Raw genomic sequence first — 230,686 nt, 5'->3', positions numbered from 1 at the left:
GCTTTCGCGCGCGTGCAGCGTTTCTCCACCGACTGGCACGCCAACAGCTTTGCCGGATCGACCGTGCGCAAGGTCACGCGCGGCATGTGGGCGCTCGACCTGCTCAATGACACCATCCTGATGGCGCTGGCGCCGTCGCTGCTGGTGCTGCTGGGCTCGATGATCCTGCTCGGGCTGCACTGGCCCGTGCTCGGCGCGGTGATAGCGGTCGGCACCGTGATCTATGTGTCGATGACGCTGGCATTCTCGGTGAACTACATCGCCCCCGCTGCGCGCGTCTCCAATGCATGGGACACCAAGGTCGGCGGCACGCTTGCGGACGCGCTCACCTGCAACGCGGTGGTGAAATCCTTCGGCGCCGAAGCGCGCGAGGATGCGCGGCTGGCTGGCGTCATCGGCCGCTGGCGCACGCGCGTGCGGCGAACGTGGTACCGTTACAACTACACCTCGACGGCGCAGCTCGCGGTGCTGTTGTGCTTTCGCGGATCCGTGATCGGCGGCGCGATCCTGCTGTGGATCGCGGGCCGCGCCACGCCGGGCGATGTCACCTATGTGCTGACCAGCTATTACATCATCCATGCGTACCTGCGCGATGTCGGCATGCACATCAACAACCTGCAGCGTTCGGTCAACGACATGGAGGAGCTGGTCGCGATCCATGGCGAGCCGATCGGCATTGCGGATGCGCCTGATGCAAAACCGATCGACATCCAGGGCGGCCGCATCGCGTTCGACGCGGTGACGTTCCATTACGGCGGCCATCGCGCGCCGCTGTATGATGACCTGTCGGTGGAGATCCGCGCCGGCGAGCGAGTCGGCCTGGTCGGCCGCTCCGGCTCCGGCAAGACCACCTTCGTCAAGCTGGTGCAGCGGCTCTACGACGTCAGCGGCGGCAAGATCCTGATCGATGGTCAGGACATCGCGAAAGCCACGCAGCATTCGCTGCGCAGCCAGATCGCGATCGTGCAGCAGGACCCGATCCTGTTTCACCGCACGCTGGCCGAGAACATCGCCTATGGCCGGCCGGGCGCCAGCATGGCGGCGATCGAGCAGGCGGCGCGGCTCGCCAATGCGCACGACTTCATCCTGCGGCTGCCGAAGGGCTACGGCACGCTGGTCGGCGAACGCGGCGTCAAGCTGTCGGGCGGCGAGCGGCAGCGCGTCGCGCTGGCGCGCGCCTTCCTGGCGGACGCGCCGGTGCTGATCCTGGACGAGGCGACCTCGAGCCTCGATTCGGAATCGGAAGGCCTGATCCAGCAGGCGATGGAGCGGCTGATGAAAGGGCGCACCTCGATCGTGATTGCGCACCGGCTGTCGACGGTACGCAGCCTCGATCGCATCCTGGTGTTCGATCGCGGCGAGATCGTCGAGCAGGGCACCCACGCGGCGCTGACGACACGTCCGGGCGGCGTCTATCGCGGCCTGTTCGAACTGCAGGCCACCGAGTTCGGCCGCATCTCGGCGGCGGAGTGAGGTGAGCGTTCTTGCAGTCCTGCTCGGTGTCGGAATATGCTTCCCATACCGAGAGGACTTGCGCGATGCGCTGGTTTCACAGGGAACGGCGGCCGGATATCTGGGAAGTTGCCGACGATCAGCCGTTGGGCGATATCGGTGCGGCCCACAAGATCCGTGATATTTGTGCTTCCGCCGGGACCATTGCGGAAAGGCTGGTGGCGTCCGGCGGACGCGATGCCGAGAAGAAGCTGGCCGCCGATGCCGAGCGATACCAGGCCGCCATCAAGCGCGCGCTCGAAATAGCGATGCAAATCTCCGACGATTCGATGCGTGACGTTTCAGTGAGCCAGATCGTCAAGCTGTGCGTGCAGGTGGACCATCTGAAGACCGCGAGGGTCCTGCTTCGCACCATCCGCTCGGAAAAGACCCGAGCCGAATTGGTTGCCGAACATCCGAAGCTGATCGATCAGGACGCCGCCAACTGAGGCGGCTCCCGATTCTGCTTCGATGGGGCCGGCGCCGCCCTGGCGCGCGTGCGCGTCGAGATCGCGACCGTCACCACGACGGCGGCGGCGAACAGCAGGATCTGCAGCGTGATGGTCTCGTCGTTGAAGAACGCCGCGAGCGCAAAGGTGACGAAGGGTTGCAGCAATTGAATCTGCGACACCCGCGCGATGCCGCCCATCGCCAGCCCCGCGTTCCAGGCGAAGAAGCCGATCCATTGCGAGAACAGCGCGACATAGAGCAGCCCGAGCCATGGCTTCAGCGCGATGCGGGTGATGTCGGCAGGCATGGTCAGCGCGGTCGCGGGGATCGAGAGTGGCAGTGCGATGACCAGCACCCAGCTGATCACCTCCCAGCCCGGCATCCGCGACGTCAGCCGGCCGGAGAACGCATAGCCGATCGCGGCCACGGCAACGGAGGCGAACAGAAACAGGTCACCGGCCGAGAGCGTACCGCCGCCTTGACGCAATGCAAACGCGATCACCAGCGCGGCGCCGGCGACGGAGGCGATCCAGAATAGCGGCCTCGGCCGCTCATGGGTGATGGCGACGGCGACGAGCGCGGTGGCGATCGGCAACACGCCCAGCACCACGCCCCCATGCGATGCATCGACCCGCTGCATCCCGAGCGACATCAGGAGCGGAAACAGGACGGCGACGCAGAGCATGGCGATCACGAGTTGCGGCCACAGCGCGCGAGGCGGCAGTGGGCGGCGCAACACAAGGAGGAGCGCCAGCGAACACAGTCCGGCGATCACCGTGCGCAGCGAGGTCAGTGCAATCGGATCAATTTCCGCGACCGCGATCCGCGTCGCCGGCAACGTGCCGCCGAAGATCGCCATGCCGATGAAGCCCAGCAGCAGACCGAGGCGCTCGCGTGACGCAGGGGAAGTCATGACGCGAGTGGTTAGCTGTTTTGCCGGCCAGCGTACAGCAATCTACTCGGTGCACATGGCGGCTATGCGTGGCTACCTCGGAGCAATGCTGCTCCACACCAATCCGAGCCCCGACAGAAACAATAGCGCCAGCACGACGTCGTAGAAGTTTCGGTCGTTCAGGGCCTGGTAGGTGCGCATGCCGAGGCGGGCGCCGATCAGCGTGCCGGGCATCGCCAAAAGCGCCAGCAGGAAGACGTTCAGCTTCACGAATCCGGTGGCGGTCTGCAGGATCAGCGCGGCGCCGAGCACGGTGCCATTGAAGATCTGGAAAACACCGCGGCGCTGATCCTTGGTCCATCCGCGTATGCTGGCCCACAGGGTCGGAAGCGGGCCCGACAGCCCGGCGAGGCCGCCGAGAATGCCGCCGGCAAATCCGACGCAGGCATCGGCGATGCGGCCGCCGAAACGAAAAGCCATCGGCTTGCGGATGAAATAGAGCGCGGTCGGAAACACCAGCAGCATCACGCCGACGCTGAGCTTGAAGGTCTGCGGGTCGGCGCGCGCGACCAGCAGCGCCCCGATCGGCATGCCGACGAGTCCGCCGGCCACGAACGGCAAAGCCAGCTTGAAGTCGAGCAGCTTCCACATCGACGGCAATGTCGAGATCTGCGAGCTGACCGAACAGATCAGCACCAGCGGCACGGCAACGGCGGGCGGCAGGATGTAAAGCCAGATCCCGAGCGCCATCAGCGCCGTGCCGAAACCGGCAAGTCCGGACACAAAACCGCCGGCGAGGGCGCCGGCAAGCAAAATCGCGTAGGTGGCGACGTCCACTCTTTTTCCCCCTTCCGGGGCGATGCGCAGCATCGAACCCGGAATCTCGAGATTCCGGGTCTGGTCCTTCGGACCATCCCGGAATGACGATGATGATTTTGCGGCGACGTTTACACGAGACGGCGGACAGGTACTATCGCAATCCAAGCCTTCAACAATAACTTCATGGAAATGGCCTGATGAGCGCAACTTCTCCAAAAACCTTTCTCGTCTGTCACGGCGCATGGTCGGCGGGCTGGGCGTGGAAGAAGATGCATCCGCTGATGCAGGCGGCCGGGCATCGGCTGGTCACCCCGACCTATACCGGGCTCGGCGAACGCGCACATCTGGCGCATCCGGGAATCGATCTCAATTCGCATATCGAGGACATGCTGAATGTCATTAAGTACGAGGATCTGCGCGACATCGTGCTGGTCGGCCACAGCTATGGCGGCATGGTCGCCACCGGCGTCGCCGACCGCGCGCGCGACAAGGTCAGGCAACTCATCTATATCGACGCCTTCGTGCCGCAGGACGGCCAGTCGCTGCTCGATCTGAATGAGGTGGCGCGTCCGCGGATGCAGGAGCTCTCGAAGACCGGTGACGGCTGGCGCGTGCCGCCGAACCCGACGCCGCCGGATACCTCGCCGGCCGACGTCGAATGGCTGACGGCGCGGCGCGTCGACATGCCGATCAAATGCTTCGAGACCAGGCTCAAGCTGCAAGGCGGGCCGCTGACCCTGCCGCGCAGCTATATCTACGCCACGCGCATCACGCCGGCCGATACGTTCGGGCCGTTCGCCAGAATGACGAAGAGCGATCCAGCCTGGAACTATTACGAGATCGACGCCAGCCATTCGCCCAACGTCACCGCGCCGGAGGCGTTGATGGCGTTACTGCAAAAGATCGCCGCCTGAGGTTGCGGCTACCCGACAATATCCAGCACTCGCGTACGGATTGACTCTCCGCCGTACGCCCAACAAGCTGGGAACCGGTGGTGGACCTCGATCGCGGAGGGCGGGTCATGACAGCCAGAACGACGGCAGTCGTCGAGACGTGGTCGACCGGCTCGGTCGAGCCGGAACGGCGCCTGGACTATTGGATCGGCGCCGTCTGCGAATGTTTTCTCGAAATGGATATCACGACGCAGGTCCGCTCGGGCTTCGACTGCTCCGTTCAGCGCGGGCAACTCGACACCATCGGCATCAACCGCGTGCAGGGGTCGGCGCAGCACGTCTACCGCCGGAAAGCCAGCGTCGCGCGCAGCACGGCCAACTATTATTACCTGCTGTGCAAGACCGACAACGACTGGACGGTGATGCAGAACGGTCACGCCTCGCGGATGCGGCCGATGGATCTCGTCCTGCTGGATTCCCGGCGCTGCTATGAATTCAACTTTCCGGTGAACGCAGACACGCTGTCGCTGGAGCTGCCGATCCACTGGGTCGAATCGTGGATATCAGATCCCGAGCGGCGCATCGGGCAGCGCATCGACGGTCGCGCCGGCTGGGGCGCGGCGCTCAGCGCATTTGCCTGCCAGCTAACTCCTGAGCTCGCGACTGACCGGCCGCTGCCGGCGCGGGTTCTGACCGACCAGCTCGGCGCGCTGCTGGCGCTCGGGTTCGGCAGCGAGATTCCGGCCACACCCGCCGAGCAGCGCGATGCCGCAAGGCTTCTGGACCAGATCGGCCGTGCCATAAGGCTGCGCTATGCCGAGCCGGGACTGACGGCTGTTGCGGTCGCGGAGGATTTGCGTGTCTCGGAGCGGACCTTGCACCGCTGCCTCAACAAAGCGGGCCTGACGTTCAGCGGTCTGCTCAACGATTGCCGGATGGCGGCGGCGCGCCGAATGCTGAGCGAGCCGCGGTTCGATCGCATCAGCGTCGGCGGCATCGGGCTGCGGGTCGGCCTGTCCGATCCCTCCCACTTCATCCGTCAATGCCGCAAGTTCCTCGGCATGACCCCGGGCGCGTTCCGGCGGCAGCGCTAAAGGCTTGTAATCCCCTTGGCGTAAATCGCCGATGACGGTGGCCGAATCTGGCCATCCGGCACGGACGCCTGTCCCTATCAAAGGTTCGATTTTTCTAAATCGAGGGGAGGCGGGAATGGCAGACACTTATGTTCTGGTTCACGGCGCGTGGCACACCGGCGCCGAAATGGAAGCGGTGGCCGGACATCTGCGAAACAGCGGCCACGTCGTGCATTGCCCGACGGTGGCCGGCAACAACAAGGACGACGATCGCGAGACGATCGGGCTGGAGCAGGCGATCTCGTCCGTCGTTGCCTACATCGAAGCGAACAATCTGCGCGCCATCCGGCTGGTCGGCCACTCCTATGGAGGGATGGTGATTTCGGGCGTCGCCGACCGCCTGACCGACCGGATCAAGCGGCTCGTCTATGTCAACGCCTTCGTTCCGCTGGACGGGCAGTGCCTCAACGACATGGTGCCGCCGCACTATGTCGGCCTGTTCGACGCGGTGGCGGCCGCCAACAAGGGCGCCGTGATGCTGCCGTTCGAAATCTGGCGCGATGCCTTCATCAACGACGCCGACCTCGAACTGGCAAAATCCGCTTTCGCCAAACTCAATCTGCATCCGTACAAGACATTCACCGACAAGATCGCGCTGAAGCATGCGCTGGCGGAGCTGCCGGTCGGCAAATCCTATGTCAATTGCCGGCAGGACATCGCCTTGCCGCACAGCCTGCCATGGCATCCGCGGTTGTCGGAGCGGCTGGGGCTGTTCCGGCTGGTCGAATGCGACGGCAGCCACGAGATGTTCTTCAGCAACCCGGCGCGGCTGGCACAGGCGATCGCCGAGGCGGGGCGCGACTGAAATCGATCCGCGTCCTCGGACTGTCCACAAATTGGCGAGGGGTCCGGCGTGTTCGCGCCGAACCCCTCATTTCAGCAAGACGCGTTTTCTTCGAAAACGCTTTCGCACAAAATATCAGCCAGCCTGTAAGCCGGGTTCTGTAGGGCACCACTCACTTGCGCAAGTGATACGTGACGGCCATTCCTCTGGGACCATGTTTGCACATGGCCTCGAGCAACCTACCCGGACGGCGAGCCTGACATCGCCCTGCGGTGTTATCGCTTTCGCGAACGGACCCGCGTTGCCGTCCCTATTCGGTTTTGCTCCCGGTGTGGTTTGCCATGCCGTTTCCGTTGCCGGATACGCGGTGCGCTCTTACCGCACCTTTTCACCCTTGCTCCGTCCGGAGACGGGGCGGTTCGTTCTCTGTGGCACTTTCCCTGGGGTCGCCCCCGCCGGACGTTATCCGGCACCGTATGTCGATGGAGCCCGGACTTTCCTCCCCCGCAGCCTTTCGACCATAGCGGGAGCGGCCGTCCGGCCGACTGACCTCATACGCATGGGGATTTCGGTGCGCCGCGTCAAGGGACCGCGATGGTTAATCGGGTTCCATACGTGCAATTTTGACAGAAGCGGCACGGCGGCATTTGATGCGGGCTGATCGAATTGAGGACGAATAGCGGACGCGCGATGAACATTCCTGCTGGTCTTGGTGAAGCATTGCTACATTGCGCCTCCGATGCGATCATCGCGACCGATCGTGAGGGGCGCATCATATTCTGGAATCCCGGTGCCGAGCGGATATTCGGATTCGCCGCTGGGGAGGCCGTCGGCCAGTCGCTTGACCTGATTATCCCTGAGAATTTGCGCGCGCGGCACTGGGCCGGTTTTCGTCATACGATGGAGACCGGAACGAGCCGCTACGGCCACGGCGATCTGTTGTCCGTGCCAGGACTGACTAAGGATAGTCGGCGGATCTCGGTCGAATTCACCATCGTGTTGCTGCGAAATGAATTGCAGGAGGTCACAGGGACGGTGGCGGTCATGCGCGATGTGAGCAAGCGCTTTGCCGAAGTCAGGGAGCTGAAGCGGAAACTCGCTGAGGCCGGCGGGCAGTCCTGAATACCCACTGGCGTTGTTCATGTTTCCGGTATGAAGTCGTCCCTCTCGGAGGGCCGCTCCACCGCCAAAATAAATTTCCCTGACGATGTCGTCTTCCGTGCCGCCCGTTCGACTGGGTGTCGGCGATCCAGCCGATCAAGAGGAGTTTGAAGATGCAGTACCTGTTGTTGATCTACCGGAGTGATGCGGAATACGGCCGCATGACCGCGGATGACCGCAAGAAGCTGACGGGGGAATATGGTGCGTATACCCAGTCGATCATCCAGAGCGGCCATTTCAAGGCTGGCGATGGCCTGCAGCCGACGACGACCGCGACCACGGTGCGGGTTCGCGACGGCAAGACCCTAACGACGGACGGTCCGTTTGCGGAAACGCGCGAGCAACTCGGCGGCTACTATCTGGTCGAAGCCAAGGATCTCGACACCGCACTCGGCCTGGCCGCGCGGATTCCCGGCGCCAAGACAGGTTCGATCGAGGTCAGGCCGGTCATGGTTTATGACTAGGTGTCTCGTCATTCCGGGGCGTCCGCAGGACGAACCCGGAATCTCGAGGTTCCGGGTTCGACGCTTCGCGTCGCCCCGGAACGACGACTCCAAACGGCAGATTCCATGACCCCGGTTGAGGTCGAAAAGATATTTCGCGACGAGGCTGGCAAGGCGCTGGCAACCCTGATCCGCCTCGTCGGCGACTTCGATCTGGCGGAAGAGGCGTTGCAGGATGCGGTTGCGGTGGCGCTGGAACGCTGGCCCGCGGCCGGCCTGCCTTCCAATCCGCGCGCCTGGCTGGTCAATGTCGGCCGCAACAAGGCGGTCGATCGCGTTCGCCGCAATGTTTCGTTTCGCAGCAAGCAGCAGCAATTGACACATGAGCTGCTGCTCAACGCGTCCGCGCCGCGCGAGGACGCCGACAACGCGCTCGACGACGACATGCTGCGGCTGATCTTCACATGCTGCCATCCGTCCTTTGCCGCAGAGGTGCAGGTCGCGTTGACGCTGCGCACGGTCTGTGGCCTCACGACCGCGCAGGTCGCGCGCGCGTTTCTCGCCAGCGAAGACGCAATGGCGCAGCGTCTGTTGCGGGCCAAGCAAAAAATCCGTCTCGCCGGCATTCCCTATGAGGTGCCGGAGCGCGACGCGCTGGAGCCGCGGCTGCGCGGCGTGCTCGCCGTGATCTATCTCGTGTTTACCGAGGGCTATGCGGCGACATCAGGCGAAGATCTGATGCGGCCTGATCTGGCGCGCGAAGCGATCCGGCTGGCGCGGCTGCTCGACGCGCTGATGCCGGGACGCGGCGAGATCAAGGGTTTGCTGGCCCTGATGCTGCTGCACGATTCACGCCGCGCCGGCCGCGAGACCGCAGGCGGCGATATCGTGCTGCTGGAAGAGCAGGACCGCACCCTGTGGGATCGCGGGCAGATATCGGAGGGCCTGCTTCTTGTGGAAGAGGCGCTGCGGATGCCGGGCCGGCCGCAATCCTATGCGGTGCAGGCGGCTATCGCCGCGCTGCATGCGCGGGCAGCCAACTATAAGGACACGGACTGGCGGCAGATCGCCGGCCTCTATGAAGTGCTGCTGCGGATCAGCCCGTCGCCGGTGATCGAACTCAACCACGCCGCCGCGGTGTCGATGGTCGACGGGCCGGTGCGGGCGCTCGACCTGATCGATGCGCTGGAGGCGCGCGGCGGGCTGAAGGGGTATGAGCTGCTGCCGGCGGTTCGCGCCGATTTGCTGCGCAGGTTAGGCCGGCGTGACGCGGCGCGGGAGGCGTATCAGGCGGCGACGGCCGCGACGCAACTGGAGCCACTGCGGCGGTTTTACGCGCGGCGCATTGCGGAGCTCAATTGAAGGGGCACCCAAGGGCCTGGAGCAGGATGAGAACAGGTTGGGCCGTGACGACGGACCATCTCTTTCCCTCCCGGAAGCAGGCGGCGTAAGTGCTGCAGGCCGGGGCTATTCTACTTTGCATGGGGTTGTTTTCGCGATTTTGTGTCTGGGCCCAGCGGTGCACCGCCAAAGGTATCTGCACGGACCGGTACACGAGATCGTTCGTGCTTCGACCGCATCTAGCGCGCCGCGACGGCCTCGTAGATGTCCTCTTCCTGCGCGGTGTGCAGGCGCACCAGGGTCTCCACCGCCTCGATCAGCCGCTGCGCGTCGCGAATGAGATAGCGGTCGACATTCTCCGACGGCAGCTCCTTCGCCACGGCGGCGAGCAGCCTCGCAAGATGAAGTATCTCGCGATGTGCCCGGCTCATCGCCGAGAGCCCATGGGCTTCCCTCAGCACCTCGGCGAGTTGGGGATAGACATGGCCTTCGTCGTCGCGCTCATGCGCGACCACCTTGTCCTGAACCAGGACGTTCGCTTCGGCGATCAGCGCGGCGGCACGCTCGGGGCCGGCATCGTCGAGCGCGTCCACGATCGACCGCAGCCGGTCGAGACTGCGGAGCAGAGCAAGGTGATTGTGATGCAGTTCGCGCCCCGCCGCCGCGGTCATGCTTCTGACGCTGCGGACGCCTGCCGGCTTGAGCGCGCGCAACGCATTGAGAATCACGGCAACGTCGATCAGCTCCTGAAGGATGGCGGCCGGCACCGGCATCAGCCAGCCCAGAACCGCCGCCAGCATGGCCAGCATCGAAAGTCCCATCCCCACGACGATGCTTTGGATGGCGATGTGCCGGGCCCGCCGCGCGATCGCGATCGCCTCGCCGACGCGATCGAGCCGGTCGGCAAGAATGACCACATCCGCTGCTTCCGAGGATGCGCTGGCACCGCGTGCGCCGAGCGCGATCCCGACGTCCGCCGACGCCAGGGCCGGCGCATCGTTGATGCCGTCGCCGACCATGATGGTTGGATGGAGCCGCTGCTCCGAGCGCACCGCGTCGACCTTGTCGGAAGGAACGCGTTCGGCAAGCACGCCATCTAGATCGAGCGCGGCGCCGATCGCCTGCGCGGCGGCGGCGCGGTCACCGGTGACCATCAGGATACGGGCAATGCCGGCCTCGCGCAGCAGGCGGATCGCCCGCGGCGTGTCGGAGCGGAGTTCGTCGGCCAGCAGCAATGCGCCGACCGGCCGCCCTTCGACCGCGATGAATACGATCAGGGCCGACCGCCATGAAGCGCGCCGGATGGCCCGCGTTGCCCAATCGGCGACGGGTTCGCCGGTAAAGATCATCTCGCGCGAACCGGCGATCACACGTCGTCCGCCGATCACGCCCTGCAGCCCCGAGCCCATGGATTCCCTGACCCGTTCGGGCAGTTCGAGCTGCAGGCCGCGCTCGGCCGCGGCCTGCACGATGGCGTTGGCAATTACATGATGCGACGCCTGCTCCAGCGAGGCGCCCAGCATCAATATCTCTTCGGCGGTCTCGCCGGGCGCTACTTCGACGGAGAGCAGGCGCGCTCCGCCGACCGTCAGCGTCCCGGTCTTGTCGAACAGCACGGTATGCGCGCGCGCCAGCGCCTCCAGCGGCCCGCCGCCCTTGACGAGGATGCCGCGCCGGGCCGCTTGCGCCACGCCGGCGATGAAGGCGACCGGTGCCGCCAGGATCAGCGGGCACGGTGTGGCCGCCACCAATACGGCGAGGCTGCGCAGCAGATCGCCGGAGATCAGCCAGGCGACGAGTGCGAGCGCCAAGGTGACGGGCAGGAAGATCAGCGCATAGCGGTCGGCCAGCCGCACGAACGGTGCCTTGGCGGTCTGCGCCGCGGTCACCAGCCGCACGATGCCGGCATAGGTGCTTTCGCCGGCAAGCGCGGACACCGACATCTCAAACGTCTCGCCGGCATTCAGCGAGCCGGAAAAGATGGCGGCGCCGCGCGCCCTGGCGACCGGAATCGGTTCGCCCGTGAGGGCGGATTCGTCGATCGTTGCAGCGTTCGAGTTGACGACACCGTCGACTGGCACGACTTCACCGGCGTGCACCAGAAGCCGGTCACCGACGGCGACGGCGGATATCGGCACTTCCTCGACGCGGCCCTCGGCAAGGCGATGCGCCTCCCGCGGCGCGCGGTCGACCAGCGAGCGCAAGTCGCGCTCGGCGCGGGCAACCGCGATCTCCTCGAGCACGTTACCGCCCGAATACATCAGCGCCACGACGGCCCCGGCCAGTGGCTGGCCGAGTACGACTGCGGCACTCATCGACACCAGCGCGATCGCATCGACACCGAGCCGGCCGCCCAGCAGGTCGCGAGCCATCGAAACCGCCAATCCCGCGATCACGGGCAAGGTTGCAAGCGTCCAGCACAGCTCGGCTAACGCCGGCCGGCCGGCGAGTGCAGCGGCGAGTCCGGCCGCAAGTCCAGCAATCGCGATCGAGACCAGCGCCCATCGCATAAAGCGCTCAAATGACATTGGTGCGTTCCGTGCTCATGCCGCTCGCGGCTTGTCGCTGAAATCGCGTCACCTGCCATTGAGGGAAATCAACTGCCGTGCTGGCTGGTCCGCCGCTATCGGCGGCCGAAGAGACATCTAGCCGGAAGCGAACTACTTCGCCGCAACCACCGTCGTGGTCGCACCCGCCGGCAGGCTCGCCAGCAGCGCGTGCAGCGTGCTCATGGTCGAGTGATCGGCGATGCCGTCGACGCGCGCGGGACGGAAGTGGCGCTGGAACGCGGTGACCACTTCCATGGTCGGGCCGTCAAACTTGCCGTGGGTCGGGATCTTGTAGCCATATTTGGCAAGCGCCATCTGCAGGCCTGCGACGTCGTCGCTGATGCTACCGAGCTTGAGCGGTTCGCCGCGCACGATCGGTGCCGGCTGCACCCAATGGCCGACGCCGGAATTGGCCAGCGAATGCCACGGAAACTTTTCGCCCGGATCCCTTTTGCGTGCCGGGGCGACATCGGAATGCGCGAGCACGCGATGCGAAGGTATCTTGCGGCGGAGCATGATGCCGCGGCACAGCGCGATCACGGCGGCGATCTGGCGCAGCGGGAAGTCGGGATAGCCCCAGTCATGGCCGCGATTGATGATCTCGATCCCGATCGAGCAGGAATTGATGTCTTCCTCGCCGGCCCAAAAGGACACGCCGGCGTGCCAGGCGCGCTTGGCTTCCGGCACGCATTGCACGATGCGGCCGTCTTCCAGCACGATGTAGTGCGCTGACACGTCGGTGCCGGGGGTGCAGAGCTGGGCGATCGCGCCTTCCACATCCGGCATGCCGGTGTAGTGCAGCAGGATCATGTCCGCGAGGCGGCCCTTGGTGCGGTCGCCAAAGTTCGGCGACGGGATGACGTCGGATGCGATCGAGGAATCTGGAGTAAAGGTCTTCATGTCGGCGTTGGCCCTGGGAACGGGGAGGGCGCGTTGACGCCTCGAATCAATACCAGCAGATGCGAACGAACCAGTAGCCATTTTTTGAACCCAAACCGGGCGGGAGAGCGGCAACATCGTGTCCTAGCGGCAATACCGTTTACTATTCATTTACCTCGCGCTCGCGCAATCCGGCGCTCGAGTTCCAGCTCGCATTTTGACCGAGTGTGTGCGAGGCGCATCACCGGCTTTTAGTGGCTCTAAAGCGCGCAAAACCCGCAGCCGACCATCAACGCTTTCTTAACGCTAAGTGCCGTTACTAAGTGGTGAAGAGCCGAACCGGGTTGGGGACGGCCGAGGCCCTCTTTCGCGCTCGAAATGCCATGGCAACCCAGCAAATTCCGTCCGGAAATGAGGGGGCGCGAGGCCGGGCCAGAGGCGGCAATCGTGCCTGTTCGCGGCTTTTTGGCCGGAAAAGCCCGGCGAAGCGCAGAGATTTGAGGCGCAATGGGCCCGTTCGCGTCCAGTTTTCATACCATCGACTGGAAAACGCCAGGGGACGGCGCATGAGCCCGGCTGCGCCGCGCCATATCTCCGTTCTCGGCCGCGAGGCGGTCGAGATGCTCAACCCTAAGGACGGCGGCATCTATGTCGACGCGACCTTCGGCGCCGGCGGCTACAGCCGCGCCATCCTCGCTGTCGCGGGAACCCGGGTCATCGGTATCGACCGCGACCGGTCGGCGGTTACCGGCGGATTCGATCTGGTCGATCAGTCCGGCGGCCGGCTGACCTTGGTCGAGGACCGATTCTCCAACCTTGCAGACGTCTGCGCGGCGCAAGGTGTGCCCGCGGTGGACGGCGTCGTGATGGATGTCGGCGTTTCCTCGATGCAGCTCGATCAGGCCGAGCGCGGCTTCTCGTTCCGGCTCGGCGGCCCGCTCGACATGCGGATGGGCCATGACGGGCCGACGGCGGCAGACGTCGTGGCGAAGGCCTCCGAGGCCGATCTCGCCAACATCATCTATATCTTCGGCGAAGAGCGCCATTCCCGCGCCGTCGCACGCGCCATCGTGGCGGCGCGCAAGGAAGCGCCGATCACGACCACGCAAGCGCTGGCCGATATCGTCGGCAAGGTGGTGCGAAGCAAACCGAACGAGATTCATCCGGCGACGCGCACTTTCCAGGGCTTGCGAATCTTCGTCAACGCGGAACTCGACGAATTGCATCTGGCGCTTGCGGCGGCCGAGCGCGTGCTGAAACCCGGCGGCCGGCTCGTGGTGGTGTCGTTTCATTCGCTGGAAGACCGCATCGTCAAGGATTTCCTCAACGCGCGCGGAAAGACCGGCGGCGGTTCGCGGCACTTGCCCGAACTGGCGCAGGCTGCGCCGAGTTTTCAGATTTTGACCAAGCGTCCCGTTACCCCTGGCGAAGCCGAAGTGGCTGCCAATCCGCGCGCGCGTTCCGCAAAGCTGCGCGCCGCCGAGCGCACGATGGCGCCGGCGCACGCCCCAGACCGCCTGCCGGCATGGCCCATTCTGGCCGACGTGATGAGGGGAGGCTGATCATGCGTGTCATCCACTTCCTCGTCATCGGCGTGCTGGTGTTCGCGGCGGCCTACGTCTACCGGATCAAGATGGAATCGACCTCGCGCGTCGAGCGCGTGCTGCGGCTGAACGCCGAGATCCGCGAGCAGCGCGACGCCATCGCGGCGCTGCGCGCGGAATGGGCCAAGCTCGATGCGCCGCTGCGGCTGCAAGGGCTCGCCGAACGCCATCTGGGGCTGAAGCCCTTGGTCGCTACGCAATATGACCAGTTGAAGAACTTGCCGGAACGGCCGCCGGCCTTTGCAAGGCCCGGGGCGCCCGATCCGATCGGCGCGATGATCAACACCATCGAGGCCGCGGCCGATGCGCCGCCCACCACCGGCTCCGTGCCCGCGCCGGGAGATCAGCAATGACCGGCCGGGCGCTTGCCAACATCAAGCGGCCCGCGGAGCCGTGGCGGCAGCGGCTGATCCGCAGCCTGCTCTACGGGCGCAACGTCGATCGTGCCGCCAAGGCCCGGGCCCGGGTAGGATTGGCCATCCTGCTATTTGCGGCGGTCTATGCGGTGCTGGCCGGACGTCTGGTGATGTTCGCGGTCGGCGCCGACAGCCACGGCGCGCGCCGCGCCGGCTCGCAGGACGCGATTGCGACCGCGCGGCCCGATATCGTCGACCGCAATGGCGAGGTGCTCGCCACCGACGTCAAGGCGCCGAGCCTGTTCGGCGAGCCGCGGCGCATCATCGACAAGGACGAGGCGATCGAACTCCTGACCGCGGCGTTGCCGGACCTCGATACAATAGAGGCGCGCACACGCCTGTCGTCGCGCAAGGGGTTTGTGTGGCTGAAGCGCGAGATTACGCCAAAGCAGCAGCACGACATCCACAAGCTCGGCATTCCCGGCATCGGCTTCCTGCGCGAGAACAAGCGCGTCTATCCGACCGGTGCGGCGGTCGCGCATCTGATCGGGCTCGTCAACATCGACAACCAGGGCATCGCCGGGATGGAGAAGTGGCTGGACAATAACGGTCTGGCCGATCTGCACCGCGCCGGCTTTGCCACCGATCGCCTGCAGCGGCCGGTGGAACTGTCGATCGACCTGCGCGTCGAGCATGCGCTGCGTGACGAGCTGTTGAAGGCGAAGGAAAAATACAAGGCCAAGGCGGCGTCCGGCCTCGTCTCCAACGTCAAGACCGGCGAGATCGTGGCCCTGGTGTCGCTGCCGGACTTCGATCCCAACAATCCGAAAGAGGCGCACGACCCCGAGCGCATCAACCGCCTGACCACCGGCGTGTTCGAAATGGGTTCGACCTTCAAGGCGCTGACGCTCGCGATGGCGCTGGATTCCGGCAAGGCCAACCTCAACACGCTCTATGACGGACGCGGGGCGCTGAAGTTCGGCAAGTTCACCATTCACGACACCCATCCGGTCGGCCGTCCGATCACGCTGTCGGAAGTGTTCACCTTCTCCTCGAACGTCGGCGCGGCCAAGATCGCGCTGGCGCAAGGCGTCGAGGCGCACAAGGCGTTCCTGAAGAAGCTCGGCCAGATGGACCGCTTGCGCACCGAACTGCCTGAAAGCGCCTCGCCGATCGTGCCGAAGCGCTGGAGCGAACTCAACACCATCACGATCTCCTTCGGACACGGCATCGCGGTCGCGCCGCTGCAGGCGGTGATGGGCATCAACGCGGTCGTCAACGGCGGTCTCCTGATCCCCCCGACCTTCCTCAAGCGGTCGGAAGAGGAAGCGAGGGCCATCGGCAAGAGAGTGCTCAAGCCCGAAACTTCCGAGAAGATGCGCTATCTGATGCGGCTGAATGCCGAGATCGGAACCGCCAAGAAGGCCGACGTGAAGGGCTACTATATCGGCGGCAAGACCGGCACCTCGGAAAAAGTGGTCAACGGCCGCTATTCCAAGAAACAGGTGCTCAACTCCTTCACCGCGATCATCCCGGCCGACAATCCGCAGTATCAGCTGCTGGTTATGCTGGATGAGCCGAAGGCGCTGCCGGAAACCCATGGCTTCATCACCTCGGGCTGGAACGCGGTGCCAACCGGCGGCAAGGTGATTGCCCGCATCGGGCCGCTTCTGGGCATCGAGCCGCGGTTCGATCTGCCGCCGTCCGACCGCCTTATTCTTGCGGCATCGAGGACAACCCAGTAAGGCGTAATATCACGCGCCCCTCACTGCGCCGGCCGGACTGGAACACGATGAAACTTCGCGACCTCTTCAGCGATGACGCTGCGATCGAGCCGCAGGCGGAAGCTGTCGATGTAAAAGGCCTCGCGGTCGACAGCCGTGCGGTGAAGCCGGGCGACCTGTTCTTTGCGCTCGCTGGCAGCAAGACCGACGGTTCTCGCTTTATCGATGCCGCTATCGGCGCGGGCGCGGTTGCGGTAGCCGGCGACCGCGCTTTGCCTGACCATCGCGTGCCGTTCGTCGTCACGCCAAATCCGCGCCGCGCGCTGGCGCTGGCGGCGGCGCGATTTTATCCGCGTCAGCCCGCGACCATCGGGGCGGTGACCGGCACCAGCGGCAAGACGTCCGTTGCCGCGTTCACGCGCCAGATCTGGGAACGGCTCGGCCACGCTTCCGCCAGCATCGGCACCATCGGCCTCGTTTCGCCGAAGCGCACGGTGTACGGCTCGCTGACGACGCCGGACCCGATCGCGCTGCACAGGCAGCTCGACGAAATCGCGGGCGACGGCGTCACGCATCTGGCCTTCGAGGCGTCCTCGCACGGGCTCGACCAGTTCAGGCTCGACGGCGTGCGCGTCGCCGCCGGCGGCTTCACTAATCTCACGCGCGATCACATGGATTACCATCCGGACGAGGCGCATTACCTCGCCGCCAAGCTGCGGCTGTTCCGCGATCTGGTCGCGCCGGATGGTGCGGCGGTGATCTCGGCCGATCATGATTGCTCGCCGCAAGTGATCGAGGCCGCGCGGGCGCGGGGCTTGCGGACCATCGCTGTCGGCCGCAACGGGGATGGGGCAGGCGAGGGCATTCGTCTCGTCGAAGGCACGGTGGAAGGTTTTGCGCAGCAGCTTGTGCTTGAGCATCAGGCGCGCAGATACACGATCAAGCTGCCGCTGGTCGGCGAATTCCAGATCGAGAACGCGCTGGTCGCCGCGGGGCTTGCGATCGGCACCGGCAGCGAGCCGGGCGCCGTGCTGGCCGTGCTCGAACATCTCGAAGGCGCCAAGGGGCGGCTGGAGCGCGTCGGCGAACACAATGGCGCGCCGATCTTCGTCGATTACGCGCACAAGCCGGACGCACTGGCAAAGGCGCTGCAGGCGCTGCGGCCCTACGCAAAACGCAAGCTAGTCGTCATCTTCGGCGCCGGCGGCGATCGCGATGCCGGCAAGCGCCCGATCATGGGCGCGATTGCCGCCGAGAATGCCGATCACGCGATCGTCACCGACGATAATCCGCGCAGCGAAAATCCGGCAACGATCCGCGCCGCCATTCTGGCGGCGGCGAAGGGCGCAACAGACATCGGCGATCGTGCCGAGGCGATCAGGGCAGGGATAGCGGCGCTGCAGCCCGGCGATGCGCTCTTGATCGCCGGCAAGGGCCATGAGACCGGCCAGATCGTCGGTGACAAGGTTTTGCCGTTCAGTGATCACGAGGCGGTGGCCGCCGCGCTCGCAGCGAGGGTAGCATGAGCGCTGCGCCATTGTGGACCATTGCCGAAGTCGCACAGGCGCTCGGGCTGTCAGGCGAATTTCCTGATACGCCGATTGATTTCGTCACGCAGGACAGCCGCCTGGTAAAACCCGGCTGCCTGTTCGTGGCGTTGGGCGGCACGCCGAGCGGCGGCTTCATCTCCAGCTTTGCCAGCGCGCGCGACGGCTGGGAATTTGCCGACAAGGCGCAAGCCGCCGGCGCGGTGGCGATGATCGTTCCGCATCGGATCGACGGCGTCGGCGTTCCGCAGTTGATCGTCAAGGACACGCTGATCGATGGGCTGTGGACTCTCGCACGGGCCGCGCGGGCGCGGTTCAAGGGCCCGGTGATCGGCCTGACCGGCAGCGCCGGCAAGACCAGCACCAAGGAATTCCTCGCAGCGTATCCTGCCGCCTATGCCAGCCCGAGCAGTTTTAACAATTTCTGGGGCGTGCCGCTGACGCTGTGCAATGCCAGCCCGACTGCAAGTGTCTGGGTTGTTGAAATGGGCATGAACCAGAGCGGCGAGATCGCGCGGCTCAGCGAACTGACCCAGCCTACGGTCGCGCTGGTCGTGAACGTGCAGCCGGTGCATCTGGAAAAGCTCGGCAGCCTGGAAGCGATCCGGCGCGAGAAGGTGAGTATCGCTCAGGGCCTGCCCGACGACGGCGTGCTGGTGTTGCCTGGGAACGTCGAGGCGCCGGAATGGAACGGCAGGGTCGTTCGCTTCGGCGAGGGATCCGAGGTGCGGGAGCTGAAGCACGCAGCCGAGGGCGAGAGCTGGCATGTCGCCGCTGACGTGAACGGCAAGCCAATCGAGTTCGGTCTGACGCCCGGTGCGCCGCATCGGCTGCAGAACGCGCTTGCCGCGCTGGCTTCCACCCATGCCGCCGGGCTCGACCCCGCGGCGCTGGCCAAGGAGCTCGGCCATGTCGGCATTATGACCGGCCGCGGCGTGGAGCAGGCGGCCCATGGCGTCACCGTGGTCGACGACAGTTTCAACGGCAATCCGGCCAGCATGGTGGCCGCGCTTGGCAGCCTGAAGGCGCGGCCGGTGAAGGCCGGCCGGCGCATCGCCATTCTCGGCGACATGCTGGAATTGGGCGCCGATGCACCCGCCTATCACGAGCAGCTCGCGAAAGACCTGCCGGGCATCGACGGCATCTACTGCGTCGGCCCGCTGATGCGCCATTTATACGATCTCGTGCCGGCGGAGCGGGCGCTCGGCTGGCATGAAGACCCGGCTACGCTCGATCCCCAACAAATCGCCGCATTGCTGCGGGACGGGGATGTGGTGGTCGTCAAGGGCAGCAAAAAGATGTTCTGGGTGAACAAGTTTGTGCCCAGGCTGCTGGCCGCCTTGCAGGCAAAGGCGTAAACTGGCCGCACTTGACGGCTGTTGTTTCCGCGCGGCGCGATTCGTCAATACCCCATGCATGACCAAGATTTGCTTGGTTTGAGGATGAAAACGATTATCAAGGCGTTCCCGGAACGAAGGCGTTCCCGGAGCGCTTCCCGCCAAGGACGGCGCAACCAAGCCGCGTGATAGGGCCTACCTGAATGTTTTACTGGCTGATCGAGCTTTCCAACACCGTTCCGGGCTTTGGCATCTTCCGCGGCTTGTTCAACGTGTTTCGCTACATCACCTTCCGCACCGGCGGGGCGATGGTGACGGGCGCGCTGTTTGTATTCCTGTTCGGGCCCTGGATCATCGATCATCTGCGGCTCAGGCAGGGCAAGGGTCAGCCGATCCGCACCGATGGCCCGCAATCGCATTTGATCTCCAAGAAGGGCACGCCGACGATGGGCGGGCTGATGATCCTCTCGGGCCTCGTGGTCTCGACGTTGCTGTGGGCCAATCCGCTCAACCCTTACGTCTGGATCGTGCTGGCGGTGACGCTCGGCTTCGGCTTCGTCGGTTTCTACGACGACTATCTGAAGGTGACAAAACAGAGCCACAGCGGCTTCGCCGGCAAGCTGCGGCTCATGATCGAAGCGGTGATCGCGCTCGCGGCCTGCTACGCGTTGGTGCGGCTCGGCCGCGACGCAACCTCGACCTCGCTTGCAGTACCCTTCCTGAAGGACGTGGTGATCAATTTCGGCTGGTTCTTCGTGATCTTCGGCGCGTTCGTGATCGTCGGCGCCGGCAATGCGGTCAATTTGACCGACGGCCTCGACGGGCTTGCGATCGTGCCGGTCATGATCGCCGCCGCCAGCTTCGGCATGATCTCGTACCTGACCGGCAACGCGGTGTTCTCGGACTACCTGCAGATCAGATACGTCGCCGGCACTGGCGAGCTCGCGGTGCTGTGCGGCGCGGTGCTTGGCGCCGGACTCGGTTTTCTCTGGTTCAACGCGCCGCCCGCTTCGATCTTCATGGGCGACACCGGCTCGCTCGCGCTCGGCGGCATGCTTGGTGCGACGGCGGTGGCGGTCAAGCACGAGATCGTGCTGGCCGTGATCGGCGGATTGTTTGTGCTGGAAGCCGTCTCCGTGATCGTACAGGTGGCCTCGTTCAAGCTGACGGGAAAACGCGTATTCCGGATGGCGCCGCTGCATCATCATTTCGAGCAGAAGGGCTGGACCGAGCCGCAGATTGTGATCCGGTTCTGGATCATCTCGGTGATGCTGGCACTGGCCGGCCTCTCCACGCTGAAGCTGCGGTGAGCCGCGCGCGATGATCCCTGTCACATCCTTTGCGGGCAAGACGGTCGCCGTCTTCGGCCTCGGCGGCTCCGGCCTTGCAAGCTGCCACGCCTTGAAGGCCGGCGGCGCTGAAGTGATTGCGGGCGACGACTCTGCCGACAATGTCGCCAAGGCGGCGCAGGCCGGTTTCACCACTGCCGATCTGCGCTCGGTGTCGTGGACGAATTTCTCGGCGCTGATCCTCACCCCCGGCGCGCCGCTGACGCATCCGGCGCCGCATTGGTCGGCGCTGATCGCACGCCAGGCTGGCTGTGAGGTGATCGGCGACATCGAACTGTTCTGCCGCGAGCGCCGCCGCCATGCGCCGGACGCGCCGTTCGTCGCGATCACCGGCACCAACGGCAAGTCGACCACCACGGCTCTGATCGCGCATCTGATGAAAGTAGCAGGCTACGACACCCAGATGGGCGGCAATATCGGCACCGCGATCCTCTCGTTGGAGCCGCCGCGGATGGGACGCGTGCATGTGGTCGAGATGTCGTCCTACCAGATCGACCTTGCGCCCTCGCTCGATCCGTCGGTCGGTATCCTGCTCAATGTCAGCGAAGACCATATCGACCGTCACGGCACGCTGGAGCATTACGCGGCCGTGAAGGCGCGGCTGGTGGCCGGCGTGCAGCCGCAAGGCACCGCAATCGTCGGCGTCGATGACGGCTGGTGCCGCAACATCGCCGACCGCCTCGACCAGGCCGGAAAACGCGTGGTGCGAATCTCCGTGAAGAACCCGCTGCCCGACGGCGTCTATGTCGAGCGCGAAACCGTCGTGCAGGCCTCCGGCGGTGCGCGCACCGAGATCGCAAGATTGGGTGGCATCGGCTCGCTGCGCGGCCTGCACAATGCGCAGAACGCGGCCTGCGCCGCGGCCTGCGCGCTTGCGATGGGCATCTCGACCGATACGTTGCAAGACGGCCTGCGCAGCTTTCCGGGCCTCGCGCACCGCATGGAGCAGGTCGGCCGCCGCGGCAACGTGCTGTTCGTCAACGATTCCAAGGGCACCAATGCCGACGCGGCCGCGCACGCGCTGTCGTCGTTTGCCGACATCTTCTGGATCGCCGGCGGCAAGCCGAAGCAGGGCGGCATCACGGGTCTCGCCGAATATTTCACGCGCATCCGCAAAGCCTATCTGATCGGCGAAGCCGCACAGGAATTTGCAGGCACGCTGGGAGAGCGCGTGCCGCACGAGATTTCCGAAACGCTCGATGTCGCGGTGGCGAACGCCGCGCGGGACGCGGAAGCCTCGGGGCTCGCCGATCCCGTGGTGCTGCTGTCGCCCGCCTGCGCCTCGTTCGACCAGTACCGCAACTTCGAAATCCGCGGCGCAAAGTTCCGCGATCTGGTGACGGCGCTGCCGGGCGTCAAGCCGGTGGTGTGACTGTAGGATGGGTAGAGCCAACGGGTCCGGCCTTCGGCCGGCCCGATGATAAACTCCGCGAAACCCATCATCTTTGTGAACGAAAATTGATGGGTATCGCTTCGCTCCACCCATCCTACGCGCTGGAATTGTCGCTCATTCGAGGGCGTCGCAAATGACAGTTCATGCTCTCGCACGTACCGTTGCAGTCCTTTCGGCGACCCTTGCGCTTCATGCCGTCACAGGTACGGCTTCGCCGGCGTCCGACGGAGTGTCTCTCACCGAGTCGACGATTTCGTGGAGCACCGTCAAATACGCGACCTCTGCGGAGAACGGATTCGTCAGCGGGTCGCTCGACAAGAAGACCATCGTCGATCGCACGTTCAAGACCCGCGTGCTCGAGAATCGTTATCTGAAGGTAACGCTCGTGCCAGAGTTTGGCGGACGCATTCTGTCCATCATTTACAAGCCGACCGGCCACGAACAACTTTATCGCACCGAGGTGGGCGTACCCTACGGAATGAATGCCGGCAATTTCTATTACGACTGGCTGATGGTGTATGGCGGCATCTTCCCGACCTTCCCGGACGCCGAGCACGGCAGGACGTGGCTGAAGCCGTGGGATTTCAAGGTGGTGAAGGAGAGTGCCAGCGAAGTGACGGTGTCGATGTCGCTTAGGGATGATTTCGCGTATTCTGCGGCACCGAGGCAGTTCCTCAAGGGTTCGACGGGTATCGAAGCGACTTACTATGTCACGCTGAAAGCCGACCGCGCCGCGCTCGATGCGCGCGTGGTGCTGAAAAATCCGCAAGTCCGGACGGTCGATTACGAGTACTGGACGTGCACGACGCTGGCGCCGGGATCGGACCCAAAGAACCCCAAGACAACCGGCGGCGCCGAAATCATCGCGCCGATAAAGGCCTACAGCACGCCCGCCTGGTCGGCCTATCTGTCCGGGGGCGACGAGAGCGCAGGGCTAGGCAGGAGCCGTTTCGAAAAACTGCGCCACTTCAGGAACTGGCCGACGATGGGCATCGCCTACGCGGCGCCCGATATGCAGGGCGGGAATTTCTGGGGCGTGATCAACCACGACAACGAGGAGGGGATCATCCGCATCGCCGACAATACGGTCACGCCGGGCCTGAAGATGTGGACGTGGGGATTTCCGTCGTTCACGAACGAAACCGACGCACGCAAGGACCCGAACGAAGCGCGGCCTTACGTCGAATTGTGGGCCGGCGTGTCGGACCAGTTTTTCCACCGTGCTCAGCTTCCCGCGCGGGGCGAGGTGTCGATTCCCGAGACCCACAGCCCGACCGTCGGCATGAGCAACGTGACGGATGCGAACGCGGATATCCTGATCAATTTCTCGGCCGAGGCATCGGGCGTGAATCTTCAGTTCTTCAGTATCGAACCGGCCGCGCCGTTGCGCGTAACGTTGACGCGCGGCGATGCGATATTGTTCAACGACGCCGTGAAAGCCGACCCAAAAAACGGAAATCGCATTTCCGCGGCGATTCCTGCAGGCCACAGTGGCGAACAGGTGCGGCTGACGATCACGACCGCGGAAGGTAAAGAGCTGATCGCGGCCGAAACAAGAATAAAGTAGTTTGACTGTAGGTAGAGCCGACGGTCCGGCCTTCGGCCGGCCCGATGATGGCGAAACCCATCATCTTTCGCCAAACGCAATTGATGGGTATCGCTTCGCTCAACCCATCCTACGCAGGCGTCGCCTGATCCCTCAAAAGTTACCGACCTCATTAACCCCCCATAAACCATCCTGCCCCACCAATGGGCGTTACCTCTGCCATTTTGGGGACGCCCATGCTCGCCCGTGATCAACGCACGCCGTTTTCGGACTGGTGGTGGACCGTGGATAAGCTGCTGCTCGGCGCGATCATGGCGCTGATGCTGGGCGGCGTCATCCTGTCGCTGGCGGCGAGCCCGCCGGTGGCGACGCGGATCGGGCTCGATCCCTTCCATTTCTTTGGCCGGCACGTGCTGTTCCTGTTGCCGTCCTTGATGGTGCTGATCGGGGTGTCGTTCCTGTCGCCGAAGCAGATCCGCCGCCTCGCGCTGCTGGTCTTTGTGGTGAGCATTCTCTTGATCGTGGCGACGCTGGCGTTCGGGCCCGAGGTGAAGGGATCGCGGCGCTGGATCACGCTGCTCGGCGTCAACATCCAGGCCTCCGAATCCGCAAAGCCCGCTTTCGTTGTCATGGCGGCGTGGCTGTTTGCGGAATCGACCAAGCGGCCGGAAATGCCGGCGACGTCGATGGCGATCGTGCTGTTGTTGACGCTGGTGTCGCTCCTGGTGATGGAACCGGATTTCGGCCAGACCATGCTGATCCTGATGGTGTGGGGCGCGCTGTTCTTCATCGCAGGGATGCGGATGATCTGGGTGGCGGGCCTTGCCGGCGCCGCGGCGGCCGGATTGTTCGGCGCGTATCTGCTGGTGCCGCACGTCGCGGGCCGCATCAAGCGCTTCATGAATCCGGCCTCGGGCGACACGTTCCAGGTCGACATGGCGATGGAAGCGTTCTGGAACGGCGGCTGGTTCGGCCTCGGGCCCGGCGAAGGCATCGCCAAGCGCAGCCTGCCGGACAGCCATACCGACTTCGTGTTCGCGGTGGCCGCCGAAGAATTCGGCATCATCCTGTGCCTGGCGCTGGTTTCGCTGTTCGCCTTCGTCGTGATCCGGACGCTGACGCGCGCCTATTCGAGCGAGGACATGTTCGCGCGCTTTGCGGCGTCGGGGCTTGCGATCCTGTTCGGCGTGCAGGCCGCCATCAACATGGCGGTCAATCTGCAACTGATTCCCGCCAAGGGCATGACGCTGCCCTTCATCTCCTATGGCGGCTCGTCGATCATCTCGCTGGCCTATGGCGTCGGCATGATGCTGGCGCTGACACGGCAGCGCCCGCGCACCGAGGTGGAATCGATGAACGCGGCCGGCGTGTCGCGCGGTTACGCGTAATAGCGGGCAAATTTAACTTCCGTCATTGCCTGCGACAAACGCGAAGCGTTTGCGCAAGGGAGCGACAGCGACGAAGCAATCCATCTATCCGTAATCCGGGGCTGTGGATTGCTTCGCTTCGCTCGCAATGACGGTTCATTGCCTATAAAAGACCTCCCATGGAAAACGCACCTCTCATTCTACTCGCCGCGGGCGGCACCGGCGGTCATCTGTTTCCCGCCGAGGCGCTGGGCGTCGAACTCATCAAACGCGGGCTGCGTGTGCGGCTTGCAACCGACGCCCGCGCACTGCGCTATAGCGGCTTGTTCACCAGGGACAATATCGACGTGGTGCCGAGCGAGACCGTGCGCGGCCGCTCGCTGCTGGCGCTGGTGCGCACCGCTTACACGCTCGGTTACGGCACGCTGGTGGCTGCCAGGCTAGTGCGGCGGCTAAAACCTGCCGCCGTGGTCGGCTTCGGCGGTTATCCGACGCTGCCGCCGCTGATCGCGGCACGGCTGCTCGGCGTGCCCGGCATCATCCACGACGCCAATGCCGTGCTCGGCCGCGCCAACCGATTTCTCTCCCGCCGCGTCAACGCAATTGCCACCTCGCTGCCGGGCGTGCTCGACCGCGATCCTGACCTCGCGGGCAAGACGGTGACCGTCGGCACGCCGATGCGCCCCGCGGTCCTCACGGCCGCCGCCGTGCCGTTTGCGTCCCCCGAACCGAACGGGCCGCTGCGGCTATTGGTGGTCGGCGGCAGCCAGGGCGCGCGGGTGATGAGCGATATCGTGCCGGGCGCAATCGAAAAGCTGGAGCCGATGCTGTGGAGCCGCCTGATTCTGACTCAGCAGGTGCGCAAGGAAGACATGGGGCGGGTGCGCTCGATCTATGAGCGGCGCAGGATCAATGCCGAACTTGCGCCGTTCTTCAGCGACCTGCCGGCGCGGCTGGCGTCCAGCCATCTCGTGATCTCCCGCTCCGGCGCCGGCACGGTGGCGGAACTCGCCGCGATCGGCCGGCCGTCGATTCTGGTGCCGCTGCCCGGCGCGATCGACCAGGACCAGTTCGCCAATGCCGGCGTGTTGGCGAAGGTGGACGGGGCTTTACGGATTCCGCAGGCCGAATTCACGTCCGACCGGCTGGCGGCGGAAATCTCCGCTCTTGCCGCCGAACCGGCGCGGCTGACTGCGATGGCCGCCTCCGCCCGCAAGGTGGGCCGGCTCGACGCCGCCGAACGGCTGGCCGATCTGGTAATGAAAGTGGCCGGAATCTAGGCCGTTGCGCGCAAAATTGCCCTTGTCATGCCCCGCGAAAGCGGGGCATCCAGTACTCCGCGGCGCCTGATTTGAGCCTCGGCTTCGCGGAATACTGGATCGCCCGCCTTCGCGGGCGATGACGGCCAAGGACTTATCCATGAGACTGCCGCGCGAGATCGGACCCATTCACTTCGTCGGGATCGGCGGTATCGGCATGAGCGGCATCGCCGAGGTGCTGGTCAATCTCGGCTACACCGTGCAGGGCTCGGACGCCTCCGAGAGCGGTAATGTCGCGCGGCTGCGGGAGAAGGGCGTCAAGGTCTCGGTCGGCCACAAGGCCGAGAATGTCGACGGCGCCGACGTCGTCGTGGTCTCGACCGCGATCAAGCGTGACAATCCCGAATTGATGGCCGCCCGCGCCCAGCGCATTCCGGTGGTGCGTCGCGCCGAAATGCTCGCCGAGCTGATGCGGCTGAAAAGCTGCGTCGCGATTGCCGGCACCCATGGCAAGACCACGACCACCTCGATGGTGGCAGCGCTGCTCGATGGCGGCAATCTCGATCCGACCGTGATCAATGGTGGCATCATCAATGCCTATGGCACTAATGCGCGGCTGGGAGCCGGCGACTGGATGGTGGTCGAAGCCGACGAGAGCGACGGCACGTTCCTGAAATTGCCGACGGATGTCGCCATCGTCACCAATGTCGACCCCGAGCACCTCGACCATTTCAAGACGTTCGAGGCGGTGCAGGACGCCTTCCGCCATTTCGTCGAGAACGTGCCGTTCTACGGCTTTGCCGTGATGTGCATCGATCATCCCGTCGTTCAATCGATCGTCGGCAGGATCGAGGACCGCCGCATCATCACCTATGGCGAGAACCCGCAGGCCGACGCGCGGCTGGTCGATCTGACGCCGACCGGCGGCGGCTCCAAATTCAAGGTCGTGTTCCGAAACCGCAAGACCGACGCCACCCACGAGATCTCAGACATCATGCTGCCGATGCCGGGGCGGCATAACGCGTCAAATGCGACGGCGGCGATCGCGGTGGCGCACGAGCTCGGCATTTCCGACGAGGCGATCCGCAAGGCGATCGCGGATTTCGGCGGCGTCAAGCGGCGCTTCACCCGGACCGGCGAATGGAATGGCGTCACCGTGATCGACGATTACGGCCATCACCCGGTCGAGATATCAGCCGTCCTTAAAGCGGCGCGTGAATCGACCAACGGCAAGATCATCGCCGTGGTGCAGCCGCACCGCTTCACCCGCCTGCAATCGCTGTTCGAGGAATTCTGCACCTGCTTCAACGATGCCGACGCGGTCATCGTCGCCGAGGTCTATCCGGCAGGCGAGGCGCCGATCGAAGGCATCGACCGCGACCATTTCGTGCTCGGCCTGCGCACGCATGGCCATCGCGAGGTGATCCCGCTGCAGAGTTCGGCGGAACTGGCCAAAGTCGTTCGCGGCATCGCCGCCCCCGGCGATCTCGTCGTCTGCCTGGGCGCCGGCAACATCACGCAATGGGCCTACGCATTGCCGGGCGAATTGAAGGCATTGGGTTAGCGGTGGCATTCCCCGACATCACGCCCGACCTCAGAGCCGCCATGCCGCAGCTGCGCGGGCGGCTGCTGGCGAACCAGTCGCTGGCGGAATTGACGTGGTTTCGCGTCGGCGGGCCGGCGCAGGTGCTGTTCACTCCGGCGGATGAAGACGATCTCGCGTACTTCTTAAAGCACCTTCCGAAGGAACTGCCGGTCTACGTCGTCGGCGTCGGCTCCAATCTGATCGTGCGCGACGGCGGGATGGCGGGCGTGGTGATCCGCCTGTCGCCGCGGGTGTTTGGCGAGACGTCTGCTTCCGGCGATATCGTCAGCGCGGGCACGGCCGCGCTCGACAAGCGCGTGGCGGAGACCGCGGCTGCCGCAAACATTGGCGGCATGGAATTCTTCTCCGGCATTCCCGGTACCATCGGCGGTGCGCTGCGGATGAATGCTGGCGCCAATGGCAGCGAGACCAAGGATGTGCTGGTCGAAGCAACCGGCATCGACCGCGACGGCACCAAGCATGTCTTTGGCAATGCCGACATGAAGTTCGTCTACCGCAACAGCGGCGTCGACCCGTCGATCATCTTCACGTCGGCGCGTTTTCGCGGCGCCGTCACGGACGCCGAGACCATTCGCGCGCGGATGAATGAGGTGCAGACCCACCGCGAAACGGCTCAGCCGATTCGCGAAAAGACCGGAGGATCGACCTTCAAGAATCCGCCCGGCAACAGCGCCTGGAAACTGATCGACGCCGCCGGCTGCCGGGGCTTGCGTGTCGGCGGGGCGCAGGTCTCGGAAATGCACTGCAATTTCCTCATCAATACCGGTAACGCCACCGGGCATGATATTGAAACGCTGGGCGAAACCGTGCGCGAGCGGGTTAAGGCGAATTCTGGAATCGAGCTACATTGGGAAATCAAGCGGATCGGAATCGAGCAAAGCTGATGCGGACGACCATTCTCTTCGGCGGTACCAATAAAGAGCGCCTGGTTTCGGTGGCCAGCGCGCAGGCGCTGCACCGGGCGTTGCCCGAAGCCGATCTCTGGTTCTGGGACGTGGCGGACACCGTTCATGACGTCAGTTCAAAGGCTCTGCTCGAGCATTTGCATCCGTTCGAGGATGAATTCAAACCCGGCAATCGCGGCCTGCCGCTCGAAGCTGCGCTAGACAAGGCGAAGGCAGAAGACCGCGTGCTGGTGCTCGGCCTGCATGGCGGCCGGGCCGAGAACGGCGAACTGCAGGCGATGTGCGAACTGCGCAGGATTCCCTTCACCGGCTCCGGCTCGGCGTCGTCGAACCTCGCCTTCGACAAGGCCGCGGCGAAACGGTTTGCGGCGATTGCAGGTGTCGCGGCCCCGGCCGGCGTCGCCCTGGAAAACCTTGACGCGGCGTTTGCCGAATACGGCAGGCTGATCGCAAAGCCGGCGCGAGACGGTTCGAGCTATGGCCTGATCTTTGTCAACGCGAAGCAGGACCTCGTCGCGGTCCGCAACGCCGCCAGGACCGAAGAATATCTGATCGAGCCGTTCGTCGCGGGCGTGGAAGCAACTTGTGGCGTGCTGGAGCAATCGGATGGCACGTTGATGTCGCTTCCGCCGGTCGAGATTGTCCCGGGGGAGGGCACCTTCGACTACGCGGCCAAATATCTGCTCAAATCGACTCAGGAGATCTGCCCGGGGCGCTTTTCTCCGGAAATCAGTGCGCAACTGAAGGATCAGGCGCTGCGAGCGCACAAAGCGTTGTCCTGCAGCGGCTATTCCCGGACCGACTTCATCGTCTCGGCGAAGGGGCCGATTTACCTCGAAACCAACACCCTGCCGGGCCTGACCGCGGCCTCGCTCTATCCGAAGGCGCTGAAGGCCCAGGGGATCGAATTTGCGGATTTTCTGCGCGACCAGATCACCTTGGCCGAACGGCGGGTCCGGGAACGGGTTTGACCGGCCGTAAAGGCCGTTAACGGGGGAACCGGAGGCCGACCACGAAAATTGTTGCTAAATCCTAACAATTGTTCGGCAAACCACTCAAAAGACGCACCAAAACGCACCGGCGGCCCCCCGGTTTTACACTTTGTTTACCAGTAAGTCCGAAGGTTAACGCTGGCGGCGCATGTGGCGCTTGGCTGCCGGGGCGTGCGCTGTTCCGACTTCAGATCAGCACCAAGTCCGGCAAAGGCCGAGGCGTCATATGGGCCGGAACCCGCAAACGCTTGCGGGAACAACACTTGGACAGGCTCGTGCAATGGATGGTGCAGGACGCCTCGCTCGGTCGCTGAGATCGCTGGGGCCCCAAGCTGACCTGAAAGCGGCCGCTATTGGAGCGGTCGTGCTGCTGCGCGAGCGGCTGGGCCTTCGTGCCCGCGTCCCGGCGAGGCCCGTGATCGATCGCGCGCCGCCGAATCGCCTGGTCCTTCTGGTCGAACGCTACCTTCCGAACCGCGCCGGCGTCGCCTTGACCGTGCTGATGCTGCTCGGCAGCACAGGCTTGGGCATCGTCAAAGGCGGCCATGTCGATGAATTCACCGTGGCGCTCAGTGACACCCGCAACGCACTGGCCAATTCAGCCGGGTTCCGCATCACCGAGGTTGCCATCAACGGCCGCAAGCAGTTGAGCCAGGACGAGGTGCTCGCGATCGGCGGCGTCAATGGCCGCTCTTCGCTGCTGTTTCTCGATGCCACCACCCTGCGTGACAAGCTCAAGGCGAATCCCTGGATTTCAGACGCGACCATCCTGAAGCTTTATCCTGGCCGGCTACAGATCGACATCGTCGAGCGCACGGCGTTTGCGCTGTGGCAGCAGGACGGTCGGCTCTCCGTGATATCGGAGGACGGCGCGGTGCTGGAGCCCTATGTGTCGCGCCGCTTCGTGACGCTGCCGCTGGTGGTGGGCAAGGGCGCCGACGTCAAGGCCCGCGACTTCCTCGCCCTGCTGGACCGCTATCCGCAGGTTCGCATCGTGACCAAGGCTGCGATCCTGGTCGGCGAACGGCGCTGGAATTTGCGGTTGAAGGACGGCCTCGACATTCGCCTGCCGGAGAACGACGTCGGCAATGCGCTTGCCGTGCTGAGCAAGCTCGACAAGGAGGAGCGGCTGTTCTCGCGCGACATCGTCGCGGTCGACATGCGCCTGCCGGACCGGCTCACCGTGCAATTGTCTGATGACGCGGCCAAGGCCCGCGAAGAGCTGTTCAAGGACAAGAAGACCAAGAAGAAGGCCGGTGACGCATGACCGGCCTCGATCGCAACCAGACCCCGAAGACACGCCCCGTCGACCACAAGCGCACCGCGCTGGTGGCCTCGCTTGATGTCGGCACCAGCAAGATCGCCTGCATGATCGCGCGGCTGAAGCCGTCGCCGCCGAGCGACGCGCTGCGCGGCCGCACCCATGCGGTGGAATTGATCGGCTACAGCCAGATCCAGTCGCGCGGCGTCAAGGCAGGCTCCGTGGTCGATCTCGCCGAATGCGAGCAGGCGGTGCGGCAGGCGGTGGCGCTCGCCGAGCGCATGGCCAAGGTGCGCGTTGAGTCAGTATTGCTGTCGGTTTCCGGCGGCCGGCTGCAGGGCCAGCTGGTCGAAGCCGCCGCCGATATTCGCGGCGGTGCCGTTACCGCCGATGACGTCACCCGGGTGACCTCCACCGGCATGCGCCACGCCACCGGCGAGGGCCGCACCGTGCTGCACGCGCTGCCGGTCGGCTACGCGCTGGATGGCGTCAAGGGCATCCGCGATCCCCGCGGCATGGTGGCCCGGCAGTTCGGCGTCGACATGAACGTGGTGACGGCGGATGCCACGGTTGCCCGCAACCTGATGCTGGTGGTCGAGCGCTGCCATCTCAACGTCGAAGCCATGGCGGCGAGTCCTTATGTCGCAGGCCTGTCCGTGTTGACCGACGACGAAGCCGATCTCGGCGCCGCCGTGGTCGAAATGGGCGCCGGTTCGACCACGATTGCGACCTATTCGGCCGGCCGCTTCGTTCATGCCAGCGGATTTGCGCTCGGCGGGCAGCACGTGACCATGGATCTTGCACGCGGCGTCGGCGCATGCATTGCGGATGCCGAGCGAATCAAGACTTTATACGGGACCGTGCTGACCGGCGGGTCCGACGCGCGCGAGTTGATGTCTGTTCCGACTGCAGGCGAGGAACACGATGCGCCGCAGATCGTCTCGCGCGCCACGATCGCGAACATCGTCCGGCATCGCGCCGAGGAGATTTTTGAAATGGTCCGGGACCGGCTCGCGGATTCCCCCTTTGCGGCAGAGCCGCGGGCGCGGGTTGTCTTGAGCGGCGGCGCGTCCCAGCTCACCGGCACCGTCGAACTTGCCACCCGCATTCTCAACCGGCCGGTCCGGATCGGCCGGCCGCTCGGTTTCGGCCGGCTGCCCAGCGAGGCCAAGAGCGCCTCGTTCGCGGTGCCGACCGGCCTGCTGGTTTATCCGCAATACGCTCATCTGGAACACGTCGAACCGCGGCATACGCGGCAGCTCAGGACAGGGACTGACGGCTATTTCGGAAAGGTCGGACGATGGCTTCGCGAGGGCTTCTGATGACCGGTCCAGTGACCAAACGATTTTCACCAAATGCCGCGGCCGCCGGCCGGGGCGAACCAACGCGCGCGTCGTAACGAGAGGCAACCATGGCACTCAATCTGACCCCCCCTGACATCAGCGAGCTGAAACCGCGGATTACCGTCTTCGGCGTCGGTGGAGCAGGCGGCAATGCCGTCAATAACATGATCACTGCCGGGTTGCAGGGCGTCGATTTCGTCGTCGCCAACACCGACGCGCAGGCGCTGACCATGTCGAAGGCGCAGCGCATCGTGCAAATGGGCACGCAGGTGACGCAGGGCCTCGGCGCGGGGTCCCAGCCTGATGTCGGTGCGGCGGCGGCGCAAGAGGTCATCGACGAGCTTCGCGACCATCTCTCGGGCGCCAACATGGTGTTCGTCACCGCCGGCATGGGCGGCGGCACCGGCACCGGTGCAGCCCCTGTCATCGCCAGGACCGCGCGCGAAATGGGCATCCTCACGGTCGGCGTGGTGACCAAGCCGTTCCACTTCGAGGGCATGCGCCGCATGCGCACCGCCGAGTCCGGCATCGCCGAACTGCACAAGGTGGTCGATACGCTGCTGATCATCCCGAACCAGAACCTGTTCCGGGTCGCCAACGAAAAGACCACCTTCGCCGACGCCTTCGCGATGGCCGACCAGGTGCTCTATTCGGGCGTCGCCTGCATCACCGACCTGATGGTCAAGGAAGGCCTGATCAACCTCGACTTCGCCGACGTCCGCGCCGTGATGCGCGAGATGGGCAAGGCGATGATGGGCACCGGCGAAGCCACCGGCGAGAAGCGGGCGCTGACCGCGGCGGAAGCTGCAATCGCCAACCCGCTGATCGATGATTCTTCGATGAAGGGTGCGCGCGGCCTGTTGATCTCGATCACCGGCGGCAAGGACCTCACGCTGTTCGAAGTCGACGAAGCCGCCACCCGGATTCGCGAGGAAGTCGATCAGGACGCCAACATCATCGTCGGCGCCACCTTCGACGAAACGCTCGACGGCATCATCCGCGTCTCCGTCGTCGCCACTGGTATCGAGCAGGCGCAGATCGCGCGCAATGCCGCCGCCCCGGCGGTCGCGACCACCGCCGCTGCCACTGCCACTGCCGCCGCCACGGCCTCGCCCGACAGCCGTCTGGCCGAACTGACCGCTCGCCTTCGCGCCGACAATGCGCGCCTGGCCGAACGCGCCCAGAAGCTCGAACCGGCGTCCGCGCCGCAGGTGGTTGCTTCGGCTCTCGCGCAGGTCCCTGCCGCCGCCGCGCCGGCTCAACGTTCGTCCAGCAATGTCGAGCGTGCGGCACTCGCCGCGATCGCCGCGGCGGTTGAGACGCCGCAACAGGCGCCGATCCAGCCGGCTTCCTATGGTGACGTCACGGTCCGCCCGATCGCGCAGAAGCCGACCCTGTTCCCGGATCATAATGAGGCCGCCCGGGTCGAGCCCGAGCAGCCTGCGACACCCGAAACCTTCATCCCGCAGGCGGCCGAACGTCCGCCGGCCCGCTCGCCGCGGATGCCGAAATTCGAGGATCTCCCGATGCCGGCGCAGGCCGAAATCCGGCAGGCCCGCGGTGAGCCCGAGGAGGAGCATCCGCAGAAGACCCGGCTGTCGCTCTTGCAGCGGCTCGCCAATGTCGGCCTCGGCCGCCGCGACGAAGAGACCGAGCCGCCGATCGCGGCCCGTGCCTCCGGTCCCGCGATGGCGCCGCTGCCGGATCGCAAGCCGCAGCGTACCGTCGCCCAGCAAATGGCGTCGAATCAGGATCCGGTATCGGAGTACGCAAAACGCCCGGCGCCGCAAGGTTTGGACGTCCATGGCCGCCCGGCACCTGTTGCCCCGGCGCCACAGGGCGACGACCATCTTGATATCCCGGCCTTCCTCCGGCGCCAGGCCAACTGAGGTTTTGTTACAATCCAAGTGATCCAAAGGGCCCCGGCTGGAACAGCCGGGGCCCTTCGCTTATGGGCGGTGCCGAGCCTCGGGTGGCCAGCCAACCGACTGATTTTAAATCATTAATTATTCATCCTGTGATCAGATATCACAGCTGAATCCGCGCCCGTCCGCGCTGGAATTTGGTTAACCCTTGGCGCGATTGCGGCAGAGATAGGGTAACAATCGGTAAAGAAGCGTGAGTTGGCGCGCTTTGGGGCAATGACTATGGTTTGCCGTGACTTGGGGATGCCTAGAACGCGAATCGGCGCTCACGCGCGGTTCCTGTCTTTAGGTTAAGTCGGGTAGTGGGCAGTTATCGATGAAATTCAGCCGGCAAACCACGCTTCGGTCGCAAGCCACCGTAACGGGCGTTGGCGTTCACTCCGGTTTACCTGTCAGCCTGACGCTTGGACCTGCACCTGTGGATGCGGGTTTTATTTTTGTCCGTACCGGCCTTGATGAGGCCGACCGCGAAGTTCCCGCAGTCGCGGAATCCGTAACCGCCACCGATCTGGCGACCGTTCTCGGCGACCGCGAAGGCCCGCTGGTTTCCACCGCCGAACATGTCCTCGCGGCCTTGCGCGGCATGGGCGTCGACAACGCGATCATCGAAGTCGACGGTCCCGAAGTTCCGATCATGGACGGCAGTGCCGCGGCCTTCGTCGCCGCCATCGATCAGGCCGGCATCGTCACCCAGTCGGCCTCCCGCCGCTTTATTCAGGTGCTGAGGCCGGTGCAGATCGCGATCGGCGATAGCTTCGGCGAGTTGCGCCCGCATGCGGCCGGGTTCCGCGTCGAGGTCGAGATCGACTTCGCCAATCCCGTGATCGGCCGCCAGCATTATTCCATCGATGTCAGCCCGGAAAGTTTCCGCCGCGAGGTTTCCCGCGCCCGGACTTTTGGCTTCATGAACGATGTCGCGCGGCTCTGGAGCGCCGGCTTTGCGCGAGGCGCCTCTTTTGAGAATACAGTGGTGCTCGATGACGCCCGTCTGCTCAACACCGAAGGGCTGCGCTTCAGCGATGAATGCGCCCGCCACAAGGCACTGGACGCGATTGGCGATCTGACTCTGGCCGGTTTGCCGCTGCTCGGCGCCTACCGTTCGATGCGCGGCGGCCACAAGCTGAACCACGCCGTGCTGACGGCCCTGTTGGCCGACCGCAGCGCCTGGCGGGTGGTCGAGGCCGAACCGGCACGCCGTCCCCGCGGCCATGCCGAGGCCGGCGCGGGCATGGTGGGCGGCTTGATCGCCCCGGCCTATGGTCCGGACGTTTCCTGACTTTCGCTTTGCGAAATGCCCTGACTTCGGCTGCGAACGGCCGGCCTTTTCGTGCTGTACAAGCGCGTTTTCCGTAATAACCACAATTGGTAACGATGCCGTTCAACCGCCTTAATCCGGGCGAATTGGCTGCGTATTCGGTTGGTTGAGGACCATTTTTCGGCTACAGAGGCCTGCGGTTGCACGACAAGGCACCACGGGGCCTCGAAGAATTGGGCACCAAACGCATGGGGCTCAGGAATTGTTGGGCACGGGGAATATGACGTCCATGACCGCGGTTCATGGACAGGCGGGCTCAGTCATCAACCGCATCAAAGGCGTCAGGTCACAGATTCCATGTCGGCACAGCGTATGACGCTCGAACCATGCAAATCACTTAGGTCTTCCAGCCTCGCTCGCGCCGGACGGTCGCTGCGGCTGGCGGCGGGCCTGATTGCGCTCGCCATTCCCTTGAGCGGATGCGGCACCGGCGCGCTGTGGGACAAGTTCCTCGCCAAGGACGACACCTTCAACGAGGAACCGGCCGACAAGCTCTACAATGAGGGCTTGTACCTGATGAACCAGCGCAAGGATAACAGGGCGGCCTCGAAGAAATTCGAGGAAGTCGACCGCCAGCATCCCTATTCGGACTGGGCGCGCAAGTCGCTGCTGATGTCAGCCTATTCCTTCTACAATTCCGGCGACTACGACAGCTGCATTGGCGCCGCCACCCGTTACGTCACGCTGCATCCCGGCAGTCCTGATGCGGCCTACGCGCAATATCTGATCGCGGCTTCGCATTACGACCAGATTCCGGACATCTCCCGCGACCAGGGCCGCACCGAAAAGGCGATCGCGGCGCTGGAAGAGGTGATTCGCAAATACCCGACTTCCGAATATTCGACCTCCGCCAAGGCCAAGCTCGAAGGTGCGCGCGACCAGCTCGCCGGCAAGGAAATGGACGTCGGCCGCTATTACATGGAAAAGCGCGACTACACCGCCGCCATCAACCGCTTCAAGACCGTGGTCACCCGCTACCAGACCACGCGGCATGTCGAGGAGGCGCTGGCGCGGCTGACCGAGGCCTATATGGCGATCGGCATCGTCGGCGAGGCGCAGACGGCGGCGGCCGTACTTGGGCACAATTTTCCTGACAGCCGCTGGTACAAGGACGCCTATAATCTTGTAAAGTCGGGCGGTCTCGAGCCGAGCGAGAACAAGGGTTCATATATTTCCAGGGCCTTCAAGAAATTGGGTCTCGGCTAGGAATTTACTTCGCATGCTGGCGCGTCTGTCGATCCGTGACATCGTCCTGATCGAACGGCTCGATATCGAATTCTCCCGTGGCCTCGCGGTGCTGACCGGCGAGACCGGCGCGGGCAAATCCATACTGCTCGATGCCTTCGCGCTGGCGCTCGGCGGCCGCGGCGATGCGGGCCTGGTTCGCCATGGCGCGGAGCAGGGCCAGGTGACGGCCACTTTCGACATCCCCAAGGGCCATCCGGCCACAAAGATCCTTTCCGAGAACGGCCTCGACGATACCGGCGAAATGATTCTTCGCCGCGTGCAGCTTGCCGACGGCCGCACCCGCGCCTTCATCAACGACCAGTCGATCAGCGTGCAGACCCTGAAAGCGGTCGGCGCTGTTCTGGTCGAGATCCATGGCCAGCATGACGAGCGCGCGCTGGTCGATGCCTCGACGCACCGGCAGTTGCTCGACGCCTTTGCCGGGCTGGAGAAAGAGGTCGCGGCGCTGGAGACGCTGTGGGAGGCGCGGCGCACCGCCAACACGGCGCTCGACGCGCATCGCGCCAGCATGGAACGCGCCGCGCGCGAGGCGGACTATCTGCGCCACGCCGCCGACGAACTCAAAGCGCTGAAGCCGAAAGACGGCGAGGAGACGGCGCTTGCCGAACGCCGCACCACCATGATGCAGGGCGAGAAGATCGCAAGCGACCTGCGTGAGGCGCAGGAAGCGGTCGGCGGCCCCCATTCGCCGGTGCCGGCGCTGGCCGCCGCCGTACGCCGCCTCGAACGCCGCGCCGCCAATTCGCCGGCGCTGGTCGAGCCGGCGGTGAAGGCGATCGATATCGCGATCAACGCGCTGGAAGAGGCCGACCAGCATCTCAGCGCAGCGCTGGTCGCGGCCGATTTCGACCCCGCCGAGCTGGAGCGCATCGAGGAGCGGCTGTTTGCGCTGCGCGCCGCCTCGCGCAAATATTCGACACCGGTCGACGGGCTGGCGGCGCTCGCCGCCAAATTCGTCTCCGACGTGGCGCTGATCGATGCCGGCGCGGATCAGTTGAAGAAGCTGGAAGCGGCAGCTGATGAAGCCGACAAACGCTACGGCGCGGCTGCCGAGAAGCTTTCCGCGGCTCGGACCAAATCCGCCGAGAAGCTCAACAAGGCCGTCAACGCCGAACTCGCGCCGCTAAAACTCGAGCGCGCAAAATTCATGACGCAGGTCGAAACCGACGCGAAGTCGCCGGGGCCGCAGGGCATCGACCGCGTCGAGTTCTGGGTGCAGACCAATCCAGGCACCAAGGCTGGCCCGCTGATGAAGGTTGCCTCCGGCGGCGAACTGTCGCGCTTCCTGCTGGCGCTCAAGGTGGTGCTGTCGGACCGCGGTTCGGCGCCCACGCTGGTGTTCGACGAAATCGATACCGGCGTCGGCGGCGCGGTGGCGGATGCGATCGGCGCACGGCTATCGCGGCTGGCCACCCAGGTCCAGGTCATGGCGGTGACGCATGCGCCGCAGGTCGCCGCAAGGGCGAACCAGCATCTGCTGATTTCCAAGGACGCGCTGGACAAGGGCAAGCGCGTCGCCACCCGCGTCAACGCGCTCGCCGCCGACCACCGCCGCGAGGAAATCGCCCGCATGCTGGCGGGTGCGGAGATCACCGCGGAGGCGCGGGCGGCGGCGGAACGGCTGCTGCGTGCGGCGACGGCGTAGCCTTTCACCGTCATGGCCAAGACAGCAAAAGCGAAAGCTCTTACCGACGTTGCCAAGCTCACCAAGGCGCAGGCCAAGGTTGAGCACATGCGGCTGGCGCTGGAGCTGGAAGGGCACGACAAGCGCTATTATCAGGAAGATGCGCCAAGCGTGACCGACGCCGAATATGACGCGTTGCGGCAGCGCTACAACGCCATCGAGAAGCGGTTTCCCGAATTCGTCACGTCGGACGCGCCGTCGCAAAAGGTCGGCGCGGCGCCGTCGGGGCGCTTCAAGAAAGTCCGGCACGCAGTGCCGATGCTGTCGCTCGACAACGCGTTCGCCGAACAGGATGTGGTCGATTTCGTCGGCCGCATCACGCGGTTCCTGAAGTTGCCGGATGACAAGATCGATTTCTCCGCCGAGCCGAAGATCGACGGGCTCTCGATGTCGCTGCGCTACGAGGGCGGCGAACTCGTCACCGCCGCCACCCGCGGCGACGGTGCTGAGGGCGAGGACGTCACGGCCAATATCCGCACACTGGAGGACGTTCCGCAGAAGCTGAAGGGCCGCAACGTGCCTGATATCTGCGAGGTGCGCGGCGAGGTCTACATGACCAAGAAGGCGTTCCTCGCGCTGAACAAGAAGCAAGTCGAGGCGGGCGAAGCTGCCTTTGCGAATCCGCGCAATTCGGCCGCAGGCTCGCTGCGCCAGAAGGACCCGACCATCACCGCATCACGCCCGCTTGGCTTTTTCGCCTATGCCTGGGGCGAGATCGGCGCGCTGCCGGAAGAGACGCAAACCGGCATGATCCACTGGTTCGAGCGCTGCGGCTTCAAGACCAACCCGCTGACAAAACTCTGCCACTCCGTCGAGCAGCTGATCGCGTTCCATCGCAAGATCGAGGAACAGCGCGCCGAACTCGATTATGACATCGACGGCGTCGTCTACAAGATCGACCGCATCGACTGGCAGGAGCGGCTCGGCTTCGTCTCGCGCACGCCGCGCTGGGCCATTGCGCACAAATTCCCGGCCGAGCGCGCCATGACGGTGCTCAAGGATATCGAGATCCAGGTCGGCCGCACCGGATCGTTCACGCCGGTCGGCAAGCTGGAGCCGGTGGGTGTCGGCGGCGTGATCGTGCAGAACGTCACGCTGCACAATGAGGATTACATCAGAGGCATCGGCAACAAGGGCGAAGTGCTGCGCGAGGGCCGCGACATCAGGATCGGCGACACCGTCGTGATCCAGCGCGCGGGTGACGTGATTCCGCAGGTGGTCGACGTCGTCATCGACAAGCGGCCCAGGGGCGCGAAGGAGTTTCACTTCCCGAAAAAATGTCCGTGCCCGCTGCATACCGACGTCGTGCGCGAGGAAACAGCAACCGGCGAGGAGGGCTCGCGCGCCCGTTGCACCGGCGAGTTCGCCTGTCCGTTCCAGAAGATCGAGCATCTGAAGCTGTTCGTGTCGCGCCGCGCCTTCGATATCGACGGGCTCGGCGAGAAGCAGCTTCAGTACTTCTTCGACGAGGGCTGGGTGAAGGAGCCCGCCGACATTTTCACGCTGCAAAAGCGCAACGCCAAGCTGAAGCTCGAGGAGATCGAGGGCTACGGCGAAACCTCGGTGCGCAATCTCTTTGCCGCGATCGAGAGCCGCCGCCGGATTGCGCTGGAGCGTTTTATCTATGCACTCGGCATGCGCCATGTCGGCGAGACCACCGCGCTGGCGCTGGCGCGCGGCTACGGTTCATGGGACGCCTTCCACGATGCCTGCCTCAAGGTCGCAAAGGGGGACGAGGAGACCATCGCCGAGATGGATGCGCTCGACCAGATCGGCGATACCGTGATCAAGAGCGTCGCCGCCTATTTCGGCGAAAGCCATAACCGTGGCATCGTCGAGCGGCTGATTAAGGAAGTCACGATCCTCGACGCCGAGAAGCCGAAGAGCAATTCGGCGGTGGCCGGCAAGACCGTGGTGTTTACCGGTTCGCTGGAAAAGATGACGCGCGATGAAGCCAAAGCGACCGCTGAGAGGCTGGGCGCCAAGGCCGCGGGCTCGGTGTCGAAGAAGACGGATTACGTGGTCGCGGGACCCGGAGCGGGTTCAAAGCTTGCGGAGGCGAAGAAGCACGGCGTCACCGTGCTGACGGAAGACGAGTGGCTGAAGCTGATCGGGGAGTGAGGAGCGCGCTACGCGCTCTGTTGTCATCGCCCGCTTTCGCGGACAATGACAGCGGAAAGTGAGGCGGCGCTGACGCCGCCCATAACCTCACAACATCCCCGACTCTTCCTCCTCCGCCTTCTTGATCAACTCCTCGCTGACCACGAGCGTTGGCCGCGGCACGAGGAAGAACATCGCCGACGCGCAGGCGATCGACAGCGCGAAGATCGCGGCCGTCAGCGGCAGCGTGGTGGTGGAATGGCCGCCGAGATAGGCGCCGAATTGCGAGACCAGCGCGCCGATACCCTGCTGCAGAAAGCCCATCGCGCCCGCGGCGGTGCCGGCGGCCTCCGGCCGCACGCTGATGGCGCCGGCCGCGGCGTTGTTCATCACGAAGGCGTTGGCGATCATGACGATCATCTGGGTGCCGAACAGCCAGAGCGGCGCCTGGTTGGTCCCGACGATGCTGAAGGTCAGGTTCAGCAGCGCGCCGCCAAACTGCAGCGCCAGCCCGAACCAGATCAGTTTCTCCAGCGAATGGCGCGGCGCGAAGCGGACGCAGAACAGGTTGCCGACCAGATAGGCAAAGCCGGTGGTCGCAAACCAGGCGCCATATTCGGCGGTGGTGCGGCCCATCTGCGTCACCACGATGTAAGGCCCGCCGCCGGCAAAGGTGAAGATGATCTGGGAAGCCAGCACCTGGCACAGCACATAGCCGAGAAAGGCGCGGTCGCGGATCAGCTTGCCGACATCGCCGCGGAAGCTGCCGTTCACGCCGCGGTCGCGACGCGTCTCGGGCAGCGCAACTGATATCAGCACGGCGACACTGAGCGAGGCCGCGGTGATGAAATAGAAGATCGCGCGCCAGCCAAACGCGGTCTCCAGGAGGCCGCCGGCGAGCGCGCTCAACATCTGCGCCACCATCATGACCCCGATGACGAGGCTGATCATGGAACTGATGCGGTCGCGGCTGTAGAGGTCGCGGATGATGGCGCGGCTCACCACCATGCCGGTGGCGCCGCCCAGCGCCTGCAGGAATCGCGCGGCGATCAGCTGCGGCAGCGTCTGCGCCAGCGAGCAGCCGATGCTGGCCGCCACCATCAGGGCCAGGCCGGCGAGCAGCACCGGCCGGCGGCCGAACCTGTCCGACAGCGGCCCCATGACGAGCTGCGAGCAGGCGATGCCGACCATGTAGAGCGACACCGTCATCTGCGCGACCGAGATGTCTCCGCCGAACGTCGTCGCCAGTACGGGCAGCGCCGGCACCAGCATGTAGAGCGAGATCGGCGCGACGCCGGTCATCGCGACCAGCATCAGCAGCATGATTTTCGAGGTCGCAACGGCGTTATTGCCTGCCGCCGCGCCGGGCGGCTTGCCCACGACGCCGTGCATTCAGTCCGATCCTCTGTTGGTTGAATCGGACTGTAGCGGGGCGGGTCAGAACGAAAACGGCCGTTTCAGCATGCGGCCATGCTGAATTGGGGAGGCGAGAACGAGGCTGGGCCGTTGGATTCTACTTTGCATGGGGTTGTTTTCGCGATTTTGTGTCCGGCGCCCGCGCCGTATCGCTGTAGGAGGCGGGCCACGGCGTACCGGATCCTCCACCCCTCCTACGGATTTAATAAACGATCAAAGCGGCAGCATCGCTGCCGTCGCCTCATCCAGCCACAGTTTCGTGGCGTTGTCGTCGAGATGCGGGCGCACCGCGCGGTTGACGCGCTCGTGGTAATCGTTCAGCCATTTCAGCTCGGTCGCGCTCAGCATGTTGACGTCGATCAGGCGGCGGTCGATCGGCGCCAGCGTCAGCGTCTCGAAGGCGTTCACCGGCTTCTCGGCGCCGGCGACGTCGGCGCCGATGACGAGTTCGAGGTTCTCGATCCGGATGCCGTAGGCGTCGGTCTTGTAATAGCCGGGCTCGTTGGAAAGGATCATGCCGCGCTTCAGCGGCGTGGTGCCGAGTTTTGATATCCGCGCCGGGCCCTCATGCACGGACAGATAGCTGCCGACGCCATGGCCGGTGCCGTGCTCGAAATCGAGGCCGGCCTGCCACAGGAATTGCCGGGCAAAGGAGTCGAGCTGCGCGCCGGTGGTGCCGTCGGGAAAGATCGCGCGCGCAATCGCGATGTGCCCGCGCAGCACGCGGGTGAAGCGGTCGCGCATTTCGTCGGTGGGCGTGCCGATCGCGATCGTGCGGGTGACGTCGGTGGTGCCGTCCTCGTATTGTGCCCCGGAATCGATCAGCAGGAGATCGCCGGTCGAAATCCGCCGGTTGCTCCTGCGGGTGACGCGGTAATGCACGATCGCGCCGTTCGGGCCGGTCCCGGCGATGGTCGGAAACGAAACATCCTTCAGCGCGCAGGTCTGGCGCCGAAAAGTTTCCAGCGCCTCGACGGTGTCGATCTCCGTCAGGGCGCCGGAGGGCGCCTCGCGGTCGATCCAGGCGAGGAAGCGTGTCAGCGCCACCGCGTCGCGCTGGTGCGCGGTTCGCGTGCCCTCAATCTCGGTGATGTTCTTCACCGCCTTCAACAGGCTCACCGGATCGTTGCCGCGCACCGGTTTTCCCCCGGCGCCTGCAATCAGGCGGCTGAGCGCATCCGCGGCGGTGGCGCTGTCGAGGGCGATCGCGGCGCCGCTGCGCGCGAGCTCGGTCAGATCAGGCACCAGCGCGTCGGGCTCCCTGACGTCGGCGGATTGTTCGAGATGGTCGCGCGTCAGGTTGGACAGCTTGCGGTGGTCGATGAAGACGGTAGGGCGGCCGTCCTTCGGCACCAGCGCATAGGACAAAGGCAGCGGCGTGTGGGAGACGTCGGCGCCGCGCACGTTGAAGGTCCAGGCCACCGCGTGGCTGTCCGACAGCACCAGCGCTTCGACGCCGAGCTTGCTCATCTCGAGCCGGATCCGCTTGAGTTTTTCGGCCTCGATCTCGCCGGAAAACTGCACGCCATGAACGGAAACGGGGCCGAGCGGCGGGGCCGGGCGCTCGGTCCACACCGAATCCAGCGGGTTGCTCTCGACCGCGATCAGCTCCGCGCCGGCCTTGGTGCAGGCGGCGGCCAGGCGCTCGGCTGCCGCAGAAGTGTGCAGCCACGGGTCAAAACCGAGGCGGTCGCCGGCCGCAAGGTGCTTGGCCAGCCAGTGTTCCGGCGGCGGATCGGCCAGCGGCTCGATATGCCAGGCCTTGCGGTCGACCTGCTTGGCGGCCTGCAGCGTATAGCGGCCATCGACGAAAACGGCGGCCTCGCGCGTCAGGACGATCGCCATGCCGGCCGAACCGGTGAAGCCGGTCAGCCAGGCCAGCCGCTCTTCGGAGGCCGCGACATACTCGTTTTGCTGCTGATCGGCGCGGGGAATCACGAATCCGGTCAGCTTCCGGCGCGCCAGCTCCTCGCGGAAGATGCCCAGCCGCGCGGTCAGCGCGACGCCGCTCTCGGGTTCTTCGAATGTCTGGAAATGAGCTTCGAACATCGCCGGGGCACTTTAGAGTTCGGTGGAGCGGTCCGCAATGCGGCGGAGCTGGCCACAATTTGGCATAATCCGTGCTTCACTATATCCGTCCGCGTCAGTCGGATGAACGGTTTTGCGGTGCAGGCTGTTCAGCTCAAGATGTCCGGGAGGCTCCGGGAGTGTTTCAACTCAACGAAGAGGGGATACACCATGCCTGCTTTCACGTTTGAGAAGATTTCGCCGCCGGCCGACCGCGGCCCGGTCTCGCCGGTCGCCAACAAGAAACAGCGCGGCGTCATCGTCCAGATGCTCGACCGGTTCGCCGAAGCGCGGGTCAAACGGACGTTGAAGGAAGAAAGCGGCGTGAACGCCCGCAACCGTCACAGACCAGCCGACTAGAGCATTATCGGTTCTGATTGAATCAGAACCGAAGCTCTAGATTCCTGCTTTGACGGGTTTTCTTCACGCGAACCGGTACCCACCCCCGGATCAAATCCGAGGGCATGCTTCGCTCGAAAATGCTATAGAGCTTCAATTCACCTTGCGCAGCAACAGGCTGCTCCAGCCTTCGATACGCAGGTGCCGCACCGGCACCAGCCCACGGGCGCGATAGGCGGCGATGACGCCGGGCGCCTGATGCGTCAGCAGGCCCGACAAAATCACCAGCGCCGATGGCGCCAGATGCCGCGCCATTGGCGCTGCCAGTTGCCGCAACGGATTGGCGAGAATATTCGCCAGCACCAGGTCGAACGGCGCGGCATCAGCGAATTGCGGCGCCGAGAAGCCGGTGGCGCGGATCGCCTGCACCAGATGCCCTGCTACGTTCAGCCGCGCATTTTCGCGGGCGACCTGCACCGAGGGCGGATCGATATCGCTCGCCAGCACCTTGTCGTGTAGCGCCCTGGCGGCGGCGATCGCCAGCACGCCGGTGCCGGTGCCGAGATCGAGGACGCGGCGCGGGCGCCAGGCTTTCAGGACATGATCGAGCAGCAGCAGGCAGCCGCGCGTGGTACCGTGGTGGCCGGTGCCGAATGCCAGCGCCGCCTCGATTTCGATGCCGAGCTTGTTGGGTGCCACCCGTTCGCGGTCATGCTGGCCGTGGACGACGAAGCGTCCGGCCGGCACGGGGACGAGGTCTTCGAGGCTGGCCTTGACCCAATCCTTGGCCTCGACCGTGTCGAAGGCGATGCCCTCGGCGATATCAGCGCCTGCCGCATTGGCGACGAGTTCGCGGATTAGCGGCTGATCCGGCGGCTCGGCGAAATGCACCGTGACGTCCCATCGGCCATCCGGCCCTTCGAACGCGGCGACCGCGGCCTCGCCCTCAAAAAAAATTTCGGTCAGGGCATCGACGATACCTTTAGCTGTGTGCTCGTCGCCGATGGCAAAGCTGACGCGGTACGTAGGAGCGATGTAAGTCATTGAAGAACCTAGAGAAAATCTGGAAGTCCGGAGTGGCGGAAGGTGCGTTTCATTCAAATTTGAGCAAATTTCATGTTGTACTACTCGGAAAAGTTGAGTCTCGGCTGTTAGGGCAGCCTTAGATTCCTCTCCGTATGTTCCCGCTCAGGAACTGCAGGGGGAACCTCGGTTCCGCGAACATTAACCCAGGTCGGAACCAGCCAATGTCGATCATCAAGTCATTCTTCAAGGACGAATCGGGAGCCACGGCCATTGAGTATGGCCTTATTGCAGCGGGTATCGCGATTGCGATCATCTCTGCCGTGAACGGCCTCGGCACCAAGCTCAGCACGAACTTCGATACCATCAGCAACTCGCTGAAGTAACCGCCCATTTTGGGGGGCATTCCGGGACCGGGCGCGCCAAGCGCCCGGTCCCTTTCGTTTTGGGTCAGAGTTGGTGCGGTGGAAATATCCACCTTCTATCCACAGCCGGCAGGGGCATCGTCGATCCCGTTATGCGCGGTAGATACCGGCTTTTTCCACAGCCGCTGCGGCGAGTTTTCGACAATCAATCCACAGGCTTTTCCCGTCGTTGCCCACCGGCTTTGCACATTGTCCGCATCCGGTCCGCATTCGTGAGCCAAAGGCCAGCGGAGGGACGTGGTTAAAATCCCGTTCACGACGCCTCGTACACCCCTGATTCATCGCGCCCTCAGACGGTTCCCTCCCACCGGCCAAATGGAACCGCACATTAAGTTGCCTCGCTCAACAACGGGGCACGCTGAAAACAGCGAAAATCACAGGGGGAATTCAATATGAAGAAAATTACTGCAGTTATTGCCTTGATGTGCGCCCTGAGCGCGTATGTGAGCTATCCGTCGGCCACCATGTCCGGCGGCGCGACGCCTTCGCTGGCGCCGTCGATGCAGGAATCGCGTTCGCTTCCCATCGAAGCCTACGACGCCGTTTGATTTGACAATTTGATCGTTTCGCAAGGCGCGGCGCCGACCCCGGCGTTGCGTCTTGTGCGTTTTCAGTAGCCTATCCGAACAGCGCGCGGTGATCGCCCAGGATCACGCGCGAAGCGTTATGGCCGGGGGCGCCGGTGACGCCGCCGCCGGGGTGGGCGCCCGACCCGCAATGGTAGAGGCCCTTCAGCGGTCCGCGATAGTCGGCATGGCCCAGCATCGGCCGCGCCGAGAACAATTGGTTCAATGTCAGGGCGCCGTGAAAGATGTCGCCGCCGAGCAGGCCGAACTGCCGCTCGAGGTCGAGCGGCGACAGCGCCTGGCGGCCGATTACGCTGGCGGCAAAGCCCGGCGCGAATCTGTCCACCGTTGCGATCATGAGGTCGGCGACCTCCTCGCGATGGTCATCCCACGATTTGCCATCCGGCAATTCCGGCGCGACATGCTGGCAGAACAGGCTGGCGACATGTTGGCCCTCCGGAGCAAGGGAATCGTCCAACGTCGAGGGGATCAGCACTTCCACCACCGGTTCGCGGCTCCAGCCATGGCTGCGCGCATCCTGCCAGGCGCGGTCCATGTAAGCGAGGCTGGGCGCCAGGATGATGCCGGCGGTGAGATGGTCGCCGGCGCCAGGCAGTGCAGTGAAGGAAGGCAATGCGTTGAGTGCGACATTCATCCGGAAGGTGCCGGAGCCGTTGCGCCAGTGCGAGATGCGTTCGAGGAATTCCGGCGCCAGCGCGCCGGACGGCACGAGCCGCGTATACAGCAGTTTCGGATTGACGCCGGAGACGACGTACTTTGCGCGGATGGTTTTTCCATTGTCGAGGATGACGCCTGCGGCGCGACCGCCTTCGACGATCACTTCGCGCACGCCGGCTTCGGTTTCGATTTCGGCACCGTGGCCGCGCGCCGCGCGCGCCATCGCCTGCGTGATCGCGCCCATGCCGCCGATCGCGTGGCCCCACACGCCCTTCTTGCCGTTCACCTCGCCGAATGCATGGTGCAGCATCACATAGGCGGAGCCGGCGGCGTAGGGGCTGGCGTAATTGCCGACGATGGCGTCGAAGCCGAACAGCGCCTTTACCAGGTCGTTCTCGAAACGCTCGTCCAGCATCTCGCCGGCGGAGCGCGTGAACAGGTCGAGCAGATTGCGCTGCTGCTCCAGTGAAAGCTTGCGCAGGATGCCGGCCGTGCCCATGGCGTTGAAGGCTTCGCGGATCGCGCCGATCCCGAATCCCTCGACGATGTTTGGCGGCGCGCGCAGCACGAATTGCCGCAGCACGTCGGCGATGGCCTCCAGTTCGCGCGAGAAGGCTTCAATGGTGGCCGCATCGCGCTCGCTGAGCTTTGCCACCGATTGCCGGGTACGGCCCTCGCCGGTCAGGAGATAGCTGCCGTCGGGTGCGGGCAGAAAATTCTGTGCGCGGCGCTCGACAATGCGCAGGCCGTGATCGGCGAGCTTCAGGTCGGCTGATATCTGCGGGTTGAGCAGGCTGACGGTATAGGCGGCCACCGAATTGCGGAAACCGGGATGGAATTCCTCGGTCACCGCGGCGCCGCCGACCGCCTTGCGGCGCTCGACCACTTTTACGCGCAGACCGGCCATCGCGAGATAGGCGGCGCAGGTGAGGCCGTTATGCCCCGCCCCGATGATGACAACATCCGTCTCGTTCATGCCAGCTTCAGCTTCAAGAAGGTTTGATCGGCAAGGGCGCAATGCGCCCTATCCGTGCTTTCTTATCCCGCATTGCTCGCCGTGTCGCCCTATGCTCCATTGCGCCCCGCTGGCGGCCCTGCCGGGCATCCCGCCACCGGCGCCCGCCGGTTTCCAGCCGGAGTTTTGATGACTTCTTCCGATCCGTCCGTTTCAGCGGACCAGCCTTCCGAAAATCGGAACCGGCTGGTCCTGATCGTCTACACCGCTGCGATCTTCGTCAGTGCGCTGCTGCTGTTTTCGGTGCAGCCTCTGTTCACCAAAATGGTGCTGCCGCGGCTCGGCGGCTCGCCGGCGGTGTGGTCGGTGGCGATGGTGTTCTTCCAGTCGCTGCTGCTCGGCGGCTATGCCTATGCGCATTTTCTGATGCAGCTCCGCAACCGCGCGGTTCCCGTGGTGGCCCATCTGCTGCTGCTCGCGGTTGCGATGCTGACGCTGCCGCTGTCGATCTCGAGCGGGTGGGGTGATCCGCCGACGTCAGGCTATGCGCTCTGGCTGCTCGGTCTGTTTGCGGTGTCGATCGGGCTGCCGTTCTTTGCGCTCGCGGCCAACAATCCGCTGCTGCAGGCCTGGTTCGTCCGCACCGGCCATCCCAACGGCCCCGATCCGTACTTCCTCTATGCGTCCTCGAATATCGGCAGCTTTTTGGCGCTGTTGTCCTATCCGGTGCTGCTGGAGCCGATGTTCACGCTGCGCACGCAAAACCTGATCTGGACCGGCGGTTACGGCCTGCTGATCGTGCTGATCGCAAGCTGCGGTGTGTTGCTGCTGCGCTCGCCGGCGAAGGCGGGGGAACTGAACATGCCGGCCGACGATGCCGACGCGCCGGCGCCGTCATGGATATTGCGCGCCCGCTGGATATTCCTCGCGGCCGTCCCGTCGGGCCTGCTGATCGCGGTGACCGCGCATATTTCCACCGACGTCGCCGCTGCGCCGTTGCTGTGGGTGCTGCCGCTGTCGCTCTATCTCTTGACCTGGGTGCTGGTGTTCCAGTCGCGCCCGCTGCTGCCGCACAAATGGATGCTGCTGGCGCAGCCTTTGGCGATCGCCGGCGTCGTGGTGCTGCTGGCGGTCGGCGGCGAGCAGAATCTGCTGCTGACGCTCGGCGGGCATCAGCTCTGCTTCTTCGTGATCGCGATGGCCTGTCACGGCGAACTGGCGCGCACCCGCCCGGCGGCGAAATATCTCACCGGTTTCTATGTCGCATTGTCGTTCGGCGGCATGGTCGGCGGCTTGTTCGCCGGCCTGATCGCGCCGTTCACCTTCTCATGGGTTGCGGAATATCCGATCCTGCTGGCGCTCGCGGCGCTGTGCCGACCGACCGGCAATGAGCGGCTGCCGCGCTGGAGCCGCTGGTACTGGCCGTTCCTCGCCGCGTTGGCGGTGGCGCTGATCGCACCGACCTGGTCCACCGGCAAACTGTTCAACTGGCTCGACACCAACAGGGTCTGGGTGATCGGTGCGGTCGGCGTGCTCTCGGCGCTGCTGGCGCTCGGCCTCAACGCCAATCGCTGGAAGATCTTTGCCACCGTCGCGGTGGCGCTGGTGCTGCTGCGCGCTTACCCTTCCGACGACGGACGGGTCGAGACCGTGCGAAGTTTCTTCGGTGTCCACAAGATCGTGGTGACGCCGAACGGCCAGTATCACGTGCTGATGCACGGCACCACGATCCACGGCGCCGAGAAATTCAAGAACGACGACGGCACGCTGGTCACCGGCCAGCCGGAGCCGATCACCTACTACCACAAGGACGGCGGCATCGGTCAGGCGATCACGGCGATCCGCGAACGTAAAGCGGCGCCGCTGCGGGTAGCCGTGATCGGGCTCGGCTCCGGCACGCTGGTCTGCGCCTCCGAGCCCGGCGAGGAGTGGAAGTTCTTCGAGATCGACCAGTCGATGGTCGACACCGCGCGCGATCCGAAATATTTCACCTACATCCAGGTCTGCGAGCCGAAACTGGAGCCGGTGATCGGCGATGCGCGGCTGACCTTCGCGCGCGAGCCTGACGGCGTCTACGATCTGATCATCGTCGACGCCTATTCCTCGGATGCGATTCCGGTTCATCTGGCGACCGAAGAGGCGATGGAAATCTACAAGGCCAAGCTGGCGCCGCAGGGCGCTGTGGTGATGCACGTCTCCAACCGGCATCTGGAACTGTCGAGCGTGGTCGTGGGAATCGCCGACGCCAACGACATGAAGAGCTGGGTCTACAGCGAGGATTCCGGCCGCGACAATGAATACATCTTCTCGACCTCGGTCGTGGTCTCGGCGCGCGAAGAGGCCGACGTCGGCAAGCTGGCGTCGTCGGATCAATGGGCGTTAACCGAGGCCGAGGATCGCCAGCGGGTCTGGACCGACGATTATTCCAACGTGCTGGGCGCGGTATGGCGGCGGCTCAGGAACGGCGAGGAATAGACGCTGCGCGCTCCGAGCGCCTGACCTTCCGGTCAGAATCTTTCACTCAAGACGGATTTCTTCCTCATCGCGAACTGCACTTGGTTTGTCCGATGGTTTCGCCGTGCCGGCCTCGAATTGCGTGAACGCTTCGAGCGCGTGGCTCGCGTACATCACAGACGGACCCGCGCCCATATAAATCGCCATTCCGAGCGTCTCGCTGACTTCCTCCTTCGTGGCGCCCTGTTCCACGCAAGCCTTGACGTGGAAGGCGATGCAATCGTCACATCGCACCGCGACCGCGATGCCGAGCGCGATCAGTTCCTTGGTCTTGGCATCCAGCGCCTTCGAAATCGTCGCCGCCTTCGCAATGCCCGCGAACGCCTTCATGACATCGGGAGCGGTTCCGCGAAGGCTACGCAGGAGAGTGCTCAAATCGGCGGTCTGTTGCGGCCAATTGGTCATCGATTTTGCCTCGTGGTTTCCTGGCACGATATATCCAGTAACGTGCCTGGCCGGCATTGCGATGGATCAAGGTTGCATTCGACATCCCTATCATTGCGCAAACGAAGAGTGCGGCTATGATTTCACGCGCTCCCGACAACCAATAGGAAAGCTTACTATGGCCAATTTCACTCCCGTATCGGCCGCGATCGGCGGCGTCCTGATCGGGCTTTCCGCCGTCCTGTTGATGTTGTCGACCGGCCGGGTCGCCGGCATCACTGGTATCTTCGGCGGCCTCTTGAACTTGCGGAGCGAGGACAAAGGCTGGCGCATCGCCTTTATCGCGGGGTTGATTCTCGCGCCCGTTATCGCCGGCTGGATCGGTTACGACATGGCGGCGCCCAAGCTGCCGGCCAGTTGGGTCGTCATTGTCGTCGCCGGGCTACTGGTCGGCTTCGGCACGCGGCTCGGCGGCGGCTGCACCTCCGGGCACGGCATCTGCGGAATAGCACGGCTGTCGCCGCGCTCGATCGCCGCCACCATCGTCTTCATTGTGACGGCGGTCATCACCGTCGCGATCACGCATCACATGTTGGGAGGTTGAGTCATGTGGATCATCGTCCCCTTGTTGTGCGGCCTGATCTTCGGCGCGGGCCTGTTGATTTCAGGCATGGTGCAGCCGACCAAGGTTTTGGGCTTTCTGGACATCTTCGGCGCATGGGATCCGAGCCTCGCCGTGGTGATGGCTGCGGCGCTCGCAGTGTCGATGCCAGGCTTCAGGTTGGCCGATCGCGGTGCGCAGCCGTGGTTTGCCGGGCAATATTTCCGGCCGGGAAAATCGGGGATCGATCTGCCGCTGGTCACGGGAGCAGCGCTGTTCGGAATCGGGTGGGGCCTTGTCGGATTATGCCCGGGGCCGGCTTTGGAGAGCCTGGCGACCCTGTCGCCCGGAGTCATCGTTTTCGTCGTGGCAATGGCGGCAGGGATGATTGCTCACGACGCCTGGCAACAGTCGCGGCTGACCGCGCAACGCGAGCGGCAGCTTGCGGGCGCGCCGGACGGTTGAGACACTGGCCGCAGATCACTCCGCGACCGCACCAAATTCATCCGGCTAATCCTGATAGCTGAACAGCCCGCGCTGCTGATAAGTCTGCCGTGGCTGATAGTAGTAGCCCTGTGGCGCCGGCGGATAGCCGCGGTTGCCATAATATTGCGGTTGCGGTGGCTGCTGCTGGTAGGCCTCGGTGTCGTAAACGCGGCGGCCGGGCGCGGGATAACGCGCTTCATTGGAAGAGCCGTCGGCGGGATAAATGTAGCCATCGTCGGCCCGCGCCACTGGCGCCACGCGCTGCTGTTGCGGTGTGATCACGATGGGATCGCCGGCGGAGTCGTATTGCTGCTCATATTGCGGCAGCGGCGCGCGGCGGGCGACGGCCGTATTGGCGCGCCGCGGATTGCGCGCCAGCGCCACCTGGGAGGAGCCGGTCAGCGTCACCGTGGTATTGAGCACGCCTTCCTGCTTCACCAGATCCCAGAGCTTTGAGGCATTCTCGCGCGACAGTCGCACGCAGCCATGCGAGGCCGGGCTGCCGAGACGGTTGACGGAATCGGTACCGTGAATGGCGTGGCCGATCTTCGTGAAGAAGATCGAATGCGGCATCGGCGCGTCGTCAAATTCCTTGGAGTAGTGGTCTTCTTCCATCCGGAAGGCGCGGAAGCTGCCGTTCGGCGTCTCGTAGGAGGGAAGGCCTGACGATACCGGCCAGCGGTAACGCTCGATGCCGTCGACGGCGACGGTCATCTGCTGGTTATCCTTGTCGACGGTGATGGCGACTTTGGCTTGGGCGGTGCCCGCGGCGAACAGCGTCAGGGCGGCGACGGCAATGAGGAAGGAACGCATTTTACCTGTGGCCTCCAAGCCCCTGTACTAAAAGCGCCGGCTCTCCGTCCCCCGGCATGCACTATGCCGGGAAACCGGCACTGGTTCCAGTGGCCTGCGCTCGCAATCGTTAACGCCTCCCGCGGCGCAAACAAGGCGACGGGACGGCACAGGCCTGCTGTGGCGCTGACTTTTTCGCGAGCGGGAGAATGGGGCCCCTTAGCCCGGATGGAGCGAAGCGAAATCCGGGGGCCGCTGCCAATGATTGAACAGATGTCCCGGATTGCGCTTCGCTCCATCCGGGCTACGATTCCGGTGTCAATTCTTCAGCCGGTAACCGGTCCGGAAAATCCACCACACCAGGGCCATGCATATGGCGAGGAAGCCGAGCGTCATGCCGAGGCTTAAGCCCACGCTGACGTCGGCGATCTCGTAAAAACTCCAGCGGAAGCCCGAGATCAGATAGACCACGGGATTGAGCAGCGTGATGGTGCGCCAGCCCGAGGGCAGCATGTTGACCGAGTAGAAGCTGCCGCCGAGGAAGGTCAGCGGCGTCACCACCAGCATCGGGATCATCTGCAGCTTTTCGAACCCGTCGGCCCAGATGCCGATGATGAAGCCGAACAGGCTGAAGGTCACGGCCGTGAGCACCAGGAAGGTCAGCATCCACCAGGGATGATGGATGTGCAGCGGCACGAACAGTGCGGCGGTGGCCAGAATGATCAGGCCGAGGATGATGGATTTGGTCGCGGCCGCCCCGACATAGCCGATCACGATCTCGAGATAGGAAATCGGCGCCGACAATATTTCATAAATGGTGCCGACGAATTTCGGAAAATAGATGCCGAACGAGGCATTGGCGATGCTCTGAGTCAAGACCGACAGCATCACCAGCCCCGGCACGATGAAGGTGCCGTAGCTGACGCCCTCGACCTCGGTGATGCGGGAGCCGATCGCGGCGCCGAACACCACGAAATAAAGCGAGGTGGAGACCACCGGCGAGACGATGCTCTGCAGCAGCGTGCGCCAGGTGCGGGCCATTTCGAACAGATAGATGGCGCGGATCGCACGGTAATTCATGGCGCCCTCACTAGCGCTCTGATTTCGAAGCTCGCAAGCTTTCGCGGAGCCTCTGATGCGAGCTTCGAAATCAAAGGAGCGCTAGTCAAATTATGATTCTGGTGCGGCATGAAAGTTTGAAGTTCCTATGAAGGGGGTGCGGCAAACACTGATAGGAACTTCAAACTTGCCGCACCAGGCTGACGAAGATGTCTTCCAGGGACGATTGGCGGGTATCGAGGTCCGAGATACGGATGCCGGCATTGCGGAGGTCATTGAGCAGGCTGGTGATGCCGGTGCGGTCGCCCTTGGTGTCGTAGTCGTAGATCACCGCGTGGCCATCGTCGGACAGTTCGAGATTGTAGGTGGCGAGCGAGGCGGGGATCGCATCGATCCTGCCTTGCAGATGCACTTTCAATTCCTTCTTGCCGAGCTTCTGCATCAGCCCGGCCTTGTCTTCGACCAGGATGATCTCGCCCTTGTTGATGACGCCGATGCGGTCGGCCATCTCCTCGGCTTCCTCGATGTAGTGCGTGGTCAGGATGATGGTAACGCCGGAGGCCTGCAGGGTGCGCACCACTTCCCACATGCCCTTGCGCAGTTCGACGTCGACGCCTGCGGTGGGCTCGTCCAGGAACAGGATCTGCGGCTCGTGCGACAGCGCCTTCGCAATCATCACGCGGCGCTTCATGCCGCCGGAAAGCGTGATGATCTTGGAATCCTTCTTGTCCCACAGCGACAGGTCTTTCAGGATCTTTTCGATGTGCGCCGGATTCTTCGGCTTGCCAAACAGGCCGCGGCTGAAGCTGACGGTCGCCCATACCGTTTCAAACGAGTCCGTGTGCAGTTCCTGCGGCACCAGCCCGATCAACGAGCGCGCGGCGCGATAATCCCTGACGATGTCATGCCCGCCCACGGTAACGCTGCCCTCGCTCAGATTGGCGATGCCGCAGATGATGCTGATCAGCGTGGTCTTGCCCGCGCCGTTCGGCCCCAGCAGTGCGAAGATCTCGCCGCGTTTGATGTCCAGATTGACGTTGTTCAGCGCCTTGAAACCGGAGCCGTAGGTCTTTGAGAGATTTGAGACGGAGATGATAGGGGGCATCGCGAGCATGGCAGTCTGAAAGGGGATGTGGCGCGTCGAGGCGGCACTTCGGCCGGGTCGAGGCGTGGGACGGGTGGGAACCGGGAGATAGGAACGCACGGGGCCTTCCGCAATGGTGGAATCTACCTTGCTGTAACGAAGCCTTCGCAGCGCATTTGTTCTCTGCCAGCCTCAAAACGCCGACGGTCTCCAAATTGCATATTTTTATGACGCGGGTAACAGCCATTGGCCTTGTGCGGCTTGCACAACAGACAGCCGGCGCGCGCGGACTTCGGGCGTTTGCGCTTGTGATTCATGAGGCGAGTCTACACTCGCTCCACGAAACTATCGACCACCTTCTTCTCGCCGGCCTTTTCGAACGCGATCGTCAGCTTGTTGCCGTCGATCTTCACCACGTTGCCGTAACCGAATTTCTGGTGAAACACGCGGTCGTCGAGCGAGAATTCCGAAACCGTGCCGGTGGATTTCGCGACCAGTTCGCCCTCGATCACCATCGGGCCGCGCTTGTTGCGTGAAAAGCCGCCGCCTGAGAAGGCATCGCTGCGCGAGCCTGAAAACGACGACTGGCTTTCCTCGAAACCGCCGCGGGCCTGTCCGCGGCCACCCTGGCCGCGGTTGCGATTGGCCTGGGCGCGCTGCCAGCCCGGCGTGGTGTAGCTAGAGCCGAAGGATTCGACATTGTCGAAACGCGACGGGCCGTAGCCGCCGCCCCAGCCGGAGCCGCCCTTGGATTCCGTGATCTCGACATTGGCCGACGGCAACTCGTCGAGGAAGCGCGAGGGGATCGTGGTTGACCACGTGCCGTGGATGCGGCGGTTGGTGGCGAAATAGAGTTTGGCGCGGCGGCGCGCGCGGGTCAGGCCGACATGGGCGAGGCGCCGCTCCTCTTCGAGTCCGGCGCGGCCCTGTTCGTCCAGCGTGCGCTGGCTGGGAAACAGGCCTTCCTCCCAGCCCGGCAGGAACACATTGTCGAATTCCAGCCCCTTGGCCGAATGCAGCGTCATCAGCGACACCGCTTCTTCCTCGGCGCCGCCGTCGCGGTCCATCACCAGCGAGATGTGTTCGAGAAAACCTTGCAGGTTCTCGAACTCTTCCATCGAGCGCACCAGTTCTTTCAAGTTATCCAGCCGGCCCGCAGCGTCGGCCGAGCGGTCCTTCTGCCACATCTCGGTATAGCCGCTCTCGTCGAGCACGATTTCGGCGAGCTCGGTGTGTGACGTCACCTCTCGCTGCGCACGCCAGCGGTCGAAATGCAGGATGAGATCGCGCAAGCTCCCGCGCGCCTTCGGTTTCAATTCGTCGGTCTCGACCACGGCGCGGGCGGCTTCGAACAGCGGGATGCGGCGCTTGCGGGCATGGTCGTGCAGCATCTGCACGGTGGCGTCGCCGAGCCCGCGCTTGGGTACGTTGACGATGCGCTCGAAGGCGAGGTCGTCGGCAGGCGAATTGATCACACGTAGATATGCCAGCGCGTCGCGGATTTCGGCGCGCTCGTAAAACCGCGGACCGCCGATCACGCGATAGGGCAGGCCGAGCGTGACGAAACGATCTTCGAACTCGCGCATCTGGAACGAGGCCCGCACCAGGATCGCGACCTCGTTGAGGTTCTCGCCCGCGCGCTGCAATTCCTCGATCTCCTCGCCGATGGCGCGGGCTTCCTCTTCCGAATCCCAGGAGCCGGTCACAGTGACCTTCTCGCCGTCGACATCCTCGGTGCGCAGCGTCTTGCCGAGCCGGCCTTCGTTGTGCGCGATCAGATGCGAGGCGGCGGCGAGGATGTGACCTGTCGAGCGGTAATTGCGTTCGAGGCGGATGACTCTTGCGCCGGGAAAGTCGTGCTCGAAGCGCAGGATGTTGTCGACCTCTGCGCCGCGCCAGCCATAGATCGACTGGTCGTCGTCGCCGACGCAACAGATGTTTTTGAGAGGAGTGGCGGGGGCCGGGGCCTCCGTCATTCCGGGATGCGCTGAAAGCGCAGACCCGGAATCTCGAGGAGAGTCCTCATCATCTCGAGATTCCGGGTTCGCGTCTTCGACGCGCCCCGGAATGACGGGGGAGTTGGTGGCCCCCGGGATGATCGCCGACAGCGGCGCGCCCGGCCGCGACGGCGCCTGCGACAGCAGCCGCAGCCATAAATACTGCGCGACGTTGGTGTCCTGATATTCGTCGACCAGAATGAACTTGAACCGGTTCTGGTATTGCCGCAGCACGTCGGGGTGCTCGCGGAACAGCCGGATGTTCTCCAGCAGCAGGTCGCCGAAATCGGCGGCGTTGAGAATCTTCAGCCGCTCCTGATAGCTGGCGTAGAGCTTTCCGCCCTTGCCGTTGCCGAACATCGCGGCTTCGCCTGCCGGCACCTGCGACGGCGTCAGCCCGCGGTTTTTCCAGCCGTCGATCAGCCCGGCCAGCATGCGCGCCGGCCAGCGCTTGTCGTCGATGTTCTCGGCCTGCAGCAATTGCTTCAAGAGCCGCACCTGATCGTCGACATCGAGCACGGTGAAATTGGATTTGAGCTGCACCAGTTCGGCGTGGAAGCGCAGGATACGGCCGCCGATCGAGTGGAAGGTGCCGAGCCACGGCATGCCTTCCACGGCCTGGCCGAGCATCTGGCCGAGCCGCAGCTTCATCTCGCGCGCGGCCTTGTTGGTGAAGGTCACCGACAGGATTTCATGCGGCCGCGCCCGGCCCTGGCTCAGGATATGGGCAATGCGCGTGGTCAGCACGCGCGTCTTGCCGGTGCCGGCGCCGGCCAGCACCAGAACCGGGCCATCCAGCGTTTCGACCGCTTCGCGCTGTTCGGGATTGAGCCCGTTGAGATATTGCGGACCGGCCGCAGCCCGCGCACGCGCGGCGATGCCGCCAGCCGCTGGCTGGTGCTCGGGGACGCCGCGATGGGGCAGTTTGCTCGGCTCGGTCATGCTCGAATCGTCTTGGCCCCACGATGGCACCGTGAGGCGATAAAGGGGAGCCTTCATAGCAGGGATTGAGGGCCATATAGGGCCTGTCCGGCCGTTTTGACAGGTTTTATCCCGGCGCTTTTGCAGGGCCGATTTCGAGGCAAGCCTGCGATTTTGTTCCGCTGGAATCGTCAAATTTCGGGGTTTTGCGGCCAGGAACCATCGTTTCCGGGCCGGATTGTTCTGTCAGTCGGTGCGCGACGCTGCAGTCGCAGGCATCGCGAGAGCAACAGCCAATTGAGGTGGTGTCATGCTGAGCTGGGTCGTTACGTTTCTGGTCGTCGCGTTGATCGCGGGTATTCTGGGCTTCGGCGGCATCGCCGGCGCGTCCGTCGAAATCGCCAAGGCGATCTTCTTTATTGCCGTGATCCTGTTTCTGGTCTCGGCCGTGGTTGGACTGGTGCGCGGACGCAGCAACGTCTAGCAGGGCGCAAGCCAAAAAGCTGGTGCCGCGCGCAAACTAGCGCGCGGCACCCAGTGCAAGGCTGGACTGCCCAAGGTTGGACTGCCTGACGTGACGAGCCATCAGGTCCGCAAATGGCTTCGGGTGGGTCGCGATCATGAAATGAGCCGCCCCATCTATCGTGGCGCGGTCGGCCTGCGGGATATACCGGCTCAGTATGTCGTTCGCCCGGCATACAGCCGGATGACTGATCTCACCCCATACGACGAGTGTAGGAATCTTCACGGTCGCCAGTAATGCAGGCGTGAGGCGGAAACCATACGCCGATTCCCAATCCAGCAAATTCGCGGGCGTCGTCTCAATCGCGTAGTCGCGAACGCGCTGGGGCCAGGCAGTGAAAGTACCTGCACCGCCATAGAAGTCGACCATCCGCGCGATCGCGTCGGTTTCACCGCCCCTGAACGCATCCGAATAGGCGCCGGACATCTTTCGGAAAGCGTCATAGTGCTGCATCTCTCCGGCTTCCCGCAGGATTTCCATGGCCGGGGCTTCGGCAATGGTCAGGCTGAGCAGCGGAACGCGTCCCCGCAATGCGACCGCGAGCGCGGCCAGTCCGCCAAACGAATGGCCAACGAGATGCACCGGGCCGCCCGCGCGACGGATCACGGTCTCGAGGATCTCACTCTCATGCGCGATATCTGAATCGCCTGAGCTGCGGCGTTCATCGGTGCCGCCATATCCCAGCAGGCTCGTTGTCACGCAGCGGAACTGGTTCTGCCAGTGACCCATCACCGGCCGCCAGGCGGCGCCGGTGCTGCACGATCCCGGCACCAGCACAACGGTCGAGCCCGTTCCGGCCTCCTGATAGTCGATGCGCCCGCGGGTCTCATGGATCATGCCGGAAAGCTCCTTCGTCGACATAAAAGTGCGGGCGGCGGCCCGTTGGGGCCGTCGCCACGTTACAGTTGAATCAACGCTTGGTGATGACGATTTCCAGATATTCGCTCGGCAGCACCATGGTGCCGTCCTCGGCGCGGTTCATCGATGCGATCAGTTTCAGGATATCGTCGGCGAGGCGGCGCTGGTTGGTTTCATCAAGTGCGGCAAAGGCTTTTAGCGTCGGGCCATAGTAATTCCTGAACACGTCGAGAAAGTGCATCGGCGAGCGGTAGCGGAACATGAAGTAACGCTTCTCCGCCTTGATGGACGCGGCCGACGTCCCGAACATTTCCGTGATGCGTGCCTGCGTTCCCCACAGCGCCGGCGATTTCGCGCCGGCCGGCGGCGGCAGGTATTTGCCGAGTGTCTTGAACAACTGTCCGATAAAGCCCTCCGGCGTCCAGTTGGCGAGACCGATCTTGCCGCGGCTCTTGCACACCCGTAGCAATTCGGAAGCCGCACGGTCCTGGTCCGGCGTGAACATCACGCCGAAGGTCGAGAGCACGGTGTCGAAAGTCGCGTCACCGAAGTCGAGCGCCTCGGCATCGGCTTCCCTAAACTGGACCGACAGGCCTTCCGCAGCAGCACGCGCGCGGCCGCGTTCGAGCAGGCTCGGCACGTAGTCGGTCGAGATCACCTCGCACCAGCGCCGCGCGGCGGCAAGCGTTGCGTTGCCGTTGCCGGCCGCGACGTCGAGCACCTTCTGGCCAGCCCGGAGGTCGAGCGCCTCGCACAGCTCTTCGCCGACGATCTGCAGCGTGGTGCCGACAATGGCATAGTCGCCGGACGACCAAGCGCCGTGCTGCTTGGTCTTGAGGGCGGAAAGGTCGATCTGGCCAGGTTGTTCGTTCTTGACGGCAGTTGATGTAGCCATGTGCAAGTTCCTCCTTTGAGGCGCGGATTTGACGGTGTGGGCGTGGTCCGGGCTTAGTTCGGGGGACCGCCGGGCGGCTATCCACTTCGCGACACGGCTATCCCGATCGTGAACCTTTCGACCGCTCCCGGGACTCACAACCAGGGCCTTCGGAGTTGCGGATGATCACCAGTCAGGACGTTTCATCGGTGGCGTCGCCGCTGCCCCGCGGTGTCAGGCGCGCGCTGGACGCGATGCATTCCAATGTCGGCCACAATTGGCGCCTGACGGAACTCGCTGCCATCGCGGGCACTTCCGGCCGAACCTTGCAGCGCCAGTTCCTCGCCTTTGTCGGCAGGACCCCGCGCGCCGTGCTTCGCGACATCGGGCTCGAATGCGCCCGCCGCGAGTTGCTGCAGGGGGCGCCGGGCGTCAGGATCATGGATGTGGCGCTGCGTTGCGGTTTTCCCCATTTTGGGCGGTTCTCGATCGCGTATCGCCGCCGCTATGGCGAGACGCCGTCGCAGACGCTGAAGCGGCAGGCCGTGTTCACGGAGTCGCTGGGCGCGATGCCGTCGCATTTCCTCCCGTCGCGCGACCGGCCGGCGGTCGCCTTCGGGCCGATCGAGGCGGCTGCGGAAAATCTGGAGATCGCCGCCGACATTGCCGACGATCTCATCACGGCGCTGACCCGCGCCGGAATCTCTGTGGCAACCGGGTCACGATCGGCGCGCTATCATCTGACCGGAGCCATCAGGGCGACCGGCATACAGGCGCACCTGACCATTCGGCTGATCGACACCGAGAGCGGCGGCCAGCTCTGGGCGCATCGCGCCGACGGTATCCTGCGCGATGACATCGCGACGGCTGAGCATCTCGCGGCCAGGATCGCTGCGGCGCTGCAGCCCTGCCTGCGGCTGGCGGAGATCGACCGTGCGCTGCGAAAGCCAGCGACGAGTCTCGGCGCCCAGGATCTGGCGCTACGTGCGATGCCGGGCGTTCTCTCGCTCGATGCCAATGGCAATGCCCGCGCGCTGGAAATGCTCGAGTGCGCGATGGACCAGGACCCGAACCATCCGCTCGCCACCGCGCTGGCGGCCTGGGCGCATGTTCAGCGCGTGGTCTATCACTTCACCCATTCGCCGCAGGAAGAACGCGCGCGAAGCCTCGAACTGGCCCACAGGGCGAGGGCGCTGTGCGGTGATGCCACCGTGCTGGCCATACTCGGCAACGCGCTATCGCTGCTTAACGAGTTCGATGCCGCCGATCTTGTCACGCGCCGGGCGCTCGCGATCGACGGCGGATCGGCTTGGGCCTGGAGCCGCAGCGGATGGATCGACGTCTACAAGGGTGATCCACAATCCGCCATTGAGCGATTCAAGATTGCGCTCGATCTCGCGCCCCACGATCCACTGGCCTTCAACAGCATGGTCGGGATCGGCTGTGCACTATTCACAGCCGGTCAATACGCCGAAGGTGCGCATTGGCAGGAACGCGCGCTGGCTGAACACCCTTCCGCAAGCTGGGTGCATCGAACCCTGTGTCCGGCCTATGTGCTGGCCGGGCAGGGGCCGCTGGCCAGCCGCAGTCTTGGTGCACTGCGGCAGCGCTATCCCGATCTCACGGTGTCGGAGGTCGAGCGGGGCATGCCGCCGCTGCCGCCAAGCCAGTGCGATCTGGTCGTCGGCGCGCTGCAAGAAGCCGGGCTGCCGGCCTGAATCTATTTCACGGGCATCGCGACCTTGCGTCCGATACCCTCGGGCCGCGGCACGGCTGCATGCGAGTCCACCACCGCCTGGACGCGGGCGCGGATATCGGGCGGGAAGGGAGCCACTTTCCGCGCATTCATGTCCATGTGGAGCGTCATGTTCTCCGACGTCGCGGAGAGCCAGCCTTCGCTCGCATGCCGCAGTTCCTCGAACGTGTGCAGCCGCTTCTCGTCATGACCTAACAGATAAACCGAAATCTGAACGGGATCGCCAAGGTGAATCTCGCGTATGTAGCGAACATGGCATTCGGCGGTGAAGGTCGAGCAGTGGCGTTCCTTCATGTAGGCCGGCCCGATCCCGAGCTGCAGCCACATCTCGTCGATCGCGCGGTCCATCATCACGTTGTAATAGGCCATGTTGAGGTGGCCGTTATAGTCGATCCATTGCGGTTCGATCTGCATCACCGAGGACAGGAACGGGGCCGGCGGTAACGGCATATCCTTCAAATTATCCTTCAGATTATCCTTCAGATTATCCTTGGCGGCGGCAGCGCTCGTCATCATCCATCCCTTTGTTTTTACGGGTCTCTTGACCCCCCTTATATCCTTTGCCACGGTCCGCTCAAATCCGGAGGAATTTGGCGTGGCGACGACGATATCGGGTAGTGTGAAGCGGCCGGAGCCGCAGGCGCTGGCAAGCGCGATCGAGGCGCTGGCGGCGCGATTCGGCAACCGGCTGATTACCTCGCAGGCGGTGCGCGAGCAGCACGCCCATACCACCACCTGGCTGCCGACGCAGCCGCCCGATGCGGTGGTGATGGCGCAGGAAACCCAGGACATACAGGACGTGGTGCGGATCTGCGCCAAACACAGTGTTCCCGTGATCGCTTTCGGCACCGGCACGTCGCTGGAGGGGCAGGTCAACGCGCCGGCCGGCGGCGTCTGCATCGATTTGCGCGACATGAACCGGATTCTCGAAGTTCATGCCGAGGATCTGGATTGCGTGATCCAGCCTGGCGTCACCCGCAAGGCGCTGAACGAACATCTGCGCGACCAGGGATTGTTCTTCCCGATCGATCCCGGCGCCGACGCTTCGCTCGGCGGCATGACGTCGACGCGGGCCTCCGGCACCAATGCGGTGCGCTACGGCACCATGCGCGACAATGTGCTGGCGCTCAAGGTGGTGCGCGGCGACGGCGCGATCATCACGACCGGCACGCGGGCGAAAAAATCGTCGGCCGGCTATGACCTGACGCACCTGTTCGTCGGTGCCGAAGGTACGCTCGGCATCATCTCCGAACTCACCATCAAGCTGCGCGGTATCCCCGAGACGATCGCGGCCGCCGCCTGTTCGTTCGAGACGGTGCGCGGCGCCTGTCAGGCCACGATCCTTGCCATCCAGACCGGCATTCCGCTGGCGCGGATCGAACTGCTCAACGCCGAGCAGGTCCGCGCCTGCAATTCCTATTCGAAGCTGACCCTGCCGGAGACGCCGCTGCTGCTGCTGGAATTTCATGGCAGCGAGGTCGAGGTGGCCGAGCAGTCGAGGAATTTCAGTGAGATCGCCAAGGAATGCGGCGGCGGCGATTTCACCTGGACCACCAAGCCCGAGGACCGCACCAAGCTGTGGCAGGCGCGGCATGACGCCTACTGGTCGGTGAAGGCGCTGCGGCCGGGGGCGGGCGTGGTGGCGACTGACGTCTGCGTGCCGATCTCAAGGCTGGCCGATTGCGTCACCGAAACCGAGGACGATCTGAAGCGGCTCAATTTGCTGTCGCCGATCGTCGGCCATGTCGGCGACGGCAATTTCCACTGTTCGCTGGTCTGCGACGTCGACAATGCGGAGGAAATGGCGCGCGGCGAGGACTTCATGCATCGCCTGGTCGAGCGGGCGCAGGCGATGGGCGGCACCTGCACCGGCGAGCACGGCATCGGGCAGGGCAAGCAGAAATACCTCGAGGCTGAGCTTGGCCCCGAGGCGATCGACGCCATGCGCGCGCTGAAGCAGGCGCTCGATCCGCAGAACATTTTCAATCCCGGCAAGATCGTGCCGGTGGCGTAATAGGACTTGCGGACGCCGAGCGGATATCAGCAGCGACGCCCCTTCATTGAAGGGATGTTCGTTCCGCTTCCTTGACGACCCAGTCGGCAAACAATGCGACACGCCTGTCATTCGTCAGGGTGGCAGGCCAGCGGATGACGTGCGCCTTGCTGCACGTCATATCCCAGTCCGGCGACACGACGCGGCAAAGCTGCTTGTCGGCGAGCGCATCATGAACAAGCAAGGACCGGGCTAGAACGACGCCGCTGCCCTGCAAGGCGGCCGTGATTGCCGTACCGAGATTGTCGAAGCGCAGCCCGGCCTGAACGGGAGCCGTGACGCCCAGCCGTTCGAACCACACCGGCCACGACCATTCCGCGCCTTCGTTCCGGCCAGCGAGGCCCTTGTGCAGCACCGGTAACGTCCCGAGCACTTGCGGCTCCCGCAGTGGCCGCCCACGCGGCAGCAGGGAGGGGATCGCCACCGGGAAAACCATCTCGTCGAACAGCAGGCGCTGGGTCGACGTCGCGCGCGCGCCAGCTTTGGGAAGCCATCGGATCTGCACGTCGAGATCGAGGGCGCGCGCCTGCACATCGCTTTCGACGATGCAGAGCTCGACCGCAATATCGGGATATGCGGACGCAAACGTCGGCAGACGCCGCACCAGCCAGTAGTTCGCTAGCGCAGAGCCCAGTCCGATCTTGAGTGTCAGCGGCCGCACCGACGCACGCGAGTGGGCGCGCAGCTCTTCCATTTCGTCAAGCAGCCGCCCGAGTCCCTCGGCCAGGGTGACGCCGGCCGCGGTCGGCAACAGGCCGCCCCCTGTACGATCGAGCAACCGCGCGCCGACAAAGCCCTCGAGCTTTTTCAGCCGATGGCTGATCGCGCTCTGTGTGAGTCCGAGCTCACCGGCCGCGAGTGTCATGCTGCGATGACGTAGCGCCGCGTCGAACGCAATCAGGCCATCAAAAGGGGGAAGGGCACGCATGCCAGCACTATGAACGACATTCATGGCGATGTGAACAGTCGGCGTTGATAGAAGCGGCAATCAAAGACACGAGTAACCATTAAGCGGATCAGCACTCGCACGATGACTCAGCCGAAAAATATGTCCGACAGCGGCTCCGGTCGGGCTGCACAATCCATGATGCCGGCTCTGCTGTTGGGCATGGCGGGTTTCCTCACCAACTTTGACGTGACGGCGGTGGTCATCGCGTTGCCGACGGTCGCAGGTGAACTCGGGCTCGAAATTGCCGGATATGCCTGGGTCATGGATGCCTACAGTTTGGCCTTCACAGCCTGCTTGTTGTTCGCGGGAGCTTTGGCGGATCGGTATGGGCGGCGGCGGGCGATGTTTGTTGGCAACGGCATCTTTGCTCTCGCGTCCTTGGCGTGCGGGATGGCATGGGACGGACCGACGCTGTTGGTCGCTCGCGTAATGCAGGGGATCGGGGCTGCATTCATCGTGACTGGCGGCTTCGCGCTGATCGCCAGTGTCTATGAGCAAGCCAGGCCGCGCACGGACGCGTTTGCCCTGGTTGGTATCATGTCCGGCGTCGCGATGGCATTCGGTCCGACGATGGGCGGACTTGTCTCATCGTGGATCGGCTGGCGCTGGATTTTCCTCATCAACCTGCCGGCCTGCGCTCTGGTCGCGTGGGGCGTACCGCGGCTGGTCGCGGAGGCGCGCGAGGCCGTGCCCCGGCCGCTCGACCCTCTGGGCGTCGTATTGTTTACATCAGCGCTTACCGCGCTTGTCGAGGCACTGTTGCATGGCCGCACGTCGACGGCACATATGGTGGCGGGTCTCACGCTAAGTGCGGCGTTTCTGGCGGCATTCGGCATACAGCAGAGAAGCCGCGCCGACCCGATCCTCGACCCCGGCATCTTCGCTCAGCCGGCCATGATCGGAATTGCGATCCTCCTGTGCGCCGTGTCGGTCGGCTACTGGGCGGTCCTCGTCTACCTGCCACTTTTTCTTGCGGCCGCCTACGGCTGGTCCTCGGAAGTGGCCGGCATCGCGCTGCTGACCGCGACGCTGCCGATGCTGTTCCTGCCGCCGTTGGGCGGCCGGCTTGCCGATCGTCTGGGATGGCGGCTTCACTTCGCCCTGGCGCTCGCGATTCTGGCAGCCGGCAATGCCACTATTGCGGGCGCGCTGATCTCGGACGGTTCAGCGCCGCCACTAATTCCGGCTTTCTGCGGGATTGCCGCGATTGGGGTCGGCGTGGCTTTGGCTCACCCGCAACTGTCAGGTGCGGCCGTGTCGCTTGTGCCGCCGGATCTTGCTGGCCTGGCATCTGCTGTGACAGTCGTCATGCGCCAGGGCGGCTTCGCGGTCGGCATCGCGGTTCTCGGCGCGGTGCTGCATAACCAGGAATCGGCGATCAGCTACGTCTGGCTGTTCTCGGCAGCGGCCGTGGCATCGGCGGCGGGACTGGCCGCGGCGCTCGTCTTGCTGCCCGCAGCAGCGGCCGCATCAAAAAAGTAGCGGCGCCGGGAATGGTGCGCGGCCTGGCTGCCGGCTGCGGTCCGCCACCCCCGCGCTGAAACCGCTGGTGGTGGGCGAGGGCTCGCAATGACGTTATTCATCCTAAGGTTGCACATTGTGGCGGCCGTCTCAGTTTCGTTCCGAACATGGCCTTGTTTCAACACGCGGCCGCCTGACTTAAACATCATCGCGCCCGAAGTTCCCTCTTCAGCTTGGTTCCGCAACATGTGTTGCGTGTGCGTGCGTGAAGAGGTGCGTTGATGCGTTTTGTTTCCTGGGGGTTTGTTGCCGCTTGCGGCTTTTTACTGGCAGGTCCGGCGGCGAGGGCTGCCGATCTCCGTATTCCGGACCTGCCTTCGCCCCAATACAACTGGACCGGGTTCTATGCGGGCGTTTACGGCGGCGGGGCGTATGTCGCCTGGGCGGCCGATTACTGCCGCAATGGCGCCTGCCGTCATGCAGAGGGGCAGGCGAGCGGCTTCGCCGTCGGCGTCTACGGCGGCTACAACTATCAGTTCGCCAACCGCTTTGTGATCGGCGGCGAGCTCGAGTGGGGCAAGTCCTCGTCGTCGCGGGACGAACTGATCTTTGGCGACAGTGCCTTGCTGTCGAGCTTCGGCGCCTTTGGTGCGGCTCGGCTGCGCGCCGGCTACGCGTTCGACCGCCTGCTGGCGTACGGCGCCATCGGCGTCGGCTTCGCCAGCATCAACAACGGCTACCGCTATACGATTCAGAAGGGCTGCGACACCCTGCAACAGGCAATCTGGGACGAACAGGTCAAGGCCGGACTGGTCGTGGGCGGCGGCTTCGAATATGCCTTCACCAAGCATTTTGTCGGGCGCGGCGAATATCTCTACGCCGACTACGGCAGCGTCACGCTGACCAGCAAGGACCGCACGCGGGCTGAATTCCACAACGAGATGCATCTCGTGCGTGTCGGCGCCAGCTACCGGTTCTGATATTTTGCGTCGGAAAAGATCCGGCAGCGATTGCTGCCGGGTCGTCGGCTTCTTCAGTCGCCTCTTTGTACGTGCGGCGCGGTAATGGCTTTGCGGATCGCGGCGAGCGGCGCGCTGTCGTCGAATTCGATATCTTCGCCAATCCGCTTCAATCCAAGGCCGCGCCATAGCGCAGCGAGGTCGGGGGTCACGGGCTTCGGCCCCATCTCGTTGTGAAGCCGGGTCAGCACATCGACGCCGGCGGCCTTGTCGGCGGTTGCAAGAATGCGCTCGATCGGCCAGTCCTGCTCATGGTTGCCGCCGGCGGCGAGTACGCCGCGCATCGCGTCCTGCAAGCCGAGGCGATTATTGGTCGCTTTGCGGATTTCGATGTCGGCCAGCAGGCAGAACATCGCGCCGCCCCAGTATTTGCGTCCCCAGGTGCCGGTGTTGTCGAGGCCCTGATCGCCGGCCTGCGGCAAACCTTTCGGCATATCGCGCATCATCGCCTGCCAGATTTCCCGCGCGTTAAGGTCTCCGGCCTGCGCCCGCGCCACCGGCTCGACATAGACCGCCAGCCCCTCCGACAGCCAGGCGTAGCGATCGGGCATATCGGGCAAGGCGGTATGCACCATTTCGTGCACCATCACCCAGTCGCGTTGCAAAACATCCTCGGTGGAATCGCGGCCGAGCGGAATGCGAATGGCGGCGCCGCGATAGCCCCACGTCGTGCCGCCGCGGATGCGCCCGCCATCGACGGGCACCAACAGCAGTCGCAGCGAGCTGACGGGAAACCGCCCGTAATAGGCCGTGACGGCGCGGGCCGACATCCTGACCCAGCCGAGCAGTTTTTCTTTTGGCAGCGTGATGTCGCCCGGCGCGAACGCGACATGGATGGTGCCGCCGGGCACTTCAAGATCGGTCCTGGGCAGCCGGTCGAACGCATCGTAGGGCATGCGGTCGCCGCGCGTATATTCCGATTGCGCGTCGGCGCGGAACGACAGGGCGCTTGCCAGCATCGCGGCGAGGACGGCAGCGGCAACGGTCCAGCGAAAGGCGCCGGCGGCTTTCATCGCAGCACGCTCTGGACCGCGGCCGATCGGTGCTGCTCGGTGCCTTGCGTGATGAACGCGGCGGCCTGTTCGTGGAGATCGTCAAGCATGGCGGCGAGCAAGGCTTCGCCCTTGGCCAACGTCGCCCGTGTCGGATCGCCAAAACTGCCGGAGCGGCTGTAGTTCGGCGAATTCGGGTCCGACGGCGTCAATGCGCCCGCCGCCTCCTGTTTCAGGCTGGGGCTGGCTTCGGCGCGCGTCATGTCGACCAGATGCGGTGCCAGCGCCAGCATCAGCGACGTTTCCAGTTCGTCGGCATGGCTGCCATGGCTCTGCTCGGCCAGTTGCCTGGCCACGCGGGGATATCGCGGACCTTCATGGATCCACAAATGCTTGACCCGCTCGCTCGCCAGCCGCGCCAGGGCGCGGTCGACCGGAGCCAACGTGCTGATCCCGGTATTGAGCACGAGCAGCTTTGGACATCCGCTGTCGAGAATCTGCCCCGCCACCTCGCGCACCAGCGCCTCGAAGGTCGAAATCGAAAGGCTGCTGCTGCCGGCATATTCGACGAAGGCGGGGTAATAGCCGTAGGTCAGCGTCGGCCAGATCAGCGCGTCGATTCTTCCCGCCATCCTGCCCGCGAGCCATTCGGCCTGAATGCGGTCGGTATTGAGGGGGAGGTGGAAGCCGTGCTGCTTGGCGGCGGCGCCGATCGGCAATATTGCCACCGCGCCATCACCGATGCGCCGCGCGACTTCATCCCAATGCATGCGCTCGATGAAATGGCGATCGGTGTCGGTTTCCATTCGCCGGGGGCCCCTCTTTATGAGCCGACGGAAACATCCGTCAAAAGTCCTGCCGTGATCCAGCCGTGCAGATAGCCCGCGCCGCGGCCCGCCGCGCTGTCGGGATCGTCATAGGTCGCGAGCATTTCGCAGAGCACGCCGAACGGAATGCCGTTCGCGGCCTCATCCCACATCATCGCTTCCTCCGCCGAAAGTTCGCGGAACATCGGCGTGACGTCCTGGCGCCAGATCAGGAGATGCGCGGGCTGCTCCAGTCCGGTCGCGTCCGGCGGCGCTTCGTCGTTCTTGAGTGCGAGCCAGATTGCAGCCGCGTTGGTCGATAGCTCAATTCTGGATGCACTGGGATGCGGCCGGAATCTGAGGCCCGACCATGCTTCGGGCGCAAAGCCAGCCATATCGGTCAGCTCGACGACCTTGCCTTCCGCGGCGTCGAAGGCGTCGTTGAGCGCCTTTTCGAGGGCTGCGAGATCGGACAGCACGGGATGCGCGGCGTAGGGCGCGGTCGATTTCAGGAACTCCGGCAGGCCTTGCGAGAACCAGCGCAGGTTCGGATGCCCGGACGGGCGCGCCTTGACGTAAGCGTGGCCCATCTCGTCGAACATCTCGTCGCCGAGATAAAGATGCAGCAGCTCATGATCGTTGCGCATCGCCTCGACCAGCCGCGAGCCATAGGCATAGCGATAGACGCCGAACAGCGTCTCGCGCTTCTCCCGGGGGCTGTCGAGAATTTCCGATAACACCGCGTCGTCGCCATCAAGGATGCCGCGCTGAAACTCGGCCTGCTGTCGCGCGAAGTCACTCATTCCGCATGCTTGCCTGCCGGCAGGATTTTCTCGGCCATTTCGCGGGTCCTGGCAACCTCGAGCAGCAGTTCGTCGAGCGGCGGAATGTTGTCGTCGCGTTCGATCATGGTCGAGACCCGGCCGAAGCGTTTTAGGGCCGCGGCGTAGAGGTCCCAGACGTCCTCGCACACCGGATGATCGTGGGTGTCGATGATATGGGTGCCCATGTGGCTATGGCCGGCCATGTGAAACTGCACCACGCGATCCGCCGGAATTCCATTGAGGAAGGTCAAGGGATCGTAGCCGTGGTTGAAGGCGCTGACATAGACGTTGTTGACGTCGAACAACAGCCAGCATCCGGAGCGTCGCGACAACTCGGACAGGAATTCCCATTCCGTCATTTCGGAATTGCTGAACTGGACGTAGGTCGAGACATTCTCGAGCACGATGGCGCGGCCGAGGAAGTCTTGCACCAGCTGGACGCGGCTGACGACGTGATCGAGAGATTCTTTTGTGTAGGGGATCGGCAGGAGATCATGCAGGTTCTTGCCGTGGACGCCGGTCCAGCACAGATGGTCCGACACCCATTTCGGCTCGACGCGCCTGGCCAGATCCTTCAAGGCTTGCAGATATTCGAAGTTCGGCGGCGCGGTGGAGGCGATCGACATCGACACGCCGTGCATCACCACGGGATAGCGTTCGCAAATGCGATCAAGCGTGCGCAGCGGCTGGCCGCCGGGCAGCATGTAGTTTTCGCTGATGACCTCGAACCAGTCGATCGGCGGATTACCGCTCAGGATTTCGTCGTAATGCTGGTGGCGCAGGCCGAGACCGAAGCCGAGGAAGGGCGGCTTGGCCGATTTCGCCGGGCGGTCCGCAAGCGCCGCCGCCGAGTTGTCTGGCAATCTGCTTGCGACGTTCATCTCGTCTCCGCTCGAACGGCACCGCCAACGAGGCGGCGTGTCTCAAATTGTGCTCTCAACTTACCATGGATACGAGGCCCGGCCTACACCGGGCCTCGTATCGGGCGCGACTTAAGACGGCATATACTTACCCTTGGCGGCGTCGCACTTTTCCTTGGTCATGGCCGAGAAGCCCTGGCCCTTGCAGGCGTTCTGGCCCTTGCAGGCATTTGCCCCGCCCTTGCATGCGCTCTGACCCTTGCAGGCATTGGCGCCGACGCACTTGCCTTCACCGGCGGCATAGGTTGCGGTCGACATGGTGGCGCCGGCCAGGAACAGAGTGGCAGCAGCGGCGGCCAGTGCGGCGCCGGACTTGGATGTCATCTTCATGAGTATCCTCCAAAAGAAGTGTGAGGGTGCATCGCCCGCAAGCAGCGACAGTTCCAGCCGACAAACGGCACCCGGAGAGAGTTACGCGGTGGGTCTGGCCTTGGTTACATGCGGGGCCGAATTTATTTTAGCCGCCGGGCCGAAACAACGAGGGCCCGGCAGCGCCGGGCCCTCCCCCTCGCATTTGATCCGCCGATCAGCCCTTGACGAACTTGGCGCCCATGGCAGCGCACTGCTTTTCCGAGGCCATCGAGAAGCCGGTGCCCTTGCAGGCGTTCAGGCCCTTGCAGGCATTCGCAGCGCCCTTGCAGGCGCTCTGGCCCTTGCAGGCGTTGCCGGCCATGCACTTGCCCTGGGCGGCGTTCGCTGATGTCGACACCGTCGACACCACCGAGCCGGCGAGGAACAGGGTGGCGGCGGCAGCGGCGAGCGTCGCACCGGATTTGGAATTCAACTTCATGACGATCTCCTCGATGATTGTTTGAAGACAGGACTAAACGCCGTGAGATCGGTTGATCGTTCGATCAAAGACCCCGCCGACGCAGGGAGGGACGGATGCCAGTCAGATCGCGGTGGCTTGCCGGAGGCCGTCAAGTCTCCGTGATTTGAGTGCTCATCCGAAGCCAGCTACGGGGCATCGGGCGATTTGGTTACAGAGTTTCGAAAGAAAATTTTCTTTTTTGCGGTTGGACATCCCGTCGATGTCTAACCCCGGCGGCGCCGGAGTATTTCCTTGCGAGGCCTCGCGATGGAAGAAGCGCAATTCAGCCCGAAAGCGTGCAGCTTCAACCGATTAGACCGGACGCAGAGGCGATCAGTTTGCGTCGCACAATGAGTTTCGCTATCCACGCGCCGGTTTCAGCCGGGCCATCTGCGCAACCGTGGCCCGCAATTCCTCGGCATTGAAGGACGGAAACGAACAGATGCGGTTGCTGCAGGCGAACGCCGCGGGTTCGCCGAGGTCAGGATATTCGACGTCGGGGTTGGGTAATTTGCCCTCGCGCAGATCCAGCCACTCCAGGCGCTTGTAGCGGGCCGGCAACGCGCGGGCCAGCGCATGCAGGCTTTTCGCGCGGGCATCGTCCTTGGGTCCGACGATTGTCATGTGGGTGGGTTCGACCGCGAGTTCTTCGTCGGCAAGCAAAATGCCGGGCAGCGGACGCATCAGGCCGGCCGAGGCGCTGGCGAGATAGCGCATCGCGTGCGCGGCGTGCTCGCGATAGTTCTCGTTGCCGAAATAGCGATTGAGCAGGTTCATGAACCTTGCGACCTGCACCTGGTCGTCGATCAGCTTGGCGGGTCTTGCGAGCACGCCGGTCTTGCCTTCCGCGGTCTTCGAGGTCACGAAGCCCCCGGCCTGATCCCGGAAGGTCGCGACGAAATCGCCGGCTTTCGCGGCCGAAGCGAGCCAGTCGCGATTTCCCGTAGCGGCATAGAGATCAAGCAAAGCCTGGCCCATCGCGAGCGTATCGCCGAGGAACGGGCCGCCGCGATCCTTCTCGCCATGACGGAAACTGCCATCCGGCAGCGCGCGGTTGTCGATCACCCATTTCGCCGCGCGTTCGGCGATTGCCAGCACCTTGGGATCGTTGGTGACGTTGTAGTACGCGGCAAGTCCTGAAATGACCCAGCCATTTTCGCGCGCGTATAAATTCTTGTCGATGCGCGGCATGCCCAGCTTGCGGCGCTCGCCGTCCGGCAGCGCGTAGTATGTGTGCCCGTCGGTGTCGTGGTCGAGATCGGCGCTGACATAGAACGCGCCGTCAGGGCTCGCCAGAAATTCCGCGAGATAGCGTTCGATGTTGCGCGCGGCGGCAAGATATTTCGGATCCTTCCATAGCGCATAGGCCTGGCTGTACTGGCGGAGATATTGCGCCTGGAACGACATGATCTTTTCGAAATGCGCATGCGTCCAGGATCCCGCTTCGGAATACTGGTACACGCCGCCCCAGACCGGATCGATCAGTGCGACCGCGGCATCCAAGGTCTGCCGGGCGCGCTTGATTGCCATGACGTCGCCGGCCTCGGCGCGCGTGATCGCTAGATCCATGATGTCGGCGTCGATGTATTTCTGGTTCTCGCCCCAGCCGCCGAGTTTTTCATCGTAGGATTCGTCGACATTCTTCGTCAACGCGGCCCGCCATTCCTTGTCGAGGAAGGCGGAGGCCGACGGCTTCACCTCGAAGGATTCGCCGACCGACGGTCCGGGTGAGGGATCGTCGATGATCGCCTTGAGCAGCGCCTGCATCCGTTCCGGCTCGATATATCCCCTGATCTTGGCGATCTCGGTGCCGTCGGGGCCGAACACGATGGTCGCCGGCCAGCCCCAGTCGCCATAGCGGCTCGACAGATCGGGATTGGCGTCCTGGTCGACCCGCACCGGCAGATATTTCGCCGCCAGCAATTCCCTGACCTCGGGATTGGCGTAGGTCGTCTTCTCCATGACGTGGCACCAGTGGCACCACACCGCCTCGAGATCGAGGATGACAAAGCGCTGTTCGGCCTGTGCGCGGGTGAACAGATCGTCGCTCCATTCACTCCATTTTGGCCCGTCCGCGGCAAACGATGGAGACGCCCCAAGCGTTGCGAAGGCGAAGGCGACGATGCGGACGAGTTTCATGGCGGCTCCCGAAAGCGCTGATGTGTCGACAGCTACGCGCGCGTCGAAATCCGGGCTCAGCTTTTCGCCGCTGTCACAGGATTGTGAGATCAGGTTGATTTCTCGCTGTGGCCGGCCGCATTCACCAGCAGCCGGTCCAGTGACGCAGCGCCGGGACCGCAGATCGCCAGCCACATGAAGCCGGCAAAATAGGCGGCTTCCTCGAAGCCGAGCAGCGTCTCTAGCGAATCGACGTCGCCCCATTTTGCCGACTTGATGGCGACGACCATGACCACCGCCAGCATCGCGGCCGGGATGCGCGTGAACAGGCCGAGGATCAGCATCGCACCGCCGAAGCATTCGACGCCGGATACGAAGGGGGTGAGGAGTTTCGGGAACGGAATGCCCCAGCCGACAAAATTCTCGGTCACCTGCTCCAGATGGGTCAGCTTGCCCCAGCCGGCCAGCATGAAGGTGTAACCGACGACGAGCCGCATGATCAGGGGGCCGGCCCAGGAAAAATGCGATGCGATTTGTGCGGGCAGCAGGATGAGTAGATTGGTGATGAAATGCATGCGAACCCCCCTTTAAGTATTTGGCGACGTGAGACCGCGACCTGCGGCTTCTTTCAATCCAGTGCGCGCAAAAAAGCCGCGGCCGCGATTGCCGCAATCTGGTCCTGACAGGAGTTTCGTAATGGCGCGCCCGCTTGTTACGGGGCCTAACCGAAATTTTGCAGTGCGGGGAAAGTCTCCAGCAGCCAGATGCTGACGTTGGAGACGGCACCGGTCAGGAAGCTGATGCCTGTGATGACCATCAGGATGCCCATGGCGTGCTCGACCTTGCTCAAATGCCGCTTCATCCGCGCGAACAGCGACGAGAACTGCTCGATCATGAAGGCTGCCAGCAGGAACGGGATTCCGAGCCCGGCGGAATAGATCGCCAGCAGGCCCGCGCCCTTGGCGACGGTGGCCTCGGCCGCCGCGATCGACAGGATCGCCGCCAGAATGGGGCCGATGCAGGGGGTCCAGCCGAAGGCGAAGGCTAGTCCCATGGCGTAAGCGCCCCAGAAGCCGACCGGTTTTGGCATCGGCATCCGGCCTTCGCGCATCAACAGGCCGATCCGGGTCAGGCCCAGAAAATGCAGGCCCATGATGATAATGATGATGCCGGCCACGATCGAGAGCTCAGCCGACCAGGCGCGGATCAGCCCGCCGACCAGGGAGGCGCTGGCGCCGAGCGCCACGAAGACGGTGGAAAAGCCGAGCACGAACATCAGCGCCGAGGTCATCACCGCCCGCTTGGAGGCCTCCGTCGTCTCGTCATTGGCGACGTGCTCGATGGTCGCGCCGGTGAGATAGATCAGGTAGGGCGGCACCAGGGGCAGCACGCAGGGGGACAGGAAGCTGACGAGACCGGCAATCAGGGCCGCCGGAATGGAAACATCGTTCATTGCATGACCTTCGAGAATTGCCAAAAGGCATAGCGCCGTCCTGGCTTGTACGGAACAGCCAATCGATAAGTTTCGTCGTCATTGCGGCTCAAGTTCGGTCACAGAGGCGTGTCCGGGGCGCCGAAATGGCCTCGCGGCTGAAACAGACGCTGGTATGGTCGCGTAAGGCCAGTAAAGGCCCCGTGAAACTGGACCCCTGCATGCGCCTCGGCATCCGCACCGCCATTTCCGCCCTCGTGCTGACCTCCATCGTCGTTAGCGCCGTCGGCGTGCATTTATTGTGGTGGCGCACCGCCCAGCGGGTGAGCCAGACCCTGGCCGATACCATCAACGACCAGATCGTTTCGGCAGTGGGCGACGAACTGCAGTCGATCACAGGAGAGGCCCGCTCATCGCGTATCGCGGTGCGGACGCTGCTGACTGAGCAGGTCATCGATATCAACGATGCCAGGAAGCGTGAACTGGTGCTGGTTTCGCAGTTGCGATCGCAGCCGACGATTTCATGGGTGGCGTTCGCCGGGCCTGATGGATCGTTCTCTGCAGGTCACAAGAGCGGCGGTTCCGGCATCGAGATGCTCGAGATCACCGTCCCCGACCGCAAGCTCCGGACCGATCGGTACGAGTATGCCGGCCGCGATCTGCGGCTCAGGGATAGCCGGGTCGAGGACACGAAATATTCCGTCCTCGACCAGGAATGGTTTCGCGAGGTGATTCAGTCGGGCGAGGATCACTGGTCGACCTTGACCTCCCACCCCAATGGTGAGCGTCCGGCGGCTGTGTTCTCTGCGCCGATCGATATCGACGGAAATCGCGCCGGAGTGCTGGCGATCATCATCGAACTGACACGGGTTTCGAACTTCCTGTCGCAGCTTACCGTCGGCAGATCGGCCGGCGCCTTTATTCTGACCCGTGACGGCGCTGCGATCGCCGTGCCCGACAGGGAAGCCGACGAGCTAACGCCGCTCAAACTTGACCATCCGCTGTTTCCCATCGCGGTCGAAGCGATCCAGAACGCCAGCGCCTACAGCCCCGGTGAAGGCGAGCCGTTTCACACCAAGGTAACGCGGGACGGCAAGGCCTATCAGGCGGTGCTGACGCCGATTTCGTTTCCGGGCTGGTCGCTGGTGACCGTGGTGCCGGAATCGGAATTTCTCGGCCCGGTGCAGATGACGATCCGGAATTTGCTGATCGGCCTCGCGGTGTTGATCGTTTGTGCCGGGCTGTTGTCGGCATGGCTCGCGCAGCGCCTGATCGCCGCGCCCCTGATCAAGGTGGTCAACGAGATCAGGCATGTCGAGCGGTTTGACCTCGACAAGGTGCAGCGGCATCCGTCGCGTTTGACCGAGATCGAAAACCTGTCGGGTGCGATCGGTGACATGGCGCAGGGGCTTGCGGCATTCCGGAAATACATTCCGGCCGACCTGGTGAAGCGGCTGATCAGCGACGGCAACGGCGCGCGCCTCGGCGGCGCGGTACGGCCGATGAGCGTGATGTTCATCGATCTCGCCGGCTTCACCGGGATGTCGGAGCGGCTCGGCGACCGCATCATTCCGCTGCTGTCGCGCTATTTCGACGGCGTTTCGGCGGAAATACAGAGCCACAGCGGCACCATCGACAAATTCATCGGCGATGCCGTGATGGCGTTCTGGGGCGCGCCGTCGCCCAATCCGGATCATGCCGTCGATTGCTGCCGGGCGGCCCTGGCCTGCCGGCGCGCGATGGAGGAGGCGGGCCTCGTCGACGACCACGGCGAGCGCGTCAAGATTCGCATCGGCATCAATTCCGGTGACATGCTGGTCGGCAACATCGGATCGGAAGTGCGGCTGAACTACACCGTGATCGGCGACGCCGTAAATATTGCGAGCCGGCTGGAGAGCACCAACAAGGCGTACGGCTCCACGATCATCATCGGACCCGAAACGCGCCGGCTGGCCGGCGACCGTATCGTGGTTCGCGAGCTCGACCGGCTGGCGGTCTATGGCCGCGCCGGTGGACTGCAGATTTATGAACTGCTTGGTATGGCCGAGGAGTTCGATGCAAAGCCGGACTGGGCGATTTCCTATGAGGCCGGCCTGGCCGCCTGGCGCGCGCGTGATTTCACCGCCGCGATCGGCGCCTTCGAGCAGGTTCTGGAAATCCGCAAAGACGATGCGGCGTCATCGGCGATGATCGAACGCTGCCGGCAGCAGTTCGAGAATCCCACCGGCGAAGATTGGGACGGCACGACGGTCGCCCGGACGAAGTAGGCGGGTGCGGCTCCGCCGTCTTGCGCGACGTGGCCGTCTGGCCATAGATGGGCTGGTCATGACGCCGCACGCCGCGGCGATCGACAGGGAAGCCGTCCAGCGTTGAAAGTCCTGCTGACCCATACGCCGCAGTCTCGCGCCCAGTATTATGGCGCGCGCAGCCTCGACGGGCTGCAAGCCATCGCGCAGGTCAAGCTGCATGAATCATACGACGCGCTCGGCGCCGCCGGCCTGATCGAGGCCGCAGGCGATGTCGACATCATCGTGGCCGACCGGCTCACGGCGGGGCCGGGCGAGATATTTCCAGCGCTGCCGAACTTGCGCGCCTTCGTCCGCTGCGCGGTCGATATCCGCAACATCGATGTCGATGCGGCGTCCGCGGCGGGCGTCCTGGTGACGCGGGCAGGGCCGGGCTTCGTCCAGTCGGTCGCCGAACTCGCGCTCGGCTTCATGGTCGACCTGTCGCGCGGCGTTTCGCGGGCGACCGCCGACTACCATTCGGCGCGCAAGCCCGAAATCATCATGGGCCGGCAACTGGCCGGCAGCCGCCTCGGCATCATCGGCTATGGCAGCATCGGCCGTTACCTGGCTGACATCGCCAAGGTGCTGGGCATGGAGGTGCTGGTTGCCGATCCCTTCGCGACCGTGAGCGACGCCGCAATCCGTCATGTGCCGCTCGACGAGCTTCTCGGCCACTCCGACTACGTCGTCTGCCTCGCAGTTGCCAACGAGCAAACCGAAAACCTGATCGGGCAGGCGGCGCTGGCGCGCATGCAGCCGCATGCCTTCTTCATCAACCTGTCGCGCGGCAATTTCGTCGACGAGGCCGCGCTATCAGCGGCATTGCGCGAGAACCGCATTGCCGGCGCCGCGATGGATGTCGGCCGCGCGCTGGACCAGATGCCGTCGCCGGAATTGGCAAAACTGCCGAACGTTATCGCGACGCCCCATATCGGCGGCCTGACGCCGCCGGCGATCGAAAGCCAGTCGCTGGAAACGGTGCGGCAGGTCGAGGCCATTGTTGCGGGCGAGGTGCCGGCCGGCGCGGTCAATGCGGAGCGGTGGACGCGGCGGGCTTCCGAGCCGCAAAGATAGCAGAACAACCGTCGCTCAACGTCTGCGGGTTTTCGACCCCGCTTGGGGCGCTGAGCGCCTTGACCATGCGCAGGCGTTGACTGGCGCATGCAGCAGCCCAGGTTGTTGTATTCGATCCAACCCAGTAGGATATCGCGTCGCGTACTAACCGCTTAGCTGACGGTTCAGATGAAGTGCCCCAGGTGCGAACACGACAATCGGCCTGAAGCGAAGTTCTGTGAGCAGTGTGCCGCTCCTTTCGACCGCTGCTGTCCCAATTGTGGGAGCTTCGCGTCATCGGGAGCCAAATTCTGCTCCCAATGTGCACACCCAATTGGACTTGACGACGAGCATCGAGCGGTAAACCGCTTCTTATCTCCTGACAACTACACTCCAAAACATCTCGCCGTCAGGATAATGACGACGAAACGCGATCTCGAAGGAGAACGCAAACAAGTCACCGTGCTATTTGCTGACATCGTCGGATCTCTCAGAATCATAGCAGATCGCGATCCTGAGGAAGCACAGAAGCTTCTCGACCCCGTTCTCGACCACATGCTCGAAGCCGTCCACCATTATGAGGGCATGGTGAACAGGGTCATGGGCGACGGCATCATGGCGCTGTTCGGGGCTCCACTCGCGCATGAAGATCATGCGGTGCGCGCATGCTATGCTGCTCTCAGGATGCAGCAGACGATTGCCCGCTATGCGGAAGAAATCCGCCGCATTCACGGCGCGCCAATCACGATCCGGGTCGGCATCAACTCCGGAGAGATTGTCGTCTCGTCAATCAACAACGATCTCTATATGGACTATACGGTCGTCGGACAAACGGCCCATCTGGCATCCCGCATGGAGCAAATGGCGATGCCGGGTTCTGTGCTCGCCACTGCCGATACCATCCGGCTCGTTGAAGGATATGTCGAGGCCAAGTCGCTCGGCGAAATGACGATAAAGGGACTTGCGCACCCGGTTGAAGTCTTCGAGATCACCGAAGGGGGCTTTGAGCGGACAAAATTGCAGGCGGCCGCCTCGCGCGGGTTGACGCCCTTTGTCGGTCGTGAACTGGAGATCCAACAACTTACCCAGGCACTGGATCACGCCCGCGGCGGTCATGGTCAGGTCGTAGCAGTCGTCGGGGAGCCCGGCATGGGCAAATCGCGCCTGATTCATGAATTTGTTCATTCTCTCCGGACCGAAGACTGCCTGGTTCTCGAAACAAATTCGGCTTCATATGGCCATGCGGCATCGTATCTGCCGGTCATCGAACTGCTCCGGCATTATTATTTCAAGATCAGTCAACGCGACAACGCCAAGTCGATTCGCGAGAAGGTGACTGAAAAGATCCTGGCACTCGATCCTTCGCTGCAGGACGTAATCCCACCGCTGCTCGATCTGTTGGACGCATTGGATGCGGGACATCCGTTCCAGTCGTTGGATCCGCTTCAGCATCGACAACACACCTACCAGGCGATTACCCGATTGCTGTTGCGCGAAAACCATGTGCAGCCCGTCGTAGCGGTATTCGAAGATCTGCACTGGAACGATTCTCTCACGCTGGGCTTGCTGAACGAAATCGTTGTCAATGCACGCGACGCGCGCCTGCTGCTGCTGGTGACCTATCGTCCTGAGTTCCACGACGATTGGAAGGGGCGGCCGAATTACCGCAACCTGCGTCTGGAACCTCTTGAGAGTGCGAGCCTCACCACGCTTCTGCATTCACTGCTGGGATCGGATCCGGCGCTCGATAGTCTCAAGAACTTTGTTCTCGATCGCGCGGGCGGCAATCCATTCTTTGTGGAAGAGCTTGTTCGAACTCTGGTGGACCGCAAGGTCTTGGAGGGAACGCGCCAGAACTACCGAGTGATAAAGCCTATTTCGGGAAATGAGATCCCACCTACCGTACAGGCCGTTCTCGCCGCGCGTATCGACGCGCTGCCGAAAGCCGAAAAGAGGTTGCTGCAGGAGGCGGCGGTCATCGGACACGACGTTCCACTCTCGCTGTTGAAGGAAATAAGTAGTCTTCCCGACAGCGAGCTTCGAGGAGTCCTCAACAGTTTGCAGACGGCCGAATTTGTGTTTCCCACCCAGTTGTTTCCTGATCTTCAATTTTCCTTCAAGCACGCTCTCACTCACGATGTCGCCTACGGAGGCCTGCGGAGCGAGCGCCGCCGCGACATCCATCAGCGCGTCGTTCTCGCGATAGAAGAAGTCTATGCTGGCCGCATAGGCGAGCAGGTCGAGCGCCTGGCCGATCATGCGCTGCGTGGCGGGCTTCAGGAAAAGGCAGTGACGTATCTGCGCCAAGCGGGAACGAAGGCTGCGGACCGGGAAGCCTATCCTGAGGCTGTAATTCTTTTCGAGCAAGCTCTCGAGGCGCTGGCTGGATTGCCGCAAAGCAAGGAGGCCATTCAGAAGGCGATCGATATTCGCTTCGACATCCGCAATGTGCTGCAACCGCTCGGAGATCGCGACCGAATTGCTTCTCGTCTGCGCGAAGCTGAACAACTGGCAAATCGGATCGGAGACAAGAAGCGCAACGGATGGGTGCAATCCTATTTGACCGAACAGTTCTGGATGCTGGGCCGATACAGGGAATCGATCGAGGCAGGAGAGCGGGCCCTTGCCGTCGCGGAGTCGGATTTGCCTCTCCAGGTTGTCACCAATTTGCCTCTCGGATTGGCCCATCATACGCGAGGAGACTACAGCAAGGCCCGCGAGCATTTCGGTTGGAACGCCGTCCATTTGGAAGGCAGCCTGGCCAACCAGCGTTTCGGGATGTTCGTCTTGCCCGCCGCGTTCTCGCGTAGCTTTATCGCCTGGGGCTTGGCCGACACCGGACAATTTTCTGAAGCTTTCAATATCGGCGAGGACGCCCTCCGTATCGCCGAGAATGCGAGTCATCCCTTCAGTTGCGGTTACGCGCATCTTGGTCTTGGTGTCGTCGCCTTGCGTCAGGGAAATTTGCGCCGTGCCCTGCGCTCGTTCGAGCGGGCGCTGGCAGCCGGCGCATTTGCAGATAGTCCCGTGGGCTTTGCCTACGTTGCGCTGCATTTTGGTTACGCCCTCGCTCTGGCTGGCCGGGCGAACGAGGGAATTCCAATTCTGGAGCAGAGTATCGAGGTCGCTGAATCCAAGGGTTTCGTCGCCCGTCACTCGCTCCGCCTGGCTTACGTCAGCGAGGCTTACCTTTCGCTGGGGCGGGAGGGCGAGGCATTGAAGGCGGCCACGCGTGCACTCGAACTGGCCCGCAAACATGAGGAGCGGGCAAACGAAGGTTATTCGCTCCGGATGCTGGGTGAGGTGGATCTGTATCGAGGAAACCTGAATGATGCCAAGCATTGGCTCACGCAGGGAGTTACGCTTGCTGAGGAATTAGGCATGCGGCCGCTGCAAGCGAACTGCCATAAGGGGCTCGCCAACGCGTTCGATCTTGGCCATCAGAAATCGAGTGCAGAGCACCATCGCAGCATTTCGAATTCACTGGCAGAGGCGATGGAGATGCGTTTCTGGGGGTAAGCTTGTGAAGCTGAAGATGTCGGGATAGGCTTCGTTCGCGCTTGGCATTCGTGTAAGATGATAAGAGGGGCACCATGGATCAGAATGAGCTTCTGCTTGGGATCGAAAGAATGCGAAGCGACTCCAACTACTACGCGGCGGAAGTGATGCGCCGCGACGTAGGTACGGAGGCCTTGGTCGCCCCTGGATCGACAAAGGAGGGGAGAGCGGCAGCTCAGCTCCTCATCGTCACATGGGAGTCGATCGCGATCCTGATACGCGGTATCAGAACCAAGGATAAGATCTACGAAGCTACGCCGATATGTCACATGTATAAGGAGCTCGAGCCGGCCATTAAGCATTTCCGGAAGGAAGTCCCGGAGTTTGCCGCTGAGTTTGAAAAGCTGAATGCCGACTACCTTGCCTGGTTAAAGAAGAAAAAGAAGAGTGGCGATTATGTGAGCCGCGCCTGCGGCGGTCTCTTGCATGCACGATTTGGCTAACCAGGCATTCGGCGAGCGCCTCGGGTCTCGCTTTTCCACTTGGCTGCTTCGTCCGTACCTCGACCTGGGCCCGTTCCAAGCCGGGCCCACCCATGCCAAATCAGTTGATGCCGGTTGGCAAGCCTATGTCGATCCGGATGGCCCTTTCTTCCTTCCCCAACGTGCATTGTCGCCTGGTTTTCGCGTGCAGCTCGGGGAGCTGGCCGGCGCGCCTTATGCAATCAGCGATCCCCGCGACCTGGCCGAGGATCTGCGAACTGATCGGTGGCGCAAGCTTTGTCAGGATCTTGAACTTTGGCCAAGGCTTTCGTCCGTGCGCAAGTGCCGGCTGGCGGTGCTGCTTCACTCGATGTGCTTCTACGAGCCGTTACTCAAACTCATCCCGGTAGATTGGTCTGGTGCAAGCACTTACGATCCTTGTGGGGCACAACTCGCTTTCTGCCGCGCCTCGGCAAAGTTCATGCACGATTTGCCAAAGCGAACGTCGGGTTATGAATCCGAAACCATGTCGGCTTTTGAAAGTATTGCGATCGACGATCGGACCGACAGAGCGGTAAGATTCAATGCAACAGCAATGGTCTTCGTTCAGAAGGCCAAATCCCGCGCGCCCCTCGCAGAGCTCGATGATTGGAGCAAGCGGCTGGAGATCGCCTTCACCGCCGTGAAGGATGGCGAGAATGGATTTGCCGCACGATTGCTTGAAAGCAGATTCCACCGCGGAATGGGCTTCCTCCCTCAAGCTGCCGGCGACAGGAAAGCGATGATCAGGACAATGGACATTGCGGAACAGCTGGCGCGCGACCTTGCGCCGACGAGTGCGGCGGAGGAGATTCTTTATCGAGAAAATCTGCACGCAGTTCTGGAAAGCCGAACGAAGGAGGCGCTTTGGCTCAACGATCTTGATCTGGCGGCGTCGAGGGCGGACGAACTAACGCGGGTAGATCCGTACGATTCAAAGGCCTGGGTTGAGCTTGGTCAGGTACATTATCTCCAGGAAAATTGGCGGCAGGCTGCGGAAGAATATGTCGTCGCAGCGACGTTGGGCCCGCCAGCAAGTTCAGTCGGCCGGTACATGGCGGGCGTTTGCTTCGGCAAACTGGGTTTGGATTTTTTGGCTGCGTTCCTTTTCAAGGAGACCCTCGAAATAGATCCCTTCGGAATATCGTCCCGCCAGGAAATATTTGACTTGCCGGACATCGCGGCCCTCGACACACTCAAACAATGGGCCCGTTCGAATATAAGATTGTGATCACTCTTCCTGTCGAATCATGATCGCGCCGGCAACGGACCGGTCACCATTGTCCTTCCAATGATGGCGTAAGCGCAGAGTGTATTCGGTCAACGGGACCAACCCGAATTGTAACCTGATGCGTCTTCCCTTCTTTTATGGCTGGCTGATCGTCGTGGTGACGTTCGTCACCATGGCAATCGGGGTCAATGCGCGGACGGCGTTCTCGCTGTTCTTTCCGCCGATCATTTCCGAGTTCGGATGGGAGCGCGGCGTCACGGCCGGCGCCTTCTCCTTCGGCTTTGTGGTATCGGGTGCCGTCAGTCCGCTGATCGGGCGCATGATGGATCGCTTCGGGCCGCGCGGGGTGATGGAGCTCGGCGTCGCGCTGATGGGCGGCGGGCTGTTGCTGGCGCCGCTGACGACACAGCCCTGGCATCTCTATCTCACGATCGGCGTGCTGGTCGGCGCAGGCAGCGTGTGCCTCGGCTATTCCGGCCAGTCGCTGTTTCTGCCGAACTGGTTCATTCGCCGCCGCGGGCTCGCCATGGGGCTCGCCTTTGCCGGCGTCGGCATCGGCTCGGTGACCTTGCTGCCATGGGTGCAGCACATGATCGAGCAGACCGGTTGGCGCACCGCCTGCACCGCGATGGGCATTCTGGTGCTCGCCGTGCTCGCGCCGATCAATTTCCTGCTGCGCAAGCGCCCCGAGGATATTGGCTTGCTGCCGGACGGCGATGCGGCGCCGTCGGCGACATCGGCCGCACCTCGCTCGAACGTCGTCGATCCCGTGTGGGCCGGCACCGACTGGACGCTGCGCCGTGCGCTGCGCACCGCGCGATTCTGGTGGATCTCGCTCGGCTATTTCTCTGGCTTGTACGTCTGGTACGCGGTGCAGGTGCACCAGACCAAATACCTGCTCGACATCGGCTTCAGCGCGAACGTCGCGGTGTGGGCGCTCGGCGTCGTCAGCCTGCTCGGCATCCCCGGCCAGATCTGGCTTGGGCATCTTTCCGACCGGATCGGGCGCGAATGGATCTGGGCCATCAGCTGCGCCGGATTTGCGATCTGCTTTGCGGCGTTGATCGCCCTGAAATTCGCGCCGGCATTGCCGCTGGTCTATCTCATGATCTTCACCCAGGGTGCGCTCGGCTATGGCCTGACCTCGGTCATGGGCGCGGTGGTGCTGGAAATCTTTCAGGGCAGGCAATATGGCAGCATTTTTGGCACCATCATGCTCGCGGCGCTGGCCGGCGGCGCGGCAGGCCCGTGGGCGACCGGGCTGCTGTACGATCTTTCAGGCAGCTATACGTCAGCCTTTGCGATCGGCATTGCCGTCAGCATCCTGTCGGCGGTTGCGATCTGGCGGGCGTCGCCGGGCAAGGTGAGGGCGGTCGCGGGACAAATGCACAAGGCGCAAATCAGGACCGGCGCGGCCTAGCCGCAATTGCGCTCGATCACGGCTCATCGAGCGCGCGCTTCAACATCGAACGTTTTTCGCAGTACTTCGGCGCCGTCTCTGATCACACGGTATGTCGCGCTGTAGCGGCCGGCAGGCCACGCTGCCTCGCTGCGCTTCTTTCCGGCGATGATCAGGAACTGCGCCTTGTCCCGATCGAGCGCCGGAAGATTGTTGGTTGAGACGGAAACGCCGCCCGGGCCTTGCACTGCGAGGAATTGCCGGTCGCCGGCCTGCAGGCCGATGACCCTGACATAGGCGACGAGCGCATCCGAACCTGACGTGACGGGATGCTTGGCGATTTCTCCGGACTCGATCAGTTCCATGGTCGGCGCGGTACCGGCAAAGGCGTAATCGATGATTTCGCGGGGCCGGTATTGCGTCTGCTCGGCAAGGGAAGCAGCCCAGATCGACCGGCCGCCGCCGCAGGAATTCTCAGGCACCCCATAGGCAAAGGGGTCCACGATCTTTCCGCGATGCCGCACCGTGAAGTGAAGATGAAAGAATTCGGTATCGCCGGATAGTCCGACCAGGCCGATCGGCTGCCCGGTCGTTGTTTGATCGCCGACATTGACCCGAACACTGCCCTTGGCCATGTGACAATATTGGGTGCGCCAGCCGCTCTCATGCTCGATGACCACACCGTTGCCGCATTCCTTTCCGGCGATGGCGGCCTTTCCCGCGCTCTTGACCGAAATGTCTTCCATGTCGTTCCGCGTCCCGATCACGCGTCCGGGCGCCGCGGCGAGCACCTCTACGCCCTGTCTCTGTATTTCCAGGTTCCGAATCCTGATGTCGGTGCCGTCGTGACCGTCATAGCTGCGTCCGCCGCAGCGATAGTCGCGGACCTTGTCCGAGGCATCGTGATCGACATAGTTCTGAAAGAAGCAGGTCAGGCCCGGTTGGCACTTGATCGGCAGCGCGAGCGAGATGACTTCCTCGGCCTCCGCGTCGATCGCACCGGCAAGACACAGTGAAATCAGGATCAGGTATTTCAGGCGCGACCATCCGACTGCAGCGAAGCGATGCACAGGTAAGCGCGCAGAATGTGTCGAATATCCGGTGTCGGCATTCGCGGGCATCTGCTCACGCTAGCGATCTGTGATGACTTGCGCGAGGCGGATATTTTCGTCTCAGGCCGCTGAAATTCCCATCGCCCGCTGCAGGTCGCCGAGGGCGCGAAAAAAGCTGTCGGGCGGCGTGGTCTCGGGATCGATCAGCCGGTGCAGGCGAAAGCCGTCCTCCAGCGCCAGCACCAGCGCGCCAGCCCATGCCGGATTGAGAATTGTCGTCCTGCCGCTGTTCCTGGCCGTGGTCTCGATAATGTCGGTGACCAGTTTTCGCCGGGCGCGCAGCCGCTTGGCGAGTTCAGGCCGGCGCTTTTCGGCGCGCGCCACGAACAGGATCATTTCCATGTGCAGCAGTGGAGAGCGGCCGAGCGGATCCTGCTGGTTGCGGTCCATGGTCTTCAGCGCGTCGATGAAATCCGCAAGGTTCTTGTGCCGGTCGAGCAGATCGCGGATGCGCCCGATGGATTGTTCGACGTGATCCTCGAGCATGGCGATGATCAGTTCGTCCTTGCTCTTGAAGTTCGAATAGAACGCCCCGCGTGTGAAGCCGGCCGCCGCCGCGATCGCCTCGATGCTGGCGCCGCCGATTCCCTGTTCCTCGAACACGCGCGCCGCCGCCTCGAACAGCTTTTCGCGGGTGTCGTCCCTTGTGGGTCTCGTTCGCACTCTTGACATCCGCCCAGTTTAGGCGAGAATGCAACTCAATACAATAATGTATCGAGTTTCGATCGGTCGGCCAGGGGAAAACGCGCTGAACTGCGCACAGCAACCAGTTGAGGTCACCATGAACGAGCATGTTCAGACTGCCAGTAGCGCCCCGCTGTTCAATCCGTTGGCCCCGGAATTCATCCGCAATCCCTATCCGCATTACGAACGGATGCGTAGCACCGATCCGGTGCACCTGACGCCGCTCGGCGTGTATGTGGCCAGCCGCCACGCCGAGGTCAGCCTCGTGGTCCGCGACAAGCGGTTCGGCAAGGACTACGTCGAGCGCACGATCCGGCGTTACGGCCCCAAGATCATGGACGAGCCGGTGTTCCGCAGCATGAGCCACTGGATGCTGCAGCAGGATCCGCCGGACCATACCCGCCTGCGCGGGCTGGTGGTGAAGGCCTTCACCGCGCGCCGGGTCGAGGACATGCGCCCGCGCATCCAGCAGATCGTCGACGAGACGCTCGATCGCATCATTCCGCGAGGCAGGATGGACCTGATCGAGGATTTTGCGTTCCGCCTCCCGGTCACCATCATCTGCGACATGCTCGGAATTCCCGAAGACCATCGCGAGGTATTCTATGCCGGTTCGCGCGACGGCGGACGCCTGCTCGATCCGGTGCCGCTGACGCCGGACGAGATCAAGCAGGGCAACGCCAGCAATGCGATGGCGGCGATGTACTTCCAGCAGCTGTTCGAACTGCGGCGGAAGACCCCCGGCGACGACCTGATCACGCAGCTGGTGCAGGCCGAGGAGGACGGCAGCAAACTTTCCAACGAGGAGCTGACCGCCAATATCATCCTGTTGTTCGGCGCGGGCCATGAGACCACGGTCAACCTGATCGGCAACGGTTTGCTGGCGCTGCATCGCAATCCCGACCAGCTCGCGCTGCTCAAGGCCAAGCCGGAGCTCATCACCAACGCCATCGAGGAATTTCTGCGCTACGATTCCTCGGTGCAGCTGACCGGCCGGGTGGCGCTGGAAGACATCGACGATCTCGGCGGAAAACGCATCCCGAAGGGCGAAAGTGTGCTGTGTCTGCTCGGCTCGGCCAACCACGACCCCGCAGTCTATCCCGACCACCCGGAACGCCTCGATATCGTCAGGCCCAACGTAAGGCCGCTGTCCTTTGGCGGCGGCATCCACTTCTGCCTTGGCGCCCAGTTGGCGCGGATCGAGGCCGAGGTCGCGATTTCGACCCTGCTTCGGCGGATCCCGGACCTGCGGCTGGATGACGCTGTCAATCCGGAATGGCGGCCGACCTTCGTGCTGCGCGGCCTGAAGCGCCTGCCGGCGAGCTGGTGACGCCCTGGCGGTTTTGGCCCTCGGCTCGGATTGTAGCGTTTTCGAGCGGAGTGGACCCCGGTTCGCATAAAGAAAACGCGTCAAAACAAAAACCTAGAGCCCGGCTCTGCCGAAAGGGCTCCAGTTGGAGCCGGGTGGCCGCCTGTCAGTATGCCGCTGTGACTTCGCCATACTTCTCTCTATATTCCGGGCAGCTCCGGGGCCGGATTCGGCGTAGCGCGGCCTGCGCGCCGGGGCGGTTCAAGGGGAGATACCGTGCAGACGACGCTGCTCGGCCTGGCGATCGCCTTCATCATTGCGCTGATCGCCGCACTCGTCGGGCCGTATTTCATTGACTGGAACCAGTTCCGGCCTCAATTCGAGGCCGAGGCGACGCGGATCATCGGCGCGCCGGTTCGCGTCGGCGGCAAGCTTGACGCGCGGTTGTTGCCGGCGCCGTCGCTGCAGCTGCGCTCGGTCGTGGTCGGCGGCGCCAACGATCTCGGCAAGGTTCGCGCCGACAAGCTCGATGTCGAGTTCAGCCTCGGCTCGCTGATGCGCGGCGAGGTGCGTGCGACCGAATTGACGATCAACGGCATGTCGCTCGATCTCGGGCTCGACACGAAGGGCCGGATCGACTGGCCGGCATCGACCGGAACAGTCAATCTGGGCTCGCTGGCGATCGATCGGCTCAATCTCACCGGCCGCATCGCCCTGCACGACGCAGCCAGCCGCAGCACGCTCGAACTGAACGATATCGCCTTCAGTGGCGATGTGCGTTCGCTGGCCGGCTCGGTCCGCGGCGACGGCAACTTCATGCTGTCGGGCACGCGCTATCCGTTTCGCGTCTCCTCGGGGCAGGGCCCCGACGGCAACGGCACCCGCGTGCATCTCAATATCGACCCGGGCCAGCGCGCACTCGCCATCGATCTCGACGGCGTCCTGAATTTCGATGCCCGGGCGCCGCGCTTCGAAGGCGCGATGACGCTCGTCGCTCCTCCCGGTCAGAAGGGTAAGGGCAATGATCCACCGTGGCGCATCGGCGCGAAGGTCAAGGCCGATTATTCGGCGGCGCGGCTCGAACAAATCGAGGTGACCTACGGTCCCGAGGAGCGCGCGCTGAAACTCTCGGGCAGCGGCGACCTCCGCTTCGGTGCGGCGCCGCTGTTGCGCGCGGCGCTCTCGGCGCGTCAGCTCGATGCCGACAGATTCGTCACCAGGGACAATGCCGCCGAGCCGGCCCGCGCGTTACCGGCGCTGCGGGCGCTTGCGTCAGCCATTCCGCATCTGCCGATCCCCGCGCAGATGGAACTTGCCTCCGAGCAGGTCATGCTCGGCGGACGTCCGTTGCAGGACATCGCTGCCGAGCTGCATGGCGACGACAAATTCTGGCACCTCCGAAAACTGGAATTCCGCGCGCCCGGTGCGACCAGGGTTTCGCTCAGCGAGGCCATTGCGAAGAGCGGTGAGCCGGACCGATTCAAGGCCGCGCTCAGCGTCGAATCCTCCGATCCCGAGGCGCTGCTGACCTGGCTGCAGGGCCGCGGCGAGACCGCCTATCGCAGCCAGAAGCCGCTTCGGCTGCGCGGCGACATCACCGTGGCGCCTGAGGGCTTTGCCATCGACGCCATGAAGGCCGATATCGAAGGCGGCTCGGTGGAAGGGTGGGTGGCGATGTTGCACCGGCAGGCAGATCGCGGCTCCCGGATCGATGTGGAATTGAAGGCGGAGCGCCTCGACCTCGATGCCGCTACCGCCTTTGCGCGGTCGCTGGCGGGGCCGCAAGGCGAGTGGCCGGATGAGGGAAGGCTTTCGCTCGATATCGGCCGCGCCACCTCCGCCGGCCAGGAGTTGAGCCCGCTGCTCGCCAGACTAGCCTACTCGCCGGCGAAGATATCGCTCGAGCAGTTGAAGATCGGCCAGCTTGAAAGCGTGACGCTGGACGGCGCGGGCAATTTCGACCGCGTCAGCGCGACCGGCTGGTTCGCGCTCAATTCGAGCGCCGCCTCGCTCAGCCGGTTGACCAGCCTGATCGTTCCCTTTTCACCGGCGCTGGCCGCGCGACTCAATGCGATGGGGACCAGCCCCGGCCCGGCGCGCCTGAAGCTGGCGCTCGATCTCACCAGAAATGCGGCGCAGTCCGACCGGGTCCAGGCGCGCGCCGTCGCTGATCTCGACTCACCGCTACTCAAGGGCGTCACCACGATCACAGGCAGGCCGGCTGTCGCGGCAATCCAGGGCTTCGATCTCGCAGCTCTCGGGCGCAGTGAAGTCTGGATCGATTCGAAGTTGTCGTCCGAGCAAGGTCGCGCCTTGCTTGCCGGGCTCGGTCTTGATCGCGTCGTCGTGGCGGGTGATGGCCCCGGGCAGTTCGAGGGCACCGCGACCGGCGCGTGGGGTGCGCCTTTGCGGCTCAAGGCAAAGATCTCGGCAACGGGCCTTGATGCCGAAGCGGAAGGCTCCGCCGAGCCATGGGCGCCGGAGGCGCAGGCAAGTCTCGGCCTGAAAGTTCGCAGCGCCGATTTCGGGCCGCTGCTCGATCTCAAGCCGGCGAATACGCTGGCGCAGAACATCGGCCTGTCTTCGCGCGTGCAGCTCACCGGCAACAGGCTGACCTTCGACGACCTCGACAGCAGCGCCGGCGGTTCGCGCCTGCGTGGCAGCGTGGCGGTGACGCTCGGCGAGGAGAAGGAGATCGAGGGTGAAATCGGCGCCGACCAGCTCGCGCTGGCGCCGGCGTTTGCCCTGGCGCTTGGCGCCGCCGGACACGATGCCGCCGAGCCGCTCGGCACCGGGCTCGCGAAGGGATGGCGCGGCAGAATCGCGTTTCAGGCGCTGCGCGGCCTCTTGCCGGGCGGAAGCGAATTGCAGCCGGTGAGCGGGATGATCAAGAGCGACGGCCAGTCGCTGAGCTTCGATGCCATCAAAGGCAAGATCGGCGGCGGCGAAGTCAGCGCCAGCATGGATGTGAAGCCAGGCGCGAGCGGCATTGCGTTGAACGCGAGCGTTCAGTTCTCCGGTGTCGACGGCACGGCGCTGCGCTATCGTAACCTCACGATGCCCGCCGGCCGCGCGTCGATGCAGATGACGCTGACGAGCCAGGGCCGCAGCGCCTCGGCGCTGGCGGGCGCGCTGTCCGGCAGCGGAACGCTGACGCTGGAGGCGGCCAGGATTTCAGGCCTCGATCCGCGCGCCTTCGAAGTGGCGGTCCGTGCCAATGACAGCGGGCAGGCAAAGGACGATGTCCGATTGAAGCAGATCGTCGAGTCCGCTCTGCCGGCCGGCGCGCTTGCGGTTCCTTCCGCGCAAATCCCGTTCACCGTCAGGGACGGCCGGCTTCGCGTGGGCTCCACGACGCTGGACGGCAATGGGGTGCGGGCCACCGTCTCCGGCGGATACGATATCGCGGCCGATCAGGCCGATATCCGCGCTGCCCTTTCCTTGACGATGACGACCGGGCGTCCGGAGATTCAACTGCTTGCCGTGGGCACGCCCGACGCGCTCAGCCGCAGCGTCGACGTTGCCCCTTTGTCTTCGTGGCTGGCGGTGCGCGCGATCGATCACGAAACCCGAAGGCTCGATGCGATCGAACGCGGCGAGCCGCCGCCGCCGGCGCCGCCGCCAATCGTGCTGCCCGCGGATGGACAACCGCCGATTCCGGAGGCGGCGCTGCCGCCCGCGCCGGTGACCCCAAAAGGCCGCGACCCACGGCGGCCGCCGGCGAAGAAGGCGACGGCGCCGCGTCCGCCCGTCGTCAATGCGCCGCCCGCGCCCGTCGCAGGCCAGCCGCAGGTCGCGCCGTTGCCGCCGCCGATCGACGTCAGGCCCGCGCCGGGCGCCGCCGCCAGGCCGAAGCCGCGTCCGCCGCTGGCGCTGACGCCGCAGGTTGCTAACCCACCGCCCCGCTCGAACTAGCCGAGCACGATCTCCCGCCCGATTCCGATCGCCTGCAAGAATGCGTCGTCGTGGCTGACGGCGATCAGCGCGCCGTCGAATCCTTGCAGCGCATCTTCCAGTTCCTCGATCGAGGCGAGATCGAGATGGTTGGTCGGCTCGTCCAGCAGCAGGAGGAAGGGCGGCTGCGGGCGTGCGAAGACGCAGGCGAGGCCCGCGCGCAGCCGCTCGCCGCCTGAGAGCGTGGCCGCGATCTGCAGCGCCGCCCGGTTACGGAACGCAAACCGCGCCAGCGCGGCGTGGGCCGCATTGGCCGAGAGCTCCGGATTGAGGCGACTCAGATTGTCGAGAATGCTTGAGCCGGGATCGAGCAGGCCGATATGCTGATCGAGCACGGCAATGCGGTCGGTGAGGCGGCGGATGTCGCCGCTCATAGGTCTCAGCTCGCCGGTGATCAGGCGGAACAACGTGGTCTTGCCAGAACCGTTGGCGCCGCGGATGGCGATCCGCTCGGGTCCGCGAACGTCGAATGACAGCGGTCCAAACAGTTGGCGCTCTCCGAAGGCCATCACCACGTCCCTCAACGCAATGAGTTCGCGCCCGCCGGCCAGATGGCTGCGCGGCAGATCGATCGAAAGCGGCGTCAGGATCTCGACTTGCGCCCTGGCGATTTCCAGCACCTCGGTGCGCTCGCCGAGCAGGCGGCCGGCGAGCTGACTTTCGCGCGCGGCGCTGTTCTCGGCGCGTTGCTTCTCGCGGTCCATGAACATCTTGTCCTCGATGCCCTTGGCGCGCCAGGCGCGGCCGGCCTTGTCGCGGCGCGCCTTCTTTTCCCGCGCCTTCTGCAGCGCGCGTTCGGTCTCGCGCAGGGCGTCCGAGGCGCGGTCGAGGTCATCGGCGGCGCGGGCGCGGGCAGCCTCGCGCGCTTCGGCAAAGGCCGACCACGCACCGCCGAATATGCTGATGCCGATCGCCGTCAGTTCGACGATGCGGTCGACGCGATCCAGCAGCGCGCGGTCGTGACTGGCGACGAGGATGCCGCCCTGCCAGCGTTCAAGCAACTGCGCCACCGCCTGGCGGCCACAGCTGTCGAGATTGTTGGTGGGCTCGTCCAGCAGCAGCAGATCCGGCGCCGCGATCAGGAGGCGCGCCAGCGCGAGCCGCGTTCGCTCGCCGCCGCTCAAGGAGGCGATCGGGCGATGCGGCGGCAACGACGGCAGCCCGGCTTCGGCGAGCGCGGCCTGTATCCTCGCTTCCAGCGTCCAATCCGCTTCCGCCGCATCATCAAGCGATCCTTCGCCGCGTTCGAGCCGGCGCAGGCGGGCAAGATCGCCGGCGACGCCGAGCGCCTCGTCGACCGTCAGCCGTTCATCGGTCAGTTGCGCGAGCATGCCGATCGAGCCGATGCGTTGCAGCGATCCGCCTGCTGGTTCGATCTCGCCCGCGATCAGGCGAAGCAATGTGGATTTGCCGCAGCCGTTGCGGCCGACAAGGCCGGTGCGCTCGCGCCCGATCGCGAGCGTCAATCCATTGAACAGCGGGCGTCCGTCAGGCGTGGCGAGGGAGATGGAATCCAGAACGAGAAAGGCAGGCATGGAGAGCTTCCGAAAATGGACTGAGGTCGCGGGGCGCGGTCAGCTTTGCGATGTCCATTTCTCTCTCCAGGGCTTCTCAGCGACTTCGTCGGGTTCCGCCCGCCGCTTGCGCGGGAACTGCCACGACCGTCAATTAGATACGTATTGCCGTCATTCGTCCAGCCTGCCGCAACGCGCAACGCTTCCGCGTGATCGGCGGGAATACTTGCCGCCCGGCGGGGTCTGTACCTGCGGCTGGACCATGGATTCGCTCACGCTGGAAAACCGGAGGTTCGTATAATGAAATCGGCAATCAAGCTCGCAACGCTGGCATTGTTTTCAATGGCGCTGATTGCATCGCCGCCGTCCGTGCCGGCCTTCGCCGCGGGAGGCGACCCGCCTTCGGCCAACCCGCCGCCGCCGCCGGACACCAGACCCGCTCCCAGGTCGAGCTCCAAATCCAAGAAGAAGCCCGCCAAACAGTCGAGCGCCGACGATGCTGACTTCCGGCAGGGATACCGTGCCGCGTATGCGACGATCTACGAGCGCAACGAATATGCTGCCGCCATCGAGCAGCTCAAGGCGCTCGGCCGCGACGACAACGCCGGCGTCGCCAACCTGATCGGCTATTCCTACCGCAAGCTCGGCGACTACAGGCTGTCGCAGGTCTGGTACGAGCGCGCGCTGAAGGCGGACCCGAACCACGTGCTGACCTGGCAGTATTACGGCCTGTGGCAGATCGAGCAGGGTAATCGCGACCAGGCGTCGTATCATCTCGGCCGTATCGCCGCGATCTGCGGCACGGGCTGCGAGGAGTATCGGTCGTTGGCCGCGGCGCTCGAAAAGCCGCCCGGCACCGGACTCGTTTATTAAGCGTTGCGATGAAACAGGGCGGGCGCGCTTGCGGCGCGCTCGCCCTGATCGAAGCCCATAGCGTTTTCGAGCGAAAACGCGTCAAAACAAGACTCTCGAGCTTCGGTTTTGATTCAATCAGAACCGATAATGCTCTAGGCCTGCGGCCGCGGCGCGTCCGGCGCGGCGGCCGCCGGCATGGCGCGGGTGCGGAAATAGTCCAGCACGAAGAGACGGATCGCCGAGGACAGATTACCCTGCTGGCGATTGCTGTCGATCTCGCCGACCAACTCGGACAAGGTCATGTTCCGCAGGCCCGAGATTTCCTTCATGCCGTTCCAGAAAGCCTCTTCGAGGCTGACGCTGGTCTTGTGGCCGGCGACCACGATCGAGCGCTTGACGACGGGTGACTTCATGACGCGTCTCCGTCATCGAGCTTGTGCTGGTCCAGAAGATCGCCGGCGCGATCCTTGCGATGTTGATCGAGAGCACGTTCGGCCTTGGTGCGGCCGAACCGCGCGCGGTTGGCATCGGCTTGCTTCGCCGATTGTTCCCGTTCGCTGCGTTTCTTGAATCGCTTCAGGTTGATCACGTCTGCCATGTTCGCCTCCATCATCCGGCGACTCGAAGGCATGATAATTCATTGGCTGGAAAAACGTCGTCGTGTCGTGCGCTGGAAAATTGAATGGTCATTCGGAATCCCCGTGTAGCGTTCTCTGATAGCATCAAAAAATATGTTTCGCTCTGCGAAAACCGAATAATTACTGCTCCTACCATGCGTCAACGCAACGGCGATAGATGATCAACCTCATTCTTTGGGTATGATCCATAATTATAATCACTCACCCGTAGTTTCCCGGGGGCGCCGCGGCGGCGATCAGCCCGGGTGTGTCATTTTGTCCGGCTGCACCAGACGTTCGAATTCGGCGGCGTTCACAAACCCGAGGCGTACAGCCTCTTCCTTCAATGTTGTTCCGCGCGCGTGCGCCGATTTGGCGACCTTCGCGGCGTTGTCGTATCCGATCTTGGGAGCCAGCGCGGTGACCAGCATCAGCGAGCGCTCCATCAAATCGCGGATTCGCTTTTCGTCGGCGCGTATGCCCACCACGCAATGTTCGGTGAACGAACGCGCCGCGTCCGACAGCAGTTGAATGGAATGTATCATACAATATGCCAGTACCGGCTTGTAAACATTCAACTCGAAATGTCCCTGGCTCCCGGCAACGGTGACGGCTGTCTGGTTGCCGAACACCTGACAGCAGACCATGGTCATCGCTTCGCACTGGGTCGGGTTGACCTTGCCGGGCATGATCGACGAGCCCGGCTCGTTTTCCGGCAGGATCAATTCACCGAGACCGGAACGCGGGCCCGAGCCCAGCAGCCGAATGTCATTGGCGATCTTGAACAGGCCGGTCGCCACCGAATTGATCGCACCATGCACCATCACATAGGCGTCGTTGGAAGCCAGCGCCTCGAATTTGTTGGGCGCGCTGGTGAAGGGCAGCCTTGCGATTTTCGCGACGTGCCTGGCAAACAGTTTTGCAAATCGCGGTTTCGAGTTGAGGCCGGTGCCGACAGCAGTTCCGCCCTGCGCCAGCGGGAACAAATCTTTCACCGCGATGCGCAGCCGCGCGATCCCGCTCTCGACCTGCGCGGCGTAGCCCGAGAATTCCTGCCCCAGCGTCAACGGCGTTGCGTCCTGGGTGTGGGTTCGCCCGATCTTGACGATCTTTGCGAACGCCTTTTCCTTCTTGCGCAATTCGCGATGCAGCTCAGTGAGAGCCGGAATCAGGTCGGCGATGATGCGTCCCGCGGCGGCGATATGCATCGCGGTCGGAAATGAATCGTTCGACGACTGACTCATGTTGACGTGATCGTTGGGGTGAACCGGTTTCTTGGCGCCGAGTTCGCCACCCAGCATCTGGTTGGCGCGGTTGGCGATCACCTCGTTGAGGTTCATGTTGGTCTGGGTGCCGGAGCCGGTCTGCCAGACGACCAGCGGAAAGTGATCGTCGAGCTTGCCTTCGATCACCTCGCGCGCGGCGCGGATGATGGCGCCGGCGCGGCGCGCGTCGAGCAATCCGAGTTCACGATTGGTTTGGGCGGCGGCGAGTTTGACGATGCCGAGCGCATGGACGATCGCGATCGGCATGCGATCCTGGCCGATCTTGAAATTCTGTCGCGAGCGTTCGGTTTGCGCGCCCCAATAGCGGTCGGCGGGAACGTCGATCGGTCCGAAGCTGTCGGTCTCACTGCGGGTGGATTTGTTTCCGGATGTTTCTGTGCGGGCCATGCGTACTGTCCGTTGCGCCGTGAAGTGGCGGAACGTTTACACTACAGCGTAGCCGATTTTCTCGCGCTCAGATTATTTCTTGCGGAAGCGATCCAACCTAACCACTTCCGCGCCTTCGCTCGTCTTCGCCGGCTCGTCCTTGCCTTCCGCGGCGGGCTCCGGCGCGGCGACGGGCAGGGCAGACGGAGCCGGAACCGCCGGCAGCTTCGCTGCCGGTGCCTCGGCAGCCGTCTCTGACGGCTCGAATTGCAGCCCGAACTGCACCGAAGGATCGAGGAAGCTCTTGATCGCCGCGAAGGGCACCACCAGCCGCTCGGGGATGCCGCCGAACGACAGGCCGACCTCGAAACGATCCTCCGTCACCACCAGGTCCCAGAACTGATGCTGCAGGATGATCGTCATCTCTTCCGGATACTGCGCCAAGAGCCGCGGCGACAGCTTCACGCCGTCGGCGGTGGACAGGAAGGTGATGAAGAAATGATGCTCGCCCGGCAGGCCGTGTTCGGCGGCATCGGTCAGCACGCGGCGCAGCACCCCGCGTAGCGCGTCGCGCGCCAGCACGTCATAACGGATATGATCGGTCGCCATGGTCGTCCTGTTACGTTGAATGGCCGCCGGTCCCCCGACTCGCCCCTTTACCCCATGCTACCCCGGCGCGAGCCGCAGGTCAGCAGGCCTGACGGAGCGAATTTGCGGCAGAACAGCGTCGTCGGCCGGAAATAAAAAGAATAAAGTGGAGGCTTCTGTTGCCAGGTGCCTCCGAACCCCGCCTAGCGGAGCTTAACCCACTAGGACTTTAGACTTGGTCTTTCAAACTGCGTTACGCAGCCTGAGCAACCGGAGCATAGTTGTCGTTTGCAACTATTGCATAGCCCGATAACGGCGGAACCATACCGGGAAAAAACTCGCCCTTTACGCCCTCGTCGATCCTGGTTCGCCCCCGCCGAAACCCATCCTGAAGGGTGGGCTTGGGTGGAGGCGCCGGGTACTGCCCCCGGGTCCGAATGGTTTATTGCGACGGTCATTTATTTCCATAGCCGGCGAACCGGCACCCCTAATATAGGGTGCAAGTTTGGAGAAAAATAGGGCCGAAGGCGCTGAACGGGAGGGGAACGCCGGGGCCTGGACTTTCGGTTTGATGTCGCTCAGTTGCGGTTTCGCCACGAATTCGATCATTCCCGAAATGCGGCGGGTGCGGGCTACGTCCCGGCGCTGCACGAATTTTCGCCAGCCGGCGGTGTGGATCGCGCGGCTGATCGCCCATCGCTCGGGGGCTATGGTGCTCCAATCGCAATGGTTGCGATCTGCGGCCCCATTAGTGCGCCTGATTGCAAGCTTTGATACTTCATTTGCCATCCGGCTTGGAAGCATTTTGGGTTTTGCTGGCGTTGCCGGAGGAAACTCGCTACGCAGTTTCCGGGACAAGCATACCTGTTATCCAAGCAACGGGCTCGAAGCCCGCTTTGGGGGAGGAGTATCCATGAACGCTACGCCGGGCCAAGCGCCGGTCAAATCTGTCATGCCAAAGTGGGTTCGTGGCCCGCAGGATTTCGTCGGGGGAATAGCTCTGATGGCTATCGCCTTGTTCGCCCTTTGGGCGTCGAGCGACCTGCAGGGCATGCGCGGATTCTCGTTCGGCGCCGGCACCGCGCCGCGGATGTTCGGATTTCTGCTGCTGGGCCTCGGCGCTGCTGTCACCGCCGTCGGCGTCTTGAGCGAAGGCACGCACCTTGCGAAATACCACTGGCGCGGTCCTCTGTTTGTGTCGCTGGCGATCCTGTCGTTTGCCTTCACGATCCGGCCGATGGGAATGATCTTCGCTGCCATGACAAGCTTCATGATCTCGGCATGCGGGACTCCGGAGACACGGTGGATGGAAACGCTGATCGTCGGTGCCTGCCTGACGGCGTTTTGCGCCCTTTTGTTTCCCTACGCGCTCGGTCTGCCCTTGCAGATGCTGCCGACTTTCTTGATCCGGTGAGGGCGTGATGGGAGATATCTTTTCAAATCTTGGACTCGGCTTCGGCGTCGTTTTCCAACTCGTGCAGTGGACACCCGCGTTTCTCGGCGGCGCATCGATTCCGATCCCCGTCAACATTCTGCTGTGTCTGATCGGCGCGCTGGTCGGTACGCTGGTGGGCGTGCTGCCGGGCATCGGCACCATCGCCACCGTGGCCATGCTGCTTCCGATCACCTTCGGCCTGCCGCCGGTGGGCGCGCTGATCATGCTGGCCGGCATCTACTACGGTGCGCAGTATGGCGGCTCGACCACGTCGATCCTGGTCAACATTCCCGGTGAGGCCGGGTCCGTGGTCACCGCGCTCGACGGCTTCCAGATGGCCAAACAGGGCCGCGCCGGTCCGGCACTGGCGATCGCTGCGATCGGCTCGTTTTTCGCCGGCTGCGTCGCGACCGTTCTGATCGCCGTGCTGGGCGCGCCGCTCACCAAACTCGCGCTGGCGTTCGGGCCTGCCGAATATTTCTCGCTGATGGTGCTCGGCCTGATCTTCGCGGTCGTGCTCGCAAAGGGCTCGGTGCTGAAGGCGATCGCGATGATCGTGTTGGGACTGCTGCTGTCGATGGTGGGATCCGACATCGAAACCGGCGCCTCGCGCATGGCCTTCAACATTCCCGAACTGGCCGACGGTCTCGGCTTCGCCACGGTGGCGATGGGGCTGTTCGGTTTTGCGGAGATCATCCGCAATCTCGATGCCGGCGGCGAAAGCGATCGCGAACTGGTTCAGCAAAAGGTCACGGGCCTGATGCCGACCAGGAAGGACATGATCGATTCCACACCGGCGATCCTGCGCGGCACCGTGCTCGGCTCAATCCTCGGCATTCTGCCGGGCGGTGGCGCCGTGATCGCATCCTTCGCGGCCTACACGCTCGAGAAGAAGATATCGAAGAACCCACAGCGGTTTGGCCGCGGGGCGATCGAAGGCGTTGCGGCGCCGGAGAGCGCCAACAATGCCGCCGCCCAGACCTCCTTCATTCCGCTGCTGACGCTCGGCATTCCGCCGAACGCGGTGATGGCGCTGATGGTCGGCGCGATGACCATTCACGGTATCGTGCCCGGTCCTCAGGTGATGCAGAAGCAGCCGGAACTCGTCTGGGGCATGATCGCCTCGATGTGGGTCGGCAACCTGATGCTGCTCGTCATCAATCTGCCGTTGGTCGGCATCTGGGTGCGGCTGCTGCGGGTGCCGTATCGCCTGATGTTCCCGTCCATCGTGATCTTCTGCGCCATCGGCATCTACTCGGTGAACAACGCCCCGGTCGACGTCATCCTCGCCGGTGCGTTCGGGCTGGTCGGCTATTGGCTGATCAAGCACGATTTCGAGCCGGCGCCGTTGCTGCTCGGCATGGTGCTCGGGCCGCTGATGGAAGAGAACCTGCGACGGGCGCTTCTGATCTCGCGCGGTGACTGGTCAGTGTTCCTGACCCGCCCGTTGTCGGCGGTGCTGATGGCGATCGCCGCTGCCCTGCTTGTGCTTGCGATACTGCCTTCGCTGCGCAAGAAGCGCGACGAGGTGTTCGTCGAGTCGGAGAACTAACCTGCGGCGAACTAACCTGCGGCGGTCCGCCGCAGGCCGAAGTCTGTTCGCCCCCGGGCGAAATGCTAAAGAGCAAAGGCCGGCTTGGGAGAGCCGGCATTTGTCAATGGGTCGGGGATTTCAACATGAACTGGTATGGACGCTCGCTTGCGAGCGGTTGCCTGGCTGCGCTTGCCGGGCTGGCATTGCTTTCTGCGCCGGCGCAGGCTCAATCCTATCCGACGCGCAGTATCACCATGATCGTGCCGTTCGCGGCGGGCGGTCCGACCGATGTCATCTCGCGCATCGTCACCGCCCATATGGCGCAGACGCTCGGTCAAACCATCATCATCGAGAACGTCGTCGGCGCCGGCGGCACCACCGCCACCACGCGCGCGGCGCGCGCCGCCAATGACGGCTATACGCTGATCACGGGCCATATGGGTACGCATGCGGCCTCCGTGCCGCTTTATCCCAAGCTCGCCTATCACCCGGAGAAGGATTTCGAGCCGGTCGGACTGCTCGCCGGCACGCCGATCCTGATCCTGGCGCGCAAGGATCTGGCGCCAAAGGACCTCAAGGAATTCATCGCCTACGTGAAAGCCAACGCCGAAAAGGTCAATGCAGCGCATGCCGGCGTCGGCTCGGTCTCGCATGTCTCGTGCCAACTCCTCGAATCGATCCTCGCCGTCAAGCCGATCAGCGTTCCCTTCAATGGAACGGGGCCGGCGATGAATGCTCTGGTGGGCGGGCAGGTCGATTACATGTGCGACCAGATCGTCAACGCCGTGCCGCAGATCAAGGGCGGCACGATCAAGGCCTATGCCGTGGCGACGCCCCAGCGCAATCCGTCCTTGCCCGATGTTCCGACCACCACCGAGGCCGGCTTGCCGGCGTTTCAGGCCCAGGCCTGGAACGCGATCTTCGCGCCGAAGGGAACGCCTGCGGATGTCGTCGCCAAATTGAACGCCGCGGTCGTCAAGGCGCTGGATGACGAGGGCGTGCGCAAGCGCCTGCTCGATCTCGGCAGCGTCATCCCGGCTGCCGCCGATCGCACCCCGGCTGCGCTCGGAACCCTGGTGAAGAGTGAAATCGCGAAGTGGACGCCGGTGCTCAAGCCGGTGAATTAATCCCAATAATCAAGCTGATAGGCGAGGGGCGGGACGCGGGTTCCGCCCCTTGTCGTTTGCGCAGGGGATGATCATTTTTCGGGGTATAATCGGCATGCGAAGCCGAATCGGCGTGTCGATCGGATGTCCCGGCCGCTAAATTCGCCGTCCCGAAAGGCCCGAAGCACCAGCCATGAACCAGTACCACGACCTGCTCGAACGGATCCTCTCTGACGGCGCGGAAAAGCACGACCGCACCGGCACCGGCACGCTGTCGATCTTCGGTCACCAGATGCGGTTCAACCTGTCGGCCGGGTTTCCGATGCTGACCACCAAGCGGTTGCCGCTGAAGGCGATCGTGCACGAATTGCTTTGGTTTCTCGCCGGCGACACCAACATCAAATATCTCAAGGACAATGGCGTTTCGATCTGGGATGAATGGGCCGACGCCAATGGCGATCTGGGTCCGGTCTACGGATCGCAGTGGCGCTCCTGGCCGGCGCCGGACGGGCGCAGCATCGACCAGATTTCCAACGTCATCGACATGATCAAGCGCAATCCGGATTCGCGGCGGCTGATCGTCAGCGCGTGGAATCCGGCCGACGTCGACAAGATGGCGCTGCCGCCCTGTCACTGCCTGTTTCAGTTCTATGTCGCCAACGGCAAGCTGTCCTGCCAGCTCTATCAGCGCTCGGCCGACGTGTTCCTCGGCGTGCCCTTTAACATCGCGTCCTATTCGTTGCTGACCATGATGGTGGCGCAGGTGACGGGATTGAAGCCCGGCGATTTCGTGCATTCGTTCGGCGACGCGCATCTCTACTCCAACCATCTCGAACAGGCGCGGCTGCAACTGACGCGGCCGACGCGCCAATTGCCGGTCATGAAGATCAATCCGGACGTCAAGGATATCTTCGCGTTCCGTTACGAGGACTTTGCGCTCGAAGGCTACGATCCGCACCCGCACATCAAGGCCGAAGTTGCTGTATGAGCGGTGTGAGCATCTGATGTCCCTCAGGATCCGCCGCGCGCGGCCAGGCGAAGCGGGACTCGTCCTGTCCTTTGTTCGCGAACTTGCCGAATACGAAAAGCTGCTTCACGAAATGGAGGCGACGGAGGCCGACATCGATGCGGCGCTGTTCGGCGCCAGTTCGCGGTTGTTCTGCGAGATCGCCGAATGGGACGGGATGCCTGCCGGCTTCGCGGTCTGGTTCGTCAATTTCTCGACCTTCAGCGGCCGCTCCGGAATCTATCTGGAAGACCTGTTCGTTCGCCCGGCGCTGCGCGGCAAGGGTTTGGGCAAGGCGCTCCTGGTGCATCTCGCAAAGGAATGCGTGGCAAACGGCTGGTCGCGATTGCAGTGGTCGGTGCTCGACTGGAACACGCCGTCGATCGAATTCTACAAATCGCTCGGCGCCGAACTGATGGACGAGTGGACGATTTGCCGGGTCGGCGGTCCGGCACTGACGGCGCTGGCGCAAGGGGCGCGGTAATGGAAATCGTTCTCATCGTTGCGGTCGCGGAGAACGGCGTGATCGGGGCAAATGGCGCCATTCCGTGGCGGCTGAAATCCGACATGGCACGTTTCAAGGCGCTGACGACGGGAAAGCCCGTGGTCATGGGGCGCAAGACCTTCGTCTCGATCGGCCGGCCGCTTCCCGGACGGACCAATATCGTCGTCACCCGCGACTTGGGCTTTCGCGCCAACGGCGTGGTGGTTACCCATTCCTTCACCGACGCCAAGGCGATCGCCACCGGTGATGCGCTGCGGCGTTTCGCCACTGAGATCGCCGTGATCGGCGGCGCGGAAATCTATGCCCAATGGATGGACAGCGCCGATCGCCTGGAGTTTACCGAGGTGCATGCCCGGCCCGACGGCGACACGCGTTTTCCGGCCGTCGATCTGACCGCTTGGGAAGAGGTGGCGCGCGTGCGGAATCCGGCCGGTCCGGACGACAGTGCCGATTTCTCCTATGTGACATTTCGTCGGCGTAAGCCGCATTAACCTCGCTAACCAATGTTTGCATTGACAATTATGGCATCAGGCATAGCTGCTTCGAGCCGGAAGCTTGCGTTGTAAGGGACCTAGCGGTCCCCTATAAAGCCGGGCGGATATGCGAGGCTTAAGGCATCCTGCCCAACAGGCGGACCCGGGCCACCCGCAGAGGAGAGTTTATATGCCGTGGAAGAATCAAGGCGGGGGCCCATGGGGCCAGGGTCCCAAGGGACCATGGGGCGGCGGCCCGCAATCGGTCGGGCCAAGGCCCCCCGATCTGGAGGACCTTCTGCGGCGCGGCCAGGACAAGCTGCAGCAGCTTCTGCCGGGCGGACATTTCAGCGGCATGGGCATCGCGCTGGTGCTGGTCGGTGCGCTGGCGATCTGGGGATTGTCCGGATTCTTCCGGGTGCAGTCGGAAGAACTCGGAGTCGTGCTGCGCTTCGGCAAGCACGTGCGCACCGTTGACCCCGGCCTGAACTATCATCTGCCTTATCCGATCGAAAGCGTGCTGCTGCCGAAGGCGCTGCGCGTCTCCACCATCTCGATCGGCATGACGCTGATCGACGATCCGGCGCGGCGCGGCCGCACCATGCGGGACGTGCCGGAAGAAAGTCTGATGCTGACGGGCGACGAAAACATCGTCGACGTCGATTTCACGGTGCTGTGGCGGATCAAGCCCAACGGCGTCGGCAATTTCCTGTTCAACATCCAGAATCCCGAAGGAACCGTGAAGGCGGTGGCCGAAAGCGCGATGCGCGAGGTGATCGGGCGTTCGCAGATCCAGCCGATCCTCACCGGCGCCCGCAACACGACCGAGCAGGCCGTCCAGGAACTGATGCAGAAGACGCTGGATAACTACGGCTCCGGCGTTCAGATCACGCAAGTGCAGATGCAGAAGGTCGACCCGCCCACGCAGGTGATCGACGCGTTCCGCGACGTGCAGGCTGCGCGCGCCGACTTCGAGCGGCTGCAGAACGAGGCGCAGACCTATGCCAACCGCGTCGTTCCCGACGCGCGCGGACGCGCCGCGCAGATCCTGCAGGTTGCCGAAGGTTACAAGGAACAGGCGGTCGCCGAGGCCAAGGGCCAAAGCTCGCGCTTCCAGAAGGTCTACGATGAATACAAGAAGGCGCCCGACGTGACGCGGCAGCGAATTTATCTCGAGACGATGGAGAAGATTCTCGGCGGGGCCGAGAAGCTGGTCTATGACGGCGGCAACTCCGCACAGAGCATCGTGCCGTATCTGCCGCTCAGCGAATTGACGCCGCGCCGTCCGGCGCCGGCGGCTGGCCAGCAGCAGGGCGGAGGCACGCGATGAGGTCGCCAGTTGCAGGTATTGTCACCCTAGTCCTGCTGTTCTTCGTGATGATCGTGGGCTACAGCTCGATCTTCACGGTGTCGCAGACCGAACAGGCGCTCGTGGTCCGGCTCGGCCGGCCGGTCGACGTCGTGTCCGAGCCGGGCCTTAACTTCAAGGCGCCGTTCATCGACACCGTCATCAGCATCGACAAGCGCATCCTCGATCTGGAAAATCCGTCGCAGGAAGTCATCGCTTCGGATCAGAAGCGGCTCGTCGTTGACGCCTTCGCCCGCTACCGGATCAAGAACCCGTTGCGCTTCTATCAGAGCATCGGCTCGATCCAGGCCGCCAACATCCAGCTCACCACGCTGTTGAACGCGGCGCTGCGCCGCGTGCTGGGCGAGGTTACCTTCATCAATGTGGTGCGCGACGAACGCGAGAACCTGATGGCGCGTATCCGCGACCATCTCGACAAGGAGGCCGATCAGTACGGCATTCAGGTGGTCGACGTGCGTATCCGCCGCGCCGATCTGCCGGAACAGAACAGCCTGGCGGTCTACAAGCGCATGCAGACCGAACGTGAGCGCGAGGCCCAGGAATTCCGCGCCCAGGGCGGCCAGAAGTCGCAAGAGATCCGCTCCAAGGCCGATCGGGAAGCGACCGTCATCATTGCGGAGGCCAATTCGACCGCCGAGCAGACCCGCGGCGTCGGCGACGCCGAACGCAACCGCCTGTTCGCCGAGGCCTATGGCAGGGATCCGGAATTCTTCGCCTTCTATCGTTCGATGTCGGCCTATGAGACCGGGCTCCGCTCCAACGACACCCGCTTCCTGTTGCGGCCGGATTCCGAGTTCTTCCGCTTCTTTGCCAATCCGTCCGGCCACCCGCCGGCGGCTGCGGCACCGAAGCCTTAACCGGCCGGCCGGGATCCACGTGTTACGGCGAAGCGGGCCCGCTTCGCCGGCAAAAAAGCAAAAGGCGTTTGAATAGCGGGGGGTTGTTATCCGATGAGGTCCATAGCGTTCACCGACTTCCTCATCGGTGTGGGCATCCTCTTTGTGCTCGAAGGCCTGATGTTCGCCGCCAGCCCGGCCTGGATGCGCCGGGCGATGAAAAGCGCGCTGGCGACGCCGGACAATATCCTGCGGATCGTCGGCATCGTCTCGGCGGTCGTGGGTCTGGTCCTGATCTGGTTCGTGCGGCGGTAGTTTTAGCCACCGTCATTCCGGGCCACGCGAAGCTTGAATCCCGGATGCGCGATCGCGCATCGGGGAATCCCGAGATTCCCCGGTGTGCAACTGCACATCCGGGGCTAGCATCCCTCGATACGCCCCGCAACGATGGCAATAAACGGCCGCAAGTCGCTGTGGCGTCAACGCAATCGTGAGCCGCCCGGGGCTGGTTTTTCGCCGGAATATCAGGCGCAGATGCTTGCGCCGCGGACCCGTTCGGGCGCACTGTGGACCCGAATTCGACCCTTTGGAGACAAGCCGACATGACCGGTGCCAGACCCGCCTTGAGCCGCCGCCTGCGCCTGATGGGGATTGCGATCTCGCTCAGTGCCGCCAGCTTGCTGGCCCCGGTGCCGGCCAGCGCGCGCGGGCCGGACGGCATCGCCGACATCGCCGAGAAGGTGATCGACTCGGTCGTCAATATCTCGACCTCGCAGAGCGTGGAGGCCAAGAGCGGCGGCAGGGACGCCATGCCGCAATTGCCGCCGGGCTCGCCGTTCGAGGAGTTCTTCGACGACTTCTTCAAGAACCGGCGTGGCGGTTCGAAGGGCGGCGACAAGAGCGGCGAAATGCAGCCGCCGCGCAAGACCAATTCGCTCGGCTCGGGCTTCATCATCGATGCCTCGGGCGTCGTCGTCACCAACAATCACGTCATCGCGGATGCCGACGAGATCAACGTGATCATGAATGACGGCACCAAGATCAGGGCCGAACTGGTCGGGGTCGACAAGAAGACCGACATTGCGGTGTTGAAGTTCAAGCCGGTGAAGCCGCTGGTCGCGGTGAAGTTCGGCGATTCCGACAAGCTGCGGCTCGGCGAATGGGTGATCGCGATCGGCAACCCGTTCAGCCTCGGCGGCTCGGTCACGGCCGGTATTGTATCGGCGCGCAATCGCGACATTAGCCAGGGACCGTACGACAACTACATCCAGACCGACGCCTCCATCAACCGCGGCAATTCCGGTGGACCGCTGTTCAACCTCGAAGGCGAGGTGGTCGGCGTCAACACGCTGATCATCTCGCCGACCGGCGGTTCGATCGGCCTTGGCTTCGCGGTGCCGTCGAAGACGGTGGCGGGCGTGGTCGATCAGCTCCGGCAGTTCGGCGAACTGCGCCGCGGCTGGCTCGGCGTGCGGATCCAGCAGGTCACCGACGAGATCGCTGAAAGCCTCAACATCAAGCCTGCGCGCGGCGCGCTGGTTGCCGGCATCGACGACAAGGGGCCGGCCAAGCCCGCCGGCATCGAACCCGGCGACGTCGTCGTCAAGTTCGACGGCAAGGACGTCAAGGACCCGAAGGATCTCTCGCGCGTCGTCGCCGACACCGCGGTCGGCAAGGAAGTCGACGTGGTGATCATCCGCAAGGGCAAAGAGGAAACTCGCAAGGTCACGCTCGGCCGCCTCGAGGATACCGAAAAGGTGCAGCAGGCCGCCGCCAAGACCAAGGAAGACCCCGCCGAGAAGCCGGTGACGCAAAAGGCGCTCGGCCTCGATCTCGCTGCGCTGAGCAAGGACCTGCGCACGAAGTACAAGATCAAGGACAGCGTCAAGGGCGTGATCGTCACCGGTGTCGATGGCAACTCCGACGCCGCTGAAAAGCGGCTCTCCGCCGGCGACGTCATCGTCGAGGTGGCGCAGGAAGCCGTCTCCAGCGCGGCCGACATCAAGAAGCGCGTCGATCAGCTCAAGAAGGACGGCAAGAAGTCGGTGCTGCTGCTGGTCTCGAACGGCGAGGGCGAATTGCGCTTCGTGGCGCTGAGCGTGCAGTAGGGCGATCCCGTCATGGCCGGAGGCTGGCTGCACCGAACGACGATGTCGTCCCTGCGTTCGCAGGGACGACTCCGGAACTCTTATCCCCCCACAAACTCCTCGCGCCGATAGCCCTGCGCATACAACAACGCGGTGAGGTCGCCGTAGTCGATCCGCGCGGCGGCGGCGGCGGCGACCGCGGGCTTGGCGTGATAGGCGACGCCGAGCCCGGCCGCCTCGATCATGCCGAGATCGTTGGCACCGTCGCCGGTTACCAGCGTGTCGACTTCGTCGAGGTCGAAGGATTCGCGAAGCTCGATCAGCGTTGCCAGCTTGGCGGCGCGGCCGAGGATCGGCTCGGCCACCTCGCCGGTGAACTTGCCGTCGCGAACCCTGAGCTCGTTGGCGCGGTTTTCCTGGAAGCCGATTTTGGCGGCGACCGCATGGGTGAATAGCGTGAAGCCGCCCGAGATCAGGCAGGTCCAGGCGCCGTTCGCGCGCATGGTGGAAACCAGTTCGCGGCCTCCCGGCGTCGGCGTAATGCGTTTTGCCAGCACCTCGTCGACCACGGTGACCGGCAGATCCTTCAGCAGCGCCACGCGCTCGCGCAGCGCCGGCTCGAATTCGATTTCGCCGCGCATGGCCCGTTCGGTGATTCCGGCGACATGCGCCTTCAGTCCGGCGAAATCGGCCAACTCGTCGATGCATTCCTGGCCGATCATAGTGGAATCCATGTCCGCCAGAAAAAGCTTCTTGCGCCGTGCCGCGACAGGCTGCACGACAATGTCGATCGGCAGGTCGCCGCGCGCTTTTTGCAGGCGGGTTTCGATCGCCTTGATGTCGTCCGGGCTCTTGACCTGGTAGTCGAAGGGAATGTCGACTGCGACCTCGTCGAACAGCCATTGCGCCGTTCCCGGCGAGGGGAGAACGGCCAGCGCGCCGTCGACGATGGTGGTGTCGAGCGCGGGATTGGCCGGGTTGCAGATCAGGGTGGCGACGAGGGACATGCAGGCGAATTCGTTTGGTTTGAGCAAGGCCGTGCTTATCGCAGGGCCGACCGCCAGCGGCAAGTCGGCCCTGGCGCTTGAGCTTGCACAAAAGACCGGCGGCGTCGTCATCAACACCGATTCCATGCAGGTCTATCGCGATCTCCGCATCATCACGGCGCGGCCGACGGTGGAGGAGGAGGCGCGCGTGCCGCACCGGCTCTATGGTCATGTCGATGCGTCCGTCAATTTCTCGGCCGGCGCCTGGGTGATGGATGCCGGAAAAGTGTTGTCGGAGGTGCGCGCGGAACGACGCCTGCCGATCTTCATCGGCGGGTCCGGCCTGTACTTCAAGGCGTTGACGCGCGGTCTCTCCGCGGTGCCGCCGATCCCGGCCGAGATCCGCGATGCCGTTCGCGCGCGGCTGGAACGCGACGGCGTCGAAGCGCTGCATGCTGAGCTGGCGCGGCGCGATCCCGTCTCGGCCGAACGCCTGCAGCCGCGCGACCGCACGCGAATTGCCCGCGCGCTGGAGGTCGTCGAAGCCACCGGCCGTACGCTGCCCGACTGGCACCAGGAAGGCCTGCCGCCGCTGCTGCCTCGGAGCGAATTCACCGCCTTGTTCCTCGCGCCCGAACGCGATCAGCTTTACGCACGGATCGATGCGCGGTTCGGCGCGATGCTGGACGCCGGCGCGCTGGAGGAAGTCGCCGCACTCGCCGCGCGAAAGCTCGATCCCCTGCTGCCGGCGATGAAGGCCCATGGCGTGCCGGCGCTGATCCGCTACCTCGGCGGCGAGATCACGCGCGAACAGGCCGCCGAAATCGGCCGCGCCGACACCCGCCATTACGCCAAGCGGCAATTCACCTGGTTCCGGCATCAGCTGCCGGAGTTCGAGTGGGTGAAGCCGGAAGCGGCGAGGGGGTGGGTGCAAGCACAGATCGCGTAGCCCGGCATGGCTGTACGCACAAAATTCCCACTCGCCGAACGGCCGGAACGCCGCTAAGCTGCAAAAATCGCGTTAAAGGCGTCCTTCCCTTGACTTCCGGGGACCGGGCGGTATAACCGCGCAACCTTTGGGAAGCCTGAGACATCGAATGCGCAACATTATTACCAAACTCCTTATCGTAGTCGTACCCAAGCGCACCGCCGGGGGTGGCTGAGGCCATCCAAATTCGGGCGGTGTGCATGGGGCCTCTGGGGCCCTTTTTTATTTCCTAAAACTCGAAACCGAAGAAAGCCGCTGGCAACAGCGCATCCGGAGCAAGCCATGACCGACAAGAGCCACGATCCGAACCAGATGACCGGCGCCGCGATGATCGTGCGCACGCTCATCGATCATGGCGTCCAGCACCTGTTCGGCTATCCCGGCGGCGCGGTGCTTCCGATCTATGACGAGATTTTCCAGCAGAGCGAGGTCGAACACATCCTGGTGCGGCACGAGCAGGGTGCCGGCCATGCGGCCGAGGGCTATGCGCGCTCGACCGGCAAGCCCGGCGTGGTGCTGGTGACGTCGGGTCCCGGCGCCACCAACATGGTGACGCCGCTGACGGATGCGCTGATGGATTCGATTCCCTTGGTCTGCATCACCGGGCAAGTTCCTACTCATTTGATCGGCAATGATGCGTTCCAGGAATGCGATACCGTCGGCATCACCCGTCCCTGCACCAAGCACAACTGGCTGGTGCGCGACGTCAACGATCTCGCCAAGGTGCTGCACGAGGCGTTCTATGTCGCGACGACCGGCCGCCCCGGTCCGGTCGTGGTCGACGTGCCGAAGGACGTGCAGTTCGCGGTCGGCACCTATCATCCGCCGCGCAGGGACGACGTGCATGTCTCCTACACGCCGCGGGTGAAGGGCGATGCCGCGCAGATTCGCAAAGCGGTGGCGCTATTGGCTTCCGCCAAGCGGCCGGTGATCTATTCCGGCGGCGGCGTCATCAATTCAGGACCCGAGGCGTCGAAGCTCTTGCGCGAGCTGGTCGAGGTCACCGGATTCCCGATCACCTCGACGCTGATGGGCCTCGGCGCCTATCCCGCGACCGGCAAGAACTGGCTGGGCATGCTGGGCATGCACGGAACCTACGAGGCCAACATGACGATGCATGATTGCGACGTCATGCTGTGCGTCGGCGCGCGCTTCGACGACCGCATCACCGGCCGCACTGACGCGTTCTCGCCGGGCTCGAAGAAGATCCACATCGATATCGATCCGTCCTCGATCAACAAGAACATCCGCGTCGATGTGCCGATCATCGGCGATGCCGGCAATGTGCTCGGCGACCTGCTGCAGGTGTTCAAGGCGGAAGCGAAAAGGCCCGACATCAAGAGCTGGTGGCAGGAAATTGCCACCTGGCGCGCGCGCAATTCGCTCGCCTACAAGAAGAACAACGACGTCATCCTGCCGCAATACGCCATCCAGAAGCTGTTCGAGGCGACGCGTGGCCACGACACCTACATCACGACCGAGGTCGGACAGCACCAGATGTGGGCGGCACAGTTCTTCGGGTTCGAAGAGCCGCACCGCTGGATGACGTCGGGCGGTCTCGGCACCATGGGCTACGGCCTGCCGGCCGCGCTCGGCGTGCAGGTCGCGCATCGCGACAGCCTCGTGATCGATATCGCGGGCGACGCCTCGGTGCAGATGACGATGCAGGAGATGTCGACGGCGGTTCAGTTTGAATTGCCGATCAAGATCTTCATCCTGAACAACCAGTATATGGGCATGGTGCGGCAGTGGCAGCAGCTGCTGCACGGCAACCGGCTGTCGCATTCTTACTCCGAGGCGCTGCCGGATTTCGTCAAGCTCGCGGACGCGTTCGGCTGCGTCGGCCTGCAGGCGGTCAAGCCGGGCGATCTCGATGGCGCGCTCAAGGAAATGATCAGCGTCAAACGCCCGGTGCTGTTCGATTGCCGCGTCGCCGCGCTGGAAAACTGCTTCCCGATGATTCCGTCCGGCAAGGCGCATAACGAAATGCTGCTGCCGGTGGAAGCCACCGACGAAGCCACCGCCGCGGCGTTTGCCGGCGGCAAGGCGCTGGTGTGAGGACGCCAGACACATATTCCGCTGTCATCGCCCGGCTTGACCGGGCGATCCAGTACGCCGCGGTTTCTCGGTCGTGCTCGGGCGTCTCTGGAATACTGGATCCCCGCTTTCGCGGGGATGACGAGCATGCGAGAGGATCGAGAAGTGTTTGATCTTGCCGAGCTCGAACGCGCGCATGAGATTGTGGGGCAAGCCGTGCCGCCGACGCCGGCGCATTCCTGGCCGCTGCTTGGCCAGCGGCTGGGGACGCACGTCGTGGTCAAGCACGAGAACCACACGCCGACCGGCGCCTTCAAGGTGCGCGGCGGGCTGGTCTATCTCGACCGGCTGAAGCGCGAGCGGCCGAACACGCCCGGAATCATTTCCGCCACGCGCGGCAATCACGGGCAGAGTCTTGCCTTCGCGGCCGGACGTCACGGCGTTCCGGCCGTGATTTATGTGCCGCGCGGCAATTCAGTGGAGAAGAACCGCGCCATGCGCGCGTTCGGCGCCGAGCTGGTCGAGCATGGCGAGGACTTTCAGGCGGCAGCCGAAGAAGCCCAGCGCCGGGCCCAGTTCGCCGGTCTCCACATGGTGCCGTCGTTTCATCCCGACCTGGTGCTCGGCGTTGCGACCTATGCGCTCGAATTGCTGCGCGCGGCCCCTGATCTCGACGTGCTCTATGTGCCGATCGGGCAGGGCTCGGGGATCAGCGGCTGCATTATGGCGCGCGATCTGCTCGGCCGCAGCACCGAAATCGTCGGCGTGCAGTCGACCGAAGCGCCGTCCTACGCGCTGTCGTTTGCGGCCGGCACGGTCGTAACCACCGAAACCAGCAATACGCTGGCCGACGGCATGGCCACTCGCGTTCCCGTGGCTGAAGCGCTTGCGGTCATCCGCAACGGCGCCTCGCGTATCGTGCAGGTCACGGACGACGAAGTCGCTGCCGCTGTCCGCGCGTACTGGACCGATACGCACAATCTTGCCGAAGGCGCAGGCGCCGCGGCGCTCGCAGCCGCGCTGCAGGAAAAGAACAAGCTGGCCGGCAAGCGCGTCGGCCTGATCCTGAGCGGGGGCAATATCGATTTTGATCTGTTCCGCCGATGGGTCGGGACAGACGTCACCGCGACCGCCCAACGGGCGATGGCGTGACGAGAAGACATGTAAGGGGACGACAATGAACCAGCCCGCATCCGCCTACTTCCTGGAAGAGCGCCACGATCCCAACGAGACGCACACGCTCTCGGTCCTGGTGCAGAACGAGCCGGGCGTGCTCGCGCGCGTGATCGGGCTGTTTTCCGGCCGCGGCTACAACATCGAGAGCCTCACGGTCTCTGAAACCGAGAGCCAGAAACATCTCTCGCGCATCACCATCGTCACGACGGGTACGCCGATGGTGATCGAGCAGATCAAGCACCAGCTCGATCGCATGGTGCCGGTCTATCGCGTCGTCGACATGACCATCACCGGCCGCTCCATCGAGCGGGAACTCGCCATGGTGAAAGTGCGCGGCGGCGGCGACAACCGGGTCGAGGCGCTGCGGCTGGCGGATGCGTTCCGCGCCCGCGTGATCGACGCCACGACAGAGAGTTTTGTGTTCGAGATCACAGGCAATTCTTCCAAGATCAATCAGTTTATCGACCTGATGCGCCCGCTCGGCCTTGTCGAAGTGTCGCGCACCGGCGTTGCCGCGATCGGGCGCGGGCCTGAGGGGATGTGAACCATGCTGGCGCGGGACTGGTATTACAATCAAAGGCGGCAGCTCGGGCTCGATTCCGCGGTCGCCTCGATCTATGACCGGCATGACGACAGCGATCTCCGCGCCCGCGCGGCGCTGACCATGCTCGCCGTGCAGAAGGGCTGGCGGGTGGCCGATATCGGCTGCGGCAACGGCGTGCTGGCCTGCGAAGCCGCGCTGATGGGCGCCGAAGTCGACGCGATCGATATTTCGCCGGCGATGCTGGCGCTCGCCAACATCCAGGCCCGCGACCGCAAGGTGGCGATCCGCACCCAGCCGGCGGGCATGCTCAGCTTCGCCTACCAGCCGAATTCCTACGACCTGATCGTCAGCGAGTTCACGCTGCATCATTTGCCGGATTTCTGGAAGGCGGTGGCGCTGGCAAGAATCTATGCGGCGCTGAAGCCCGGCGCCAATTTCTACCTGCGCGACATCGTGTTCGTCAGCACGCCCGACGGCACCGAGCGCGATGTCGAGCAGTGGGCTGAGTTCACCATCAAGAACCACGATTTCCAGCGCGAAGGCGTGGTCACCCATATGCGCGACGAATACTCGACCTTCGGCTGGGTGATCGAGCGCATGCTGACCGATGTCGGCTTCACGCTGCAATCGGTCGACTATCACGCGCCCCTCCACGGCACCTACCTCCTGCGCAAACCAAAGCCGGACCAACAGAGCTAGAAAAAAATGAAACCGGCCGATGTCTGCATCGCCGTCCTGGTAGCGGTGATCTGGGGGCTTGCCTTTGTCGCGAGCCGGATCGCGCTCAACGAGTTTTCGCCGGAACTGATGACGACGCTGCGCTTTTCGATCGCCGCCTTGCCCTGCCTGTTCGTGGCGCGGCCGAAAGTTTCATGGAGCGTGCTGGCCTCGATCAGCTTCACGCTGTTCCTCGGCCAGTTCCTCGCCCAGGCCTTTGCCATCGCCCATGGCGTTCCCGTCGGCCTTTCCAGCGTGATCGTGCAGAGCCAGGCGCTGTTCACCATCGGCTTTGCCGCGCTGCTGTTCCGCGAGCGGCCGAGCGCGTGGCAGACGGTGGGCATCGGCGTTGCCACGGTCGGCCTGCTGATGATCTGCGGCACCGTCGGTTACGATTTCAGCATCAGCGCCTTCGCCATATTGATGATCTCGCCGCTCAGCTTCGCGGCCGGCAATCTTCTGCTCCGGCGCGCGCCTGATGTGCCGATGTTCGACCTGTTCGCGTGGCTGTGTCTGGTCGCGGCGGTCCCGTTGCTTGCACTGACTTTGGTCAGCAACGGCCCGCAGCCGACCTGGCATGCACTGACCCATATGTCGCTGACCGGCCTGATGTGCATGATCGGTCTCGGCGGCGTTTCCACCAGCATCGCCTACTGGCTGTGGGGGAGGCTGCTGCGGGACTACCCGGCGGCGCAGGTGGTGCCGTTCGCGCTGCTGGTGCCGTTCGTCGGCTCGGCTGCGTCGAGCTTGGTGTTCGGCGAAACCTTCGGGCCGCTGCGGCTCGCCGGGATGGTCACGGTGGTGGGCGGCATTGCCGTCATGCTGCTGTCGAAGCGGCCCGAGGCCTTAGAAAAACAAGTTCTGCCAAAGATCGCGTGAGGCCCCCATGTCGCATTCGCTCCTGATCGCCTTCGTCATGTTCGCCACCGTGATGTTCTTTACGCCGGGACCGAACAACATCATGCTGCTGTCGTCGGGCCTGACCTACGGCTTCCGTCCCACCATCCCCCACATCATGGGGATCACCGTCGGCTTCGCCTTCATGATCGGCGCGGTTGGACTCGGTCTCGGCACCATCTTCATCGCCTATCCGGTGCTGCAGACCATCCTGAAATATGCTGGCGTGGCCTATCTGGTCTATCTCGCCGCCCATATCGCGATGTCCGAGCCGCCGTCGGCGGATCAGGACAACAGTCGCGGGCCGATGACGTTCTGGGGCGCGGCCATGTTCCAATGGGTCAACGCCAAGGGCTGGGTCATGGTGATCGGCACCATCACCGCCTATGCGGCGATCGCCGCCTATCCCTGGAACATCGCGATCCAGGTCGGCTTGAGCCTGCTCCTGGGCATCCTGTCCTGCACCGCCTGGGCCCTGTTCGGCACCGCGCTGCGGCCGGTCCTGACCTCCCGGCGGGCGGTGCGGGCTTTCAACATCGTCATGGCGGTGCTGCTGCTGGCCTCGCTCTATCCGGTCTTCATGGACGCATGATGCCGCACCGCGCCATGCATAAACGGGTTTCCCCTGAAGCGGAAAATGCTCTAGACAACGCCGGAAATTCGCGGGCGACCGGCGGTCCTATTCCCCCAAATGCCTGATTAACCGGCCGATTTGGCCATCGATTAAGGAAACGACCATGCGTGTTTATTACGATCGTGACGCCGACCTGAACCTGATCAAGGGCAAGAAGGTCGTCATCGTTGGCTACGGCAGCCAGGGCCACGCCCATGCGCTGAACCTGAAGGATTCCGGCGTCAAGGAAGTGGCGATTGCGCTGCGCAAGGGCTCGGCCTCGGCCAAGAAGGCGGAAGCCGCCGGCTTCAAGGTGATGGAAGTCGCCGAAGCCGCCAAATGGGCCGACCTCGTGATGATGCTCACCCCGGACGAACTGCAGGGCGACATCTACCGCGAGCACCTGCACGACAACATGAAGAAGGGCGCAGCCCTCGTTTTCGCGCACGGCCTCAACGTCCATTTCAACCTGCTGGACCCGCGCGTCGACCTCGACGTGCTGATGATCGCCCCGAAGGGCCCCGGCCACACCGTCCGCTCGGAATACCAGCGCGGCGGCGGCGTGCCCTGCCTGATCGCCATCGCCAAGGACGTCTCCGGCAACGCCCATGACCTCGGCCTGAGCTATGCCTCGGCCATCGGCGGCGGCCGGGCCGGCATCATCGAGACCACCTTCAAGGAAGAGTGCGAGACCGACCTGTTCGGCGAGCAGGTGGTGCTCTGCGGCGGCCTGGTCGAGCTGATCAAGGGCGGGTACGAGACGCTGGTGGAAGCCGGCTACGCCCCCGAGATGGCCTATTTCGAGTGCCTGCACGAGGTGAAGCTGATCGTCGACCTGATCTATGAAGGCGGCATCGCCAACATGAACTACTCGATCTCCAACACCGCCGAGTACGGCGAATACGTCACCGGCCCGCGCATCATCACCGACGAGACCAAGAAGGAGATGCGCAAGGTGCTCGCCGACATCCAGGGCGGCAAGTTCGCCCGCGACTGGATGCTGGAGAACAAGGTCAACCAGACCTCGTTCAAGGCCACCCGCGCCAAGCTCGCCGAGCACCCGATCGAGGAAGTCGGCGCCAAGCTCCGCGACATGATGCCGTGGATCAAGAAGGGCGCGCTTGTGGACAAGACCAAGAACTGAGGCTGGTTCGTAGAGTGGGCAAAGCGCAAGCGTGCCCACCATTCAGACCACTCAGTGGATAGATGGTGGGCACGGCGCTGACGCGCCTTTGCCCACCCTGTACCCTACAAAGCTACCTCGCGCTGCAACACCAAATCTTAAGCCTTGATCGGCATTATCCGGCGAGATCGCGAACGCGGTCTCGCCGTTTCTTCGAAGAATTGATGGCTCAACTATATTCTTCAACGCGCCGCGCCGAGTGCGCCGCCCGGGCCAAAACGAAGAGCTGACGCTTCATGCACATTCTTGGTGCGAAGCAATTCAACAATTACATTAGCGACAGAAAAGCCAGCGTTTACCGAGTCAAAGCGCGGTTGCTTAATCTGCATTCTCGTTCGCGAAACGAGATCGGCAGTCGTTGAAGAGCCGGACCGGCTATTGGTTTCCGCGGCTCCGAACATCTCATGTGCTGGATCAGCAGCGAACCGGGGCTCGACCCCGCATCGCCTGGCAGCAATGCGCGTTCCATCGTCGGAACGTGCCCGTACTCTCTTGCATTGCGTGGCTTTTATTGGGCCGGGAAGTCGACGCCGCGAAGCGTCACGACCGCCACCGCGCACGGCGTCTCCACCCCGTCGGCCAGCGATGCCACGTCAACACGAGCCACGCCGATCGTGCTTCCAACCTGAAGCGCGCGGGCGCGTGCGATCAGCGAGGTGCCTTTCGCCGGGGCGAGGAAGCTGACCTGCAGGTTGATCGTCACCGCGAACCGGCCGGGCGGCATCGCGGTGGTGACCGCCCCGCCGCCGGCATGGTCCGCCAGCCCGGCAATGACGCCGCCATGAAAGAAACCGTTCGCCTGCAAGAGATCGTCGGTCTTGGCGAGAGACACCGCGACATAGCCGGGCTCCGCGCTCTCGACCCTGGTGCCGACGGCGCTGGTATAGCCGGGGGCGTAGGTGACCCGTTCGACCAGTGCGCGGATCGCATCGTGCGTGGTCATCGTGGCTCCCTCCCGGCTGTTGGACCGGCGTCAATGCTCGGACCGGCGAGAGGTCTAGGCAATGCCGATTGCTTCGATATCGAGCCATAGATATTCTCTATGGATGGACTTCAAGCAGATCAGGTATTTCGTTGCTGTCGCCGAAGCGGGCAGTTTCAGCGCCGGCGCGCGCCGCGCCTTCGTCACGCAGCCGACGCTGTCGGCCGCGATCGCCGCCCTCGAAGCCGAGCTGGGGTTCGCTCTTCTGGAGCGACATGCGCGCGGCGTGCGGCTCACGCCGCGGGGCGAGGAGGTGCTGGAGACCTCGCGGTCGATTCTGCGCCAGGCCGAACGGCTCAAGGCGGCGTCCGGCGGCAAGCCGCCAGGCAGGCCGCTGCGGCTTGGAATTCTGCCGACGATTGCTCCGGCCTTCGTGGCGCAATGCATTGCGCGGTTGCGGGCGGTCGAGCCGGGACGGTCGTGGCGAACCGAGGATGCACCGCTTGCCAAGCTGCAGCAGCGGCTTGCCAACGGCCGCTACGATGTCGTCCTGACGGCTTTGGGATCGGCGGCGCGCGGCCATCGGCAATCGGAGCTGGCGGCAGACCGGCAGGCGCTGGCCGTTTCCGCCCGCACGTTTCCCCGCGGGCCGGTCTCCCCGGAGATATTGGCGGGTCAGCCGCTGATCGTGCGCGTGCACTGCGAGCAATTGCAGTCGGCATCGCGGATTCTCGACGCGTGGAAGGTGCGGCCGCAAGTCGTCGCACAAACCGACAGCGATGCGCGCGCGCTCGCGATGGTGGCGGCCGGCCTCGGGTTCTGCCTGATGCCGGACAGTTTCGAACACCCCGAGGTGCGGATGCTTCGCCCCGAGGGTGTCGATTTGCCCCGGCGGCTGGGTTTTGAATGGGTCAAAGGCGGCGGCGATGGCTGGCTGGATCGCGCGCTGGAATGAGCGGTTCGGGTCCCTGCCGCGGGGGCAGCTACCGGTCACACGCCGTGAGACCCGGATGATGCGCCTCGACCCCAGCGCAGCGCCGTGACCACGGCGCGCGCAGGCAAGGCTCAATTCGGCCGCACCGGTTCCTTCTCGATCTTGTTGTGAAGCTGCCAGAAGCGGACGGTGCGCTGGGCCGTCTCCATCGACAGTTTCCGGTAATCGCGCTCCGCGATCTCCAGCGTCTGCTCGTTGACCGAAGGCATTACCGGCCGGTTGCGCAGGATCGACTCGACCGTCGGCCAGTTCAGGCGGGCCGACCGGCAGGGAATGAGGAGGAGGTCGGCGCGGGGGCCTTCCATCAGCCGGGCCATCATTTCGACTGGCATCTCATTGAGAAGCGCGATCGCAACCGTGACCTCGTCGAACTTTTTCGTTTCGGCGAAATTATAGACCGCCGCGTCGTCCAGCTCGTTCAGCCCCTTCATCAGCTTCACGAGTTCCTCGGCGACGCCGAAGCTCCGCCCAGCGGGCGGCGCCTCGCGGGCGATCTCGTTCAAGACCCGTTTGATCTCTTCCTGGACCGTCGGCGGCGCGATGGCCAGAAGCCGGGTGCGAACCGTATCCTTGGCGCGGCGCAACAGGTCGCCCATGAACTTGGCCGGGAAATCGGCGCGAAGGCCGAGGATTTCGACCAGTTCGTCGTCCGCGCCGGCGCGGGCGACGATAGTGGAATAGCCCTGGTCGGAAAACTTGGCGCCGGCGTTGTTGGCGAGTTTTCGGATCACCTGGCCTTCGCCGCGATCGACGATAACGTCGGTCACGGCCGCGGGAAGCTCGGCCCGGCCGGAAATGGCGAGCAGGTGATCCTGCCCCTTGCTGCTGGCGATCTCGACCAGCACGTCGGTCCCGAGCCGGCTGGAATTGGCAAGCACGCTGCCGGCGACCTCGATCTCGTCGTCCCAGGCCAGATGCTGGATGACTTCGAACGGGGCGTAGTCGAGCGGCGCCAGCCGCTTGGAGAGTTCGGCCTTGGCCCGCGTTTCGACGCGCGCGATCAGCAGGCAGAGCACGTCGTCGAAGACCTTGACCTGGTCGTCGCTGAGGCGTTCCCCGTCATTGAGGAAGAGATCGGTGACCTGCCGCAGGGTTTCCACGCGGCGGGCAGATGAACCGCCTCGGACGGCATCTTCAAGTTCGGCAATGATCGAGTGCGCCGGCTGTTGCACCATTGTGGGCAGCCTGTCTGGTTGTTGAAGGGTTGGCGCGCACAATGACGGGCCGAGCCTTACGCTCGCGTTAAAGGCCGAAACCGGAAGAAATACAGATCGGCGGCACGGGAAGCAGGTAATCGCTTGCCGCGGTCGTCGTGGACACACCGGCGTCGAAGCGCGCCTTGCATTGCAGGCGCCGCGTTCCGAATTGCTTTACCAATGCGATTGGGATGTATGCGGCGATTTCACGCGATAAATCGCCGATGTCGAACGGCATCATGCATGCGCCACCGCTTCCGGTATCCCGGTCCGGCTGCTATCCTCTCCAAACCGTTCCCGGGAAAACTCGAATAGCAACTTGCCGAACAAGACGCCGTCAAGGCTGGCCGCCCCCGCGGAGGAAGCTCAAGAAGCCGGCGCTTAAGCATTCCTTCACGACGAAATTCATTAAACCCCTGAGGGCTTGGTACCATGAGATCTGTTGTCATTACCGGCGCGTCCACCGGCATCGGCTGGGCTAGCGCGAAATTGCTGCTCGATCGCGGTTTCCGCGTGTTCGGCAGCGTGCGCAAGCGGGCCGATGCCGACCGCCTCAAGGGCGAGTTCGGGGCAAGCTTCACGCCATTGATCTTCGACGTCACCGATGAGGCCGCCGTGCTGGCCGCCGCGCGCGAGGTCCGGGGCGCCCTCGACGGCGAAACGCTCGCCGGCCTCGTCAACAATGCCGGCATCGCGGTCTCAGGTCCCGTGCTCGAACTCGCCGCCGACGAATTCCGCCGCCAGATGGAGGTCAACTTCATCGGACCTGTTATCGCAACCCAGGCTTTCGGGCCGCTGCTCGGCTCCGATCCGGCCCTGAAGGGACCTAGGGGCCGGATCGTGATGATCTCCTCGGTCGCCGGCAGGAACGGCAATCCGATGACCTCGGCCTATTCCGCCTCCAAGCATGCGATCGAGGGGCTGTCGGAGAGCCTGCGCCGCGAACTGATGCTGTTCGGGATCGACGTCATCATCATTGCGCCGGGCGCGGTAAAGACGCCGATCTGGAGCAAGGCCGAGGAGGTCGACATCTCCGCCTACAAGAATTCGCCGTATCTTCCGGCGCTGGAGAAAATCCGCGCCTTCATGCTGGGCCTTGGTGCCACCGGATTGCCGGCCGAGACGATTGCCGAGAAGGTGTTCGAGGCATTGACGCTGCCGAACCCCAAGGTGCGCTATACGATCGTGCCGGATCCGATGCAGCGGTTGATGGCAGCGGTGCTGCCCAAGCGCACCCTCGACCGGATCATCGCCAAGCGCCTCGGCCTGATGCCGCAGGGATGAGCATGATGGTGCGAACGGCAATCGGCCTGGCGGCCGTCCTTGCGCTCGTGTCGGTCGCCCAAGCCGGCGATCAGGGCGACCCCGAACAATCCTGCGACGGCAACACGTTCCAGATGGTGGAATGTCTCAAGGCCAGGACCGCGCAATGGGACAAGCGATTGAACGCCGCCTACCAGAAGGCGGTGCAGGATGCAGGTAGCGCGCAGCGCGATCAGTTGCGCGCGGCGCAGCGGCTGTGGATCCAGTACCGCGACGCCAATTGCCTCTATTACGGGATGGGCGAGGGCACCATCGCGCGGCTCGATGCCGGCGAATGCATGCGCAGCATGACGGAAGCGCGCGCCAAAGAACTCGAAGGCCTCGGCCAGCAGTGACGACGGGAAAGAAAAGAGCGGAGCTGACGCAAATCGCCGACGCCGCGCTTCGTAGCCAGCCGGGGTGCGAAACGGCGTCGGTCCCTGCCGTGCGGGGCTTGCCAAACATTCGCGAGGGCCGGAACTGGGAAATCCCCAACGTCATTCTCGGCGACAGCCTGATCAGCGACGTCGACCGCGCCGTCATGTCAGTGCACCGCCGGCTTGGACGGAAATATCATTTGGTTGCGGGCGATTAGGATCCTCCCGTCCGCACCGTGGCCTGCGCGCGCGGCGCCATTGCGATCATCCGCAGCGCGAACACGGCCACCAGCGGAATCAGAAACAGCGCATAGAGCGGCATGTCGGGAATCCGTTTGCCGAACGACACCATGAACTGAAACAGCAGATAATAGCCGCCGGCGAGATGCAGCCGGCGCCAGGCGCGTGCGCCGATCGCAGCCGCAGTGCGGTCGAACGAGGTGGCGGTCATGGCAACGATGACGGCATAGCCGATGCCGCCGAAAATGTAGGATGCGATCGAGGTCGCCGCCGCGTAGCCTGCGGGATCCATCACGGCGAAGGCGGCAATAGCTACCGCGTGGATAGCGTGCGAGGCCGCAAAGCTGACGCCGAGATAGCGGCGGTTGCGGCGCAGCCATCGCGTCCACGCGTTGGGCCACATCAGCGCCAGCGCGGCGGCCGAGAAGGCGAGGCAGAACAACACCAGCGAGGTCCGTGCGGTGAAGCGGATCACCATGCGCACGCCGTCGACCTCGAAGCCCCGCATGCCGGCGATCCAGATGCTTAAAGCCAGCAGGGTCAGCGAGAGCAGGGCGAACAGCCGCCAGCCATCGAACCAGTTTTGACGTGTCGGCATGTTTTGCTCCCCAGATTGTGCCGTCATTGCGAGGAGCGAAAGCGACGAAGCAATCCATACTTTCTTCGCGGTGAGATGGATTGTTTCCGCCTTCGCTCTGCAAGCTACGGCGGACAAGTCGCTTCGACTCGCAATGACGCGGATGGTAATGTAATCACCAGTTACATGTGCTGTGCGGGTCAGGTCAATCCGTGTAATCGGTGCTTACATTCACAAGGCGGTGATGGTAGGAGAGGGCATGCGTGCTGCCGCCAAATCCTCCGCCGCCAAACCGCGCCGCCGCGTTTCGCGAGCGCCCGCGCCAAAACCGTATCATCACGGCGATCTCCGGCGCGTCCTGATCGACGCCGCGCTGCAACTGGTCGGCGAGGGCGGGGCGGAGACGGTCAGCGTCCGCGAGGCGGCCCGCCGTGCCGGGGTGTCGCCCGGGGCGCCGTTTCGGCATTTTCCGAGCCGCGACGCCCTGATGCAGGCGGTGTCGGAGGAAGCGCAGCGGCGGTTCCGCGCCGAGATCGAGGCGGCGCTTGCCGCCGCGCCCGGCGATCCGCTCGGCCGCTTTCGCTGCCTCGGGCTCGCCTACCTGCGCTGGGCGATGCGCAACCCGACCCATTTCGAAATCATCTCCAGCCGCCGCTTGTTCGATCACGACAAGGCGGCTGGCATCAGCAGCGACAACGCCGAGCTGATCGAGCTGAGTGAACGCACGCTGGCGGAAGCCCTTGCGGCAGGCCAGCTCCGCACCGTGGACCTCAAACAGGTCCAGATCGCCGGCCGGGCGCTGGTCTATGGCTTTGCCCGGATGAACATTGACGGCCATTTTCCGCGCTGGGGGGTGGACGCCGCCGAGGCCGAACAGGCCGCCGAAGCGATCCTCGATCTTTTCATCGAGGGCATCGCCAAAAGGACCTGAACAAGAACCTGAACACGGCCGGCATTTCCGGAGAGTCCGCTGCCCAGGATCTCGAGATTCCGGCTTCGTACTTCGCGCCCAGGAATATCAGCGTCAAATTTACCCTGCGGCGTTCGCCGGCGGCAAATTCATTGCGCGTTCATGACGATTCCACTACGTTTTTATGACACGACACAGGTTCCGGCTGGTCGTGCGTCTCCTGGTCGTCACCAGCCAAGACTTTGCATTGCGCCGGGTCATGTTGCGTTTCCACCGATGGCGCCCGCGCCAAATCCAGGGCCCTCCGCCGCCACCCTCGTCGCCGGCCTTGCCGCCATCGGCTTCTGGCGGCTTTCGGCTGTCGCTGCACCGCACATGGCAGCGCTGGCGATCCTGCTGCAGACCGAAACCGATTTCGGCGGCCGGATGGGCTTCGCGCTGGCATGGGGCATCCTGAACTTTTTCTTCATCACGCTGCTGCGGCGCCCGGCGCTGTCGGGCGCGCTGTCGCTGACGCTGGTCGTGGTGCTGGTCCTGTTGTCGCGGCTCAAGCACGACGTCGTGCAGATGACCGCGAACTTCGTCGACCTGATGGTGATCGACCGCGACACCGCGGCCTACCTGTTCACGATCTTTCCCAATCTGCGCTGGAGCGTGGTCGGCGCCGCGCTCGTCATCCTGCCGCTGATGTACGCGCTGTGGTGGCTCGATCCGTTCCGCATCCGCCGCTTGCCGGCGCTGGCCGGCAAGCTCGCCTGCCTTGCGGCGCTTGCCGGTTATTCCATCACCTGGCCGGATGAAGCCTGGCGCGGCTATTACGACGACGGCTATTTCTCCAAATTCGCCCGCTCGGGCGTGACGGCGGTTTCCGACTTCGCCCATTATGGCTTCATGGAATCGGAGGCCGTGACCGCCGAGCGGCTCAAGATGCCGCTGGTCGATTCCTGTCATGTCGCCGGCCGCCGGCCGCACATCATCATGATCCATGACGAGTCGAGCTTCGATATCCGTCAGGCCAGTGGCGTCAGGGTGCCGCCTGACTATGGCAGCCACTTCAAGTCCTTTGACGGCCGCGAGCGCAAGTTCATGGCCGAAAGCAGCGGCGGCGCAAGCTGGATGGCCGAGTACAACGTGCTGGCCGGCCTGTCGTCGCGATCGTTCGGCCGGTTCTCCTATTTCGTCACCCGCATCGCGTCGGGGCGGGTCGAGCGCGGACTGCCGCTGGCGCTGCGCCGTTGCGGTTACAGCACCCTCTCGCTCTATCCGGCCTACGGCGCCTTCATGGGCGCGCGGGGTTTCCAGACCTCCACGGGCATCCAGCACTTCTACGATGCGCGCGATCTCGGCGCCAAGGGCATCGAGCCGGACAGCTTCTTCTACGACAAGGCCGTCAAGCTGATCGCGGAGCAGCCGGCCAATACGCCGCTGTTCACCTTCGTCTATCTCGCCGCCAACCATTTCCCCTGGGAAACCAGGTTCCGCCCCGACCTGCTGCCGTCCTGGCGCAAGCCCGGCAACGCGCCGGTGGTCGACGAATATCTGCGCCGCCAGACCATGAGCGCCGGCGACTATGCGGGCTTCATCGCCAGCCTGAAGAAGAAGTTCCCGGCGCAGCCGTTCCTGATCGTCCGTTACGGCGACCATCAGCCGGAGTTCTCGTCGAACCTCCTGGATCCCGGTCTGGATGAAGCCAGGGTCGCCCGCAAGTTCGACACCTACGACCCGCGCTACTTCACCACCTATTACGCGATCGACGCCATCAATTTCGAGCCGGTGAAGAGTTCCGCCGTGATGGACACGATCGACGCGCCCTATCTGCCGCTGGTGATCCAGGAAGCCGCCGGTATTCCGCTTGATCCGTCGTTCGAGGAGCAAAAGAACATCATGCTCCGCTGCAAGGGTGTATTCTACGCCTGCAAGGACGGCGCCGAGGCGCGCAGGTTCAACCGGTTGTTGATCGAGGCAGGTTTCATCAAGGGGCTCTAGGGCATGACGGCCGTTGCGGGACCCGAAATGAGCGAAAGCCTCCGTGCGGAATCGCGCGGTATCAGGTTTTTTGCGCTCGCCGGCCTGATCGTTGCCGTGCATCTGGCCGCGCTGGCGGTTCTCTTGACCACCGAATACGGGCCGTTTGCGATTACGCTGTCCGTGCTGGCGTGGGTGTTCGTGAACTGCTTCCTGCTGGTCGTGCTGCAGCGGCCCGCCATCTGCGCAGCGCTGGCGCTGGCTTTCATCGCGATCCTGATCGCGCTGTCGCACTTCAAGTTCGGCATCCTGCAGTTAACGCTGACATTCCTCGACTTCCTGATCATCGACCGCGATACGTTCTCGTTTCTGCTCTCGGTGTTCCCGCGCCTGCAGATGCAGTTGATCGCGGCAGGCCTCGTTGCGGCTCCGCTGTTGTGGCTGATCTGGCGTTTCGATCCGTTCCGCGTGCGCCGCCGCTTTGCGCTGACGGGCGTGGCCGCGACGGCCGCGCTGATCGCGGCGATGGCGGTCGCATCGCCCGAGCAGGCATGGGAGCCGTTCCAGGGCGTCAATCATATTTCCAATCTGGCGCGCTCGGGCGTGGTGGCGGTATCCCGGCTGGCTTCGACCGGATGGATCGAGGCCGATCCGCCGGCGGACCGTCCGCTTCTGACCCGAGAAGCGCGCGCCGCTGGCCGAACGACGCTGCCTCCGGCCGAGGCCTGCGACGCCACGGCCAAGCGGCCCCACATCATCATGCTGCTCGATGAGTCGAGCTTCGACGTCACCTCGGCGCCTGGCATCAAGGTGCCGGCCGGATACGCCGATTATTTCAAGTCGAGCGACGGCAAGCAGCGCACCATGATCGCGGAGTCGACCGGCGGGCCGACCTGGTACACCGAATTCAACGTGCTGACCGGCCTCTCGGCGCGCTCGTTCGGCGATCTGAAATTCTACGTCACGCGGATCGCCGCCGGCCGCGTGACGCGCGGACTGCCGCGGGCCCTGCAGCGCTGCGGCTACAAGACCGTCTCGCTCTATCCGACCTATGGCGACTTCCTCAGCGCGCGCGCGTTCCAGAAGGGCACCGGCGTCGGAGAGTTCATTGACATGGCCGGGATGGGCGTGAACGAGGACATGCAGCCCGACACATTCTATTACGATCAGGCGCTGAAGGTGTTCGCGCGTGAGCAGCCGCAGCGGTCGCCGGTCTTCATGTTCGTCTACCTCACCGCCAATCATTTTCCCTGGTGGAGCGTCTACCGGCCCGACCTGACGCCTGCGGGCTGGAAGCCGCCCGGTAACACCGACGAGGTCGACGAGTACATCCGCCGCCAGGCCATGACGGCCAACGACTATCGCGAATTCACCGAGCGGCTGAAGCGCGACTATCCGGACGAGTCTTTCCTGGTGCTGCGTTTCGGCGATCACCAGCCGGCGATTTCGCAAAAGCTGCTGGAGCCCGGGATCGATCGGGGACTGCTGGCGAAACGCCTGATGGCCGCCGACCCGCGCTATTTCTCGACCTATTATGCGATCGACGGCATCAACTACTCACCCTACAACCTGTCGTCCGCGCTCGAAACCCTCGACGCAGCCTACATCCCGCTCGTGCTCCAGGAAGCCGCCGGCCTCCCGCTCGATCCGTCGTTTGCCGAGCAGAAGAGCATCATGCTCCGCTGCAAGGGCACCTTCTACGCCTGCAGGAAGGGCGCGGAAGCACGCCGGTTCAACCGCCTGCTGATCGACGCCGGGATGATCAAGGGATTGTAACTCTTGCCGTCATGGCCGGGCTTGACCCGGCCATCCACGTCCTTTGCCTGCGGCCTATCCCCGTCATTGCGAGCGAAGCGAAGCAATCCATCGCGCCGCAAGCGGAGGCATGGATTGCTTCGTCGCTTCGCTCCTCGCAATGACGGTGCCAGCTACTTCTTCCCCACCGTCTCCCACAGCCACTGCGCCACCACATCCGGCGAGCTCGTGGCGTCATTGCCGGCCGCGCGCAGATTGGCCTCGCGCATTGTGGCGATGTCGATCTTTCCGAGCAGCGGCGCCAGCGCCTTGCGCAAGCCATCGTCATTGGCGCGCTTCGGCGCCAGCAGCACGATCGCGTCGTAGGGCGGGATCGCGCGCCTGGTGTCGCCCAGCGTCACCAGGTCGTATTTCGCGATCAGCCCGTCGCTGGTGTAGCCGGCGATGACGTCGACTTCGCCGGAGGCGACCGCCGCATACATGAAGTCCGGCTGCATCTGCCGCTGGGCGCGGAACGACAGGCCGTAGGCCTTGCGCAGCGCGGTCCATTCGGGGCGCGAGAAGAATTCATAGTCGCCGGCGATCGACATGTTCGCCGCGCGCGTGGCGAGGTCGGCGATGGTGCGGATGCCGAGCTGCTCGGCGCGCTTGCGCGGCATCACCAGCGCATAGGCGTTCTCGAAGCCGAGTTCGCCCAGTAGCGTGATGTTCTGCTTCGCCAGTATGGTTTTCAGTTCGGCCAGCAGCTCCTGGCGCGGCCGCATGTCGGTGCGCTGGAACTGGTTGGCCCACAGCGTGCCGGAATAGTCGACATAGACGTCGATATCGTTGGCCGCCAGCGCCCCGAAGATCACGTTGGAGCCAAGGCCTTCGCGCGTCGTCGCAGGAAGCGAGGCTGCCTTCAGCCGCTGCACCATCAATGCCGACAGCACATATTGTTCGGTGAAGGTTTTTGCGCCGACGACGTAGTTCGTCTGCGAGCGCATCATGGTGGGCACCAGCGTGGCCGCGACCAGCGCCGCGATGCCGGTACCGCCGAGCGCCGCGCGCAGGCGGCTGCGGTAGCGCAATCCGCTTTCGATCAGCGCCAGCAGTTGATCGACCAGTAGCGCCAGCACCGCGGCGGCGAGGCAACCGAACAGCACGAACACCCAGTTCTGGGTCTGCAGCCCTGCAAAGATGTAATTGCCGAGGCTGGTCTGGCCGATCGGCGTCGACAGCGTCGCGGTACCGATCACCCAGACCGCCGCAGTGCGGATGCCCGCCATCATCACCGGAAGCGCCAGCGGCAGTTCGACCGTGAACAGCGATTGCTGCGGCGTCATGCCGACGCCCTGCGCCGCTTCCAGGATGGCGGCATCGACGCCCTGCAGGCCGGTGATGGTGTTGCGCAGCACCGGCAGCATCGAATAGAGCGCCAGCGCCAGCACCGCGGGCAGGAATCCGAACGCGGAGAAGCCAAAGCCGAACCATGACAGCGAGAGCGCCGCGAGCGCCAGCAGCAGCGGATAGAACAGCGCCAGCAGCGCCAGTCCCGGCACCGTCTGCACGATGCTGGCGAGCCCGAGCAGCGCGCCGCGCGCTACTCGACGATTGCGTACCGCAATCGCGAGGGGCAGGCTGACCAGAAGTCCCAGCGCCAGCGCGGTGACGCTGACACGGACGTGATTGCCGAGATAATCGGGCAGGTGGCCCAGCGCCTCGCCCCAGCGCGGATCGGCGAAGAGGCTCATGCCGCACCCTCCCGCGGCAGCAGGGCGCCGAGCCGTTCGGCCTGCCGGCGCGGCGTGCGCAGCAGTTCGCCGACGTACGCGTCACAGCTTTCCGAAAGCTCTGACGGCGTGCCCTGCGCCAGCAGCCGGCCGCCTCCCATCACCGCGATCCGGTCGGCGAGCAGGATGGCTTCGGTCATGTCATGGGTGATCATGACCGTGGTCAAGCCGAGCGTGCGATGCAGCTCGCGAAAATCGTCGCCGAGCGCGTCGCGGGTTAAGGGATCGAGCGCGCCGAACGGCTCGTCCATCAGCACGATGCGCGGTTTTGCGGCGAGCGCCCGCGCCACGCCGACGCGCTGGCGCTGACCCCCGGAAAGTTCGTGCGGCAGGCGGTCGCGGTATTGCGCCCGGTCGAGCCTGACAAGGTCGAGCAGCTCATCTACCCGCGCGGAAATCCCGGCGGGCGGCGTGCCCGTCAGCTTCGGCGTAATGCCGATATTGTCCGCGACGGTCAGATGCGGAAACAGCCCGCCGCTCTGGAACACATAGCCGATCCGCCGCCGCAGCAGGATCGGATCGACCTGACGCACGTCCTCGCCTTCGACCGTGATCGAGCCGGTGTCCGCCTCGATCAGCCGGTTGGCGAGCCGCAACAGCGTGGTCTTGCCCGAACCGGAGCCGCCGACGATGGCCAGAAACTCGCCCTCGGCGACCTCGACCGAGACGTCGTCGACTGCGACCACGCGGCCGCCGTCAAAGGTCTTGCCGACATGCGAATAGGCGATCAGGGGAGTTGGCATGCGATCTCGACTCCTTGTCCCCTCCAGGGGAGGGTAAGAGATCAACTACCACGTCGGGATGCCGCGTTGAACTTATCCTTGGTAACCGCTAAGGCATCACTCCAAACTTTTGGGGAGAAACATGGCGGATACCGCACAGCCGGCGGCGGTCGCACTCGACGATGCGACGGTGGCGTTTCGCGTGGCCGGGGATCGCGTCTACACAGCCGTGGAGCGGGCCAGCCTGTCCGTCGCCCATGGCGAGTTCGTCGCCATTGTCGGCCCGACCGGGTGCGGGAAATCGACGCTGCTCAACGTGGCGGCCGGCCTCCTGAAGCCCGCAGCCGGGTCGGTGAAGATCTTCGGCCAGCCGCTGACGGGGTTGAACCGGGATGCCGGCTATCTGTTTCAGGCCGATGCGCTGTTTCCCTGGAAGACCGCGATCGACAATGTCGCCATAGGCCTCGACATCAAGGGCGCGCCGCGCGAGCAGGCGCTGCTGCGCGCGCAGGGCTGGCTCACTTCGGTCGGCCTCGGTGCGTTCGCCAACCGCTATCCGCACATGCTGTCCGGCGGGCAGCGCAAGCGCGTCGGCCTCGCGCAGGTTTTGATCCGTGATCCAAAAATCCTTTTGATGGACGAGCCGTTCGGCCCGCTTGACGCGCAGACCCGGCAGATCATGGGCAATCTGCTGCTGGAACTGTGGAACGCCGACCGCAAGGCGGTGCTGTTCGTCACCCACGATCTCGAAGAGGCGATCGCGCTCGCTGATCGTGTCGTGATCATGTCGGCAGGTCCCTCGGCGCGCATCATCGGCGACTGGCGCGTGCCGCTGCCGCGCCCGCGCGACATCTCTGAAGTGCGGATGGAAAAGCAATTCCACGAACTGCACCGCGAAATCTGGAGCGTGCTGAAGGACGAAGTGATGAAGGGCTATGCGCAGTCGACGCTAAGTGCGGAGGTCGGCTGATGTCGCGCCTGACACTGCTGTTCTGGCAATTGATGGTGGCCGTGGTGGCACTCTCGCTGTGGCAGTTCCTCGCCACCGTGCCGGTGTTCGGCCGCATCCTGCTGCCGCCGTTCTTCTTCTCCAACCCGGTCGATGTCGCCAGCCAGATCGTAAAATGGTTCTCCTCGGGCGTGATCTGGAAGCATCTGATGATTACGCTGTGGGAGTCGGTGCTGGCTTTCGTGATCGGCTCGGTCGGCGGCGTGCTGGTCGGCTTCTGGTTCGCGCGCCAGCCGCGCGTCGCCGCGGTGTTCGATCCCTACGTCAAGATGGTCAACGCGCTGCCGCGCGTGGTGCTGGCGCCGATCTTTACGCTGTGGCTCGGCCTCGGCATCTGGTCCAAGGTCGCGCTCGGCGTGACGCTGGTGTTCTTCATCGTGTTCTTCAACGTCTATCAGGGCGTCAAGGAGGTCAGCCAAACCGTGCTGGACAACGGCCGCATGCTCGGCATGAGCGAGCGGCAATTGACGCGGCATGTCTACTGGCCGTCGGCGCTGTCGTGGATGTTTTCCTCGCTGCACACCTCGGTCGGCTTCGCCGTGGTCGGTGCTGTCGTCGGCGAATATCTGGGATCGGCGGCCGGTCTCGGCTACCTGATCCAGCAGGCCGAAGGCGTGTTCGACGTCGCCGCCGTGTTCGCCGGCATGTTCGTGCTGTCAGCTTTCGTCATCCTGATCGACGTGGCGGTGACGCTGGTCGAGCGCAGGCTTCTGGTCTGGCGGCCGGTCGCGGCGGCGGAGAGGGTGTAGGTCTCTCCGTCATTGCCGAAATCGGGTGGGCAAAGCGCAGCGTGCCCACCATCAAGATTGTGATGCGGATGGATGGTGGGCACGGCGCGAAGAGCGCGCCTCTGCCCATCCTACGGCTCTGCCGAAGGCCGCACTAGGTGGCGACATCGGATGCTATGCGAAATTGCGGAGCCAGTTTCACGTCGGCGGTAATCGAGTTGGAAATGAAGCAGTTTGCCTTCACCTCGGCCATGATCGTTCGGGCGGCCTCGATATCGGCCTCGCTGCTCAAGACCACGATTGGCCGGACGCTGACCTCAACAATCCGGTATTTGCCATCGACGTTTGCCAGCAGGCCTTCTGCAGCGCTTTCATAGGCCACAAACGCAAGCCTCTTGCCTTGTGCGAACGACACAAACGTCAGCATCATGCAAGCATTCAGCGCGGCGACCAACATTTCTTCGGGAGCCCAGACGCCCGCCTCTCCCTTGAATTCAGGAGGACTGCCGATCTCGATGTCGGGCTTGCCGGGTGCCGACGTTCGGCCGCGGCGAGCGCTGTCCCAGACCAGGTTGTTCCTGTACTGAAAGGACTTGTATGTTTTCCCTGTTGCCACGTGATCCTCCATGATGACCTTATCGGAGTTCTACGGCTCCAGCCGTCATTGCGAGGAGCGAAGCGACGAAGCAATCCATCTCTCGACTTGCGGCCCTATGGATTGCTTCGCTTCGCTCGCAATGACGGAGGAAGCAGCCAGCCCTCAATTCAGCATCTTGGTATCGTCAGGCGCCTGCGGCGGCGTCTTGATCGCGATGGCCTTGAGGGTGCGGCCGTCCGGCTTGGTGCCGCCATGCGCGGTGCCCTTCGGGATCACGACGAGATCGCCCGGCTTCACCTTCACTTCCTTGTCGTCCAGCCAGATCGTGCCGGTGCCGCCGAGGATGTACTGGATCTCGTTGGTGTTGGGATGCATGTGCTTGCCGACATTGCCGTCCTGGATCGAGATGGTCATGCCGTCGGCGGCAACGAACAATCTGGAGCGCATGCCGGTGCCCGAGGGCATGCCGAGCGCATCGCCCTCGAGTTCGCCGGTGTGGATGACCTGTGCCGTGATGTTCTCGGCGGCGATCGCCGGACGGAGTAGGTGGGTGACGCTGCAGCCGGCGGCAAAGGCGACGGCGAGCGATAGCGTGGTGGCCAGGCGATTCACGGGCAGTCCCCCCTGTGCAGATTGTTGAGGGGGCGATGCTATGCCGCCTGTTCGGGCCTGACCAGCGGGCGGAAAGTCGCCTTCTCAACGTCCGCGCGCTGCTCTATCTTGCCGGCCAACGAATGGAGGAACCCATGAAGAAACTGTTCGGCCGACTGGCCGCTTCGCTGCTGGCACTGGTGCTGACCTCGGGATTTGCCGCAGCGCAAAGCAAGGTCACGGTAGCGATCGGGGGCGGCTCCTGCCTGTGCTACCTGCCCACCGTGCTGGCCAGGCAGCTCGGCGAATACGAAAAGGCGGGGCTATCGGTCGAGCTGGTCGACCTCAAGGGCGGTTCGGACGCGCTCAAGGCTGTGCTCGGCGGCAGCGCCGACGTGGTGTCGGGCTATTTCGACCATTGCGTCAATCTGGCCGCCAAGAAGCAGGAATTGCAGTCCTTCGTGATCTATGACCGCTATCCAGGCTTGGTACTGGTGGTGTCGCCCGCACACACCAGCGAGATCAAGTCGATCAAGGATCTGGCGGGCAAGAAGGTCGGCGTCAGCGCGCCGGGCTCCTCGACCGATTTCTTCCTGAAGTATCTATTGAAGAAGAACGGCCTCGACCCGACCAGCGCCGCGGTGATCGGCGTTGGCCTCGGGGCGACCGCCGTGGCGGCGATGCAGCAGGGCCAGATCGACGCTGCGGTGATGCTCGATCCCTCCGTCACCGTTTTGCAGGGCAGCCATCCCGATTTGAAGATACTGGCCGACACCCGCAGCGAGAAGGACACGCTCGCCGTGTTCGGCGGGGAATATCCCGGCGGCGCGCTCTATACGACCACGGCGTGGATCAAGTCGCATGACAAGGAAGTGCAGGCGCTGACCACGGCGATCGTCAACACGCTCACCTGGATTCACGCGCATTCGCCGGAAGAGATCATGGCGAAGATGCCCGACGAAATCGTCGGCAAGAACAAGGAGCTTTATCTGGCGGCGCTGAAGAATACGATCCCGATGTATTCGCTGACCGGCAAGATGGATCCCAAGGGCGCGGATGCCGTGCTCGCGGTGTTCAGCGAGAGTTCGCCGGAGGTCGCCAAGGCCAATATCGACGTGACCAAGACCTACACCAACAAATATGTCGAGCAGGTCAAGAAGACGACCGGCGCGAATCCGAAGTGAAGTCCGAATAGGATGGGCGTGAGATCGAGCGAAGTCAGGCGATGAGTGGCACGAAGCCTCCGGTCATTCATCGCGTCAGCGTGCTCGACCTCGTTGTCGAAGCGTGGACGTGGCCGTTTGCCGAAACGCGGCGCGCGGAGATCGCGGCGCATTTCGCCGACAAGCAGCGCGAAAAGCCCGCCATGTGGAACGGCCGCGTCCTGCTCGGGCGCAACCCGGTGTTTTCAGGCGACCGCTTCAGCGCCAGCTATTTCGAAACCGATTTCGCAAGTTTTCTGGCCTGGCGCGACTGGGGCTTTCCGGACATTGGCGTATTCAACGGTTTTGGCATGGGTGCGCTTCGCTGTGCCGACGGCGCTTTCGTGCTCGGCGAAATGGGCCAGCACACGTCCAATGCCGGGCGCATCTATTTCCCATCAGGTACGCCTGATCTCGACGACATCAGGGATGGTGCGGTCGATATTTCAGGCAGTGTCGAGCGCGAGCTCGAGGAGGAGACCGGACTTGCCCCGGGCGAATACGAAAGCGAGCCGCATTGGCACTGCATCTACACAGGGCGTGCTGTCGCGATGATCCGCATGCTGCGGGTCGATATGGCCGGTGAAGCCGTGCGCGACCGGATCGTGGCCAATCTCGCCTCGCAGCGCCAGCCGGAACTATCAGCGATTCACCTCGTGCGCGGCGTGCACGATCTCACCTCGGCAATGCCGCGTTTTGTGACGGCGTTCATCGAGGCGCAGCTCGCTTCCGAACCCTGACGCAAGCAATACGCTTGACATCTGGTCGCGCTACCAATGTGATAGGCGGCAACAACAACAAGAAAAACGCAGTGCACAAGAAATAATCCAGGGAGGATACCATGCCGGGGCGCAAAGCTGCACGCCTTCTCGTCGGGCTGTCTGCCGCAATCGCGGTGCTGGGGATGGCGGTGACCGCCGAAGCCCAGGAAAAGAAAATCAAGATCGGCGTGATCTACGACCTCACCGGCCCGCTCGCAGGCGGCGGTTCGGAGCTGCAATATATCGGCGCCAAGATCATGCTCGACCAGTACGCCAAGACCGGCGTCGAGGGCTACAAGGTCGAGGCGGTCTACGCCGACGCCCAGAGCAAGCCTGATGTGGCGATCAACGAGGCGGTGCGGCTGATCGAGCAGGAAAAGGTCAACATGCTGCTCGGCTTCTTCTCGTCGGCGCAATGCGTGCCGGTGGCCGCCCGCGTCGAGCAGCTGAAGAACTTCATGTGGATCACCACCTGCATTTCCTCCGCGGTGCTCGACAACAAGAACTTCAAATACGTGTTCCGTCCGCAGGCCTCGGGCGACCAGTTCGGCCTGATGACGATGGATTTCATCGCACAGAATTCGAAGGCCAAGCTCGGCAAGGATCCGAAGGATCTGCGCGTCGCCATCATCCACGAGGACGGCGCCTACGGCGTCGACGTGGCGAAAGGCAACGAGGCCGGCGCCAAGAAGGCCGGCTTCAATGTCGTGATGAAGGAAGGCTATTCCGCTACCGCGCCCGATCTTTCGGCCCTCGTCACCAAGCTGAAGCGTGCGCGGCCTGACGTGATCTTCCACACCGGCTACAACCCGGACATCACTCTGTTCGGGCGTCAGGCGCGCGAGCAGGGCCTGAAATTCGCAGCACTCGTCGGCCACGGCGCGGGCTATGGCGTGTACGAGAAACTGAAGGAAGGTTTGGGCGCCGACGTTAATTACGTCTTCAACACCGATCCGATCTCGATCTGGCTCGCCAACCAGAAATCGATGGATCCGAAACTGCCGCCTGTCATCAAGATGGTCGGCGAGGAATTCGACAAGGCGAAGCCCGGCGTCGCGATCCGCTCCGCGCATGTCGGCATGGCCGCGTCGAACACCTACGTCTTCCTGACCGACGTGCTGCCGCGCGCCATCAAGAAATATGGCGGCGTCGATCCTGATGCGCTGCGCAAGGCTGCCCTCGAAGTCGACATTCCCGAAGGCGGCACCATGCTCGGCTTCGGCGTCAAGTTCCACGGCGAGGGCAGCCAGATGGCCGGCCAGAACGAGCGCTCGTTCCCGGTGGTCATCCAGTACATCGACGACAAATCCTATGTGGTGTGGCCGAAGAGCCAGGCGCAGCGCGAGGCCGTGCTGCCCCTGCCGAAGGGGACCACGTTCAGCAACCAGTAACGCGGAGTCTCTGGCGTGCTGATGGTAGAAGGGTTGGTGAAGCGCTTCGGCGGCTTCACCGCTGTCAACAACGTGTCGTTCAGGGTCGAGCAGGGCGAGATTCTCGGCCTGATCGGCCCGAACGGCTCCGGCAAGAGCACGATCTTCAACATGCTGTCGGGCACGCTGGTGCCGACGGCGGGATCGATCCTGTTCGACGGCGCGGAGATCGCGGGCGTGGCCCCGCACCGCATCATCAACAGCGGCATCGGCCGCACCTTCCAGATCCCGCGGCCGTTTCACCGTCTCAGCATGTTCGAGAACGTGGCGCTGGCCGGCTATTACGGCCAGGGCCGCCACAGCCGCGCCAGGGCCGATGAAGCCGCCGAACACGCGCTCGGCATGGTCGGCCTGCCGACGGATCGCCATGCCAGCGTCGACGGGCTCGGCGCGGCCGGCCTGAAAAAACTCGAGCTGGCCAAGGCGCTCGCCACGGGGCCGAAACTGCTGCTCGCCGACGAAAGCCTCGGCGGGCTCGACGAGACCGAGATGGATCAGGCGGCCGACATGCTGCGCAAGATCCGCGACGAACTCGGCATCACCATCATCTGGGTCGAGCACATCATGGGCGTGTTGATGCGGGTGGTCGACCGCGTCATGGTGCTCGATCACGGCGAGAAGATTTCGGAAGGTTTGCCGAGCGCGGTGGCCGGCGATCCCCGGGTGATCGAGGTCTATCTCGGGACGGACGCGGATTCGAGCCAGGCCGCGGCGGCGGAAGCGCGCCGCAAGGCGGGGGTCTGACGCATGCTCGAATTGAAATCGGTCGACGCGGGCTACGGCACCTTCCAGGCATTGTTCGGCATCAATCTCGAGGTCAAGGCGGGCGAGGCGGTCGGCGTCATCGGCCCCAACGGCGCCGGCAAGACCACGCTGATGCGCGTGATCTCCGGGCTGATCCGGCCCACCAGGGGCGCGATCTCGATGGAAGGCCACGACGTGCTGGCGACGCCGGCGCACCGCATCGTCGATCTCGGCATTGCGCACGTGCCGGAGAACCGCCGGCTGTTTCCACGGCTCACCGTCGACGACAATCTGAAGATGGGTGCCTACATGCCGGGCGCGCGCGCCAAATATGCGCAGCGTCTGGAATTCGTGTTCGACCTGTTCCCGCGCATGAAGGAACGGCGCAGCCAGATGGCCGGCACCATGTCGGGTGGCGAGCAGCAGATGTGCGCGATCGGCCGCGCGTTGATGTCGGATCCGAAATTGCTCCTGCTCGACGAGCCGTCGGCGGGGCTGGCGCCGGTCGTGGTGCAGCAGGTGTTCGAGCTGGTGAAGCGTATCCGCGCCAGCGGGCTCACGGTCCTGATCGTCGAGCAGAACGTGCAGCAGGTGCTGAAGGTGGTCGACCGCGCCTATCTCCTGGAGGCCGGCACCATCCGCGCGTCCGGCACGTCGGAAGAGATGATGTCGACCGATACCATCAAGCAGGCTTATCTCGGGGTCTAGGGCAGGGCGAGCATGCAGGCATTCCTCGACATCTTCGACATCTATCTGCTGGAAGCCGTGGTCAACGGCATCCTGCTCGGCGGCGTGCTGGCGCTGCTCGCGCTCGGGCTCAATTTGATCTTCGGCGTCATCGACGTCACCTGGATCTGCTACGCCGAACTGGTCATGATCGGCATGTACGGCATGTACTACATGGTCCAGGTGTTCGGCCTGCCGTACTGGGTTGCGGCGCCGTTCGCGATCCTGCTGGTCGCGGCCCTGGGCGCTGCGCTGCATTACATCGTCATCGCGCCGCTGCTGACCGCGCCGCCGATCAACCAGTTGCTCGCGACCGGCGGCGTACTGTTCATCCTGCAGAGCTTTGCCACGGTTGCCTTCGGCATCGATTTCCGCAATCTCGGCATCCGCCTGCCGGTGCTGGCAATCGGCGAGATGCATTTCAGCTATTCGCGGTTGCTTGCCTTCGCCGCCGCCCTGGTCGGCATGCTGGCGATCTACTTCTTCATGAAGCGCACCTACACCGGCACCGCGATCCGCGCCGTCGCGCAGGACCGCCAGATCATGTCGCTGATGGGGGTCGACACCAAGCGCATCTATCTCATCACCTCGGCGCTGGGCGGCGCGCTCGCCGGCCTCGCCGCCTGTCTTCTGGTGCTGCAATACGACGTGCACCCTTTCGTCGGGCTGTCGTTCGGGCCGATCACCTTCCTGATCTGCGTGCTTGGGGGCTTAGGCAATTTCGTCGGCGGCTTCATCGCGGCGTTCGTGTTCGCCCAGATCATTTCGCTGGGCGGGCTGTTTTCCGACCTCGAATGGGGGTACGTGCTGGCCTTCGCCTTCTTCATCGTCATGATGTTCATCCGGCCCGCGGGCCTTTTTGCGAGGCGCTCGTGAATTCCCGCTACATCGCCTGGGCCATTGGACTAGCAGCATTGGTCGCGCTGCCCTTCGTCTATCGCGAGCCCTATCACCTGCACATTCTGGTGCTGATCCTGATCTGGTCGTTCGCCTACACCGCGTGGTCGATCATGGGCCGCTTCGGCCTGGTGTCGCTCGGCCATGGCGGCTTCATGGGCGTCGGTGCCTATGTCACCGCGCTATTGTGGAACCATCTCGGCGTCTCGCCGTGGATCGGCATTCCCATCAGCATGGTGGCGGCGGGGATACTGGCGCTGGTCGTCGCCTATCCCTGTTTCCGCTTCCGCATCACCGGGCATTACTTCGTGCTGGTGACGCTGGCATTATCAGGCATCGTGCTGCAGGTCATCACCGCCACCCGCGACTACACCGGCGGCTCGCTCGGCTATACGCCGAACCGCGCCCGCAGCGGCTCAGGCCTGATGGCGCTGCAGTTCGACGACAAGATCACGTGGTATTTGATCGCGCTCGGCGTCTGGGTGCTGGGTCTGTTGATCTGGCGCTGGGTCGATCGCAGCATGAGCCGCTACGCCATGGAGGCGATCTCGGAGGACGAGGACGCCGCCGGTGCGGCCGGCGTCAACGTCACGGCCGAAAAGCTCAAGATCACGCTGATCTCGGCGCTGATGACCGCGCTCGCCGGCGCGCTCTACTGCCAGTACCAGATGTTCATTTCGCCCGACACCGTCAGCGGCATCGCGGTGTCGCTGCAGATGGTGTTCGCCGTCATCGTTGGCGGCCTCTACGTCTCGCTCGGGCCGACCGTCGGCGCCATCATCACCATCTTGCTCGCCGAAGTGCTGCGCATCGGCTTCGGCACCAAGGCGGTAGGCTGGGACAACCTGGTCTACGGCGTGCTGCTGGTCATCTTCATCATATTCCTTCCCAAGGGCATTCTTGGTAGCGTCCTCGACCGACTGAAGACGCAACCCAAGCCCTCCGGGACGAAATGAGCAGGAAATCCTCGCAGCCGCTTGCCGATGAACTGAAGCCCTATGTCGCCCCGTTCCGCTACGACGGGTCGGGCGGGTTTCACCTGAAATCGCACAAGACCAACGAGAAGGGCGACCTCGACAAGGAAAAGGCGACCAGCATCATCGAGGCGAACCGCAAGCGATTGTCCGATTTCCAGGAAAAGCTGTACGCGCAGGACCGCTGGTCGCTGCTCTTGATCTTCCAGGGCATGGACGCCGCCGGCAAGGACAGTGCGATCAAGAGCGTGTTCGAGGGCGTCAACCCGCAGGGCTGCGAGGTCACGTCGTTCAAGCAGCCGTCGACCAGAGAACTCGACCACGATTTCATGTGGCGCTGCATGATCGCGCTGCCGGAGCGCGGCCGGATCGGCATCTTCAACCGCTCCCACTACGAAGAGTGCATCGTGGTACGGGTGCACAAGGAACTGCTTGCCAAGGAGAAGATCCCGAAGCCGCTCGTCACCAGGAACATCTGGCGCGAGCGCTTCGAGGACATTACCGCGATCGAGCGCTACCTCGCACGCAACGGCATCGTAATCCTGAAATTCTTCCTCAACGTTTCCAGGAAGGAGCAGCGCGAGCGCTTTCTTGAGCGGCTGGAGCAGCCTGCCAAGAACTGGAAGTTCTCGCTTGCCGATGTCGCGGAGCGCGCCTTGTGGCCGCGATATATGGCGGCGTATCAGGACCTGATCCGCCACACTTCGACGAAGCATGCGCCCTGGCACATCGTGCCGGCCGATCACAAATGGTTCGCCCGCGTGGTGATCGGCTCGGCCATCGTCAGCGCGCTCGACAGACTCGACCTGCATTTCCCGAAAGTCGACAAGGCCGACCGCAGCGAGTTCAAGCAGGTCCGCGAGGCGCTGCTGGCGGAGGAGAAGGGCGGGAAGAAGGCGAAGTGACCGGTGCGTAGCCCGCATGAGCGGAGCGATATGCGGGAGCGTCACGTCGGTCTGGCTCCGGCCCCGGATATCGCTCCGCTCATTCGGGCTGCAAGACCGCCCGCGATTAGGTCACCCATCCTGACCATCTTTTGGCATTGCGGCCGGCCATAATTCTCGTCTAGAACAGGCCCGGAACGCCGTCCCGGCAACGAACCGTCAATGGTTTTGGCTGAGGATTTGGCCGTCCAAAGGGTCTGGCAATGCTGATTCGCAGCAAAAAGTATGGAGTTTGGGGTGGAGCGGCCAAGGCTGCCCCCGCGATTCCGGCTGCGTCCGCGCCCACCCTCCTTCTTGGCGGGCTGCTTCTTATCGGCCCCTGAGGGCCGTCTGGGCGGTTTGCGCCTGGGCACTCAGGGGTTCGCGCGAGATCACCAGACCCTTCAGCGCTCGCAAAACGGCGCTACCACCCAAAAGGAACTACAGAAATGACCACCGCCAACAAGTCCGAGAAGGACCGCGTCATCGTATTCGACACCACCCTGCGCGACGGCGAGCAGTGCCCGGGCGCGACCATGACGTTCGAGGAAAAGCTCGAGATCGCCGAAATGCTCGACGACATGGGCGTCGACGTCATCGAGGCCGGCTTTCCGATCACCTCCGAAGGCGACTTCCAGGCGGTCAGCGAGATCGCCCGCCGCTCCAAGAACGCCGTCATCGCCGGCCTGTCGCGTGCCCACCCCAAGGACATCGACCGCTGCGCCGAAGCGGTGAAGTTTGCCAAGCGCGGCCGGGTCCACACCGTGATCGCGACCTCGCCGCTGCACATGCGCGTCAAGCTGAACATGACGCCGGAGCAGGTGGTGGAGCTCTCCATCGCCAACGTCACCCGCGCCCGCAACCAGATCGACGACGTTGAATGGTCGGCCGAGGACGGCACCCGCAGCGAGATGGATTTCCTCTGCCGCATCGTGGAAGCCGTCATCAAGGCCGGCGCCACCACGGTCAACATCCCCGACACCGTCGGCTACACCGTGCCGGAGGAATACACCAGGTTCATGCGCACGCTGATCGAGCGGGTGCCGAATTCCGACAAGGCGATATTCTCCGTGCACTGCCATAACGACCTCGGCATGGCGGTGGCGAATTCACTGGCCGGCATCGCCGGCGGCGCGCGGCAGATCGAATGCACCGTCAACGGCATCGGCGAGCGGGCCGGCAATGCCGCGCTGGAAGAAGTCGTGATGGCGATCAACGTCCGCAACGACGTGTTTCCGTGGTGGAACAAGATCGACACCACCATGCTGACACGGGCCTCGAAACTGGTATCGGCGGCGACCTCGTTCCCGGTGCAGTACAACAAGGCGATCGTCGGCCGTAACGCGTTCGCCCATGAAAGCGGCATCCATCAGGACGGCGTGCTGAAGGACGCATCGACCTACGAGATCATGCGCCCGGAAATGGTCGGCCTGAAGAAGTCGTCGCTGGTGCTCGGCAAGCATTCCGGCCGGCATGCCTTCGTGCACAAGCTGGAGGAGATGGGCTACAAGCTCGGCGCCAACCAGCTGGAAGACGCCTTCGTGCGGATGAAGGCGCTGGCAGATCGCAAGAAGGACATCTACGACGAGGACATCGAGGCGCTGGTCGATCAGGAGATCGCGGCCTCGCATGACCGCATCAAGCTGGTTTCGCTGACCGTCATCGCCGGCACCCATGGGCCGCAGCGCGCCACCATGAAGCTCGACGTCGAAGGCCAGATCAGAATCGAGGAAGCCGAAGGCAACGGCCCGGTCGATGCGGTGTTCAACTGCATCAAGGCGCTGGTGCCGCACGAGGCCAAGCTGGAGCTCTACCAGGTCCACGCCGTCACCGAAGGCACCGACGCGCAAGCCGAAGTGTCGGTGCGGCTCGCCCACGAGGGCCGCTCGATGACGTCGAAGGGGGCCGATCCGGATACGCTGGTGGCATCCGCCAAGGCCTATCTCGGCGCGCTCAACAAGATCGTCATGAAGCACCAGCGCGACATGCCGGCGCAGGCGGCGAGCTAAGGCCCTTTGCTCGTCAGCGGGCTAACGAAACGCGGCGCTCCGAAGCGCCGCGTTTTTTCATTGGCCCTCCGCCGTCATTGCGAGCGAAGCGAAGCAATCCATCGATCGGCAAGGAAGTCTGGATTGTTTCGTTGCGTTGCTCCCATGCGCAAACGCTTCGCGTTTGTCGCAGGCAATGACGGCTGCGGCAGCGACCGCTTAAACGGAATTTACCCGACTCTTCGACGCGCCGCCCATGCGCCGCGACAAGGTCTGCGCCGTCGCGCCCAGCGTCTCCTCCACCGTCGCGATCGACTTGCGGTCGATCTTGTCGATCCTCTCCGCATAGGGCACCGTCAGGGCAGCAATCGCATGGCCCTGCGAATCCACGATCGGAAAGCTGACGGCGTAAAGGCCGCGCACCTGAACGCTGGGAATGGATTCGAAGCCGAGCGCCCGGACCGTATCCAGCGTCGGGCCGATCTGCGGATCAGCCTGCTCCGGCCGTCGGGCCAGCGATTCCGCGATGCGAATTTGCCGCGTCTCATCGTCCTGAAAGGCCAGCAGGACCCGCCCTGACGCCGAAACCAGCACGCCCAGTTCGGCGCCGACGCGAACGCTGAATCCCATCCCGCTGGGGGCGTCGACCTTTGCGACCACGATCTGCCGCCCTGACTGTAGACGGTGAGATGGCAGGCCTGATCGAGGTCGCCCGACAGCTTCAACAGGCTGGAAACCCGAGCGGACAGAATGTCGCATTTTGCGATGCAGCAAAACCATCAGCATGGCCCCTGCTAACGGGCAATGGCATTTCGGCTGGCTTGTCTATATTGGTCCAACTGGCATGCAAAGCTTCGGAACCCGCATTCACGCGCTCCGAAGGAATAATGGGAGGATACATGGGCAAGCTGATTTTGGCCGCGGCGTCGATCGCGGCACTGACTCTGGTCGGACCTGCAGCGGCGCAATCGCCGATCGTGATCAAGTTCAGCCACGTGGTGGCGACCAACACGCCAAAGGGGCTGGCGGCGGAGAAGTTCAAGGAGCTGGCCGAGAAATATACCGGCGGCAAGGTCAAGGTCGAAGTCTATCCGAACTCGCAGCTCTACAAGGACAAGGAAGAGCTGGAAGCGCTGCAGCTCGGCGCGGTGCAGATGCTGGCGCCGTCGAACTCGAAGTTCGGCCCGATCGGGGTCAAGGAATTCGAAGTGTTCGATCTGCCCTACATCCTCCCCGATCTGAAGACGCTGCGCAAAGTCACCGATGGCCCGCTCGGCGCCAGGCTTTTGAAGCTGCTCGATTCCAAGGGCATGACCGGCCTTGCCTACTGGGACAACGGCTTCAAGCAGATGAGCGCCAACAAGAAGCTGGTGACGCCCGCCGACTACAAGGGCCTGAAATTCCGGATCCAGTCTTCCAAGGTGCTGGAAGCCCAGTTCCGTTCGCTCGGCGTGATTCCGCAGGTGATGGCGTTCTCCGAAGTCTATCAAGCGCTGCAGACCGGCGTCGTCGACGGCCAGGAGAACACCTGGTCCAACATCTACACCCAGAAGATGCATGAGGTGCAGAAGTACATCACCGAAACCAATCACGGCTACATCGGCTACGTCGTGGTCACCAACAAGAAGTTCTGGGATGGCATGCCGGCGGATATCCGCGCGCAATGCGAAAAGGCCATGAAGGAAGCGACCGAATATGGCAACGGCCAGTCGGCGAAGGAGAACGAGGACGCGCTCGCCGAAATCAAGAAGACCGGCAAGAGCGAGATCATTAAGCTGACGCCGGAGCAGGACGCAGCGATGCGCAAGGCGATGGAGCCGGTCTACAAGGACGTTGCAAGCCGCGTCGGCCAGCCTCTGATCGACGAATTCCTCAAGGAGACGAGGGGCGCGACTAACTAGATATTGCTGTTGAGGGCTTCCGTGCTTCGGCACGGAAGCCCTTTTCTTGTTCGAAATATGCTATGAGCGAGTGGGGACTGCGGGCCGCAAAGGACGCCGCGGGAATAGCGCAGGGTCAGGCCGTGACAAAAAGGCCGATCCTACAGGGGGAAGTCGATGCTGCTTCGCATCCTCGATCGGCTTGAGGAGATATTGATCGCGACGCTGATGGCGTTGGCGACGACGATCATCTTCATCGCGGTGATGCACCGCTATCTCATCGGCATTCCATTCCTGTATCCCATCCTGTTTCCGATCAACCTGTCCTGGGCGCAGGAACTTTGCATCTACATGTTTGTGTGGGTCGCCAAGTTCGGCGCCGCCTATGGCGTGCGCACCGGCATCCACGTCGGCGTCGACGTGGTGGTCAACCAGCTCAAATCGCCCTGGCGCAATGCGGTCGTGCTGTTCGGGCTGTTCTGCGGCGCGTTTTTCACCGCCGTGATCGGCACCATGGGCGCGAAATTCGTGATCGGACTGATGTATACCGACCAGGTCTCGCCCGACCTCGAGATCCCGAGCTGGTTCGTCTATCTCTGCATTCCGCTCGGCTCCTATCTGATGTGCTTCCGGTTCCTGCAGGTCGCGTACGGTTATTGGCGTACCGGCGAGCTGCCGCACCATGACCACGCCCATGTCGAGGGAGTCGATATCGAAGAGCCCGGTATCGGCGCGGCGGAGGTCACCCGATGAGCAGTCTGATCATCTTCTCCCTGCTGATCGCGCTGATGCTGACGGGCATGCCGATCTCGATCGCGCTTGGCATGACGGTTCTGACCTTCATCTACACCATGACGAACGTCCCGACTGAATCGGTGGCGCTGAAGCTGTTCACCGGCATCGACAATTTCGAGATCATGGCGATCCCGTTCTTTATCCTTGCCGGCAATTTCCTGACCCATGGCGGCGTCGCGCGCCGCATGATCAATTTTGCGACCTCGATGGTCGGGCACTGGTACGGCGGGCTGGGGCTGGCGGGCGTGATGGCCTGCGCGCTGTTTGCCGCGGTGTCAGGCTCGTCGCCGGCAACGGTGATCGCGATCGGCTCGATCATGATGCCTGCGATGGTCAAGCAGGGATTCCCGAAGCGCTTCGGCGCCGGCGTCATCACCACGTCGGGCGCGCTCGGCATCCTGATCCCGCCCTCGATCGTGATGGTGATCTATTGCGTGGCGACCGGCGGCAGCGTTGCGCTCGATCCGGCCGGTCACCGCGTCTCGTCGGCCTCTGTCGGCCAGATGTTCATGGCTGGCGTCATCCCCGGCGTCATGCTGGCGTCGCTGCTGGGACTGACGACCTTCTACCGCGCCTGGAAGAACGACTATCCGAGGCTGCCGCGCGCAAGCTGGACCGAACGCTTCCTCGCGTTCCGCAAATGCATGTGGGGATTGCTGCTGATCCTGATCGTACTCGGCGGCATCTATGCGGGCCTGTTCACGCCGACGGAGGCGGCTGCCATCAGCGCGGTCTATGCCTTCGTCATTGCGGTGTTCGTCTATCGCGACATGTCGCTCAAGGACGTGCCGCGGGTGCTGCTCGGCTCCGCCAACATGAGCGCGATGATCCTGTATATCATCACCAATGCGGTGCTGTTCTCCTTCCTGATGGCGAATGAGAATATTCCGCAACAGATCGCGGCGTGGATCACCTCGGTCGGTGTCGACTGGATCATCTTCCTCCTGATCGTCAACGTGCTGCTCTTGATCGCGGGCAACGTGATGGAGGCGTCCTCGATCGTGCTGATCATGGGGCCGATCCTGTTTCCGGTGGCGGTCAAACTCGGCATCCATCCGGTGCATCTCGGCATCCTGATGGTCGTCAACATGGAAGTCGGCATGTGCCATCCGCCGGTCGGGCTGAACCTCTACGTGGCCTCCGGCATCGCCAAGATGGGCATCACCGAGCTGACGGTCGCGGTGTGGCCGTGGCTTTTGACCATGCTGATCTTCCTCGGCATCGTTACCTACGTGCCGGAGATCTCGCTGTGGCTGCCGCGTGCGCTGGGGATGCTGTAGCTGGTTGGGCATTGCGGTGGATCAAACGGCGTCACATTACATCTTGGTAAGGGAAGCCTCCCTTGCCAATCCTTAAGTTGAACGCCGACTGACGCGAGCCCATCTTCAGGCAACCTTTCACAGGAGGTTCGCATGAGGAAGTTCGCCATCGCTGCGGTCGCGGTTCTTGCCATCGCCGGTTCGACCGCCGTCTATGCCCAGCACCGCCATTGGGGCCACCACGGGTTTTCGCGGATGAATGCGGAGGACCGGGCGGCCTATGCCGACGCCCGGATTGCGGCCGTCCATGCCGGCCTCAAACTGACGGCGGACCAGGAAAAGCTGTGGCCGCCGGTCGAGGCCGCGGTCAAGGAGTTCGCCAAGCTCAGGATCGATCGCGCCAACGCGCGGATGAACCCGCCGAAGGACGATTCCGGCCAGCAGAAGCCGGACGATCCGGTAGCGCGGCTGCGTGACCGGGCCGAGAATATGGCCGCCACGGCGGCCGCCATGAAGAAGATCGCGGAGGCCGCCGACCCGCTCTACAAGACGCTTGATGACGGCCAGAAGCGCCGGCTCACCGTCCTGACCCATATGGACCGCGGGTTCGGGGGCAGGGAAGGCTGGCGCCACCACCGGTTCGAGCGCGAAATGGGCATGGACCGCGACTCTGACTGGCACCACGGCTACGGCCGAAATCGCGATGATCGGGACGATGGACCGGCCCGGGGCGGTCCCGAACGGCTCTGACGCGCACCCCAATCGGGTGCCCGTTCCCAACATCGGCGGAAGCCGCTGAAATCCAGCGGCTTTTTGCCATTCCGGCCGCCAGCCAAAGCCCGGGAAAACTCGTCTCGGCTTGCTGGACATCCCGGGGTCGCTTTGCTAAACGACGCCCTCTTGCGAGGGCTTTCCGGACCAAGTTCCGGGCGCATAGCTCAGTTGGTAGAGCAGCTGACTCTTAATCAGCGGGTCCCAGGTTCGAGCCCTGGTGCGCCCACCAAGCCTTTCAAGATCTTAGCCGCTTTCACCGTTTGAGAAGCGCCGACTAAAACGAGCGTACCGCCAGTTCGAATTCCTCCCTCCGCCAGATCGCTCTACCAGTGTCTTCTCCGCAGCATTTACTTGGCAATTTAGCCCAATATCCGTAGCCATTTCCAATTTGAGCTCCGCACCACAACGGGGCAGAATCGACTTATTGTTCTCCGCAAGGCCCGTTTCTCTCCAAACGTATGATCGCAGGAAGCCCGACGAGTGATTGCCGGCTTTGCCCTTGCGAAGTCAGTCGGGCTCGGAGAATTACGTTAAGGACGGGTTCATCCGAACCCAAACTTCTCATGCAATAGCGGCCATAGCCGGTCCGGCTTGAACGGGGTCGCTGTGAAGCGGATGCCGGTCGCGTTGGCGATGGCATTGCCGAGTGCGGCGGCGACCGGATTGTACGGGCTTTCGCTCATCGATTTGGCGCCCATCGGCCCCAGCGTGTCCGACGTGTCGGCAAAGAACACTTCGGTGCGGGGAATGTCGGCAAAGGACGGCAGATGATAGTCGCGGAATTTGGGATTGATGACCCGGCCGTTGTCGTCGATCACCATTTCCTCGTAGAGCGCAGCGCCGAGCGATTGAGCAACCCCGCCCTCGACCTGGCCGCGGCACTGCATCGGATTGGCGACACGGCCGGCATCGGCGGCTTGCACGCTCTTCAGGATCTTGAGTTCGCCGGTGTATTTATTCACGGCGACGCGGAAGCCCTGTACATTGAAGGCGACGGAGCGTGGCGTACCTGACGAATTGCCGTTGGCACGGAGGACCTTGCCGAGCGAGTGCGCGGACGCGGCGAGCAAGGCAAAGGGCGTGCGGCGTCCGGCACAGACCGTGGCATGGTTGTCGAGGGTGCATGCGTCCGGGTTTTCGCCCAGCAATGACGCCGCGAATTGCTTCAGTTGACCGGCCAGCGCCTCGGCCGCGGCCTGTGTCGCGCGGCCGGCGACGAACGTCCCGGCGCTCCCATAGGCGCCGGTGTCGTGGCCGCCATGCGCGGTGTCGGATTGCTTGAGACGGATGCGATCGACGGTTGTCGCCAGCGCGGACGCGGCGATCTGGCGATGCACGGTGCTGGTGCCGTTGCCGAATTCGGCGGTGCCGACCGTGAGGTCGAAGCCGCCATCCTCGCGCAGTGAAATGCTGCAATCGGCGAAGTGACCGGCTAGCGGCACGGTGTCGATCATGGTCAGCGCGATGCCGTCCCCGGTCAACCAGTCCGCGGAGAGCGAAGGCGTCGGCGCCTCGGCGGCCATCGCGCGCTCGACCAGATCGAGGCATTGATCGAGGCCATAGCTGCCGTAGAGCACGTCGTGATATTCGGATTCCGGCGGCGACGACATGGGATCGCCGAGTTTGACGACATTGCGGCGGCGCATTTCGAACGGACTGATGCCAAGCTGTTTTGCCAGTTCGTCGATTGCGGCTTCGACGGCGATCAGGGTTTGCGGCAGGCCGTAACCGCGAAACGCGCCTGCCGGCACGGTGTTGGTATAGGCGGCGATGCCGTCGACCTTCTTGTTCGGGCAGTTATAGACGCCGAGGCATTCGTTGACCGAATGAAACAGCACCGGGCCGGCGTGGTTGCCGTAGGCTCCGGTGTTCGAGAGGACGTCGAGCTGCAGCGCCGTGAGTTTGCCGTCCTTGTCGGCGCCTGCTTTAACGGTGACCTGCATCGGATGCCGCGTCGAGGTCGCGATGAATTGTTCTTCCCGCGTCAGTTCCAATTTGACCGGGCGGCCGGTCTTGAGCGCTGCGAGCGCAAGAATATCCTCGACGAACATTTCCTGCTTGCCGCCGAATCCGCCCCCGACGCGCTCACAGAATACCCGCACCTTGTCCGGCGGGAGATGAAAGAGGTCGGCCAGCGTACGCCGCGTCAGGAATGGCACCTGCGTGCTGGAGCGGACATTGAGGATTCCATCGGCATCGATCCAGGCAAGGCCGCCATGGGTTTCCAGCGCCGCATGCTGGACCCGCTGGGTCGAAAAAGTACCTTCATAGCTGACGGCGGCCTGCGCCAGTGCGCTCGCGACATCGCCAAATTCGCCATGGCTTTCCGCCACGATATTGCGGCCTGCGTTCGCGACGCGGTTTGCCGGCGTCTTGTCGCCGTGAATCACAGGGGCGCCGGTCGTGATGGCGGCCGTGGGATCGACCACCGCCGGCAAGATTTCGTATCCGACGTCGAGCAGCCGGCAGCCTTCCTCCGCGGCGGCTTCGGTCTCGGCGACTACGGCGGCGACCTTCTGCCCGATGAAGCGGACGACATTGTCGAGCACACGGGTGTCGTCCGGGTCCATCCAGTCCCACTCGTGCCGCGCGGTCGAGAACAGCCTGTCTGGCGCGTCTTCAAACGTCAGGACCGTATGCACGCCGGGAACACCGAGCGATGCCCGCTTGTCGATCGAGATGATCTTCGCGTGCGGATGCGGCGAACGCAGCATCTTGATGTGCAGCACACCTTCCGGCGCGACATCAAACGTATAGCGCGCCGCGCCGCGCACTACCTGCGGTCCGGCGGGGGCAGGGAGGCTGCGGCCGAATGCGGTGCCCGCGGCAGCGTCTTCGATGTTGTTCTTGCCGTTCAGCGCATCCTCGATCGAGCGATAGCCGGTGCAACGACAGATATTGCCTTTCAGCGAGGCGCCGAGGTCCTGCCGTTGCGCCTGGTTCAGCGATGCGCAGGTCAGGATCATGCCTGATGTGCAGAAGCCGCATTGAAACCCCTGCGCATCGAGAAACGCCTGTTGCATCGGATGAGTGCCGCTGTCAGAGGCAAAGCCTTCGATCGTCGTCACGGCGTGACCGTCGGCGCGGAAGGCCGGGATCAGGCAGCTATGCACTGGCTCGCCATCGATCAGCACGGTGCAGGCGCCGCAGTCGCCGGCGTCGCAACCTTTCTTGACACCGAAATGGCCGAGTTCGCGCAGGAACGTGCGCAGGCATTGGCCGGGCTGTGGCGCTTCGGAAAATTCCTTGCCGTTGACCTGGAATGTCATGCTGACGCCGCGCCCCGCAATTCGACGCGGATCTCTTCCGCGAGCCGCAGCGTCATGTGCTTGCGCCATACTGGCGTCCCGTGAACGTCGGTGTGGTAGAGGTCGTCGGCAATGCGCTGCAAAATCGTTTCGCGCAATTCTTTGCTATTTGGGATTCCTGCGAAGGACAATCGAACCGGCCGCTTGGTCGATGCCGTTATCGTCAACGCCAATCCGCCGTCACTGGTAACGCTGCCGATCAGCAGCGCCGCCGAGCGGCCGACCGGCGTCAGCGAAATCTGGCGGAACGCCGAACGCCGCCTCAAGGCCGCGAGCGGGATATCGACTTGCCGCAACAGATCACCCGGCGCGAGTACGTTGCGCTGGTCGCCGATGACGAAATCGGCGACCGCAATTTTCCGCTCGCCGCCACCGGCCTGCCAGATCGTGCAGACTCCGTCGAGCGCCGAGGAGAGAGAGATCATCGGCCCAGCCGGTAGCGACATGCAGATGTTGCCGCCGACGGTCGCCGTCTTCCATATCTTGAAGGAGGCGAGGAACGCACGACAGCACTGGTTGATCAGCGGCGAGGCGATCCATTCTGGCGGGCAGGCCAGCGCATCGAGCTGCGCGACCGTGCAAGTCGCAGATATCGAAAGTTCGGTCTCCGTGACGGTCAGCGCCGGCCATTTCAGGTCGGTGAGATCGATCAGCCGGGCCAAATGAACCTGCGGCTCCGAGAACAGCCAGGTCCCGCCCGCGAGCCAAGCATCGCCTGCCGTCCAAACGGGCAATTGGTCCCGCGTCGTCGGATGCGCAACCGCGGTAATGGTGTTCAGGTCCATGGATAGGCTAACGCTTTCAAGTAGATGCATCTAAGACTATGAAGTCTTGCAAGACCAGCGCCAATTGCCAATGTCGTTGGGATGGTCTTTGCATTGCGTAAAGGGGAGGGTGTTCCAAGACGCCTTTCGCAAATCAGGTGGGATCATGGACCAAACGCAGGCGATCTGGATCAAGGATCCGCTTTCTATTTTCGCCGACGGCGCCGAACGCGGCATTGTGATCCGCGGCGGCAAAATCGTCGAGCTGGTGGCGCGCGGCCGAGAACCTGCGACCGCCAACGCCACCGTATACGACGCAGGCGACCACGTCGTGCTGCCCGGCTTGATCAACACCCATCATCATTTCTACCAGACGCTGACCCGGGCGCTGCCGGGTGCGCTCGATCTCGAACTGTTTCCGTGGCTGCAAGCGCTGTATCCGGTCTGGGCGCGGCTGACGCCGGAATCGCTCGATCTCGGCGTCACCGTGGCGATGTCGGAACTGCTGCTGTCGGGCTGCACCACCACGACCGACCATCACTACGTCTTCCCGGCCGGGCTCGAGGACGCCGTCGACGTCGAGGTCGCCGCCGCTCAGCGTCTCGGCATCCGCGTGCTGCTGACGCGCGGCTCGATGGATCGGTCGCAGAAGGATGGCGGGCTGCCGCCCGACAGCGTGGTGCAGGACGAGGACACGATTTTGGCCGACAGCGAACGCGTGGTGACCAGGCATCATCAGCGCGGCGAGGACGCGATGGTGCAGATAGCGCTCGCGCCATGCTCGCCATTTTCAGTGACGACCTCGCTGATGCGCGCGACCGCCGCACTTGCTGACAAGCTCGACGTCCGCCTGCATACGCATCTGGCCGAAACCGAGGACGAGAACAAGTTCTGCGAGCAGATACATGGCTGCCGCCCGCTGGATTATCTCGAGCAATGCGGCTGGCTCAATGCGCGGACCTGGCTGGCCCACGGCATCTTTTTCAATTCCGACGAGATGAAGCGGCTCGGCAAGGCCAAGACCGCCATCAGCCATTGCGCCTGCAGCAACCAGATCCTGGCGTCGGGCTGCTGCCCGGTCTGCGAGATGGAGGAGGCGGGGGTCTCGATCGGGCTCGGCGTCGATGGCTCGGCGTCGAACGATGAATCCAACCTGATGCAGGAAGTACGCGCGGCATTCCTGCTGCAGCGGGCGTGCTACGGCGTTTCCCGCGTCAGCCACAAGGACGCGCTGCGCTGGGCGACCAAAGGATCTGCCGCCTGTATCGGACGGCCTGAGTTGGGCGAGATCGCCGCCGGCAAGGCCGCCGACCTCGCGCTGTTTAAGCTCGACGAGCTACGCTTCTCCGGCCACGGCGATCCGCTGGCGGCACTGGTGCTATGCGGCGCGCATCGTGCCGACCGGGTAATGGTCGGCGGCAAATGGGTTGTGACGGGCGGCGCGATCCCAGGTCTCGACCTGTCAGACCTGATCCGCCGCCACAGCGCCGCCGCGCGCGCGATGCATGAGGGGTAAGGATTCCCCGATGTGCCATTGCACATCTGAGGCCTGCCCCAAGAGGCGCATCCGGGAATGACGAGCAGAGATTTGCGATGGTCGATTTCTAACTAGATCTTGCGTTTTCAGATGGAGCGAGGCCCCATCCCTACTTTGCATGGGGTTGTTTTCGCAATTTTGCTGTCCGTCGAAGCGATCCGACCTCTCCCCGCAAAAGGGCGGAGAGAGGTAAGAGCGACGTGCCGTCCTACTTCCCGGGAATCTTCTCGTCGATGCCCTTCACATAAAAATTCATGCCGAGCACCTGGCCGTCGTCGAGATGGGTGCCGCCCTTGCATTCGACTTCCTTGCCGTCCTGGCCGACGATCGGACATTTGAACGGCTGCAGCTTGCCCTCGGTGATGGCGGCTTCGGTCTCCATCGCCAGCTTCTTCACGTCGTCGGGCATGTTGGTGTAGGGCGCCATCACGACGAGCTTGCTCTTCAGGCCGCCCCAGAAATCTTCCGACTTCCAGGTGCCGTCGAGCTCAGCCTTGACGCGCTGGATGTAGTAGGGGCCCCAATTGTTCATGGTCGAGGTGAGCTGCGCCTTCGGTCCGAACTTGATCATTTCGGAATCCTGGCCGAACGCCAGCTTGCCGCGCTCGGCGGCGACCTGCATCGCGGCCGGGCTATCGGTGTGCTGCATGATGATGTCGGCGCCCTGGTCGATCAGCGCCTTGGCGGCGTCAGCTTCCTTGCCGGGATCGAACCAGGTGTTGGCCCAGATGATCTTGACCTTGATATTGGGATTGATCGTCTGCGCGCCGAGCATGGTGGCGTTGATGCCGGAGATCACTTCGGGAATCGGGAACGAGGCGATATAGCCGAGCACGCCCGATTTCGACATCTTGGCGGCGATGATGCCCTGGATGTAGCGGCCCTCATAGAACCGCCCCGAATAGGTCGACAAATTCTTGTCACGCTTGTAGCCGGTAGCGTGCTCGAAATGCACGTTTGGATACTTCTTGGCGACCTTCAGCGTTGGCTCCATATAGCCGAACGACGTCGTGAAAATCAGCTTGTTGCCGGCGCGCGCGAGCTGCTCGATCGAACGCTCGGAGTCCGGGCCTTCGCTGACGTTCTCGAGATAGGTGGTCTCGATCTTGTCGCCGAACTCCTTGATCACGGCCTGGCGCCCGATGTCATGCTGATAGGTCCAGCCGAGGTCGCCGATCGGACCGAGATAGATGAAGCCGACCTTCAGCTTATCGGCAGCAGAGGCCCCGAAGAGGCTTGCCCCGGTGGCGAGGATCGCTGTCGTTGCGGCGATGAGAATCTTTCGCATGGATTTCTCCGTTTTGTTGACGGGTGAAGCATCTCTCCCGATGCGCAGCGCCCCGTCGCGCGCGCTTCGGGCACGTTTACCGGTCGGGCACGAAGACGGTCCCGAGCGCCGCAGGCGCGGTCGAGCCGCCGGTTCGTGCACGTGAAATCAGGACTAGGACAATGACGGTCGCGAGATAGGGCAACGCCGACATCAATTGCGATGGCACGCCGACGCCCCAGCCCTGCGCATGCAGCTGCAGGATAGTCACCGCGCCGAACAGATAGGCGCCGATGACGAGGCGCCCCGGCAGCCATGACGCGAACACGACCAGCGCCAGCGCGATCCATCCGCGCCCGGCCGTCATGCCTGGAATGAAGAACGGCGTGTAGGCGAGCGGCAGATAGGCGCCGGCCAGACCAGCGCAAGCGCCGCCGAACATCACCGCGAACATCCGGATCCTGAGCACGGGATAGCCGAGCGCATGCGCGGAAGCGTGGTTGTCGCCGGCCGCCCGCAGGATCAGTCCGGCCCGCGTCTTGTACAGGAAGAACCAGACGCCAATGACCAGCGCCAGCGAGAGGTACACGAAGGCGTCCTCACCGAACAAAATACGCCCGATCAGCGGGATATCGGTGAGGCCGGGAACATACAGATGCGGTGCCAGCGAAATCTTTTCGCCAACGAAGCGGGAGCCGATCAGGCCGGAAAGGCCGATGCCGAGAATGGTCAGCGCGAGACCCGTCGCGACCTGGTTGACCGCAAGCCCCAGCGTCATCAGCGCGAAGATCAGCGACATCAAAACGCCGGCGACGATACCGCACAGCGCGCCGACAATGATCGAGCCGGACAGCCAGGCGCCGCCGAAGCCGCAGGCCGCGCCCACGATCATCATGCCCTCAACGCCGAGGTTGAGCACGCCGGCGCGTTCGGTCACGAGCTCGCCCGTCGCAGCCAGCAGCAGCGGCGTGGAGGCCGCCAGCACCGCAAGGATGATGGCCTCAATGAGCCCCACTGGACACCTTTGGTGACGCGAAAATGAGCTTGAACCTGTACAGAATGAGGGAGTCGCAGGCGAGCACGAAAAACAGAAGAATGCCCTGGAAAACCTTGGTGACGTCCAACGGGATTTTCATCGCGATCTGCGCCTGTTCGCCGCCGATGAAGGTGAGTGCGAGAAAAAGCCCTGCAATTAGTATTCCAACCGGGTTCAGCCGTCCCAGGAACGCGACGATGATCGCGGTGAAACCGTAGCCGGGCGAGATGCCGGGCTGCAGATGTCCGACCGGACCTGCGACCTCGATGATCCCGGCCATTCCCGCCAGCGCGCCGGAGATCGCGAAAGTCAGCAGGATCAATTGGTTGGAGTTGAAGCCACCGAAGCGCGCGGCGCGCGGAGCGGCGCCGACAACGCGGATTTCAAAGCCCTTGATGGTCATGCCGAGCAGCACAGCGCCCGCCGCGACCGCCACCAACGCAATGATGCCGCCAAGGTGCAGCCGGCCGCCCTCGATCAGCACCGGCACGGTCGCGACCGGATCGAATTCGGCGGTGGTCGGAAAGTTGAAGCCTTTGGGATCGCGCCAGGGACCGCGCACGAGATAGTCGAGGAAGAGATCGGCCACGTACACCAGCATCAGGCTGGTCAGGATTTCGCTGGCGCCGAACCTGACCTTGCAGATCGCCGGAATCAGGGCATAGAGCGCGCCGCCCATGGCACCCAGCAGCAGCATCGCCGGCAAGACCCAGGGGCCGGCGTCAGTGCCTTGCGTCTTCACCGCGAGCCAGCTGCCGGCGACGGCGCCGATCAGGAACTGTCCTTCGGCGCCGATGTTCCAGGCGTTGGCGAGGTAGCAGAACGACAGGCCGATCGCGATCATCACCAAGGGTGTCGCCTTCACCGCAATCTCCTGCAGCGAATAGCTGTCGGTGAGGGGATCGACGAAGTAGACACCGAGCGCGGTGATCGGGTTTTTGCCGAGGATCGCAAACAGGATGCTCATGGTCACCAGCGTCATGCCGATCGCGATCAGCGGTGAAATCAGCGCGATCATGTTCGATCGCTCGGCGCGCTTTTCAAGCACCAACTGCATGCGCCGCTTCCTTCTGCTCCAGGGTGCTTCCGCCCATCAACAGGCCGAGCTTCTCGCGGCTTGCTTCGCTGGTCGCCATAGGCTCCGACAGATGGCCGTGGAACATCACGGCGATGCGGTCGGTGATTTCGGCGAGTTCGTCGAGGTCCTGGCTCGTGACCAGCACTGCGGCGCCGCTGGCGGCGAGATCGAGCAGGGCCTGCCGGATCACGGCGGCCGCACCCGCGTCCACGCCCCAGGTCGGCTGGCTGACGACCAGCACGGCCGGGTTGCGAAGGATTTCGCGGCCGACGATGAACTTCTGCAGATTGCCGCCGGAGAGGCTGGCGGCTTCCGGATCGCGCTTGGCCTTGCGCACGTCGAAGGTTTCGGTGGTGCGGTCGACGGTCTTCAGGGTCGCAGCGGTATTGATGAAGCCGCGCCGGACCATGCCGCTGGCGGCATGACCGGTCAGCAGCGCGTTCTCGGAAAGCCTCATCCGCGGTGCGGTACCGTGGCCGAGTCTTTCCTCGGGAACGAACGCCGCGCCAAGCTTGCGCCGCTGGGTAATCGAAAGGTGCCCTGCGGCTTGCCCGTCGATAACGATTGTGCCGGGGTCCTGCGCCAGCCGCTCGCCCGACAGAGCGGCGAAAAGTTCGTCCTGGCCGTTGCCGGCGACGCCGGCGATGCCCAGGATTTCGCCCCCCTTGAGCTCGAAGGAAATGTGTTGAAGCCGCACGCCGTGGGGATCGTCCGGCGCAAGGCTGAGGTCGTTGACGACCAGCCGCGGCACCGTGGTTTGCCTGTTGGCGGCAGCTTTCACTTGCCTGATCTCGCCGCCGACCATCATGCGCGCGAGTGAGGCCGCAGTCTCCGCCTTGGGATTACAGGTCGAGATTTTCTTGCCGCCGCGCAGGATGGTGGCGGTGTCGCAGAGGCGTTTCACCTCTTCCAGCTTGTGGCTGATGTAGAGGATCGCTCGCCCCTCAGCCTTGAGGCGATCGAGCACGGTGAAGAGCTGGTCGGCCTCCTGCGGGGTCAGCACCGCGGTCGGCTCGTCGAGGATCAGGAATTTTGGATTTTGCATCAGCGCGCGCACGATCTCGATGCGCTGGCGTTCGCCCACCGACAATTGCCAGACCTCGCGCCTGGGATCGAGCGGAAGCCCGTAAACACGGGATACTTCTTCAAGGCGCGCCGACATGTCCTTGAAGGATTCCTTGCCGTCGAGTCCGAGGGCTACGTTTTCCGCCACGGTGAGATTGTCGAACAGCGAGAAGTGCTGGAACACCATGCCGATGCCACGGCTGCGTGCTTCCGATGGTCCGGAGAGGACCATCTTCTCGCCCTGCCAGCGCATTTCGCCTTCGCTCGGCTGGATCAATCCGTAGATGATTTTGACGAGGGTTGATTTGCCTGCGCCGTTTTCGCCGAGCAGCGCGTGGATCTGCTGCGGCCAGATATCGATGTCGATCGCCTCATTGGCGAGGAACGTGCCATAGCGCTTGGTCAGGCCAACCGTCTGGAGCAGCGGCATGGCACCGGTGTGCAGCGCGGCAGGCGTCGAATCCAACATGCGTTGTCACGGTCAAGAGGAACGGATGCCTCAATACTGAGCTAGTTTAGGCGCGTGCGAAAGTAGGGGAAAGCGTCAGCCTTTGCTTAGAGCTACTTATCCCAAACCCCGGCATGCACCGCCGCGGCCTCGTCCTCGAGCAGCGGTCCGAGCACCTCGGTCGATCGCTGGCCGCGGCCAAAAACTTCCCGGCACGGCAGATCAAGCGTCGGATTTTCCGGGTGATTGCCGGTCAATTGCCGTAAGCGGTGTTCGCTCAAGCCGTAGACCAGACGACCGATGCCGGCCCAGTAGATCGCGCCCGCGCACATCGCGCAGGGTTCGGCGGACGAATAGAGCGTGGCGTTGCGCAGGATATTTGCATCGATCGCGGTGCAGGCCTGCGTCGCCAGCAGGCGCTCGGCATGTGCGGTGCTGTCATGGGAGGGCATATAGCCGTTCTCGACCTCGATCAGCACCTTGCGGTTTTGATCGACCAGAATGGCGCCGAAGGGATGGTTGCCGTGCGTCATGGCGCGACGGGCGACATCGAACGATTGTCGCAGGAAATATGCGTCGAGCTCTGACCCGCTGAGCGCAGAAATATCGACCATCAAAGCCTTACCATTAGTGCCCCGCCATATGCCGCCCGATCTCGGTGAGATCGGCCTCGCTGGCGCGCGCCTCGTGGACGAATTCGCCGTGGAACATCACGACCAGGCGATCGGACAGTTCGAGCAGTTCGTCAAGATCTTCGCTGACCAGCAGCACCGCGGCGCCACGGTTGCGCGCTGCCATGATCTCGGCGTGGATCTGGGCGACCGCGGCGAAATCGAGCCCGAAGCAGGGATTGGCGGCAATCAGCACCTCGACCTCGCCGCCGAGTTCCCGCGCCAATACTGCCCGCTGCACATTGCCGCCCGAGAGTGCCGAGATTGGCGTGTCCGGCGTGCGGGTCTTGATCTTGTAAAGCCCGATCTTGCGCTCGGCGTCTTTCCGGAACGCCGACCGGTTGAGCCACCAGCCGCCACTCGCAAATGGCGCCCGGTCGAATTCCCGGAACGCGATATTGTCGGCGACGCTCATGCCGCCGACGCAGGCGTTCTTCAGTGGCTCCTCTGGGAGCAGGAACATCTTGTGCCGGCGCATCTCCTCGCGGTTCGCCAGATAGAGGTCGCCGCGGACATGGATGTCGCCGCTTTCGGCTTCGCGCTGGCCGGCAAGCACTTCGACCAGTTGCCGCTGGCCGTTGCCGGAGACGCCGGCAATCCCGACGATTTCGCCGCCGCGCACGGTGAGCGATACGCCGTGGACGGCGATGGCACAGGCATCGTCGCGCGCGGTGAGCTTGGTCAGCTGAAGTCTCGGTTCACCGACCTCGCCAACCCGCGGCGGCTGCACCGTCAACTGCTCGGCGCCGATCATGGTGCGGGCCATATCGTCAGGTGTGAGTTCGGCGACCTTGCCGTGCCCGGCCAGCTTGCCCCGGCGCAGGATGGTCACATCGTCGGCAAAGGCCATCACCTCACGGAATTTGTGCGTGATCATCAGAATGGTGAGGTCGCCCGCCACGACCATGGCACGCAGCATGCCCAGCACCTCGTCGGCCTCACCCGGTGTCAGCACGGAGGTCGGCTCGTCGAGGATGAGAAAGCGCCGCTTCAGATAAAGCTGCTTGAGGATCTCGCATTTCTGCCGTTCGCCGGCGGAAATGTCGGAAACCCTGGCGTCGAGCGGAACCTTGAACGGCATCCGCGCCAGAAACGCATCAAGCTCCTTTTTTTCCTTGGTCCAATTGACCACGGCCGGCACGTCGTCGCGCGCCAGCACCAGATTTTCGGCGACCGTCATCGCCGGCACCAGCGTGAAGTGCTGGTAGACCATGCCGAGCCCGAGCGCATGTGCTTCCTTGGGATTGGCGATCGTCTGTTCGCGACCGCCGACCAGTACGTCGCCTTCGGTCGCGCGGTAATAGCCCATGATGCATTTCACCAGCGTGCTCTTGCCGGCGCCGTTCTCGCCGAGCAATGCATGAAAAGAGCCCGGCCGCACCTTGAGTTCGACATTGTCGAGCGCTGTAAAATCGCCGAACCGCATGGTCATGGCGACGGCGTCGACGCCAAGCGCGCCACTCGGTAGCGGCGTTTCGCCGATGATCATGACAGGGCCCCGATCAGCGCCGATGACGTCGCGACCGCGCCGAACACGCCGCCCTGCATCTTGATCATTTTCAGCGCGTGGTCGTGGTTGCTCTTGTCGGTCGCGGCACAGCAATCCTCGATCAGGACGCATTCGAAGCCGCGATCGTTGGCTTCCCGCATCGTGGTATGGACGCAGACGTCGGTGGTGATACCGGTCAGCACGATGTTCTGGATGCCGCGCAGCCGCAGCATCAGCTCGAGGTCGGTGGCGCAAAACGATCCCTTGCCGGGCTTGTCGATGATGGGCTCACCGGGGAGCGGCGCCAGATCCGGAATGATCTCCCAGCCTGGTTCGCCGCGCACCAGCACGCGGCCGCACGGGCCGGGGTCACCGATGCCGGCGCCGATCTGCCGCGAGCGCCACTGCTTGTTGGCGGGCAGGTCGGTGAGGTCGGGGCGATGTCCTTCGCGGGTGTGAATGATGTGAAAGCCTCGAGCCCGCATCGTTGCCAGCAGCCGCTTGATCGGTTCGATCGGCGCGCGGGTCAGCGAAAGGTCATATCCCATTTTGTCGACATAGCCGCCGACACCGCAGAAGTCGGTCTGCATGTCGATGATGATCAGCGCGGTGTTTTCCGGACGCAGGTCGCCATTATAAGGCCACGCATAGGGTTCGGATGAGATATAGCGCTCGGGCATGACTCGCTCTCGCTTATCGGGTGATGGACAGTTCTGCCGGCGCGCCGGTCAGCGTGCGCTTCGGCGAGCAGGTGATGATCATGATCGCCAGCGTCAGGATGTAGGGCGCGGCGTTGAACAGATGATAGCCGGAGGTGACGCCGACCGACTGCAGTGCGGGTCCCAGTGCCGCCGCTCCGCCAAAGGCCAGCGACGCCCACAGGCACAGCATCGGGTCCCACCGCGCGAAGATCACCAGCGCCACGGCGGTGATGCCCTGTCCGCTGGAAAGACCCTCGTTCCAGCTGCCGGGATAGAACAAGGACAGAAACGAACCGCCGATGCCGGCGAGAAAGCCGCCGACCATGGTGGCGCGCAGCCGAATCCACAGCACGGAATAGCCCATGGCGCGCGCGGCATCAGAGCTTTCGCCGGCAGTTCGGATCAACAGGCCCCAGCGCGTGGTTCGAAACGCCCAAAACAGAATCGGCGCGATTGCCACCCCGATCAGGAACAGCACATTGATCCGGAGCGCCGCACGCACCTGCGGAATGTCGCTCCACCAGCCAAAATCAATCGCCGGCAGGCGCGCGGCGGTCGGCTCGATCAGCGGCTTACCGAGATAGAACGCCAGACCTGTCCCGAACAGCATCAGCGCAATACCGACGGCGATGTCGTTCACCCGTGGCAGCGAGCAAATGCCGGCATGGAGCGCGCCGAGCAGCGCGCCCGTGATGCCGGCCGCGAGCACCCCAAGCCAGGGCGAGCCCGAGAGATAGGAGATGCCATAGGCGCTCATCGCGCCCATGATCAGCGTGCCTTCGAGGCCGAGATTGATGCGCCCCGAGCGCTCGGTAATGCATTCGCCCAGGCTGACGAACAGGAACGGCGTCGAGACGCGGATAGCGCCGCCAAATACGGCGAGTGGAACGGTCCAGAGCCCGATTGATCCGTCGGCCATGTCAGGATTTTCCTTTCAGAAAACCGACGCGGCCGTACAGCGCATCGCTCGCCAGCACGAAGACGAAGATGATGCCTTGCAGCACCAGCACGGAGGCATCCGGCAATCCGAGCCGGCGCTGCAGCAGGCCGCCGCTGGCGCTGATGCCACCGAGCAGGATGGCGACCGGAATGATGGCCAGCGGATTCTGCCGCGCCAGGAAGGCGACGAGGATGCCGGTAAAACCATAGCCGGCTGCGAGATTGGCGTTGGTGCGGCCTTGCACCGCGGCGACTTCGATCATGCCGGCGAGACCGGCGGCGCCGCCCGCGAGAAAGCAGATCGTCATGATCAGCTTGCCGACGCCTAATCCGACGATCCTGGCCGCGCGGATGTTGCCGCCGGCCACGCGCGCAGCGAAGCCGAACACGGTGTGATAGATCAGGATATAGGACGCAAGGGCCGCGACCATGCCGAACACCAACCCCCAATGCACGTCGGTGCCGGGAATGCTGCCGATCATGTTGGCTGCGCCGATTTCGCGGGTCGAGGGCTTGTTGAGACTGGAAGGATCGCGCATCGCGCCCTCGACCAGATGATTGAGGATCGCAAGCCCGATATAGACCAGGAGCAAGCTCGAGATTGTCTCGTTGACACCGCGGTATTGCCGGAGCGCGCCCGCAAGCGTGATCCAGAGCCCGCCGCCCACGACGCCGGCGCAAACCATCGCAATTTGTACCACCAACGGCGATGCCCACGGCATGGCCAGAGCGATCGAGGTCGCGGACAAGGCTCCGATCAGCAGCGCGCCTTCGCCGCCGATAATGACCATGCCGAGCTGCGCGGGCAGGGCCGTGCACAGCGCCGTCAGGATCAATGGTGCCGCGCGTGTCAACGTGTTCTGCCAGGAGAACCAGGTGCCGAACGCGCCCTGATACATGTAGAAATACAGATCGAGCGGGTTCTTGCCGAACAAGGCCACGAATATGCCGAATACGGCGAGCGCGCCGACCAGCGCCGCGCCCGGGATCAGGATGTATTCGATGGTTGTGCCGTAGCGTTGGAGAAAACCGGGGTCAGCGGCCGGAGAGACTGCGACCGCCTCGACCGGATCCGCAGCCTCAGTTGTCATGAAGTGGCTCCGATCACGCCCTCGACCAGATAGTCCATCTTCTCCAGCTCAGGATCCTTCTGGCCACGTTCGGTGCCGGCCGTGATCACGGCCTTGCCCTTGTTGTCCATGATGGGGCCCTTGAAGATGGTGTAACTGCCTTCGGTAAGCTTGGCCTTGATGTCGTCGGCGTGTTTGCGTGCTTCCGCCGAGACCGCCTCGCCATAGGGCGAGCATTTCACGATCTCTTCCTTCAGGCCGCCACGATAGAAGTTCGGAATCGCTTCGCCGGCGGCGATCATCTTGACGAACTTCGGATACAGCGCTTCCCAATTCCACTCAGCGCCGGTCAGATAGGCCTTCGGCGCCAGCGGCGACTGGTTGACGTGATAGCCGCAAACCATTGCGCCGCGGCGCGCCGCGTTCTCCACCATCGTCTTCGGGCCGTCGACATGACAGGTGAGAACATCGACGCCCTGGTCGATCAGGCTGTTGGTGGCTTCAGCTTCCTTGACCGGCATCGACCAGTCGCCGGTGAAGATCACCTGCGTGGTCGCCTTCGGGTTGGCGAGCCTGGCGCCCAGCGTGAAAGCGTTGATATTGCGCAGCACCTGCGGGATCGGTTTGGCCGCGACGAAGCCGAGCTTGCCGGTCTTCGAGGAGTAACCGGCGACGATACCGGAGATATACTGCGCCTCGTCGATATAGCCGAAATAGCTGCCGGCGTTCGTCGGATCCTTGTCGCTCCACAAGCCACCGCAATGTTCGAAGCGAAGCTTCGGAAACTTCTTCGCCATCTTGATCATGTGCGGGTTGTAGTAACCGAACGATGTCGGGAACAGCAGCGACGCGCCGTCGAGATTGATCATCGACTCGATCGTCTTTTCGACGGCGTCGGTTTCCGGCACTTTCTCTTCCTCAACGACCTTGAGGCCGGGCATTTTCTTCAGCGCCGCCGCGCCTTGCGCGTGCGCCTGGTTGTAACCGTAGTCGTCACGCGAACCGACATAGATGAAGCCGATGGTGGTGTTGGCCGCTGCGGCAGGACGTACGCCGAGGGCTGATCCGAGCGTCAGTGCGGCGCTTCCCTGCAGGAGATGCCGCCGAGAAATCTTTCCAAGATCCATGGATTGCTCCTTTGGCGGACATGCCGCCGCTGAATTCGCAGCCGCGCCGATACAGCGAAGCTCGGAACTCCATGTCGCAATCTTTGTGCCAGAGCCCTTCGTGTAATCGTAACTAATCTAATATATTGAATTATCTTATGTATTCGAAAAGGCGATCTTGGTCGCAAACTTGTGCAGCGCGAATATTGCTTAAAAAATAATCAACATTCTCTTGTTGTATGCAAGGGAGTTAAGCAACTCTTAAACCCGGCTTGAAGGAAAATCGGCGGCTGGATCGCCTGCAACCCGGCTCGGAGACGATGCCGACCTGATCGTTTGAACGCCGGTGCCCGCATCCTTCATTCGCGCGAATGGGCTCAGGCGGAATGCAGGCCTGAGTCACTCGGCTGCCTTGGCATTCTTCGGCCCGAACAGTCGAGTGGGCATTGGAAAGCCACACGATGTGCCGTCGGTCACCTTGACCTGGTCTTCCCACGGCAGGCGGAATGTGCCGGCCACCATGTCCTGCATGAAGGTATAGGGACAATCCATCGCGCCGCCCTTCACCGCAACGTAACCGCGGTGCCAGAGTTGATAGATATTGTTTTCGACGCCCCAGTGAATCCGTGCTTCGCGCACGAGATCAGGACGGACCTCGGCGGTGATGATCTCGTCGGCACGCCCTGTCGTACCATGGGCAATGATGCTGCCGTCGAAATTCACAATCATGCCTTCGCCCATGGAATCGAATGAGCCATCCGATCCGCACATGCAGACATTGGCCGTGACCATCAGATTCTGGAAAGCATTGGCCTGATTGGTGAAGCGCCAGCTTTCGCGTATAGGCGCGGTGTAGCCGGCTGTGCGGATCATTATCTCCGCGCCCTTGTAAGCGCACTCACGCGCCATCTCCGGGAACATGCCATCGTGACAGATGATCAGCGCGATCTTCGCACCCTTCGGTCCCTCGATCACGGGGATGCCGATATCGCCGGGCTCCCATGGTTCAACTGGAATCCACGGATGGAATTTTCGATAGTACAGCTTGATCTCCCCGTGATCGTCGATGATCAGCCCCGAATTGTAAGGGTTGCCGTCGGGATTGAACTCCATGATGGAGAAGCAACCCCAGATCTTGTTGTCGACGCAAGCCTTCCGGAACGCCGCCACCTCGGGGCCGTCGAGACGGCACATGATTTCCGGATTGGTGTCCATCGACAGGCCGTGCAGGGAATACTCAGGAAACACCACCAGATCCATGGTACCCAGGTTGCGCCGCGCCTTGCCAACCATGTACACGATGCGCTCGGTCTGACGCGCCAGGTCTGTCTTGGTGACCACGACAGGCAATTGCAATTGAACGAGCCCGATGACGACGCCATCAGGCGATTTGTTGAGACCGCCAAGTCCGTTCATGTCCTGGTCCCCTTAGCAGTTTGATCGCTTGCACGAAGCACCAAAGCGAAACAAAGCCGATTTCGGTGGACGACAACAGATTATTTTTCAGGCGACTGGCGAACTCGCGGGCCCCCAGCCACGGTGCCAAAGCGGACATGCGACAATTGCGCCGGAAACGACCGAGCCCGCGGCAAAAACGACCGTGAACAAACCGTGCCGGAAGCACCTTCGATGACAAGAAAAATCAACAACCTAGAAGAAATGCTCGCCGAATCCGGCAATCATGCTCCTTTCCGCAGCACGAAATCGTACGCCATCGTGAAGTAGGGGACATCCAGTATGTGTCCGTCCGGTGCTTTGCCTGCTTCATGGCGGACGAAATCCGCGATCAGTGAATCCTTGACTCCGAAGACAGCGTCGGAGTCGAGATATCGGTCGCCATTGACGAAGACGTGAGTTCGAGCGTTCTGACCGCATGCATCGCACTGGGGGTCGGGCGGTGATCGGGATCCACGAAGCGCATCAGCCGGATGTCGCTCTGCCACATTCCAGTTCCGCACCCTTGCGGGACGAGTAGCGTCAACCCCGATCGATTAGCCGCCGTTTGTGTCCTGTCCGATTTTCCGGACTGGATCTGGCGATCTATTCCATTTTTCAGCTACCGGCGCGGGCGATGACCGCGGAGCGGTGAAATATCATTAACAGATTCAATTGGATTGCTCTGGGATCGGTCCCTCTTTCGGCTGGCATGCGAAATGCACCTCTTGAATCAAATAGACCGTCGCAAGTCAGTCTGACGGCAGGAAGATGCGCAAAAGCATCTCCACAAGGGGAGAGAAACATTGGACCAGGATCGCGATCCCACTGAAACACGTGAATGGCTGGATGCGCTCGACTCCGTCGAGGCCTTTGAAGGCGTCGGCCGGGTCGATGAACTATTGGAGGGCGTTATTCAGGCCGCCCGGCGCAAGGGTGCAAAGCTGTCCTTTGCGGCCAACACGGCCTATGTGAACACCATCGCGCCGCATGATGAGCCGGCCCATCCGGGCGACCGGGTCCTCGAGCACAAGATTCGTTCGATTATCCGCTGGAACGCCGCGGCCATCGTGCTGCGCGCCAACAAGACCTCTTCCGAACTCGGCGGGCACATCGCCAGCTTCCAGTCCGCTGCGACGCTTTACGATACCGGGTTCATGCATTTTTGGCACGCACCGACGGAAGCGCATGGCGGCGACCTGATTTATTACCAGGGTCATTGCGCGCCCGGCATCTACGCCCGCGCCTTTCTCGAGGGCCGGCTCGGCGAGGAACAGCTTCTCAATTTCCGTCAGGAAGTCGACGGCAAGGGTCTGTCGTCCTATCCGCACCCTTGGTTGTTGCCGGATTTCTGGCAATTCCCCACCGTGTCGATGGGGCTTGGCCCGTTGATGGCGATCTACCAGGCGCGGTTTCTCAAATACCTCGATTGCCGTGGCCTTGCGGATACCAAGCCGCGCAAGGTGTGGGCTTTCATGGGCGATGGCGAGATGGACGAGCCGGAGTCGCTCGGCGCGATATCGCTGGGCGGTCGCGAGCATCTCGACAATCTGGTGTTTGTAATCAATTGCAATTTGCAGCGTCTCGACGGACCGGTGCGCGGCAACGGCAAGATCGTGCAGGAACTGGAAGCCGATTTCCGCGGCGCCGGCTGGAACGTCATCAAGGTGCTGTGGGGCTCGGGCTGGGATCAGTTGCTGGCCGCCGACGTCACGGGCATTCTCAGAAAGCGCATGGAGGAGTGCGTCGACGGTGAATACCAGGACTACAAATCGAAAAACGGCGCTTACGTCCGCGAACACTTCTTCGGAAAATATCCCGAACTGAAAAGCATGGTCGCTCATATGAGCGACGACGAAATCTGGGGAATGACCCGTGGAGGTCACGATCCCTTGAAGGTTTACGCCGCTTACAAGGCTGCGTCCGAGCACAAGGGGCAGCCGACGGTCATTCTGGCAAAGACGGTCAAGGGCTATGGCATGGGCGAATCCGGCGAAGGCCAGATGATCTCGCATCAAGCCAAAAAGATGAACGAGGAGGCCCTTCGCCAATTCCGGGACAGGTTCCAGATTCCGGTCTCCGACGAAGCGCTGAAGGACGTGCCGTTCGTCCGTCTGCCCGTCGATTCGCCCGAAATGAAATACCTCGCCGAGCGACGTGCGGCGCTTGGCGGACACTTGCCCGCGCGCCGTCGCAAATCCACGCCGATTGCGATTCCGCCGTTGTCGGCATTTGCCCCGCAACTGAAGTCGACGGAAGGCCGCGAGATTTCCACCACGATGGCCTTTGTGCGCATTCTCAATACGCTGCTGCGTGACAAGGAGATCGGAAAACGCATCGTTCCCATTGTTCCGGATGAGAGCCGCACATTCGGCATGGAGGGCATGTTCCGTCAGTTCGGAATCTTCTCACAGGTGGGACAGCTCTATCGGCCTCAGGATGCCGATCAGATGATGTTCTATCGCGAGGACAAGACGGGTCAGATTCTTCAGGAGGGAATCAACGAGGCCGGCGCCATGGCCTCCTGGATCGCCGCCGCGACGTCCTATTCGACGTCGAATACGCCAGTGATCCCGTTCTACATCTATTATTCGATGTTCGGCTTTCAGCGCGTCGGCGATCTGGCCTGGGCGGCCGGAGACACGCGCGCTCGCGGCTTCCTGATCGGCGGCACGTCAGGCCGAACCACGCTGAACGGCGAGGGGCTTCAGCACGAGGATGGCCACAGCCACCTCATCGCGGCAACCATTCCGAACTGTGTTTGCTATGACCCGACCTATTCCTATGAACTCGCCGTCATCGTTCAGGATGGGTTGCGCCGCATGTATGGCGAGAATGAAGATGTCTTCTATTACATTACGACATTGAACGAGAATTATCCGCATGGAGATATGCCTGAAGGTGCCGAGGAAGGCATCCGCAAGGGCATGTACAAGTTAAGGTCCACGGAGACGAAGAAGAAGGCGGCGCGCGTTCAGTTGCTTGGCTCGGGGGCCATTCTCCGGGAAGTGGAAGCAGGCGCTGCGTTGCTGGCGGACGACTTCGGTATCGCCTCCGACATCTGGAGCGTAACCAGTTTCATGGAGCTGCGCCGCGACGGTCTCGACGTCGATCGCTGGAACATGCTGCACCCGACCGCGACGCCCAAGCGCTCTCATGTCGAGACCTGTCTCGTCAAGGCCAGCGGTCCCGTCATTGCGTCAACCGACTACATGAAGCTGCTCGCCGACCAGATCCGGCCGTTTGTTCCAGGTCGCTATCGGGTGCTGGGGACCGATGGCTTTGGCCGATCCGACTACAGGCGAAAACTGCGCAGCTTCTTCGAGGTCGACCGCTTCCATGTCGTCGTCGCCGCGCTGAAGGCGCTGTCCGAGGAAGGAACTGTCCCGGCCTCGGTCGTTGCCGACGCGCTCCGCAAATACGGCATCGATTCCGACAAGCCAAATCCGGCAACGGTCTGAGACCGGTCACACTCGCTTCGTTCATCAGAAAAATGCCGCAGGCCAAAGCGTCGCGCATGGGAGTCCAGGGGAGGTTGATTTGACCAACATTGTTGATGTGACGGTACCGGATATCGGCGACTTCAAGGACGTGCCGATCATCGAGATTGCGGTCAAGCCCGGCGACGTCGTCAAGATCGACGATCCGCTGCTGACTCTGGAATCTGACAAGGCATCGATGGAAGTGCCGTCGCCATCTGCAGGCACAGTCAAGGAAGTGCTGGTGAAGGTCGGCGACCGCGTCGGCAAGGACAAGCTGATCGTCCGTCTTGAAGGCGGTGACGTGCCTTCGGCGGCGCAAGCTGCTCCCGCCGTGATGCATCAGCAGGAAGCGGCCGAACCACCTCCAGGTGCCGCACCCGCACCACAGAAGTCCGGTGGTCCGGCAATCGCGGATTTTTCGGGCGCGCATGCGAGCCCGGCGATCCGTCGTCTGGCGCGCGAACTCGATATCGATCTCAACGCGATCAAGGGAACGGGCGAGAAGGGCCGTGTCACCAAGGAAGACCTGAAAGCCTCGCTCGGCGGCGGAGCCAAGGGCTCGTCCGCCGGCGCGCCTGCGGGCGGCATGGGTATCCCCGAAATTCCCGCCGTCGACTTCTCGAAGTTCGGCCCGGTCGAGATCAGGCCGATGGTGCGCATCAAGCGCATCTCGGGACCGTTCCTGCATCGGGCGTGGCTTAACATTCCACACGTCACCCACAACGACGATGCGGATATTTCGGAGATCGAGAAGTATCGCAAGGAACTCGACGATGCCGGCAAGGCCGACAAGAAGAAACCTTACCGCGTCTCGCTTCTGCCGTTCCTGATGAAGGCATCGGTCAATGCATTGAAGGCGTTTCCCGACTTCAACAGCTCGCTCACCCCGGAGAAGGACGCTCTCGTCTACAAGAAGTTCTACAACATCGGCATCGCGGTCGATACGCCGGAAGGCCTGGTCGTCCCGGTCGTGAAGGATGTTGATCGTAAGGGCATTATCGAGATCTGCCGCGAACTCGGCGACATCTCGGCCAAGGCGCGCGACGGCAAACTGACGCCGGCGGAAATGCAGGGCGCGACGTTCACGATTTCATCGCTTGGCGGTATCGGGGGTAGCGCCTTCACGCCAATCGTCAATGCGCCTGAGGTCGCAATTCTCGGTGTCGTACGCTCCAAAATGGCGCCGGTGTGGAATGGCGAAAGCTTCGTGCCGCGGCTGATGTTGCCGCTCTGCCTTTCCTACGATCATCGCGTGATCGATGGCGCCGCGGCCGCCCGCTTCGCCCGGCATCTCGCGACAGTTCTCGAAGATGTGCGGCGACTCGTCCTCTGACGGACAGGAACGGGAGAGAGACGATGACTGATACGATCAAGGTGCCCGATATCGGTGACTTCAAGGATGTCCCCGTCATCGAGGTGCACGTGAAGCCGGGACAGATTATTGCGGCTGAAGACACGCTCATTACGCTTGAATCCGACAAGGCGACGCTGGACGTTCCGGCGCCTGCGGCCGGGACCATCGGTGAAGTCAGGATCAAGATCGGCGACAAGGTGAGCGCTGGCACGGTGATTGCGACGTTCGCCGGTGCGGCGGCCACAAGCGCAGCCCCGGCGGCTGCTTCGCCGGCGGCCTCGACTCCGCCTTCGCCGGCAAAGGGCGATCTCCATGCCGAGGTGCTTGTGATCGGCGCGGGCCCGGGCGGCTATTCGGCGGCGTTCCGGGCCGCCGATCTCGGCAAGAAGGTGGTGCTGGTCGACAAGGGCCCGACGCTCGGTGGGGTCTGCCTGAACGTCGGCTGCATTCCATCGAAAGCCCTTCTGCATGCAGCCAAGGTAATCGACGAAACCAGGGAGATGGGCGATCACGGTGTTTCCTTCGCGGCGCCTTCGGTTGACATCGACAAACTGCGCGGCTGGAAAGACGGCATCATCAGGAAGCTGACGGGCGGGCTGTCGGGCCTAGCCAAACAGCGCAAGGTCACGGTGGTCACCGGCGTTGCGAAGTTTGCTTCGCCCAAGTCGGTGCAGGTTCAGACGAGTGAGGGTGGCAAGATAATTTCGTTCGACCAGGCGATCATTGCCTGCGGCTCCGAACCGGTGACGCTGCCTTTCATCCCGCACGACGACCCACGCGTGATCGATTCAACCGGCGCGCTTGAACTCAACGGGCTGCCGGAGCGGCTGCTGGTACTCGGGGGCGGCATTATCGGGCTCGAAATGGCGACGGTCTATCATGCGCTCGGCGTCAAGGTCACGGTCGTTGAATTGATGGATCAGATCATCCCCGGCGCCGACAAGGATATCGTGACACCCCTGATGAAGCGGATCGGCAAGCGTTATGAGAAGATCCTGCTGAAGACCAAAGTGACAGCGGTTAAAGCAGGTGCGGAAGGCCTTGATGTTACTTTTGAAGGGCCAGCCGGCACTTCGAATGATATGTTCGATCGTCTGCTCGTCGCCGTCGGCCGTCGTCCGAACGGCAAGATGATTGGCGCGGAGGCTGCCGGCGTCGCGGTCGACGAACGCGGCTTTATCGCGGTCGACAAGCAGATGCGCACCAACGTTTCGCATATTTTTGCCATCGGCGACGTGGTGGGCCAGCCGATGCTTGCCCACAAGGCGGTGCACGAAGCCAAGGTCGCGGCCGAGGTAGCGGCAGGCCACAAGAGCGTCTTCGATGCGAAAGTGATTCCGTCGGTTGCCTATACCGATCCCGAAGTGGCCTGGGTTGGCCTCACCGAGATCGAAGCCAAGGCCAAAGGTATCAAGTACGGCAAGGGTGCTTTCCCCTGGGCGGCGAGCGGACGCTCGCTGTCGCTCGGCCGGGATGAAGGCATCACCAAGGTCCTGTTCGACGAGGAACACGAACGGATTATCGGCTGCGGCATCGTTGGGCCTTCGGCAGGCGATCTGATCGCCGAGGCCGCGCTCGCGATCGAAATGGGCGCCGATGCCGCCGACATCGGCCTCACCATTCATCCTCATCCGACGCTGTCTGAAACAATCGGGATGGCCGCGGAGGCCTTCGAGGGAACCATCACGGATCTTTACATGCCAAGGAAGAAATAGCGCCTCGCCGGCAGGTGTGAGCGCCAGAAGACAGAGAACTGTCCGAAATTCAAAGAGGGGAAATAGCAGTGTCAGATCATCTGGACGAAAGCGCGCTCGAGTATCACCGGCATCCGTCGGCAGGGAAGATTTCCGTCGTTCCGACCAAGAGTATGACCACCCAGCATGATCTTGCGTTGGCGTATTCACCCGGCGTGGCGGTGCCGTGCATGGCGATCGCCGCAAATCCCGATCAGGCACGTAGTCTTACGTCGCGAGGTAACCTCGTCGCCGTCATTACGAATGGCACGGCTGTTCTCGGTCTCGGCAATATCGGCGCGCTGGCGAGCAAGCCCGTGATGGAAGGCAAGGCTTGCCTGTTCAAGAAGTTCGCCGATATCGACGTATTCGACATCGAGCTTGACGAAGTCGACCCTGACAAGATTGTCGATATCGTCGCGGCCATGGAGCCCACATTCGGCGGCATCAATCTGGAAGACATCAAGGCGCCCGAGTGCTTCTACATCGAAAGGAAGCTCCGCGCGCGCATGAAGATTCCGGTCTTCCACGATGACCAGCACGGTACCGCAATCGTTGCCGGAGCGGCTGTCATCAACGGACTCGAGATCGTCGGAAAGAAAATCGAAGACATCAAGATCGTGGCGTCGGGCGCGGGCGCTGCCGCGATTGCCTGCCTTGATCTGCTGGTCGGGCTTGGCGCGCGGCGCGAGAACATCTTCGCCTCGGACTCCCAAGGCGTCGTCTATGCCGGCCGCGTCGAATATATGGACGATCAGAAGGCGAAATACGCCCAGCCAACGTCAGCGCGAACGCTGGGCGAGATTATTCCCGACGCCGATCTTTTTCTCGGTCTGTCCGCCGGCGGCGTCCTGAAGCCGGAAATGCTCGCTAAAATGGCGGATCGCCCCCTTATTCTTGCGCTCGCCAATCCGGATCCTGAGATCTCGCCGGAACTCGCCAAGGCGACGCGCCCGGACGCTATCATCGCCACCGGCCGCTCCGACTATCCCAACCAGGTCAATAATGTTCTGTGTTTTCCATTCATTTTTCGCGGTGCGCTCGACGTCGGAGCCACCACCATCAACGAGGAAATGAAGTTCGCTGCTGTCCATGCCATTGCAGCACTCGCGCGCGCTGAGCAATCGGACATCGTCGCCTCCGCCTATGGGCAACAGGAAACCCGTTTTGGACCCGACTTCCTGATTCCCCGTCCGTTCGATCCGCGTCTGATCAGCGTGGTCGCTCCAGCCGTCGCTGAAGCTGCCATGAAGAGCGGGGTCGCGACCCGTCCGATCAAGGACATGCCGGCCTATCGCCGGTCGATGGAGCGATTTGTCTACAAGTCCGGCAATACCATGAGGCCGGTGTTCGAAGCTGCTGCCCAAACGAGCCAGCGTGTGATTTTCGCCGAAGGCGAGGAGTCGCGTGTCCTGCGGGCCGTACAGATTGCCGTCGACGAGAAGCTGGCCCGGCCGGTTCTCGTCGGGCGCAGCGACGTGGTGAACGCGAAGATCAAGGACATTGGGCTCAGGCTCGAGCAGGGGCGGGACTTCGATCTGATCGATCCCCGTGACGAGCCGCTGATCAGGTCGGCAGTCGAGGACCACTATCAATTGACGCGCCGCAAGGGTGGTTCGCGTGAGCGGATTGACCGGGCGATGCGTTCCAACAACTCGCTGCTGGCGGCCACGATGCTTCGGCTGGGGCGGGCGGATGGCATGTTGTGCGGCACTCACGGCGATTATTCCGAGCATCTGGAATGCGTGTCGAAGGCGATCGGCTTTGGCGCGGGCAGGCGTATCTTCGCGGCCATGAACTTGTTGATGCTTCCTCAACATACCGTCTTCATCTGCGACACCTACATCAATGCCGATCCGACAGCGGAGGAGTTGGCGGATATCACGATCCTGGCGACCGACGAAATGTGCCGGTTCGGAATTAAGCCACGCGTGGCTCTTCTCTCTCATTCCAGCTTCGGCAGTTCCGATGCGGCCTCGGCGAGGAAAATGCGTGCGACGCTCGATCTGGTTCTCGACGCGAAACCAGACCTTGAAATCGAAGGCGAAATGCGCGGCGACATGGCTCTGTCCAAGCGGATTCTGGACGCCGCGTTTGCGGACTCCCGCCTGCATACCGAGGCCAATCTCCTGATCATGCCCAATCTCGATGCGGCCAACATCACCTATAACGTATTGAAGACCGTGTCTGGCGAAGGTGTGACGGTGGGGCCCATCCTGCTCGGCGCTGCCAAGCCGGTGCATATCCTTACGCCCACGAGTACCGTGCGAGGCATCGTGAACATGACGGCGCTCGCGTCCGTTGATGCGTCGATAAAGAGCTGATTCAAAATTGAGGGAGATCGTTATGACGAGTTACGCCGGCACTACCAGCGATGTTTCAACCAGCGGTGTTTCGCAAAAAAAGCCCTGGTACAAAGTTCTCTATGTCCAGGTGCTGATCGCGATCCTGCTCGGCGCGATTTTCGGCTGGCTTGAGCCGACATATGCGACGAATGACTGGATCAAGGCGCTCGGCGATGGCTTCATCAAACTGATCAAGATGGTGATCGCGCCGATCATCTTCTGCACGGTCGTATCTGGCATTGCGCATATCCAGGATGCCAAGAAGGTCGGCCGCATCGGCATCAAGGCCCTGGTCTACTTCGAGATCGTCTCGACATTTGCGCTTGTGATCGGACTGCTCGTCGGAAATCTGGTGCGTCCCGGCGCCGGCTTTGGCGGCGGCATGGCTGATGCGGCGAAAGTCGCCGGCTTCGCCAAGCAGGCCGAGGCCCAGAAGAGCGTTGATTTCTTCCTGCACATCATTCCCGACACGGTGGTCGGCGCCTTCGCCCAGGGGGAGATCCTGCAGGTGCTGCTGTTCTCGATTCTGTTTGGCTTTGCCCTGATGGGACTTGGCGAGCGCGGCCATACGATCCGTGCCTTTATCGATGATGCAGCGCACGCGGTGTTCGGCGTCATCGCCATCGTGATGAAGGCAGCGCCAATCGGTGCGTTCGGCGCCATGGCCTTTACCATCGGCAAGTTCGGGACCGGTGCGATCCTGAACCTGATCGGGCTGATCGCGACCTTCTATGTCACGGCGGCACTGTTCGTGTTCGTGGTGCTCGGTATCATCGCAAAGATGGTCGGGTTCTCGATCTTCAAGTTCCTCGTCTATATCAAGGACGAGCTGCTGATCGTGCTCGGCACGTCATCTTCGGAAAGCGCGCTTCCGTCGCTGATGGAGAAACTCGAACGGCTCGGCTGTTCCAAGTCGGTGGTGGGGTTGGTGGTGCCGACCGGTTATTCGTTCAATCTCGACGGCACCAATATCTATATGACGCTCGCAACCCTGTTCATTGCGCAGGCGCTCGGTTTCGATCTCACCATGGGCCAGCAGATCACCATCCTGTTGGTCGCCATGCTGACCTCGAAGGGCGCCTCCGGCATTACGGGCGCGGGCTTCATCACTCTGGCGGCGACGCTGGCCGTGGTCGATCCGCGCCTGGTGCCCGGCATGGCCATCGTTCTCGGGATCGACAAGTTCATGAGCGAATGCCGTGCTCTCACAAATCTGTGCGGCAATGGTGTCGCGTGCGTGGTTGTGGCTTGGTGGGAAGGTGAGCTCGATCGCACTGCGCTAAACAAGAACCTCGGTAAACAGATCGATCCAGCTGATCTGGAGACCGCGCTCACCACGGGCTAGTGCCCGGCGACGTACCCGCAACCGGTGTCAGCTCCAGATCCTGTCCCGTCAAGGCGATTGATGGTGCTGCCCGGTTGCCGGCTCCGAGGATGGAAACAATGGCGATGTCCAGCGAGAGCGATCTGCACCATATTGTCGTCGTAGGCGGAGGGGCCGGGGGACTGGAGCTCGTAACGCGTCTTGGCGACCGTCTGGCGGCCAAGGGCAAGGCGAGGGTCACGCTGGTCGAGCGTTCCCGCACCCATCTCTGGAAGCCTTTGCTTCATGAAATCGCCGCCGGCAGCATGGATGCGGCGCAGCATGAGGTCAACTATCTCGCGCACGCCCACTGGCACAATTTTCGGTTTCGTTTTGGCGAGATGATCGGGCTCGACCGCAAAAACCGCGAAATTCATCTGGCGGCCACGTTTGATGACGAGGGCGAGGAGATCACACCGAAACGATCCTTCACATACGATACGCTTGTCATCGCGGTGGGCAGCGTTTCGAATGATTTCGGCACGCCCGGCGTCAGAAGGCATGCCATCATGCTCGAGACCCCGGAACACGCGGCGCGCTTCAATCGAAAAATTGTCAATGCGTGCTTTCGCGCGCATACGCAAGGGCAGCCCGTCCAGCCCGGCCAGCTCCATGTGACGATCATCGGTGCAGGTGCCACCGGTACAGAGCTTTCGGCTGAGTTGCACCAGACCACGCGAGCGGTGGTCGCCTATGGTCTTGATAAGATCAATCCGTCCAGGGATATTCGTATTACGCTTGTGGAAGGCGCCGATCGGATCTTGCCAGCGCTTCCCGAGAGTGTGTCACATTCGACCGCGCTGCTCTTGAAAGGACTGGATGTCGATGTTCGCACTGGCGCCAAGGTGAATGAAGTATCCAGTGAAGGTGTCCGTCTGGAGTCCGGGGAACTCATTCCCTCGAAATTCGTTGTTTGGGCCGCGGGAGTCAGGGGCCCTGATTTTCTCAGCGATCTCGATGGGCTCGAGGTCTCGCGCAGCAACCAGCTTGTCGTGTTGCCAACGCTTCAGGCCACCTTGGATCCCGACATTTTCGCGATCGGAGACTGCGCAAGCTGCCTGAATTCTGCTTCTGGCCAGCCCGTTCCGCCCCGTGCCCAGGCGGCTCACCAACAGGCGTCCCATGTCTTCAAGCAGATCAACCGCCGGCTCGAAAACAAACCGCTACAACCGTACTTCTACCGGGATTTTGGCTCGCTGGTATCGCTAGGCAAGTATGCCACCATCGGTAGTCTCATGGGCTTCAGGAACGGGAAGAATCTTCAGATCGAGGGTTACTTTGCGTGGTTAATGTATCGATCGCTCTACAAGATACACCAGGTCGCCCTGCATGGTAGGGTCAAGGTAGTTCTGGACACACTCGGCCGGCTCATGTCGCGCCGCACCGTGCCGCAGATCAAGCTTCATTGAGGCGTCAATGACAAATTCCGTGCGTCATTTGCCGAGCGTTGTGTAGAGTCGCAGCGGCGGTGAGGGGCGGCTGGACATCATACGCGGAATCCGTGATCGACATTGTCGGGATCGCATGGAGCAGAATGCCAATAAAATCGAGCCACCTTCCCGGATCGCCTGGGCGGCAGGTATTGTGGGCGCGTTATTGCTCATGGCGGTCGCCGTCATCCTTGCCGGGGATGTTGCATTTCGCCTGAGGTCGGAGCGGACCATTGAGCGGGAACGAATTGAGCTTGACCGCTACGCAACATTGCTGGCAACGGAACTGCACAGGTTCGATTATCTTCCCGAGTTGCTGCAAAATCATCCCGTGGTCATGGATATCCTGAAGACGCCGGACGATCCAAAGCATGTCGATCGCGCCAACCGTTACCTGCAGGCCGTCAATGATGCCGCGGGAACGACGACGCTCTATCTTCTGGACCTTAGCGGGAAAGCGACCGCATCAAGCAACTGGAACGAGCCGGCCAGCTTTGTCGGCGTCGATCTGTCGTACAGGCCGTACTTCGTTCACTCTCTGCGTGACGGGTCGGGCCGCTTCTATGGCATCGGTACGACCAGCGGGACGCCGGGCTATTATTTTGCCACCGCACTTCCGCGCGGGAAGACCCCGCTTGGCATCGGTGTCGTCAAAGTCAACCTGGAAGGACTGCAGGTACGTCCGTCACCTGCCCTCGGCGACGTGATGATCGTCGATGAAAACAGCGTGATCGTTTTGGCGTCGCGGCCGGCCTGGCAATACCGCACCATGACCCAGCTCACGCCCGCCGTTCTGGCAACGCTGCGCGACGCGCGCCAGTACGAAAATGTCGAACTTGCGCCCATCGGAATCAAGATGGAGGAAGCACTTAAAGGAGAAGGCGCAATCGTATCGTTGCCCGGCGAGCAGCCCGGCAAGGATCGACCGCGCTTTCTGATGCAGGAAAAGAAGCTCGACGGGTCCGATTGGAGGATCGTGATCCTTTCCGATCTCTCGGATATTAAACTTTATCAGTACTGGGCTCAGGTCGCCGCGGTGCTCCTCGCGACGTCAATCGTATTCTTCGTTCTTTTCATGTTGCAGCGGCGGCGAACCATCCGCTTTCAGCTCGCCGGCAAGGCGGCACTTGCGCGCGCCAATGTCGAGCTGGAGCATCAGGTTGCGCAGCGTACCCAGGCACTGGTCGATACCAACCAGCAGCTGCGCGATACCCAGGATGAACTCGTTCATTCCGCCAAACTGGCCGCGATCGGGCAGCTTGCGGCGGGCGTTACGCACGAACTCAATCAACCCCTGGCGGCAATCCGCACGCTTTCGGAAAATGCAGAAGTCCTGATTGAACGATCTCAAATTGATATTGCGCGCGGCAACATGCGTGACATCACCGATCTGGTCGACAGGCTGAGCGGGATCACCGGTCAATTGAAGCAGTTTGCCAGAAAAAGCGCGGTCAACCTGCAGCGTGTTCCGGTCGATCGCAGTATCCGGAACAGCATGCAGATTGTCGCGCATAGAATTAAGAAAGCTGAAGTGGCGATTGATGTCGACCCAATCGACGAGAATCTGTGCGTTCGTGTCGACGCGCCGCGCCTCGAACAGGTGCTCATCAATCTATTGTCGAATGCCATCGACGCAACCGCGGGAGTGGATAAGCCTGCTGTCAGGATCGCTGCATCCCGTGTTGGCGACATGGTTCTGATTTCCGTTCAGGACAACGGAGTTGGATTGTCGGAGACGGTTATCTCGCATCTTTTCGAGCCGTTTTTCACGACAAAGGAAGCGGGATCAGGACTGGGGCTTGGATTGGCAATTTCGGCGGGTATAATAAATCAATTTGGTGGAACACTTACGGCTTCGGGTGAAGAGCAACGTGGAGCGGTATTCTTGATCAAATTGCCTGTGTATCGGGATGAACTCGATGTCCGCGATGTATGAGGGCCTTCGGGTCATGTTCGTCGAGGACGATCCCGCTGTGCGCGCCGCAACGGCACAGACACTCGATCTCGCCGGGTTTGAAATTGAGCAGCATGCTTCCGCCGAGTCAGCTCTGAAGAACCTGAAGGAATACTTCCCTGGCGTCCTGTTGGTTGATTTTCAGTTGACCGGGATGAACGGAATTGCGTTGCTTGAGCGCGCGGTGAGGATCGATCGAAGCCTGCCAGTCATCATCGTCACGGGGCACGGGGATATTTCGATCGCCGTCAAGGCAATGCATGCCGGAGCATACGATTTTCTCGAAAAGCCTGTCTCCAACGATCTTCTCGTCGGCGTCGTCACGCGAGCGATGGAAAAGCGAAGGCTGACATTTGAGGTCAGCGATCTTCGTAGGCGCCTCGAGCAGAAGACCGGCATCGATAGCATGCTTATCGGTGACTCTGTGGCCATGGTCGCGTTGCGCAACAGCATCCTCAAGCTATCCGATGTCACGCCAGACGTCTTGATTCACGGAGAAACCGGCTCGGGCAAGGAACTGGTCGCCCGCGCTTTGCACGAATGCTCTCCGTTGCGCGACGGTCCGTTCGTCGCGATCAACTGCGGCGCTATTCCCGAATCGATGTTTGAAAGCGAGCTTTTCGGCCACGAGAAGGGCGCCTTTACCGGAGCGCAAGCTCTCCGCATTGGAAAAATCGAGCATGCCTCGGGCGGAACGCTGTTCCTTGATGAAGTCGAAGCCATGCCCATGGCATTGCAGGTCAAATTGTTGCGTGTCCTGCAATTCCGCCAACTGGAACGCCTCGGCTCCAACAAGCTGATCGACGTCCCGGTTCGTGTTGTCGCCGCGACGAAGCTCGATCTGAAAGCGGCGTGCGACATGGGGCGGTTCAGAAACGATCTCTACTTCCGATTCAACGTGGTTACCCTTGCCATTCCACCGCTTCGGGAACGGCGCGAGGATATTCCACAACTGTTCGAGCATCACGTCCTGCTTGGCGCTGCCCGCTACAAACGCGAAGCGCCCATTGTCACGGATCGATTGATGCGCGATCTGGTGTCGTTCGACTGGCCCGGAAATGTTCGCGAACTCGGGAATGTCGCGGATCGTTTCGTTCTGGGTTTGCTCGGCGGACGGTTTAATTCCGATGCAGCCAGTGAAAGCGCGAACAGGTCGCTCAAGGACGTCGTCGGCGATTTCGAACGAGGTCTGATTATTGAGACCTTGCGCAGGCATCATGGCGACGTTCTCGCAGTCAGCGAGAGTCTTGGCATACCCAAGAAGACTCTCTACGACAAAATGCGGCGTTATGCGCTTTCGGGGGAAGAATTCAGGTAATTTATCATTTAGTTAGACTTGAAATTCGTCGCCAGCCGAGGGGTCGGCGACATCTGCGCGGCAGGCACTTGCGTTGCCCTGCGTGGTCACGAATGTGTTGCGACCGTCGCTATCGATTTCGGTGCAGGCGCTGACGTCAGGACGCGCGCTTCACGTAGCTGCCCGGTGCGTCTTCGATGGTCGATCCATGTTCTCCCGGCTGACGGGCCGGAACCAGATCGCCAGCGTGATTGAGCAGCCAATCCCGCCAATGCACCCACCACGAGCCCGGAGCATGCTGTGCTTCTGCCAGCCATTCTTCGGGAGTGCTGCGAAGCGCCGGATTGGTCCAGTATCCGTATTTCTTCGATGTCGCCGGATTGACAACGCCGCCAACGTGCCCCGAACCGGCGAGCACGAAGGTGGTATCGCCGCCATAGATTCGGGTTGCGGCATAAGTCGATCGCCATGGCGCGATGTGATCCTCGCGCGTCGACAGGATATATGTGGGGGTCCGGATTTGTCGGAGATCGACAGGCACACCGTCAACGACGATGCCGCCGGCCTGGACCAGGCGGTTGTCGCGATACATGTCACGCAAATACGACATGTGAAGCCCGCCGGGCATCCGCGTTGAGTCGGCATTCCAGAAGAGCAGGTCGAACGGCACCGGTTCCTGCCCCAGAAAGTAGCTCTTGATGGCGACCGACCAGACCAGATCGTTGGCGCGTAACATGCTGAACGTCTCAGCCATCACGCTGGCATCGAGATAACCATTCTTCGCCGTCTCGTGTTCGAGCTCTTCGAGATGGGCATCACTCGTGAACACGGCCATATCGCCGGGGTCTGAAAAATCGACCAGTGTCGTGAGATAGGTCACTGAGGCAATGCGTGTATCGTTGCGTGCCGCCATCACCGCCACCGTCGTGGCGAGCAGGGTACCGCCGATGCAATAGCCTGCGGTGTTGACCGATGTTTCGCCGGTCAGGGCGGTGATCTGCTCGATCGCGGTGAGTGGCCCCATCTTCATATAGTCGCCGAAGGTTTTGTCGGCGTGCCGCTTGTCAGGATTAACCCAAGAGATGATGAAGACCGTATATCCCTCGCTGATCAGCCATCGCACGAAGGAGTTCTTTTCACTCAGATCGAGGATGTAAAACTTGTTGATCCACGATGGCACGATGAGAATGGGCCGCTGCCGGACCGCTTCGGTCGACGGCGCGTATTGGATCAGCTGCATGACGTCGTTCTGGTAGACCACCTTGCCAGGTGTCGTTGCCAGGTTGCGGCCGACATCGAAGGCGGAACGGTCGGTGAGCTCGGGGTTCAGGCGGCCGTTGCCCCGGACAAAGTCATCCACCACATGCTGCGCGCCCTTGGTGAGATTGACGCCCTTTGCATCGATGGTCGCACGTATAACTTCGGGGTTAAGCATGGGAAAGTTTGTCGGAGAGAGCGCGTCCGCCATCTGCCGCAGGTTGAATTCGATCCGCCGCCGGGTTTTGTCGTCGAGGCCATCCAGTACCTTGATCAGGTCGCGGGCATGTGAGACCGCCGAAAGATAGCTTTGCTTGATGGTGTCGAACGCCGGACTGTCGGTCCACTCGGGATCCTTGAAACGCTTGTCGTCGTGGGCCGGGGCGGCCACCGGCTTCGCCGGCTGGCCCAGTGCCCTCAACGAAAAATTCTCGAGAAGATTGATCTGGTCTGTCCAATAGCCAGTCTGCATCTGGATCAGAGCGTTGGGCTGTTTGGCGATGGCAAGAACAAGCTTTGCGTAATCCTGCATCATCTCGGCTTGGACGGAGTGATCGCCGTGCAGTGCGTTCACGGGACTTTCAAACAGTTCCATTGGCTTGGTCGGGTTCGCTGTAACATTCGGCTTTTTGTCGGTCATGGAATTCGTCCTCCAATAAGATGTGGAAATACGCGCGTTCTTCTTTCGGCGCGATCAATGGTAGCCTTCCGCGTCGGTCACTTTGCCTCTGAACACCCAGTAGGAATGCGCCGTGTAGCCGAGGATGAGCGGCAGCAGGACCGTGACCCCGATCAGCAGGAAGCCCTGCGATTTCTCCGGCGCCGCCGCGTCGTGAATCGTCAAGATGTGCGGAACGATATACGGCCAGACGCTGATCCCGAGCCCGGCAAAGGAAAAGATGAATATAGCGATCGCCGACAGAAACGGCGTGTTCTCGCGGCGAAGGACCAGCGATCGCATCATGTTCAACCAGCAAAAACCTGTGGCCAGCGGTATCGGCGCAAGAAACAGAAAGTTTGGAAATGCGAACCAGCGCTCAGCAACGCGCGGATGCGCCAGCGGCGTCCAGATACTGACCATCGCAAGATAAGCCGCGAGCACGATGCCGAGCGTGAAGGCCAGCGCGAAGCAGCGTTCGCGCAGCCTGCCGTCGGTCTTCAGAATGAGCCAACAGGCCCCGAGCAATGCATAGCCCGCGACCAGGCCGATGCCGCATATCACGTTGAAGACCGTCAGAAAGGCGAAGCTGCTTTCCTGCGACGACACGATGGTTTCGGGAAAGCCGGTGATAAATGCACCGAGAGCCATACCCTGTGCCAGTGTTGCGACCACGGAGCCAAGCCAGAATCCCAAATCCCAGAATCGGCGTGACTGGCGCGCGTTTGGCCTGAACTCAAAGGCGACGCCGCGAAACACGAGGCCGAACAGCATCAGCATCATTGGAACGTAGAGCGCGGGCAACAGTATGGAGTAGGCGGCCGGAAAAGCTGCGAGCAGGCCGCCGCCGCCCAGCACGAGCCAGGTCTCATTGCCATCCCAGATGGGCGCGATGCTTGCGATCATCTTGTCGCGATCGGGTTCGTTGCGAGTGATCGCGAACAGGATTCCGATCCCGAGATCGAAACCGTCAAGGACCACATACATCAGGACGGCTAGGGCGATGATGCCGCCCCAGATCATTGGCAGGTCTATCGTCAGATCGTGTAGCACGATGATCCCCTGACTAGTGAGCCGCAATCTGCGGATACTGTTGCTCAACGTCATGCGGACCGCGGGCGATAAGTCGCGCCAGATAGAACAGGAAGGCGACCATCAGAATTCCGTAAACCAGAGCGAACAATCCGAGCGACGTTGCAACGACATCACGTCCGACCAGGGACGTGCTGTCCCGTGTTCGGAGGAGGCCATGGACGGTCCACGGCTGTCGTCCGACCTCGGTCACGACCCAGCCCGCCAGAATTGCGGCGAACCCCGCAGGTGTTCCAAGGACGCAAAGGCGGTGAAATAGCTTTGAACTCTGAAGTCTGCCGCGCAGCCGGAGGTAGAGGCCTGCAGATGCAAGCAGCACCATGAAGACGCCGAGGCCAAGCATGAGCCGAAATGAGTAGAATACGACTGCGACCGGCGGGCGGTCTTCCGGAGCAACCTGATCAAGTCCGGCAACTTCGCCATCGAGGTCGTGCTTCAGGATGAAGCTCCCCAATCGTGGAATGCCGATCTCGAAATGATTCGTCGCCCTCTCCTGGTCCGGAATAGCGAACAGCATGAGCGGCATGCCGCGCATCGTCGTCCAGTTTCCTTCCATCGCTGCGACCTTCATCGGCTGATGCTTGAGCGTGTTCAAACCATGCAGGTCGCCAATGAAGATCTGGCTCGGAGCGGCCACGAGAACCATCCACATGGCCAGGGAAAGACCGCGAAGCGCAAAGTCGATATGACGTTTGCGCAGCAGATACCACGCCGATACGCCGGACACGAACATCGCCGACGACAGGAACGTGGCCGTCGCCATATGCGCCAGCCGGTAGGGAAACGACGGATTGAAAATCATCGTCCACCAATCCATGACGATGAATTTTCCGTTCGACAGGGCATAGCCTGCAGGCGTGTGCATCCAGCTATTTGCGGAGAGGATCCAGAACATGGAAACGAGGGTGCCGAGGCTTACCATCGCGGTCGCGAACAGGTGAGGATACTTGCCGACGCGATTGATGCCGAAAATCATGACGCCGAGGAAGCCAGCTTCAAGGAAGAAGGCGCTAAGAACCTCATAGCCCATCAATGGGCCGATGACGTTGCCGGTCATGGCCGAGAAGCGGCCCCAGTTGGTGCCGATTTCATAGGACAGCACCAGCCCGGTGACGACGCCCAGGCCGAAGGCGAGTGCGAACAATTTCAGCCAAAAGCGATAGAGTTGCTCATAGATGCGGTTTCCGGTCGCAATCCAGTGCACCTCGAGAACCAAAAGAAACGCGGCCAGCCCGATCGTCAACGACGGAAACAGGATATGAAATGCAACCGTGAAGGCGAATTGCAGCCGGGAAAGCACAAGAGCGTCGAAATCCACTCTGAGTCTCCGCAGGTCATTGGAGCAAGACCAGGGGGCGACCGGCGGAGCCCAACTCCACCGGTCGAAGCCGCTCATGTCATGTATTGGCCGCCGTTGGCCGACAGCGTCGAACCCGTGATGAACCCGGCTTCATCTGAGGCTAGAAAAACAACACAGCGGGCGATTTCCTCGGGCTGACCAAGCCGCCGCACCGGGATCTGCGGCAGAATAGATTTCTCGAGTACCTCCTGCGGCACGGCCATCACCATTTCGGTCGCGATATAACCGGGGCAGATCACATTCACCGTGACGCCCTTGTTCGCGTTCTCCTGGGCCAATGCTTTGGTGAAGCCGATATCGCCGGCCTTTGCCGCGGAGTAGTTGGTCTGGCCCATCTGGCCCTTCTGGCCGTTGATCGAGGAAATATTGACGATCCGGCCGAAGCCACGCTCGCGCATGCCCTCGATCAGAGGGCGCGTCATGTTGAACAGCGAGTTCAGGTTGGTGTTGATGACCGCATACCATTGCTCGGCCGTCATCTTGTGCAGCATGCCGTCGCGGGTGATGCCGGCATTGTTGACAAGGACGTCGACGGGGCCGAGGTCTTTTGCCACCTGCGCGAGACCGGCAGAGCAGGCCTCGAAGCTCGATACGTCCCATTTGTAGACCGGAATGCCGGTGTCGGCCTTGAACTTCGCCGCGGCTTCGTCGTTGCCGGCGTAGTTGGCTGCGACGCTATAGCCGGCAGCCTTTAACGCCTTGCTGATGGCTGCGCCAATTCCGCGTGACCCGCCGGTAACAACTGCGATACGTGCCATGTCGGCATCTCCTCCTGTTTGCGTTTCGTGCCATGCGCCGGATTCTTCCGATCCTGACGTTCGTCTTCGATGCGGCGGATCGCTTCAATCCGCCGCATATGGAATTGCGAAGGGTTGCTGTTGCCGGCTGGCTGTCGGTCAGCGCTCAACCGTGAGCGCGATCCCCATGCCGCCGCCGATGCAGAGCGTTGCAAGACCCTTCTTCGCCCCGCGGCGTGCCATTTCATGAAGCAGCGTGACCAGAACGCGATTTCCGGAAGCGCCGATCGGATGGCCAAGTGATATGGCGCCGCCGTTGACGTTCACGCGCGCGATGTCCCAACCCATGTCCTTGTTGACCGCGCATGCCTGCGCGGCAAAGGCCTCGTTGGCCTCGATCAAATCAAGATCATCGACTTTCCATCCGGCCTTCTGCAGCGCGAGCCGGCTGGCGGGGATCGGACCTGTCCCCATGATCTTGGGATCGACACCTGCCGTCGCCCAGGAAGCGATGCGGGCGAGCGGCGCCAATCCGCGTCGCTTGGCTTCGTCGGCGCTCATCAGGATGGTTACCGAGGCACCGTCGTTAAGACCGGACGCATTGCCGGCGGTGACCGAGCCGGTCTTGCTGAATGCAGGGCGAAGCTTCGCCAGACTGTCGGCGGTGGTCGAGGCTTTCGGATGCTCGTCGGTGTCGACGATGATGTCGCCCTTGCGGGAATGAACGGTGACCGGAACGATCTCGTCCTTGAATTTTCCGGATGCCTGGGCCGCCGCCGCCTTCTGTTGTGACGCGACGGCAAAGGCATCCTGATCGGCGCGGGAAATCTGAAAAAGCTCGGCGACATTCTCCGCGGTCGTACCCATGTGATAGCCGTTGAAGGCATCCCAAAGGCCGTCCTTGATCATGGTATCGGTGAATTCCACGGCTCCCATTTTGGTCCCGTTGCGCAGATGCGCGGAATGCGCGGACAAGCTCATGTTCTCCTGACCGCCCGCAACGACGATCGTTGCGTCCCCGGCCTTGATGGCCTGGTAACCGAGCGCTACGGCACGCAGGCCGGAGCCGCAGACCTGATTGATCGTGAGCGCCGCCGTTTCCATGGGGATGCCGGCGCGCATCGACGCCTGGCGAGCGGTGTTTTGGCCTTGGCCCGCGGTGAGTACGTGGCCCAGCACGACATCCGAAACGTCGGCTGCTTCGATTGCGGCTCGGTCCAGCGCCGCGCGGATGACGGTCGCCCCCAACTCATGAGCGGCAATGCTGGACAGCGCTCCCCCGAACGATCCGATAGCCGTGCGTGCGGCCGAAACGATAACAACGTCTGTCATTGATAAGCCTCCCCATGAAGTTCGTTTTTGCATCGCTATTGGTCGCGAGCGTTTGCATGAGCTTTTTGCAAGCTTTTTGCACGAAGCATGCCAGAGTGGTTGCCGGGTGGTATGTGCCGCAACGCATTGAATTTGCTTTGATGAACGACGGCCTGAAGCCGTTCGCCAATTGGGGCGAGTGCGATTTTCCGGCCTGTCGGCTGAAGGCAGGCTGGAAAAATTGCCGCGCGAAATCCCGGAATGCGCGATGGGTTTTCAGCTATAGGCAGAACCTAAAGATTGCTTGTCGCCGTTCGTGCGCGGGTCTACGAATGGCCGGTCCAGTACAGGTTTCCCATGGTCGTTCTCGTCGATACGGTTTCCCCGACGCCGGTGCGCCCGCGTCATCCTGAAAAGGTGAACCGGCCGGATGCGCTGTCGCCGCCGAAGCCGAACTGGATCAGGGTGCGCGCGCCGAACACGCGCGGCTATGCGGACACGAGAAAGATCGTCAAGGAGAACGGCCTCGTCACGGTGTGCGAGGAGGCTGGCTGCCCGAACATCGGCGAGTGCTGGGACAAGAAGCACGCCACCTTCATGATCATGGGGGACACCTGCACGCGCGCCTGCGCGTTCTGCAACGTCAAGACCGGCATGCCCGGTGCGCTCGACGTTTTGGAGCCGGAGCATGTCGCGGAGGCCACCTTCAAGCTCGGGCTCACCCATGTCGTGGTGACCTCGGTCGATCGCGACGATCTCGCCGATGGCGGCGCTGAGCATTTTGCGCAGACCATCCGCGCCATCCGCGCGCGTTGCCCGACCACGACCATCGAGATCCTCACCCCGGACTTCCTGCGCAAGGAAGGCGCGCTGGAGGTGGTCGCAGCCGCCAAGCCCGACGTGTTCAACCACAATCTGGAAACCGTGCCGTCGCGCTATCTCACCGTGCGGCCAGGCGCGCGCTATTTCCATTCGATCCGGCTGTTGCAGCGGGTCAAGGAGATCGATCCGACCATCTTCACCAAGTCAGGCATCATGGTGGGCCTCGGCGAGGAGCGGCACGAGGTGCTGCAGGTGATGGACGATCTGCGCTCGGCCGAGGTCGATTTTCTCACCATCGGGCAATATCTGCAGCCGACCCGCAAGCATCATGCGGTCATGCGCTACGTGACCCCGGATGAATTCGGAGGGTATGAGAAGGTCGCCTACACCAAAGGGTTTCTGACGGTGTCGGCGAGTCCCTTGACCCGCTCGTCGCACCACGCCGGCGAGGACTTTGCGAAGTTGCGGGCGGCACGACGCAAGATGGACACGCATCTCAAATTGCCGGGTTGTACGAAGTAGAGAAAAATCACCGCGTCGCTTCAAAGTATGAAATAACCCGGAGTTACACTCAGTTGGCAATCTAAGACCTGCTTGGCTATGTGAACGTCAGGCCGCCGCCCGGTGCGGGGGAGTGTTCTGAACCGAACGGCGAAGTGATATGTGATCCCGGATAGAGAACAGGGATCGTCTAACAGGCGTGCAGGTCAAGCGCGCTGAAAGCTTCCGTAGACACCCTTGTGGAAGACGAGCGGGCTGCAGGCGATCTCCTCGCCGGACAAGACCTCGCCGAGGATGATGTCGTGGTCGCCGGCCTTGTGGACCGTGGCGACCCGGCAGGACATCTGGCCGGCGGCGCCTTGCAACAGCGGCAGTCCCTCCGGGCTCAGCGCAACGGCAAGATCCGCAAACCGGTTTTTTTGCTGCTTCCCGGTGAAGCGAGCGGACAAATCTGATTGATGCTGGCCGAGAATGTTGACGGAGAACAGCCCGCGTTTTCGTATCGCCGTCCCCGTCGCGCTGCCTTCGCTGGTGCAGAACAGAAGCATGCAAGGCGCGAGCGACACCGAGGTCAGCGAATTGATGGTCGCGCCGTACAGTTCACCCTCCCACTCGGTCGCGACGACCGCAACTCCGGTCGCGAACGCGCCCATGACGGAGCGGAAGCGCCTGGGATCGATGGCGGCGTCGCGAACGATGGGGCCTTGCGTGCAAGACGAGGACATCTGCATGTTCATGTCACCATAGTCCCTCAAGATCCGCGGGCCGGAGTAGCCGTGACGCTGCTCCGCTGCGGAATCATCGGTCACTTCCGTAGCATGTGATAGCTGAGCTCGCCGGGGTCGGTGAGGTCGGGCACCTTCCAGCCGTCGAGGTCATATTCGGCCATGCAGTCTTCGGCAAAGCCCTTGAACCGGTCGGCATTGCCGGACGCCTGCGCGCCGAACAGGCAGTAGCGGCGGATCTCCTCGGTAGAGCCGCCGTAGTTGATCTCGTAGAGTTCGTGCCGGCCGCCGAATTCGCTGCCGATGCAATCCCATAGCAGCTTGAGCAGTTTCACGCGCTCCTCGGCCTTGTAGCCGTTGGAGCCGCGCAAATAGCGATCGAGATAAGGACGGATCTCGTCGTTCTTGAAGTCGCTGGCATGGCTGTTGAGATAGATCAGCCCGGAGGCGACCGTTTGCTCAATCAGGTACTTGACCTTGGTGTAGGCCATGGTGGCGATGATCTGATAGGCGTTGCCAGGATCCATGTTCGGCAGCATGTAGTCGCCGATCCACGGTTTGGGATTTCTGACCATCGCATCCGACAGGCTCCAGAACAGATTGCGCCAGGCGATGACTTCGCCGACATTGGCCTGTACGCCGCGATAATCCTTGGTGCCGGCGGCTTCCGTCGCCTTCAACAGCAGCCCGCTGATGAAGTCGAGCTTGACCGCAAGCCGCGTGCAGCCGTGCACGACGAAGCGCGGCAGGAAGCCGGTGCGCGGGAAGAAATTGTTCGCCTTCTCGATGTCCCCGTAGACGAAGACGTTCTCCCAGGGCACCAGCACCTTGTCCATGATGAACACGGCGTCGTTCTCGTCGAGCCGGCTCGAGATCGGATAGTCGAACGGACTTCCCATCACGCTCGCGCTCATCTCGTAGGACGTGCGGCAGATGAACTTCACGCCGGGTGCGTTGGTCGGCACCATGAACACGACCGCGAACTTCTTGTCCTGCAGCGGAATGAGTCCGTGATGCGCAACGAACGTGTAGTTGGTCAGCACCGATCCTGTCGCGACGACCTTGGCGCCTGACACGATGATGCCGGCGTCGGTCTCCTTCTCGATATGGCAGCAGACGTCGGCGACTTCGTTCGGCGGCCGGTCGCGATCGACCGGCGGATGGATGATGGCATGGTTGATGAAGGGGACGCGTTCCTGGCTGAACTTGTACCAGCGCTTGGCGTTGTCTTGGTACGGCTCGTAGAAGTCGGAATTCGCGCCGAGCGTGGCGAGGAACGCGGCCTTGTAGTCCGGCGCGCGACCCATCCAGCCGTAGGTGATCCTGGCCCATTCGGCGATCGCGTCACGACCGGCGATCATCTCATCCATGTTCTTCGGCGCCTTGAAGAAGGCGTGCGTCATGCCGCCATTGCCGGTATCGGTCGGCAACAGCAGCTTGTCCTTGCGCTTGTCGTCGTGCAGCGCGTCGTAGAGCCGGGCGACCATGCGCGCGGTGTTGCGGAAGGCAGGGTGCTTGGTGACGTCCTTCACCCGCTCGCCGTAGATGAAGACGGTGCGATCGTCGCGCAGCGAGTCGAGATATTCCGCGCCGGTTTGGGGGCGGCTGACTTTGACGTTACCGGTGTGCTCCGGCGGAATTGCTGTTGCCGTGTTTCCCGGCGCCTTACCTGCCATCCCTGACCTCCATCGTTGTTCGATTATCGAACTCTTGTCCGTATTCCGAACTTTAGATGACGATACGGCCGCTCCTGCCTGTTGGCAAGGGGAGGGCTAAAGTCAGACGGTCATCGAGGAGATTTGCTCGGCGATGCGGTTGAGCTCGGGCAGAAACTGCTCCCGCATTTCGTTGCGCGTCGTTCGCGTCGAGTGCGTCGACAAATTGATGGCGCCGATCACCTGTCCGCTGCGATCGAGCACTGGCACGGCCAATGCGCGCAGTCCGCGCTCGAGCTCCTCGTCGACGATGGAAAATCGCTGCGCGCGGTCGGCGCGGATGCGATCGAACAGCGCCTGCACATCCGTGATGGTCTGCGGCGTGTAGGCCTCGATCCGCTGTGACATCAGTCGCCGCCAGATCTCGGCCTCGTCGAGATAGCCGAACATGATCCGCCCGAGCGCAGTATGCAACGCGGGCAGCCGGCTGCCGACCGATAGCGCGGCCGACATGATGCGGCGGGCCGGCACGCGCGCGACGTAGACGATGTCGTTGCCTTGCAGGATCGCGGCGGAGCAGGATTCGCCGAGCCGTTCGCTGAGCTCGCGCATCAAGGGCATCGCGCGATCGATCCAGCTCTGTGTCGAGAGGTAAGCAAAGCCGAGATCGAGGATTCGCGGCGACAGCGAAAACGTCCGGCCGTCTTGCTCGACATATCCGAGCTGGGTGAGGGTGCGCAGCACGCGGCGCGCCGTGGCTCGCGACAGGTCGGCAACCTGGGCCGCCTCCGACAGGGTCATGGTTGGCCGCTGCTTGCCGAACGCGCCAAGCACCGCGAGCCCCTTGGCGAGTGTCGTCATGAATTCCTTGTCTTCGGGATCGCCGTTACGTTGCTGGGAAGGTTGCGTCATGACGCGGCCTGTTGACTCCATCTGGGCTCTGGCAGAGACTGGTCGACATACGAACTCTTGTTCGAATATCGAACGCCGGCCCGTGTGTCAATCGATCCACGATGGGAATCCGGCGCATCCAGAGGGGAGGACGCGCAGATGACCTGCCACAATACCAGCTCGACTCACCGTCACGCGATCGACCGCCGTACTCTCCTGAAATACTCGGCCGCTACAGGCGCCGCACTGTCGGTTGGATTGAACTCGCCGGCGATCGCGCAGACGCGCGCGATCAAGCTCGGCTATGTCTCACCGCTCACGGGCCCGCTCGCAGCTTTCGCGGAAGCGGACAACTTCATCCTCGCCAATTTCAAGGAAACGACCAAGGCCGGAGTGAAGATCGGTAATGCAACTGTACCGGTCGAGGTCGTGGTGAAGGACAGCCAGTCCAATCCAAACCGCGCCGCCGAGGTCGCGAAGGACCTCATTGTCCAGGACAAGATCGATCTGATGCTGGTGGCCTCAACGCCGGAGACCACGAACCCGGTCTCGACTCAATGCGAGATCGAGGAGGTGCCGTGCATCTCGACCGTAGCGCCGTGGCAACCCTGGTTCATCGGCCGTCAGGCCAATCCGGGCGGCGGGCCACCCGCGTGGAAAGGCTTCAACTACACCTATCATTTCTTCTGGGGCCTGGAGGACGTCATCGCCGTCTTCACCAACATGTGGAGCCAGATCGCGACCAACAAATCTGTCGGCGGGTTGTTTCCGAACGACGGTGACGGCAACGCCTGGGGCGACAAGGTCGTCGGCTTCCCGCCGGTCCTGGACAAGGGCGGCTACAAGCTCACCGACCCCGGCCGTTACCAGAACCTCACCGACAATTTCTCCGCCCAGATCGGCGCGTTCAAATCGGCGAATTGCGAGATCATCACCGGCGTGGTGCTGCCGCCGGATTTCACCACCTTCTGGAAGCAGGCGCTTCAGCAGGGCTTTAGGCCGAAAGTCGCGTCCATCGGTAAGGCGATCCTCTTCCCCGTCGCCGTCGAGGCGCTGGGCAAGGACGGGCACAACCTGTCCTCCGAAGTCTGGTGGTCGCCGAGCCATCCCTTCAAGTCGTCGCTCACGGGCATGAGCGCAAGGGATCTCGCTGCTGCCTACGAGAGCGCGACCAGGAAGCAATGGACGCAACCGATCGGCTTCGCCCATGCGCTGTTCGAAGTGGCCGTCGATGTGCTCAAGCGCGCCCCGGATCGCGACGCCAAGGCGATCGCCACGACAATTGCCGCGACCAACCTCGATACCGTCGTCGGCAAGGTGCAATGGGGCGGGGCCAACCTGCCGCCCTTCGCCGCCAAGAACGTCGCCAAGACGCCGCTGGTCGGCGGTCAGTGGCGTCTCAAGGACGGCAAGTATGATATCGTCATCACTGATAACAGGACGGCACCGGCGATCCCCGTCGGCGGCCAGATGGAGGCCATCGCCTGATCGCGCACGTTGATGCATCATGCTGCTCGAGGTAGCGGGACTTAAGAAAAGCTTTGGCTCGATCATCGTCGCCGACGATCTCGGCCTCGCGATCGCGCCAGGCGAGGCGGTCGGCATCATCGGGCCGAACGGCGCGGGCAAGACCACGCTGTTCAACCTGATCGCCGGCAGCATCTCGGCGAGTGCGGGCAGCATCCGCTTCGACGGCCGCGATCTTTCGGGCGTGCCTCCGCAAGGCCGCTGCCGGGCCGGCATCGGCCGCACCCACCAGATCCCGCAGCCCTTCGAAAAACTCACCGTGTTCGAGAACCTGTTGGTCGGCGCGGTGTACGGCGGCCGTAAGGCGGAGCACGAGGCCACGCAGTCGTGCGGCGAGATTCTGGAACGGCTCGGTCTGTTGAAACGCGCCAATACGCTTGCGGGGTCGCTGACCCTGCTCGAACGCAAGCGGCTGGAGATGGCCCGCGTTCTGGCAACCGAGCCAAAGCTTCTGTTGCTTGACGAGATCGCCGGCGGCCTGACCGAGGGCGAATGCGCCGAGCTCGTCGCCACCATTCGCGACATCCGCGAGAGCGGCGTCGCGATCCTGTGGATCGAGCATGTCGTGCATGCCCTGCTCGCCGTGATCGATCGCCTGATCGTGCTCAATTTCGGCCGCAAGATCGCGGAGGGATCGCCGAAAGAGGTGATGCAACGGCCCGACGTGCATCAGATCTATATCGGCATTGAGGCCTGACCATGCCGTTCCTGGAGACCCGCAACCTCACGGCCTTCTACGGCGACTTCCAGGCGCTGTACGGCATCGACACCAGTCTCGACAAGGGCGAAACCATCGCCATCATCGGCGCCAACGGGGCAGGGAAGTCGACCTTTCTGAAGGCCATCGCCGGCCTCATTCACGGCACCCCCGACAGCGTGCAGCTTGAGGGAATGCCGATCGGCGCGCGGGGTGCGGCCGATATTGTCAAGCTCGGCATTGCGCTCGTGCCCGAGGGGCGGCGGCTGTTTCCCTCGCTTACCGTGGAAGAGAACCTCCTGATCGGAGGCTACGGCCGCAAGATCGCGGGGCCATGGACGCTCGATCGCGTGTATGCGCTGTTTCCGATCCTGAGGGAGCGGCGGTCCATGGCCACGCCGGCCTTGTCGGGCGGGCAGCAGCAGATGGCCGCGATCGGTCGCGCTTTGATGTCCAACCCGCGCATTCTCCTATGCGACGAGATCAGCCTGGGCCTCGCGCCGATCATCATCGCCGACATCTACGCCGCGCTGCCGCAGATCAAGGCGGAGGGCACCAGCGTCGTGCTCGTCGAGCAGGACATCGTGCAGGCGATGAAAGTTGCCGACCGCGTCTACTGCTTTCAGGAAGGGCGCCTGTCGCTGACCGGTCGCCCGCGCGAGCTGACGCGCGAGCAGATCCACCGCGCTTACTTTGGCTCCTGACATGACCGGCTGGCTGGATGCACTGATCCAAGGCGTGTTGCTCGGTGGGCTCTACGCGCTGTTCGCGGCGGGGCTGTCGCTGATGTTCGGCGTGATGCGGCTGGTCAACCTCGCACATGGCGACATCATCGTGCTCGCCGCGTTTGCGATTCTCGTCGTGGCCGGCAAGCTCGGCCTCGATCCCTTCGTTGCCGTGGCACTGGCGGCTCCGATCCTGTTCGTCATCGGCTTCGCGCTTCAGCACGTGCTGTTGAACCGGACACTCGGACGCGACCTGCTGCCGCCGCTGCTCGTCACTTTCGGCCTGTCCATTATCATCCAGAACGGATTGTTACAGATATTCTCTGCCGACAGCCAGCGCCTGCGCTCTGGCGCGATCGAGACGGCTTCGATCCCGCTTGGTGGCGGCATTGCGATTGGCGTCGTGCCGCTGTTGACGCTGTTGTCCGCGATCGCCGTGATCGTCGTCCTCAACATGATTTTCTACCGGACCCCGATTGGCCGCGCCTTCCGTGCGACCTCGGACGATCTCGAAGTGGCAGAGCTCATGGGCATCGATATCAGCCGAATTTTTGCCACCGCCATGGGGCTTGCCTTCGTCGTGATCGCGATCGCGGCGCTCTATCTCGGACTGCGGGCAAATTTCGATCCGACCATCGGTCCCGCCCGGCTGCTCTATGCATTCGAGGCTGTGATCATCGGCGGCCTCGGCAGCTTCTGGGGTACGCTCGCTGGTGGCGTCGTGCTTGGCCTGGCGCAAACCATCGGCGCGCGGATCGATCCGGAATGGCAGATCCTGGCGGGCCATCTCGCCTTTCTGGTGGTGCTGGCGCTGCGGCCGCGCGGCCTTTTTCCGCGCGCGCAGGATTGATCGGATCGATGATGGGAGAGGCCGCAGCAAAGCCAACGCAGACCTTCCGCACCGGGACCGCAGGCCGCGCGCCGGGCGCCATCGCGGCGATCGCCTGCGTCATGTTGCTGGCGCTGGCGCTGCTCCCCGTCGTAGCCGGCCGAAATCTGATCCAGGACATGATCTTCCTGTTCTACATGCTTGCGCTGGCGCAATGCTGGAACCTGCTCGCGGGCTACGCCGGCCTGATCTCGGTCGGCCAGCAGGCTTTCGTCGGGCTTGGCGGCTACCTTTTGTTTGCGCTCACGCTGCTTGGCGGCATCGATCCATTGCTCGCAATTCCGCTGGCGGGCCTTGTCTCCGCATTGTTCGCGTTGCCGACAGCGTTCATCGTGTTTCGGCTTCGCGGTGCATATTTTGCGATCGGTACCTGGGTTGTGGCCGAGGTCTATCGCCTGGTCTTCGCCCAGTTCAAGCCGCTCGGCGGCGGCACCGGAATGTCGCTGACGCCGTCGATCACCTCGTCCGTTCCGGGCATCGAATGGGTGAAGGCGTTGCTCAATGTCCGCACGCCGGCCGCGCGCGACCTCATCTCCTATTGGGCGGCGCTGGCGCTGATGGTCGGCACACTCGGCTTTGTCTATCTCGTCCTTCGCTCGCGCCGCGGCCTCGCGCTCGGTGCGATCCGCGACCACGAGGGCGCCGCGGCAGGCCTCGGCGTCGACATCTATCGCGTCAAGCTCGCCGTCTATGTCGCAACCGCCGCCATGACCGGTATGATCGGCGCGCTGATCTATTTGCAGAAGGCGCGCATCTCGCCGGACGCGGCCTTTTCGGTCACTGACTGGACTGCCTATGTAGTCTTCATTGTCGTGATCGGCGGCATTGGCACGATCGAAGGCCCGGTCGTCGGTGCCGTCATCTTCTATCTCTTGCAGCGCTATCTCGCCGATTTCGGCGCATCCTATCTCATTCTGCTCGGTACGCTCGGAATTGTTGTCATGCTGTTTGCGCCAAAGGGCTTATGGGGCCTTATCACGGAGCGCTACGACCTTGCGCTCTTTCCAACGAGGCGGCGGCTTGTTATCCCGCCGCGGGCGGAAATCGCGCGCCGTGTCGACTTCCCAAAGTAGCTTGGCGTCGGCCGTGGCATAGACACGTACATATCCGCTAACCCCACCCAAAAAAACAACACCGGGAACTGCGGTGACCGCTGCGGAAAGAACAGGGCTGCATTGGCTCCGGTCACCACCGGCAACGGGCGGCACCTGCATCGAGATTTTTCCGTTTGCAAGATCCAGCGCGAATAGGCCGCCGCCGGAAGCGGGATCCAGACTCATGGTGCGTGAAGAAATCGCAGGTCGGAGTTATCGACATACACGCGCTCCTGGCGAGAGATCAAGTAGGCTTGTCTTCGAATGTCTCGTCCACAAACCAGTTCGATACGTAGCATGCAAACATTGGTGACCCGCAACTAACGTCTTGCGGACTCGTCAGCTCTAGTCAAAAACATCAGTGAAATACGGTGTCGGTGTTGGAAACGATCAGATGATCAGTATCAGCCGGCGCCAGATCGCTGACATTGTCATCACCCAAAAACTTATCAAGCGTCGCCTGGATTCTCTCCTTTGCAAAATCGGGGCCCCGGTCGCTCATCCACGTGTGCTGAAACTTTGTTGCGACAACATCAATACCGTCCGCCTTCGCTTGTTGGGGGGTCGGCAGTACGCCAGCGTCGGTTGGAAACCTCGGGTCTCTGGAGCGAAATGAAAGGATCTTTAGCGTCTTACTTAGCACGAAGGGAACGCGTAGATTGTCAAGCGTGACCACTTTGGAAACCAGGTCGGCGTGCTGCTTGGCGAAGTACATGGCAATATCGCCACCATTGGAGTGGCCGACCAGCGTTAAGTGGCTGTAGTCCGCATTCGGCCAAATTTTTCTTAATTTCTCGAGAACGAACAGAATATTGGCTTCGCCTTTTTTGTACACCCCGATCCGGCCGACGTAGGGCAGGCCGACCTTGGTCATCAACGGCGGGTCAGTCGGCAGATCCTGCTGAATGCTGGCCACCAGATATCCCCTCGCCGCGAACACGTGGCAAGAAACGAATACTCGGTATTCTTGACGGTATTGCCATTGCTGATGATCGCAACCGGGAGCTTCCAAAAGCCGTCATTCGCTTTAATCTCGTAATCCCAGCGCATGGCAACGTCGACAGCAACCGGCCGCTGGCGCGCGCTGTCGAACAGGTTGAGAGTTTCATGCTGGACGCCCCATTTGCTGATCGCATAGTAAGCCGTGCCAGATAAGGCGCACAGACACACCAAGACGGCGATCCCTCGCTTCATAGTTTCCGTCCCAATCGCTTTGTTCAACAGGTGGTGTGGAAACGCGGGTCGGATAATGGTGTCCTCACTGAACGAGAATCAAATTTAAGAAAGTTATTGCTATGCAGCATGCTTAGTCCTGCGCCGATAGCAATAATCGATTACAATTTCACGGCAGTCATTGGGCAGCATCTCTTGTTCAGGCGTGAGGGAGTTAAGTCTTGAAAGTCCTCATACCCGTCGACGGTTCGCCCGCATCGATCCGAGCCCTCAAGCTCGCCATCGATCAATTGCCGAAAGCCAGCTTTGTCATTGTAAACGTCCAGAACCCTGCGGCTCTTGGCTTGGGTGGGGGTGGCGGGATCATGCCGCTGGAGTGGATCGAGCAGCAAGAAGAAGAGGCGACCCGGAAAGCATTGCAACGGGCTGTTGCCGTCTGCAGCGAGGCGGGAGTTACTTGCGTTACTCGTTCGGAGCGAGGCGCGATTGCGGAAACGATCGATCGCGTGGCCCGTGGGGAGCACGTGGCGCAGATTTTTATGGGGACCAGAGGACTGGGCGGGGTTCGCGGTCTGGTGCTCGGTTCGGTAGCTACACAGCTACTGCATCTGGCCGAAGTGCCGGTAACGCTTGTGAAATAGCGGGTTCGCGCGACAACACGACCCCGTCAGACGTCAGTCCGTATCAATCCATGGCGTTCCCCAGGTCAGGTTTCCTGCAATCAGGTTGAGGCCTTTGGTCACCGAAAGCGACCGGCTTTCTGCAGCCGGATGAGGAGACACCCGACCATGAAGGCTGCAAGGAGTGCCAAGGCGCCCGACATCTCTTTCGCGTCCATTCCCGACACGCTCGCGCGCCTACAGGTAGATGCCGAGACAGGGCTCACGGTTGTCGAAGCGGAATCCCGCAGGAAGCAGTATGGCGCCAACGAGGTCGCCGTTCGGAAGACACATCCGGTGCTCGCATTTCTTGCAAAATTCTGGGGGCTGTCAGCGTGGATGCTGGAACTGATTATGGTCCTGTCTGCGGTGCTCGGAAAATATTCCGATCTCGCCGTGGTAAGCGCGCTTCTGGTCGTCAATGCCATACTCGGCTTTGCGCAGGAGCGCCGCGCCGCGGGCGTTGTGGAGACGTTGCGGCAGCGGTTGCGGGTAAGCGCGCGGGTGCGGCGCGATTCGACCTGGCAGGTCATTCCCGCCCGAGAGTTGGTCCCCGGCGATATTGTGCGCGTGCGCCCGGGCGACATCGTTCCCGCCGACATAAAGCTTCTCACAGGATCATTGCGCGTTGATCAGTCTGCCCTGACAGGCGAATCGCAAGACGTGGAACGGGCGTCGGCCGAAGTGCTGTCGTCGGGGTCGATCGTGCGGCGGGGCGAAGGTAACGGCGTGGTCATGCTGACCGGGGCGAAAACCTACTTCGGCCGCACGACCGAACTCGTGCAGGAAGCGCGGCCGAAACTCCACATCGAAGCGGTGGTGGCGAAGGTCGTTCGCTGGCTCTTTGTCATCGTTGGTGCGCTGCTCGCCGTGGTGTTCGTGCTGTCGCTGATCCGCGGCGTATCCCTCATCGAGATGGTTCCGCTCATGCTCATCCTGTTGATGAGCGCGGTGCCGGTCGCGCTGCCGGTCATGTTCACGGTCAGCATGGCGGTCGGGTCGAAGGAATTGGCCAAGCGCGGCGTACTTGTGACGCGCCTAAGCGCTGCGGAGGACGCTGCGACCATGAACGTGCTTTGCGTCGACAAAACCGGCACGATCACCATGAACCAGCTCACCGTCACCGGCGTGATTCCGCTGGAGCAGGCAACCGAATCCGACGTGTTGTTTGCCGGTGCGCTGGCATCGCAGGCGGCCAACCAAGACCCGATTGACCTCGCCCTGCTGGCCGCAGCGCAAGATCGGCACATCTTCAACGACAAAGTGCCCGCGGTCACGCCTGTTTCGTTCGTGCCGTTCGACGCGAAAAGCCGGCGCACCGAAGCCGTGGTCGAGCAGGACGGGCAGCGACTGCGCGTCATGAAGGGCGCCGTTCGAGCCATCGCCCTCGCCTGCGGGCTGGAGCCGGCTGCCATCAAGGCGCTGGAGGAGCGCGTCGGCGAGGCCGCACGCAAAGGCTACCGGAGTCTCGCGGTCGCGCGCGGCCCCGAAAACGGTGTACCAGGCTTGGTGGGATTGGTGACGCTGTACGATCCGCCACGGCCGGACGCTCATCAACTAATCGCTTCACTGGGTGATCTCGGCGTTGCGGTGAAGATGCTCACCGGCGACGCGCTTGCCGTTGCGCGCGAAATTGCGCGCGGCGTTGGATTGCCCAACATTCGACGCGTGGCCGACCTGAAAGCCGCAAGCGGCCGAGCAGGCAACGAGGCGGTCGACCTGCTGGCCGGCGTGGACGGGTTTGCCGAGGTATTTCCGGAAGACAAGTACATCGTGGTCGAGCATCTACAGGCAGCCGGGCATGTGACGGGGATGACGGGTGACGGCGTCAATGACGCCCCGGCGCTGCGCCAGGCCGAAGTGGGTATCGCCGTCAGCACCGCGACCGACGTCGCCAAGGGCGCCGCCAGCGTGGTGCTAACCGAACCGGGACTGACCAACATCGTAACTCTGATCGAGCAGGGCCGGACCATTTATCAGCGTATACTGACCTGGATCATCAACAAGATCAGCCGGACGATCCTGAAGGCGGCTTACGTTGCAATCGCATTCGTTTTCACCGGCAAGTTCGTCGTTTCTGCCTTTGCGATGCTGCTTCTTGTCTTCATGACCGACTTCGCAAAGATTGCCCTCGCTACTGACGAAGTGCGATGGTCCAGGAGGCCGGAGACCTGGGACATCGGGGGTTTCGTCTTGGTGTCGGTTGTCCTGGGCGTCGCCCTGGTCACCGAGGCGCTTCTCCTGTTATGGATTGGCTGGTCGAGCTTTCAATTGGTGACCAACGACAGTGCCCTCTACACCTTCAGCTTCCTGATGCTGTTGTACTTCGCCGTATTCTCTGTGGTGTCGGCACGGGAACGACGCTGGTTCTGGGCGACGATGCCGAGCAAAACCCTGCTTACAGCCCTCGCGCTCGACGCGTTCATCGGTACCGCCTTGACATTCGTAGGTCTCCCGGACCTTGCCCCTTTGCCATCGTGGCAGACACTGGTGATCCTAGGTTACGCGATGGTTGCATGCCTGGTCGTCAACGACGGCATCAAGGTAGCGCTGATCAAGTGGCGCGTTCCCCTGGCCGCGGCCTAAGAAGCACCCAGCACAAGATCCAAACGATGCACCAATCGAAGAACCCTCGTGGAGAGGAATTAACTGATCGCCTCGAATATGAGGTCGACGGGCGCGGCTGCATTATCGAAAGTGTTGAGCGCGTCCGCGCCTTAAGACATCAAGCCGCTATTGCGATCCGGTTTTGCCACCAACTGAAACGACGGTCCAGTAACTGACGACGCGCTCGATGTCATTCGTTTCGTTTGGTCATGCGCTAACCACGACCGGTCTTCCCGGGTGAACGGACATTCTTAGGGTCAATCAGCATCCCCCAAACGTGTTCAACGGCGCCCTTGGTGATCGTGACTGCGGAAAAGCTGATTGCTGTCGACGACTTTGGTAGTCTTTATCACAAGTGTTTGAATTTGACCTCGATCAACACCCATCCGTCTTATTCTCTCAGATTGGCAAAATAAGATTGGAGGTTTCATGCGCGAGACACTGATTTATGGCGTGGCGTCTGCGGCGATCTACCCGGCCTCGACGCACTTGAGGAGCGCTACACGCGCGGCGAATAAACCGCGACGAATATCTGCAAAAGAAGCAGAACATTTTCGCCTGATCTCACGCGGAGCGCTCGGCACTGCCGGTTCGTTGTTGATTGGGAAAGGGAGTTTCCGATGAGCTACTATTTCAGCAAGACGCTGTCGGTCGGCTTTGATGAGGCTGTTCGCCGCAGTATTGAAGGCCTCAAGCAGGAAGGCTTCGGGATCATCACCGAGATTGATCTGAAGGAGACCTTCAAGAAGAAAATTAATGTCGACTTCCGTAACTACCGCATCCTCGGCGCGTGCAATCCCATGCTGGCCCATGAGGCACTAAAGCTGGAAGACAAAGTTGGGACAATGCTTCCTTGCAATGTCGTGGTGCAGGATGTTGGAGGCGGAAGGACCGAGGTGGCAGCAATCGATCCCGTTGCATCTATGCAAGCCATCGACAATGCAGGGCTGAAGCGGGCGGCAGAGCAGGTCGGTGCCAAGCTAAAGAAGTTCATCGAGACGCTTTGAGACCGCGGAGGCCGCGCGGCGAGGGATACCGCCGCATGATTGAGCTCTGCCCCCGTCGGGCGGGCCGGCACTCCCGATGAAGTCGCCAACGTCGGCGCCCTGCTCATGGGTCCGGACGTGCGTTCAGCGACTTCCTTATGGATGGTGGCGTTACGGCCTCCTACTGGTTCGGCGAACTCTCCCCGAAGTAGCCGGCGTCGTTCATCGTGCATGGCGGCTGTGATCAAGTTGAGCGGCACGACCACTTGAGCCACTCAAGCGGGGCGTTCGTGGTTGCTTTCTAGATTTCGACGATTAGGAGCGGCAAACGCTTGGGCTAGCCAGCCGGCGGCTTGCGAACCCGGCAGCAGGAGTGCGCCCGGTTTGTGGCTCGAGAAGAGACGATGCGGACGCGCGAACCGCAGGAACTTGACTTGAACATGACCGACAGCGACGCTGCCGTCGTTGTTGCGGCAGAGCCGATCCCAGGCGGGCGGTCCTGCGGCGGATGACTGAAGCCGGGCAAATCTACTTCGAGCGATACCGGTGTATCGTGGACGAGGCGCGGCTCGCCCTCGAGCAGTGTGACGAGATGCTGGAACAGCCGAGCCGCCTGTCGCGCGCTTCGATATCCCGACATCAGCTTTGTACGTTGATGCAAATCAACCCAATCAGGCGATATTGCGATAAAAATTTAATTGGCAGGACGACTTCCATGCCACATCGCTTCAATGTGACGTTACAAGGATTACACGTTTGTCGCCGTCGATCGTTGGCGTTGCGTTCTTCCTGAAGGGGCTCAGCCTCCGGGGCCTCTGCGGCATCAGGCAGCGCAAATCGCCGATTATCAGTTCGCGGACGCGCGACACGCGAGATTGCACGGAGGAATGGTTGCCTTGAATTTGGAATCGCTCGTCAATCTTGCAGGTGAGGCGGCGGTGCTCGCGACGGGCGGGCTGCTGATCGGAATGGCCTTTGGCGGATTTGCTCAGGTGAGCAAGTTCTGTTTGCGCTCTGCCGTGATTGAATTCTCAAAGGGTCTGCTCGGTTCGAAAGTTGCCGTCTGGCTGCTGACGTTCTCTGCCGCCGTTGTGTCAACGCAGGCTGTCATCGGTTTCGGGTCGCTCGACGTCACGGGCGCCCGCCAACTCGCAGCGCGCGGCAGTCTTTCCGGCAGCCTCATCGGCGGGGTAATGTTCGGCGCCGGAATGATCCTGGCCCGCGGCTGTGCGAGCCGCCTTCTGGTCTTGTCGGCGACCGGGAATCTCCGCGCATTGCTCTCTGGACTCGTGCTCACGATCGTGGCCCAAGCCTCGTTGAGAGGTGCGTTGTCGCCTGCGAGGGAAATGCTTTCGGAACTGTGGACCGTGCAGGGCGGCCCGTCGCGCAATCTGCTGTCCTTGGTCGACGGCGTCCCGCAGTTCGGGTTGTGGCTCGGCGTAGCGTGGCTTGCTTGTGCGCTGTGGCTCGCCCGGCGCGCCCGCATCGGCTATCTGATTGAAGCGAGTGCCGTCGGCGTCGGTCTGGCGGTCGGAGCGGGCTGGCTGTTTACGTATAGTGTATCGCAAGTTTCGTTTGCTCCGGTCCAAGTCAAGAGCATCAGCTTCACCGGGCCATCCGCCGATACGTTGATGGGCCTGATAAACTCGCCGTCATTGACGTTGGGGTTCGACACAGGCCTCGTTCCTGGCGTGTTTGCGGGCTCACTGCTTGCAGCGTTGATAACAAGAGAGTGGAAAGTACAGGGATTTCATGATGGCCCAAGCATGTGGCGCTACTTGATTGGCGCGGCGCTGATGGGCTTTGGCGGCATGCTGGCCGGAGGCTGTGCCGTGGGCGCCGGGGTGACGGGAGGAGCGATCTTTGCCTTGACGGCCTGGATGGCTCTCGCCGCGATGTGGATCGGGGCTGTCATCACCCATCTCGTCGTTGACGGGGCGGTCGCCGGTTCGGTACTCGCCGAACCTTTGGTTGATCAGTCCAGCGGCCGCTGAGCAGGTCGATTGTCAATCCAACGGTCGCTTCTTACTCCGCAATCCAGATAGGCCACGCTGAAGGATCTCACTGACCGAGCCGTCGACCAAAAGGGTAATGCCCAATCGCGCGCCAAGCACCATGCCGCCCACGGCGAAAGGCCATGACAGTGCCAGCATTGAGCCGGCGGTGATGCCCTGACCGATGGTGCAGCCCCCGGCGAGGATGCCGCCGATTCCCATCAGGGCTGCGCCGACAAGGTGCCGCCGCATCTCGTGATCGTCGTCGAACGCTTCCCATCGCAATTCGGCGGAGCGCCACGCTGCCAGGCATGACCCGGCAATGACCCCAAACACGCTGCCAACGCCGAAATCGGCGAAATTCGAAACGTTCAGCACGCCCGCATAAAGCGCCTTGCCGATGGTCGAGACGAAAGTCAGGCTTTGCGGGCGTGACGGCACGTCAAATTCATCTCCGAACGAACCCGTGACAATCCAACCCGCGACGGTGAGGACGCCGAGCGCAACGCCGGCCGACAGCAGTCGAGGCGCGCGCCGTAAGCGAGCATCACCGAACGCCAGCAGGCAAAGACCGGTACCTGCGGCGACGGCGAGGATGGCGCGCACATCGAAACCGAGTGCGTGCGACGACAGCGATGCCATGTCGGAACTGACGCCGTCGGGCATGGCGATGGACAGGCGTTCCAGTACGTCGATGCGAAAGTTGGCTAGGACGCCGCGCAGCGTCGCATAGGCGGTGGCGCCAAGAACGAGGATCACGATCAGGCTGCGAAGGTCGCCGGCCCCGAGTCGAACCAGCGAACCGAATCCGCAGGTGCCGACCAGCGCCATGCCGGCCCCGAACATAAGGCTGCCGATTAGGATCGCCGTTAGCGGCAAGGCTGGTGACGTGTAGGTCGTGAGTCCGGGGTTGAAAATGCCGCCGATGATCAGCGTCTGCGTCCCGAGGATCGCGATGCCGAGCGCTAACCCGAAAATCCGCAAGCGGCGGCTGTCGCCGCCCATCAGCGCATCCTCGATGGCGCCGAACGAGCAAAGCTTGGCGTGGCGGACGGCGAACCCGGCGGCTGCACCAATGGCAAAGCCGCTGAGCCCTGGCACCCAGGCGGCCAGGCTTTGCATGGGGTCTCCCTGATCCAGTCAGCCCCTTATGGCCGACTATTTCTTCTTCTTCACCGGTACGGGCGCACAAAAGATATTATAGACGACAGAAATCACCTGGCGCACATCTTCGTTGGCAAGGCTGTAGTAGATCGTCTTGCCGTCGCGGCGGGTATCGACCATGCCGTCATAACGAAGCCGCGCAAGCTGCTGGGATACGGCGGACTGCCGCAGAGACAGAATGTTCTCCAGTTCCGTGACCGATCGCTCGCGTTCTGCTAGCAGGCACAACAGCAACAGGCGATTTTCGTGGGACAGCGCCTTGAGGAAATTGCTGGCCTTGCGTGCCTTGCGCATCAACTGGTCGAGTTCGGGAGAATACTCCGCGCCATCGCGCAGTTCGGTTTCGAGTTCGGTTGAAAGGATCGAGGGCATTGCGGTCAGCTTCTTTCACATTGCGAAACCAGAACGGTCAGATTCGATTGGCACTCAGGTCCGGCGGGGTAATTCTCGTGGCAAGTGCGGCCGGTAATCCCCAGAATGTATCGTCATTGACATAGCCGGTGATGCGCCCGATCTCACGGCCGTTGTTAACGACAACAAAAGTCGGCGTGTAATGCACCGGGGAGGCGAGCGTAATGCCACGCGCCGCCTGGCTCTCCGCGTTGATACGCCGCAACGGAAGCAGTTTGGCTTCAGCGGTCTTGTCATAGACCGGCCCGATCTCGCGGTCCCACCTCTGGCACCAGACACAGCCAGCACGCTCAAACATCAGAAGCTCGGAGGCTTGCACACGTGCCGGCCAGACCAGCGTCGCCGCGAGCACGGCCAGAAGCAATGTTTTTTGCAGTATTTGTCGAACCATGTGGTACATATACACGAATTCGCATATTTCTACCAGAGCCGGAAGAGCCGTGGTTTCTGATATCTCGCTGATGGGGGCGCTGGGAGCGGGGCTGCTATCGTTCCTCTCGCCTTGCGTGTTGCCGCTGGTCCCGCCTTATCTCCGGCATAAGCCTCGAGGACCTCAGGCAGGATGATACCCCGCGCGGCTTCCATCCAAATTGGCATGTGGTGGTACTGTCCTGCGCCTTCGTGCTTGGCTTCTCGACCGTGTTCGTGGCCCTCGGTGCGTCGGCGTCGCTGATAGGCAAAGCCGTGAGTTCGCATTTCGAGACGCTCGGTATCATTGCCGGCGTTTTGATCGTGGTCCTCGGGCTGCATTTCCTCGGCCTGTTCAGGATTAGTCTGTTGTTTCGCGAAGCCCGCTTTCAGCGCGTCAGCAAGCCGGCGGGTTTTCTCGGTGCTTACCTGGTTGGCCTCGCATTCGCATTCGGGTGGACGCCTTGCGCGGGCCCGGTGCTGGCCGCGATTCTCATCGTGGCGGGGGTCGAGGAATCAGCGGCGAGCGGCGCGCTGTTGCTCGGCGCCTATGCGTTTGGCATCGGCTGCCCATTTTTGCTGGCATCGCTGTTCTCGGGCCAGTTCATCAGATTGATGGCGCGAATACGCCACCACATGGGTGCCGTGGAGAAAGTTATCGGGTCCGCGCTTGTCCTGACCGGCGTTATGTTTTTGGCCGGCGGCATGCCGCGCATCGCCGGCTGGTTGTTGCAGGCATTTCCAGCGTTCGGATATTGGATGAAACGGGAGGTACTCTTGCTGTCGAGACGATGTGCCATCGCGGCCATGGGCCTGGGCCTGCTCGGGCTTCATGCCACGCCGGCGGCTGCCAAGGCGAAGCTTGGTGAGGACGGGCTGTATCAAATGGACTGGTACCTGGAAAGCTTCCTCGATCTGTCCGAGGATCTCGCTGCTGCGACGGCAAAGAGCAAGCGCTTCGCCGTCATGTGGGGCCTCAAGGGGTGTCCCGCCTGCAAGCGGATGCACGAAGTGCATCTGATGGACCCCGCGGTTGAGGCTTACATCCGCGACAATTTCGAGGTCCTGCATCTCAATCACGTCGGCGCACGCACGGTGACTGATTTCGACGGACGAAAGCTCGGCGAGAAAGCATTGGGCGAGGCCTACGGAATACGCTTCACACCGACGATCCAGTTCTTTCCCGAGCAGACGACAGGGCTTGCAGCCCTCAGCGGGCAGGCGAGAGAAGTCGCCCGCATGCCGGGGTTGCTCGATCCGGCGGCGTTTCTGGCAATGTTTCGCTATGTACGCGAGAAAGGCTACGAGACGGCGCCTTTCCCCGACTGGCTCAAGAAGCAGGTGTGAGGCAACCGGCATGGCTCTGCGGAATACCGCTTTTTATCCGCAGAGCTTCCGGCAGGCTTATTTGTTGATCGGTGATTCCGGGTCGAACAGAAACGCGACCAGATCCATGATCTGCTTTTCGCTCAATACCTTGTTTGCACCGAACCGCGGCATGTTCGAGCACGCCAGCACGGCTTGCGAGTCGTAGATCTTGATAAAGGCGTTCTTCGCCTCCGCCGGATCGAACTTGCGGTCCTTGCCGTAGGACGTCAGGCTCGGACCAAGCGTACCAAAGCTGACCTCGGCCTTTTCCATCTGGTGGCAGGCATAGCAATTGCCGCCGTTTTCGGTCTTTGCGTCGTCGGAGAACTGTCCGCCGCGGCCGTTGTTGGCGATCTTCTGGCCTTGCTTCCAGTCGCCGAGCAGTTTGCCATCGGCCGGAAAGACTACTTTGGCCAATTCGCGTTTGACGATCTTGTCGGCTTCCGCGGACGGTACGTCGTTGCGATGGAGGTTGCAGGTCTTCAGCGTGTCATCGGGTTCGATTCGTGCCTGCCATTCCGGCGGAGCCTTTCCGAACGTCGCCTTCAAATAGGCATCCACCAGGGCGGGATCAGCCTTCTTCGTTGCGGTCTGCGCATATGCGGCAAATGGCTGAGTTGCGATGACGCCAGCGGAGAGGATCAGCGCGGCAAATTTTGATGTTGTTCTCATGATGCGCCCCTCAGCGTTTGATCGACGGGACAGTGATCTCGCCGCCCGTCGCCTGCGTTTGCAGGAAAACGGTGAGCGCCGTGATGCTGTCGGATCCATATTCCGGGATTGGCCAGCGCTGCTGGCGATAGCAGTCCCACAGCCGATGCTGCATGGTGCGCAGCGCGCCTTGCGAGACGCGGTAGGTGGGCCATGTCCCCATGGTTTCCTGTGGCTGCTTGCCGGGTTTCGACAGGTTGGGCAATCCTTGCAGCCGGATGCGCTTGCCTTCGTCGGCGTGGCAGGTGGCGCAGGAGAAATCCATCACGCCGCCGCGCCGGTAGAACAGCGCCTCGCCGACCGCGGCCATCTCCTGTTCCTTCGGATGCTTGAGCGGCACGTCGATCTTCATGCCGCTGGATTTGTTGGCAATGAAGGCGACGAGGTCTTCCATGTCGGAGGCTTTGCCGGGACCGGAAAAGCGGCGGGCGATCACGTCCTTTGTGTCCAGTCCCTGGATGTTCTGCATGCACCACAGCAGGCGCTGCTCGAGGTCCATGACTTTTCCGGAATCAGCGAAGAAGCGGGGCATCCGGGCGAACGCACCCTCGAGCTTGCCGGCGCCGAGACCGAGATCGCATCCCTCTAGAGAGACGTTCTTGGTACCTCGCTTTTCGCTCCACAGGATCTCTCCGCGGTCCACAGCAAGGAAGCCGGGGTTGGAGAGCGGATCGGAAATCATCGCCCGATAGCGTTCGATCTCCTTTTCGCTGGCGTCCTGCGCGCAAACCGGGAAGTTCAATGAAGAGAACAAGATAGCGGCCAAAGCCAACGCCATTGTAGTCCGTCTCACGTGTCATCCCTCCCATCCGCAGGACCGTCTTTGCGGCCCTTGAGTACCCCGGAGAAGCCCGGGGGTGGCTTTACATTCACAAAAAACAATATATTGATATTTGCAGATGATGATATGTTAAACGGCAAGACGTCAAGAGCTACCATCGACAAAAGGGATGCGAAGAAATCCCGCGGGAGGAGACAGAATGGTTTTGAAATCGGTTGAAAAAACCCGTCGTGAGACGCTGGCCTACGCGGCAATCGCCGGGCTTGCAGCGTTACTCGCGCCGAGAATGTCGATGGCGGACGAACAGGCCGTCGCCGCAGAAATCAACAAGCTGTACGGTGACAAGAAGTTCGAGAGCGGCAAGATCAAGCTCGACGTGCCGGAAATCGCCGAAAACGGCCTCGTGGTCCCGGTCACCGTCGATGTCGAAAGTCCGATGACCGAGTCGGATTATGTGAAGGCGGTCCACGTATTTGCCGACGGCAATCCGCTTCCCGGGATCGTCAGCTACAAATTCACGCCGGCCTGCGGAAAGGCCTCCGCCTCGACGCGTATGCGCCTCGCGCAAACCCAGAACGTTGTCTGCCTTGCGGAGATGTCGAATGGCAAACTGCACATGGCGAAGGCCAGCGTGAAGGTGACCATCGGCGGCTGCGGGGGCTGATCGGAGCGAACGTTCGACAAGAAAGCGTCCGACAAGAAAACAACAGGCGAGGAACATTCATATGGCTACTACACCCACCCCCCGCGTTCGCCTTCCGGCGCAGGCAAAGCCTGGCGAACTGATTGAAATCAAGACGCTCATTTCGCACGAGATGGAATCGGGGCAGCGCAAGGATGCCGGCGGAAAGGTCGTTCCGCGCAAGATCATCAACAAGTTCACTGCGGCCTTCAACGGCAAGGTGGTGTTCGAAGCTGACTGGAATCCGGCGATCTCCGCCAATCCCTACCAGTCCTTTTTCTACAAGGCGGTCGATAGCGGCGAGTTCACCTTCACTTGGAAAGACGATGACGGCTCCGATTACGTCGCCAAGAACAAGCTGACCGTTGCCTGAAAACTCACATTGCAGGCCGCGACGGCCTCGCGTGACCTGAAATATCCCAAGAGTTCCTCCTTCCTTTGAGAAGGGGATCGAAAGGCAGATCGATGATCTCAAGGCGGGAATTCCTGCAGGCGACGGCGGCTGCGTCGGCGCTGACGGTTGGAGGCGGTCTCGGTCGGCTGGGGCACGTTGCCGCCCAGCAACGCCTGACCCAAGCCGACATCATGCGCTTCGATCCGCTAGGCACGGTTACCATACTGCACGTTACGGACATCCATGCGCAACTGATGCCGCTTCATTTTCGCGAGCCGTCGATCAATCTCGGCACCGGCGAAGCCAAGGGGCTCCCGCCGCATATCTCGGATGCCGAGTTCCGGAAGTATTTCAATATCGCTACGGGCTCGGCGGACGCGTTCGCGCTGACCTCGGATGATTTCGTTTCGCTCGCCCGTAACTATGGGCGCATGGGTGGCATGGATCGCATCGCCACGCTGGTTGGGGCGGTGCGCGCCGAACGCGGCGACGACAAGGTGCTGTTGCTGGATGGCGGTGACACTTGGCAGGGAAGCTGGACCTCCCTGCAGACCAAAGCCCAGGACATGGTGGATATCATGTCGGCACTGAAGGTCGACGCGATGGTCGGCCACTGGGAATTCACCTACGGGGCGGAGCGCGTCAAGGAGATCACGGACAAGGCGCCGTTCGCGTTTCTGGCGCAGAACGTCCGCGACAATGAATGGCAGGAGCCGGTCTTCGAGCCGCGGAAAATATTCGAGCGAGGCGGCGCCAAGATCGCCGTGATTGGCCAGGCGTTGCCGCGCACAGCGGTGGCCAATCCGCGCTGGATGTTTCCGAAATGGGAATTCGGCATACGCGAAGAAGATATCCAGAAGCAGGTCGATGAATCGCGCGCAGACGGCGCATCCATTGTCGTGCTGCTGTCTCACAACGGCTTCGATGTCGACCGAAAGCTCGCGGGCCGCGTCAAGGGCATCGACGTCATTTTGACGGCCCACACCCATGACGCGATGCCGGGATTGATCCGTGTCGGCGATACGGTGCTGGTGGCGTCTGGCTCGCACGGCAAGTTCGTCTCGCGCCTCGACATTGAGGTGAAGGACAAGAAGGTCGCGGGAGTCCGGTTCAAGCTGATGCCGGTGTTTGCCGATGCCATCAAGCCGGACCCGGCAATGACCACGCTGGTCGAAAAGGTGAGGGCGCCGTTTGCAAAGGATCTTGCGCGCACGCTCGGCAAGACGGATTCGCTGCTTTACCGCCGCGGTAATTTCAACGGAACGTTCGATGATTTGATCTGCAACGCCATGCTGTCCGAGCGGGACGCCGAGATCGCGTTGTCACCCGGCTTCCGATGGGGCGGTACGCTAATTCCCGGAGACGCGATTACCTGGGAGGATGTAACCAACGCAACCGCGATCACCTACCCGAATTGCTATCGCAACCAGATGACCGGTACGCAGTTGAAGGAGGTCCTCGAGGACATCGCCGACAACATCTTCCACCCCGATCCGTATTTCCAGGGCGGTGGCGACATGGTGCGGATCGGCGGCATGGGTTACGCGATCGATATCTCTAAGCCGATGGGGTCGCGCATCTCCGAACTAACGCACCTCAAGTCCGGCAAGCCGATCGACGCGGCCAGGACTTACACGGTGTCGGGCTGGGCAAGCATCAACCAGAATACGCAAGGCCCGCCGATCTGGGACGTTGTCGCCGCCCATGTTTCCAGGCTTGGCGCCGTGACAGTCGAGCCGAATACCGCGGTGAAGGTCACCGGGGCCTGACAAGGGCGATAACGGTGATGATGAGCGGACATTACATTCACACGTTGGGATGAGCAGGAAGGTTGCTGCATGAGGGACAAGTCAGCCGCAGATTTTCTCGATCGTCGCCGGTTCCTTGGCACGGCAGGCTTGGCCGGAGCAGGGGCTGTGCTCGCTGCGATGCCCGCGGTCGCAGGTGAGGCCGCCAAGCCAGATCCCCTGATCACCGAGGTGCAGGATTGGTCGCGCTACCTCGGCGATGGCGTGGACAAGCGGCCCTATGGATCTCCCTCTAAGTTCGAGAAGCATGTGGTCCGCCGCGACGTCCCGTGGCTGACGGCGTCGGCTGAGTCTTCGGTGAATTTCACGCCGCTCCACCAACTGGACGGAATAATCACGCCCTCGGGACTTTGCTTCGAGCGCCACCACAGCGGTGTCGCCGAAATCAATCCCGCCGACCACCGGCTGATGATCAACGGCCTCGTCGAGAAGCCGCTGGTGTTCACGATGGAAGACATCAGGCGCATGCCGCGCGTGAACCGGATTTATTTCCTCGAATGCGCGGCGAATTCCGGCATGGAGTGGCGCGGCGCCCAGCTCAACGGCTGCCAGTTCACCCACGGAATGATTCACAACGTCATGTATACGGGCGTGCCGCTCAAAGTGCTGCTTGACGAGGCCGGCCTCAAGCCGAGCGCGAAATGGCTGATGCTGGAAGGCGCGGATGCCGCCGGCATGAACCGTTCGCTGCCGATCGAGAAAGCGTTGAACGACGTCATTCTGGCCTTCGCGATGAACGGTGAGGCGTTGCGTCCCGAGCAGGGCTATCCCCTGCGTGCGGTGATCCCGGGCTGGGAAGGCAATCTTTGGGTAAAATGGCTGCGCCGCATCGAGGCCGGCGACCAGCCATGGCAGACCCGCGAGGAGACGTCGAAATATACCGATCTCCTGGCCGATGGTCGCTCGCGAAAGCATACCTTCATCATGGACGCAAAGTCCGTCGTGACGAATCCGTCGCCGCAGGCGCCGCTGAAGCACAAAGGACGCAACGTCCTCAGCGGCGTTGCGTGGTCGGGGCGCGGCAGCGTCAAGCGTGTCGATGTCTCGATGGACGGTGGGCGAAACTGGCAGACCGCCCGAATGGATGGTCCGGTGCTCGATAAGTCGATGGCGCGCTTCTACGTCGACTTCGATTGGAACGGTCAGGAGCTGATGATCCAGTCACGGGCGATGGATTCGGCCGGCTATGTGCAACCATCGAAGGAAGAGCTGCGCAAGGTGAGGGGCGTCAATTCGATCTATCACAACAATGGCATCCAGACATGGCTGGTACGTTCGGGCGGGGAGACTGAAAATGTCGAGATTGGCTAACGCCCTTGTCCTCGCCATTCTCTGCATTTTCGCAGGCGACGCTCTGATCGCGGAAGGCTCGGCGCAACAGGTTGCTGCGCGGGAGCCGGCCAAAGCTTCCGCCAAGCTTGGTCTTGGGCGTCCGGCGCTGCCGGAAGAGATCAAGGCCTGGGATACCGACGTCCGGCCGGACGGCGCGGGCCTTCCCGCGGGAAAAGGCACCGCGAAGCAGGGCGATGAAATCTTTCAGGCGCAGTGCGCGTCCTGTCATGGCGAATTCGGCCAGGGTGTCGGACGATGGCCCGTGCTTGCCGGCGGCGCCGGCACCCTGAAGGCCGATCGGCCCGACAAGACGGTTGGATCGTTCTGGCCGGATCTGTCGACGGTGTTCGACTACATCCAGCGCGCGATGCCCTACGGCAGTGCGCGGTCGCTTTCGAATGACGAGATATATGCGCTGACGGCCTACATCCTGACGATGAACGACATCATCAAGGATGAGAATTTCGAACTGAACGAGAAAAATTTTACCTCGATCAAGATGCCGAATGCCGCGGCGTTCTATGATGACGATCGTGAGACCGCGGAGAAGCAGTTCTGGAACAAGGAGCCGTGCATGAAAGATTGCCGGCCTGCGTCACCCAAAGTGATCGGTCGGGCGATGTCGGTAGATGTGACGCCTGACAGTAAGGCCGGGCCGAAGGTCGATTGACATACGCGTTTATGGCTGTCGCACCGATGATTGGCAGGCAATCGTTCTCCGATTATCGGCAAACACCGCCTCGTTCCAATGATGCCTGAATTCTGCATAAAGGATCCCAAGGCAAAGATTCCGGGACAAAGATGATATTTGCGGGCGTCAAGAACGAGCAGGAGATCAGGGATCTGACGGCAATAAAGGGTTGGGCATGCCATCGACGATATTCAATCCACAAGGCATCGAAAAAGCCGCTGCGGAGGTGGCGGGCATGCTTCGTACTCTCGCCAACGAGCGGAGATTGGTGATCCTCTGTAAGCTAGTCGCGGGGGGCGAGGCCAATGTGAACTCGCTTGCGGAGACCGTCGGCCTTTCTCCGTCAGCTCTCTCTCAACATTTGGCGAAGATGCGTGAGGACGGATTGGTGACTTACCGCCGCGAGAGCCAGACGCTCTGGTATCGCATTGCCGACTCTAGGATCGAAGATCTCTTGGCTACCTTGCAAAAGCTCTACTGCAAACCACGCAATCCACTCTGAACCACGGAGTATAATCATGCCGCTTCCGAAAATTGGGCCTGCAAAGGCCCGGCAGTTTCTGGATGACGGTGTAGTTCTTGTGGATTGGGATGTCAGTGTGGGGCGGGGATTCCCTAGTCGGTCGGCATAATCCGATTGATCCCACAGGTGTGTAGTCTCCCTCTTGCCAATTGAAGGGAGGCTTTCATGTTGATTGATCTGTCACGAGTTAGGGTTTCGGGTCCGCTTTCGGCATTCGCGACCGGGTTTGCCGACCACATGACAAGACAAGGCTATAGCCAACAGCAGGCCCGCATTCAGTTATTGCTGCTAAACCGCCTGAGCAATTGGCTTGTGAGCAAGGGGCTGGATGTAGGGGAACTACGAGCAAAGGAAGTAGAGCAGTTTCAGCTCAGCCGTCATGAAGCGGGTGACAAAATTCTTCGCTCATCAGAGCGATGCAGCCGATCCTCAGTTACCTGCGCGGTCTTGGGATCGCACCGGCGGCTTTGTCGCCTCGGGTCAGTGGAGTGCTTGAAGCGGCCCTGGCGCGATACCGAGGTTACTTGATACTTGAACGTGGCATCAGGAATGCGTCAGCGTCCCGGTATATTGAACTGATGCGCCCCTTCTTTCAAACCAAGGTCTTGCCGGACGGCCTTACTCTAGACCTTCGAAGCCTGACGGCGGCTGACGTCATTTCTTTTGTGGTGACAAACTGCCCTCGCCTGCGCCCTGGGACGGCCGGGCTGACGGTGTAGGCCCTTCGATCACTACTCGGTTTTCTTTACGTCGACGGCGCTATCGATCGGTCACTGGTGTCTGCGGTACCGACCGTTCCCGGTCGGCGATTAACCGGATTGCCGAAGGGATTGGCCGCTGACCAAGTGCAGCGCCTTCTGGCGTCCTGCGACACCAGCACCCGAAGTGGCTGTCGTGACTTCGCGGTCCTGACCATGCTTGTTCGCCTGGGCTTGCGGGCAGGCGAAGTCGCCAAACCGCAACTTGAGCATATCGATTGGCGAGGCGGCGAGATCGTGATTGCCCACAGCAAAGGCAATCGCTCCGAACGACTGCCATTACCTGCAGATGTCGACGAAGCAATCGCGGCTTACTTGCATCACGGCCGTCCCGCAAGCGCGCAAGGCCGAATGGTGTTTGCACGGATCACAGCTCCGCATCACGCTCTCACCACTGGCGTGCTAACGCAGATTGTTCGCCACGCGGGCGAACGGTGCGGCTTTGAACGGATCCATGCTCACCGGCTGCGTCACACCGCAGCGACTCTGATGCTACGCGGCGGTGCATCGCTGCCCGAGATCGGACAACTCCTGCGCCACCGCAACGCCATTACGCCATCGATCTATGCCAAGGTCGATCGCGATGCTCTGCGGTCGATCGCTCGCCCCTGGCCGGGTGTCGTCGCATGAATGCTCTCCGCAAGGCTCTCGCAGACTACTTTGTGATTCGCCGCGCCCTCGGCTTTAAGCTCTATCGAGCCGAGAAGCTCCTCGGTCAGTTTCTCACCTTCGTCGAGGATCGCGGCGAAGATCATCTGACAACCGAGGCGGCGCTCGCTTGGGCGAAACTCCCTAAGCGCGGTCGAACCTGGGCGTTTGCCCGGCTTTCCGTTGTTCGCCGCTTCGCTAAACACCTGCGCGGGATCGACCTCGCGACCGAGGTGCCCCCGGCACACTTGCTGGTGCAGCAAAAAGGCCGAGCCACCCCCTACCTATATTCGGAGTCGGATATCGCGGCCCTCATCGCCGCAGCCGGGACGCTGCGGACACCGCACCGAGTGGCGACATTTCGGACATTGATCGCTTTGCTTGCAGTGACCGGAATGCGGGTTGGCGAAGCGATCGGCCTCGACCGCGACGATTTTGACTCCGTCATTGGACTACTCACCATTCGGAACGCGAAGTTCGCCAAGTCTCGCCAATTGCCGCTGCATCCGAGCACCGCGGCTGCATTGGTTGATTATCTGCATCGAGACGACCGTCCGAAAAACTCGTCGAATACGCCGGCACTGCTGGTCACTACGGTTGGCACCAGGTTCCGCTACATGGGCGTCCAGCCCGTCTTTCGTCAAATTGTGGATGTCGCCGGCCTCAAGCCGCGCTCTGCCTCATGCCGTCCAAGGCTGCATGACCTGCGGCATGGATTTGCCGTCAATACCATCCTTGACGGATATCGAGATGGCCGAGAGCCGGGGAACCGGATCGCGTTGTTGTCGACCTACCTCGGCCACGTCGATCCTGTCAGCACATACTGGTATCTCTCAGCTGCGCCGGAGTTGCTGACGCTGGTTGGTGATCGTTTGGAGCGGCACCTCGGAGGTGCCGCATGACCGCACTTGCCCCAACCCTGCAAGCGTTCTTCACGGAACGCCTCATCCGCCAGCGCCAAGCTAGTCCCCATACACTTGCGGCCTACCGGGACACGCTGCGGCTGCTGCTGGTCTTCGCGTCCGCGAGGAAAGACGTCGAACCATCGAAGCTAGACATCGACGATCTTGATCCGCCGCTCATCGGCGCCTTCCTCGACCATCTTGAGAAGCAGCGGGAGAATAGCGCGCGCACTCGCAACGCTCGACTTGCCGCCGTCCGTTCGCTGTTCCGGTACGCAGCGCTTCGACATCCCGAGCATGCCGCCGTAATCGAACGCGTGCTTGCCATTCCACGCAAGCGTTTCGACCGGAGGATCGTCACTTTCCTGATCGAACCGGAACTCGATGCGCTGTTCCGCGCACCCGACCGCTCGACCTGGACCGGGCGGCGCGACCATACCTTGCTTACGCTCGCGGCCCAAACGGGCCTGCGTGCGTCAGAATTGATCGGCCTTCGCATCAGCGATGTTCATCTCGGCACTGGCGCCCATGTCAGTTGCATGGGGAAAGGACGGAAGTTGCGGATCACACCGATTACCTCGGGTATGGTCGCCCTCCTGCGTGTTTGGATCGCCGAGCGCGCTGGTCAGCCCACGGAGCCACTTTTCGTCACCCAGTCGGGGACGTCACTCAGCCGTGACGCCGTCGAACATCGGCTCGCCAAATACGTTCAGATCGCCACCCGCGCCCGTCCGTCGTTGGGACAGAAAACCATCAGCATGCATGTGTTGCGTCATAGCGCCGCGATGCGACTGCTGCGGGCAGGAATTGAAACCTCGATGATAGCACTTTGGCTCGGCCATGAGCAGGTCGAAACCACCCACATCTACCTACACGCTGATATGGGAATCAAGGAACGCGCACTGGCCGCGACAGCTCCAAAGGTCGCCACTCCCGGTCGTTTTCGACCGAACGACAAGCTTCTCGCATTTTTGGAGGCACTGTGATTATGCCGACTCCAACGCAGCGATCGCCGCCGCCAGAGCCCGTTTTGAGCCAATGGTCGGCATAATCCAGAAGTCGGCATAGTAGAGATTGCACACGGTCGTCCCTCAGTATCCCCGTCTATCGCCACATTCCGCGCATGCGGGCACCGATATCAACCTTGGGTCCTTGGCCGGCGGTGCGTGGGGCCGTACCGGCCGGCACAATTGGCCAAGCCGTCCGCTCGAACAGGCCGAGCAGCTTTTCGGGGATGAAGCGCGTCCTGGAGGCATAGAGGTGACGATCGCCCTGCGCGTGCTGACCGTGGACGAAGAAGCGCTGCGGTACGACCAGATGGAGGTCATCCTTTGCGCGTGTCATGGCGACGTAGAGCAGGCGCCGTTCCTCCTCGATCTCAGCCGAGGTGCCGGCGCCGAGGTCGGACGGCATGCAGCCATCGACGACGTTGAGCAGATAGACCGATTTCCACTCCTGGCCCTTGGCGGAGTGGATCGTGGACAGGATCAGGTAATCCTCGTCGAGCAGCGGCACGCCGGCCTGATCGCTGGTTGCGTCGGGCGGATCCAGCGTCAGCTCGGTCAGGAAGCGTTCGCGCGAAGGATATCCGGCGGCGATCTGCTCGAGTTGGAGCAAGTCGGCCCGCCGCGTCTCGGCATCTTCGTGGATGCGGTCGAGATGTGGTTCGTACCACAGGCGTGCACGTTCCAGATCGATAGGCCATTCCGAATATCGGAGATTGCCTAAGGTCTCGACGAAGCCTTTCCAATCCTGGCCAGCGCGCGGTGGCGTCGGTAAGCCCGCAAGCGCTGCGATGGGGTCGGCAGCCTCCGCCATGTGATCGAGGACGCGCTGCGCGGTTGCGGAGCCGATGCCAGGCAGCAGATGCAGCAGACGGAATCCCGCGACACGATCGCGCGGATTTTCGACGAACCGCAGCACTGCCAGCATGTCCTTGATGTGGGCGGCATCGAGGAACTTCAGTCCGCCGAACTTTACGAACGGGATGTTCCGGCGCGTCAGTTCAATTTCAAGCGGGCCGCTGTGGCTGGATGTCCGGAACAGCACGGCCTGCTCCTTTAGGAGCGTGCCGGATTCGCGGTTTTCCAGGATGCGTTCGACGATGAAGCGCGCCTGGTCGGCTTCGTCGCGAACCGAGACGAGTTGCGGCTTCGCTGCGGAGGTGCGCTCGGTCCAGAGGTTCTTGGTGAAGCGTTCCTTCGCAAGACCGATGACGCCGTTGGCAGCAGCGAGGATCGTCTGCGTCGACCGATAGTTGCGGTCGAGTGTAATGATGCTCGCAGGCGGCGAGAACTGGTCAGGAAAGTCGAGGATGTTGCGCACGGTCGCGGCGCGGAACGAGTAGATCGATTGGGCGTCGTCGCCGACCACCGTCAAGCCCCGGCCGCCGGGCTTAAGCGCCAGCAGGATCGAGGACTGCAGGCGGTTTGTGTCCTGATATTCATCGACGAGGACGTGATCGAAGCGGCCGCCGATGTCATCGGCCAGGCCGGCGTCGCCGACCATTTGTGCCCAGTAGAGGAGGAGGTCGTCGTAGTCGAGCACGTTCTGCTTCTGCTTGGCCTCAACATAGGCCGCGAACAGTTCCTTGAGCTCCGCCGCCCACCCGGAACACCATGGATACGACGTGCCGATAACCTGCTCGATTGGCATCTCCGCGTTGACGCAACGCGAGTAGATCGACAGACACGTCCCTTTGGTCGGGAAACGGCTTTCGGTTTTGGAGAAGCCTTTCTCGTGCCGGACCAGGTTCATGAGATCCGCAGAGTCTTCGCGGTCGTGAATCGTAAAGGCGGGGTCCAGGCCGATCTGTTCGGCGTACTCGCGCAGCAGCCGGGCACCGATGCCGTGGTAAGTTCCAGCCCAGGTCAGTGCGTCCGTCATGACGCCGGCGTTGTCGCCCATGACCTTGCGCGCGATGCGTTCGACCCGCCTGGTCATCTCGGATGCCGCGCGCCGCGAAAACGTCATCAGTAGAATTCGGCGCGGGTCGGCGCCGTCGACGATCAGATGGGCGACCCGATGGGCGAGGGTATTGGTCTTTCCAGATCCCGCTCCTGCGATCACCAGCAGCGGCGGCGCCGCAAATCCGCCCGCAGCTCCATGCTCGACCGCTCGCCGCTGTTCGGGATTGAGGGTTTGGAGGTAGGCTGATGCCGTCTGCACCTTGGGTGTCCATTCGTTGTCCGAGCAAACGACGGTCGATGATTCCTGCTGGGATCGCAACCTCGACCTCCGCTCGGGGGTGGCGCGACTGCCAGCACAGCTGGAGCAAGGTGGCCGACGGACGCTGGCCGGTCTTGGCGCACTTTCGGCATCGCAGGCGGCTTGCGAGATCGTGCACGAAGGTGGTCGGCGGGTGCGTGAGGGATGCCAGATCGACATCGCTCGGGGTCTTGCACCGTGGACACTGGATTTCCAGCCAGGGAAATCCGCCGTGGATGGCCTGGTCAATTGTGGGGGATGGGTCGATCGGCTCGCCATCGCTCCACATGCGCTCGTTCCAGCTTTCGCAGTAATCTATCGGCCTTCTGGATCTGAGCAGCGCCCTTGGCACGCATCTCCACTGACTGCGCAGCCAGAATGCGGGTCATCGCGCGCGCTTTGCCAAGCTCCTTCGTTAGAGCCTTGCGGTGGCTTCCGGACAGCGGCGTGGGGTGGTGCTTTGGCGCCATCCGGACATCCAAGGGTCAAGGTGTAGGCTAGGTCATATCGAATCCCGGCCAACACCCATCGTCTTCATGGCAACCTGTTCTTTGCCGACACGTGTCGTCCAACAGCCGCTGCGCTACGTCCTTCCAGATTGCGTTTCGGCCATACAGGCGGACGGCATCTGCCGTCTGGATTTCCACGGTACGCTCGCATCGTCGGCAGGAGACGCGCAGCACGTGGCGCTGGATCTCCGACAGATGCCGTTGCCGTAGTTGAAGGCCATTCGCGCCAGCCCGAGGGTCCTTGAGGAGCGAATCCCAGTATTCGGCGGGGAGTTCCGCGTCCGGGGCCGCCGCGGAGCTCGGTATCTTCTGGACCGCCTCCGCGGCCAGTTTGTCCATCTGTTTCGGGGTTGGCATGCGCCAGCTCGCTGGTCGGTGGGTCATTTGCTCTACTAGAACATAAAGAGAACAAACGAGTCGAGTCCGCATCGCAGATTTTGTTGGGCGGTGCCGTCGGAACCACGCTCCCCTCACTGGTCTTGAATCCGGCATCACCTCCCGGAGTTCTGCGTACATGGCACCGCGCGCCAACTGGAAAGGCTTCCTGCGTCTATCCCTCGTCACCTGTCCGGTCGCGCTGTACCCGGCCACCTCCGAGAGCGAGAAGATTTCGTTCAATCAGCTGAACCGGAAGACCGGCCACCGCATCAAGTACCTGAAGGGGGACGCTGATACCGGCGAGGAAGTCCCCAACGAGGACATCGTCAAGGGCTACGCGCTCGACAAAGACACCTTCATCGAGGTCTCGAAGGAGGAACTCGAAAACGTTGCACTGGAATCCACCCGCACGATTGAGATCGACGAGTTCGTCGACCGCACTGAGATCGACCCTCGCTATCTAATTCGCCCCTACTACCTGCGGCCCGACGGCAAGGTCGGCCATGACGCGTTCGCGGTGATCCGCGAGACCATCCGCGAGATGGACAAGGTCGCGATCGGACGTGTCGTTCTCACCAACCGCGAGCACATCATCGCGCTTGAACCGCTCGGCAAGGGGCTAGTCGGTACGCTCCTGCGCTACCCGTACGAGGTGCGGTCGGAGCAGGAGTATTTCGAGGAAATCCAGGACGTCAAAATTACCAAGGACATGCTCGACCTCGCCAAGCACATTGTGAACCAGAAGGCCGGCCGGTTCGAACCCGAGAAGTTCGAGGACCAGTACGAAACGGCCTTGATCGACCTCATCAACCAGAAGCGCGCAGGCAAGCCAATCACTCCGAAGGAGCGTCCCGCCGCCGGCAACGTCGTCGACCTGATGGAGGCGCTGCGCCGGAGCGTCGGCAAGGAGCAGCCCTCGAAGGCCACGAAGAAGCCGAGGAAAGCGGCCGCCGGACAGAGGGAGATGCTGCTGGCGATCTCCGGTAAGAAGCCGGCGAAGGCGAACGCCGCAAAGAAGACGACGTCGAAGCCGCAGCGGAAGTCGGCATAGAACGGCTCTGCCGCAGCCGCGATGAGTCCGCGGCGTCAGCCGAGAGGTCGGCTTTGTCTGAAATGGAAGCCGTTCGGGGTGAACCTGCGGGCCACGGCGCGCGCCTTGTCCTCGCATGTCTCCAGCGCGATCTTCTGGGCAAGCATGACGTCTCCGATCGGCAGCGCGCCGATCGGCATGAAACACAACCCCTCCTGCAGGCGACCTCGTTCGTCGATCTCGCACACGTTCACCGAGGCCCCTGCGTGGATCCTGTACCGTTTTCCGCTGTCGCTTCCGAAGACCTCGAAGTAGCCTCTCCTGGTGAACTGCTCCCGCTGCGCGGGCGATAGCCATCTCCGCAAGAGCAGCAGCGAACGTCCCTCTGGCGTGCTTTCGGCGCCGTGCCTTAGGAAGAGGGTTCGCGTCGCTCTCATGCGGGAGCGGGCGCCCAGCGGCCACGGTCGAAAGCCGAACATGGCCGGCTAACCGCCGACTAACCTGGGAAAGAAGAGGGTCTCTTCCGCGGTGGGGTCGAACGATCGGATCTGCGAGGTCTGACCGGAACCCGTCCGGACCGCGGCGGTGAAGCCGGCCTTCGTCAGCTCATAGAACCTCTGCTCCGCCTTCGCCACTTCCTGTGCGTCCTGCGGGTTGAAAGGGTGACGGCTGTCGCCGGTGCGGTCCATCACGATCTGGATCGCCATTCGGATTGCTGTGATAGCCAAGGACCTCGATCCAGTATCGGCCCTAAGTCGTGTTCTTTCAAGAGAAGAACATTTCCATTGCAACACGTTGGTCGCCTGCTGATCGCGGCGGGTGCCCGTGCACAATAGCGACTAGGTGGCTGCGACGCTGTCTTCCTTTTCGGATCCACCCATACGGCTCCCTCTTGGATCAGACGATAGCGAAGATGCGAACCGGTTCTGTAAAGATCGTCGCAGACGGCTGGCAGGGAAGATGAGACGGCGACAATCATGCGTCCGCGATGCTGCTAGACAATAGCTTACTCCGAGCCCACGATGGGCACCGCTTCTGAAAGAGGCACGACAGATGAGCATCCATAGTGCTATTGGCGCAACTGTCGCATTGGGGCTTGTGCTGGTCTCATTGTCAAACGTCGCGCTCGCGCAAAGCCGCACGCAGAAGAAGCCCAACGTCGGAGGAAAGCCGCTTATGCAAATAAAACCGAGCGCGCCGATTGGCTGCAAGCTCGTCGGAACGGTCAAAGGCACAAAGCTCTGGGCCGGTGACTGCTTGGCGGCGCCTGAACTGAGAACGACCACGCCGGAAGATAAAGCGACGACGCCGTCGCCCGAGACGGAAACTGCTCCGAAGGAGCAGCAATAAGGGAAGCTCGGCCAGTTGCGTCGAGGAAATCATGAAGCAGTTTGAAATATACCGGCACTGACACTGACCGTCGCCAACCAGAGCCGAAGCATCCGCGCGCGTCGCATTTAACCCAGGTCCGCCAGTCCCTTGGGCAACTTGGGCTTCGAGCTTGGCTTTCTCGGCTGCGATATTTTCCTCGAACGTGTGGGAGACAGATCGGCGACGCTGCATGATACAACCTCGTGCTTACGGGTCCTAACCGTAGGGTTTGCACTTCCAATCCTATTATACAGATGCCCGGCGGTCGGTTCCGAAGTGAACAATCCAAATCGGGCCACTGCGATTTCCAAACTAGGCCACTGAGCCCGGAAACAGGCAAGTCCCAGATTGGCAATCAGAACTTTTCAGGAAGGACGCGGCCGTTTGTGCGGCGCCCAAAAAGAGCTTTGCAATACTATCCTTCAAGAAGAGGACATCGCCAACCGGGGCCTGTCAGGTCCGAAAAGTCCAACAGGCGACATTAAAACGCGATGGAAATCCGCGATTGCCGTCAACGCTTGGGGCTGCTGGTCAGGTAACGACGGCAAACGGCAGACAAACTACCGCGTCGACTTATTTTGAAGAGCACGAGCAAAAAAGTCGCGGGCTATCGCATCTAAGGCTGCTGAGATGTGCTCGCTAGCCTCCGGCGTGGTGACAGATGTTCCTTCGAGTCGTTCGGCCTCGCGAATGTAACTCAAGGATAATTCGCGCAAGCGCTGGAATTCAGAGTCATCAGGTAACGGTGCGATTTCAGCCAAAAGGTGTTGCGCACGCGCGCGTGCGCGTTCGCTTCGCGAGCCATCCATGACAGCCTCCGAGGGACTTACATTTGTGAGTTTCTGATCAGTTCCTCTGCCGAACAATAAATTCGAAGGAGAGGAAGGCCTTTGAGATCGGCTCGCCGATCAAGAAAGCCAAACGCGCGCCGCAATGTTGGGTTCCCCACATAGCGCCGATTTTTTAACATCTATCAGCCAACGTGCACCTCTCATTAGTCGGCAGCACTTTACTTGGCAGGACCCAACAGCCTCTCGTAATGGCGCTTCACTGTCCCGTAGCACTCACATGCGCCGTCTTGCAGCGCTTCCGCATCGAGGATCTGGATTTTCCCGCGGGCGTACTTGATCAGACCGGCAGACTGCAGGGTATGCGCGACAACAGTCACACTCGTTCGCTGGACCCCGAGCATTTCCGCTAAATATTCTTGCGTGAAATGTAGAGTATCGGTGCCCGCCAGGTCTCTCGCGCGCAGTAACCAACGGCAAAGACGTGCCTGAACATGGTTTGACGCAAAACAAGCCGCCGACTGTTGCGCCTGAGCATATACGGTCTGCTCATGACGGATCAGCAGGGACAGCAGTTTGGGACTTTGCAATGCAACCGACTTCAATCCGTCGATGCTGCAAACGACGATGTCGCCGGATAGCTGGACAATTCCGAGGCTGAGAGAAATGTGTCCGTCCAGCGCTGCCGAGGCCCCAACGACGCCATCCGAGCCAACCATGGCAGCCTCGACCATGTCCCCCGACTCGAGCGTCACGACCAAAGACACCACCGCACTCGTCGGAAAGTAGACGTGCTTGATTTCCTGTTCTGCTTCGAACAAGACCGAATGCTGCGTGAATGGCGTGAGCTTGAGATAGGGCTCAAGTCGGTTGAAGTCGTCTTGGCCCAGTTGGCTGAGCAAAAGGTTCTTCATTGCGCGCTCTCGAGGACAGGCGGGAGCGCAAAGAACTCTCAGCTATCGGTTGCCTTACTGATTACCCGATAGTGCGAGCAGAGTAGGAGCCGTACCGTACTTAGCTAGCTTTAATTTCGCTATGTAGGGTACCAGACAGACGGCATTCCAGGGCATATTTCAAAATCAGATCAGCGACCCATGCCAAATGTGCCGCGTCATGAAGCGAAACCGTTCAAAACCACACTCATTTGAAGATCGCCTCGCTGAAGCAGCAGCCAAGTTCGAGGCGCAGGCACGCAGCTTGCGGCCGGGAAAAGAACGCGCCGAATTATTCAGGAAGATCCGCCAGATAGATACGGCGGCGCACCTGATTGAGTGGTTGAAATCCCCCGGGCTGAGACCGCCAAAGCAAAACAGGTCGCAAGGGAGGATCACGTGATCACTGATGCCTTCGATCGCCGAACTATAGCGAATATGGAAGTGGCCCTTGAGCGGGCGTGTTTAATTCTACCAACTTGCAGCGAGAAACACCGGGCCCGTCGAATCATCGCAGGCAAAATAATTGAATGTGCCAATCGCGGTGAGACCAGCCTGAGCAGGCTTACTGAGGCCGGATACGCCGCTGCGATGCAACTCAGTTCTTCAGTGCAGTCCGTCAGGAAGAAAGAGGCCGCCGACCAGGAGTTTTCCATGGCGAGACTGATCCATTAGCTCGCGTGCGGACGATCGGCACGACATCCGTATAGCACGAAGATGGAAGCAGCCTAGCCGCAATAGGGCGGGCACTCCGGGCAGGTATCGCCAATCGAGTCCAGGACGTCCTCGACGGCGGCAACAGCCTCATTCGGTGATACGCTAGAGGGCGGATCCTGGCACGCGACGACTAGCGCCCGCTCGCGAGAATGCGGGTCGGCACGGTCCTGCATCCAGCCGAGCTCCTCGCACTCACGGATGGCGCCCGCCTCCTGCAGCACCGAGATTGCCCAGCCGCGCAGTGTCCGGACGGCCGGCCGCCGTTCGTATAACATTAGCATCGAGATCACTCCTGTCGGACGAATCCTTTAGCCCGTCCCCCGTTCCGGGCTGCTAACACAGGGCAGGGATTCCGAATTGCCGGGTCAGCGGCTTTTCCACGTGTTCCGTCGTCCGACTGCACAACGGCGCCAGGCGGCGAGGCGTCTTCTTTGCTTGCCGGATCGGTGGCTTGGTGAGGAAAGACGGCCTGGGCTCTTCATCGGAAGGCTTTGCATGCATCGTCGCTGGTGAATTAGCCGGAGAGACAAACGCGATTTGTCCATCTACCGGCGTCCATTCGTCGCCGCACACGATCTGCTCATTCCCGCTCCATCATGTCGGCGATCGCCTTGATGCGGCTTCTGGCGTATTTCGGAAGGCCGGCGCTCAGCGAATCGCCGCTGTTGAAGGAGCTGTTGCCCATGAGCAGTTGCGCGGGCACGAGGTTTCGCAGAATGGGTGTTTTGCTGTGTTCCTTTTGCTTGTTCAGCACGTCGTTCCTGACCGCAATCAGAATGTAGACCGTCGCGATGGCGGCTTCCCGCTCGGTCGGATGCTGTTGCAGAACCGCAAGCAGCTTGCCGAACTGGATGACCTGGTTCACCCAAAAGATGTTCTGCTCGAGCCCGCCGGTGACTGTGGAGTCGAGCCCTGTCAGGCTCGGCAACTCGGCAAGGTGCGGCTGCGTGACCAACATGATCTCACTCTGGAACTCGATGAAATCCGGAATTGGCGTTTTGCTCTCCTCGCGCAGCTTGTTGGCAAGTTGAATGCCCGCCGGAATTTTTCCCTCGAACATGTAGCGGGACTGCACGCAGATCGCCTTCGCGTCCTCGCACCAGCGGCGATTCGGCGGATGGTTGTGCGCGGCGCCCGCGTCTTTATTGGGAACAGCATCGCCCGCCGTGATCGGCTGATGCTTGACTGCCGGATCGATCTGCTCGAGGAACGCGACATTCGCATACCGCGACAGATCCAATGCCGCTGCCGGTCTTGGAAGACGAAACCGCGCCTCCGCCTGGTAGACCGAGAGCTTCAGCTTCGTTTGTTGGTTGAGTGTGGGTTCAATGAAGCTCGGGAAGAGCGAGAGGAAGCGCCGCTGAGCCGGACGTGAGCGCGCCCAATCGTCGAAAGGAATGAGCCCGGTCGCGGAATCGGCGAGCTTGTCGTTGCGTTGGTCGGCGAAGATGACCGTGCGCGGCTTGATCTGTGCGGTCGGAACACTGGCGACTGCGGGCACGTCCTCCAGCTGGAATTCTTGCGCGGCAGCGCCCGTGCAAGTGGCCACGCAGGCGGCGATGAGGACAGCGGTACGGTGGAGTCTCATGGCGTCAATGCTCAATTCAGCCGCCGCCAGAAATAATCGGGATCGACTCGGAGCGGCGGTCGCGGGAGGCGGTCCTCGTCATCGGGATATCCGCGCGAGGAGGGATATTCGCGCGGACCAAGACGCCAGGTCGGGAATGGCAAGGGCGACCGGTTATCGCCGTAAAGGCGGTTGGACCACTGCTGGAATGGCCCGTCCTCTTCGTCATGACCGCCACGATAGGCGTAGCGTTCTGCACGCGAGACGATCCGAAACTGCGTATCATCGATTCTGCCCGACGGATCCCTCTTGAGATACTCGGTGAAAGCGCGGCCGGAGCCGGCCGGTGCTGGATCGCCGGTATAGGGATCGATCGACAGAGCAACGAGCTGATGCATGGCTTCGCGCGAAGGGCCGTTCAATGCCATCCTAGGCGCGTGCAGCTCCCAGGCTGCCTGCATGATCGGCTCGAACATCGGCAGCGCCACGTTCCCTCCGGTCTGGCCGCGCCCAAGGGTGCGGCGCGTGCCATCGTTGTTGTCGTAGCCGACCCAGATGGCGATGGTGACGTCATTTGTGAAACCGACGAACCAGGCATCGGCCGAATTATCCGTGGTGCCAGTCTTGCCGCCGACATAGGGCGAGAGATGCTTCACCACGCGCGCGGTTCCGCGCGCAAGCACGCCCTGCAGCATTGATTTTAACTGGTAAAACGATGCGCGGTCGGCGAAGCCGATCCAGTCCACCGCACGCGGATCGTGCTGGTAGATTGGGCGGCCGTCCTGTTCGATCGTTTCGATCGCATGGGGCTGGGGCCGTGCGCCTTCGTTGGCGATCGCTGCATAGAACGCCGCAAGGTCGATGAGTCTGACGGTCTGGGCGCCGAGTACGAACGGGTAGTAGCGCATGCATTCCTTGTAGAGCTGCGCTTCCATCGCGAGCTCGCAGACCCGGTCGAGGCCTCGCTCGGCGCTGTCGTCGAGACCGGTCGCTAGCAGTTGCGCGGTGGCGAGATTCCGGGAGTTTTCCAGCGCACGCCGCAGGGTAATGGCGCCCGAAGCGCCGCCGTCGTAGTTCTTCGGCGACCAGAAATCGCGCTGGCGGGCGGAGCCCGTCGCCCCGATCGGTGCCAGCGTAATAGGTTCGTCCATCACCAGCGTGTTGGGCTGCAATCCCTTCCGAAGGGCGGCGAGGTAGGTCAGCGGCTTCAAGGTGGAGCCGGGTTGCCGCAGGCTCTGGACGACCCGGTTGAGCTGGCTTGCCGGATACGAAAAGCCGCCCGCCATCGCGAGAATGCGGCCGGTTTCGTTCTCGAGTACAAGCGCCGCTCCCTGCACGGTCGGTCGAATGCGCAGATCGGCACGCGCCGCTTGCTTACCATTGGCTTTGCGCACCTGCACGTAGACCACGTCGTACGGCTTGAGACCGCGCCGGATCGCGGCGCTCCAGGTGTTCAGCGGCAGGATTCTTCCGTCGGTCAGACCGACGTTGATGGCATGGCCGCTCTTGCCACGCGCATTCTCCAGGACGACCGCCGATTCCCAGTGAACGTCATAGAGAGGTAGCCGCGTCGTCTTCAACGCCACGAGCCAAGCCGGTTCGGTGGCCCTGAGGTCAGCCGCACTCAGACGGACAGCATTGGAAATGTTCGCCTCGGGTCCCTCAAATTTGTAACGACTGTTGTTCAGCTCGTACCGCGCGAGGCCCTCCTGCAATGTTGCTTCGACTATGCGCTGCAAGGCCGAGTTGACGGTCGAGTGCACCGTGTAGGAGGATTGGGTGAGAGTATCGAGGCCGGCGACCACCTTTGACTCGCGGGCAATGTGATCGACGAAGTGAAAGCCGAAGTCCCGTCGCGCTGGCCGGTACTCGACAAGCTGCGGCAATACTGCTTGCGCCGCGGCGGCGTCGATCATGGCGTCGTCCTGCATGCGACCCAGCACGTAGGCAAGGCGCTCGCGCGCGCGCTCAGGGTGATGGTCGGGATTGAAGTAGTTCGGTCCCTTGGCGAGCCCGGCGAGTAGTGCGCCCTCGACTGCGGAAAGCGCCTTGGCCGGTTTACCGAAATAGCTGCGCGCCGCCATCTCGATGCCCCAGGCTCCGCGACCGAGATAAATCGAGTTGAGATAGAGCTCGAGGATTTCCGCCTTGGTCAGGGCGCGCTCCATCCGCGAGGCGACGATCATTTCGCGCAGTTTTCTTTCGTAAGTGATGTCGTTGCCCACCAGCAGGTTCTTGGCGACCTGCTGCGTAATGGTCGAGCCGCCCTGCGGCCGGCTCGACTGCGTGAAGTTGCCGATGAAGGCGCGGACCAGTCCGCGCTCGTCAATGCCGGCGTGTTGGAAGAAACGCTTGTCTTCGGCGGCGACGAATGCATTGCGCACCGCTTCTGGGATATCCGCAAGCTTGACCCAGATGCGGCGATTGTTCGGCGCGTAAATCTCAGCAAGGCGCTCGCTCTTGTTGTCGAGGACTACGCTCATGCCAGGAAGCCTGAGATGCTTAAGCTGCACGGCGTCGGGCAGATCCTTGACCGCGCTGTTGTAGAAAGCGATGACCTGACCAAGATCGACCGGAGATCCTTCCACTTTTTCGACCTTGCAGAACTGCCTGTAGGCGACGTGGAGGTGGGCCAGATTTAGGCCTTTGAGCGCCTTGATCTCGCTGCTCAGCGCCTCCTTGTCATCCATGGCAGTGGCAATCAGATCGTCCAGGTTGATGTCCTCGATGTCGAAAGCCTTGCGCATGTGGGCGCAGCCAGCACTCAAAAGCTGCGCCACCTCGAAGCGGTCGCGCACCGCATCGAACTCCGTCTTCACCCCATCCGGCCGGGTAGTGACCTGGCTGAAGGCAAGCGCCGTGGCGAAGATCTTGATGAGAATCGAGTCCATGACCTGCCGACGGTCGAAAAAGCCGCCCCCGTAAGGTCCCGTTTTGTAGAACAACATTAAACAAGGCTGTATTGAGGAAAAAGTTCCCGAGGCGCCGTCGCCCGCTTCTCCGGGCCTTCAGCACCGCTCTGACCTGGCCGGTCCGCGGAACTAACGCTGCGGCCAGTGCGTTTTAGAAACACCCCATTGGCAGTGCGCTCATGAATGCCCCTCTTCCAGTCGTGCTTGCCGCGGCGCTTCTCAGCGCCGCCATCGCCACGATGCCTGTGGATGCTGCTCCTCGAAAAAAGAAGACCCGGGCTCTTGCCGCGGTCCCCCCGCAGCCAGCGTCGCTCAGCCGCCCACGGACAGATTTTTGGCCTGCGACGTCCGGGTGCGAGACTATCTTCGCGAAGGCGGAGCGGTGGCACGGGTGACCAAGATCGAAGTGGACGATGCCCGGCTGCAGCTGAACATTCATCATGAGTACGGAGAGGCGGGAAAGTCGTCTCGAAAATACCTCCGCGGGGACACTGAAGAAGAAATGCGCAAAAATCTGCGCGGAATATTGGATGAGTTCGCTGCGGCTGCGAAGGCGGCAACGGATGGACGCGCTTGGTATGTGATCGCTGCTCGCAAGGTCATGCCGGACCTCCGCGACGGTTCGGGCGAGACCACGAGTCCGTGGACGGCCATCGTCCTTGCGGATTTCGAGGGGAAATGCAGACCTATCACGTTCTATCAGTCCGTCGACCGGAACAAGCTCAATTCTGAACTGAGCAAGAAACTGGATGAGTGAAGGTTTGCGCTTGAAGTGATTTGCAGTCGTGGCGACGGCGCCTGGACGTCATGAGGTGCGGTGAGGATGCTTAACTGCCGTCGCGGGTGAGTTTGCAGTATCGACGGCCAGGCTCGGCTTTCATCGCCTTTAGGCAGGTTTGGGCAGCCGTTCTGAAGCGCTTTGGGAAGCAATAAGGCAGTTGCTGCCCAGATTTTTTCTTAACCCATTGAAATCACTCACTTCTATCCCATCCCTAGGGAGCGACATCTGTCAATTGATTTTTCTGGTTTTCAATGAGTTAGGCGCTCAGTTTGGCTAACTGTCGCGAACCGTTAGCCAGTGAATGTTCTGCAAATGCTCTCTCGCGACAGCCGACAACTTTCGGACACTCGGGATTAACGGTGCGCATCTAATCTCAGCGGATGCCCGGCAACATTTACAAATTTCGCCGAACAAAATGGGCCGATCCAAATCGGTTCAAGGTCGCCGACTTCAAGCCGAAACGCCATGGTTCGCGCTACTTTTCTGGTCTGGTGGTTCTCTGCTT

At 62.7% G+C, this 230,686-nt stretch carries 198 protein-coding genes, 1 tRNA gene, 2 other RNA genes and 5 pseudogenes (1 of these 206 cut by a window edge); 124 read left to right on the top strand and 82 right to left on the bottom strand.

Going from position 1 to position 230,686, the window contains the following annotated elements; genetic code table 11:
* Both JQ624_RS04520 and JQ624_RS04515 read left to right on the top strand, forming a co-directional pair.
* On the top strand, positions 1-1,473 hold the 3' portion of the coding sequence (locus tag JQ624_RS04520; protein ID WP_212417644.1) for an ABC transporter ATP-binding protein. 330 nt of this gene lie to the left of the window's left edge; 1,473 of the gene's 1,803 nt are visible here — the last part of the coding sequence; its start codon lies off the left edge, out of view; its stop codon occupies positions 1,471-1,473.
* 65 nt (positions 1,474-1,538) lie between these two features.
* A complete protein-coding gene (locus tag JQ624_RS04515) occupies positions 1,539-1,940 on the top strand; it encodes a hypothetical protein (protein WP_212417643.1) in 402 nt (133 codons plus the stop codon).
* On the opposite strand, the gene JQ624_RS04510 is transcribed toward JQ624_RS04515, so the two are convergent.
* Positions 1,922-2,854 (bottom strand): DMT family transporter, encoded by a 933-nt coding sequence (locus JQ624_RS04510; protein WP_212417642.1) that lies wholly within the window; start codon positions 2,852-2,854, stop codon positions 1,922-1,924. The two genes, JQ624_RS04515 and JQ624_RS04510, sit on opposite strands and share 19 nt — an antisense overlap.
* Before the next feature lie 72 nt (positions 2,855-2,926).
* Positions 2,927-3,670 (bottom strand): sulfite exporter TauE/SafE family protein, encoded by a 744-nt coding sequence (locus JQ624_RS04505; RefSeq protein WP_212417641.1) that lies wholly within the window; start codon positions 3,668-3,670, stop codon positions 2,927-2,929.
* 179 nt (positions 3,671-3,849) lie between these two features.
* On the opposite strand from JQ624_RS04505, the gene JQ624_RS04500 reads away from it, so the two are divergent.
* From JQ624_RS04500 to JQ624_RS04490, 3 genes are all read left to right on the top strand, one after another.
* Complete coding sequence (locus tag JQ624_RS04500) at positions 3,850-4,566, top strand: alpha/beta fold hydrolase (RefSeq protein WP_212417640.1); 717 nt, start codon at positions 3,850-3,852, stop codon at positions 4,564-4,566.
* Between the two features lie 107 nt (positions 4,567-4,673).
* On the top strand, positions 4,674-5,639 hold the full coding sequence (locus JQ624_RS04495; protein ID WP_212417639.1) for an AraC family transcriptional regulator: 966 nt from the start codon (positions 4,674-4,676) through the stop codon (positions 5,637-5,639).
* Between the two features lie 115 nt (positions 5,640-5,754).
* Positions 5,755-6,483, top strand: coding sequence for an alpha/beta fold hydrolase (locus JQ624_RS04490; protein ID WP_212417638.1), 729 nt, complete (start codon positions 5,755-5,757; stop codon positions 6,481-6,483).
* A gap of 110 nt (positions 6,484-6,593) precedes the next feature.
* Here the strand turns inward: JQ624_RS04490 and rnpB are convergent.
* An RNA gene (gene rnpB, locus JQ624_RS04485) (RNase P RNA component class A) lies at positions 6,594-7,011 on the bottom strand.
* Positions 7,012-7,152: 141 nt separating this feature from the next.
* On the opposite strand from rnpB, the gene JQ624_RS04480 reads away from it, so the two are divergent.
* From JQ624_RS04480 to JQ624_RS04470, 3 genes are all read left to right on the top strand, one after another.
* Positions 7,153-7,584: a PAS domain S-box protein gene (locus JQ624_RS04480; protein WP_212417637.1), complete on the top strand. Its 432-nt coding sequence runs from the start codon at positions 7,153-7,155 to the stop codon at positions 7,582-7,584.
* A 152-nt stretch (positions 7,585-7,736) separates the two neighbouring features.
* A complete protein-coding gene (locus JQ624_RS04475) occupies positions 7,737-8,087 on the top strand; it encodes a YciI family protein (protein WP_212417636.1) in 351 nt (116 codons plus the stop codon).
* 105 nt (positions 8,088-8,192) lie between these two features.
* Complete coding sequence (locus JQ624_RS04470; RefSeq protein ID WP_212417635.1) at positions 8,193-9,428, top strand: RNA polymerase sigma factor; 1,236 nt, start codon at positions 8,193-8,195, stop codon at positions 9,426-9,428.
* Between the two features lie 218 nt (positions 9,429-9,646).
* On the opposite strand, the gene JQ624_RS04465 is transcribed toward JQ624_RS04470, so the two are convergent.
* Together JQ624_RS04465 and JQ624_RS04460 are read right to left on the bottom strand one after the other, a co-directional pair.
* Positions 9,647-11,935, bottom strand: coding sequence for a heavy metal translocating P-type ATPase (locus tag JQ624_RS04465; protein WP_212417634.1), 2,289 nt, complete (start codon positions 11,933-11,935; stop codon positions 9,647-9,649).
* Between the two features lie 132 nt (positions 11,936-12,067).
* Positions 12,068-12,856 carry an N-acetylmuramoyl-L-alanine amidase gene (locus JQ624_RS04460; protein ID WP_249129381.1) on the bottom strand — a complete coding sequence of 263 codons (789 nt, stop codon included), beginning with the start codon at positions 12,854-12,856 and terminating at the stop codon, positions 12,068-12,070.
* 545 nt (positions 12,857-13,401) lie between these two features.
* On the opposite strand from JQ624_RS04460, the gene rsmH reads away from it, so the two are divergent.
* The 20 genes from rsmH (at position 13,402) to ligA (ending at position 40,717) form a co-directional block, all read left to right on the top strand.
* On the top strand, positions 13,402-14,397 hold the full coding sequence (rsmH, locus tag JQ624_RS04455; RefSeq protein ID WP_212417632.1) for a 16S rRNA (cytosine(1402)-N(4))-methyltransferase RsmH: 996 nt from the start codon (positions 13,402-13,404) through the stop codon (positions 14,395-14,397).
* A gap of 2 nt (positions 14,398-14,399) precedes the next feature.
* Positions 14,400-14,792, top strand: coding sequence for a hypothetical protein (locus JQ624_RS04450; RefSeq protein ID WP_212417631.1), 393 nt, complete (start codon positions 14,400-14,402; stop codon positions 14,790-14,792).
* Positions 14,789-16,540, top strand: coding sequence for a penicillin-binding protein 2 (locus JQ624_RS04445; protein ID WP_212417630.1), 1,752 nt, complete (start codon positions 14,789-14,791; stop codon positions 16,538-16,540). Before JQ624_RS04450 ends, JQ624_RS04445 begins: the two co-directional genes overlap by 4 nt.
* A 47-nt stretch (positions 16,541-16,587) precedes the next feature.
* Positions 16,588-18,045: a UDP-N-acetylmuramoyl-L-alanyl-D-glutamate--2,6-diaminopimelate ligase gene (locus tag JQ624_RS04440; RefSeq protein WP_212417629.1), complete on the top strand. Its 1,458-nt coding sequence runs from the start codon at positions 16,588-16,590 to the stop codon at positions 18,043-18,045.
* Complete coding sequence (gene murF / locus JQ624_RS04435) at positions 18,042-19,424, top strand: UDP-N-acetylmuramoyl-tripeptide--D-alanyl-D-alanine ligase (RefSeq protein WP_212417628.1); 1,383 nt, start codon at positions 18,042-18,044, stop codon at positions 19,422-19,424. Before JQ624_RS04440 ends, murF begins: the two co-directional genes overlap by 4 nt.
* 182 nt (positions 19,425-19,606) lie before the next feature.
* The gene (mraY, locus tag JQ624_RS04430; RefSeq protein WP_212417627.1) at positions 19,607-20,713 is read left to right on the top strand and encodes a phospho-N-acetylmuramoyl-pentapeptide-transferase; all 1,107 of its coding nucleotides are present in this window, start codon (positions 19,607-19,609) and stop codon (positions 20,711-20,713) included.
* Positions 20,714-20,723: 10 nt separating this feature from the next.
* On the top strand, positions 20,724-22,124 hold the full coding sequence (gene murD / locus JQ624_RS04425; protein ID WP_212417626.1) for a UDP-N-acetylmuramoyl-L-alanine--D-glutamate ligase: 1,401 nt from the start codon (positions 20,724-20,726) through the stop codon (positions 22,122-22,124).
* A gap of 154 nt (positions 22,125-22,278) precedes the next feature.
* Positions 22,279-23,712 carry a DUF5107 domain-containing protein gene (locus tag JQ624_RS04420; RefSeq protein WP_212417625.1) on the top strand — a complete coding sequence of 478 codons (1,434 nt, stop codon included), beginning with the start codon at positions 22,279-22,281 and terminating at the stop codon, positions 23,710-23,712.
* 215 nt (positions 23,713-23,927) lie between these two features.
* Complete coding sequence (gene ftsW / locus JQ624_RS04415; RefSeq protein ID WP_212417624.1) at positions 23,928-25,079, top strand: putative lipid II flippase FtsW; 1,152 nt, start codon at positions 23,928-23,930, stop codon at positions 25,077-25,079.
* A 158-nt stretch (positions 25,080-25,237) separates the two neighbouring features.
* Entirely contained in the window at positions 25,238-26,338 is a 1,101-nt protein-coding gene (gene murG / locus JQ624_RS04410) for an undecaprenyldiphospho-muramoylpentapeptide beta-N-acetylglucosaminyltransferase (RefSeq protein ID WP_212417623.1), read from the top strand.
* 139 nt (positions 26,339-26,477) lie between these two features.
* On the top strand, positions 26,478-27,881 hold the full coding sequence (gene murC / locus JQ624_RS04405; RefSeq protein ID WP_212417622.1) for a UDP-N-acetylmuramate--L-alanine ligase: 1,404 nt from the start codon (positions 26,478-26,480) through the stop codon (positions 27,879-27,881).
* A 2-nt stretch (positions 27,882-27,883) separates the two neighbouring features.
* Positions 27,884-28,807, top strand: coding sequence for a UDP-N-acetylmuramate dehydrogenase (gene murB, locus JQ624_RS04400; protein WP_212417621.1), 924 nt, complete (start codon positions 27,884-27,886; stop codon positions 28,805-28,807).
* On the top strand, positions 28,807-29,799 hold the full coding sequence (locus tag JQ624_RS04395) for a D-alanine--D-alanine ligase (protein ID WP_212417620.1): 993 nt from the start codon (positions 28,807-28,809) through the stop codon (positions 29,797-29,799). The genes murB and JQ624_RS04395 overlap by 1 nt, the downstream gene beginning before the upstream one ends.
* Positions 29,800-30,100: 301 nt before the next feature.
* On the top strand, positions 30,101-31,087 hold the full coding sequence (locus JQ624_RS04390) for a cell division protein FtsQ/DivIB (RefSeq protein ID WP_212417619.1): 987 nt from the start codon (positions 30,101-30,103) through the stop codon (positions 31,085-31,087).
* The gene (gene ftsA / locus JQ624_RS04385) at positions 31,084-32,403 is read left to right on the top strand and encodes a cell division protein FtsA (RefSeq protein ID WP_212417618.1); all 1,320 of its coding nucleotides are present in this window, start codon (positions 31,084-31,086) and stop codon (positions 32,401-32,403) included. The genes JQ624_RS04390 and ftsA overlap by 4 nt, the downstream gene beginning before the upstream one ends.
* Before the next feature lie 89 nt (positions 32,404-32,492).
* Positions 32,493-34,313, top strand: a complete 1,821-nt coding sequence (gene ftsZ, locus JQ624_RS04380) for a cell division protein FtsZ (protein ID WP_212417617.1) — start codon at positions 32,493-32,495, stop codon at positions 34,311-34,313.
* A gap of 352 nt (positions 34,314-34,665) precedes the next feature.
* A complete protein-coding gene (gene lpxC / locus JQ624_RS04375) occupies positions 34,666-35,625 on the top strand; it encodes a UDP-3-O-acyl-N-acetylglucosamine deacetylase (RefSeq protein WP_212417616.1) in 960 nt (319 codons plus the stop codon).
* Between the two features lie 336 nt (positions 35,626-35,961).
* The gene (locus JQ624_RS04370) at positions 35,962-36,870 is read left to right on the top strand and encodes an outer membrane protein assembly factor BamD (protein ID WP_212417615.1); all 909 of its coding nucleotides are present in this window, start codon (positions 35,962-35,964) and stop codon (positions 36,868-36,870) included.
* Positions 36,871-36,883: 13 nt separating this feature from the next.
* Entirely contained in the window at positions 36,884-38,557 is a 1,674-nt protein-coding gene (gene recN / locus JQ624_RS04365) for a DNA repair protein RecN (RefSeq protein WP_212417614.1), read from the top strand.
* A gap of 12 nt (positions 38,558-38,569) precedes the next feature.
* Positions 38,570-40,717 carry an NAD-dependent DNA ligase LigA gene (gene ligA, locus JQ624_RS04360; RefSeq protein ID WP_212417613.1) on the top strand — a complete coding sequence of 716 codons (2,148 nt, stop codon included), beginning with the start codon at positions 38,570-38,572 and terminating at the stop codon, positions 40,715-40,717.
* An 87-nt stretch (positions 40,718-40,804) separates the two neighbouring features.
* Here the strand turns inward: ligA and JQ624_RS04355 are convergent, their stop codons facing one another.
* Both JQ624_RS04355 and JQ624_RS04350 read right to left on the bottom strand, forming a co-directional pair.
* Positions 40,805-42,088: a multidrug effflux MFS transporter gene (locus tag JQ624_RS04355; protein ID WP_212417612.1), complete on the bottom strand. Its 1,284-nt coding sequence runs from the start codon at positions 42,086-42,088 to the stop codon at positions 40,805-40,807.
* Between the two features lie 237 nt (positions 42,089-42,325).
* Positions 42,326-44,161 carry an aminopeptidase P family protein gene (locus JQ624_RS04350; protein ID WP_212417611.1) on the bottom strand — a complete coding sequence of 612 codons (1,836 nt, stop codon included), beginning with the start codon at positions 44,159-44,161 and terminating at the stop codon, positions 42,326-42,328.
* A 189-nt stretch (positions 44,162-44,350) separates the two neighbouring features.
* Here JQ624_RS04350 and JQ624_RS04345 point away from each other — a divergent pair, with 189 nt between their 5' ends.
* On the top strand, positions 44,351-44,539 hold the full coding sequence (locus tag JQ624_RS04345; protein WP_212417610.1) for a hypothetical protein: 189 nt from the start codon (positions 44,351-44,353) through the stop codon (positions 44,537-44,539).
* Between the two features lie 132 nt (positions 44,540-44,671).
* Here JQ624_RS04345 and JQ624_RS04340 read toward each other — a convergent pair whose 3' ends face one another.
* Positions 44,672-45,562, bottom strand: a complete 891-nt coding sequence (locus tag JQ624_RS04340) for a 50S ribosomal protein L11 methyltransferase (RefSeq protein ID WP_212417609.1) — start codon at positions 45,560-45,562, stop codon at positions 44,672-44,674.
* Positions 45,563-45,765: 203 nt separating this feature from the next.
* Here JQ624_RS04340 and JQ624_RS04335 point away from each other — a divergent pair, with 203 nt between their 5' ends.
* Positions 45,766-45,927: a Flp family type IVb pilin gene (locus tag JQ624_RS04335; protein WP_212417608.1), complete on the top strand. Its 162-nt coding sequence runs from the start codon at positions 45,766-45,768 to the stop codon at positions 45,925-45,927.
* 431 nt (positions 45,928-46,358) lie between these two features.
* Complete coding sequence (locus JQ624_RS04330) at positions 46,359-46,514, top strand: hypothetical protein (RefSeq protein ID WP_212417607.1); 156 nt, start codon at positions 46,359-46,361, stop codon at positions 46,512-46,514.
* Positions 46,515-46,584: 70 nt separating this feature from the next.
* On the opposite strand, the gene JQ624_RS04325 is transcribed toward JQ624_RS04330, so the two are convergent.
* Complete coding sequence (locus tag JQ624_RS04325; protein WP_212417606.1) at positions 46,585-48,186, bottom strand: NAD(P)/FAD-dependent oxidoreductase; 1,602 nt, start codon at positions 48,184-48,186, stop codon at positions 46,585-46,587.
* A 168-nt stretch (positions 48,187-48,354) separates the two neighbouring features.
* Between JQ624_RS04325 and JQ624_RS04320 the strand changes: the two genes are divergently transcribed.
* Positions 48,355-50,640 carry a spermidine synthase gene (locus tag JQ624_RS04320; protein ID WP_212417605.1) on the top strand — a complete coding sequence of 762 codons (2,286 nt, stop codon included), beginning with the start codon at positions 48,355-48,357 and terminating at the stop codon, positions 50,638-50,640.
* A gap of 42 nt (positions 50,641-50,682) precedes the next feature.
* Here JQ624_RS04320 and JQ624_RS04315 read toward each other — a convergent pair whose 3' ends face one another.
* Positions 50,683-51,084, bottom strand: coding sequence for a carboxymuconolactone decarboxylase family protein (locus JQ624_RS04315; RefSeq protein ID WP_212417604.1), 402 nt, complete (start codon positions 51,082-51,084; stop codon positions 50,683-50,685).
* 157 nt (positions 51,085-51,241) lie between these two features.
* Between JQ624_RS04315 and JQ624_RS04310 the strand changes: the two genes are divergently transcribed.
* Positions 51,242-51,667, top strand: a complete 426-nt coding sequence (locus tag JQ624_RS04310) for a YeeE/YedE family protein (RefSeq protein ID WP_212417603.1) — start codon at positions 51,242-51,244, stop codon at positions 51,665-51,667.
* A gap of 3 nt (positions 51,668-51,670) precedes the next feature.
* On the top strand, positions 51,671-52,129 hold the full coding sequence (locus JQ624_RS04305; protein ID WP_212417602.1) for a DUF6691 family protein: 459 nt from the start codon (positions 51,671-51,673) through the stop codon (positions 52,127-52,129).
* Between the two features lie 45 nt (positions 52,130-52,174).
* Here JQ624_RS04305 and JQ624_RS04300 read toward each other — a convergent pair whose 3' ends face one another.
* From JQ624_RS04300 to JQ624_RS04285, 4 genes are all read right to left on the bottom strand, one after another.
* Positions 52,175-52,963, bottom strand: a complete 789-nt coding sequence (locus JQ624_RS04300) for a L,D-transpeptidase (protein WP_212417601.1) — start codon at positions 52,961-52,963, stop codon at positions 52,175-52,177.
* Between the two features lie 297 nt (positions 52,964-53,260).
* On the bottom strand, positions 53,261-54,022 hold the full coding sequence (locus JQ624_RS04295; protein WP_212417600.1) for an ABC transporter permease: 762 nt from the start codon (positions 54,020-54,022) through the stop codon (positions 53,261-53,263).
* 160 nt (positions 54,023-54,182) lie between these two features.
* Positions 54,183-55,106, bottom strand: a complete 924-nt coding sequence (locus tag JQ624_RS04290) for an ABC transporter ATP-binding protein (RefSeq protein WP_212417599.1) — start codon at positions 55,104-55,106, stop codon at positions 54,183-54,185.
* Between the two features lie 305 nt (positions 55,107-55,411).
* Complete coding sequence (locus tag JQ624_RS04285) at positions 55,412-58,024, bottom strand: ATP-dependent helicase (RefSeq protein ID WP_212417598.1); 2,613 nt, start codon at positions 58,022-58,024, stop codon at positions 55,412-55,414.
* Positions 58,025-58,313: 289 nt separating this feature from the next.
* Between JQ624_RS04285 and JQ624_RS04280 the strand changes: the two genes are divergently transcribed.
* A complete protein-coding gene (locus JQ624_RS04280; RefSeq protein WP_212417597.1) occupies positions 58,314-58,487 on the top strand; it encodes a DUF1328 domain-containing protein in 174 nt (57 codons plus the stop codon).
* Positions 58,488-58,523: 36 nt separating this feature from the next.
* On the opposite strand, the gene JQ624_RS04275 is transcribed toward JQ624_RS04280, so the two are convergent.
* Positions 58,524-59,363: an alpha/beta fold hydrolase gene (locus tag JQ624_RS04275; protein ID WP_212417596.1), complete on the bottom strand. Its 840-nt coding sequence runs from the start codon at positions 59,361-59,363 to the stop codon at positions 58,524-58,526.
* Positions 59,364-59,436: 73 nt separating this feature from the next.
* Positions 59,437-60,279, bottom strand: coding sequence for a class I SAM-dependent methyltransferase (locus tag JQ624_RS04270; RefSeq protein ID WP_212417595.1), 843 nt, complete (start codon positions 60,277-60,279; stop codon positions 59,437-59,439).
* Between the two features lie 161 nt (positions 60,280-60,440).
* Between JQ624_RS04270 and JQ624_RS04265 the strand changes: the two genes are divergently transcribed.
* Positions 60,441-61,976 carry a helix-turn-helix domain-containing protein gene (locus tag JQ624_RS04265; protein ID WP_212417594.1) on the top strand — a complete coding sequence of 512 codons (1,536 nt, stop codon included), beginning with the start codon at positions 60,441-60,443 and terminating at the stop codon, positions 61,974-61,976.
* Positions 61,977-61,978: 2 nt separating this feature from the next.
* On the opposite strand, the gene JQ624_RS04260 is transcribed toward JQ624_RS04265, so the two are convergent.
* Positions 61,979-62,464 (bottom strand): thioesterase family protein, encoded by a 486-nt coding sequence (locus tag JQ624_RS04260; protein ID WP_212417840.1) that lies wholly within the window; start codon positions 62,462-62,464, stop codon positions 61,979-61,981.
* Positions 62,465-62,609: 145 nt separating this feature from the next.
* Between JQ624_RS04260 and JQ624_RS04255 the strand changes: the two genes are divergently transcribed.
* A complete protein-coding gene (locus JQ624_RS04255) occupies positions 62,610-64,028 on the top strand; it encodes an FAD-binding oxidoreductase (RefSeq protein WP_212417593.1) in 1,419 nt (472 codons plus the stop codon).
* A gap of 43 nt (positions 64,029-64,071) precedes the next feature.
* Here the strand turns inward: JQ624_RS04255 and JQ624_RS04250 are convergent, their stop codons facing one another.
* On the bottom strand, positions 64,072-64,995 hold the full coding sequence (locus JQ624_RS04250; protein WP_212417592.1) for a LysR substrate-binding domain-containing protein: 924 nt from the start codon (positions 64,993-64,995) through the stop codon (positions 64,072-64,074).
* A 102-nt stretch (positions 64,996-65,097) separates the two neighbouring features.
* Between JQ624_RS04250 and JQ624_RS04245 the strand changes: the two genes are divergently transcribed.
* Both JQ624_RS04245 and JQ624_RS04240 read left to right on the top strand, forming a co-directional pair.
* Positions 65,098-66,498, top strand: a complete 1,401-nt coding sequence (locus JQ624_RS04245; protein ID WP_249129375.1) for an MFS transporter — start codon at positions 65,098-65,100, stop codon at positions 66,496-66,498.
* Positions 66,499-66,758: 260 nt separating this feature from the next.
* Positions 66,759-67,457, top strand: a complete 699-nt coding sequence (locus JQ624_RS04240; RefSeq protein WP_212417591.1) for an outer membrane protein — start codon at positions 66,759-66,761, stop codon at positions 67,455-67,457.
* Positions 67,458-67,510: 53 nt separating this feature from the next.
* Here JQ624_RS04240 and JQ624_RS04235 read toward each other — a convergent pair whose 3' ends face one another.
* From JQ624_RS04235 to JQ624_RS04195, 9 genes are all read right to left on the bottom strand, one after another.
* Entirely contained in the window at positions 67,511-68,509 is a 999-nt protein-coding gene (locus JQ624_RS04235) for a hypothetical protein (RefSeq protein WP_249129373.1), read from the bottom strand.
* Entirely contained in the window at positions 68,506-69,294 is a 789-nt protein-coding gene (locus JQ624_RS04230; RefSeq protein ID WP_212417590.1) for a creatininase family protein, read from the bottom strand. The genes JQ624_RS04235 and JQ624_RS04230 overlap by 4 nt, the downstream gene beginning before the upstream one ends.
* 17 nt (positions 69,295-69,311) lie before the next feature.
* Complete coding sequence (locus JQ624_RS04225; protein WP_212417589.1) at positions 69,312-70,097, bottom strand: DNA-binding domain-containing protein; 786 nt, start codon at positions 70,095-70,097, stop codon at positions 69,312-69,314.
* Positions 70,094-70,999 carry a DUF692 domain-containing protein gene (locus JQ624_RS04220; RefSeq protein WP_212417588.1) on the bottom strand — a complete coding sequence of 302 codons (906 nt, stop codon included), beginning with the start codon at positions 70,997-70,999 and terminating at the stop codon, positions 70,094-70,096. Before JQ624_RS04220 ends, JQ624_RS04225 begins: the two co-directional genes overlap by 4 nt.
* A gap of 111 nt (positions 71,000-71,110) precedes the next feature.
* A complete protein-coding gene (locus tag JQ624_RS04215; RefSeq protein WP_312014377.1) occupies positions 71,111-71,368 on the bottom strand; it encodes a hypothetical protein in 258 nt (85 codons plus the stop codon).
* 196 nt (positions 71,369-71,564) lie between these two features.
* Positions 71,565-71,828: a hypothetical protein gene (locus tag JQ624_RS04210; RefSeq protein ID WP_212417587.1), complete on the bottom strand. Its 264-nt coding sequence runs from the start codon at positions 71,826-71,828 to the stop codon at positions 71,565-71,567.
* 381 nt (positions 71,829-72,209) lie between these two features.
* Positions 72,210-73,988: a thioredoxin domain-containing protein gene (locus JQ624_RS04205; RefSeq protein ID WP_212417586.1), complete on the bottom strand. Its 1,779-nt coding sequence runs from the start codon at positions 73,986-73,988 to the stop codon at positions 72,210-72,212.
* 89 nt (positions 73,989-74,077) lie between these two features.
* Positions 74,078-74,542 carry a DoxX family protein gene (locus tag JQ624_RS04200; protein ID WP_212417585.1) on the bottom strand — a complete coding sequence of 155 codons (465 nt, stop codon included), beginning with the start codon at positions 74,540-74,542 and terminating at the stop codon, positions 74,078-74,080.
* Between the two features lie 146 nt (positions 74,543-74,688).
* Entirely contained in the window at positions 74,689-75,420 is a 732-nt protein-coding gene (locus JQ624_RS04195; protein WP_212417584.1) for a cytochrome c biogenesis CcdA family protein, read from the bottom strand.
* A 200-nt stretch (positions 75,421-75,620) separates the two neighbouring features.
* On the opposite strand from JQ624_RS04195, the gene JQ624_RS04190 reads away from it, so the two are divergent.
* The 7 genes and pseudogenes from JQ624_RS04190 (at position 75,621) to JQ624_RS04165 (ending at position 85,410) form a co-directional block, all read left to right on the top strand.
* Positions 75,621-77,666: an adenylate/guanylate cyclase domain-containing protein gene (locus JQ624_RS04190; RefSeq protein WP_212417583.1), complete on the top strand. Its 2,046-nt coding sequence runs from the start codon at positions 75,621-75,623 to the stop codon at positions 77,664-77,666.
* Positions 77,667-77,768: 102 nt separating this feature from the next.
* Positions 77,769-78,761, top strand: coding sequence for a hydroxyacid dehydrogenase (locus tag JQ624_RS04185; RefSeq protein WP_212417582.1), 993 nt, complete (start codon positions 77,769-77,771; stop codon positions 78,759-78,761).
* Positions 78,762-78,929: 168 nt separating this feature from the next.
* Positions 78,930-79,052 (top strand): annotated as a pseudogene (locus tag JQ624_RS39660) (zinc-ribbon domain-containing protein); the annotation flags it as partial.
* 105 nt (positions 79,053-79,157) lie between these two features.
* Positions 79,158-82,259: an AAA family ATPase gene (locus JQ624_RS04180; RefSeq protein WP_212417581.1), complete on the top strand. Its 3,102-nt coding sequence runs from the start codon at positions 79,158-79,160 to the stop codon at positions 82,257-82,259.
* 74 nt (positions 82,260-82,333) lie between these two features.
* Positions 82,334-82,741, top strand: coding sequence for a hypothetical protein (locus tag JQ624_RS04175; protein WP_212417580.1), 408 nt, complete (start codon positions 82,334-82,336; stop codon positions 82,739-82,741).
* Entirely contained in the window at positions 82,725-83,990 is a 1,266-nt protein-coding gene (locus JQ624_RS04170) for a lipopolysaccharide assembly protein LapB (protein ID WP_212417579.1), read from the top strand. Before JQ624_RS04175 ends, JQ624_RS04170 begins: the two co-directional genes overlap by 17 nt.
* A gap of 118 nt (positions 83,991-84,108) precedes the next feature.
* Positions 84,109-85,410: an MFS transporter gene (locus JQ624_RS04165; RefSeq protein WP_212417578.1), complete on the top strand. Its 1,302-nt coding sequence runs from the start codon at positions 84,109-84,111 to the stop codon at positions 85,408-85,410.
* Between the two features lie 23 nt (positions 85,411-85,433).
* On the opposite strand, the gene JQ624_RS04160 is transcribed toward JQ624_RS04165, so the two are convergent.
* Together JQ624_RS04160 and JQ624_RS04155 are read right to left on the bottom strand one after the other, a co-directional pair.
* Positions 85,434-86,459, bottom strand: coding sequence for a M23 family metallopeptidase (locus tag JQ624_RS04160; protein ID WP_312014376.1), 1,026 nt, complete (start codon positions 86,457-86,459; stop codon positions 85,434-85,436).
* Between the two features lie 102 nt (positions 86,460-86,561).
* Positions 86,562-87,173 carry a TetR/AcrR family transcriptional regulator gene (locus tag JQ624_RS04155; protein WP_212417576.1) on the bottom strand — a complete coding sequence of 204 codons (612 nt, stop codon included), beginning with the start codon at positions 87,171-87,173 and terminating at the stop codon, positions 86,562-86,564.
* 109 nt (positions 87,174-87,282) lie between these two features.
* On the opposite strand from JQ624_RS04155, the gene JQ624_RS04150 reads away from it, so the two are divergent.
* Together JQ624_RS04150 and JQ624_RS04145 are read left to right on the top strand one after the other, a co-directional pair.
* Positions 87,283-88,515 carry a cytochrome P450 gene (locus JQ624_RS04150; RefSeq protein WP_212417575.1) on the top strand — a complete coding sequence of 411 codons (1,233 nt, stop codon included), beginning with the start codon at positions 87,283-87,285 and terminating at the stop codon, positions 88,513-88,515.
* A gap of 255 nt (positions 88,516-88,770) precedes the next feature.
* The gene (locus tag JQ624_RS04145; RefSeq protein WP_212417574.1) at positions 88,771-92,409 is read left to right on the top strand and encodes an AsmA-like C-terminal region-containing protein; all 3,639 of its coding nucleotides are present in this window, start codon (positions 88,771-88,773) and stop codon (positions 92,407-92,409) included.
* Here JQ624_RS04145 and JQ624_RS04140 read toward each other — a convergent pair.
* Positions 92,406-93,983 (bottom strand): ABC-F family ATP-binding cassette domain-containing protein, encoded by a 1,578-nt coding sequence (locus tag JQ624_RS04140; RefSeq protein WP_212417573.1) that lies wholly within the window; start codon positions 93,981-93,983, stop codon positions 92,406-92,408. The two genes, JQ624_RS04145 and JQ624_RS04140, sit on opposite strands and share 4 nt — an antisense overlap.
* A 276-nt stretch (positions 93,984-94,259) precedes the next feature.
* Here JQ624_RS04140 and JQ624_RS04135 point away from each other — a divergent pair, with 276 nt between their 5' ends.
* The gene (locus JQ624_RS04135; protein WP_409334300.1) at positions 94,260-94,835 is read left to right on the top strand and encodes a tetratricopeptide repeat protein; all 576 of its coding nucleotides are present in this window, start codon (positions 94,260-94,262) and stop codon (positions 94,833-94,835) included.
* A 134-nt stretch (positions 94,836-94,969) separates the two neighbouring features.
* Here the strand turns inward: JQ624_RS04135 and JQ624_RS04130 are convergent, their stop codons facing one another.
* From JQ624_RS04130 to ssrA, 5 genes are all read right to left on the bottom strand, one after another.
* Positions 94,970-95,230: a ribbon-helix-helix domain-containing protein gene (locus JQ624_RS04130; RefSeq protein WP_171710378.1), complete on the bottom strand. Its 261-nt coding sequence runs from the start codon at positions 95,228-95,230 to the stop codon at positions 94,970-94,972.
* Positions 95,227-95,415: a DUF4169 family protein gene (locus JQ624_RS04125; protein WP_212417571.1), complete on the bottom strand. Its 189-nt coding sequence runs from the start codon at positions 95,413-95,415 to the stop codon at positions 95,227-95,229. Before JQ624_RS04125 ends, JQ624_RS04130 begins: the two co-directional genes overlap by 4 nt.
* A 276-nt stretch (positions 95,416-95,691) precedes the next feature.
* The gene (gene fumC, locus JQ624_RS04120) at positions 95,692-97,107 is read right to left on the bottom strand and encodes a class II fumarate hydratase (protein ID WP_212417570.1); all 1,416 of its coding nucleotides are present in this window, start codon (positions 97,105-97,107) and stop codon (positions 95,692-95,694) included.
* A 72-nt stretch (positions 97,108-97,179) separates the two neighbouring features.
* A complete protein-coding gene (locus JQ624_RS04115) occupies positions 97,180-97,695 on the bottom strand; it encodes an SspB family protein (protein ID WP_212417569.1) in 516 nt (171 codons plus the stop codon).
* A gap of 144 nt (positions 97,696-97,839) precedes the next feature.
* Positions 97,840-98,196: a transfer-messenger RNA gene (ssrA, locus tag JQ624_RS04110) on the bottom strand.
* A gap of 46 nt (positions 98,197-98,242) precedes the next feature.
* Here ssrA and JQ624_RS38385 point away from each other — a divergent pair.
* The 10 genes from JQ624_RS38385 (at position 98,243) to JQ624_RS04060 (ending at position 108,046) form a co-directional block, all read left to right on the top strand.
* Entirely contained in the window at positions 98,243-99,088 is an 846-nt protein-coding gene (locus JQ624_RS38385; protein ID WP_249129371.1) for a tripartite tricarboxylate transporter TctB family protein, read from the top strand.
* Positions 99,089-99,095: 7 nt separating this feature from the next.
* Positions 99,096-100,661 (top strand): tripartite tricarboxylate transporter permease, encoded by a 1,566-nt coding sequence (locus JQ624_RS04100; RefSeq protein WP_212417568.1) that lies wholly within the window; start codon positions 99,096-99,098, stop codon positions 100,659-100,661.
* A 125-nt stretch (positions 100,662-100,786) separates the two neighbouring features.
* Positions 100,787-101,770, top strand: a complete 984-nt coding sequence (locus JQ624_RS04095) for a tripartite tricarboxylate transporter substrate binding protein BugD (protein WP_212417567.1) — start codon at positions 100,787-100,789, stop codon at positions 101,768-101,770.
* 172 nt (positions 101,771-101,942) lie between these two features.
* Positions 101,943-102,737, top strand: a complete 795-nt coding sequence (locus JQ624_RS04090; protein WP_212417566.1) for a thymidylate synthase — start codon at positions 101,943-101,945, stop codon at positions 102,735-102,737.
* A gap of 16 nt (positions 102,738-102,753) precedes the next feature.
* The gene (locus JQ624_RS04085) at positions 102,754-103,239 is read left to right on the top strand and encodes a GNAT family N-acetyltransferase (protein WP_212417565.1); all 486 of its coding nucleotides are present in this window, start codon (positions 102,754-102,756) and stop codon (positions 103,237-103,239) included.
* A complete protein-coding gene (locus JQ624_RS04080; protein ID WP_212417564.1) occupies positions 103,239-103,751 on the top strand; it encodes a dihydrofolate reductase in 513 nt (170 codons plus the stop codon). Before JQ624_RS04085 ends, JQ624_RS04080 begins: the two co-directional genes overlap by 1 nt.
* 172 nt (positions 103,752-103,923) lie before the next feature.
* Positions 103,924-105,063 (top strand): FtsH protease activity modulator HflK, encoded by a 1,140-nt coding sequence (hflK, locus tag JQ624_RS04075; RefSeq protein WP_212417563.1) that lies wholly within the window; start codon positions 103,924-103,926, stop codon positions 105,061-105,063.
* Entirely contained in the window at positions 105,060-105,959 is a 900-nt protein-coding gene (gene hflC / locus JQ624_RS04070; protein ID WP_212417562.1) for a protease modulator HflC, read from the top strand. Before hflK ends, hflC begins: the two co-directional genes overlap by 4 nt.
* Positions 105,960-106,052: 93 nt before the next feature.
* Complete coding sequence (locus JQ624_RS04065) at positions 106,053-106,253, top strand: DUF2065 domain-containing protein (protein WP_212417561.1); 201 nt, start codon at positions 106,053-106,055, stop codon at positions 106,251-106,253.
* 287 nt (positions 106,254-106,540) lie between these two features.
* Positions 106,541-108,046 carry a Do family serine endopeptidase gene (locus JQ624_RS04060; RefSeq protein ID WP_212417560.1) on the top strand — a complete coding sequence of 502 codons (1,506 nt, stop codon included), beginning with the start codon at positions 106,541-106,543 and terminating at the stop codon, positions 108,044-108,046.
* An 80-nt stretch (positions 108,047-108,126) separates the two neighbouring features.
* Here JQ624_RS04060 and serB read toward each other — a convergent pair whose 3' ends face one another.
* Positions 108,127-109,032, bottom strand: coding sequence for a phosphoserine phosphatase SerB (gene serB / locus JQ624_RS04055; protein ID WP_212417559.1), 906 nt, complete (start codon positions 109,030-109,032; stop codon positions 108,127-108,129).
* On the opposite strand from serB, the gene miaA reads away from it, so the two are divergent.
* The 8 genes from miaA to ilvC all read left to right on the top strand — a co-directional run bounded on the left by miaA (position 109,031) and on the right by ilvC (position 117,127).
* Entirely contained in the window at positions 109,031-109,960 is a 930-nt protein-coding gene (gene miaA, locus JQ624_RS04050) for a tRNA (adenosine(37)-N6)-dimethylallyltransferase MiaA (RefSeq protein ID WP_212417558.1), read from the top strand. The two genes, serB and miaA, sit on opposite strands and share 2 nt — an antisense overlap.
* Before the next feature lie 321 nt (positions 109,961-110,281).
* The gene (locus tag JQ624_RS04045; protein ID WP_212417557.1) at positions 110,282-112,057 is read left to right on the top strand and encodes an acetolactate synthase 3 large subunit; all 1,776 of its coding nucleotides are present in this window, start codon (positions 110,282-110,284) and stop codon (positions 112,055-112,057) included.
* Positions 112,058-112,201: 144 nt separating this feature from the next.
* Complete coding sequence (locus JQ624_RS04040) at positions 112,202-113,188, top strand: threonine dehydratase (protein ID WP_212417835.1); 987 nt, start codon at positions 112,202-112,204, stop codon at positions 113,186-113,188.
* Positions 113,189-113,213: 25 nt separating this feature from the next.
* Entirely contained in the window at positions 113,214-113,756 is a 543-nt protein-coding gene (gene ilvN, locus JQ624_RS04035) for an acetolactate synthase small subunit (protein ID WP_212417556.1), read from the top strand.
* A gap of 3 nt (positions 113,757-113,759) precedes the next feature.
* The gene (locus JQ624_RS04030) at positions 113,760-114,455 is read left to right on the top strand and encodes a class I SAM-dependent methyltransferase (protein ID WP_212417555.1); all 696 of its coding nucleotides are present in this window, start codon (positions 113,760-113,762) and stop codon (positions 114,453-114,455) included.
* Between the two features lie 6 nt (positions 114,456-114,461).
* Positions 114,462-115,352, top strand: a complete 891-nt coding sequence (locus JQ624_RS04025; RefSeq protein ID WP_212417554.1) for an EamA family transporter — start codon at positions 114,462-114,464, stop codon at positions 115,350-115,352.
* Between the two features lie 7 nt (positions 115,353-115,359).
* Positions 115,360-115,962, top strand: coding sequence for a LysE family translocator (locus JQ624_RS04020; RefSeq protein WP_212417553.1), 603 nt, complete (start codon positions 115,360-115,362; stop codon positions 115,960-115,962).
* Positions 115,963-116,107: 145 nt separating this feature from the next.
* Positions 116,108-117,127 (top strand): ketol-acid reductoisomerase, encoded by a 1,020-nt coding sequence (ilvC, locus tag JQ624_RS04015; RefSeq protein ID WP_212417552.1) that lies wholly within the window; start codon positions 116,108-116,110, stop codon positions 117,125-117,127.
* A 547-nt stretch (positions 117,128-117,674) separates the two neighbouring features.
* Here ilvC and JQ624_RS04010 read toward each other — a convergent pair.
* Positions 117,675-118,109 (bottom strand): PaaI family thioesterase, encoded by a 435-nt coding sequence (locus JQ624_RS04010; RefSeq protein WP_212417551.1) that lies wholly within the window; start codon positions 118,107-118,109, stop codon positions 117,675-117,677.
* A gap of 103 nt (positions 118,110-118,212) precedes the next feature.
* Between JQ624_RS04010 and JQ624_RS04005 the strand changes: the two genes are divergently transcribed.
* A complete protein-coding gene (locus JQ624_RS04005; RefSeq protein ID WP_212417550.1) occupies positions 118,213-119,043 on the top strand; it encodes a LysR family transcriptional regulator in 831 nt (276 codons plus the stop codon).
* 110 nt (positions 119,044-119,153) lie between these two features.
* Here JQ624_RS04005 and JQ624_RS04000 read toward each other — a convergent pair whose 3' ends face one another.
* Both JQ624_RS04000 and JQ624_RS03995 read right to left on the bottom strand, forming a co-directional pair.
* On the bottom strand, positions 119,154-120,257 hold the full coding sequence (locus JQ624_RS04000) for a DUF2336 domain-containing protein (RefSeq protein ID WP_212417549.1): 1,104 nt from the start codon (positions 120,255-120,257) through the stop codon (positions 119,154-119,156).
* Positions 120,258-120,324: 67 nt separating this feature from the next.
* Positions 120,325-120,519: a hypothetical protein gene (locus JQ624_RS03995; protein ID WP_212417548.1), complete on the bottom strand. Its 195-nt coding sequence runs from the start codon at positions 120,517-120,519 to the stop codon at positions 120,325-120,327.
* Positions 120,520-120,710: 191 nt separating this feature from the next.
* Here JQ624_RS03995 and JQ624_RS03990 point away from each other — a divergent pair, with 191 nt between their 5' ends.
* Positions 120,711-121,562 (top strand): SDR family oxidoreductase, encoded by an 852-nt coding sequence (locus tag JQ624_RS03990; protein WP_212417547.1) that lies wholly within the window; start codon positions 120,711-120,713, stop codon positions 121,560-121,562.
* 5 nt (positions 121,563-121,567) lie between these two features.
* Complete coding sequence (locus JQ624_RS03985) at positions 121,568-121,936, top strand: lysozyme inhibitor LprI family protein (protein WP_249129367.1); 369 nt, start codon at positions 121,568-121,570, stop codon at positions 121,934-121,936.
* Between the two features lie 235 nt (positions 121,937-122,171).
* On the opposite strand, the gene JQ624_RS03980 is transcribed toward JQ624_RS03985, so the two are convergent.
* Positions 122,172-122,795, bottom strand: coding sequence for a hypothetical protein (locus tag JQ624_RS03980; RefSeq protein WP_212417546.1), 624 nt, complete (start codon positions 122,793-122,795; stop codon positions 122,172-122,174).
* A 238-nt stretch (positions 122,796-123,033) separates the two neighbouring features.
* Here JQ624_RS03980 and JQ624_RS03975 point away from each other — a divergent pair, with 238 nt between their 5' ends.
* The 3 genes from JQ624_RS03975 to JQ624_RS03965 all read left to right on the top strand — a co-directional run bounded on the left by JQ624_RS03975 (position 123,034) and on the right by JQ624_RS03965 (position 127,425).
* On the top strand, positions 123,034-123,705 hold the full coding sequence (locus JQ624_RS03975; RefSeq protein WP_212417545.1) for a TetR/AcrR family transcriptional regulator: 672 nt from the start codon (positions 123,034-123,036) through the stop codon (positions 123,703-123,705).
* A gap of 255 nt (positions 123,706-123,960) precedes the next feature.
* Positions 123,961-125,670 (top strand): sulfatase-like hydrolase/transferase, encoded by a 1,710-nt coding sequence (locus JQ624_RS03970; protein WP_212417544.1) that lies wholly within the window; start codon positions 123,961-123,963, stop codon positions 125,668-125,670.
* Between the two features lie 27 nt (positions 125,671-125,697).
* Positions 125,698-127,425, top strand: coding sequence for a sulfatase-like hydrolase/transferase (locus tag JQ624_RS03965; protein WP_249129363.1), 1,728 nt, complete (start codon positions 125,698-125,700; stop codon positions 127,423-127,425).
* A gap of 152 nt (positions 127,426-127,577) precedes the next feature.
* Here JQ624_RS03965 and JQ624_RS03960 read toward each other — a convergent pair whose 3' ends face one another.
* Positions 127,578-129,137 (bottom strand): ABC transporter permease/substrate-binding protein, encoded by a 1,560-nt coding sequence (locus JQ624_RS03960; RefSeq protein ID WP_212417542.1) that lies wholly within the window; start codon positions 129,135-129,137, stop codon positions 127,578-127,580.
* Entirely contained in the window at positions 129,134-129,919 is a 786-nt protein-coding gene (locus JQ624_RS03955; protein ID WP_212417541.1) for an ATP-binding cassette domain-containing protein, read from the bottom strand. The genes JQ624_RS03960 and JQ624_RS03955 overlap by 4 nt, the downstream gene beginning before the upstream one ends.
* Before the next feature lie 121 nt (positions 129,920-130,040).
* Here JQ624_RS03955 and JQ624_RS03950 point away from each other — a divergent pair, with 121 nt between their 5' ends.
* Together JQ624_RS03950 and JQ624_RS03945 are read left to right on the top strand one after the other, a co-directional pair.
* Positions 130,041-130,868, top strand: coding sequence for an ABC transporter ATP-binding protein (locus JQ624_RS03950; RefSeq protein WP_212417540.1), 828 nt, complete (start codon positions 130,041-130,043; stop codon positions 130,866-130,868).
* Positions 130,868-131,656, top strand: coding sequence for an ABC transporter permease (locus JQ624_RS03945; protein WP_212417539.1), 789 nt, complete (start codon positions 130,868-130,870; stop codon positions 131,654-131,656). The genes JQ624_RS03950 and JQ624_RS03945 overlap by 1 nt, the downstream gene beginning before the upstream one ends.
* Positions 131,657-131,789: 133 nt before the next feature.
* Here the strand turns inward: JQ624_RS03945 and JQ624_RS03940 are convergent, their stop codons facing one another.
* Positions 131,790-132,263: an OsmC family protein gene (locus JQ624_RS03940; RefSeq protein WP_212417538.1), complete on the bottom strand. Its 474-nt coding sequence runs from the start codon at positions 132,261-132,263 to the stop codon at positions 131,790-131,792.
* 132 nt (positions 132,264-132,395) lie between these two features.
* Positions 132,396-132,845: a cupin domain-containing protein gene (locus tag JQ624_RS03935; RefSeq protein ID WP_212417537.1), complete on the bottom strand. Its 450-nt coding sequence runs from the start codon at positions 132,843-132,845 to the stop codon at positions 132,396-132,398.
* Between the two features lie 134 nt (positions 132,846-132,979).
* On the opposite strand from JQ624_RS03935, the gene JQ624_RS03930 reads away from it, so the two are divergent.
* The 9 genes from JQ624_RS03930 (at position 132,980) to JQ624_RS03890 (ending at position 142,490) form a co-directional block, all read left to right on the top strand.
* On the top strand, positions 132,980-134,008 hold the full coding sequence (locus JQ624_RS03930; protein ID WP_212417536.1) for an ABC transporter substrate-binding protein: 1,029 nt from the start codon (positions 132,980-132,982) through the stop codon (positions 134,006-134,008).
* Between the two features lie 41 nt (positions 134,009-134,049).
* Positions 134,050-134,766 carry an NUDIX hydrolase gene (locus JQ624_RS03925; protein ID WP_212417535.1) on the top strand — a complete coding sequence of 239 codons (717 nt, stop codon included), beginning with the start codon at positions 134,050-134,052 and terminating at the stop codon, positions 134,764-134,766.
* Between the two features lie 101 nt (positions 134,767-134,867).
* The gene (locus tag JQ624_RS03920) at positions 134,868-136,178 is read left to right on the top strand and encodes an ABC transporter substrate-binding protein (RefSeq protein WP_212417534.1); all 1,311 of its coding nucleotides are present in this window, start codon (positions 134,868-134,870) and stop codon (positions 136,176-136,178) included.
* A 15-nt stretch (positions 136,179-136,193) separates the two neighbouring features.
* Positions 136,194-136,961, top strand: a complete 768-nt coding sequence (locus tag JQ624_RS03915; RefSeq protein WP_212417533.1) for an ABC transporter ATP-binding protein — start codon at positions 136,194-136,196, stop codon at positions 136,959-136,961.
* Positions 136,962-136,964: 3 nt separating this feature from the next.
* Positions 136,965-137,669, top strand: coding sequence for an ABC transporter ATP-binding protein (locus JQ624_RS03910; protein WP_212417532.1), 705 nt, complete (start codon positions 136,965-136,967; stop codon positions 137,667-137,669).
* Between the two features lie 12 nt (positions 137,670-137,681).
* Entirely contained in the window at positions 137,682-138,563 is an 882-nt protein-coding gene (locus JQ624_RS03905; protein WP_212417531.1) for a branched-chain amino acid ABC transporter permease, read from the top strand.
* A complete protein-coding gene (locus JQ624_RS03900) occupies positions 138,560-139,540 on the top strand; it encodes a branched-chain amino acid ABC transporter permease (protein WP_212417530.1) in 981 nt (326 codons plus the stop codon). Before JQ624_RS03905 ends, JQ624_RS03900 begins: the two co-directional genes overlap by 4 nt.
* Positions 139,537-140,463, top strand: a complete 927-nt coding sequence (locus JQ624_RS03895; protein ID WP_212417529.1) for a polyphosphate kinase 2 family protein — start codon at positions 139,537-139,539, stop codon at positions 140,461-140,463. The genes JQ624_RS03900 and JQ624_RS03895 overlap by 4 nt, the downstream gene beginning before the upstream one ends.
* 467 nt (positions 140,464-140,930) lie before the next feature.
* On the top strand, positions 140,931-142,490 hold the full coding sequence (locus JQ624_RS03890) for a 2-isopropylmalate synthase (protein ID WP_212417528.1): 1,560 nt from the start codon (positions 140,931-140,933) through the stop codon (positions 142,488-142,490).
* A gap of 198 nt (positions 142,491-142,688) precedes the next feature.
* Here JQ624_RS03890 and JQ624_RS03885 read toward each other — a convergent pair whose 3' ends face one another.
* Complete coding sequence (locus tag JQ624_RS03885; RefSeq protein ID WP_212417527.1) at positions 142,689-143,129, bottom strand: IclR family transcriptional regulator C-terminal domain-containing protein; 441 nt, start codon at positions 143,127-143,129, stop codon at positions 142,689-142,691.
* Between the two features lie 239 nt (positions 143,130-143,368).
* Between JQ624_RS03885 and JQ624_RS03880 the strand changes: the two genes are divergently transcribed.
* From JQ624_RS03880 to JQ624_RS03860, 5 genes are all read left to right on the top strand, one after another.
* Positions 143,369-144,370, top strand: a complete 1,002-nt coding sequence (locus tag JQ624_RS03880) for a TRAP transporter substrate-binding protein (protein ID WP_212417526.1) — start codon at positions 143,369-143,371, stop codon at positions 144,368-144,370.
* Positions 144,371-144,526: 156 nt separating this feature from the next.
* Positions 144,527-145,102 (top strand): TRAP transporter small permease, encoded by a 576-nt coding sequence (locus JQ624_RS03875; protein ID WP_212417525.1) that lies wholly within the window; start codon positions 144,527-144,529, stop codon positions 145,100-145,102.
* Positions 145,099-146,424, top strand: coding sequence for a TRAP transporter large permease (locus tag JQ624_RS03870; protein WP_212417524.1), 1,326 nt, complete (start codon positions 145,099-145,101; stop codon positions 146,422-146,424). The genes JQ624_RS03875 and JQ624_RS03870 overlap by 4 nt, the downstream gene beginning before the upstream one ends.
* A gap of 132 nt (positions 146,425-146,556) precedes the next feature.
* Positions 146,557-147,153 carry a Spy/CpxP family protein refolding chaperone gene (locus tag JQ624_RS03865; protein ID WP_212417523.1) on the top strand — a complete coding sequence of 199 codons (597 nt, stop codon included), beginning with the start codon at positions 146,557-146,559 and terminating at the stop codon, positions 147,151-147,153.
* Between the two features lie 177 nt (positions 147,154-147,330).
* Positions 147,331-147,406: transfer RNA gene (locus tag JQ624_RS03860), tRNA-Lys, on the top strand.
* Positions 147,407-147,719: 313 nt separating this feature from the next.
* Here the strand turns inward: JQ624_RS03860 and JQ624_RS03855 are convergent.
* The gene (locus JQ624_RS03855) at positions 147,720-150,446 is read right to left on the bottom strand and encodes a molybdopterin cofactor-binding domain-containing protein (RefSeq protein ID WP_212417522.1); all 2,727 of its coding nucleotides are present in this window, start codon (positions 150,444-150,446) and stop codon (positions 147,720-147,722) included.
* The gene (locus tag JQ624_RS03850) at positions 150,443-151,270 is read right to left on the bottom strand and encodes a xanthine dehydrogenase family protein subunit M (RefSeq protein WP_212417521.1); all 828 of its coding nucleotides are present in this window, start codon (positions 151,268-151,270) and stop codon (positions 150,443-150,445) included. The genes JQ624_RS03855 and JQ624_RS03850 overlap by 4 nt, the downstream gene beginning before the upstream one ends.
* Positions 151,271-151,415: 145 nt before the next feature.
* On the opposite strand from JQ624_RS03850, the gene JQ624_RS03845 reads away from it, so the two are divergent.
* Complete coding sequence (locus JQ624_RS03845) at positions 151,416-152,765, top strand: 8-oxoguanine deaminase (RefSeq protein WP_212417520.1); 1,350 nt, start codon at positions 151,416-151,418, stop codon at positions 152,763-152,765.
* 229 nt (positions 152,766-152,994) lie between these two features.
* On the opposite strand, the gene JQ624_RS03840 is transcribed toward JQ624_RS03845, so the two are convergent.
* The 11 genes from JQ624_RS03840 to JQ624_RS03790 all read right to left on the bottom strand — a co-directional run bounded on the left by JQ624_RS03840 (position 152,995) and on the right by JQ624_RS03790 (position 165,072).
* Positions 152,995-154,074 (bottom strand): BMP family ABC transporter substrate-binding protein, encoded by a 1,080-nt coding sequence (locus tag JQ624_RS03840; RefSeq protein WP_212417519.1) that lies wholly within the window; start codon positions 154,072-154,074, stop codon positions 152,995-152,997.
* Positions 154,075-154,150: 76 nt separating this feature from the next.
* Positions 154,151-155,068 (bottom strand): ABC transporter permease, encoded by a 918-nt coding sequence (locus JQ624_RS03835; RefSeq protein ID WP_212417518.1) that lies wholly within the window; start codon positions 155,066-155,068, stop codon positions 154,151-154,153.
* Entirely contained in the window at positions 155,055-156,146 is a 1,092-nt protein-coding gene (locus JQ624_RS03830) for an ABC transporter permease (protein WP_212417517.1), read from the bottom strand. The genes JQ624_RS03835 and JQ624_RS03830 overlap by 14 nt, the downstream gene beginning before the upstream one ends.
* Entirely contained in the window at positions 156,130-157,701 is a 1,572-nt protein-coding gene (locus JQ624_RS03825) for an ABC transporter ATP-binding protein (protein ID WP_212417516.1), read from the bottom strand. The genes JQ624_RS03830 and JQ624_RS03825 overlap by 17 nt, the downstream gene beginning before the upstream one ends.
* 92 nt (positions 157,702-157,793) lie before the next feature.
* Positions 157,794-158,294: a nucleoside deaminase gene (locus JQ624_RS03820; RefSeq protein WP_212417515.1), complete on the bottom strand. Its 501-nt coding sequence runs from the start codon at positions 158,292-158,294 to the stop codon at positions 157,794-157,796.
* A 13-nt stretch (positions 158,295-158,307) separates the two neighbouring features.
* The gene (locus JQ624_RS03815) at positions 158,308-159,840 is read right to left on the bottom strand and encodes an ABC transporter ATP-binding protein (protein WP_212417514.1); all 1,533 of its coding nucleotides are present in this window, start codon (positions 159,838-159,840) and stop codon (positions 158,308-158,310) included.
* Positions 159,837-160,520, bottom strand: a complete 684-nt coding sequence (locus JQ624_RS03810; protein WP_212417513.1) for a cysteine hydrolase family protein — start codon at positions 160,518-160,520, stop codon at positions 159,837-159,839. The genes JQ624_RS03815 and JQ624_RS03810 overlap by 4 nt, the downstream gene beginning before the upstream one ends.
* 13 nt (positions 160,521-160,533) lie before the next feature.
* Positions 160,534-161,460: an ABC transporter permease gene (locus JQ624_RS03805; RefSeq protein WP_108513988.1), complete on the bottom strand. Its 927-nt coding sequence runs from the start codon at positions 161,458-161,460 to the stop codon at positions 160,534-160,536.
* A gap of 1 nt (position 161,461) precedes the next feature.
* Positions 161,462-162,571 (bottom strand): ABC transporter permease, encoded by a 1,110-nt coding sequence (locus JQ624_RS03800; RefSeq protein WP_212417512.1) that lies wholly within the window; start codon positions 162,569-162,571, stop codon positions 161,462-161,464.
* On the bottom strand, positions 162,568-163,677 hold the full coding sequence (locus JQ624_RS03795; RefSeq protein WP_212417511.1) for a BMP family ABC transporter substrate-binding protein: 1,110 nt from the start codon (positions 163,675-163,677) through the stop codon (positions 162,568-162,570). The genes JQ624_RS03800 and JQ624_RS03795 overlap by 4 nt, the downstream gene beginning before the upstream one ends.
* Positions 163,678-164,055: 378 nt before the next feature.
* Positions 164,056-165,072 carry a formamidase gene (locus tag JQ624_RS03790; protein ID WP_212417510.1) on the bottom strand — a complete coding sequence of 339 codons (1,017 nt, stop codon included), beginning with the start codon at positions 165,070-165,072 and terminating at the stop codon, positions 164,056-164,058.
* Positions 165,073-165,896: 824 nt separating this feature from the next.
* Here JQ624_RS03790 and aceE point away from each other — a divergent pair.
* The 8 genes from aceE (at position 165,897) to JQ624_RS03745 (ending at position 180,069) form a co-directional block, all read left to right on the top strand.
* Entirely contained in the window at positions 165,897-168,551 is a 2,655-nt protein-coding gene (aceE, locus tag JQ624_RS03780; protein ID WP_212417509.1) for a pyruvate dehydrogenase (acetyl-transferring), homodimeric type, read from the top strand.
* Positions 168,490-169,905, top strand: coding sequence for a dihydrolipoyllysine-residue acetyltransferase (aceF, locus tag JQ624_RS03775; RefSeq protein WP_249129362.1), 1,416 nt, complete (start codon positions 168,490-168,492; stop codon positions 169,903-169,905). The genes aceE and aceF overlap by 62 nt, the downstream gene beginning before the upstream one ends.
* Before the next feature lie 23 nt (positions 169,906-169,928).
* A complete protein-coding gene (gene lpdA, locus JQ624_RS03770; RefSeq protein ID WP_212417508.1) occupies positions 169,929-171,641 on the top strand; it encodes a dihydrolipoyl dehydrogenase in 1,713 nt (570 codons plus the stop codon).
* A gap of 68 nt (positions 171,642-171,709) precedes the next feature.
* Positions 171,710-173,983, top strand: coding sequence for an NADP-dependent malic enzyme (locus JQ624_RS03765; protein ID WP_212417507.1), 2,274 nt, complete (start codon positions 171,710-171,712; stop codon positions 173,981-173,983).
* Positions 173,984-174,005: 22 nt separating this feature from the next.
* A complete protein-coding gene (locus JQ624_RS03760) occupies positions 174,006-175,349 on the top strand; it encodes a dicarboxylate/amino acid:cation symporter (RefSeq protein WP_212417506.1) in 1,344 nt (447 codons plus the stop codon).
* A gap of 104 nt (positions 175,350-175,453) precedes the next feature.
* The gene (locus tag JQ624_RS03755; RefSeq protein ID WP_212417831.1) at positions 175,454-176,776 is read left to right on the top strand and encodes an NAD(P)/FAD-dependent oxidoreductase; all 1,323 of its coding nucleotides are present in this window, start codon (positions 175,454-175,456) and stop codon (positions 176,774-176,776) included.
* A 115-nt stretch (positions 176,777-176,891) separates the two neighbouring features.
* Entirely contained in the window at positions 176,892-178,733 is a 1,842-nt protein-coding gene (locus JQ624_RS03750) for an ATP-binding protein (RefSeq protein WP_212417505.1), read from the top strand.
* Complete coding sequence (locus JQ624_RS03745) at positions 178,717-180,069, top strand: sigma-54 dependent transcriptional regulator (protein ID WP_312014375.1); 1,353 nt, start codon at positions 178,717-178,719, stop codon at positions 180,067-180,069. Before JQ624_RS03750 ends, JQ624_RS03745 begins: the two co-directional genes overlap by 17 nt.
* A 136-nt stretch (positions 180,070-180,205) precedes the next feature.
* Here the strand turns inward: JQ624_RS03745 and JQ624_RS03740 are convergent, their stop codons facing one another.
* The 5 genes from JQ624_RS03740 to JQ624_RS03720 form a co-directional block, all read right to left on the bottom strand.
* A complete protein-coding gene (locus tag JQ624_RS03740) occupies positions 180,206-181,945 on the bottom strand; it encodes an alpha/beta hydrolase (RefSeq protein WP_212417504.1) in 1,740 nt (579 codons plus the stop codon).
* A gap of 54 nt (positions 181,946-181,999) precedes the next feature.
* Complete coding sequence (gene cydB, locus JQ624_RS03735) at positions 182,000-183,016, bottom strand: cytochrome d ubiquinol oxidase subunit II (RefSeq protein ID WP_312014374.1); 1,017 nt, start codon at positions 183,014-183,016, stop codon at positions 182,000-182,002.
* A 13-nt stretch (positions 183,017-183,029) separates the two neighbouring features.
* Complete coding sequence (locus JQ624_RS03730; protein WP_212417502.1) at positions 183,030-184,373, bottom strand: cytochrome ubiquinol oxidase subunit I; 1,344 nt, start codon at positions 184,371-184,373, stop codon at positions 183,030-183,032.
* 74 nt (positions 184,374-184,447) lie between these two features.
* Positions 184,448-185,173, bottom strand: coding sequence for a beta-ketoacyl-ACP reductase (locus JQ624_RS03725; RefSeq protein ID WP_212417501.1), 726 nt, complete (start codon positions 185,171-185,173; stop codon positions 184,448-184,450).
* 138 nt (positions 185,174-185,311) lie between these two features.
* Complete coding sequence (locus JQ624_RS03720; RefSeq protein ID WP_212417500.1) at positions 185,312-186,484, bottom strand: acetyl-CoA C-acetyltransferase; 1,173 nt, start codon at positions 186,482-186,484, stop codon at positions 185,312-185,314.
* Between the two features lie 336 nt (positions 186,485-186,820).
* On the opposite strand from JQ624_RS03720, the gene lipA reads away from it, so the two are divergent.
* Positions 186,821-187,807, top strand: a complete 987-nt coding sequence (lipA, locus tag JQ624_RS03715) for a lipoyl synthase (RefSeq protein ID WP_212417499.1) — start codon at positions 186,821-186,823, stop codon at positions 187,805-187,807.
* A 185-nt stretch (positions 187,808-187,992) separates the two neighbouring features.
* On the opposite strand, the gene JQ624_RS03710 is transcribed toward lipA, so the two are convergent.
* The 3 genes from JQ624_RS03710 to JQ624_RS03700 all read right to left on the bottom strand — a co-directional run bounded on the left by JQ624_RS03710 (position 187,993) and on the right by JQ624_RS03700 (position 191,078).
* Positions 187,993-188,595 carry a flavin reductase family protein gene (locus JQ624_RS03710; protein ID WP_212417498.1) on the bottom strand — a complete coding sequence of 201 codons (603 nt, stop codon included), beginning with the start codon at positions 188,593-188,595 and terminating at the stop codon, positions 187,993-187,995.
* Positions 188,592-190,187: a 4-hydroxyphenylacetate 3-hydroxylase N-terminal domain-containing protein gene (locus tag JQ624_RS03705; protein WP_212417497.1), complete on the bottom strand. Its 1,596-nt coding sequence runs from the start codon at positions 190,185-190,187 to the stop codon at positions 188,592-188,594. The genes JQ624_RS03710 and JQ624_RS03705 overlap by 4 nt, the downstream gene beginning before the upstream one ends.
* A 102-nt stretch (positions 190,188-190,289) precedes the next feature.
* Positions 190,290-191,078 (bottom strand): IclR family transcriptional regulator C-terminal domain-containing protein, encoded by a 789-nt coding sequence (locus JQ624_RS03700; RefSeq protein WP_212417496.1) that lies wholly within the window; start codon positions 191,076-191,078, stop codon positions 190,290-190,292.
* A gap of 138 nt (positions 191,079-191,216) precedes the next feature.
* Here JQ624_RS03700 and JQ624_RS03695 point away from each other — a divergent pair, with 138 nt between their 5' ends.
* The 5 genes from JQ624_RS03695 to JQ624_RS03675 are packed head-to-tail and all read left to right on the top strand — an operon-like array spanning position 191,217 to position 195,968.
* Positions 191,217-192,545, top strand: coding sequence for an ABC transporter substrate-binding protein (locus JQ624_RS03695; RefSeq protein ID WP_212417495.1), 1,329 nt, complete (start codon positions 191,217-191,219; stop codon positions 192,543-192,545).
* A gap of 16 nt (positions 192,546-192,561) precedes the next feature.
* Positions 192,562-193,281 carry an ABC transporter ATP-binding protein gene (locus JQ624_RS03690; RefSeq protein ID WP_212417829.1) on the top strand — a complete coding sequence of 240 codons (720 nt, stop codon included), beginning with the start codon at positions 192,562-192,564 and terminating at the stop codon, positions 193,279-193,281.
* Positions 193,282-193,283: 2 nt separating this feature from the next.
* Complete coding sequence (locus JQ624_RS03685) at positions 193,284-193,985, top strand: ABC transporter ATP-binding protein (protein ID WP_212417494.1); 702 nt, start codon at positions 193,284-193,286, stop codon at positions 193,983-193,985.
* A gap of 1 nt (position 193,986) precedes the next feature.
* On the top strand, positions 193,987-194,856 hold the full coding sequence (locus JQ624_RS03680; RefSeq protein WP_212417493.1) for a branched-chain amino acid ABC transporter permease: 870 nt from the start codon (positions 193,987-193,989) through the stop codon (positions 194,854-194,856).
* An 8-nt stretch (positions 194,857-194,864) separates the two neighbouring features.
* A complete protein-coding gene (locus JQ624_RS03675; protein WP_409334298.1) occupies positions 194,865-195,968 on the top strand; it encodes a branched-chain amino acid ABC transporter permease in 1,104 nt (367 codons plus the stop codon).
* A 379-nt stretch (positions 195,969-196,347) separates the two neighbouring features.
* On the opposite strand, the pseudogene JQ624_RS03670 reads toward JQ624_RS03675, so the two are convergent.
* Positions 196,348-197,183, bottom strand: a pseudogene (locus JQ624_RS03670) (alpha/beta hydrolase).
* A gap of 200 nt (positions 197,184-197,383) precedes the next feature.
* On the opposite strand from JQ624_RS03670, the gene JQ624_RS03665 reads away from it, so the two are divergent.
* The 5 genes and pseudogenes from JQ624_RS03665 (at position 197,384) to JQ624_RS03650 (ending at position 203,408) form a co-directional block, all read left to right on the top strand.
* Positions 197,384-197,803, top strand: coding sequence for a universal stress protein (locus tag JQ624_RS03665; protein WP_212417492.1), 420 nt, complete (start codon positions 197,384-197,386; stop codon positions 197,801-197,803).
* A 147-nt stretch (positions 197,804-197,950) separates the two neighbouring features.
* Positions 197,951-200,407, top strand: a complete 2,457-nt coding sequence (locus JQ624_RS03660) for a plasma-membrane proton-efflux P-type ATPase (protein WP_212417491.1) — start codon at positions 197,951-197,953, stop codon at positions 200,405-200,407.
* Positions 200,408-201,048: 641 nt separating this feature from the next.
* A complete protein-coding gene (locus JQ624_RS03655; RefSeq protein ID WP_212417490.1) occupies positions 201,049-201,435 on the top strand; it encodes a DUF302 domain-containing protein in 387 nt (128 codons plus the stop codon).
* A 487-nt stretch (positions 201,436-201,922) separates the two neighbouring features.
* Positions 201,923-202,045 (top strand): annotated as a pseudogene (locus tag JQ624_RS38375) (LysR family transcriptional regulator); the annotation flags it as partial.
* Positions 202,046-202,310: 265 nt separating this feature from the next.
* A complete protein-coding gene (locus JQ624_RS03650; RefSeq protein ID WP_212417489.1) occupies positions 202,311-203,408 on the top strand; it encodes a YeeE/YedE family protein in 1,098 nt (365 codons plus the stop codon).
* Between the two features lie 12 nt (positions 203,409-203,420).
* Here the strand turns inward: JQ624_RS03650 and JQ624_RS03645 are convergent, their stop codons facing one another.
* The 3 genes from JQ624_RS03645 to JQ624_RS03635 are packed head-to-tail and all read right to left on the bottom strand — an operon-like array spanning position 203,421 to position 205,383.
* Positions 203,421-204,530, bottom strand: coding sequence for a YeeE/YedE family protein (locus JQ624_RS03645; RefSeq protein WP_212417488.1), 1,110 nt, complete (start codon positions 204,528-204,530; stop codon positions 203,421-203,423).
* 36 nt (positions 204,531-204,566) lie between these two features.
* The gene (locus JQ624_RS03640) at positions 204,567-204,944 is read right to left on the bottom strand and encodes a metalloregulator ArsR/SmtB family transcription factor (protein WP_212417487.1); all 378 of its coding nucleotides are present in this window, start codon (positions 204,942-204,944) and stop codon (positions 204,567-204,569) included.
* A 37-nt stretch (positions 204,945-204,981) separates the two neighbouring features.
* Complete coding sequence (locus JQ624_RS03635) at positions 204,982-205,383, bottom strand: thioredoxin family protein (protein ID WP_212417486.1); 402 nt, start codon at positions 205,381-205,383, stop codon at positions 204,982-204,984.
* A 61-nt stretch (positions 205,384-205,444) separates the two neighbouring features.
* Here JQ624_RS03635 and JQ624_RS03630 point away from each other — a divergent pair.
* Together JQ624_RS03630 and JQ624_RS03625 are read left to right on the top strand one after the other, a co-directional pair.
* Positions 205,445-206,144, top strand: a pseudogene (locus tag JQ624_RS03630) (cytochrome c biogenesis CcdA family protein); the annotation flags it as partial.
* 6 nt (positions 206,145-206,150) lie between these two features.
* Positions 206,151-206,738 (top strand): thioredoxin family protein, encoded by a 588-nt coding sequence (locus JQ624_RS03625; protein ID WP_212417827.1) that lies wholly within the window; start codon positions 206,151-206,153, stop codon positions 206,736-206,738.
* A 57-nt stretch (positions 206,739-206,795) separates the two neighbouring features.
* On the opposite strand, the gene soxX is transcribed toward JQ624_RS03625, so the two are convergent.
* Together soxX and soxA are read right to left on the bottom strand one after the other, a co-directional pair.
* Positions 206,796-207,431: a sulfur oxidation c-type cytochrome SoxX gene (gene soxX, locus JQ624_RS03620; protein WP_212417485.1), complete on the bottom strand. Its 636-nt coding sequence runs from the start codon at positions 207,429-207,431 to the stop codon at positions 206,796-206,798.
* Between the two features lie 10 nt (positions 207,432-207,441).
* Positions 207,442-208,248 carry a sulfur oxidation c-type cytochrome SoxA gene (gene soxA / locus JQ624_RS03615; protein WP_212417826.1) on the bottom strand — a complete coding sequence of 269 codons (807 nt, stop codon included), beginning with the start codon at positions 208,246-208,248 and terminating at the stop codon, positions 207,442-207,444.
* Positions 208,249-208,450: 202 nt separating this feature from the next.
* On the opposite strand from soxA, the gene soxY reads away from it, so the two are divergent.
* The 9 genes from soxY to JQ624_RS03570 all read left to right on the top strand — a co-directional run bounded on the left by soxY (position 208,451) and on the right by JQ624_RS03570 (position 216,975).
* Entirely contained in the window at positions 208,451-208,915 is a 465-nt protein-coding gene (gene soxY / locus JQ624_RS03610; RefSeq protein WP_212417484.1) for a thiosulfate oxidation carrier protein SoxY, read from the top strand.
* Positions 208,916-208,976: 61 nt separating this feature from the next.
* Positions 208,977-209,306 (top strand): thiosulfate oxidation carrier complex protein SoxZ, encoded by a 330-nt coding sequence (soxZ, locus tag JQ624_RS03605; RefSeq protein ID WP_212417483.1) that lies wholly within the window; start codon positions 208,977-208,979, stop codon positions 209,304-209,306.
* Positions 209,307-209,398: 92 nt separating this feature from the next.
* A complete protein-coding gene (soxB, locus tag JQ624_RS03600; RefSeq protein WP_212417482.1) occupies positions 209,399-211,096 on the top strand; it encodes a thiosulfohydrolase SoxB in 1,698 nt (565 codons plus the stop codon).
* A gap of 69 nt (positions 211,097-211,165) precedes the next feature.
* Positions 211,166-212,446, top strand: a complete 1,281-nt coding sequence (gene soxC, locus JQ624_RS03595) for a sulfite dehydrogenase (protein WP_212417481.1) — start codon at positions 211,166-211,168, stop codon at positions 212,444-212,446.
* The gene (locus JQ624_RS03590) at positions 212,430-213,137 is read left to right on the top strand and encodes a c-type cytochrome (protein WP_212417480.1); all 708 of its coding nucleotides are present in this window, start codon (positions 212,430-212,432) and stop codon (positions 213,135-213,137) included. Before soxC ends, JQ624_RS03590 begins: the two co-directional genes overlap by 17 nt.
* A 196-nt stretch (positions 213,138-213,333) precedes the next feature.
* Positions 213,334-213,660, top strand: a complete 327-nt coding sequence (locus JQ624_RS03585; protein ID WP_212417479.1) for a helix-turn-helix transcriptional regulator — start codon at positions 213,334-213,336, stop codon at positions 213,658-213,660.
* An 851-nt stretch (positions 213,661-214,511) separates the two neighbouring features.
* Complete coding sequence (locus JQ624_RS38370) at positions 214,512-215,069, top strand: tyrosine-type recombinase/integrase (protein WP_249129351.1); 558 nt, start codon at positions 214,512-214,514, stop codon at positions 215,067-215,069.
* Positions 215,066-215,989 carry a tyrosine-type recombinase/integrase gene (locus tag JQ624_RS03575; RefSeq protein ID WP_212417478.1) on the top strand — a complete coding sequence of 308 codons (924 nt, stop codon included), beginning with the start codon at positions 215,066-215,068 and terminating at the stop codon, positions 215,987-215,989. The genes JQ624_RS38370 and JQ624_RS03575 overlap by 4 nt, the downstream gene beginning before the upstream one ends.
* On the top strand, positions 215,986-216,975 hold the full coding sequence (locus tag JQ624_RS03570) for a tyrosine-type recombinase/integrase (protein ID WP_212417477.1): 990 nt from the start codon (positions 215,986-215,988) through the stop codon (positions 216,973-216,975). Before JQ624_RS03575 ends, JQ624_RS03570 begins: the two co-directional genes overlap by 4 nt.
* Before the next feature lie 118 nt (positions 216,976-217,093).
* On the opposite strand, the gene JQ624_RS03565 is transcribed toward JQ624_RS03570, so the two are convergent.
* From JQ624_RS03565 to JQ624_RS38360, 3 genes and pseudogenes are all read right to left on the bottom strand, one after another.
* Entirely contained in the window at positions 217,094-219,157 is a 2,064-nt protein-coding gene (locus JQ624_RS03565) for an ATP-dependent helicase (protein ID WP_212417825.1), read from the bottom strand.
* 67 nt (positions 219,158-219,224) lie between these two features.
* A pseudogene (locus tag JQ624_RS38365) lies at positions 219,225-219,666 on the bottom strand (hypothetical protein); the annotation flags it as partial.
* Positions 219,667-219,693: 27 nt separating this feature from the next.
* On the bottom strand, positions 219,694-220,089 hold the full coding sequence (locus tag JQ624_RS38360) for a hypothetical protein (protein WP_249129347.1): 396 nt from the start codon (positions 220,087-220,089) through the stop codon (positions 219,694-219,696).
* A gap of 130 nt (positions 220,090-220,219) precedes the next feature.
* On the opposite strand from JQ624_RS38360, the gene JQ624_RS03560 reads away from it, so the two are divergent.
* Positions 220,220-221,134 (top strand): Ku protein, encoded by a 915-nt coding sequence (locus JQ624_RS03560; protein WP_212417476.1) that lies wholly within the window; start codon positions 220,220-220,222, stop codon positions 221,132-221,134.
* 35 nt (positions 221,135-221,169) lie between these two features.
* Here JQ624_RS03560 and JQ624_RS03555 read toward each other — a convergent pair whose 3' ends face one another.
* A complete protein-coding gene (locus JQ624_RS03555; RefSeq protein WP_249129345.1) occupies positions 221,170-221,592 on the bottom strand; it encodes a hypothetical protein in 423 nt (140 codons plus the stop codon).
* 6 nt (positions 221,593-221,598) lie between these two features.
* Positions 221,599-221,820 (bottom strand): hypothetical protein, encoded by a 222-nt coding sequence (locus JQ624_RS03550; RefSeq protein WP_212417475.1) that lies wholly within the window; start codon positions 221,818-221,820, stop codon positions 221,599-221,601.
* A gap of 346 nt (positions 221,821-222,166) precedes the next feature.
* Between JQ624_RS03550 and JQ624_RS03545 the strand changes: the two genes are divergently transcribed.
* Positions 222,167-222,463 carry a hypothetical protein gene (locus tag JQ624_RS03545; protein WP_212417474.1) on the top strand — a complete coding sequence of 99 codons (297 nt, stop codon included), beginning with the start codon at positions 222,167-222,169 and terminating at the stop codon, positions 222,461-222,463.
* A 581-nt stretch (positions 222,464-223,044) separates the two neighbouring features.
* Here JQ624_RS03545 and JQ624_RS03540 read toward each other — a convergent pair.
* Together JQ624_RS03540 and JQ624_RS03535 are read right to left on the bottom strand one after the other, a co-directional pair.
* A complete protein-coding gene (locus JQ624_RS03540; RefSeq protein WP_212417473.1) occupies positions 223,045-223,293 on the bottom strand; it encodes a hypothetical protein in 249 nt (82 codons plus the stop codon).
* 200 nt (positions 223,294-223,493) lie between these two features.
* Positions 223,494-224,186, bottom strand: a complete 693-nt coding sequence (locus JQ624_RS03535) for a Crp/Fnr family transcriptional regulator (RefSeq protein WP_212417472.1) — start codon at positions 224,184-224,186, stop codon at positions 223,494-223,496.
* A 417-nt stretch (positions 224,187-224,603) separates the two neighbouring features.
* Between JQ624_RS03535 and JQ624_RS03530 the strand changes: the two genes are divergently transcribed.
* Positions 224,604-224,879: a hypothetical protein gene (locus JQ624_RS03530; RefSeq protein ID WP_212417471.1), complete on the top strand. Its 276-nt coding sequence runs from the start codon at positions 224,604-224,606 to the stop codon at positions 224,877-224,879.
* Between the two features lie 53 nt (positions 224,880-224,932).
* On the opposite strand, the gene JQ624_RS03525 is transcribed toward JQ624_RS03530, so the two are convergent.
* From JQ624_RS03525 to JQ624_RS03515, 3 genes are all read right to left on the bottom strand, one after another.
* Positions 224,933-225,202: a hypothetical protein gene (locus JQ624_RS03525; protein WP_212417470.1), complete on the bottom strand. Its 270-nt coding sequence runs from the start codon at positions 225,200-225,202 to the stop codon at positions 224,933-224,935.
* Positions 225,203-225,501: 299 nt separating this feature from the next.
* Positions 225,502-226,524, bottom strand: coding sequence for a hypothetical protein (locus JQ624_RS03520; RefSeq protein WP_212417469.1), 1,023 nt, complete (start codon positions 226,522-226,524; stop codon positions 225,502-225,504).
* Positions 226,521-229,436, bottom strand: a complete 2,916-nt coding sequence (locus JQ624_RS03515; RefSeq protein WP_409334297.1) for a penicillin-binding protein 1A — start codon at positions 229,434-229,436, stop codon at positions 226,521-226,523. The genes JQ624_RS03520 and JQ624_RS03515 overlap by 4 nt, the downstream gene beginning before the upstream one ends.
* Positions 229,437-229,791: 355 nt before the next feature.
* On the opposite strand from JQ624_RS03515, the gene JQ624_RS03510 reads away from it, so the two are divergent.
* Entirely contained in the window at positions 229,792-230,157 is a 366-nt protein-coding gene (locus JQ624_RS03510) for a hypothetical protein (protein WP_212417468.1), read from the top strand.
* The last annotated feature ends 529 nt before the right edge of the window (positions 230,158-230,686 follow it).

This window comes from Bradyrhizobium sp. AUGA SZCCT0283, assembly GCF_018130385.1.
Lineage (GTDB): Bacteria > Pseudomonadota > Alphaproteobacteria > Rhizobiales > Xanthobacteraceae > Bradyrhizobium.
Note: the sequence above shows the minus strand (reverse complement) of the source record. Positions and strands in the feature narration are given on the sequence as shown.

Coding starts and splice junctions, on each gene's coding strand:
- JQ624_RS04515 (WP_212417643.1), top strand. CDS start 1,539: ATGCGCTGGTTTCACAGGGAACGGCGGCCGGATATCTGGGAAGTTGCC.
- JQ624_RS04510 (WP_212417642.1), bottom strand. CDS start 2,854: ATGACTTCCCCTGCGTCACGCGAGCGCCTCGGTCTGCTGCTGGGCTTC.
- JQ624_RS04500 (WP_212417640.1), top strand. CDS start 3,850: ATGAGCGCAACTTCTCCAAAAACCTTTCTCGTCTGTCACGGCGCATGG.
- JQ624_RS04495 (WP_212417639.1), top strand. CDS start 4,674: ATGACAGCCAGAACGACGGCAGTCGTCGAGACGTGGTCGACCGGCTCG.
- JQ624_RS04490 (WP_212417638.1), top strand. CDS start 5,755: ATGGCAGACACTTATGTTCTGGTTCACGGCGCGTGGCACACCGGCGCC.
- JQ624_RS04480 (WP_212417637.1), top strand. CDS start 7,153: ATGAACATTCCTGCTGGTCTTGGTGAAGCATTGCTACATTGCGCCTCC.
- JQ624_RS04475 (WP_212417636.1), top strand. CDS start 7,737: ATGCAGTACCTGTTGTTGATCTACCGGAGTGATGCGGAATACGGCCGC.
- JQ624_RS04470 (WP_212417635.1), top strand. CDS start 8,193: ATGACCCCGGTTGAGGTCGAAAAGATATTTCGCGACGAGGCTGGCAAG.
- JQ624_RS04465 (WP_212417634.1), bottom strand. CDS start 11,935: ATGTCATTTGAGCGCTTTATGCGATGGGCGCTGGTCTCGATCGCGATT.
- JQ624_RS04460 (WP_249129381.1), bottom strand. CDS start 12,856: ATGAAGACCTTTACTCCAGATTCCTCGATCGCATCCGACGTCATCCCG.
- rsmH (WP_212417632.1), top strand. CDS start 13,402: ATGAGCCCGGCTGCGCCGCGCCATATCTCCGTTCTCGGCCGCGAGGCG.
- JQ624_RS04450 (WP_212417631.1), top strand. CDS start 14,400: ATGCGTGTCATCCACTTCCTCGTCATCGGCGTGCTGGTGTTCGCGGCG.
- JQ624_RS04445 (WP_212417630.1), top strand. CDS start 14,789: ATGACCGGCCGGGCGCTTGCCAACATCAAGCGGCCCGCGGAGCCGTGG.
- JQ624_RS04440 (WP_212417629.1), top strand. CDS start 16,588: ATGAAACTTCGCGACCTCTTCAGCGATGACGCTGCGATCGAGCCGCAG.
- murF (WP_212417628.1), top strand. CDS start 18,042: ATGAGCGCTGCGCCATTGTGGACCATTGCCGAAGTCGCACAGGCGCTC.
- mraY (WP_212417627.1), top strand. CDS start 19,607: ATGTTTTACTGGCTGATCGAGCTTTCCAACACCGTTCCGGGCTTTGGC.
- murD (WP_212417626.1), top strand. CDS start 20,724: ATGATCCCTGTCACATCCTTTGCGGGCAAGACGGTCGCCGTCTTCGGC.
- JQ624_RS04420 (WP_212417625.1), top strand. CDS start 22,279: ATGACAGTTCATGCTCTCGCACGTACCGTTGCAGTCCTTTCGGCGACC.
- ftsW (WP_212417624.1), top strand. CDS start 23,928: ATGCTCGCCCGTGATCAACGCACGCCGTTTTCGGACTGGTGGTGGACC.
- murG (WP_212417623.1), top strand. CDS start 25,238: ATGGAAAACGCACCTCTCATTCTACTCGCCGCGGGCGGCACCGGCGGT.
- murC (WP_212417622.1), top strand. CDS start 26,478: ATGAGACTGCCGCGCGAGATCGGACCCATTCACTTCGTCGGGATCGGC.
- JQ624_RS04395 (WP_212417620.1), top strand. CDS start 28,807: ATGCGGACGACCATTCTCTTCGGCGGTACCAATAAAGAGCGCCTGGTT.
- JQ624_RS04390 (WP_212417619.1), top strand. CDS start 30,101: ATGGATGGTGCAGGACGCCTCGCTCGGTCGCTGAGATCGCTGGGGCCC.
- ftsA (WP_212417618.1), top strand. CDS start 31,084: ATGACCGGCCTCGATCGCAACCAGACCCCGAAGACACGCCCCGTCGAC.
- ftsZ (WP_212417617.1), top strand. CDS start 32,493: ATGGCACTCAATCTGACCCCCCCTGACATCAGCGAGCTGAAACCGCGG.
- lpxC (WP_212417616.1), top strand. CDS start 34,666: ATGAAATTCAGCCGGCAAACCACGCTTCGGTCGCAAGCCACCGTAACG.
- JQ624_RS04370 (WP_212417615.1), top strand. CDS start 35,962: ATGTCGGCACAGCGTATGACGCTCGAACCATGCAAATCACTTAGGTCT.
- recN (WP_212417614.1), top strand. CDS start 36,884: ATGCTGGCGCGTCTGTCGATCCGTGACATCGTCCTGATCGAACGGCTC.
- ligA (WP_212417613.1), top strand. CDS start 38,570: ATGGCCAAGACAGCAAAAGCGAAAGCTCTTACCGACGTTGCCAAGCTC.
- JQ624_RS04355 (WP_212417612.1), bottom strand. CDS start 42,088: ATGCACGGCGTCGTGGGCAAGCCGCCCGGCGCGGCGGCAGGCAATAAC.
- JQ624_RS04350 (WP_212417611.1), bottom strand. CDS start 44,161: ATGTTCGAAGCTCATTTCCAGACATTCGAAGAACCCGAGAGCGGCGTC.
- JQ624_RS04345 (WP_212417610.1), top strand. CDS start 44,351: ATGCCTGCTTTCACGTTTGAGAAGATTTCGCCGCCGGCCGACCGCGGC.
- JQ624_RS04340 (WP_212417609.1), bottom strand. CDS start 45,562: ATGACTTACATCGCTCCTACGTACCGCGTCAGCTTTGCCATCGGCGAC.
- JQ624_RS04335 (WP_212417608.1), top strand. CDS start 45,766: ATGTCGATCATCAAGTCATTCTTCAAGGACGAATCGGGAGCCACGGCC.
- JQ624_RS04330 (WP_212417607.1), top strand. CDS start 46,359: ATGAAGAAAATTACTGCAGTTATTGCCTTGATGTGCGCCCTGAGCGCG.
- JQ624_RS04325 (WP_212417606.1), bottom strand. CDS start 48,186: ATGAACGAGACGGATGTTGTCATCATCGGGGCGGGGCATAACGGCCTC.
- JQ624_RS04320 (WP_212417605.1), top strand. CDS start 48,355: ATGACTTCTTCCGATCCGTCCGTTTCAGCGGACCAGCCTTCCGAAAAT.
- JQ624_RS04315 (WP_212417604.1), bottom strand. CDS start 51,084: ATGACCAATTGGCCGCAACAGACCGCCGATTTGAGCACTCTCCTGCGT.
- JQ624_RS04310 (WP_212417603.1), top strand. CDS start 51,242: ATGGCCAATTTCACTCCCGTATCGGCCGCGATCGGCGGCGTCCTGATC.
- JQ624_RS04305 (WP_212417602.1), top strand. CDS start 51,671: ATGTGGATCATCGTCCCCTTGTTGTGCGGCCTGATCTTCGGCGCGGGC.
- JQ624_RS04300 (WP_212417601.1), bottom strand. CDS start 52,963: ATGCGTTCCTTCCTCATTGCCGTCGCCGCCCTGACGCTGTTCGCCGCG.
- JQ624_RS04295 (WP_212417600.1), bottom strand. CDS start 54,022: ATGAATTACCGTGCGATCCGCGCCATCTATCTGTTCGAAATGGCCCGC.
- JQ624_RS04290 (WP_212417599.1), bottom strand. CDS start 55,106: ATGCCCCCTATCATCTCCGTCTCAAATCTCTCAAAGACCTACGGCTCC.
- JQ624_RS04285 (WP_212417598.1), bottom strand. CDS start 58,024: ATGACCGAGCCGAGCAAACTGCCCCATCGCGGCGTCCCCGAGCACCAG.
- JQ624_RS04280 (WP_212417597.1), top strand. CDS start 58,314: ATGCTGAGCTGGGTCGTTACGTTTCTGGTCGTCGCGTTGATCGCGGGT.
- JQ624_RS04275 (WP_212417596.1), bottom strand. CDS start 59,363: ATGATCCATGAGACCCGCGGGCGCATCGACTATCAGGAGGCCGGAACG.
- JQ624_RS04270 (WP_212417595.1), bottom strand. CDS start 60,279: ATGGCTACATCAACTGCCGTCAAGAACGAACAACCTGGCCAGATCGAC.
- JQ624_RS04265 (WP_212417594.1), top strand. CDS start 60,441: ATGATCACCAGTCAGGACGTTTCATCGGTGGCGTCGCCGCTGCCCCGC.
- JQ624_RS04260 (WP_212417840.1), bottom strand. CDS start 62,464: ATGCCGTTACCGCCGGCCCCGTTCCTGTCCTCGGTGATGCAGATCGAA.
- JQ624_RS04250 (WP_212417592.1), bottom strand. CDS start 64,995: ATGCGTGCCCTTCCCCCTTTTGATGGCCTGATTGCGTTCGACGCGGCG.
- JQ624_RS04245 (WP_249129375.1), top strand. CDS start 65,098: ATGACTCAGCCGAAAAATATGTCCGACAGCGGCTCCGGTCGGGCTGCA.
- JQ624_RS04240 (WP_212417591.1), top strand. CDS start 66,759: ATGCGTTTTGTTTCCTGGGGGTTTGTTGCCGCTTGCGGCTTTTTACTG.
- JQ624_RS04235 (WP_249129373.1), bottom strand. CDS start 68,509: ATGAAAGCCGCCGGCGCCTTTCGCTGGACCGTTGCCGCTGCCGTCCTC.
- JQ624_RS04230 (WP_212417590.1), bottom strand. CDS start 69,294: ATGGAAACCGACACCGATCGCCATTTCATCGAGCGCATGCATTGGGAT.
- JQ624_RS04225 (WP_212417589.1), bottom strand. CDS start 70,097: ATGAGTGACTTCGCGCGACAGCAGGCCGAGTTTCAGCGCGGCATCCTT.
- JQ624_RS04220 (WP_212417588.1), bottom strand. CDS start 70,999: ATGAACGTCGCAAGCAGATTGCCAGACAACTCGGCGGCGGCGCTTGCG.
- JQ624_RS04215 (WP_312014377.1), bottom strand. CDS start 71,368: ATGAAGATGACATCCAAGTCCGGCGCCGCACTGGCCGCCGCTGCTGCC.
- JQ624_RS04210 (WP_212417587.1), bottom strand. CDS start 71,828: ATGAAGTTGAATTCCAAATCCGGTGCGACGCTCGCCGCTGCCGCCGCC.
- JQ624_RS04205 (WP_212417586.1), bottom strand. CDS start 73,988: ATGAAACTCGTCCGCATCGTCGCCTTCGCCTTCGCAACGCTTGGGGCG.
- JQ624_RS04200 (WP_212417585.1), bottom strand. CDS start 74,542: ATGCATTTCATCACCAATCTACTCATCCTGCTGCCCGCACAAATCGCA.
- JQ624_RS04195 (WP_212417584.1), bottom strand. CDS start 75,420: ATGAACGATGTTTCCATTCCGGCGGCCCTGATTGCCGGTCTCGTCAGC.
- JQ624_RS04190 (WP_212417583.1), top strand. CDS start 75,621: ATGCGCCTCGGCATCCGCACCGCCATTTCCGCCCTCGTGCTGACCTCC.
- JQ624_RS04180 (WP_212417581.1), top strand. CDS start 79,158: ATGACGACGAAACGCGATCTCGAAGGAGAACGCAAACAAGTCACCGTG.
- JQ624_RS04175 (WP_212417580.1), top strand. CDS start 82,334: ATGGATCAGAATGAGCTTCTGCTTGGGATCGAAAGAATGCGAAGCGAC.
- JQ624_RS04170 (WP_212417579.1), top strand. CDS start 82,725: ATGCACGATTTGGCTAACCAGGCATTCGGCGAGCGCCTCGGGTCTCGC.
- JQ624_RS04165 (WP_212417578.1), top strand. CDS start 84,109: ATGCGTCTTCCCTTCTTTTATGGCTGGCTGATCGTCGTGGTGACGTTC.
- JQ624_RS04155 (WP_212417576.1), bottom strand. CDS start 87,173: ATGTCAAGAGTGCGAACGAGACCCACAAGGGACGACACCCGCGAAAAG.
- JQ624_RS04150 (WP_212417575.1), top strand. CDS start 87,283: ATGAACGAGCATGTTCAGACTGCCAGTAGCGCCCCGCTGTTCAATCCG.
- JQ624_RS04140 (WP_212417573.1), bottom strand. CDS start 93,983: ATGCCTGCCTTTCTCGTTCTGGATTCCATCTCCCTCGCCACGCCTGAC.
- JQ624_RS04130 (WP_171710378.1), bottom strand. CDS start 95,230: ATGAAGTCACCCGTCGTCAAGCGCTCGATCGTGGTCGCCGGCCACAAG.
- JQ624_RS04125 (WP_212417571.1), bottom strand. CDS start 95,415: ATGGCAGACGTGATCAACCTGAAGCGATTCAAGAAACGCAGCGAACGG.
- fumC (WP_212417570.1), bottom strand. CDS start 97,107: ATGGCCCGCACAGAAACATCCGGAAACAAATCCACCCGCAGTGAGACC.
- JQ624_RS04115 (WP_212417569.1), bottom strand. CDS start 97,695: ATGGCGACCGATCATATCCGTTATGACGTGCTGGCGCGCGACGCGCTA.
- JQ624_RS04100 (WP_212417568.1), top strand. CDS start 99,096: ATGGGAGATATCTTTTCAAATCTTGGACTCGGCTTCGGCGTCGTTTTC.
- JQ624_RS04095 (WP_212417567.1), top strand. CDS start 100,787: ATGAACTGGTATGGACGCTCGCTTGCGAGCGGTTGCCTGGCTGCGCTT.
- JQ624_RS04090 (WP_212417566.1), top strand. CDS start 101,943: ATGAACCAGTACCACGACCTGCTCGAACGGATCCTCTCTGACGGCGCG.
- JQ624_RS04085 (WP_212417565.1), top strand. CDS start 102,754: ATGTCCCTCAGGATCCGCCGCGCGCGGCCAGGCGAAGCGGGACTCGTC.
- JQ624_RS04080 (WP_212417564.1), top strand. CDS start 103,239: ATGGAAATCGTTCTCATCGTTGCGGTCGCGGAGAACGGCGTGATCGGG.
- hflK (WP_212417563.1), top strand. CDS start 103,924: ATGCCGTGGAAGAATCAAGGCGGGGGCCCATGGGGCCAGGGTCCCAAG.
- hflC (WP_212417562.1), top strand. CDS start 105,060: ATGAGGTCGCCAGTTGCAGGTATTGTCACCCTAGTCCTGCTGTTCTTC.
- JQ624_RS04065 (WP_212417561.1), top strand. CDS start 106,053: ATGAGGTCCATAGCGTTCACCGACTTCCTCATCGGTGTGGGCATCCTC.
- JQ624_RS04060 (WP_212417560.1), top strand. CDS start 106,541: ATGACCGGTGCCAGACCCGCCTTGAGCCGCCGCCTGCGCCTGATGGGG.
- miaA (WP_212417558.1), top strand. CDS start 109,031: ATGCAGGCGAATTCGTTTGGTTTGAGCAAGGCCGTGCTTATCGCAGGG.
- serB (WP_212417559.1), bottom strand. CDS start 109,032: ATGTCCCTCGTCGCCACCCTGATCTGCAACCCGGCCAATCCCGCGCTC.
- JQ624_RS04045 (WP_212417557.1), top strand. CDS start 110,282: ATGACCGACAAGAGCCACGATCCGAACCAGATGACCGGCGCCGCGATG.
- ilvN (WP_212417556.1), top strand. CDS start 113,214: ATGAACCAGCCCGCATCCGCCTACTTCCTGGAAGAGCGCCACGATCCC.
- JQ624_RS04030 (WP_212417555.1), top strand. CDS start 113,760: ATGCTGGCGCGGGACTGGTATTACAATCAAAGGCGGCAGCTCGGGCTC.
- JQ624_RS04025 (WP_212417554.1), top strand. CDS start 114,462: ATGAAACCGGCCGATGTCTGCATCGCCGTCCTGGTAGCGGTGATCTGG.
- JQ624_RS04020 (WP_212417553.1), top strand. CDS start 115,360: ATGTCGCATTCGCTCCTGATCGCCTTCGTCATGTTCGCCACCGTGATG.
- ilvC (WP_212417552.1), top strand. CDS start 116,108: ATGCGTGTTTATTACGATCGTGACGCCGACCTGAACCTGATCAAGGGC.
- JQ624_RS04010 (WP_212417551.1), bottom strand. CDS start 118,109: ATGACCACGCACGATGCGATCCGCGCACTGGTCGAACGGGTCACCTAC.
- JQ624_RS04005 (WP_212417550.1), top strand. CDS start 118,213: ATGGACTTCAAGCAGATCAGGTATTTCGTTGCTGTCGCCGAAGCGGGC.
- JQ624_RS04000 (WP_212417549.1), bottom strand. CDS start 120,257: ATGGTGCAACAGCCGGCGCACTCGATCATTGCCGAACTTGAAGATGCC.
- JQ624_RS03995 (WP_212417548.1), bottom strand. CDS start 120,519: ATGATGCCGTTCGACATCGGCGATTTATCGCGTGAAATCGCCGCATAC.
- JQ624_RS03990 (WP_212417547.1), top strand. CDS start 120,711: ATGAGATCTGTTGTCATTACCGGCGCGTCCACCGGCATCGGCTGGGCT.
- JQ624_RS03985 (WP_249129367.1), top strand. CDS start 121,568: ATGGTGCGAACGGCAATCGGCCTGGCGGCCGTCCTTGCGCTCGTGTCG.
- JQ624_RS03980 (WP_212417546.1), bottom strand. CDS start 122,795: ATGCCGACACGTCAAAACTGGTTCGATGGCTGGCGGCTGTTCGCCCTG.
- JQ624_RS03975 (WP_212417545.1), top strand. CDS start 123,034: ATGCGTGCTGCCGCCAAATCCTCCGCCGCCAAACCGCGCCGCCGCGTT.
- JQ624_RS03970 (WP_212417544.1), top strand. CDS start 123,961: ATGGCGCCCGCGCCAAATCCAGGGCCCTCCGCCGCCACCCTCGTCGCC.
- JQ624_RS03965 (WP_249129363.1), top strand. CDS start 125,698: ATGAGCGAAAGCCTCCGTGCGGAATCGCGCGGTATCAGGTTTTTTGCG.
- JQ624_RS03960 (WP_212417542.1), bottom strand. CDS start 129,137: ATGAGCCTCTTCGCCGATCCGCGCTGGGGCGAGGCGCTGGGCCACCTG.
- JQ624_RS03955 (WP_212417541.1), bottom strand. CDS start 129,919: ATGCCAACTCCCCTGATCGCCTATTCGCATGTCGGCAAGACCTTTGAC.
- JQ624_RS03950 (WP_212417540.1), top strand. CDS start 130,041: ATGGCGGATACCGCACAGCCGGCGGCGGTCGCACTCGACGATGCGACG.
- JQ624_RS03945 (WP_212417539.1), top strand. CDS start 130,868: ATGTCGCGCCTGACACTGCTGTTCTGGCAATTGATGGTGGCCGTGGTG.
- JQ624_RS03940 (WP_212417538.1), bottom strand. CDS start 132,263: ATGGAGGATCACGTGGCAACAGGGAAAACATACAAGTCCTTTCAGTAC.
- JQ624_RS03930 (WP_212417536.1), top strand. CDS start 132,980: ATGAAGAAACTGTTCGGCCGACTGGCCGCTTCGCTGCTGGCACTGGTG.
- JQ624_RS03925 (WP_212417535.1), top strand. CDS start 134,050: ATGAGTGGCACGAAGCCTCCGGTCATTCATCGCGTCAGCGTGCTCGAC.
- JQ624_RS03920 (WP_212417534.1), top strand. CDS start 134,868: ATGCCGGGGCGCAAAGCTGCACGCCTTCTCGTCGGGCTGTCTGCCGCA.
- JQ624_RS03910 (WP_212417532.1), top strand. CDS start 136,965: ATGCTCGAATTGAAATCGGTCGACGCGGGCTACGGCACCTTCCAGGCA.
- JQ624_RS03905 (WP_212417531.1), top strand. CDS start 137,682: ATGCAGGCATTCCTCGACATCTTCGACATCTATCTGCTGGAAGCCGTG.
- JQ624_RS03895 (WP_212417529.1), top strand. CDS start 139,537: ATGAGCAGGAAATCCTCGCAGCCGCTTGCCGATGAACTGAAGCCCTAT.
- JQ624_RS03890 (WP_212417528.1), top strand. CDS start 140,931: ATGACCACCGCCAACAAGTCCGAGAAGGACCGCGTCATCGTATTCGAC.
- JQ624_RS03880 (WP_212417526.1), top strand. CDS start 143,369: ATGGGCAAGCTGATTTTGGCCGCGGCGTCGATCGCGGCACTGACTCTG.
- JQ624_RS03875 (WP_212417525.1), top strand. CDS start 144,527: ATGCTGCTTCGCATCCTCGATCGGCTTGAGGAGATATTGATCGCGACG.
- JQ624_RS03870 (WP_212417524.1), top strand. CDS start 145,099: ATGAGCAGTCTGATCATCTTCTCCCTGCTGATCGCGCTGATGCTGACG.
- JQ624_RS03865 (WP_212417523.1), top strand. CDS start 146,557: ATGAGGAAGTTCGCCATCGCTGCGGTCGCGGTTCTTGCCATCGCCGGT.
- JQ624_RS03855 (WP_212417522.1), bottom strand. CDS start 150,446: ATGACATTCCAGGTCAACGGCAAGGAATTTTCCGAAGCGCCACAGCCC.
- JQ624_RS03850 (WP_212417521.1), bottom strand. CDS start 151,270: ATGGACCTGAACACCATTACCGCGGTTGCGCATCCGACGACGCGGGAC.
- JQ624_RS03845 (WP_212417520.1), top strand. CDS start 151,416: ATGGACCAAACGCAGGCGATCTGGATCAAGGATCCGCTTTCTATTTTC.
- JQ624_RS03840 (WP_212417519.1), bottom strand. CDS start 154,074: ATGCGAAAGATTCTCATCGCCGCAACGACAGCGATCCTCGCCACCGGG.
- JQ624_RS03830 (WP_212417517.1), bottom strand. CDS start 156,146: ATGCAGTTGGTGCTTGAAAAGCGCGCCGAGCGATCGAACATGATCGCG.
- JQ624_RS03825 (WP_212417516.1), bottom strand. CDS start 157,701: ATGTTGGATTCGACGCCTGCCGCGCTGCACACCGGTGCCATGCCGCTG.
- JQ624_RS03820 (WP_212417515.1), bottom strand. CDS start 158,294: ATGGTCGATATTTCTGCGCTCAGCGGGTCAGAGCTCGACGCATATTTC.
- JQ624_RS03815 (WP_212417514.1), bottom strand. CDS start 159,840: ATGATCATCGGCGAAACGCCGCTACCGAGTGGCGCGCTTGGCGTCGAC.
- JQ624_RS03810 (WP_212417513.1), bottom strand. CDS start 160,520: ATGCCCGAGCGCTATATCTCATCCGAACCCTATGCGTGGCCTTATAAT.
- JQ624_RS03805 (WP_108513988.1), bottom strand. CDS start 161,460: ATGGCCGACGGATCAATCGGGCTCTGGACCGTTCCACTCGCCGTATTT.
- JQ624_RS03800 (WP_212417512.1), bottom strand. CDS start 162,571: ATGACAACTGAGGCTGCGGATCCGGTCGAGGCGGTCGCAGTCTCTCCG.
- JQ624_RS03795 (WP_212417511.1), bottom strand. CDS start 163,677: ATGGATCTTGGAAAGATTTCTCGGCGGCATCTCCTGCAGGGAAGCGCC.
- JQ624_RS03790 (WP_212417510.1), bottom strand. CDS start 165,072: ATGAACGGACTTGGCGGTCTCAACAAATCGCCTGATGGCGTCGTCATC.
- lpdA (WP_212417508.1), top strand. CDS start 169,929: ATGACTGATACGATCAAGGTGCCCGATATCGGTGACTTCAAGGATGTC.
- JQ624_RS03760 (WP_212417506.1), top strand. CDS start 174,006: ATGACGAGTTACGCCGGCACTACCAGCGATGTTTCAACCAGCGGTGTT.
- JQ624_RS03755 (WP_212417831.1), top strand. CDS start 175,454: ATGTCCAGCGAGAGCGATCTGCACCATATTGTCGTCGTAGGCGGAGGG.
- JQ624_RS03750 (WP_212417505.1), top strand. CDS start 176,892: ATGGAGCAGAATGCCAATAAAATCGAGCCACCTTCCCGGATCGCCTGG.
- JQ624_RS03745 (WP_312014375.1), top strand. CDS start 178,717: ATGTCCGCGATGTATGAGGGCCTTCGGGTCATGTTCGTCGAGGACGAT.
- JQ624_RS03740 (WP_212417504.1), bottom strand. CDS start 181,945: ATGACCGACAAAAAGCCGAATGTTACAGCGAACCCGACCAAGCCAATG.
- JQ624_RS03725 (WP_212417501.1), bottom strand. CDS start 185,173: ATGGCACGTATCGCAGTTGTTACCGGCGGGTCACGCGGAATTGGCGCA.
- JQ624_RS03720 (WP_212417500.1), bottom strand. CDS start 186,484: ATGACAGACGTTGTTATCGTTTCGGCCGCACGCACGGCTATCGGATCG.
- lipA (WP_212417499.1), top strand. CDS start 186,821: ATGGTCGTTCTCGTCGATACGGTTTCCCCGACGCCGGTGCGCCCGCGT.
- JQ624_RS03705 (WP_212417497.1), bottom strand. CDS start 190,187: ATGGCAGGTAAGGCGCCGGGAAACACGGCAACAGCAATTCCGCCGGAG.
- JQ624_RS03700 (WP_212417496.1), bottom strand. CDS start 191,078: ATGACGCAACCTTCCCAGCAACGTAACGGCGATCCCGAAGACAAGGAA.
- JQ624_RS03695 (WP_212417495.1), top strand. CDS start 191,217: ATGACCTGCCACAATACCAGCTCGACTCACCGTCACGCGATCGACCGC.
- JQ624_RS03685 (WP_212417494.1), top strand. CDS start 193,284: ATGCCGTTCCTGGAGACCCGCAACCTCACGGCCTTCTACGGCGACTTC.
- JQ624_RS03680 (WP_212417493.1), top strand. CDS start 193,987: ATGACCGGCTGGCTGGATGCACTGATCCAAGGCGTGTTGCTCGGTGGG.
- JQ624_RS03675 (WP_409334298.1), top strand. CDS start 194,865: ATGATGGGAGAGGCCGCAGCAAAGCCAACGCAGACCTTCCGCACCGGG.
- JQ624_RS03660 (WP_212417491.1), top strand. CDS start 197,951: ATGAAGGCTGCAAGGAGTGCCAAGGCGCCCGACATCTCTTTCGCGTCC.
- JQ624_RS03655 (WP_212417490.1), top strand. CDS start 201,049: ATGAGCTACTATTTCAGCAAGACGCTGTCGGTCGGCTTTGATGAGGCT.
- JQ624_RS03645 (WP_212417488.1), bottom strand. CDS start 204,530: ATGCAAAGCCTGGCCGCCTGGGTGCCAGGGCTCAGCGGCTTTGCCATT.
- JQ624_RS03640 (WP_212417487.1), bottom strand. CDS start 204,944: ATGCCCTCGATCCTTTCAACCGAACTCGAAACCGAACTGCGCGATGGC.
- JQ624_RS03635 (WP_212417486.1), bottom strand. CDS start 205,383: ATGTACCACATGGTTCGACAAATACTGCAAAAAACATTGCTTCTGGCC.
- JQ624_RS03625 (WP_212417827.1), top strand. CDS start 206,151: ATGAAACGGGAGGTACTCTTGCTGTCGAGACGATGTGCCATCGCGGCC.
- soxX (WP_212417485.1), bottom strand. CDS start 207,431: ATGAGAACAACATCAAAATTTGCCGCGCTGATCCTCTCCGCTGGCGTC.
- soxA (WP_212417826.1), bottom strand. CDS start 208,248: ATGGCGTTGGCTTTGGCCGCTATCTTGTTCTCTTCATTGAACTTCCCG.
- soxY (WP_212417484.1), top strand. CDS start 208,451: ATGGTTTTGAAATCGGTTGAAAAAACCCGTCGTGAGACGCTGGCCTAC.
- soxZ (WP_212417483.1), top strand. CDS start 208,977: ATGGCTACTACACCCACCCCCCGCGTTCGCCTTCCGGCGCAGGCAAAG.
- soxB (WP_212417482.1), top strand. CDS start 209,399: ATGATCTCAAGGCGGGAATTCCTGCAGGCGACGGCGGCTGCGTCGGCG.
- soxC (WP_212417481.1), top strand. CDS start 211,166: ATGAGGGACAAGTCAGCCGCAGATTTTCTCGATCGTCGCCGGTTCCTT.
- JQ624_RS03590 (WP_212417480.1), top strand. CDS start 212,430: ATGTCGAGATTGGCTAACGCCCTTGTCCTCGCCATTCTCTGCATTTTC.
- JQ624_RS03585 (WP_212417479.1), top strand. CDS start 213,334: ATGCCATCGACGATATTCAATCCACAAGGCATCGAAAAAGCCGCTGCG.
- JQ624_RS03575 (WP_212417478.1), top strand. CDS start 215,066: ATGAATGCTCTCCGCAAGGCTCTCGCAGACTACTTTGTGATTCGCCGC.
- JQ624_RS03570 (WP_212417477.1), top strand. CDS start 215,986: ATGACCGCACTTGCCCCAACCCTGCAAGCGTTCTTCACGGAACGCCTC.
- JQ624_RS38360 (WP_249129347.1), bottom strand. CDS start 220,089: ATGACCCACCGACCAGCGAGCTGGCGCATGCCAACCCCGAAACAGATG.
- JQ624_RS03560 (WP_212417476.1), top strand. CDS start 220,220: ATGGCACCGCGCGCCAACTGGAAAGGCTTCCTGCGTCTATCCCTCGTC.
- JQ624_RS03555 (WP_249129345.1), bottom strand. CDS start 221,592: ATGTTCGGCTTTCGACCGTGGCCGCTGGGCGCCCGCTCCCGCATGAGA.
- JQ624_RS03550 (WP_212417475.1), bottom strand. CDS start 221,820: ATGGCGATCCAGATCGTGATGGACCGCACCGGCGACAGCCGTCACCCT.
- JQ624_RS03545 (WP_212417474.1), top strand. CDS start 222,167: ATGAGCATCCATAGTGCTATTGGCGCAACTGTCGCATTGGGGCTTGTG.
- JQ624_RS03540 (WP_212417473.1), bottom strand. CDS start 223,293: ATGGATGGCTCGCGAAGCGAACGCGCACGCGCGCGTGCGCAACACCTT.
- JQ624_RS03535 (WP_212417472.1), bottom strand. CDS start 224,186: ATGAAGAACCTTTTGCTCAGCCAACTGGGCCAAGACGACTTCAACCGA.
- JQ624_RS03525 (WP_212417470.1), bottom strand. CDS start 225,202: ATGCTAATGTTATACGAACGGCGGCCGGCCGTCCGGACACTGCGCGGC.
- JQ624_RS03515 (WP_409334297.1), bottom strand. CDS start 229,436: ATGTTGTTCTACAAAACGGGACCTTACGGGGGCGGCTTTTTCGACCGT.